Source organism: Lysinibacillus sp. FSL M8-0216 (assembly GCF_038595555.1).
GTDB lineage: Bacteria > Bacillota > Bacilli > Bacillales_A > Planococcaceae > Lysinibacillus > Lysinibacillus fusiformis.
On the sequence record NZ_CP152007.1, the window covers coordinates 3,630,846 to 3,861,531 of the forward strand.

Here is a 230,686-nt window from a genome sequence, read left to right on the forward strand (position 1 = left end):
TACCAGCTTTTCTTTCATCTTAGAAGCTTTCAATGTATCCATCGCCTCGTAAAGTGCCTCAACGGAGCCATGCTCTTTTAATAGTTTGACAGCCGTCTTTTCGCCAACACCTGGCACACCAGGAATATTATCTGAAGAATCCCCCATTAAGCCCTTCATATCAATAATTTGTAAGGGCGTTAAGCCGTATTTTTCTGCAATAAAGGCTGGCGTATTTCTCTCAATTTCCGTAATCCCTTTTTTCGTAATATAAACCGTAACTTGCTCTGTCGCAAGCTGTGTTAAATCGCGGTCTCCAGATACGATGATAACATCCATATCCTGTGATGAAGCCTCTTTTGCCAGCGTCCCAATAATATCATCCGCTTCATATAGGTCTTGTTCATATTGCTTAATTCCATAAGCATCAATTAGCTTGCGTATATAAGGGAATTGCTCCGATAATTCTGGTGGCGTCTTTTGTCGTCCACCTTTATATTCTGTAAAGGTTTCATGGCGGAAAGTTGTTTTTCCAGCATCAAAAGCCACTAAAATTTGCGTTGGTTGCTCTTCCTCTAATATTCTTTGTAGCATCGTTGTAAAGCCGTACACAGCATTAGTATGAATTCCACTATCATTCGTCAACAATGGCAACGCAAAAAACGCGCGATATGCTAAACTATTACCGTCCAATAATAGTAATTTTTCCTTTGTCATAATATTATCCTCCTGCGTTGTCTTCTACTTCCTTCTACTTTATCATAACAATACATTTCAAGTAAAAAAAGCAGACGGGTCCTCCCTAAGGTTATCCGCTACTTTTGACTCGCTATCCGTCACTCTCTCGGTTTTATCCGTCACTTTTGGCTCGCTATCCGTCACTTTCTTTGTTTTATCCGTCACTTATAACATGCTATCCATCACTCCTGCATTTCAACCTATAGCGAATGTGAGCCCTTTATTGTGAAAATCCATAGCAGCAGGTAATGAGGTTTCTCCTGTCACAGGATCAGTGTATATTATTGCTTCATTTAATGTAATAGCAACTTGTTCGCCTCAATAGTAAAGGATTCCTCGTATTCAACGCATAAAAACGTAAAAAAACTCCCATTCGCGGATAAAGTCCCAGTGAATGAAAGTTCTATTATAGATATTATTGATTGGCTGTTCGATGAAAAATTTCTTCATATATAATCGTTAAAATAAAGGCATTCATAAAGGCAAATACTAAAAATAATGGCATTCCACCCAGTTGTGGCTGTGTTAACTCTTTACTAAATACCATTACAGCACTAATTTGCGCTAAAAAGAAAATGAAGCCAATACCGACTTGCCAAATAGGACGCTTGACCTTACGTTTTTCATACCAAAACAACTTTTTAAACAGATTTCTTACATCATTTGCAATAATAATACTAACTAAAAAGATACTTACAAAAAATACAGGTATATGATAAACACTCTTTGTCATCCATGCAAAATCAGATAGGCGGAAGAACAGAGTCAATAACGATGCTATACTACAAGCAATTCCTACATTTTGGAGCCAAGTGCTAATTCGCAATTTCACAGCTATTACCCCCAACAGTTCTTTTTTAAACATTATCATTCTATCAAATTATAGGCTGTTGGGGAATAGAAATTTGTATGTTTCTATTATTTTCACAATATAACAAGTCAATTGTAGGGATATTTATAATTTTCATAGTAACCAAAAAGTCGCCTTCCTAATAGGAAAGACGACTTTGCTATCTATTATTTTAAATAACCAGATAAAATTTTTGCATAAGGTGATGATGCTGGCAAAATAATGACCGTATCCTCTCCAACCGTTTTCTTATAGGATTCTAACGTACGGTATAAAGAGTAAAATTCAGGATCTTGAGAGAATGATTTATTGTATATTTTCGCAGCTTCCGCTTCTCCCTCAGCTTGAATAATGGATGCCTCCTTATTCGCTGTAGCTAACATTTCCTGCACTTGTTGATCCGTTTGGGCTTCGATACGTCGTTTATCTGCATCCCCTTCAGAAAGATATAATTGAGCCGTTGATTCACGCTCTGAAATCATGCGGGTAAATACAGACTGTTCATTTTCTGCCGGTAAGTCTGTACGACGAATACGTACATCCACTACTTCTACACCATACTTGTCGTTTTGTAACAGTTCATTAACTCGCTCTGTTACACGATCATTGATGCTTCCTCGTGAAGATTTTTCATCATTAATAATTTCATCGTATCGCAGTTGGCCAAGCTCTGTTCTTATGACGGAGTAAATAAACTCCTCCATTCGAGTCTCTGCCTTGCTAAGTGTACCTGCATTCGATATTAAAGCTTTTGGATCTGTAATACGCCAAACAGCATAGTTATCGATGATAATTCTTTTTTTATCCTTTGTATTAATTTCTTCTTCTGAAATATTATAGGTCATCTGATTTTTTGGTAATCGTGTAACACTTTGAATAAAAGGTATTTTCATTTTTAAGCCTGGATCTCGTTCAAATTTCACTACTTCTCCAAACTGGCGAACCACGGCATATTCAGATTCCTTTACAATATAAACATTCGCAAAAATAATGATAGCTGTAGCAAAAACAACTGTTAATGTGATGACAATAGACAGATATTTTTTAGGGTTGAGCGGGCCTTTTTTCGCCATTTTCACGACATTGTCTCCCGAATCACTGTCTGTTGGAGCCGCTTTTTTGCTTTTTCCTGATAAAAAATTGAGGAATTTGTCAAGGTCCTTATTTTTTTGGTCCATTAATTACTGCTCCCTTCTTTTTTATCTGATTGTGCCTGCTGAGGCTGTAATGGCTGTAGTGGTAAGTACTTCATCGTACTGCCATCATCATTCATAATGTATATTTGCGCCTTCGGTAAGACGTTTTCAAGTGTTTCTAGAATTAATCGCTCTCGTGTAATTTGTTGATTTCCTTTATATTGCTCATACATCTTATTAAAGACAGCTACATCACCTTGAGCTTGCTCGATACGTGCTGTTTTTGCACCTTGTGCCTTGGAAATAATAGCATCTTTTTCACCTTCAGCTTCACTTTTACGCTGATTCATATACTTTTGTGCTTCATTCGTTTTTGTATTCTTTGTTTCACGTGCATCCGTTACTGCTGTGAAGGCAGCACGCACTTCCTTGTTTGGTAATTCAACGTCTTGTAATTTCACACCTAATACGCCAATACCAATATCATATTTTTCGATTAAGGACACTAGTAAATCACGTGTTTTTGCTTCAATTTCAGCCTTCCCATCTGTTAATGCTGCATCAATGGTAGAGCTACCAATAATTGAACGAATGGCGCTTGATGTGGCGCTATGTAAAATTTCTTCGGGGCTTTGTGCGTTAAATAAAAATTTACGAGGGTCGGTAATTTTCCATTGTACAACAAGATCAGTTAATACAATATATTCATCTCCTGTAATCATCTTTGTCTCAGCATCATAGGCTTCTAGCTCTCCTGCCTTATTTTGCTTATAGCCAAACTGTAAACTGAACGTTTCTTTCGATAAAATTTCAACTGATTGAACTGGCCAAGGTAATTTAAAATGAAGTCCTGGGTTTGTAACCATTTCATCGGCACGGCCAAATGTAATGACAACCGCTTGTTCTGATTCATCTACTGTGTACCAAGATGTAAATACGGTAATAAGTGCAATAACTCCAAAAATCCCAAGTCCAACCATCATTAGTGTCCTTTTCACACTCATGTCTGTTCCTCCCTTTTATTGATTACTATTGTTTACGGAAGAGTTTTATAAAAAGTTTCAAAATATAGTGAATTTAGCATAAAAAAATCCTGCTACCTTTTATGGTAACAGGATATTAATAACTAGATGTTCAAAGACTGGGAAAATGGTTGTGGTTAATACAATGCTAATTAAAGCAGCAACAATCATTGCTAAGCTGGCAAATGTACCCTCTAGTTCACCAAATTCAAATGCTCTAGATGTACCTGCCCCATGCGCGCCCATTCCTAACATTAATCCTCTAGACGATGGGTTGTGGAATCGACATATTTTAATAACAATAGGTGCTAATAGGCTTCCTAAAATGCCTGTCGTCATAACAAAGACAGCTGTTAAAGTAGGAGAGCCTCCAATCATATTTGAAATGTCCATTGCAATAGGTGTTGTCACTGAACGTGGCACTAAACTATGCACAAGCTCATTGTTTAACCCTACTACTAAGGCCATTATAAAAGATGAAATAATGGCGACTGTGGAGCCAACCGCAATACTTATAAAGATTTCGAAGGCATGTTTTTTTAATAAATTGACATTTTTATAGATAGGAACCGCAAAAGCAACCGTTGCTGGTCCTAGTAAATTCGTTAAAACACTAGCTCCTGCATTATAAGTTGTATACGGTATACCTGTTAGTAATAGTAAGATAATAATAACGATCGGCGTCACCAGCATAGGTGTCAGCCATTCCTTTTTATATTTCTTATAGATTATTTTACAAATATAAAAAATAATAATTGTTCCAAGTAAGCTACTACCAGCTATCCATAAACTCATACTGCATCACCCTTCTTTCGACGCCCTAGCCATTGTGCTGTGTAGCCCGTTACAAACATCACAATAATCGCACTTCCAACAATGACCAACACAACCTTCATGCCTTGCACACCGAATAATGCATCATAATCGATGACACCAATGGCAGATGGAATGAAGAAAAGTAAGAGTTCACTTAGTAATAATGCTGCCCCTAGCTCAATCCATTCAAGCTTAATAATATGAAACTGTAAAAGTAAAAATAATAGAACGAGTCCTATTATGCTCCCTGGAATCGGCAAGTGAAGTAGGCGTGCAATACTATTCCCAATCAATAATAGGAAATAAAGAAAGCCGATTTGCACGATACTTTTGACGATTTTCATGGTCATCCTTCTCTCATTTTTTTCTCTGCTTCAACAGTCAGAAAAACACGATTCAAATGAAAAGAAGTTATGATTTCACTGACTGTTCAAGCTTTAGTTTGACAAACTATCTACTACAGATTGATGTTAAACTTTTATGCTACTATACTTTACACCTATTTATCCTCTCTGTAAAACAGAAAAAGAATCTAGTGCCTAATAATTAGACAATAGATTCTTCTGTGGAGAAAATAAAACAGTTATTAAAAAATCTGTCATCACCAAATAAAATGATGAGCGCGATTTTTTAGTTTATAGTCTTAACAATCATATAAGGGGGTTTCTAGTTATAAGTATAGTTCCCAAATATGAATGTAACATTTTGTTCATGTAAAGGATTTGTTAATTTTTCGGAATCATCACAATCATTATTGTCCCTACGCCCACTTCACTTTCTACTTGAATACGTCCATGATGGGCCTCTACAAGATGCTTGACAATTGCTAAGCCTAAGCCTGTTCCACCTGAATTCCGGCTTCGTGCGCGATCAACACGATAAAAGCGCTCAAAGACTCGGGCTATTTCATGCTTTTCAATTCCAATTCCTTGATCTTCAATTTCAATAATACCATGTGTTTCATTTTCCTTTAAACGAATAGACACTGTTGTATTTTCTGGAGAATAGGTGATTGCATTGGTAATTAAATTCGTCACGATCTGAATAATACGATTGGCATCACCCATTACTTGTACGTCACGGTCAATATCCACTTGGAAGCTCATATTTTTTTCATCTAATCGTGGCGCTGTTAGCTCTGCTCCACGAATCAGCACATCCTGCAAGCCCATTGGCATAATGTTGACCGTGAAGCCATGTTGTTCAATTTTAGAAAGCTCTAACAAATCCTGAATGAGCATTTGAAGACGATTACTCTCTTTATAAATAATTTCTAAGAAAGATATTAACATTTTTTCGTCTTTATAGGCTCCATCCAATAAGGTTTCAGAAAAGCCTTTAATAGAGGTAATAGGTGTTCGCAATTCATGGGATACATTGGCAACAAAATCTTTGCGAATTTGCTCTAAACGGACAAGCTCCGTTATATCATGCATAACAATAACAACGCCTAGCCATCGTCCATGGTCCCCAATAACAGGTGCTCCATATACTTCTTTATTATAGAGCTCCTGCATTATCTCCATTTTAATTTGCTGTCGATAAGGCATCTCTGTAAGAAATACGTGATCGATAAACTGCTCTAATGATTTTGGTAAGCCAATTGTCCGGAATACCTTTCCCTGAACTTCATCAATCTGCATCCCAAAACGTTCTAAAAATACGCGATTCACAATAGAAATATTGCCTTCACGCCCAATCATCATGAGAGAGCTACCCATATTTTCGATTAACGTTTTCAGCCTCTCTTCCTCTACTTCACGAACAGTCGTAATATCCTGTAGATTACGAGCCAAAATATTAATGGAATGACTTAATGGAATCATGCGTTCATATTCATTTTCCTGGGCACGTGCACGATAGTTCCCCTTTGCAAGTTCAAGAGCCGTTTCCGTAACATTATCGATTGGTGCTGTAAAATTCCGTATCATATAGCGACTGACAATCCCGATTAAAATCAGGGTAATCGTGAAGAGGATGGCCAATATGATATAGAGTCTGGCACGTACAAAGGTCAAAGAATCTTCTAGATCTAAGCTCTGTGATGCAAATAATGCTTCTTGATCTTCCTCTGAAAGCTGGAGCTTGCGTTCATCTATTACTTGAGTCATTGATGCTTGTTTATGAGTATTTGCATCCTCATTGTATTGCTTAATATAAACAGGAAAAAGCTGACCTATAACAATCATTAGGACAGCTAATATCGTTCCAAGTAAAAGCATGAATGTCAAAAATAAGCGGTTGCTCATTGATTTCATGACGTTTTCGGCTCCTCAAATTTATAGCCAAGCCCCCTGATTGTTTTAATAAACATTGGCTTACGGCTATTTTCCTCAATTTTATCGCGAAGGTGGCTAATATGAACATCCACAATTCGAGTATCGCCAGCAAAATCATATTTCCATACAGCACTTAATAGCTGATCGCGTGTTAATACACGATTTTTATTTTCAAGTAAGTAAATGAGTAATTCAAATTCCTTTGGCGTAAACTCCAGTGCCTCATCTTGTAAAAAGACTTCAAAGCGTTCTGGAAATACACGCAATTGTCCAAACTCAAACATTTTCTCTTGCGGCTCATCTTTCTCATCTGATACAACATTTTGAGTAAAACGTCTTAAAACTGCCTTAACGCGTGCCAGTACTTCCCGTGGACTAAAGGGTTTAGTCATATAATCATCTGCGCCTAATTCTAGACCAAGTACTTTATCAAATTCGTCATCTTTTGCTGTTAACATTATTATAGGCGTATTCATACGCTGCTGACGTATTTGTTTGCATACTTCCATACCATCTAGTTTAGGTAGCATCAAATCTAACAGAATTAAATTAGGCTGTATCTCAATTGCTTTTTCCAGACCTTCTTGTCCATCTGCAGCTGTTTCCACTAAATAGCCAGCCTGTTCTAAATTATATTTCAATAATGTTGCGATTGAAAATTCATCTTCAATAACTAATATCGTTTTTGTCATAATATAATGCCTCCGTTAGTGATTTGAAACCCCCATTTCAAACCTCAAGACGTCTATAATGCAAGTGGTGGTGTCACCAACAACATACCTTCAATCACAAGCTGCTTTTGCTCATTATAAGAGTGTACAGACACCGTAATCGTATTTTCATATTTATTGACTGCTGTTACCTCTAAAAGCGTATCAAACAATTCATAATGATAGAGAGGCCCTAAATATTTTAAATGTTGCTCAATAATTCGTGCACCCGGTCCTGGAATATACTTTGACACAGCTGATGTAATAATACCATTTAACATGATGGTCGGGACAATCGGTTTTTCAAAAGGTGTCATCGCCGCATAATCATGTTGAATATAAAGTGGATTACTATCATTCGTGAGCCCTAAATACAGCAACAGATCTCTATCCTCAATCTTTTCAGTTATATGGATCTTTTCGCCAACTGTAATTTCATCGATTGTCAGACCAAGTTTACTATTTTTTTGAAGCAAAGATACGCCAACCCCTTTTCTATCATACTACATTCATAGTATCAATTTTATGCCAAAAGTACAACGAAAAGCCGAAGTACCTTAACCCTATCACACTTATGCACAAAAAAACGAGCAGGAGTTACCTACTCGTTTTCTTAATTCAGCAAATACTCATGTACTGATATTGAAACTTCAGATATAGAGACATTGCTTATATATTTTTTCGATAGCTGAAATAGAGAGAGATCGACATGCTGCCCTAAAGACTCTGGCGAAAAGCACCTTGAGTCGGACATCGTTAATCTACACTAAAATTTTCATTACGTTGCGTACTGCATCTGCCGATTGGTCTAAAGCTGCTTTTTCTTTGTCTGTTAACTCAAGCTCAAAGATTTTTTCAATACCATTTTCGCCAAGTAATGTAGGAACACCCAGATATAAATCGCTATAGCCATATTCACCTTCTAAATAAGCAATAGATGGTAGAATACGCTTTTGATCTTTAATAATAGCTTCAGCCATTTCAATCAATGCTGCAGCAGGTGCATAGTAGGCTGAACCGTTTCCAAGTAAGTTAACGATTTCAGCACCCCCATTACGAGTGCGATCAACGATAGCTTCTAGACGTTCAGCAGGGATTAATGTTTCTAATGGAATACCACCTGCAAATGAATAACGTGTTAAAGGCACCATCGTATCTCCATGACCACCTAATACAAAACCAGTAATATCTTTTACTGAGACATTCAACTCTTCTGCAACAAATGCACAGAAGCGCGCCGTATCAAGAACACCAGATTGACCGATAACACGATTTTTTGGGAAACCAGTTTCCTTATAAACTGTGTAGGTCATGGCATCAACTGGATTAGTAAGGACGATAATTGTGGCATTTGGTGAATGTGCGGCAATCTCTTTGGACACTGTTTTCATGACGCCCTGGTTGATTTGTACAAGATCATCACGACTCATACCTGGTTTACGGGCTACCCCAGCTGTAATAATGACTACGTCAGAATTAGCTGTATCTGCATAATTTGATGTACCTTTTACATAAGCATCAAAGCCTTGTATTGGCGCTGCCTCCCACATATCTAGAGCTTTTCCCTTTGTAGGATTTTCTGCTTGTGGGATATCTACTAATACAACGTCACCAAGTTCTTTCTGAGCTGCTAAAAAAGCTGCGGTAGCACCTGTAAATCCTCCACCGATTACTGATAATTTTTTTCGTTTCAGAGACATTTGAATACGCTCCTTTAAAATGGGGTTATATATTTTAAAAGAGGGAGGAGAAATACATCTCACTCCCTCGATTAAACAAGTTCATCGTAAATATTTTATTTAACGAAAATTCACTTTTACCCTAATTATATCAGCATATAAAAGTATACTTTCACGTGAAAATTTCTATATCAGAATAGAAAATTATAAGTTTTTGATTAACTCATTAGCGAATTCTGAACATTTCACTTCTGTAGCGCCGTCCATTAAACGAGCGAAGTCATAAGTTACAACTTTAGAAGAAATTGTATTCTCAACAGATTTAGTGATCATGTCAGCAGCTTCTTGCCATCCTAAGTGTTCAAGCATTAATACACCTGAAAGTAATACTGAAGATGGGTTTACTTTATCTAAACCAGCATATTTTGGAGCTGTACCATGAGTAGCTTCGAAGATCGCATGTCCAGTAACATAGTTAATGTTAGCTCCTGGAGCGATACCGATACCACCAACTTGTGCAGCAAGTGCATCAGAAATATAGTCACCATTTAAGTTCATTGTAGCTACTACATCGAACTCAGTTGGACGAGTTAAGATTTGTTGTAAGAAGATATCAGCGATAGAATCTTTTACTAAGATTTTACCAGCTGCTAAAGCATCAGATTGAGCTTTGTTTGCTGCTTCTTCACCTTGTTCAGCTTTGATTGCATCGTATTGGTTCCAAGTGAAAGTTTGATCAGCAAATTCTTTTTCTGCTAATTCATAACCCCATTTTTTGAATCCACCTTCAGTGAATTTCATGATGTTACCTTTATGAACTAAAGTAACAGATGGGCGTTTATGTTTAATTGCGTATTCGATAGCAGAACGTACTAAACGCTCAGTACCTTCTTTAGATACAGGTTTAACACCGATACCAGAAGTTTCTGGGAAACGGATTTGATTTACACCAAATTCAGATTGTAGGAAGTTGATGATTTTTTGAGCTTGTTCTGAACCAGATTCGAATTCAATACCAGCGTAGATGTCTTCTGTGTTCTCACGGAAGATAACCATATCAACGTCTTCTGGGCGTTTAACTGGAGAAGGCACTCCATCAAAGTGACGTACTGGGCGTAAGCATACATATAAGTCAAGTTGTTGACGTAATGCTACGTTAAGAGAGCGGATACCACCACCGATTGGTGTAGTAAGAGGACCTTTGATTGCAATTAAGTATTCATTAATTTTGTCTAAAGTTTCTTGTGGTAACCATTCACCAGTTTGGTTAAATGCTTTTTCACCAGCTAAAACTTCTAACCATTCAATTTTCTTTTCACCGTTATAAGCTTTTTCTACTGCTGCGTCGATTACGCGTGATGCTGCTGCCCAGATATCTGGACCAATTCCATCACCTTCGATGAAAGGAATTACTGGATTATTTGGTACATTAAGTACGCCATTTTCAACTACAATTTTGTTTGACATTCTGTTGCCTCCTAAATTCATAATCATAGGACTGTGTTAGTGATAACACAGTCCCAAACATTCTAGCATATTTTCCAAATTAGCGCTCGCTGATTGGAACATATTTTTGCATGCCTGGTCCAACATACTCAGCACGTGGACGGATTAGGCGGTTATTTGCATATTGCTCAAGGATATGTGCCACCCAACCTGAAGTACGTGATACTGCGAAAATTGGTGTGAACAGGTCATGATCAATACCTAAAGAATCATACACTGACGCAGAGAAGAAATCTACGTTAGCTGGTAATTTCTTTTGTTCAACGATCATGTCATGGATTTTAACTGACATTTCATAAAGCTCTGGTTTACCAGTTAGTTCAGTTAATTTTTTAGACATTACGCGTAAATGTGGTGCACGAGGGTCGCCTTTGCGATATACGCGGTGACCGAAGCCCATGATTTTTTCTTTGTTGTCTAATTTATTTTGAATGTAAGATTCAACATTTTCAAGTGAGCCAATTTCAGTTAACATCTTCATAACTTGCTCATTTGCTCCACCATGAAGTGGCCCTTTTAAAGCGCCGATTGCTGCAGTTACACCAGAATAAACGTCTGATAATGTAGCTACACATACACGTGCAGTGAATGTAGATGCATTTAACTCATGGTCAGCATGCAATACTAGTGCTTTGTCGAATGCTTCAATTTCAATATCTGCTGGCTCTTCGCCTTTAAGCATGTATAAGAAGTTTGCCGCATATCCTAGTTCAGGTTTTGGTGAAACTGGTTCTAAACCTTTACGAACACGTGCAAATGCAGTTACTACTGTAGCAATTTTAGCTTGAAGACGAATTGCTTTACGGTAGTTTGCTTCTGGGTCCATAACATCCGCTTCTTCATCGAATACACCAAGTAGAGATACTGCAGTACGTAGTGCAGCCATTGGATGTACAGTTGAAAGTGGGTATGTTTTGAATTGGTCGACAATCGCTTGCGGAATTGACATATTGTCTGCCAATTGTTGTTTTAACTCAGCTAGCTCGTCCGCTTTTGGTAAACGAGTATGCCATAACAAGTAAATTACCTCTTCAAATGACGCATTTTGTGCTAAATCATCAATGTTGTAACCAACATATGTAAGTGTGTCATCGATAATTGAACTGATTTTAGATTCCGCTGCTACGATACCTTCTAATCCTTTAGTTGCTGACATAAATTATCGCTCCCTCATATTTATATTTTGTTGTAAATGCGTTTTTTTCTTGCATTTACGGTTTTTGCTCATATGAACCATTAAGTAAATCGCTTACATTGCTATTATAATCATTTTTGACAGCTTTGTGAATGAAAATCCTCTAAATAAAGAAAAAGACGTCCGAACGACTATATATTTGTCCTAAAGAGATTTTATTGTATTTTTTGACATTATGATTTGAGGTGAATTTGTTAAAATGAGGAATTTAAAGTATTTTTCATACGAAAGAACCACAAGTATTTTACTTTTTATTTTTTACTTAGTCATACTTTGGTTTGTATTACCAGTATCACTTGCGATTTTTTTGTCATTTTCGACGTACCCTGTCATAAATTTCTTGCATAAATATTGCAGGATCGCCTATTGGATAGCAGCAATAATTGTGGAGGTATTGATTTTAACTTGTATTTTTTTGCTTGTCGTCATATCCATCAATAGTGTGATTGTCATCTTTCCGGAGATTCGTAATACATTACAAAACTTCCCACTTTTCAGTGAATATGAATCGATGTTTATACAAGTTTTAAAGGAGAAATCACTTTCTATTTTTGATTCGATCATCATATATACAGCTGATCTTTTCCAATTATTAATGAAACATGTCATTGAGGTATTCATTTTCTTGGTAGCTTATTATTTCGCTCTCCTAGAAACGCGTAAATCACGCTATTGGTTTTTTCAATATGTGCCAAAGAAATATCGTCAAGAATGGCAATCACATTTCGCGAAAATCATGCAACTTTTTCATTATTTTTTATATGTGGAATTTCAATTATTTACAATAACCTTACTTATTCTTTGTGGAGGCTTTATGATCCTTCAATTTGAACAAGCTATTATTAAAGCTTTTATTGTAGCTTTCGCAGATGTCCTGCCATTTTTCGGTATCGGTGTATTTCTTGTGCCGATGAGTATTTATTTTTATTTCAATGGAAATACATTTTTATGTGTAGCCATTTTACTGTTGTATTTATTTGTACAATTAACAAGGCAGCTAGCTGAATCAATGCTTTGGTCCAACACGCTTCAATTACGTACATTCCATACATTTTTCATCAGCGCCGCCTCTATTCTATTATTTGGCTTTTATGGAATATTACTTAGCCCGATCTTTTTATTTTTAGCGGTTAAGCTAAAAGAAAACTCTATCTTTGAACGATAATAAATTGACCTTTTTTCATTTTTTTACGCATCCAATAATAGACAACCGGTTGGAACATTTTTCGTGAAAAAGGCAAAAGCAGTAGTAAGCCAATAAGATCTGTCATAAAGCCTGGTAATGCTAAAAGCAGTCCACCACTAAAAGTTAATAATGTATCAACCAACGCAGATCCCGGAGCCTCTCCACGTGCTAATGTATTTTTTACATTTTGGACAGAATTCATACCTTTATTTTTCATTACATAAACCCCAAGTACACTAGTGGCAATAATGAGTAATAATGTACTTAAAACACCAATGTTTTGTCCAATAACTATTAATAACGCCAATTCGGCTAATGCGTAGACAATGAAACCAAGAAAAATTTTTCGCATATTTTTCTCCTTTCTACTTGAAAAGGTATACCTTTTATACGTTATTATAGCCCATTTAGTTTCATAAAAAAAATGAATGCCTCCCATCAAATAATACCAAATCACTTATCTTTTTTGATGGAGATATAAAAAGTAGCTTTCCATATAGCACGAAATATAGTTAATTTGTACAACCCTTATTAAAAGCTCTAGTACAACAAATCGCACTAGAGCTTTTTGTTTATAATTAAAGAACGCTAGCATGTCCTTTATAGATAACGCCTGTTTCAGCGTCCATCGTAATTTCTTGACCATGGCGTAATAATGTTGTTGCTTCTTTTACGCCAACAATTACTGGAATACCAAGACTTAGTCCAACTACTGCAGCATGACTAGTTAGTCCACCTTCTTCAGTAATTAGCCCAATGCAATTTTCTATTGCTGGCATCATTTCACGGTCTGAACCAACTGTTACAAGTATACTTCCTTCCGTATCATAAGCAAGTGCCTCAGCCGCATTTTTAGCAATAACTGTTTTACCTACAACCGATGCCTTGCCAATCCCTTGCCCACGAGCTAGTAAATCGCCAATAATGTGTACTTTCATTAGGTTTGTAGTACCCGCTTCACCAACTGGCACACCTGCTGTAATTACAACAGCATCACCATGTGTGACAAAACCGTGTTTCAAGCTTTCATCTACAGCTAATTCTAAAATCTCATCTGTAGTTGTCACACGTTGGCAAACAATTGGGTGTACACCCCACACTAATGTTAATGTTTGAGCCGTATTTGTTGAGCCTGTTACTGCAACAATAGGTACACCAGGTCGGTATTTGGCAATCATTCTAGCTGTATTTCCACTTTCTGTTGGGGCTAATACGGCTTTGACACCTAAATTAATGGATGTATAAGCGACTGCTTGTGAAATAGCTTCTGTCATATTGGCTTCTTTTTCACGACTACGTGTAGAAACAATCGATTTATAATCTAATGAATTTTCAGTACGTTGAGCAATTTTATTCATTGTTTGTACTGACTCCACTGGATATAGACCCGCAGCAGTTTCTCCTGATAACATGATTGCATCTGTACCATCAATGATGGCGTTCGCTACATCACTTGCTTCTGCACGTGTTGGACGTGGGTTACGTTGCATAGAATCCAACATTTGAGTAGCCGTAATAACTGGTTTTCCTACTTGATTACATTTTAGAATTAACTTCTTTTGTACAAGAGGTACTTCTTCTGCTGGAATTTCAACACCTAGATCTCCACGTGCTACCATCAATCCATCGGATACAAGGATAATCTCATCGATATTATCGACACCCTCTTGGTTTTCAATTTTCGGGATGATTTGGATATGCCCACCGCCATTTTGCTCAAGTAACTCACGAATTTCAAGCACATCTTTTGCACGACGAACGAATGAGGCAGCAATGAAATCTACACCTTGTTCAATACCAAATAAAATATCCTGAGCATCCTTTTCAGTAATACCTGGAAGTTGTACAGAAACACCTGGTACGTTGACACCTTTTTTATTTTTCAATACGCCCGCATTTTCTACAATCGTATGAATTAAACCTTTTTCAACATCTGTAGCTAGTACACGTAATTGGATCAGACCATCATCAAGTAAAATAATTGAGTTTTGCTCAACATCTTCTACTAGTTGCTCATAAGTAACAGAAAAGCTTGTCTCCGTACCTTCTACTTCAGTCATTGAAATATCAATCACTTGGCCAGCTGATAAATGAAGCTCACCATTTTTCATGTTATGCGTACGAATTTCAGGACCTTTTGTGTCTAATAAAATTCCTACTGGTTTATTTAACTTTTGTGCCACTTCACGAATTAAATGAATTCGTCCCGCATGCTCTTCATGAGAGCCATGTGAAAAATTCAAGCGGGCTACATTCATACCTGCTTCAATTAATTTTTCTAATGTTTCTGGTGACTCACTTGCAGGTCCAATTGTACATACGATTTTTGTTTTTCTCATTTTTGCCCACTCCGTTTATAACAAATTATATTGATAGTTCTTTCATAAGTGTGTATAGACTTACATCTGCCTCATGATTTTTTTCAAAAGCCTCCGGCATATCATAATCGATAACCTGATGATTGCGAATACCTACCGCTCGGCCATATTTGCCTTCCATTAGTAACTCCACTGCATGTGCGCCAAACTGACTTGCCAATACGCGATCACGTGCAGTTGGGGAACCACCACGCTGAATATGACCTAACACAGAAACACGTGTTTCTTTACCAGTCTTTTCTTTTATCAACTTAGCTAGTTCATTTCCAGACATAACGCCTTCTGCCACAATAATGATACTATGCTTCTTCCCACGTGCTGCACCACGATCTAAGCGTGCCACAATATCATCTAAGTCATAATCCTCTTCTGGAATTAAGACTGTTTCAGCACCGGCAGCAAGTCCTGCCCATAAAGCAATATCTCCTGCATCACGACCCATAACCTCAACTATGAAAGAATTTTCATGAGAAGTAGCTGTGTCACGAATTTTATCGATGGATTCTACTACTGTATTGAGTGCCGTATCAAAGCCTATCGTATATTCTGTTCCTGGAACATCATTATCGATAGTTCCTGGTACACCTACAGCAGGGAAGCCTTTTTTCACTAAATCCATAGCCCCTCTATAAGAACCATCGCCACCAATGACAACAAGTCCTTCAATTCCGGCAGCTCGTAAATTTTCAATGCCTTGTAGTTGCACGGCATCTTCTTTAAATTCTGGACATCTCGCAGAATTTAAATGGGTACCACCACGCTGAATAATACCACCAACCGAACCTAGATCAAGTTCTTCTAAATAACCTTTTACTAAGCCCTCATAACCATGTTTAATTCCGACAACATCAATTCCATGGAATGCTGCCTTACGAACAACCGCTCGAATAGCTGCGTTCATTCCAGGCGCATCTCCACCACTAGTTAATACAGCAATTTTTTTCATTGTCGAACCTCCTGCAGTTACTATTATTATTCACATTAACATGAAAAAACAAACTATGTAAGGGTTCTGAGGCTACAAAAACATAACTTTTACATAAAAAATGAAAAGAATGCGCTTTCACACACTCTTTCCATCCAAAAACATCCTAAATCTAACAAATTTCCAAGAAGTCTGACGTTCAGATTGCGTAACTAGCTTCTTTAATTTTTATAGCTTTTTAATATGTTAAGAAACAAATTTTGTCTCTTAACGAGCAAATTCATATCCCCATATTTTTGCTGCTATCAGAAGATAGCCTTCCAAAAATGTGTTTTATACTTCTGTATATTGTCCGATTTTTTTGAACTTCTCATAACGATCTTCAATTAATTGTTCTCCATTTAGAGAATTTAATGCATGAAGTGTAGTGCTGATGCATTCTTTAATATAAAGTGCCTGTTTTGCTACATTGCGATGGGCACCACCAATAATCTCAGGGACGATACCATCTATAACACCAAGCTCTTTTAAATCCGGTGCTGTTATACGCATTGCTTCAGCCGCTTGCTTAGCAAGGCTACCATCACGCCATAAAATCGACGCCGCTCCTTCTGGAGAAATAACGGAATAGGTTGAGTTTTCTAGCATAAAGACACGGTTTGCAACACCTAATGCTAGTGCACCACCACTTCCTCCTTCTCCAATCACAATACTGATGACTGGTACTGTTAAGCCTGCCATTTCAACAAGGTTTCTAGCGATTGCTTCACTTTGCCCACGTTCTTCAGCAGCTTTACCTGGATAAGCACCTTTTGTATCAATAAAACAAATTATTGGTCGATTAAATTTTTCTGCTTGCTTCATCAAACGTAGGGCTTTACGATAACCTTCTGGGTGAGGCATACCAAAATTACGTCGTATATTTTCTTTTGTTGATTTTCCACGTTGGTGTCCGATTATTGTTACAGGTTGCCCTTCAAAAATACCTATTCCACCAAGAATTGCAGCATCATCACCAAAAGTACGATCTCCATGCAATTCAATGAAATTCTCACATATCGCTTCAATATATTGTAAAGTAGTAGGTCTTTCTGGATGTCTTGCTACTTGCACACGATCCCACGGCTTCATATTCGCATAAATCGATTGCTCTAATTGGGATAGCCGTGTTTCTAGTTTCTCGATTTCACCCGTCATATCGACATCAGCTTCAGTGGCTATTGTTTTTAATTCATCAATTTTTTCTCGTAATTGGATAACTGGTTCTTCAAACGCTAAATTTTTAGACATGTTGCACGCCGCCTTTCGTATGCATTTTTACAAGTAAAGAAACTTGTTTACGTAAATCTTTGCGAGGGAAAATGGCATCAAGTTGGCCATGCTCTAATAAAAATTCTGCCGTTTGGAAATCATTTGGTAGTTTTTCTCTTACAGTTTCTTCAATAACACGACGGCCTGCAAAGCCAATTAATGCTTGTGGTTCTGCAATATTTATATCACCTACAGAGGCAAAGCTTGCTGAAACCCCACCAGTTGTAGGATGCGTTAAAATGGAAATAAATAATAAACCTTGATCGCTATGACGCTTTAAGGCAACACTTGTTTTTGCCATTTGCATTAAAGATAGTACACCTTCTTGCATACGCGCACCGCCACTAGCCGTAAAAATAATAAATGGCACACCTAATTCAGTTGCTTTCTCTACTGCGCGAGTAATTTTTTCGCCCACAACTGAACCCATGGACCCCATACGGAAGTGAGAATCCATAATGGCAACAACAATTTCTTCTCCATCTAATGTACCAACGCCTGTTAGTACAGCTTCATTCAAGCCTGTTTTGTCTTGGTCAGCTGAAATTTTCTCTACATATGCTGGGAAATTCAATGGATTGCTTGTTTGTAAATGATCGTCCATCGAAACGAATGAACCTTCATCCAAGAAATAGTCCACACGTTCTTGTGCAGTCATTTTGAAATGATGACTACATTTTGAACACACTTTATCATTCTTTTCTAGTTCTTTCGTTAATTGAATATGGCGGCATTCAGGACATTTTGTCATTAATCCTTCTGGAAATGCCTTTTCCTGTCCATCCTCTTTCTTTTTTCGATTACCACTAAATAAGCTACGTATTGCCATGTTTGACTCCCCCTTTGTTGTTGTCTAAGTGCTTTGTACAGTACTCATCCACTGCTCATAAGCTTTTAGTGCTTCTTTTTCGTACCCTAGCTGCATCGATTTCAACATAGTTTGAATGATTATTTTTTCATCTTCTGTTGAGTTTCGATTTAAACGGTCGCCATCATAAGCTGCCAATTGAAACCAGATTTTTAATGATAAACGATTACCTGTTGTGATTAAAAGTTCTCGCAATATATCACGACAATTAATCATACCTTCTAATTCTAGTTTCACAAAAAAACTATCCCACACAGGTAGTGTGCGAAGAATCTCTGTACAACTTATTACGCGAATAGCTTCCTTTTCATGAATTTGTCGCGTAAATTCGACATCTTTTTTTGATTTTACATCTTCTAATATAAACATCGACAGGATTTCTACAAGCTGATGCTTATGTGTGGAAGCAAGAAAAGTACCACCACCATGTCTCGTTTCTATAAGACCTAGCAATTCTAGACTTCGCAATGCCTCTCTGACAGAGGATCGCCCGACACCTAGACGCTCAGATAAGACTCGTTCGGAGGGAAGCTTTTCACCTGCTTGAATTTTTTCCAATTTAATGAGTTGACGTAGTTGTTGGACGATTTCTAAAAACACTTTTTTTTGTTCGGTTTTTTTATCCATACGACTAACTCCCCTTATCAAAAAAGTGGTCAGACCACTTTTTAACGTTGACTCTAGCTTACAAAATAACTGCCCAAAAGTAAAGAAAAAACTGCATAAAATTTAATGCAGTTTCTAAATTTTCGTTTCATTTTATATCTTTTTCGTCGCTTGCGCATGTTTTACTTTAATTTGTGGTTTTCCAAAACGTCTTTCTATAGTTCCTTCTATAAACAGAATTTCATCTTCTATTAACAAGTCTTGAACGAATTGGAAAACTTGTGGGAATAACGTAGCGGAAACAGCTCCATGCTCATCCTGTAACTGGACAAAGGCCATCTGTTCTCCTTTTTTGGTACGAATTTTTTTTACTTCTTCAATGACACCAATCATTTTCACATACGTCCCATCTCGCATCTGCTTTAACTCACGACAAGTACTATTCACATCAGCCCAATATAGTCTTTCTTGCGTAACGGGATGGGCAGAAATGTAAAAACCTAAACTTTCCTTTTCATGCATCAATTTTTCCTTTTGTGGCATATCATCCACCTGCATATATTTTGGCTTTCCAAAGCTAAATTCTGTAGCAGTTGATATATCAATATCCTCAGTTGGTCGTAGGAGTTCAGCGTGTTTTAATGCAGCGTCTATTGTCATGATCAGTACTGCACGGTCTTTCTCTAAATAATCTAGGGCTCCAGCATAAATTAATGCTTCTATTACTTTCGGTTTAAAATGCTGTGCACTTAATGCCACAGCTAAATCAAAAAGATTATGCAATACCAGAGGGTTTGATTGGCGCAAAGTATGGATATTCTCTATAAAAGTATGAGGGACGCCTTTAATTCCTGATAAGCTATAACGTATCCCTTCTTGCTCAACAGTAAAATATTTTGTACTGTCCTTTAATGAAGGTGGATAAAATGGGATACCTTTGTCCTTGGCCTCTTGCACTAGCTGTTGAATTTTATCTATATTTCCCGTCGCATTAGATAATAATGCGGCGTAAAAGCTTTGAGGGAAATGAGCCTTTAGATATGCCATTTGATAGGAAATAACACTATAGGCTACAGCATGACTTTTAGGGAATCCGTAATCGGCAAAACGGACAATTAATTCGTACACCTCTGTCGCTACCTGTTGATCATAGCCTTGTTTTAATGCCCCTTGCACAAAGGAAACCTGTTGCTCCTCTAGCACTTGGCGATTTTTCTTACTAACTGCACGGCGAAGTAAATCTGCTTGTCCCATTGAGAATCCTGCAAGCACAGAGGCAATTTTGATAATCTGCTCTTGATAGACAATAACACCAAAAGTCTCTTGTAAAATGGGCTCTAGCACAGGGTGAGGCATAACAACCATTTCTTTGCCGGCTTTTCGTTTAGCATAGACAGGTATAAATTCCATTGGACCTGGACGATAAAGTGCGTTTACAGCAGCAATATCTAAAAAGTGTGTGGGATGAATGTCTCGTAATGCTTGTTTCATTCCTTCTGATTCTAATTGGAAAATACCTGATGTATCACCCTTTTGCAATAATTGAAAAGTCTTTTCATCATGCATAGGAATTCGTTCAAAATCAATCCACGGTCCACCAGCTTTATAAATGGACCAACGCATTTGCTCCAAAATAGTAAGATTACGTAACCCTAAAAAATCCATTTTGACGAGACCACATGCCTCGATATCCCCCATCGGCCATTGTGTGCAATAGATGCCTTCATGTCCATCCTCTATAGGGACTGTATTTACTAAGGGGGATGGTGCAATAACAACGCCTGCCGCATGGGTAGAGGAATTTCTCGGTAGCCCCTCTAATTTTAGCGCTACGTCAAACCATCGCTGATGTTGCTCATCCTCAGAGAGCCAGCCCTGTAAATCATAGGATTCTTCTAAAGCCTTTTGTAATGTAATGCCTGGTTTATTAGGTATCATTTTCGAAATTTTTTCCAATGTCTCTGCGCCGAAACTAAATACTCTCGCGACATCTCGAGCAACTGCTTTTGCAGACAATGTACCGAATGTAATGATTTGCCCCACATTGGCTTTACCATACTTTTGTGCAACGTATTGGATTACTTGATGTCGTTTACTATCGACAAAATCAATATCTATATCAGGTAAAGATATCCGTTCAGGATTTAAAAATCGTTCAAATAATAAACCATAGGCAAGGGGGTCCACTTGCGTAATAGCTAAACTATAGGCAACCAGTGACCCAGCGGAAGAACCACGACCAGGTCCAGTCAAAATGCGATTGTCTTTCGCAAAGCGCATAAAATCAGCTACTACTAAAAAATAATCAGCGTAGCCCATTGAACATATTATTTCAAGCTCATATTGTAATCGTTCTCGGTAACCATTCGGAATATCCATTTGGTTGAACCGCCCCTCTAATCCGGCAAATGCTTCTTTAACAAGTAAGCTCTCAGCTGTTTCACCAACTGGCACAGGAAATTTAGGCATTTGTACAGACATTTCTGGGATGATAGCGTGACAGCTAGCAAGCATTTGTCCACAAGATTCAAGCCATTCTGGTCGATCAGCAAACCAACTTTGCCACTCCTGTGCTGTAGGTGCAAAATAACCTTGTAAATTAGCTGTTAGCATCGTATCACCAAGCTTGTCTCCTGTATCGATAGCTCTTGCTACCTCGTATGCAAAATGATCATCAGGACGTAAAAAATAACAGCTTTGAACGGCTACAAGTGGGATCGCCTGCCCTTCACACCACTCTATAAGTTCTTTCTCATTAGCTTGCGTTACCCCTCCAGGTCTGGTAATTCCCATATAAAAATGATGCTGAAAGAGATGGGCTAAGGCAGATACTAATGCCTGCCAATCTTCTACATCACCTATATCATCTGAAGAAAGTAATGCCAAGCAGCCTGCTGCATAGCCCTCTAGCCATTTCCAAGGCAGCACTTCATCTTCCCTAATTGAAACTGCACTACTTATCTTCAATAAATGCTGATAGCCCTCCTGAGATTGCGCATACAGCACAAGAGGAAACGTTTTATCATGCCATTGCACATTTATAGAAAGGCCAATGACAGCATGTATATTTGCTTGCTGCATGGCTTTACAAAAAGGCAAAAGCCCGTACAATTTCGTATTTACGATTGCACAGGCTTGTGTCTTTTGTTCTTGTAAAAAAGGAATCAATTGCTCAAGCCGAATTGTGCTTTTCAATAAATCCGCGCTCGTATGCATCTTTGTGTATACGTGTGTCAAATGAATCCCTTCCTTTTCTTTTTAATGATACGCTTTACAAATCTCTTGTAATCTTTCGATGACGTCATCTGCCTCTTTCCATGAATAAGCCGTAGCTCCAGAAGCGAGCGGATGTCCACCACCATTAAATTCTTTTGCTAATGTATTAATAATAGGACCCTTCGAACGTAAACGCACACGAATTTGATCCTCTTCTTCAATAAATACAACCCACGAACAGATCCCTTTAACACTTCCTAGGCATCCTACCAGTAACGATGCCTCTGATGGTACAATATCATGTTCTGCTAATAATTCTTTTGTTAGCTTTACATGGGCTGCTCCATACTCATCCATTGTAAAGTTTTGATAAATATAGCCCTGTAAATTCAGCAGTTTTTGCTCCATTTCATACATACCATCAAAAATTTGATTTCGATCAAAATCATATGTAATCAGGTCTGCGGCTACTTTAAATGTCTTAGCAGTAGTACTTGGGAATTGGAATCTACCTGTATCCCCTACAATTCCTGCAAATAATAATCGTGCAGCAGTATCTGACAGTTGCCAGTTCGCCACTTCCTTACCTTCCTCATACAGCTCGTAAATCATTTCACTGCAAGAACTTGCTGTCGTTTCCACCCATAAAAGATCACCATAGGCATCATCATTTGGATGATGATCAATTTTAATCATCATTTTTCCCTTTGTATAGCGTTGATCGTCAACACGTTCTGTATTAGCTGTGTCAGTCACAATGACTAAAGCATGCTCATAAACGTCATCCAATACTTGATCAGGCTGTGCCATAAATGTTAAAGAAGCATCATGGTCACCTACAGCAAAAACCTTTTTCTCCGGATAATTTGCTAAAATCAATTCTTTTAACCCAAGTTGTGAGCCATATGCATCTGGATCTGGTCGTACATGACGATGAATAATGATTGTTTCATAGGCAGCAATTGTGTCGATGATTTGTCTTTTCACAATAAATTCCTCCAAAATGATAGTAAGAACCGTTAGCATTTTTTCAAAATTATCGTTACAATAATGTCTAGTTATGCTAGGAGGTTTACTATGCTCAATTTAATATTTGTGTTTGCGATAATTATATCTTTTGTCTTTTATTTTTATTTTAAAACAAAACAGTTCCGTTCTTCATTACCAATCGCTAAAAATTGGTATAAAAGTAAGGCGAATATCGGCTTCGGTTCCTTCCTACTGTTTTTCGGATTCAATCAAGCCTACTTATTCCCTAGCTTATATACATTTATAATTGTAGCAATTCTTGTCGTGCTAGGCATCTTTGTCGTTGTAGAAAATACGAAAAAAGCGCGTCATTATGGTCAGTTTGTTGAGGAAGAATTCCGCATTAATCGATAATATGTAACAAAGGGATGACCAAGCAATTGCGCTAGGCCATCCCTTTCAATCCTTAACGTTCTAAAAGCTGGAACATCATCATTGCCTTACCAACAAGTATTTGTTGATTATACACTTCAAAATCCATTTTCACAAACTTACGACTCATGTCTAATATTCGTGGCTTGACTGTAAGTGTACTTTCCATTTGTACTGGTTTAATAAAGTAAATGGTCATATTCTCGGCTACTGCATCTCCACGTTTTCGACGCTTTAATGCAAATGAACCCACTTCAGCTAATAGAGTCGTGAAAGCACCGTAAGAAATCGCCCCGTATTGATTCGTCATTTGCGGTGTAACTTTAAACTCCACAACGAGCTCTTCATCACCAAGTACCTTCATCTCATTTTTCACTAAATCATCAATAGTTTCACCATGCTGTGGCTGTCTTTGAGCTAGCTGTAATGCTTTAAGTACGTCCTGACGACTAATGACTCCTTGTAAAATATTATCATCATTTACGATTGGTAACAGATCAATACCTTCCCAAATCATACGATGCCCGGCTGAAGCAACACTCATCTTCATGGAGCCAGCAATTGGATTCTTCGTCATAACCTTTTCAACTAGCTCATTTTCTTCTCGACCAATAACGTCTTTTACAGTAATCATTCCGACAAGTTTATTTTGATGAGTGACAACTGGAAAAGCCCCATGTGTTGTGCGTTCATTCAACTTCTGGAAATGTCGGATAGTTTCATCATTTTTTAACGCTGCTGTGTCAGTCATAGGAACATAAATATCTTCAATAAATAAAATATCCTTTTTGATGAGCTGATCATAGATCGCTCGGTTAATCATCGTTGCTACAGTAAACGTATCATAGCTAGTTGAAATTATTGGTAAATCCAATGAATCTGCAAGCTGTTTATTGGCATCCGTTGTATCAAAACCACCTGTAATTAAAACAGCAGCACCTGCACGAAGGGCATTTTCATGGGCTTTAATACGATTCCCTACAATCAATAAGCTACCCGCATCTGTATAGCGCATCATGTCTTCTAATTGCATGGCCCCTATGACAAATTTCGTTAACGTTTTATGTAGACCAGATTTTCCACCTAAAACTTGACCATCTACTATATTGACAATTTCTGCAAAAGTTAAGCGTTCAATATTTTCTTTCTTTTTCTTTTCAATACGAATTGTTCCAACACGTTCAATTGAACTTACTAAGCGACGGTTTTCTGCTTCTTTTATAGCACGATATGCAGTCCCTTCACTCACTTGCATTTCCTTCGCAATTTGACGTACTGAAATTTTATCGCCCACTGGTAGTGACTCGATGTATTGTAAAATTTTCTCATGTTTTGTAGACAAAATATCACCTATTTCCTAAGCTTCAATTCTGCTCTTAGTGTACCATATTTTTTATAAAAATATTTAATATAAAGTGATCAAATTGTTTAAAAACCCCCACCATTTCAACTACCAGCGTGGTGTCAATTCATATAGTACAGCGTTATCAACGATTAGAAACAGTTTACTTTCTCACCAGCTTTTAAAATTTGAACCTCTGAAATTTGTACTAAATCAGCAAAAACCTGTGGATCTTGCTTGATAGGTGGGAATGTATTGTAATGAATAGGTACGACAATCTTAGGCTTTAAGAATGAAACTGCACATGCAGCGTCTTCTGGACCCATTGTAAAATTATCACCGATTGGTAGGAATGCTATATCTATTGGATGTCGTTCACCAATTAATTTCATATCACCAAATAGAGCTGTATCGCCTGCATGATAAATCGTTAACCCTTCAACAAATAGTAATATCCCTGCTGGCATACCCATATAAATAATTTCATTTGTATCTGTTACATAAGAAGAGCCATGGAAAGCTTGCGTAAACTTCACCTTTCCAAAATCGAATTCCTTAGCCCCTCCAATATGCATTGGATGTGTTTTTACTCCCTGCCAGGAAATCCAATTGGCTAATTCATTTGGAGCAATAACTAGCGCATCCTTTTTCTTCGCTAGTTCTACGGTGTCTCCAACATGATCATTATGACCATGTGTTAATAAAATAATATCTGGTGCTTCCTCAGCAACCTTTAAATCTGTTTGTCCATTACCGTTAATAAAAGGATCAATTAAAATTGTTTTCCCATTTGTTTGTATTTTGACAATAGAATGTCCATGATAGCTTATTTCCATCTTCATGTCCTCCTTGATTTATAAATGAAAACCCCTCCATTTTAATTCGCTACCCATGCGCTTTTTCCCTTTTTTTGATATGCTTGTACAGAGAATAATCGTATCACTTCTAACAATTTTATACGTTGTTAGATCACAATTATTCAGTGATAAAAAGGAACAGCTATTTTCTTTAGAAAGTCGAAGGTTCCTCATTAAAATTTCCCATGTACTAAAAAGGAGGACATATTTATGTCAAAGGTTGAAGAAATCCAAAGTTATTTGCAGCAAAATCACATTGATGCGGCATTTATCACTACACCTGACAATGTTTTTTACGTTTCAGGCTTTAAAAGTAATCCTCATGAGAGATTACTAGGTGTCATAATTTTTAAAGATGCTGAACCTTTTCTAATTTGTCCGCAAATGGAAATTCCAGATGCAAAAGCGGCTGGCTGGTCTTATGAGGTTATTGGCCACCAAGACACTGACAATTCGATGGAGGTCCTTGCACAAGCCATTACATCACGTGACATTCAACCAACTACGTTTGCCATTGAAAAGGCACAGCTCATTGTGGAACGCTTAGAGGCCCTACAGCAATCCTTCCCACAAGCAAATTTTGTACGTCTAGACGAAAAAATTAATGCAATGCGCGTAATTAAGGATGAAAGTGAATTAGACAAATTACGCAAAGCTGCAGAGTTAGCTGATTATGCTATTGAAATCGGTTGCAGGGAAATTGCTGAAGGTAAAACAGAAATGGAAATTTTGACAGCCATTGAAAATGCTATTCAAGATAAAGGTTGTAAAATGTCCTTTGAAACAATGGTACTGAGTGGACCAAAAACAGCCTCTCCTCATGGTCATCCAGGTGCACGAAAAATAGAAAAAGGGGATATGGTACTATTTGACCTTGGTGTCATTTACGATGGCTATTGCTCTGATATTACACGTACAGTTGCCTTTGGAGAGCCAAGTGAAGCACAAAAAGAAATTTATCATGCTGTGTTAGCAGCTAACCAAAATGCCGTTTCAGCTGTGAAACCTGGTGTCCGTGCTATGGACTTAGATAAAATCGCACGCGATACGATTACCGAAGCAGGATTTGGAGAATATTTCACACATCGTCTTGGACATGGTCTTGGCATTTCTGTACATGAATTCCCATCTGTTACAGGAACAAATGACATGACAATGGAAGAGGGCATGGTCTTTACGATTGAGCCTGGAATTTATAAATCAGATGTAACAGGTGTACGTATTGAGGATGATGTTGTTGTAACAAAAGATGGTGTGGAAGTATTAACAAAATTCCCGAAAGATTTAATCATTCTATAAGATAAAAAGGAAGCGTCCAAATACCTTCCTTCAGACTGTAGACAAACTCAAAAACTTTGAGAGTTTGCCTATAGTCTTTTTATTCCATTGAACTATGATCTTTACTAGAGAAATGTTTGGAAGAAAAATCACAAAATCCTTCGAGAGTGATTTTCTCGAAGGATTTTTTATTTTTACATCTAATTATTGAATAAGCTCATCCACATTTACATATGGAAGTCCTTGTGAATCTGCAACAGCTTTATATACTAGTTGTCCATCTAAAGTATTAACACCTTTTTTCAGTGCAACATTGTCTAGGCAAGCTTGTTTATAGCCTTTATTCGCAATTTGAAGTGCGTAAGGAATTGTATTATTTGTTAAAGCAATTGTTGATGTACGTGGTACTGCTCCAGGCATATTCGCAACTGCATAATGTACAACGCCGTGTTTTACGTATGTTGGATCATCATGTGTTGTGACACGATCTGAAGAAGCAAAAATACCGCCTTGGTCAATAGCTATATCCACTACTACAGAGCCTGCTTGCATTGATTGAATCATTTCTTCTGATACAAGCTTTGGTGCTTTTGCGCCTGGAATTAATACGGCACCAATTACTAAATCTGAAGTTTTTACAGATTCTGCAATGTTATAAGGATTAGAAATCAATGTTTGAACATCACGACCAAACATATCTTCTAATTGGCGTAAACGCTCAGGGCTTAAATCGATAACTGTTACGTCTGCTCCCATACCAACAGCGATTTTCGCAGCGTTAGTTCCCGCGATACCACCACCGATAACTGTTACTTTACCGCGTTGTACACCTGATACACCGCCAAGTAAAATACCTTTACCAGCATGATTTCTCTCTAAGAACTGTGCTCCGATTTGTGTAGCCATTTTACCTGCTACTTCACTCATCGGTGTTAATAATGGTAGTGAACCATTTGCTAATTGAACTGTTTCGTAGGCAATCCCTACAACTTTTTTATTTAAAAGTGCCTGAGTCAATTCAACTTCTGGCGCTAAGTGTAAGTAAGTGAATAAGATTTGACCTTCATAGAAGTAATCATACTCAGAAGCTACAGGCTCTTTTACCTTCATAATCATCTCTTGTGACCAAGCTTCTTTAGCCGTTTGCACAATATGGGCACCAGCTGCAATATAATCAGCATCCGTAAAGCTTGATCCTAAGCCTGCTCCAGTTTCAATGTACACCTCATGGCCTGCATGTGTTAAAGTAACAACTCCTGCTGGTGTCATTGCTACACGATTTTCATTGTTTTTAATTTCCTTTGGAATACCAATTTTCATAGTTTCCTATCCCCTTCCATTACGTAAAAAATCAGCATCATTTATGTAATTAAAAATTGATGCACCCCTTGCAATTCCATATTACCAAACAAATAAAAAAAAAGCTTTAATTAAAATAAATACAAATAAAATTTCTAACATTTTCAAAATACAAAATATTTAAACGGTGATTTTACAATTTAAATTATTATATTTATAAAATAAAAAGGAAAATTATAGTGATATATACTCCTCCATTTCGAAAGCCAAAATTACGTTTACACGTTGCTAATAGTGGGAATTAAGTAATTATATTTTCTTCATGAAATGCCTTCACTTTTTCATAATTTTTCTTCCGGAAAGTATTTCCTTTAGGAAATCATTTGGTATAATCAACATATACAAATCAGGGAGGTTTTTTAAATGGCTAATCATTATAAAAGCATTGTGGTTGCAGTAGACGGTTCTAAGGAAGCTGAATACGCTTTTCGTAAATCAATTGACGTGGCGAAGCGTAATGAGGGTTCTGTATTAAATTTAGTGAATGTTATTGATACACGTTCATTCGCTGCAATTGAAGCATACGACCGTTCCATTGCAGAACGTGCTCAAGCATTCTCTGAAGAACTATTAAATGGTTACAAAAAGCAAGCTGAAGATGAAGGTATCGCAAATGTTAACCTAATCATCGAATATGGTTCTCCAAAAAATATTATTACTAAAGAGCTTTCTAAAATTGTAGACGCAGATCTAATCATTTGTGGTGCAACAGGTCTAAATGCAGTAGAACGTTTCCTAATTGGTTCAGTATCTGAAGCAATTGTACGTTCAGCTAATTGTGACGTTCTTGTCATCCGCACACCTGAAAACTAATCAGCAATACATAAAAAGGTATCCTACTGTAGGATACCTTTTTGAATTCTATGAGCAATTACTTGCCCTCTTTCCACATTTTCACTTTTTCAAAGAATAAAGCAAGTGCCTGCTTATTTTGCATATTTGGTACTTTTGCTAAAAGCACTTCTTTAGGTGATTTACATTCCTTCGATTGCTTTTGCAAGATGACAATGCTCTTTTCTAATGATTTATTGGCAAACATGGAATCAGGTAGTTGAATAATCGCTTGAATCCAAGCATGCTTTTGAATGTATTTATGAAGTTGCTTAGACTGCTCTGAATCAAAAAGATGTGATGGCGCAAGGAAAAATAAGTAGCCACCTTCCTTTGTATAATTCATAGACTGCTCAATAAATAAATGGTGGGCATAGCTCATTCCCTCAGGCGCGCACAATTCATACTCAAGGGCAATTTCTTCATTTGGATAATAACCAACAGGTAAATCACATACTACTGCATCAACAGGATTTGCCAATAAATCTTGTAAGGCATCCTGACGATATAAAGAAATCGGTTGCTCTGTTAAATCAGCTGTAGCTGCAGCCAAACGTATAAGTAGCTCATCTACCTCTACACCAGTAGCCTCCACTTTACCATCTAATAAATTCATAACTGTTAGTAATAAATTTCCTGTTCCTACTGCTGGATCCATAATCGAAATTTTGTCATGCTCAAGACGTTCAGCAAAGATTTGTTCAACAAAATAGCCCACTAATAACCCTAACGTATCAGGCGTCATTTGATGGTTTGGTTGTGAACTTTTACGCATTCCTTTTAGAATGGTAATTTGAATAGACTTGCGAATATCCTCTTTTGTTGCATCCTTTTGTGAGAAATCCACTTCTCCATCAAGCCATGCCTCTAGCCCATCTAGTAACCCCTCTAACAAAGTTGTATTGTGTTCTTTTTCGATTTTTTCAGCATGCTCATTTAGCATACCAAATAATTTCTCGATGTTTTCCATAGATAACTTCCTTTCAAGCAGAAAAGAGCCGTGACAAACACTCGTCACAGCCCCTTTGTCTAGTATTATCTTAGCCTAAAAGCAGGCCATTATGCTAGTGCTTTAACAGCTTCAATAGCCGCTTCATAGTTTGGATGGTCTGTTGCCTCAGGTACATACTCAACATATGTTACTTTATTGTTTGCATCCACAACAAATACTGCACGTGTCAGAAGACGTAATTCTTGAATGTACACGCCATAAGCCTCACCAAATGAAAGGTCGCGGTGATCAGAAACCGTTTGAACGGCATCAATACCTGCTGCCCCACACCAACGTTTTTGAGCGAATGGAAGATCTACAGATACTGTATAAATCACTACATTATCGCCTAAGTTAGCTGCTTCTTCATTGAAACGACGTGTTTGCGCATCACATACACCAGTATCTAATGATGGTACTACACTAAATAAACGAATTTTCCCCTCGGAATCTTTTAATGTTACAGGTGAAAGGTCATTCGCTAATACTGTAAAATCTGGTGCAGAATCGCCCACCTTTACTTCATTACCTACTAGTGTCACTGGACCATTTTTAAATGTTACTTGTGCCATATAAACGCCTCCTAATCTTCATATGTACATAATATTACTAAATGAAGGGAATTAATTGCAACTAAGATAGCTTACTTTATTCTAAGTGTTAGCTAGTAATAGAAAAGACTGTCTCTTCATTTGAGACAGTCTCTTGTTTATTGTTCATTTTTTTCTTCTAGTTTTTCTAGCTCAGGTTTTCCCTCTTGTTCAATAGACACTATAAGCTCTTCCTTTTTCTCTATAGCAAGTGGCGCCAAGTTCTTTTCAATATAGACTTTCTCATGCACCACTGTTGTATCGGCAAAATAGTCATGCAACCCTTGATTGTCTGGCAAAATAACTACCAAAATATAGAGAGGCATCACAATATTATTAATAATACGCCCAATCCATTCACGGAATAACACATCTGACCAAGTAAGGTTATCATGCTTTAATGAAATTACACGTAACCCAAATACCATCTTCCCTAGCGTTTGACCAAAGAATTTCGTCATAAGGACAAAATAACTGTAATAAAGAATCGCCGATATAATGGAGATTGGAGCATACCAAACTGATTCTGATAAGGACCAGTCCATTAAATAAAAGATAGGGTTAATGAGTATGCCAACTACAGCAGATACAATAAATCCATCCAATAAAAATGCCCACAATCTGATCCAAAAGCCTGCCGTTTTTAATGTGTAGTTTTTTTGACTTGTTGAATCTTCCGTGCCATTGTTAAAAAAGCCATTTTCCATTGAGGGTGAACCTTGCATAACAACTTCATTGTTTGTCATTGAACTCCCTCCTTAATATTCACCGTATAAATACATCATTTTCGGTGCATTGTAATCCGTCATAATTTTCATTAGCATTTTTTCCTCTGCAGAAGGACCGAACATAGAGCCAATTTTCATTCCAACATAAGATTGCCATCCGCCCATATCATAGGCATATTCAAATAATGCAGCATCTTCTAGTCCAAAATCTGCGCGTAAGGCTGCAATGGCAGCTTCTTCGTCGCCAATTTCATCAACTAAACCGGCTTCAAGTGCTTTTGTACCGCCAAGGATACGTCCATCCGCCACTTTCTTCACATCAGCTTCTGACATATTACGTCCTTGTTCAACGATATCTACAAATTCTTCGTATGTTTCATTAATCATATCCTGCATCATCGCTCGTTCCTCTGGTGTCACATCACGCATTGGACTTAGCATATCCTTATGCTCGCCAGATTTAAACGTTTCGAATTTGACACCTACTTTTTCAGCCAATGCTTGATAATTAATAGATTGCATGATTACACCAATCGAGCCTGTAATTGTATCCCGATGGGCAAATATTTTATCTGCTGGAGCTGAAATATAATAGCCACCAGATGCTGCCATCGAATCCATCGATACATAAATTGGAATTTGTCGTTCTTCTTTAATTTTTAATAGCTTTTTATAAATTTCAGCAGATTCTTTTACCCCTCCACCCGGAGAGTTAACACTTAAAACAATTCCTTGAATCGTATCATCGTACAAAATATTATCCAATTGATCTAAGAAAAATTGATGATCATATGCAACAGGTTGCCATAGTGAACTTGATCCAATATCTTGGATTGTTCCATCTACCTTTAAATAGGCAATCCTTTTATCATAATTATCTCCTTCAATTACATTTTCATATACATCTAGGTTATTTCCTGCCATTAAACTGTCAAAATTACCTAGGAAATCTGCTTTAAATAGTGCAAAAATGGTATTAATCCCTAATGAAAACAGTAAAAGAACACCAGCCACTATTAATGCAACCCACCTTTTAACATTCATGTCTTTCCGCCTCCTTAACTCGTAATACGTATGACTTGCTCATTTGTTTCATTTTTTTGCAATAATATGCAAAAAGTTTTATTCTATTTATTTCCTCATAATACCTTACCTAAAAATAAAAAAAAAATCAAAGTTCATTTCTTTGCATGAACTTTGATTTTCGACATTATTTCCTAGGAAATGATTATTGTACAAGATGTTTTAATTCTTGTTGTCTTAATTCAACACGTCTAATTTTACCAGATGCAGTTTTGGGTAACTCAGTAACAAATTCAATAGCACGTGGGTATTTATAAGGTGCCGTTAATGATTTGACATGATTTTGAAGGCATTGAATAAGCTCTTGATTACAATTAACACCATTATGAAGGATAATGAATGCTTTAACGATGTTCCCGCGAACTTTATCGGGACTTGCAATGACAGCAACCTCTTTCACAGTCGGATGCTTCATCAGCGCATCCTCTACTTCAAAAGGTCCAATTGTGTAACCTGAGGAAATAATAACATCATCTCCGCGGCCTTCAAACCAAAAATAGCCGTCCGCATCTTTATAAGCTCGATCCCCTGTTATATACCAATCACCACGGAATTGTAAATTAGTACGTTCAGGATCATTTAAATATTTTTTAAAAAGTGCAGGTGTTTCTCGATGAACAGCAATATCACCTACTTCTCCTATAGCAACTGGCTCGCCAAAATCGTCTATAATGTCAACCGTATTGCCTGGCGTAGGTTTACCCATCGAACCAACTCTTGCGTCCATACCAACCATAGTCCCTACAAGAAGTGTATTCTCAGTCTGACCATAACCATCTCGCACTTGTAGATGGAAAGTGTCTGAGAATTTTTTAATGACATCACTGTTCAATGGCTCACCTGCTGAAACAGCTTGTCGAATTGAACTGATGTCATACTCCTGTAAATTTTCAAGTGCTGCCATAAAACGATATTCTGTCGGTGTGCAACATAAGACATTCATCTTAAATTTTTCAAGCAATGCTAAATATGTTGCTGCATCAAACTTTCCTTTATAAACAAATGCAGTGGCACCGCTGCCTAAAATCGCGAGAAACGGACTCCAAATCCATTTTTGCCATCCTGGTGCTGAAGTTGCCCATACAATATCATTTTCTTGTACTCCTAGCCAGTGTGGGGCTGTTGTCCGTAAATGTGCATAGCCCCAGCTATGAGTATGCACAGCAGCTTTCGGGTTACCTGTTGTGCCACTTGTGTAAGCTAAAAAGGCATGGTCTGTACTTTTTGTTGGTGTAGAACTTATGTAAGTTGTTGGTTGCTTTCGCATTTTGTCTACTAACGGCTGCCATGGTTCATGTGCATTACCGATAACAAATTGCTGTATATTTTGTAAATTCCCTACTTGATCAAATTGCTCAATATAAGGCTCAAAGGCTACAACAGCTTTAGCATCAGCATGATGAATACGATACTCAATATCTTTTGTTCTTAGCATTTCAGAGCTTGGAATGATTATTAAACCCGCTTTTAATGCAGCAATATAGACAATGTATGCTTCTACTGAGCGTGGTACCATCACTAAAATGACATCACCTTTAGTTAATCCACTTTTTGTAAAGACATGTGCCGCCTGATTCGCTCTTTCAAGTAAATGTGCGTAGGTGATAAATTGTACATCAGAATGCTCATGATAAATAATCAATGCATTTTTAGTTGAATCCTTTGCATATTTTTCAAATTCATCTGTTATGTTATACCATTCTGGTGCTACTAATTCTTGTCTATTCATGGCAAATGCCCCCTTTTGTTAAGACACATTATACTCCTTTTCTAGTATTTTCAATGGTTTACACTTGATTTAAGTAAAGTCATGACAACTATCATGCTTAGCTATATGGCATCAGTCACGTTTTGTCGATAGGAAAACTTGCTATTGAATACATATGAAAAGTATGGTACATTTTGGTCAACTATAAGCAAGATTGCAGGGGGACTCATAAAGAGTTGAGAAGGTAAAACCTGACCCTTTGAACCTGTTAGTTAATACTGACGTAGGGAGCAATGAACATCGTTTTTTCAGATGAAAGGCTCTTTTTCGTGCATTTTTACGTAAAAAGGGCCTTTTTTGCATGCTTACGTCCACCAATAAAGGAGGACTAAAATGATTTTTCAAACAATTCGTCAACAACAACCGCTTATTCACTGTATAACTAATTATGTCGTGGCTAATTTCCAAGCCAATGGTCTATTGGCATTAGGTGCCTCTCCTGTCATGGCTGATGATAGCCATGAGGTGGAGGAAATGGTCGCCATTGCAGACGCTCTTTTAATCAATATTGGTACACTAAATGACCGAACAAAAGAATCAATGCTGTTAGCAGGAAAAAAAGCAAATACCCTTGCCATTCCTGTTATATTAGATCCGGTTGGCGCAGGTGCCACAGTTTATCGCAAGGAAACCGTACACCTATTACTTTCAGCTATACAATTTGCAGTCATACGCTGTAACAAGGGTGAGCTTGCGGCATTAGCCAATGTAGAATGGCAACAAAAAGGTGTTGATAGTGGTGAGGGATTTATTGCCATAGAGACTGAGGCTACACTATTGGCTCAACGCTACAACTGTATAGTCATTGTTACAGGCAAACATGATTTTATGACAGACGGTGTGCAGAGCCAATGGATTACAGGTGGAAATTCACAAATGACTGAAGTAACGGGTACAGGCTGTTTACTTAGCGCTATATGTGGAGCAGCCTTCTCTTCAGGAGATGATCCGTATAGCCAATTAGCGGAAACACTGACATACTATAAAAAAGCAGCTGAGTTAGCATCCGCATTTACAGAGGATATCGGGGATATTCAAATTGCTTTGCTTAATGCCTTACATCGTCTTTCAAAGGAGGGTGAGGCATCATGCATATTGTAACGACAATTGCAGGCTCGGATAGTGGCGGTGGCGCTGGCATTCAGGCTGATTTAAAAACATTTCAGGAATTAGGGGTTTTTGGCACCTCCGTTATTACAGCATTAACTGCTCAAAACACAATTGGTGTAACAGGGGTTTTCCCAATTGACGTTGACTTTGTTGAAAAACAATTTCATGCATTACTTGAAGATTTTTCGATTGCTGCGATTAAAACAGGGATGCTTTATTCCTCGGAAATTATTCAAGGTATTGCACACATTATTGACGATTTAAAAATCCCACTAATTGTTGATCCCGTTATGATTGCAAAAGGTGGAGAAAGCTTACTGCAGCAAGAGGCTATCGAGGCCATGCGCATGTCTTTACTTCCTCTTGCTACAATTGTGACACCAAATATACCAGAAGCAGAGGCACTTACGGGAAGAAAAATAAATCATTTCTCGGATATGGAGGAAATTGCTCAATGCTTTTTCCAACTAGGTGTTCAATGTGTCATCATTAAAGGTGGGCATCTACCCAATTCGTTATATGCAATTGATTATGTATTTATAAAAAATGACAAATCATTTTCCATGCAGTCTCCTCGTATTTCGACGGAAAACACACATGGTACAGGTTGTACATTTTCAGCAGCTATCACGGCTTTCCTTGGTCAAGGTTTGTCCATTGAAAAAGCTATTATCGAAGCTAAAAAATTTATACAATTAGCCATTATGCACGATTTAGACATTGGTAATGGTCATGGGCCCACAAATCATTTTGCTTATCAGTTGCATAAAGGTGCCTGCGAGGTGAAATTACTTGAAACGTGAAGATTTACAGCTTTATTTTATTATGGGTACAAGCAATGTTTCCCAACAGGAACCTTTAGCTGTACTCGAACAAGCGCTGCGGGCTGGCATTACTATGTTTCAATTACGTGAAAAGGGTCCTAATGCATTAACAGGATTAGCTTATGAGCAATTTGCCCGCCAATGCCAAAAACGATGTCAACATTACCGTGTGCCGTTTATCATTAACGATGATGTGGATCTAGCAGTTCGACTTGGTGCAGATGGTGTTCATATTGGCCAAGATGATGAACAGATTGCCATTGCACGTAAAAAAATGGCAAACCGGCTCCTTGGCGTTTCTGTACATTCACAGGAAGAGCTACAAACGGCTATTGACCATCATGCGGACTATGTAGGAATTGGACCTATTTTTGCCACAACATCTAAAAGTGATGCACAACCACCATGTGGCACAATTTTTTTACAGCAAGCTTCCAAATTGCAGCCTAACTTTCCCATTGTAGCCATAGGTGGAATAAATTGGACAAACGCTAATGTTGTTTTGCAAGCTGGTGCTGACGGAGTTGCTGTTATTTCTGCTATCTGTGACAGTAAGGATATTGAACAAACAGTATCCATGTTTAAGTCTTTATCTCGCATAAAAAAATGATTGATAAACAAACTAAAACCAGTGCCTTTTACGGTCACTGGTTTTGAGTTTATAAATGCTTAGTTAGCATTTATTAGTTGTTGTTGTTTGGCATACCTTTTAATTGAGATTCTGCCATTTGTACAAGACGTTTAGTGATTTCACCACCAACGGAACCGTTAGCACGAGCTGAAGCGTCAGCCCCTAATTGAACACCAAATTCTTGTGCAATTTCGTATTTCATTTGATCAAGTGCTTGTTGTACACCAGGTACTGCAAGCTGGTTTGAACTGCGGTTGTTGTTTGAAGCCATGTTTCTCACCTCCTTGTGAATATAGAATGTGCGTTATTAGATTTTTAATACAAAAAAAATAAAGGTAAAATGTACCTCTATTGGCATTCGGCGAACTATACAAAAAAGCCGTCTCAAATAAGCTATTTGAGACGGCTTTTGAAATTTTGATTTATAAAAGATCAGCAAACTTATCTTGCTTTTGCTCTTCTTCTTTCTTAGGGAAAATATAGACCTCACGATTTTTGACCGCGCGTGCTATCAGTTCATCAAAATCAGAAAAGCTTTCGTAATGCTCAACCTTTTCGAGCTTAGGCTTTGTTTTAGGACTAGCAGGCGTAAAGATTGTACAGCAGTCCTCAAAAGGCTGAATAGATGTTTCATATGTGCCGATTTGTTCAGCTAACTCAATGATTTCTAATTTATCTGATGAAATTAACGGTCGTAAAATAGGTGTATTCGTTACTGCATTTATTGCTGTTAAGCTTTCAAGTGTTTGACTTGCTACTTGTCCAAGACTTTCTCCTGTGACAATCGCAAGAGCACCGATTTCTTCTCGCACTTGATCTGCAACTTTTAACATCATACGCCGAGTTGTTGTCATTGATACATTAGAAGGTACTTTTTCTTTAATCAGAACTTGTATTTCAGTAAAAGGAATAACATGTAATCGTATATTAGCTCCAAATTTCGTTAACTCATTTGCAAGCACTTTTACTTTTTCCAATGAATTTTCGCTTGTATAGGGCGGACTAAAAAAGTGAATGGCTTCTAAACGGACTCCGCGTTTCATCATTAAATAACCTGCAACTGGACTATCAATACCACCTGAAAGCATTAACAATGACTTCCCGTTTGATCCTACAGGCATTCCGCCTGCACCTGGAATGACTTGTGCCATCATATAGGTTGCATCATGGCGGACTTCTACACGTAACTCAATATCAGGTCGCTTCACTTTAACAGATAAATTATTAAATTGAGGTAAAACATATCCACCAATCTCCCGTTGAATCGCGTGTGATTCTAATGGGAAGGTTTTATCGGTACGTTTCACTTCCACTTTAAATGTATATGGCTTTTCTTTAAATGTCTCCATTATCGTAATCGCCAGTTTTTTCATACTTTCCATATCTTTTTCACATGCTGCAACCGGACTAAATGATTGAATACCAAAAATTTTAGGCAAACCTGTTACTAGTGTTTGCATTTGTTCTTCATTCTCTATCGCAATAAACATTCGATCACGTTCTGTACGAATATGGAGATGTCCTAAATCAGCAAATGCATGACGGATATTTTCACGTAAACGGCGGATAAAATCCATCTTGTTGCGACCTTTTGTAGAAAGTTCGCCATATCTAATTAAAATTTCTTTCCAAATCATTACTTTATTTCTCCTTTAAGCTCTAGCATTACTTCTGCTAATACTTGTTTAAACTTTTCAATATCTTCGACCGTGTTATGTGCACCAAAACTAATACGGATAACACCTTTTTTATAATGCTCATCTAGATGCAATGCTTCAACAACATGACTTGTTTTAGTTTGCTTCGAAGAACAAGCACTGGATGTAGATACAATAACGCCTCGTTTTTGCATCGCATTAATGATGACTTCTCCTTTTAAATCGCGAACACTGAAAGATATAATATGTGACGCTCCCTGCGGAGTCGATAAAATATGAATAGCTTCTCCATATTCGTGTAACTGTGCAAGTATTTCATCATGCCATTGACGATAATTTTTTGCATGGTCATTCATGGTTTCAACCGCCATCCGAGCTGCCTTAGATAAAGCGACAGCTTGTGGAACAGCAACAGTCCCACTACGCAATCCAAATTCTTGGCCGCCACCAAGTGCATATGGCTGCCATCTTATCGCTTTACGGAATGCTAATACACCAGAGCCTTTAAAGCCATGAATTTTATGACCTGAGATTGAAATACAATCCGGTCCCTCTTCACCCTTAAAGGATACAGCCAATTTTCCAAAGCTTTGTACAGCATCCACATGTAAGGCTGCCCGACTCATTTCATGGATTAATTTAGCAGCTTCCTCTATCGGTTGAATCGCACCCATTTCATTGTTTACATGCATCATACTTACTAAAATTGTATCTTTTCGTATTTTTGCACGAAGTTCATCCAACGAAATAACACCACGCTGATCAACATTTAAATATTCCACTTCAAAGCCCTCTTTTGAGAGCTGTTTAACAGTCTCTAAAACTGAAGGATGTTCTATTTCAGTCGTTAAAATATGCTTTCCTATATGTGTATTGCTACGTGCTATTCCAAAAATCGCCGCATTATTCGATTCCGTACCACCTGAAGTAAATAGCACATTTTTTGCTTCTGTTTGCAAAATATCTGCTACTTGCTCACGTGCACGCATTAATAAATCATTTGCTTCAACACCCATCGCATGGATAGATGCAGGATTGGCATAATACTGCTCATTCACAACCATAAACGCCTGTAGAACTTCTTTTAATGGTTTTGTTGTGGCACTATTATCCAAATAAATTGTCTCGTTCATTATATTTTCACACACTTTCAAAACGTTGATGTAACGGTTTTTATCATAACGCAATCTGTGGAGATTGACCACTAACTTTAACGATAATTCATATTTTAATCATTAGAAAGGATCGCTCTTACAATTTTTTTAACATCGTAATAAATTCCGTTGGCGTACTAAATTCAAGCTCTTTCACAAATCCTAATTTTTCATAAAGGAATATCGCTCGCTTATTGAATTGGGCAACTGTTAAACGAAGTGGCGTAGCGTATTCTTGCTGGATATTCTTGATGATGAATGAAAAGAATTTTGTACCAAAACCTTTTCCTGTTAGCGTTGGCTTCATGCCAATACCAATATCTATATACTCTTCTGAATAAGCGTTAAAATCATGTCCTTTTGGCACTTGGGCAGCTGACCCCGTGCAATAAAAACCGATTAACTCCTCTTGTTCATTCATAATGGCGAAGTAAGGATTGTCAAGAAATTCCCGCAAGGATTCCTCGGATAATTCATTATTATAAAAATCATAGGGCTCTTCGTATTGCCAACATATAATTTCCTGAGCATACTTTTCGTTCATATTTCGAATTAATAGTTCCACTCGTATCACATCCTTTACAAAATTTAAAAAGAAAGCTGTCTAAAAAGTAATTGCTATACTTTTTAGACAGCACAAATGTAGTTTTAATTTTTTGCCATAGACTGTTCTGCAACCATTTCTTGGATGCGCTTTAATGCACCTGGCTCCATTTCTTCCACTGCTGTCCCTGCTTCCTCTAATGCTTTGGAATAACGGAATTGATGGAATGCTTCCTCAGCCTCTTTTAAACGTGCATTTAATGTCGGATTAGATGCACGATGACGATTGCCATACTGAATAATGCGTTCAATAAGCATTACATTCTCTATTAATTCATGAGCTTTTGCTTTAACATCCTCTACACAAAGTGTCGCAGCATTTAAATTATTATGAACCGTTCCCATATTAAGCGGAACTTCCTGCAGACTTTGCATAACTACATATATATGCTCTGCCGCTTCATCAAGTCGTGCGTCCATCTCCTCTGGGACTCCTGGAATATTCGCCTTATTTAGGAGACGATCTGTATCTTGTAATATTTTCTTTAAGTTTTCGACTTGAGCACGGGCCTTATTTTCATCAATACGAAGTTTCTTCATTGTATTAGACAGATGACCTTGCTCTTCATGGATTCGTTCAAGCTCTTCACTTATTTCTATTAATTCCTCTTGCAAGCTTGAATACGCAGACTTTTCTTCTTTGACACGCATGGATAATAAATCATAACGACGTTGCAGTGCTTCCAATTGCTTTAATGCAGCTTTTGGAATTTCAGCATCCTTTTCGTTTAAGTGATAGCTTTGTTGTACATAGGTTGCCTCATCACTCACTGATTTTGTAGACGTTATAACGTTTGTGATTGAGCTTAATAAACGATCACAATTTTGATCCACATAATTTTTGGCAATAACCTCTTTTTCCAGTAAATCATAAAAATGATCGATTTCTTCATTTATTTCTGTTACACGAGGTTTAACAACCATTAAATTTAGCTCTGCTAGGTCATTTTTTAACGAAGTAAATTCTTTTTCATATTTATTTAATGCTTCCGCTAATTCTAAATGCTGCAGATAGTAAGATTGGTCTTCCATTTCCCGTTGACCATTACGCAATTCCTGAACTGCTCCTGGGAGCTTAACTTGTAATTCCGTCAAAATCGTTGGGACATCATTTATATATTCGAATGTCTGCTGTGATTCCTGATTTAGGCTAATTACAATTTCCCTTGCTTGCAAGTAATTACCTTCATTCGTCAGAACATCAAATTTTTCAAACTTCTCAACAAATTCCTCTAGCTTTTTCTCCAGTGCAGGTAATGCTACACCGAAGGAATGCTGGTGTGCTAGCAATGTTTTTCTCGCAGAACGGTAATATTCCTTTAACTGTTCAATTTCAATTCTATTTTTTTCTTCGCTGCCAATTAATTCATTTAATTCTTCTAAAATTTTATCTTTATCTTGGTCACATTTTTCGATATAGTCTTCGATTTCACGTTCAATTAATGTCGCTTTTTTAAAACGAAGTCGATTAATTTGATCTTCTGCATCAAATAAAAGTGAATCGATTTTAGTCATATGTACATCGATGACTTCATCCCAAATATTGCGCCATCGTTCAAACATTTCTTCCGTTTCACCGTTCATGTTCAAAGATTTTACTTTTGAAATTTCTTCATTTATAGGTTTATGTTGTATTTGTAATTTTTCATTTTCAAGTTTTGCAATAATTGCAACATGTTTTCTTCGCATCATAAATCCTACTATGGCTAAAATTAATAGTAGGATTATCGGAATGATGATATACTCCATCGTAAGCCTCCTATTCTACAATAAACGAATTGGCTAGTTGTATTTATTATATACTATGTTTTCGCCTTTTGTACTAAAATTTAAGTGATTTTCAGAAAACTGTATTTTTGCTATTGTAAAATATTAAAATAGCGGTCTATAGATCTAAAGGAGTGGTACATTTTGAAACGTGATGGGCATATACATAGTCCTTATTGTCCACATGGCAGTTCGGACACGTTCATTCAATATATTGAAAAAGCAATTTCTCATAATTTCACAGATATAACGTTTACAGAACACGCCCCATTACCAGACGGTTTTATTGATCCTACACCACAGCAAGATAGTGGGATGAAAGCCGGGTATCTTATGCCATATATTGAAGAATTACAATGCCTGCAAAAACAATATGCGAAAGATATTCACATTCGTATTGGGTTAGAAGTAGATTATATCAAAGGATTTGAACAAGAAACTCGTCATTTTCTTGATACATATGGACATTTTTTAGATGATGCCATCTTGTCAGTTCATTTTTTACAGTGGCAGGACACCTTTGAATGTATCGACTACTCTCCCGAATGCTTTATTGATTTCTCTAAGAAAGTTGGCTCTGTTGAACAGGTATATCATTTATATTATGATACAGTCCTACAATCTATAAAGGCAGATCTTGGTCCCTATAAACCAAAACGGATTGGACACCCATCACTTATTCATAAATTTCAGCTAGCACATCATGAGAAAATAAATGACGACACTCGAATTCACCAGGTTTTAGACATTATGAAGCAAGATGGCTATGAATTAGATGTAAATAGTGCTGGTTTAAGTAAGCCATTTTGTCAGGAGCCCTATCCACCATTTGCCTTTATCAATTATTGTCATGCTATTGAATTACCTTATGTATTTGGTTCAGATGCCCATAGCGTGGCTGATTTACATCAACATTATAATGTTATATTACCGATCTAAATAACTTTTAAACGAGGTGCATATATGTTTACACAAATTAATTATGAAGGATCTATTGCTGACCAATATCTTACACTATCTAAGCAATTAGATGCACTACTAACTGGCGAAACAGATCAGATTGCAAATTTAAGCAATGCTTCTGCCATTCTTAATCAATTTTTAACAAATATTAACTGGGTTGGCTTCTATCTCTTACAAGATGATGAGCTTGTACTTGGACCATTCCAAGGTCTGCCTGCCTGTGTTAGAATTCCGGTTGGCCGTGGAGTTTGTGGAACTGCAGTGGCAACAAAAGAAACGATTGTTGTCAAAGATGTACACGATTTCCCAGGACATATCGCCTGCGATGCTGCCTCCCAATCTGAAATTGTCATACCCTTAATGAAGCAAGGTGAGATTATTGGTGTACTTGATATCGATAGTCCTACTGTAAATCGCTTCTCTCAGGATGATCAAGATGGCTTAGAGCAATTTGTTCAAACATTACTGCTTCACATATAAGGTGTTAAAAAATTGCCCTGAAATGCATTGTCATTTCAGGGCAATTTATTTTATAGTACCATTTACATTAACGCCATCCATCTTATTGGTTTGTTTGAAAAGAATCACCATGGATGCAAAAACGATTTTTACCACTATTTTTTGCTTCATATAGAGCAGTATCGGCATGTAAGAAAACAGATTGGAATGCCGGTCGGTCTTGATCATTCCATGTAATGAGACCTGCTGAAATCGTTACTTGAGGGTCCGTGGCACTTGGGATTACCTCAACGATGGCTGCTGCTAATTCTAAAGCTTCTTTTTCACTGATATTAGGTACATATACAGACATCTCTTCGCCGCCCCACCTTGCACAAATCCCTCGACTACCTATTGTTTCCCTCAACTGAACGGCAATCTGCATAAGAATTTTATCACCTACTTGGTGACCATACGTGTCATTAATACGTTTAAAATTATCAATATCAATAAGTAAAAACATCCCTGATTGATCATATTCAAGCGACTTTTCTACAAAATGATCTAGGTAACTACGTGCATATAGTTTTGTTAAATGATCCAAATCGACCATTTCCTGAAGCTGTGTTCGTAAAATAGAGTTTGCAATTGCTAAAGATGAGTGGTGGATTAAAGACTGCATTAATTTAAAGCTATCAAACGAAAAGAAATACGGCTCTTTATGTAAGACGATACTAAAGCCATTGATCTTTTCTTCCATTAGAATAGGGATAGCCATTATGGAACGATAATCAATTTGTTTAGAGGTTAATCGACTAAAATCAGCTATAAACAGCGGATCATTAGTTTGAGTAAAATGTTGTTCAACATGCTTAATATACGTTTGACCCTCTTCAGAACTAAATAACGAAGTACTTGCCCCCGTTACTTCAAAGGTGTCATCTTTTTTAAATGCGAAGCAAACTTCCATTGGTTGAAAAGATTTTAGTAACTGCTTTTGTAGGAAAAGTAACATTTCATGAATGTCAATCCTCATATTTAAACGATGTGATGTTTCATTGATAAGTTGTAAGTCACTGACGAGGCGATGCGACTGATGATATAACTTTGCATTTTCTAGTGCATTTCCTGACGCCTGTGCAAGCATCCGTACAAAATCTTTTTCAGTCGTTGAAAAAAGGTAAGTAGTTGGAGCACTTACTTGTAATATGCCATAAATTGCCTGCCTTCCTTTAATAGGTGCATTTAATAATCGGCAATTTAAATCACTCGCAAGTTCAGTTGTTAACTCTCCTGATACAAAAGCCTCAATAGTTGTAGGTCTTTCGGATAAATAATCAAAAAGCTTAATATCGATGGTCGTGTGTCGGTCTTGATCATTCGATAATATAAGCTCTACATTAAATTCAGGGAAGTTATCCCTTATATTTTTCAATACATTTTCTAAAATTAAATCGATATCCATTGTTGAATGAAATAAATCAGTCATGTTATATAGTTTTCTATATTGGTCTTCATTTATTTTTACATCTAAATTATCTCTCATCATTTGAAGAACCTGAGAAAGTATTTCTATACATTTTTCGCCGTAATCTGAGGTCATAAAGTCTGTCCAAGACTCTGTTGCCTCCACAAGTAATACACCAATGGGATTATTGCCCTCTGCTTGGAAAAGCACCATATCTGTCATCATTGAATAGGCCTGTCTTGCCTTTAATATATAAGGAATTTTCACTACTTTTTGTTGATAAAAACTAGCTTCGATCATCAGCCATGACACAGCATTTAGCTTTGTTTCAATTGTTAATGAAGCCATCTCCTCAATAGGTATTAAAGAATTACCTTCAAAACTAAGAAAAGCTGCATTATCAATTTCCAAGTGTTTCTTAAGACACTGTTTTAATGAATAAAAATACCCATTAAAACTAGCTTGTTCTTCATTAGAACTCACCCAAAAGCTCAAAACATCAGATTTTATATATTTTAGCGTTTGTAAATGGTCTGTCATGAAATCACCTTTTCTATATAACGTCCAAATCAATTACTATTAACTTATAATATATTATACATAATTTGTGTCATTTTGACTATGTAATTTCTCCCTTACTTTTACATTTTAGATTTCACAGCGTATCTTTAACTATTTCTGACACATTAGGAATGTACAGTGAGGAATTTTCTACTATACGCCTGTTACAAAATTTTAAATACTAATAATTGACGTACAAGTCCTAAGCAGTTACAATGAGGGTTGTGTAAAATAAACGCAGCAGTGGTATAAGCTTATATTGTATTTTATTCCTCTATTTTCTTCTGTACAACTACTTAGATAGTCAGCTATTAAAAATAGATGGTGTATTGTGTAACCTAACGGCTGCATAGGCGAAAATACATGAAAATAAAATGCGTGTAAGAATGGGTACTACTGGTTTTTGTTTTACAACAAAAAAACCAAATTTAAAGGAGGAGACAACAATATGTCTCGTTATACAGGTCCATCTTGGAAATTATCTCGTCGTCTTGGTATCTCACTAAGCGGTACAGGTAAAGAAATCGAAAAACGTCCTTACGCACCAGGACAACACGGTCCAAACCAACGTAAAAAATTATCAGAATACGGTTTACAACTTCAAGAGAAGCAAAAACTTCGTCACATGTACGGCATGAACGAACGTCAATTCCGTACACTGTTTAACCGCGCTGGTAAAATGAAAGGTGTACACGGTGAAAACTTCATGATCCTTCTTGAAACTCGCCTTGACAACTTAGTTTACCGTTTAGGTTTAGCTCGTACTCGTCGTGGAGCTCGTCAATTAGTTAACCACGGTCACATCTTAGTAGATGGCAAACGCGTTGATATTCCATCATTCAGCGTAAAACCAGGTCAAACGATTTCTCTTCGTGAAAAATCTCAAAACCTTGCTGTTGTAGGTGAAGCAATCGAAGTAAACAACTTCGTACCTGACTACTTAACATTTGACGCTGACAAAAAAGAAGGTACATTCACTCGCCTTCCAGAGCGTTCTGAGTTATCAGCAGAAATCAACGAATCATTCATCGTAGAGTACTACTCTCGTTAATTTTTTAACGATAGAAATCTTCGGATTCTTAAACCCCGTAACCTTGGTATACCAAGTGTTTACGGGGTTTTTGTTTTGTATTTCACTTTCGATATTTAGTATTTCTTACTGGGGGTTTAGGGGAGCGACTGGAGGAGCGTTTTTTGCTTACTTAGTTTTTAAAAAACAAACAACGGACAGGTGTACTTTATTTTTATTTTAAGCCCTAGGTATTTCGACTATTCAAAGTTAAGCCTAATCAGAACCACCAGTCTAACTGGTGGTTTGCTCTACGCGTGAAACGCTGGGGTACTGGCCCATGTCTAAAGACACACTGAAAGGTCCGCCAACCGCACTCCGTTTTCACGCTACCACTAAAGTGGTTTTATCATTTTCCTTTTTTTGCTTTTATTTCTTCTCCTGTAAATGGATCAATGAATTCTTTCATGGTCATTTGATCCTCAAGAATATCCTCTTGTAATTGATTTTTTATATATTCCTGAATGATTTTTCTGTTTCTTCCTACTGTATCTACATGATATCCGCGACACCAAAACTTCCTGTTTCCATATTTGTATTTTAGGTTCGCATGTCGATCGAATATCATTAAACTACTTTTCCCTTTCAAATAACCCACAAACGATGAAACACTTAATTTGGGTGGGATACTTACCAACATATGAATATGATCAGGACATGCTGTTGCTTCAATAATTTCTACTCCTTTTCTTTCACATAACTGGCGAAGAATTCTACCTACATCTACTTTAATTTGTCCATAAATAATCTGCCTTCTATATTTTGGCGCAAAGACGATGTGATACTTACAATTCCATGTTGTGTATGCTAAACTTTTATTATCCATTTGGATCCCCTTTCGTACGAAGTCGGTTGACCAGACCTGAATTCATTGTACGGCTGGGGTTTTTTTCTTGTCCATAGCTAGAAGCTCTTTAGAACCCCTCGCATAGCAAGGGGTTTTCAAAAGATACAATAATAGTCACTCATTTTTCAAATGAGCGACTTAAATAATAACTAATAATTACTTTAAGCTTTTTACACAATGTAAATATGGCTTATTTGTTCTGTATTTTAAATAAGAGAATCATTTAATCTTACAATGTTTATTAACATATACTCTTTTATTTATTTCTTTATCATTACTTCTCCCGATAAATGATCCTTCTGCCCACTCAGCACGAATATATTCATTCCATTCCTTATAACTAATTAGGGGCACAAAGACTTTTTTAATTTTAAGTTGTTCGACTTTCTGATAATCCATCTGTAGTGACTTTACTGCTAGTTCTATTAATAAGTATTTGTGTAAAAGCTGGCGTTGCTCTGGATTAATCATCAGCGTCTACCAATGACGCCTTTCGGATCATATCAAAGGTAATATGCTTAATTGATAAATCTGTTTCTAATAGTAATTGCTTTTTATAAACATCGGTGCCAGTTATTAACCCTACCTGGCCTAGAAGTTTATTCTGGTGCCATAGCATTAATTTAACTAATTTTTGCAATTTAAACGCTCGCTGTATGGTTTGTTCTATTTCCTCTAACTCCCACTGAGTTAGGTCACGTTTTTTATCATATTTGATTAACCATCATAGATACTGCATTCTGCATCGCACGCATCGGTTGACTTAAACGATCTTCAATCTGAATTGCTGTTTGGATGGTTGCCATGTCATCACATCCTTTTTTGGCATAATAAAAAGCCACTCAAAGGTGGCTTTATTAATTAATTTAATTTTATAATTCCTGTTTCTGTACCCCAAAAACCTGTTTGTACTTGTAAGTCTAGACCTGTTAATCCAGTTGGAACTTCGAATAGTACGTTACCTGTAAGTGCTAATCCAGGATTAATTCCTTCAAAAGTAAAATATTTATCATCCGCTACGATAATAGTTGATGGTGAATATGATGCTCCATTAGCAGCTTTTAATTTAAAGAAACTCGAATCTGTTTGAATCATTTCTGTTCCACTATTTTTTACAGTCACATTTACATTCAAAAATACTGCACCTTCTGCATCAGGTTTATATTTCATGTATCCATTAGCAGCACTAATCTCATTAACTTCGTTTATTGAATTAACTTTAAAAATAACTTTTCCAACTGATAATTCTTCACCTATACTAACCTTTTTGTCCTTCCCAGCATCTGGTTTATCATTTTTTGAATCAGTGTTAGTTGATGCCGTAACTGGTTCTTTCTCTTTATCTGTTGTTTCTTTATTATCATCGCCAACAAACATCCCGATAATTATTAACAAGATAAATAAAGCAATAAAACCACCACAACCTATTTTTAAAAATTTTTTCATTAAAATATCCCTCCTTATACACAAATATACATGGATAATCGAGGTAAATCTATTACTTTTTTCATATTTCTACATTTTTCATCACTCTTTTCATTGAAAAAACACCCTCAAATGAGAGTGCTTAATAGTTGTCTTTTTTCGATTTGCTTTATTAATAACTGGTTCATTCGCTTAAGATTTGGCTGATTGCTTTTAGAAAAGAAACCAAAATTTTTAAGATTCAATAACTGAGGTCGCTCATTTTTTCTACTGACTCCTGCCACCAATACCCTATGTTATTACACCCTTATTGAAGGATTACAAACCTTCAATATTTCGACTATTTCATCGTGTTTAAAGTTACAGTTAATGTGGCTGTTGATGCGGAATTAATCCCTCGTAATCGTTTTACTAAAGTAGTTATTAACGACGAAGAACGAGAAGAACCTAATGTACTGAATATCCAGCAGCTTAATCGATTACTTGAAATTGCAGAATTAGCTGAACCTTTAACCTCTTATGCCATTAGAGTGTGGAGTTCTGGAATTCTATTAGAAGATGGTGAACAACTTAAAGAAAGTGGTGATGTATTTATTTCTTCACATACTAAAGAGCCGTATGCAGATAACTGTCTATTTTATGCATTCAAACGTTTATCAGAAAAGATGGGTATTTAGTTTTTATTTTAGGGGATTTTTAAGGGGGCAGACAGGAGTATAATTATCTTCTTATTTATCCTCGCGTACTTCAGCCTTTCATATTATAACTACGCGTTCTTACTTCAACAAAATTATTTACTACTACAAGTATAAGTGAATAAAGAGTAAATCTGTTTGCAGTCCAGTCACTTATCGATAAAAGAAAAACCAGAATGGATTTCTCCATTCCGGTTAAAGTCATACTTTTTGGTTTCCCATAAAATAAATAGCTTGATTATAAACTTATCTTACCATTCGTTAATTATAATCGCTCTAAATCTTGGTACTCTTTCATATAAGGGCCATCCTCTGCAACAAATGAATGATACATGGCCTTTACTGCAAAATTTTTCTCTAATCCCATTTCAGATTTTAGCTTTTTTAATTCATCATGCAGTACTCGATGTTCATTGATAAGCTTTAGCATAACTGTTTTATTATATTTCATTACATCCGTCCTTTTGTTTAACTACAACTTTAAAAATTAAATTCTGTTCTGTGGTTCTGCATTTAATCGATTTTTTCCTTCTAAATACGCATTAATGCACCATTAGGTTTTGGTAATTCTTGAGCTGATATTTGATTCATTTTACAAAAATGTTGAAAAAATTGTTGTGCCTGCTCTCGTTCATTTGGGTCACTTTTCAATGACATAATATCAAGTAAAATTTGAGCCATCCATAAATTTTCAAAATATCGGTATTTACCTGTATTCCATGTCATTTTTTCAGGAGATTTTTCATTTAAATAATATTTCCAGAAAAGCAACTGATCCGACTCCTGTTCTGTAAGCTGCAATCTGTATATGGAATGAGCAGGAATATATCCATCTTCACAAATTTTGCCGACAAAATCTTCTTTCACCATATAGACGCCTAAGATACGTCTTTCTTTTTCTAGCTTGCTCGAATCTACTGCTGTTAATAACACAGCGCTATTTGGATGCAAGCGACTCGGCTTGTTTGGTTTTCCTTTGTTATTGCCACTTTTTAAGACTCCTGAAAAAACTTTCCACTCTGAAAAAGAAGTAGTCTGTTCTTCAGTGTCACACCAAAAAACCATTTGTGATGAGGGATGAAGTTTATGGTTTTTCATAAGCTTTTCATGCTCCAAGCGAAGCGCCAGCTTTTTTCGTTGTAAAACTTTTTCCTCTTCCTTCTTCAATTCCTCCTCTTTTCGTTCATTTTCCTTTTTTTGTATAATTTCTTCAAGTGACCTAGCATCACTTTTATCATGTAGCTTTAGATGTGTTCCAAATACATCAGGGAAAACAAACTTCTTATTTTCAGATGCGAAATGTATTTCAATACTAGAATCATTATGCTTAACGATACTACCTACGCCAAAACGCTTATGCGTAACTTTCTTATTGATTAGATTCATTATTCTAGTCCTCCTTAGGGAATAAAAAAATTCGGTTACTATTAGATAATAAATTAATAATTATTCAACTAACGTCCTTAAAAGCTCACATAAACTGTTTTGATTTTTTTCTTTAGCTTAAAAAAGATTTAAAAAAGTCCCAAATTCAATCTGTAAAAATAGACATCGGATTTCGAAATACGATTTCAAAAAAATGATTATAAGACTATTATAACATTTTTTTAAAATTTCACAAATTTATTATTGACAACATATTTTATCATAAGGTAAAATTATAATTTATTCTCTGAATTACTTTAAAATAAAGGCCTCCAACAAACTTCTGGCAAATGCCAGTATCTTGTGATCAGTACCCCTCTGTAAAAGAAAACGAATAGTCTAAGGGAATGATTCCACAATCATGCACCAAAAAAGACCCCAATTTTGCAAAAGGTTATTGCAAAAATTAGGGCCAGAATTTGTTTAAACCAAGCCTATCTCTCTAGATACCAGCTCAATTAATTATTGACGGTCTGTCTACGTTCCTGTGAATTTCTTTTTGTAAATATCCTCTCCTATTATGTACATCCATTTTTGAAACTTCCTCTGTTTGTAGGTTTTCCCATTTGTAAATGTAAAAAATTTAGTCTGTATTTGTCTATCAAGGTTCAGGGCTTTTTTCACCATTTAATCGTAATTTATGAACAATCAATTTGAACCTACGTTTTTTCCACTTTTAATCAATAGCGCAGAAACTAATCCAATACTAAGTGTTGTAGCAAGAAGAAGGAAGGCTACAGTAAAGCTACCAGTTTGAATTAAATAAACAGATATGAATGGTGCAATACTTGTTCCAGCAAATAAAATGACTGTATACATAGAGACCGCAATCCCTCCCATATTCCAGCCTAACTGACTAACAAGTGTTACTAATGAAGGAACCGCCAGTGCAATCCCACCGACAAATAAAATACTAATAATCGTTAAACCAGCTATAGTTGAAATAAGGCTCATCACGGTTAGTGAGATAATCGAAAGACATAAGGCCATTTTTAATACAAATAGTACATTAAAACGCTTCGCTAATTTACCTGCAAATGGTGACATCACCATTCCTACTATCCCAAAGGCACGAATGTAAATGAGGTTTTGACTATTCATACCGAAGGAATCACTCGTTAAATATGCACCTAAAATAATGTACATACTGACAAATGACATTAATAATACAAACGAAATGATATAACTAAATATCAAATTTCTATTGGTAAAAATAATACCGATTCTCTTCAGAGGAGCCCATATATTTTTAGATTCGTTCTGAAGTACTCCCTTCGGTAAGATCCACACGACTAACAAAGCAGTTATAAGATACACTGCAGCAAGCACATAAAAAATGACGTGCCAATGACTTTGTTCACTTACATATCCACTAAACACTTGCCCAACTATACCCGCAACAAGAAATCCCGTACTGATAAAACCAATTGCCCCAACCTTTCGATCATTGGGAAAAACCTCAAGAGTATAAGCAAGTGCTACTGGTGAAAATGTTGCTGCCGCAAGCCCTTGTATTCCTCTCAATAAAAGAATAATAGAAAAATCATTAACTAATCCTAGAAGTAACGTGATCATGCTTAGTGAAAAAAGCCCAAATACAATGACATTTTTTCGACCATATTTTTCTGATATCGCACCATAGAAAAAACAACCTAGTGCAAATCCAAGTGAAAAAACACTTGATGTAAAGCCTGCCTGAACCAATGAAATATTAAAATAATCACTGAATAAACTAATCAGAGGTATTGTTAAATAGAGACTAGACATCACTACCATACCTGTCCAGGATAAAATAGTTGTCATTAAAGCATAATTTTCTCGATTACCTGAAATTACAATATTCATTAAATAAATCACCCTTTTTAGTTTGATTAACTTATAGTTAGATAATCTAATTAAATGACTAAAAATTAAACTGTACCAACATAGCTACAGTTTAACGCTCCACATTTAGTTTTCTTTGTATTGATGTTAATAATTTACTCACTAGCTTCTCAAATACTTTTCGTTCATCAGGCTCCAAATCGATTAAATTAGAAGCACACGACGACCAATATGTCGGTAAAACTTCAGCTATAAAAGTACGACCTTCATCCGTTAAACTTACATATATCTTCCTCCGATCTTCCTTACTATGATTCCTTACAACAAGATTTCTTTTTTCTAACCAATCGAGCATTGACGTTGCAGATGCTCTCGTAATTCCCAGTCGTTTGGCTAAAGCAGACGGAGTCGCACGTCTTTCTCCATGTAATGTCAGTAATAGCAATAAGTCCAATTTACTTTCTGTAATACCAAATGGAGCTAACTCATTGTCTGTTACATCTAAAACATAATCGCTTAACCATAACAACATTAAACCCAATTTCGCATCTTCATGATTTGTTTCATTTGATGAAGACATCTGAATCAGTTCCACATACGGCTCTATCCCTAAGGCTGGTAAATCATCTTCATTCATGTACGTTTTCTTAAGTTTTGTCATTGAATCACCTTTTAATTAGATTATCTAACTATCAACTATTCTAACTATAAATTTAGTTGAAGGCAAGCACTTTTATTTCCACAAATTTCTTCAAAATAAAAGCTACTCCTTTTTTAGCGCAAACACAATGCCTCTCAACGATCATAAACCCTTCTCATTTTGTGACAATTTTATGTACTTTAAAATAGTAATTACATAGTTTCAAAATAATATATCCACTACCTTAATATTAAAAACAAAATATCAGTTATTTACTATTCCTAGACCACTTCAAATAGAACCTTTTCTCAAAAAATATATTTTATTTTTATAGTAAAACATTTTCTAAACATTATTATAATCAACATTCTTATACAATTCTTGTTTTCAAAGAATCATTTAATAAGCTAACTTTTTTGTAAAATAATAACAAGAATAAAATGAACAATTTTAATAAAAATACGAGTTGAACTTTAACAAAAAATAGAATACGATGAATTCCGAAAGGTGGTTCACCATCATTCAAGCAATAATAATTTTTAAAAAGGGGTTGGAAGTATGTCAGACGTTCTAAAGCAATTTGTTATGCCGAAAACAAACTTATTTGGACCTGGAGCAATTCAAGAAGTTGGTAAACACTTAAATGATTTAGAAGTGAAAAAGACATTAATCGTAACAGATGAGGGCTTACACAAATTAGGTCTCTCTGAACAAATTGCAAACATCATTACAGCTGCTGGAATTGATGTAGCAATTTTCCCTAAAGCAGAACCAAATCCAACAGATCAAAATATTGAAGATGGCATTGCAGCTTACCATGCTGAAGGCTGTGATTCAATCGTTTCTCTTGGAGGAGGGAGCGCTCATGATGCAGCAAAAGGTATCGGACTTATTGCTTCGAATGGTGGACGCATTCACGATTATGAAGGCGTTGATAAATCACAAAATCCACTTGTGCCATTAATTGCTATTAACACAACGGCTGGTACTGCTAGTGAAATGACTCGTTTCACCATTATTACAGATACAGCACGTAAAGTGAAGATGGCCATTGTTGACAAACATGTGACTCCGTTAGTTTCGATTAACGATCCAGAACTGATGATTGGATTACCTCCTGCTCTAACAGCAGCTACTGGTGTAGATGCATTGACACATGCTATTGAATCATTTGTTTCGACAAATGCTACACCAATTACGGATGCTTGTGCTGAGAAGGTACTTCAACTAGTTCCTGAATTCCTACCACGTGCCTATGCAAATGGAGCTGATTTAGAAGCACGTGAACAAATGGTATATGCACAATTTTTAGCAGGTATGGCCTTTAATAATGCTTCACTTGGCTATGTCCATGCAATTGCTCATCAGTTAGGTGGCTACTATAACCTACCTCATGGCGTATGTAATGCTATTTTATTGCCACATGTTTGCCGCTACAACGTAACAGCACGTACTGAGCGCTTTGCTCGCATTGCTGAATTATTAGGTGAAAATGTGGAAGGATTAAGTAAACGAGATGCTGCTGAAAAAGCTATTTCAGCGATTGAAAAGCTATCAAAAGATTTGAATATTCCTAGCGGCTTCCGCGAACTAGGTGCAAAAGACGAGGATATTGAAATTTTAGCAAAAAATGCGATGTTAGATGTATGTGCTGAGACAAATCCTCGTAAGGCAACACTAGAGGATATTAAACAAATTATTACAAATGCAATGGGCCCTATCGTGAAAAAAGAGGCATCGCTTGAAGCTGTTGCTCTTTCATAATTAATTTTAAAAACAAAAGGTGGAGATAAACAAAGCGTTTTCTCCACCTTTTTCCTATGCACTAAGATAAAAAAAACGTACACACATTGTTTAGAATGCAAACTCTCGCTATACTTTTCTTAAAAAAGAATAGGAGATAACAATATGCGTTTAATCTCGATATGCCCTAGCAATACGGAGCTTGTAGCCTATTTAGGACTGACAGACCAGCTTGTTGGAGTAGATGATTTCTCCGATTGGCCATCCAGCGTTAAAGATTTGCCACAGCTCGGCCCAGATTTATCTATTAATATGGACGATTTAGAGGATTTACAGCCCGATCTTGTTCTTGCTTCATTAAGTGTGCCTGGAATGGAGAAAAACATCGAGGAATTGCAAAGAAGAAATATCCCACATATTGTTTTTAATGCTAACTCGTTAGAGGAAATTGCTCAAGATCTCCTTTCACTCGGGAGAGCTTGTCATGTAGAAGAACGTGCTAAAATAATTGCGGAAGAATATTTGCAATCGATTGACAAAATGCGTACAGTTGCAAACTCCCTCATGAAGAAACCTACCCTTTATTGGGAATGGTGGCCGAACCCTATTTTTACACCAGGAAAAATAAATTGGCTAACAGAAATTAGTGCTATTGCAGGTGGAGTCAATTTATTTCAGGATGTCGAACTAGCCAGTGTTCAAACAGATTGGGCAGATGTTGTTAAACGAAAGCCTGACTACATCATGATGGCTTGGGTAGGCGTAGCTTTTGAGCGTATACAGCCATCCAACTTATTAAAGCGCCCTCATGCTAGTGAGCTACATGCCGTGAAAATGAAACAGCTCCATGTGATGGAGGAATGGCTTTATTGTCGCCCTTCTCTCCGCCTTATTGAAGGGGCTATAAAGCTAGCTAAAATATTGCACCCTCAACAATATGAACATATAAAATTGCCAAGTTTTTTATCATAAAAAAAAACATCCCCTTTTGGGTCGGGGGATGTTGTTTCAATCATTACACAAACTTCACCATATGATATTTTTTCTTACCGCGACGAACAATGCTAAATGCATCCTCTAGACGATCCTTTGCACCGAATACATATTCTAAATCCGTCACTTTTTCTCCATTGACACTAATTGCACCATTTGAAACGTCCTCACGCGCCTGACGTTTCGATGATGAGATGCCAGCTTCCACTAGAAGGTCTACAATATTTTTATCTTCCTTAGCCATTTCAATAGAAGGAACGTCTTTAAAGGCATCCTTCATTTCTTCAGCAGAAAGTGCTTTTAAATCGCCTGAAAATAATGCTGCTGTAATACGGATAGCTTGCTCTAATGCCTCTTGACCATGAATTAATCGTGTCATTTCCTCAGCAAGTGCTTTTTGAGCCTTACGTAAATGTGGCTCTTCCTCTACAGAAATAGCTAATGCTTCAATCTCTTCACGAGTAAGGAATGTGAATATTTTTAAGTATTTGATCACATCTGCATCCGCAGCATTGATCCAGAATTGGTAAAACTCATATGGAGATGTTTTCTTCCCATCTAACCAAACAGCACCACCAGCTGTTTTACCAAATTTCGTACCATCAGCTTTCGTCACTAATGGAATCGTAATCCCAAAGGCTTTAGTTTCTTCTTCATGAGTTTTACGAATAACCTCTAAACCTGTTGTAATATTACCCCATTGGTCAGAACCGCCTACTTGAATACGACAATTGTAGTGGTTGTATAGATGATTGTAATCAATCCCTTGAATTAATGTATAAGCAAACTCTGTGAAAGATATCCCCGTATCAAGTCGAGAAGCAATTGTATCTTTTGCCAACATGTAGTTAACATTAATTAATTTCCCATAATCACGTAAAAATTCAATCGTATTTATATTGCCGATCCAGTCACGATTGTTCACAAGCTGAGCGCCATTACCAGCTTCAGCAAAATCAAAAATACGTTCTAGTTGACCGCGGATACCTTGAACATTTTTATCGATTTGCTCCACAGTTTGTAATTGACGCTCTTCTGAACGACCTGAAGGATCTCCTATCATGCCTGTAGCCCCACCCACAAGTAAAATTGGACGGTGTCCCGCTTTTTGGAAGCGACGTAAAGTTAAAAGCGGAACAATATGTCCAATATGCATAGAATCTGCTGTTGGATCAACACCACAGTATAAAGAGACAGATTGTTCTTCTAATAATTTTGCCATACCATCAGCATCTGTTTGTTGATATAGCAGTCCACGCCATTCTAAATCTTGTAATAATTCGTTTGTCATGATGATTCCTCCTAATTGATTGAAATTCGCTACGTGCATGGACAAATTCATGAGATAAAAAAAATCCCTACACGCAAAATAATTGCATGCAGGGACGTTAAATTGTAAATTAACGCGGTACCACCCGGCTTGAAGATGTCATCCACCTTCCACTTCATTCAACCGCCTTTATCGCAGGCGCGCACGTCTAAGCTCCAAGCACGTAATTCATCTCTACATTATGACCAGTTTTCACCAACCACTGGCTCTCTAAACAGGGAATATAGAAACTACTCCAAACTCTTCATCACTAGAAAACTATAACCATTATTCTATACGAATCTATTTCAATGTCAATAACTATGTTCTAGCTAAAACAATATGTGCTATAATAAACAAGATTTTAGGAGGTCGATACATTGAAAGATTGGATTGAAAAAATCAATGCAAAGATCGATACATTAATTGAACAAAAATGGATGAAGAAATTACGTATTTCAGGTAGCGTTACCTGGAACTTATTTTTACTATTTTTAGTTTTTGCATTGGTTGGCACTGTATTTGTCGGTTCAGTAGGAGCTGGTTATTTCGCTTCTCTTGTAAAAGAAGAACCCTTACGCTCAAAGGAAGAATTGCGAGATCAAATTTTTAGCTATGAAGAAACAAGTGAGATTTATTTTGCCAACGATATTTATATCGGAAAATTACGGACAGATTTAGATCGCCGTGAAACTTCACTTAAAAATGTTGCACCAGATGTTCTTAATGCTGTACTAGCAACAGAAGATGAATATTTCCGTGAACATAACGGAATTGTACCAAAAGCGGTTATACGAGGCTTATTACAAGATGTTACGAATTCTGCTACACAGACAGGTGGCTCTACCCTTACGCAACAACTTATAAAAAACCAAGTATTAACCAATGAAGTTTCCTATGAACGTAAAGCAAAAGAAATTTTACTTGCTATGCGTTTAGAGCATTTTATGACAAAGGAAGAAATATTAGAGGCTTATTTAAATATTATTCCATACGGTCGTAACTCTTCAGGGCGCAATATTGCAGGTGTAGAAACAGCCGCGGAAGGGATCTTTGGTGTGAAAGCTAAAGATTTATCACTAGCGCAAGCAGCTTACATAGCTGGTATTCCTCAGGCGCCATTTGCTTACACACCGTTTACAAATACGGGTGAACTGAAAAGTGAGGAAGCTTTAAAACCAGGTATTGATCGTATGAAAACAGTTCTTTATCGTATGAAAGAAGCTGGTTATATTGACGATGCGCAATATAAAGAAACACTTAATTATGATATTGCTGCTGACTTCCGTGGTCCAGAAATGCGAGCGGAGGATCGTTATCCATGGCTTACATATGAGCTTGAGAGTCGTGCAAAAGATATTATTGCAGAAAAACTCGCAGAAGATGACGGTATTGACCCAGAGCGATTAAAAACAGAAAAGAAATTAAAAGATAAATATAAAATCTTAGCTGATCGTGATGTTCGCTCAAAAGGTTATCGTATTTATTCAACCATTAACAAAGATATGTATGATGCCATGCAAAAAGCTGCTAAGGACTTCCAATATTATGGCCATACGTATACTGGTAAAGGGAAAGACCCTGTAACTGGTGAGGAAATTGATATCGAAATGCCCGTACAAGTGGGTAGTATTTTAATGGAAAATACGACGGGTCGAATTTTAAGTTTTGTAGGTGGTCGAGACTTTAATACAACTCAAGTTAACCACGCAACACAAGCTTATCGTTCAAATGGTTCTACGATGAAACCATTACTTGTTTACGCTCCTGCTATTGAGTACGGCGTAATTGGCGCAGGTAGCCCACTCGTTGACGTAAAATTCTCAATCGGTTCATGGAGCCCAAGTAACTATATTACTAGTGATGAACGAGGACTTATTCCCGCACGTGAGGCTTTAGCAGATTCTCAAAACATATCAGCGTTACGTTTATACAATGATATTATTAACAAACGTCCTGCTGATCTATTAGTAAAAATGGGATTCACAAAATTACACCCCGATGATTTCACTAACCTAGCAACTGGTATCGGTGCTTTAAGTGAGGGGACTACTGTAGAAGAGAATACGAATGCCTTTGCTACTTTTGCAAATGGTGGTCAATTCGTTGATGCTTATATGATTGATCGAATTGAAGATCAAGAAGGAAATATTATTTACAAACACGAAGTAGAACCCGTCCAAGTATTCAGTCCAGAAACGTCCTATATTGTGACGGATATGCTACGTGACGTATTAACAAAAGGAACAGGAACTCTTGCACGTAATACATTAAAATTCTCTTCAGATTTTGCTGCAAAAACAGGGACTTCTCAAGAGTATAAAGATGTTTGGTTAGTTGGTTATAATCCAAATGTATCTCTAGGTGTTTGGATGGGTTACGACCAACCTCGTACATTGTACGCATTTAATAATACGTACCAACAGCCAAGCGTTCGTGTCAATAAACTATGGGGTACTTTAATGAATTCCGTTTACGATGTGGCTCCTGAGTTTATTGATCCACCAACAAGCTTTAAGGCACCTAAAAATGTGGTGACCGCTTCGTTCTGTGGTATTTCTGGGATGGCACCTTCTGCAGCCTGTGCAAACGCAGGTTTAGTCCGTTCAGACTTATTTAATGCGAAAGTATTTTTACCTACACAACCAGATGATAGTTTAGCTGCTTCAAGTGTTGTAACGATTAAAGGAAAAACTTATAACGCATTACCAAGTACACCAGCTGAATTTGTTAAATCAGGTGGCGCAGGTATTAATCAAGCGTTCATTAAACGCATGTTAGGCCGTCTTGGCGGTAATCCAGCAAGTTTACTACCAAAGAATTCAACTTTATCAAATTCATCTGTTTCAGCAGTTGATTTCCCTGCAGATGGAAGTGCACCTGCAGCGGTAACGGCATCCGTAAATGGCTCAACTTTATCTTGGACAGAGTCATCAAACGATGTAGTTGGTTATCGAATTTATAATGTTACAAATGGTGGCAACACATTAGTAACGTCCGTTCTTGAATCTACACAAAGCATTACGGTTGCTAGTGGACAAGCCTATGTTGTAGTGGCTGTAGATATTACAGGCTTAGCATCACCACATTCTAATGTAGCCTCTACTGGTGGTAATGATGATGAACCTGACCCAGAGGATAATGGTCAAGAGACAATTCCACCGACAACACCGCCTACAAATGGCAATGGGTCTGGTAATAATGGCAATGGTTCAGGAAACGGCAATGGATCTGGTGGCAATGGCAACGGCTCTAACAACGGCAATGGATCTGGTGGCAATGGCAACGGCTCTAACAACGGCAATGGTAACGGTGGTAACGGCAACGGCTCCAACAATGGCAACGGATCTGGTGGTAACGAATCAGGCCAACCGGAAGATGGCTCAAACGGCGGAGACAACAGCAATACAACTCCCCCAGAAACGTCAAGCCGATAATCAATTTCGTTTCAGTATCAAACAGACTTACTACATTTCACTTTTGATTTGTAGTAAGTCTGTTTTTTTGTCATTATTAAGAAGACTACTATTTTGAAGGAGAGGGAAAATATGAACATATTAGTTTTAGGTGGCACACGTTTTTTTGGAAAAAAATTAGTGGAACTTTGCATTGAGAATGGACATGATGTAACGATTTTAACACGCGGGCAAAGCGGCAATCCTTTTGGGACAGCTGTTAAACAATTAATAGTTGATCGGGATGACCATGACGCATTAGAAAATGCTCTCGCCCATACAACGTGGGATATTGTTTATGATAATATTTGCTACTCTCCTAACGAGGCACATACCATTTGTGAGCTTTTAAAAGGGAAAACGAAAAAACTTGTCTTTACGTCTACTCTTTCAACCTATGAGGTAGATGGAAAGATGAAAAAGGAAGAAGATTTCGATCCTTACCATTATCAAATTCTTATGGGGGATCGAGAAGAATTTTCCTATGGAGAAGGAAAACGACAGGCTGAGGCTGTGTTGTTTAAAGAAGCTTCATTCCCAGTTGTTGCCGTACGTTTCCCCATTGTTATGGGCGAACATGATTACACACGTCGCTTGCACTTTCATGTTGAACGTATTTTACACGATCAGCCAATCTCATTACCAAATATCGATGCACAGATGAGCTATATTACAGATGAGGAGGCTGCTGAATTTTTATATTTTGTAGGCGTTACTCCTATAGAAGGACCGTACAATGCTACTGCTTCTGGTGCCATTTCATTGAAAGAACTTCTTGCATTGATTGAAGAAGAGAGTGGAAAGCGCGCAAAAATTTCGCTTGTTGGTGGCGATGAAGAATCACAATCACCATATGGTGTACAAGCTGATTGGTATATGACGAATGCGAAAGCAGAGAAAGCAGGATTTACATTTAGTCAGCTTCGTGATTGGTTGCCAAATTTAGTTAAAACTTTAGTAAAACAACTTCAATAAAAAAAGAAAGACAAAGAGTCCGCTAAATACGCAGCAGATTCTTTGTCTTTATATTAATATAATATAGTCTTTAAAATAGCTACGGCTTCATCAATCTCTCCCTTCGTTACCGTTAATGGTGGCAATAAACGAATAACATTTGGACCTGCCCCCACTAACAAGAGACCCTTTTCCTCTGCCGCTGCGATATAAGCCGCTACTTCTGTTTCACCACAGCCAATTCCAAGCATTAAGCCTTGACCCTGAATGGTATAGTTAGAAGGTAAATGCGCTTTTAACTGTGCTACAATATACGCTGACTGATCTTGTACTTGCTGTAAAAATGCCGGCTCAAAAACATGGCTTAAGACAGCTTGAGCTACACTCATCGCAAGAGGGTTGCCACCAAATGTAGTGCCATGTGCACCTGGACTAAAGGTTGCATAAAGCTCGGCAGTTCCTAGCATTGCCCCTACTGGGAAGCCACCACCTAAGCCTTTCGCTAATGTCACAATATGGGGCTTTAACACAGTTTGCTCAAAGGCATAGCGTGTTCCTGTTCTTCCTATTCCTGTTTGTACTTCATCAATAATGAGTAATATCCCCTTGTCATCACATGCTTTCGCAATTGTGGTAGCGAATTCTAACGATACACAATTAACGCCACCTTCTCCTTGAATCATCTCCAGCATAATGGCTGCCACAGAGTCATCAATAGTAGCTTCTAGTGCGGCAGCATCATTGAATGGCAATATCGTAAATTTTTCAACGAGTGGTCCAAAGCCGTTATGTATTTTGCCTTGACCTGTTGCAGACATTGCTCCAAATGTGCGACCATGGAATGATTTTTCGAAAGTAATAATATGATTTTTCCCTGTATGTTTACGCGCTAACTTAATGGCTGCTTCATTTGCCTCCGCTCCACTATTACAGAAAAAAGCATGTGCAAGATGCGTATGAGCGATTAATTTTTGAGCCACCGTTTCCTGACCAGGGATATCAAAAAGATTCGATATATGCCACAGCTTTTCACTTTGCTCTTGCAGTGCCTGCACAATGGCAGGATGGGCATGCCCCAGACTTGCTACTGCAATGCCACTAGTAAAATCTAAATATTGTTTTCCTGTAGAATCCTCTACAACAGTGCCCTGCCCTTTGACAATTTGTGCACGACGTTTACCGTAGTTCCCGAATAAAGCACTCATATTATCATCTCCGCTATTATTTGAAATGGTCTTCTTTCAACATCTATACTTTTAATACGATCTTATTAGAACACTAGGTAGCATGAAGTTTGTCGGAAGTGACAATCGTAGTGCCAATCAATGTCTCTCCAACAATTTGCACAGAAGGTATACCTGCATATAAACAATCGATAGCTCCTTGTACTTTTGGAATCATCCCCCCATAAAGATGCCCTTGTTCTATCCATTGATGAATGAGAGAGGGCGTTGCCATTGTTTGATATTCATCGTAAACTCGAATACCACTTACATCTGTAACAAGTAATAAGCTATCTGCCCCTAAGGCTAATGCCATTTCACTTGCGACTGTATCACCATTAATGTTTAAAGCCAGACCTGCTTCACTTGCTCCAACACAAGCAATAACGGGTATAATTCCCACTGTCAATAAAGTTTCAAGTAAGGCTGTATTAATGGCTTTTACTGCTCCAACAAAACCATACACGTCTTTATCCAAATAATCCGCCACCATTAATTGACCATCAAAACCGTTTAGCCCAATGGCCTCAATGCCAGCACTTGTTAATTCATGAACTAAAGCAGGGTTAACCTGCCCGATCAAAGTTGATTGGACAACATTCATAGCTGCCTCATTTGTCACACGTATACCATTTAATGTATGCGATTCTATGCCTCGAGCAGCTAATTCACGATTAATAGCTGGGCCACCGCCATGAGTAATAATAAGCTCCACACCGCTATCTTGAAGCTTTTTAAAATTTATAAAAAAGTCTTTATTTAAGCCCTCTAGTGTACTACCTCCGAGCTTGATTACCATTCGTTTACGAGCGGTATGATGCGTTGATTTGGACGTAGTCATAGGTTAAGTCACATCCCCAAGCATGCCCCTTACCTTCACCCATACCAAGGGACACATATATTTTCACTTCATGCATTTTTAAAATTTGTATTAATTCATCCTCCGAGAAAGGGATTGGTTCGCCGTTTTCTACCATTGTAGCGCCACCAATTTGAATCGTAATTTTATCTGGATCTACAGCGGCACCACTATACCCTACCGCTGCAATAATTCGTCCCCAGTTCGCATCACAGCCAAAAACAGCAGTCTTTACAAGTGGTGAACCTACGACGGTCTTCGCAATCTTTCGTGCCTCTTCATCTGAAATTGCGCCAACAACTTCCACTTCAATAAGCTTGGTTGCCCCTTCCCCATCCTTAGCAATCATTTTTGCTAAATCTTCTGCTACTGTTTTCAATGTGTAATAGAAATTTAACCAATCTGGATGCTCAGGTGTTAACGTCTGATTTCCAGCGAAACCGTTCGCCAATACAACAACAGTGTCGTTTGTAGATGTATCCCCATCGACTGTAATGGCATTAAACGTGAGGTTGGTAATATCGGATAATGCACTTTGTAGTACATCAGATTCTATTTGGGCATCTGTCGTAATAAAGCCCAACATTGTTGCCATATTTGGTTCAATCATGCCTGAACCCTTCGCAACACCAGCGATAATGACTTCCTTGCCATCTACCGTTGTACTATAGCTTGTGTTTTTCATAACTGTATCTGTCGTTAAAATCGCCTGTGCAAAGTCAATGGCACTTTCTAAATTGTCCTTCGGTTCTAGCTGTTGAAGACCGTTTATTACTGGCTCCAACTTCATCATTTCGCCAATGACACCCGTTGAACAAACTCCCACTAATTCAGGAGCAATTCCTAGTTTTTCAGCCGCTTGCGCCTGCATGGTTTGGGCATCCTTCACGCCCTGCTTCCCTGTACAAGCATTCGCATTACCCGAATTCACGATTATCGCCTGCATTTTTTTTGTTGTGTAAACAACTTCCTTTGTTACTTTTAATGGGGCTGCCTGCACAGCATTTGTTGTAAAAACACCAGCAACACTAGCTGGTACCTCGCTTACTAAAATCGCTAAATCTTTCTTCTTATGTTTTAAACCACAATGTAACCCAGCTGCCTTAAACCCTTTTGGTGAAACGATATTTTTACTTGATAACTTTTTCATTACATTTATTGAAGTAGTAACTGTCATCCATAATTCCTCCTTATTTTTTCATCAAATTGGATGTGTTAAATAAAGAACGGTACGACATCCAGACCAGTCGTTTGGGGTAAGTCAAATTGTACATTCATATTTTGAATCGCTTGCCCTGCAGCCCCTTTGACTAGATTGTCAATCACACTAACTATCGTGGCACGGTTTGTACGAGCATCTACTTTCACCAAAATATCGCAATAATTGGATCCCTTAACACGATTAGTCCCTAAGCTAGTTGCACCTGTAACAATTCGAACAAAAGGATGCTTATCATAAGTCTCCTGCAGGCAAGCAACCAACTGAGCCTCTGTAACGCCTGCCGTTACAGGCGCATAGGATGTTGCTAAAATCCCTCGTGTCATAGGTACTAAGTGAGTATTGAAAGTAATACTTGTTTCTACATGAGCAAACATAGATAAGGCTTGTTCTATTTCTGGTATATGTTGATGTGTATTTACTTTATAGATAGAGAAGTTCTCATTCGTCTCGCTAAAATGAGTTGTTTGTGACGGCTTATTGCCAGCTCCTGAGATGCCACTTTTCGCATCAATCACTAAAAAGCTCGGATCAATTAAGCGTTCTTTCACTAGTGGTAGTAATGGTAACAACACCGCTGTTGGGTAACAACCAGGGTTAGCAATAAGAGTAGCTTGCCGTATATGCTCTGAATTCCATTCCGTTAAACCATAAACACTTTGCTGCACCGCATTAAATGGCGCTGCTTTTTTGCCATACCATGCTTCATAGCTTGCAAGGTTTTTCAACCGGAAATCACCAGATAAATCTATTAATTTCGGACCTGTGTTCACCAATGATGGTAATAACTTACTTGTTACGCCAGATGGTGTACTTGTAAAAACTACATCAAATTCCGCTAAAGTATCTTCCTCTATTTTTTGTAAAGGCCTATCAACAATCGTCATAAGATGACCAAATTTTGAAGAAAAAAGAACTCCCTCCTCGGAAGAAGTAAATAATGCTAGCTGCTCTACAGCCGGATGATTATGTAAAAACCGAATAAGCTCTAGCCCACCATAACCTGTTGCTCCAACAATTCCTACGTTCAATGCACTCACCTCTAAAATAAGTTAAAAATAGTATACGTCTGCATAAATATTAAGTCAACTGAATTTTTATTTATTTCTATATTTTTTTCGTACAACATGACGTCTCTTTAAAACACGTCTTCAGTATTGTAAATGCAGAAAAAAGAAGGCAAGAATCCTTTCAACGATTGAATGAACCCTTGCCTTCTTTTTATGCATATAATGTATAAATATCAATTGATGTCTTTTACTTTATCAATCTTCCATCGTCGATAAGTCACCCGTAGGTAAATTTAACTCCCACGCCTTCAGCACACGACGCATAATCTTACCACTGCGTGTTTTTGGTAGTTTTTCCTTAAATTCAATTTCACGTGGTGCAGCATGAGCCGATAAGCCTTTTTTAACAAAATCTTTTATATCCTCAATTAATTGATCTGAAGGTTCAACACCCTCTCGTATGGATACAAAGGCTTTTATGATTTCCCCTCGTACTGGATCTGGTTTTCCAATGACTCCTGCTTCAACAATATCTGGATGCTCCAATAGCTTGCTTTCCACTTCGAATGGTCCCACACGCTCTCCGGCCGTCATAATGACATCATCCACTCGACCTTGGAACCAGAAGTATCCGTCATCATCCATATAGGCAGAATCTCCAGATACATACCATTGCCCTTTTAAGAAATAAGATTCATAGCGCTCTGGATTGCCCCAAATTTGACGCATCATAGCTGGCCAACCCCGTTGAATAGCTAAATTCCCCATTGTAAACGGCGGTACTTCGTTACCAGCATCATCTACAATCGTCGCATGAATACCTGGAAGTGGTTTTCCCATTGATCCTGGCTTAATATCCATCGAAGGGTAATTACAAATCATATGTGCTCCTGTTTCTGTCATCCACCATGTATCATGGATTCGATGACCTAATTCTTCTACTCCCCAACGAATCACTTCCGGGTTCAATGGTTCACCGACAGATAGCACATGACGTAAAGATGATAGGTCATAGCTTTCAAGCAAGCCGCTCCCTGCCCCCATCAGCATCCTGAATGCAGTTGGTGCACTATACCATACCGTAACACCATAATCTTCAATGGCTTGATACCATGCTTGCGGTGAGAATCTTCCTCCAACAATCACCATTGTCACCCCATTTAGCCAAGGACCAAAAATACCATAGGCTGTTCCTGTCACCCATCCTGGATCAGCAGTACACCAATAAATATCATCCTCACGTAAATCAAGAACCCATTGCGTAGATTGGTATTGTTGAAGCATTGCATTATGAACATGTAGCACTCCTTTTGGAGCACCAGTTGATCCAGAGGTATAGTGAAGAATCATCCCATCTTCTCGATCTACCCATTCCATATCAAACTGAGCTGAAGCTTCTTTCAATCGTTGATTAAAGTCTAGAATTTGGGATGTTTCTTCAATATTTTCCCCTATTAAAAAGATATGCTCGAGATGCGGTAATTTAGCGATAGGTACACGTTCAAGTAATGCCGGTGTAGTAACTAATACTTTCGCCTCACTATCTGCTAACCGATCATACACAGCGGCTTCCATAAATGCTTCAAATAATGGTCCAACAATAACCCCCATTTTCAACGCACCTAATAATGAAAAATAAAGCTCAGGAGATCGTGGCATAAAAATAAATAAACGATCACCTTTTTGTAGACTAGTAGCTGTTTTAAGAACGTTGGCAGCCTTGTTCGTTAACCTTTTCATTTCATTAAATGAATACGCCTCTTTACGTTTTCCATCATTAAAATAAAGGGCAACTTTATTTTTACGATGTGTATCTGTATGGCGATCAATTGCCTCATACGCCATATTCACTAAACCTGTTTCGTACCAGCTAAATGCTTTTTCCGTATCAGCCCAATTATGAGACTTTGCCACTTCTTCATAATTCATTAAATGGTGCTGACCAGCAAAAGCCGTTAACTTCTCCTTCATTTTCATCCCCATGAAACTACCCCTTTCTTTGCTTTCACTTGAAACTGTTCATTTGCTATTTTCAACAATCCCCTCTGCTGAAATAATAAATTTACGTTCTAAGTAAAATATAGATGAGCTTTTGTTATATAACAGTTTATTACATTACAAATGATAGAATTCTTAATTACACTACTTTTATCTGTTAAATAACAGAAGCAATATATTATATTTTACACGAATTTAAAGAGATTGTCTTAATATTTTCACTTTTCCAAAAATACAGGTATATTTTGCAAAAATAAGCGTTTTTACGCATGAAATCAGCTATAATGGAATTATTAAACTCAGGTGGTGGCATTATGGAACATAAAAAAACTTTTTTTTCTGTCAAAAGGGAAACTAAGCATGGTACTGTGTATGTGGAAGGACCTGTTCCTCCAGAAAAATTAGCTACATATTCTTTCCATGAGGGCTTGGTTGCCTTTAGACCTCCAAAACAGCAACAACAAGCTATTATTGAAATTGCGGGGCTTCCTGAAGGGCGTATTGTTATTATTCGAAACGAAGATATCGTTGTAGGCTATGTGACCTATCTTTATCCTGATCCACTTGAACGGTGGGCAGAGGACCGAATTGATGACATGATTGAATTAGGTGCCATTGAAGTGATTCCCGACTATCGGGGAACCGGTTCAGGAAAGGCATTACTAGCCGTTTCATTTATGGGTGATGAAATGGAGGATTATCTGGTGATAACTACCGAATATTATTGGCATTGGGATTTAAAGGGGACTGGCTTAAATGTTTGGGACTATCGTAAAATGATGGAGAAGATGATGAGCTCTGTCGGATTCGAATATTTTGCTACGGATGATCCAGAAATTACATCACACCCAGCAAATTGTTTAATGGCGCGTGAAGGTAAACGCGTGCCTCCTGAAACAATTGAAAGATTCGATAGGCTTCGTTTTAGAAATCGTTTCATGTATTAAAACCAATACAAAGGGGATATGTATATGATCGTAGAAGAAATTATGAATGAGGAACCTTACACATTAGCTCCTACCAATACCGTGTTGGAAGCACTAAAGCTAATGCGTGACAAAAAAGTTCGCCATTTACCAGTTATAGATGAGGAACGTCACGTTCTAGGAGTGATAACAGAACGGGACATTAAAGAAGTTTTGCCATCATCTTTACAAGATGAACCCAATTCTCCTGTTTTTCAAGCAAAAGTAGAAGAAATAATGGTTAAGGATCCGCTTGTTGGTCATCCACTTGATTTTGTTGAAGAGGTCGCTCTTACCTTCTATGAATCTAAAGTAGGTTGTTTACCTATAGTCTCTGGAGAAAAATTAGTAGGAATAGTTACTACAACGGATTTACTCTATACATATATAGAGCTAACCGGTGCTACGGAACCTGGCTCAAAAATTGAAATTCGAGTAGCTGACACGCCAGGTGTTTTATTTGAAATAACAAAGATATTTCATCATCATCATGCCAATGTTCAAAGCGTCTTAGTGTATCCTGATTCTGAAAATACGCAAAATAAAATTTTAAGTGTCCGAGTAAAAACACTGAATCCTTTAGCTATGATTAAAGACCTTCGCAAAGAAGGCTTTGATGTACTATGGCCCAATTTACCAGGTGTTTCATTATAATGAAAAAGGCAGTATTCGTTTACTCGCCAGAACAACTCGGATATAAATTTTCAGATACACATCCATTTAATCATAAACGCTTGACGCTAACGATGGATTTACTAAAAAATATAGATGCTCTCAATGATGTAGATATTATTCCAGCACGTGTTGCAACAGAAGAGGAGCTACTGCTTGCCCATGACCCTAAGTATATTGATATCGTGAAGAGGGCAGGACATGGTGAATTATCGGTAGCCCAATGTGAAAGCTATGGTATCGGCACAGAAGACACACCGATTTTTGAAAATATGCATGAAGCAAGTGCCCAATTAGTCGGCGGAACATTAACGGCCGTTGATTATGTAATGGAAGGTAAGGCTGAGCATGCCCTCAATCTTGGAGGAGGGCTACACCACGGTTTTCGTGGTCGCGCATCAGGATTTTGTATTTACAATGATAGTACGGTTGCCATTCGGTACTTACAGGAAAAATATAACGCCCGTGTACTATATGTCGATACAGACGCACATCATGGAGACGGTGTACAATGGAGCTTTTATGAGGACCCGAATGTTTGTACATTGTCTATTCACGAAACAGGGCGCTACCTATTTCCTGGAACAGGCAATATTACTGAGCGAGGCAACGGACAAGGGTATGGTACCTCCTTTAATTTCCCTATGGATGCTTTTACAGAGGATGAAAGTTTCCTAGAAATCTATGAACGATCTATGAGAGAGGTTTTCGAATATTTCAAGCCAGATGTTGTGCTCACACAAAATGGAGCAGATGCCCATTATTTTGATCCTTTGACACATCTTCATGGCACTATGAATATATATCGGGAAATTCCAAAGCTCGCACACCAATTAGCCCATGAATATTGCGATGGTAAGTGGATTGCGGTGGGTGGAGGTGGCTATGATATATGGCGAGTTGTTCCACGTGCTTGGTCCATGCTCTGGTTAGAAATGACTGATCAAGCGTTACCAACGGGACCTCTTCCACAGGCATGGCTTGACCGCTGGCAACCTGAAGCTCCCGTTCCTTTTATTCCAACTTGGGAGGACCCAAATCCTTTATATGAACCCATTCCACGTAAGACAGAAATAGAAGAAAAAAATGCTCAAATGTTAGCAAAAGCACTACACCTTATTCGCAATGAAAAACGAGATTAACACCTTTCCTCACGATTTTTCGTGGGGTTTTTTTCATTGGTTTAAAGCCACATTCCCTGCACTCCATTTTAAATAAAAAACACGCAAATCCTCGATAAGATTTACGTGTTCCTGAATATTATTTACTTTTGACTGATTGTCGATGTTCAATACGATGGGGTAAAATTACCGCCTCATCCTCGACTGGCTCCTTACTCATCAATTTAGTAAGTAAGCGCATAGCAACAGCACCAATGTCGTACAGCGGTAATGCAACACTTGTTAGTTGCGGACGAACCATTCGTGCTAGCTTAGAGTTCTCAAAGCTAATCACTTCGATATCCTGTGGAACATTTTTACCGGCGTCTTGTGCACCATGAATTAAACCAATTGCCAATTCATCACTGCCCGCAAAATAGGCTGTAGGTGGCTGTTCAAGCGCTGATAAAATCTCCCAAGCTTCTAAGCCCATGTCATAGCTAGATTCCTCAGCAGCAATTAATGCTTCATCTATTGGCAAGCCAGCATCCTGTAATGCTTTCTTATAGGCTGCTAGCTTGAATTTTCCGTTAATTGTATACGAAAGTGGGCCCGTTACGAAACCAATGCGTGTATGTCCATTTTGAATCAGTAAAGATATCGCTTCATAAGCCGCTTGGAAATAGTCAATATTGACAGTAGCTATTGTTTGCGATTCATCTACAGAGCCTGCTAATACAATTGGGACCGGTGAATGATCCATTGTTTGTTGCATCTTTTCTGTTACTTCATCACTCATCATCACAATACCATCTACTTGTTTGCCAAGCATAGTATCAAGTAACTGTAACTCTTTATCTTCATGTTGATCTGAGTTGGCTAAAATAATATTATAACGGTACATTGTGGCTATATCCTCTACACCACGAGCCAGCTCTGCATAAACATTGTTTGCAATATCTGGGATAATCACGCCAACTGTTGTTGTTTTCTTACTTGCTAATCCACGCGCTACTGCGTTTGGACGGTATTCTAATCGTTCAATTACTTCTAGTACTTTTTTTCGTGTTGCTGGTTTTACGTTTTGATTACCATTGACTACACGAGAGACCGTTGCCATAGAAACATTTGCTTCTCTTGCAACATCATAAATTGTAACAGTCATCGTACGTGCCTCCCTTTTTTCCTATTATAGCCTTATCATACGATAATTTTCATATTATTTTCAAGAAGAACTACGTAAAAACCAAGTACTAATAGTCCTATTCTAGACATTATTTTGTCACGATATAACAAACACCGCCTGCCAAAGTAAGCAAGCGGTGTTAGCTGTTAACAATTAAGCATGGATTTCATGATTTTTCATGAATTTTTGTAGTGTTTCATAGAATGCGTCGAATGTTGGGATGTCCATTTGTTGTTGTGAATCAGAAAGTGCTACAGATGGATCTGGATGCACTTCTGCCATAACACCATCAGCACCGATTGCAATGGCTGCTTTGGCACATGGTAACAATAAGTCACGACGTCCTGTTGAGTGTGTAACATCTACAAATACTGGTAAATGCGTTTCTTGTTTTAACACTGGTACGGCAGAAATATCTAATGTATTACGAGTTGCTTTTTCATAAGTACGAATACCACGCTCACAAAGGATAATATTTTCATTTCCTTTAGACATAATGTATTCCGCTGCATGGATGAACTCATCAATCGTTGCAGCTAAGCCTCGTTTTAGTAGGACAGGTTTATTAGTTGCACCTGCTGCTTTTAATAATTCAAAGTTTTGCATATTTCGTGCACCGATTTGAATCACATCAATATAATCTAATGCTTCCTCTAAATGACCTGGCGTCACAATTTCAGTAATAACACCTAAACCATATTCCTCAGACACACGTTTTAAGATTTTTAAACCTTCTAATCCAAGACCTTGGAAGTCGTATGGAGAAGTACGTGGCTTATAAGCACCACCACGGATTAGCTTTTCACCTTTTGCCTTAATAGAAGCAGCTACTGCAGCTACTTGCTCATAAGATTCAACGGCACAAGGACCAAATACGAAAGATGGCTTCCCTTGTCCAATTAATTCACCATTAATATTAATGACTGTATCTTCGGATTTTTTCTTACGAGATACAAGTAATTCTTTCTTCTTATCAGCTTCAAGTTGTTTTAAAGCTGTTTTAAAGATTTGTTTAAATATATAATCTACCGTCATTTGGTTTAATGGACCTTGGTTGTTTTCTTTAATAAGATCAAGCATGTGTCTTTCACGCAGTGGGTCATAGCGATTTACACCTTGTTTTTCTTTAATTTTACCGATTTCATCAACTACAGCTGCACGTTCGTTAATAAGACGAAGAATTTCTAAGTTTAATCCGTCGATTTGACTACGTAAGCTTTCTAAATCTTTTTGGCTCATGCTTTCTTGCTCCTCTCCTCATGACAGACACTTTCAGAACTCTGAAATGTATGTTACATTTTTAGATAATAGCAATATTATAATCAATGTTGTTCAGAATGTCACGCATTTTTAATTTAGCGCTTCAACTCGCTAAATTGAAATTGAGATATAACGCGAAAGGAAGCGATTACATTGAGTTCTAAATTATTTGCACTTGATATTGGTACACGCTCAGTGGTCGGCATTATTCTTCAAGAAGAAAATGACCATTATCATGTAGAAGATATTGTAGTGAAAGAGCATAAAGAACGTGCCATGGTGGATGGTCAAATACATAATGTCATGTATGTGGCAGAATTAATTAATACAATAAAATATGAACTTGAAGAGAAACACGGTCCTCTGACGAAAGTAAGTGTTGCAGCAGCGGGCCGATCCTTGAAAACTGAACAAGCTAGCGTGACGATCAATATACGTAATCGTCCTATTTTTACAGAAGAAGATATAAGTCGCTTAGAGCTCCAAGCAGTTCAACAAGCCCAACAGCAACTTTTACAACATAAAGAAGATGCCAAAATAAGCCATTATTACTGCGTAGGCTACTCAGTCCTCTACTATCGCTTGGATGGTGAAGAAATTGGCAGCCTCTTGGATCAACAAGGAGACGAGGCACAAATCGAAGTCATTGCTACGTTCCTACCTCGTGTTGTAGTCGAATCACTAATTGCCGCTTTAAAACGAGCTGATTTAGAAATGGAAGCATTGACATTAGAACCTATTGCAGCTATTAATGTCCTTATCCCTTCAACGATGCGTCGTTTAAATGTGGCTCTTGTCGATATAGGCGCGGGTACTTCTGATATTGCCATAACCGATAAAAGTACTGTTGTAGCCTATGGTATGGTTCCAACAGCAGGCGATGAAATAACAGAGGCTTTAAGTGACCATTATTTACTAGACTTTCCTGTTGCCGAAATAGCAAAGCGTCAGCTTCAAACGGCAGAAGAAATATTAATTCAAGACATTCTTGGTTTTGATCAGTATTACCCAAAAGCTGAAGTTTTATTAGCAATTGAACCTGCTGTCAAGCAGCTTGCAAAGTCCATTGGAGAAGAAATTTTACGACTCAATAACCGTGTGGCTCCAAAGGCTGTTATGCTAGTTGGCGGAGGTAGCTTAACACCTAACTTAACAACAGAACTTGGACTAGTCCTTGATTTACCAGCAAACCGTATAGCTGTTCGAGGCATTGATGCTATTCAAAACCTTACTAAGGAAGAGCATATCAAAGCATCGCCAGAGTTAGTTACACCAATCGGTATTGCCATAGCAGCAAAAAAAATGCCTATCCAATATATGAGTTTAACGGTAAATAATCAGGTGGTTCGTCTTTTTGAGCTAAAAGAAATGACGGTTGCAGATGCTTTTTTAGCGGCTAATATCCGTGCTAAACAATTGTATGGAAAACCTGGCCACGGCTTATCTATTAGTGTTAACGGACAAGATATATTCATTCCAGGTGGTCATGGACAGCCAGCTGAAATAATAGTCAACGGACAACAAGCATCAACGAAAACACTAATTAAAACAGGCGATGAAATTCAGCTAGTGGAGGGACAAGATGGACAGCCAGCCACAGTAACGGTGAGAGATCTTATTGATGATGCTGCAATCAAAACCATTACTATCCAAAATACAAAATATGTCATTGAGCCGAAAATTTCAGTCAATCACTCCCCCGCATCGCTGGATACAGTTTTGAATGATCGGGATAGTGTCGTTTTTGAGATAGCTGAAACCATTGAGGAAATTTTTAAAGTCACAAACAACTGGCATTTATTGAAGCAATTTGAGTCTTATACAATACATGTCGATGGACAGCCATTATTTTTACCTGAGTTTTCTTCCCAATTAACGATTAATGGGAAAACTACTAAATTGAGCTATGCTGTGCAAGATGGTGACATGATTAACTTTCAGCAGCAATCATTGCCAACTGTTCAGCGCATTGCAGACCAAATGAATCTTTTGCTGGAAGATAAAATCATCATTCATTTCCAAAATGAAGTAGTGGAGCTTTCCAAAACAGTACATGAAGCACTGGTCAATCAAATGATTGTAGCTCCTCTTTCAACTGTGCCCAATGGAGCCACTGTATTATTTACAGAGAAGGATCGCAGTCGTTGGATTTATCAAGATGTATTTCGCTTTTCTAATTGGCAGCTCCCAAGCACATTCAAAGGAAATTTCACGATTTTAAGAAACGGCCAACCTGCAAGTTTTGATATGGAAATTTTCGGTGGCGATCGACTTGAAATATTATTAGCTGAAACCCCTATCGCATAAAAAAAGGGATACGTTACACGATGATCATGTAACGTATCCCTTTTCGTTATGCATTATGCACGTACTTCTTCATTGGAGCCTTTTGTTTCGTCTTTTTTCTCTTCTGCTTTTACTTCTTCGTTAGGAATAAAATCCTCAAGTGGTTCTTCACCCTCAAAGGAAACCGTCCCATCATCAAAAACTGTAGGAGCCTTTGCTGTTTTTAAAGTTTTTACTTTCTCCACTAATTGTGTAGATTGTTCTTGAATTTGTTTAGAAAGTTGAACCGTTTTATCTTTTGCAGTTGTCGAGAAGTCTGCACTCTTATCTTTTAAATGAACAGCTTGTACAGCCACATCACTACGTAAATCTTTTCCTGATTTTGGAGCCAACAGTAGACCTGCTGCAGCACCTACAATTCCACCTACTAATGCGCCAATCACAAAATCTTTCATGTTTACACGCTCCTCTTCATAAATCGAATCTTGCGAATGATAAAGCTGAGGCAATGAACTTTCAAGCTGTTTTTCCTTTACTTCATTAAAATTTGGCTTTTGAGTTGTCATGCAACAATTCCTCCCCATCATATTATCAAATTTGTCTAGACAGGTTGTCCATCTACTTTTTACAGATGCATGTTCAACTTATGTCCAAGACTTTATATTTATTCAGACCGTACCATGTACTTACTGAATAATTTTTACTATTTACGACCCCATTTTCTTTTCGGCTTTTCTACTTGAACTGTTTCAAAGCCATACACATCCTCAGATACAGTTTCTTGCTCTATGATTTTGCGCTTTTTCCATTTATCAGCAATGCCCATTGCAACATTGCTCCACTGTACTACTTGCGCAATTTTTTCCTCATTTTGTTCTACACTTTTAGAAACAGAAGAAGTAATTTGCTGTACAGAATTATTTAAACCATTGACAGAATCTCCAATACCTTTAACAGCTTGAACCACTGAATTTAACTGTTCAGATTTATGTTGAATATCCTCTGCTAAGCTATTTGTTTTGGATAATAAAGAAGTTGTTTCTCGTGTGACCCCTTCCATTTGTCCCTCAATACCTGATAAAGTGCCAGATAAACTGCTTAAGATGGACTTGAGCGAGAATAATGTCATTCCTACACTCACGCATAAAATTAAAAACCCGATTGCAGCGATAATGGCTGCAATATACAAAATCACTTCCATAAGTTGACCTCCTGCTAGTAAATTCTCTTTACTATTACTTTCCCTATCTTCGACAAAAAAAACGGAATTCCTGCTCAAATTTTAAAAAAACAGCTTAACCCCTACGGACTAAGCTGTTTCATCGTTTTTAAGCACGGCTTCAAAAGCATCTTGGAATTTAGGAACATCTCCAGCACCCATAAATAAGAATACTGCGCCTTGATGTTTTGTTAGTATATCAATTCCTTCAGTGGTAATCACTGCACTGCCCTCGATTAATGACGCCAAATCTTGAATAGAAAGTGCGCCTTGCGTTTCTCTTGCAGAGCCAAAAATATCACATAAATAGGCTGTATCTGCAAGGCTTAGACTATCTGCGAAATCTTGTAAAAAAGCTTGTGTACGTGTAAATGTATGTGGTTGGAATATAGCAACTAGCTCACGATCTGGGAACTTTTGGCGCGCTGATTGAATGGTAGCACGAATTTCCGTTGGATGGTGGGCATAGTCATCTATTAATACATTATCCCCTATATCTGTTTCAGTAAAACGTCTTTTTACACCTTTATACGTGTGCAAACGATCCTGAATAATATCAGGTGAAATTCCTTCATATTCGCATAGAGTAATGACCGCTAATGTATTCAAAATGGCATGATCCCCAAATAATGGAATGAAGAAAGTGCTATAAAATTCATTACGAACAAAAACATCGAATTTTGTACCTTCTGTCGTTTTTTCAACATTACGAGCTTCAAAATCATTCTCAGATCCAAATCCATAATAAACAACCGGAACCTTTGCTTGGATACGTTGAAGCTGTTCATCATCACCACATGCAATAATAGCTTTCTTTACTTGTAAAGCTAATGATTGAAAAGCAGAATAGACATCATCTATATTTGCAAAGTAGTCTGGGTGATCAAAATCAATATTTGTCATCACCGCATAGTCAGGATTATATGCTAAAAAGTGTCGGCGGTATTCACACGCTTCCATCACAAAGAAGTCAGCATTTGCATGACCAGCACCAGTACCATCACCAATTAAATAGGATGTTGGTTTATAACCACCTACCACATGTGCCATTAAACCTGTAGTTGAAGTTTTACCATGTGCACCTGTTATGGCAATGGATATATAGTTACCAATATATTCTCCTAAAAATTTATGGTAACGAATAATCTCTACGCCGATTTCTCGGGCACGAATTAATTCTGGATGATCATCAGGAAAAGCATTACCTGCAATTACAGTCATGCCTTCTTTAATATTATCTGCATTAAATGTAAAAATTGGAATATTACGTTCACGTAACGGCTGCTCCGTGAAGAAATATTTATCGACATCTGAGCCCTGTACTTGTTCACCAGCATCAAATAAGATTTGAGCAAGTGAACTCATGCCAGAACCTTTAATGCCTGTGAAATGAAAAACTGTCATTAATTAAACCCCCCGGGAATTTCAATATCCCATCTATCATCTATTAGGTGTAACGTATTATTTCACGATTGATTAGGTATTAATACCTTCACAAGTATTAAAAAATACGTACTATTCAACACATCTTGTCTATTATAGCACTTTTTATGCATAAGGATAGATGTGTAACTTTTCTAAAAAAACTAATTTCGACGTAAATTAGATAATGTAGACGAAAACAAGGCAATTCTTATTCAAACATAGTAATTAAATCTTCTTCCGTAATGAAACTTTCACGCGGCTTACTACCTCTTGCCTCTGAGATAAAGCCATGTGATTCCAACATATCAATTAAACGAGCAGCACGATTATAGCCAATATGATATTTTCGTTGAATCAAGGACGTAGAAGCTCCACCTTGTTCAAAAACAAAACGGCAAACATCTTCAAACAAATCATCCTGTTCTGCGGATACCTCTGTTTTCTTCAATAGCTCCTCTTGATCAAAAATATAATCAGGCTCTCCTTGTTCACGAACATGCTCGATGATCGCTTCAATTTCATCATCTGTAACAAATGTACCTTGGAGACGTACTGGCGCTGACATACCGTTACCTAAATATAGCATATCGCCTCTTCCAAGTAACCTTTCTGCTCCCTGCCCATCCAAAATTGTACGAGAATCAATTTGTGAAGATACTGCAAAGGCAATACGTGTAGGAATATTGGATTTAATTAATCCTGTTATAACGTCTACAGATGGTCTTTGTGTTGCAACAATTAAATGGATTCCACATGCACGTGCCTTTTGAGCAATACGGCAAATTGCCTCCTCTACATCTGCTGGAGACATCATCATTAAATCGGCTAACTCATCAATAACAATTAAAATATATGGCAATTTCAAACTATGTTCATTATTTTTATCTGCTATTGCATTATAGCGCGTAATATCCCTTGCCCCTGCATGCGCAAACAGTTGATATCGACGTTCCATTTCCTCCACTGCCCATTTAAGAGCTGCAGTTGCAGCCTTCACATCTGTGATCACAGGGCTAACTAAGTGTGGGATATGGTTAAATGGTGCCAGTTCCACCATTTTAGGGTCAATCAACATTAGTTTTAACTCATGTGGTGCAGCTTTATATAATAAACTAACCAAAATAGAATTGATACAAACGGATTTACCTGAACCTGTCGCACCAGCAATTAAACCATGAGGCATTTTTCGTAAATCCAGTGTCACAGGCTTACCTGTTAAATCAAGACCTAATGCTGCCTCTAATGGCGAATCTGATTCAAGGAATGATGCACTATTCGTCACTTCTGATAATCGTACAGCTCTTGATACGCGGTTTGGAATCTCAATACCAATCGAGCTTTTCCCAGGGATCGGTGCTTGAATACGAATATCCTTTGCTGCTAAAGCAAGCTTTAAATCATCTGCTAAATTTCTGATTTTGCTTACCTTCGTACCATGACTCACAGTAATTTCGAATTGAGTAACTGCAGGTCCCTGCATAATCGATTCGATTTGGGCAGAAACCTGGAAATAAGAAAGTGCTTCCACCAATGTATCCCCTTGTTGCTCCATCCAATCTGTATCCTGTGTTTTTTCCTCTGGTAGCTCTAAATATTCGTCAGTTGGCTTCTGATAAACGTGCACAGGTATTGCTTTTTCCTCAACTGCTAGCTCCTGTTCAGCTTCTAAAACCTGTTCTAGATTTTCCACAGGTTTTACTGGAGAATCCTCTACAATTTCAGGATAAACTTCAGTTACTGAAATGATCTCTGATTCTAGCTCTGTTGTTGCAGCAACTTCATCAGCACTAACTCTTGCAATCTCTGCTTCTTCATTCGAGGATACACGAGTCATAGTTGTAACAGGAGCCATTGTAATAACCTCTACTGGATTTTCTGATTGGGCTTCTGTAATGAGATCTTGTCTTTCATTTTCGTGCCGATTGTACTCAACATCTCCTTGAATTTGACTGAATAAAGCAGATTGTGAATCACTTTCTTCCTCTAGCTGTGGTTCAACTAGCTGTATAGCATCTGTATCTATGCTCACCGAAGGCAGGGATTGTTCCACTTCTTTAGCTTCCGTCACATCCATCAGCACATCTTCTACTGCTTCCGGATTACTTTCCACACGAATAGGCTGCGCCATTTTGATTTGTTGTTGAATCCGCCATTTTTCTTTATCCGTTTTTAACATGAGGACATTGAATGGAATACGACTTTTTTCTTCCTTTGGCATAGCATCAGATGATTGTTCATCCATACCCATCTGATAGTCCTCTTCATTACTCGAAGGCTGTACGACAGTTACCTCTCCAATATGAATGGTAGAATTTTCAATTTGAACTTGTTCCAAAATCAATTCTTTCACATGAATCTCAGACTGATCTGCAGAAAGCTGCTGTAAGGTTTGATCTTGCATAGCAGCTTCCTTCACTTGATCTTCAAATGCCCTGGCAAAAGGTGTGGTTGGTGGCACCACGATATCTGTTGGCGCACTGTCAGGTACACCCTTTTCTTCATCCAACACATCAGCATCAAATGTAATAGGTTTGACAGTAGGTTCATGGAATTCTTGTTCAATTTCAACATGATGACCTGTACTAGGCGGTTCTTTTTCTTCTAGTATATTTTCATTAGCCTCATTTGTTGTCGCTTCTTTTAATGGCTGATGAATTGTCCATACATCAGAGGTTGTCCTAGCCGTTTCTTGTAGCTCATGTTCTTCTTTTCTTTTATCCAATAATTCATTGATAGGACTTGGTTTTGCAAATCCATAAACGGGTGAAGGTACATCCGTTGGGATAAAGCGTTTCCGATTTTCAAGAAAATCGCTATCTACTTTTTGAGCTTTTTGTTCTTGCCACTGTGGTTTATCTTTTGGTGCAGATGTTGTCTTAGGTATAATTGACTCTTCACGATCTTGTGCATCTCGAAAAACTAAACTCGCTCTTGAACGGTGTTCCTGTTCGACCGGCTGACTTTTCACAGTTGTTTTTCTACCAGTGCGTTTTGAACGACTCGCTAATAAATCTCGAATCCCTGATACATCTACATCATAAACGCTTGAATCAACAATATGATGATTTAAATGCTTGGGTAAGGATAAATCCTCGATTTGCCCATAATAATCATCATTCTCTACCTGATTGAACATTTCTTTTGGGGGCGCTTGTGATACAACGCCTTCCTCATCATCGTCAATCAATGGGAAACGGAACGTTTTTTGCTTAGTCATTGGCGCATCTTGCTGAGTATGTAACTGTTCTGCTTGTTCCTCTCCGTAGTCCTCATAAAATTCTTCATACTCGTATTCATATTCATCTTTATTTAAAATTTTATTTATTTGTTTTTTAAACCAGTTCACTTCGTTTCACTCATTTCTCTTACACTTCATTTATAGCATTGTCTAGTATTGCTCAAATCAATAGCTCAATGTCTATATCAAAAGCATACCATAAAAACGCTCGCGAAACTTGCATTTAGAGGCTCATTCTACACAAAAAAATCGTTATGTTACTAGCATATTAGTAACATAACGATTTAGGGAATTTCACCTTGATACATTGGATAATATCATGATAAAATTTTTGAATTTTAATAATTTTATTATGAAAAAACGAGTTTATTATTTACTCGGTGATTCAAATGCACTACCTACGATAGCATCTTCAGGCAAAACTAAAATTCCTTTTTCAGATGGAGCATTAGGAACAGCTAGCTCACGTGCTGAACAAAGCATGCCAAATGAATCTACACCTCTTAAATTTCCTTCTTTTATAAGCATTCCTGAAGGCATAACCGCACCAATCTTTGCAACTACTACCTTTTGCCCTGCTTCTACATTAGGTGCGCCACAAACAATTTGTAAAGTCTCATCTCCAACGTTTACTGAACAGATACTTAATTTATCAGCATTTGGATGCTTTTCTTTCGTTGCTACAAAACCTACGACAAATTTCGGAGAGAAATCAACATCTAGACTAATGTTAGCACCGTTCTTTTCGATTGCTGCTGCTAATTGTTCAACTAACTCTGGAGTAACCTCAACTAATCCTCTTGCATCTGTTTGTACATATTGGCTCGCATTAAATAAATTAAATGCTTTAATTTCACCCGTTTGAGCTTCTTTTAATATAGCAATATCCCCAGCACGCTCTACTACTGTGTTAACGATAGACTCCGTTGCTAGTTGAACTAGTAATACATCTCCTACATGCTCTTTGTTGTAAAATACGTTCATTGTTTTTCTTGCTCCTTTTTCACTCTGTTTTTTGCTAAAATAAAGATCGGTTCTAATTCCCCGTCTTCATAGATAAAAGATAATGACGTGATCGGTACTGTACCGACTGCAAAGAAATGCATCGTCATCTGTGCTAATACATCATACCCTGTTTCATTCCGAATATCACCTATAATTAGCACATCTTGATGGGGCACAGATAATGTCATATCCCCCTCCACTTGCGTACGCATTTCTTTTAAAAAGCTCTCATTTAAAATTCGGCTTGCATCATAACCATCATTCATATTAACAAAATAAAAGAAGTTATTGGCGACCTCATCCTTTTTAAAAGAGGTTGGTAATTGTTTAACTGAAAAACGTGCCATTTCACGAATTTGCTCTACACTTAATTGTAAAGCTTCCAGCATAGATTCATCGATAAAACGATAGGTTTTGCCTAAATCAAGCGCATAAAAGATGCGTGTTTCCGCTGTATGGTCTGTTGTAATAAACGCATGTCCCTCTTTTGATGCTTGAGGATAGGATGTCGCACGAATAACAGGATAAATTTGTGTAGCCGTTTGGAAACCCTTTTCTTTTTCTTGTTCCATCGCATTAAAAGTTTGCGTAATCGTATACACAACCTCATCAATAGCTGCTTCTTGCTTATCATTGTATTTTGCTAAAATCCCAGGTAACGAAAGCTCCATACCTTTTTCAATCGTCTTATGATTCAATCTTAATTTATCGTGCTTTTTATCGAAATGAAAATCGTATTTCTCTTCGTTTAATCGTTTTCTTAATAGCTCTACAAGCTGCTCTGATTTCAATTGCTTCATATTTTCTCACATCCTATCTTCAAAATGAAACGGCTCACATGTTTGTGAACCGTCTTGTTCAATCTTGTTTATTTACTTCATCTTAACCGAATGAACGATTTTCGTCATCTCACGCAAATTATCTTCTATATGTTTGGCCGGAGAAATCGTGGTCATTTTCACACCACCACTACTCACAATGAGCTCCATTTCATTCTCATCATCTGTTTTTAGTACGGCTGTAAAGCCAAAGCGACCATCTTTATCATAAGTAGTCTCCTCAATGATTTTATCAGCTTCATTGTCTTTTAAAAGATGATAATAAAGTTTACTATCTTGTGCTTCTTTATCGTTAATGAAGAGGATATAGCTTTCTTTTCCTTTTGAAATAACAATATTGTAAGCATCTGAACTATCTTCAACTTTAAAATTTGAAGGTAAGTATAAATTAATATTCCCAATTTCCTCGGTATGTTCTTCAGGCTCTTCTGCAAAAACCGTTTCTGTGATTTGAAGTCCGTTGGCAATTTGCTCATCGATCGATTGATTGCAGCCAGAAAGCATCAGAAGTAACAGCGTCAGGCCAATAACTTGTAGCCATTTATATGACATGTCTCTCTTCCTTTCTCTTGCACTACTAACTAACTTTTTTTCTATTTTAAAAAAATTATTAGGAAGATGCAACCTCTCCGCATGCGCATCACTAATTCCATTTAACTATTTTTCGGAAAATGTGAACAAATATTGACCAACCAATAGTGATACAATATGCTCAAACATCATTTGTCTGCTTACTAAACCTTGTGTAAAAATCCCTACTGCTCCAGTGCCCTGACGAATATCCCTGCGCTGTGTATATTGCTCCATGAGTGGACCAAGCTCTCCGCCAGATCTGATTTCCTGGGCAATTTCTTTTGGTAAAATAATTTGTGCACCTGCCGCTGTAAATATTGTCCCATCGGATGCTGTTAATGCACCCCAATTACACACATACATTTCGCCTTCTATTTCAGTTACACCACCTTCTAAACCAAAGGATAGTGATGCATCGGTTTTTATCATGGCATTTTTCGCACGGTTCATCGCACCTAATCTCGTTTCTTCATTCGACATAGGCTGATCTGATACTTTTGAAGCAGCTTTCACATAGGTAAAGGTTGTATCCTCAAAATATTTTTGAGCTACAGCTTCAACTGCTTCAGTTTTCGCTTTATTAGTTGTTCCAATTGCTATTTTCATCAAACCCCTACTTTCTTTCCATAGAAAAAGATGCCTTTTTACAGGCATCTTTCCAACTTCTTATACATTAGCGCGAATAGACTCTAAAGTCGAACGATCTGCTTTTTTCACTAATTCAACAATTAATGCTTTAGCAGCAGCGTAATCATCAATGTGAATGATAGACGCAGATGTGTGAATATAACGTGAGCAAACACCAATTACTGCACTTGGTACACCGTCGTTAGCTGTATGTACTCGTCCAGCGTCAGTTCCACCCTGTGATACAAAGTATTGGTAAGGAATATGGTTGGATTCAGCTGTATCTAAAATGAATTCTCGCATACCACGATGTGTCACCATTGTACGGTCAAGAATACGAAGTAATGTTCCTTTACCAAGCTGTCCAAATTGATCTTTTTTACCTGATGTATCATTTGCTGGTGAAGCATCTAATGCAAAGAATAAATCCGGTTTAATCATGTTTGCTGACACTTGAGCACCACGTAAACCAACCTCTTCCATTACATTTGCCCCTGAATATAAATGAGAACCAAGCTTATCATTTTTGACTTCTTTCATTAATTCAATTGCTAAACCACAGCCATAGCGGTTATCCCAAGCCTTGGCCATAATTTTTTTCGGATTGGCCATTGGTGTAAATGGACAAACAGGAATGATGGATTGTCCTGGACGAACTCCCAATGCTACCGCATCCTCCTTGCTGTCAGCGCCAATATCGATTAACATATTTTTTATATCCATAGGCTTAGAGCGTTCTGCATCCGTTAATAAATGCGGTGGGATAGATGCGATAACACCAGGAATTGCCCCATTTTTCGTATAGACTTCTACACGTTGTGCAAGCATAACCTGGTTCCACCAGCCACCTAACGTCTGAAAACGGATCATGCCATTATCAGTAATAGAAGTAACCATAAATGCTACTTCATCCATATGACCTGCAACTAAAATTTTTGGTGCATCCGCAACATCACTATGCTTTACACCAAAAATCCCCCCCAAATTGTCTTGAACGATTTCATCTGAATACTTTTCCAACTCAGATCGCATGAACGCGCGAACAGCGTGCTCATTACCAGGAGCACCTGGTAACTCTGTTAATGTTTTAAATAATTGCAATGTTTCCTCATTCATGTTGACTCTCTCCCCACGAAGTAGAATATTCTTCCTCGCCTATTGTAACATATTTATTTCCGAATTCGAAATATTGATACATTTCCTAAAACTGTTATCATGTGAACGTGCATTCACTCTATAGGCTATGCTAAAATATAGGTACAGAAAAAGGAGGAAGATGTATGAAATTACGTGATTTTTTAATTGGTGTTGCAACTGGCTTAGCTGCCGCAGTCATTATTAAAGAAGCTAGTGAAAAAGTTTCTCCGTTCGTACCTGCAGGACAAGTACTTGAAAACATAAAAAAAGAATTTAAAAAGGATGCACCGATTGACGGTTCCTGGATTTTTATGAAAACAGAAGATTATACAAATGGTATCATTACTATTCCTGTCTATCGTGGAGGCATTTCACGCATGCATGAGGGTGACATGCAAACATTTGAATTTGCAGCTGATGCACGCTCGGGCGTTGTAGTGGAATTAACAGAGGTTTAGCCCTAAAAAAGAAGCAAAAGAAGCCCTCTCATTTTTTTAATTGAGATGGCTTCTCTTTATTATTCTGATAAACCTTTATTATTAAAGTATTTTTTATATTTGCGATAATAATTTAAGTTATTGAGTGTTAGCTTCACCCAACGCTTTGTATTCATATCTTCATTATAGTAAAGGGAGTTTGTGTATTTACCTTCACTAATTAATTTTTTCGCCTCTAATTTCAGCTTTTCGTTCGATGCATATTTGAATAATACACCTTTTGGAATAACCATCCACAGATGTTTATCCTCCACATAAGTAACTTCTTGCTCGATGTTTAACATATGATCATCAGCAACGTACTTCATTAAATTATGGCCACTTGCCGTAACATAATAGCTAGAACGTCCATTACGTAAATTAATTTCAAACAGCTTGTACTGTTTATCACGAATATCGTATTTCATATCGAAATTGGCAAAGCCTGTATAGCCGATGTCCTCTAAGAAGAAACGTACTTGATCCATTAATTCTTTATCATATGTTGTTACGATTGCTGCATAACTTCCGATTCCTTCAGGTGAATGCTCTTCTAGAATAGGATTCCCTAGACACATCAGCTTCACTTTCCCATCTTTGCCCACATAAGCGTTAAGCACACGCATATATGAATCATCACCAGGGATAAATTCTTGAATAATCATTGTATCTTGATAGCTTGAGCTATAAATCGCTTTTAAAATAGCTGTTTTTTCTGCCTCATCATGCGCAACAAAAACTTTTTTCTTCCCTGGGAATTTACATGCCCAGTATTCAACAGAATTTGACGCCTTTAAAATAATTGGATACTCAAATGGAGGTGTAAAATTGTCATAATTGTCTGCTGTTACAGTCGTTGTTCCTGGATATTTAAAATCGTATTTATCACACATTTTATAGAAATTTTCTTTGAGTAAAATTTCATCCATTAGAGACTCATCGATGTAAGGTACTGTGAAATGCTCCTGTAGCGCTGGCTTATTTTTAATAATAAGCTTGGCATAATCGTCACCACACGCTAAGAGCAATAGTTTTTTATCCGCATATTGTTTTGCAACTTGTGCAAGGGCAGGAGCAAATACATCCTGTTCATTTAAACGGTCGATTTCTTGAAATTGTAAGATATGGCTATCTTGTGTAGCTGTTAAATGAGAACGTCCTAAGACAAGTGGTTTTATTCCATATGCTTCGTAAAATGCACGGGCCATCCCATATGCATTCATATCTGATCCTAGTAAAACTGGTAAAAATGGTTGTTCAGTTGCCATGTTTATTTCAACTCTCTTTTATAATTTAGTTTCGTGTTTAGTGTAACATATTTTCCATCATCATCACGAACAAAAAAGCGAGGTATCGACATTTTACATGTCACTACCTCGTCATTGTTAGAATGTAATTACAGCTTGTCTACTACGCTCGAGCTTAGCCTTGATTTCTTTCCCCGTTTCATCCCATTTAATCATACGGTAATAGGCATCATGGTAGAAAATAAAGCCATAGTTATTGGCAAGAGCTTCTTTCATAAGACGCTCTTTGGCAAAAACACTTGTCATTGGATAGTCATCATAAGCTAAAACCCATAATGGATTTTGATGAGCATGAGTAGGCATAATGTCTGCCATATGCAAAAGCACTTCACCTTGTTGAGTAAGTTTAATGACAGCATGTCCTTCACTATGACCACCTGTATGAATCATCTCGATTCCTGGTGCTACTTCCAACATATCTTCATAGGTTTCAACTAAGTGCTGCACAGGCTCCCAATTTTCTTTCCAGTACGTATTTTTCGAGCGAATATTTGGGTTACGCATCTCATCCCATTCAATTTTTGTTACAAAAATTTTAGCATTCGGGAAAGTAGGTACAAGCACATCATCTTGCCACTGAGTTAAGCCACCAGCATGATCAAAATGTAAATGTGTCATTAGCACCGCATCAATATCTGCTGTCGTTAAGCCAAGCTCTTGTAAACTATCCGCTAACGAAGATTCCTCTGTTACCCCAAAGTTTCTTAGCTGTTTTTCATTTAATTTGTTAAAGCCAACACCCGTATCAATAAGATAGTTTTTTCCCTCATATTGAATAAGAATTGGTTCTGTTGGTAATTCAATTTGGTTTTTTTCATTGACTGGATATTTACGTGACCAAAGTGGTTTCGGTACAACTCCAAACATCGCACCACCATCTAGGCACGTAACACCCCCGTTAAGCCATGATAATGACATATTGTGAAACTGTAACTGATCCATCCATATTCCCCCTACAATTTAGTGATAAATTGCGACTCTAAGCGATAAATCGGCTGTCCTTTTGCAGAAAATTTCTGCTCATATTCAGTCATCACATTATCCTCAGGCATATTTGCATGTAAGTCGAGTGATACATACTTTAGTAACATACCATATTCAGATATACTGATTAACGAAAATTCAAACAAACCACGGTTATCCGTTTTAAAATGGATTTCCCCATTATCCACCAAAATCGACTCATATAATTTCAAAAACCCCCCATGCGTCAAACGTCTTTTGGCATGACGTGTTTTTGGCCAAGGATCTGAGAAATTCAAATATACACGTGCTACATCATTTTTGTTAAAGAATTTATTTAAATCCGCGCCATTTACTTTAAGCAAACGTAAATTGGCTGGAGATTTTTCTTCTAGAATTTTCTCTAATGCACAAACAATTACACTATCATAAAGCTCAATGCCAATATAATTAATATCTGGATTTTGTAAAGCCATTCCTGTAACAAATTGTCCCTTTCCAGTACCAACTTCTATATGAATTGGGTTGTCATTTCCGAAAACAGCCTGCCAATTTCCTTTAAAGTCTTCAGGATTCGGAACGATTACCTCTGGATGATTTGTAATCATTTCCTCTGCCCAAGGCTTATTTCTTAATCTCACTGTTGTTCCTCATTTCTTTCTTATAAAATTATTGATTTTTTATAGTATAACGTATTCCTCTTACATTCGCATAAAATTATTGCGCAATGATATTATTTAAGAACTCTTTGTCATAATGTTCCATGCATTCTGTTGCACTGTACAGTGAATGGTAGAACCCTGATGGACACTTCCACTATAATTACCATCCATATGACAATCAACCTGGTGATCATTCACGATAATATCAAAATGTTGTCCTTGTAAAAATGTGATTTCTTTAAATTTCGTATGCTTTTCAAAAAAAACAGTCGCAAAAATAAGTAATAATTTCAGACGGGAAATATCATGGACGATTGTAATATCGACTCGGCCATCATCTGCTTTTGCAGCTGGTGATATTTTCATCCCTCCGCCAAAATAAGGCTGATTGCACATGGCGACAAACCATGCTCGTTGGAATTGCCACTCTTGATGATCAGAACGTATCGTGACGTTAAAACATTCAAAGCTAAATAAGCCTCTAATGACAGCAAAAGCATACGACAGCTTACCCAATCCTATTTTATTGAGGTAAAATTTAAGGCGAGATGTATTAATCGATTTTGTGACATAAGCATCAAAGCCTATGCCAGCATTGTTGACAAAGAGTTCATCCCATCTATTGCTGAGCTGAATACTTCCCGCATCTATTTTTGTATAGGCCGTGGAAGCATTCAATACATAGTCCTCGATTTGCTGAGCATTGTAAAATGTGGGAAACGAACGCGCAAAATCATTACCAGAGCCTGCACGAACCACACCTAGCACTAAAAATTTATTATGTACAACACCACTAAACACCTCATGGATGGTTCCATCTCCACCAACAACTATTAGTAATTTTTGATCCTGCTGTTGTCGAGCCCATTGTTTGGCAAGTTCGCGTCCATGTCCTTCATATTTCGTAAAAGCCACTTCATAATCTATCGTTAGCTGCTTACGAAGTTGAGACCATACTTTCTTCCCTTTTCCATTTCCTGCAGCTTTATTGACAATAAATAGAATTTGCATACTCAATCCTCTGTTGTTTGTGAAGCTTGCTGCCAAATATCTCTATTAAACGAAGTAGTTTGTACAGTATTTAGAATCGCTTGAGACGCACGTATTTGCATATGCTTCATTGGAGAGGAGACCTTTCGCAAATGCTCCATCCATTCTCCGTAATTTCGTCGATCAACAAAACGAATCCCATACGGTGAACCCGGATAATCAAAATAACCATTTCGAGTTAATACCACTTTTCGAATAGGCATATCTATATTTTCTTCTTTAAACAATTGGAATAGTACCGACTCCATACGGGCTAAGTTTATCGTTGGATTCAGAACTTTAGAGTCCTTTGTCCCCACCTTTTTCATCCAAAAGCGATCACTTCCACCAACATATACAGCTTGATTATCTGCTTCCAAAACGGTAATACAAATACACTCGGTCGGAGACATTAACACAACATCAAGCTCAATCGGTGCTTTTCTTATTTGTAGAATAGGATAATAAAACAACAAGAAATTATCTGGTAATGTTTGTAATAAAGTACGTAGTAACGAGTCACGCATGAAGCGAGGATCTACATATGATTTTTCACGTAATGTTGAACTAGCCCATTTCATTTGGAAATGGAAGAATTGATCAATAAACATTCGCTTCAATTCATGGATGGATTGCGGAGCATACACAATCTTAGGTTCAAATGTTAGTGTTGTTTCTTCTTCTGGAATGGTATCCTCACTACTTATGAGTTCGTTTGATATTTCTATATCTTCAACGTCTTCTGCTGCTTCTTTTTGTCGTCCTGTAAATATTTTTTTAATAAAGGAAAATCGCTCTTTCTCCTCGAAAGTATCCGCTTCTGTCTCATTATCAATATGTTGCCACTCGCTTATATCTTCTCCCAATTCCCATTGACGCTTAATGCGATCCCATTGGCTTTTCTTCAAGCGTACAAATTGTGTAGGATATCTTGCTAAGTCAATTTGATAGCGAGAAATATAATCTTGTATTTTCACTAATTGTGCCATGTAAAGGTCACTCCATTCTTCCTTACCATCTCGTTAGTTCTCTCTTTTCTTGATTGCTTAAGATAAAAGAGTCTATGCATTCTTATGTATTCATTACATCGACATTTGTTCTACAAATTTCAATCTGTAAGATTATGCTACTATCCTTTTCATTTTACATGACAAGACCCAACATTACACCATAAATAAAGAGAACTATCCATACAGATAGTTCCCTACAAGGTTCTTTTATTTTGTATTGATTGAAAGTGGTAATTTCGCTTCAAATGTTTGCTGTAATTGACGAGTCCATTCACCTGGAACTCCAGCACCAATTTGGTTGCCGTCCACATCAATGACTGGCGTAACCTCTGAAGATACAGACGACACAATGATTTCATCCATTGTTAGTAAATCCGCTTTCGTCATTGGCTCTTCGATCACTGGCAAATTAATTTCTTCCGCACATTTTAAAATGACTTGACGTGTAATACCATTTAAGATGAAATTATTAGCTGGATGTGTATAAAGTTTACCATCTTTAATGCCATAAACATTTGCTGAAGAGCATTCTGTCACGATATCTCCGCGATGTAAAATCGCTTCATAGCAACCTTTTTCAGCAGCTTCTTGTTTTGCTAAAACTGCCCCAAGCAGGTTTAAAGATTTAATGTCACAACGTAACCAACGAATATCCTCAACAAAAGTGGCTTTAACACCTTTTTCAAAGTTTTCATATGCACGTTCACCCGCTTTTACATTACCAGTTAATACTGCTGGAATACTTGCATCCGGGAAAACGTGATTACGGGAATTAGCTCCACGAGTGATTTGAAAATAAATATGTCCTGTTTCCAAATTATTCTTTTCAATTAACTCATGTAGTAATTTGTGTAAAACGTCTTTTGTATAAGGAATAACAAGGCGAATTTTTTCGGCGCTCGCATAGAAACGATCAATGTGCTCTTGTGCTGTAAACATATTTCCGTTATATACTTTGATTACTTCATAAATACCGTCACCGAACTGATAACCTCTGTCTTCTGGTGAGATTGCAATAGATCCTTCTTCAACAATTTGATCATTCCATAATGAATATGCCATTTTCCGTTCATCCTTTTCGTCTTTATGTTATTTTTTTCCCGCAAGCTCAACAATTGCTTCCGCATAAATAGCCGCTGCTTTTACAAGATTTTCAACCACTACAAACTCATCCGCCCGATGCGCCACATCCTGCTCCCCAGGGAATAACATGCCAAATGCCACGCCCTTTTTCAGCACACGTGCATACGTCCCACCACCTGTAGATAATAGCGGTGTTTCTGTATCACCTGACTGACGTCTATAAATGGACGCTAATGTTTGGATAAATGGGTCATCTTCACTGACATAATGAGGCTTGGAGTCGTCTTGAATATCTAATGAAAATCCTCTTTTTACAACTAAACGTTGAGCCTCTGTAATTTTTTCATCGAATGGATAGGACACAGAATAGCGCATACTAATTACTAAACTGCCACCTTTACTAACATCATAGCTAACAATGCCTGGATTTAACGTTGTATGACCAGACATGGCATCTTCAAATTGTAATTCAAGCTGATGGCCATAATGATCCTGATAAAAAACATCTGCGATAAAGTCGACAAATTGTTTACTTGACTCAGTCGTCAACTCTTGTTGTAAAAACGCAGCAAGATAAACAGCTGCATTGACACCTTTTTCTGGTTCCATTGCATGGGCTGCTTTACCTTTGATAGTTATTATATAGCGAGAGTCCTCCATTAATAAAGAGCCATCTAGCTGATTTTTGCTTAAAAATGTTTGAAAATTCTGTTCGAATTGCGCTGATGCATGCTGAACTGTTGCTTTGGCCAAATCTGGTACCATATTTGGGCGCTTTCCTGCATTAAATAGTAGTAGCTGTTCTTTCGTTGCATCACCCACTTTATTTTGAGAGAACACAAGCTCTGCAATGCCTTTCTCAGCATTAATGAGCGGGAAATCTGCATCGGGTGCAAAACCGATTGATGGCATTTCCTCCTGTTTGAAATAGTGGTCGACACAGCGGAACCCTGTTTCTTCATCCGTACCAACGATCATTCGCACTCTTTTATCTAATTGAATACCTGCATCTTTGACAAGTTTCATGGCCATCCATGCAGCAACTGTAGGGCCTTTATCATCAATTGCACCACGTGCATACAGCTTACCATCAGCTACAGTGCCGCTAAATGGTGGGTATGTCCAATCAGCATCATCTCCAATTGGAACCACATCAACGTGACATAAAATACCTAATAATTCTTCACCTGCACCCATTTCGATATGTCCAGCATAGTTATCAACATTTTTCGTTAGTAGCCCTTCTTTTTGTCCCTTTGCTAGTAACCATTCAAGCGCTTGAAGTGGACCATTACCAAAAGGTATCTCAGTAGTTCTTGTATCCTCATCAAGAATACTATTAATTTGCACAAGCTCCTGTAACTCTTGTACTAATTCATCTTGCCTTTCTTTTGCAGCCTGTAACCAATTCATACCATGTACCTCCTTCAAGTATTAACATTATTCTACACCTTACAACATAAACGACAATCTTCTTTCTGACAACTATTTTCAGCAACTTCTACTGACACTACCACATATAGCATGTTTTTCAGGTATTCCCACAAAATACAGTGAAAATTTTATGTTTCTATTGTAAATTTCTATTGCATTCACTAGAAAATCATGTAGTTTTTCTATATAATGAAGTTATCAGAATAATTCTTCTGACTATAAAAATTAGAAAAGGGGATGTCTAAGGCAGCTACTTAATAGCCTAAGTGCACTCCGCACATATTGTCGTCCGCTAGTCTTTGCCAAGAGAATTAAGATGAAGGAGTGGTTCATTTAATGAAACCAACTACTGATCGAATGCTTAATCGTATTAAAGACGTGTACATGTTTATTTTAGACAAAGGAACCGTGTCTACACAGGATTTAGTCGAAGAGTTTAGTATCACTCCTCGCACCGTTCAAAGAGATTTGAACGTGTTAGCCTTTAACGATTTGGTGACGAGTCCAAGTCGAGGCAGATGGACAACGACGAAGAAAAAAGTAAAATTGACGTCTTAGTTTTACGTAGAATGCGTAAAGCATTGTGTATGGAAAAGAATGACCTTTCGTCGGGGTCATTCTTTTTTTGCTGTTAAAAGATTATTAGATATTGTTGATCTTCTTGGATCAATCGAAGACAATCATTATTTTGCTGTTTCATTGGCAGTAGGAATAAGAAAATAAATGAAAAACTCATCTTGCTCCTTTAAATAAAATGAAGCACGTTCAGTCATTTCTCGTTTAACTTTACTGAAGCGTATCTCTCGAGAGTATTTTGACTATTTACAGTTGCTTAACAATCCGTTAAACTCGAAACATTCTAAATTGTTGAGAGGAGGATTTTATATGAAACTGTCAAATTTGTTTCATCCATTAGTTTGGATTATTTTAGGTGGAACAGTTTTCACACGTATTGCAAGCTTTATGGCAATGCCTTTTTTAGCTATTTATTTACATAATGAAATTGAAGCCTCTCCTTTACAAATTGGATTGACTATTGGGATTGCACCCCTTATATCTACAGTTGGGGGGTTTTTTGGTGGATATTTAACGGATCGTTTCGGAAGGAAAAGTGTCATTTTATTAACGATCATTGTATGGAGCCTCGTATTCTTTGGCTTTGCCACTGTCCATACAGTTTGGTTATTTATTCTATTCAACGCCTTGAACGGTCTTTGTCGCTCATTTTTTGAACCTTCCACTCAGGCATTAATGATTGATTTTACACCTTCTGATAAACGGAAAAGACTTTTTTCACTACGGTACACTGCCATTAATATTGCCGCAGTCATTGGTCCAATAATAGGTGTCTATATCTCGCAGTTAGCAAGCCCAAGTATACCTTTTATGCTAACAGGTATTATGTATATTATTTACGCCATATTTTTATTTTTCGTGTTAAATCGTTATCAAATGCAACAACAAAAAGCTGTTATGCAAACAAAAATTTTGCACACCTTCACAATCCTTTTAACAAATCGTGTGTTGCTTAGCTTTATTTTTGGGGCCATCCTTATCAATATCGGGTACTCTCAATTTGATTCGACATTGCCACAATTCATTGAATTAACTGTTGAAAATGGAACAAAACTGTATTCCCTATTGATTTCACTTAATGCAGCGGTCGTCTTATTATTACAATTACCTATTAGTATTGTGTCTGAACGATTTTCCTCATCCGCCACTTTATTAATCGGTATTCTATTTTTTGCGATCGGCCTATTCATGTTCGGGCTCTCCGACAACTATACGCTCTATATCATCGCCATGATTATTTTTACGATTGGAGAAATCTTTGCCTTCCCTACAATGAATGTCATGATTGATGAAATTGCGCCTGACACTCAAAAAGCGACCTACCTTGGCGCTGCACAGTTTAAAAATTTAGGGGGCTTTATCGGACCCATTATAGGAGGTTGGCTATTAACGCACTATATGGATGCCATGTTTGCAATTATAGCTGTCCTAGTATTGTGTAGTTGTATCTTTTATCGATCTAAAACATCAACACATTAAAAAACGCTCCATATCTATCAAATAGCTTAATTTGCTATTTATAGTATGGGGCGTTTTTTAAAGTTTGGCATCTTCGACAGCAGCGGCTTCAGCATAGCTAGAGTATTGGTCTTTACCAGCATTTTTCGATTGATATAGTGCTTGGTCCGCTCGCTCAAATAAGCTCATTTCTGAATCTTCGGGATGATGATAAATAGCCCCTCCCATACTCACCGATAGTACCGACCATTTCTCTATGTCTTGACCTTCGAATTTGAGAGTTCTTATTTGCGCCAAGATGGCATCTGCTAGCTGTTGCATATGATGCTCTGTTGTATCATACAAAACAATGGCAAATTCATCTCCACCAAACCTTACGACAAAACCATTTTTTTTCACTACTTTTTTTAAGATTTTGGCCGTTCCAATTAAGATATGATCCCCTTCCGCATGGCCAAACTGATCATTTACTTGTTTAAAATTATCTAAATCGATTAACAATAATCCAGGCCTATTTATTTTTCGTTTCTTTAGTAAGCTATCCATTTTTCGAATATAGGTTGCACGATTATAGACACCTGTTAACGGATCAAAAGTGGCGAGATGGATTGTTTTAGAGAGTATTTTATTAATAACTAACAGCATGACAAAGGCGGTTACTAAAGCAATGACTAGTAAAACCCAAAACTGTTTTGTGTTTTTTTGAAGCGCTTCCATTTTTGTGAAATTAGTATATTTCACATAAACAATTCTTTTGGAAGACTCCCCTCTGACCGTCTCTGCTTCATAAGGTAAAAAAAGATGCGTTTCAATCTGCCCCTGATTAAATGCTTGTTGATACTCGACAGGCTGCATCTTCTTCCTTGCTAGCTCAAAATATTTCTGAAACTGTTCGGATTGTTCTTGTACGGTTATCCGCTTCGATCTTGAATCATTAAAGAAAACCCCACCAGCACTAATCGTTTGCACTTCTACTAAATCAACGTATTTTGCTACCAAATATTCTGAAGTTTTCTCAAAGTTAAAAGTTTGAAAGACTGGATTTTTCAATAAGTCTATACTTAGTTCAAGTAGATATTTCTTATCATGTGTAGCAAGGTAGGCAAATTTTCGGTATTCTCCTGTCGTTGTGGAAATGTCTATCCCGTCTGTGAAAAACTCTCCACTCGCACGTCGTTCATCCAATAATGCAGAAAAACGCTGACAGCACTTAGAAAAATTGAAACCAAGATCTTTATCAAATGTTGTGTATATTACTGTATTAGACTGATCTACTATGTATATATCCATATTATGTTTATTTTTCATTTGTTGTAAATCCCATGTAGCAACATTTGGATTCTCACGATAATAGTTTTTTAAAGCTCTCAGTCCCTGCTCCATTTCGTCTGACATGTTTTCATCAAAATATAAATGAGCATTATCTACTGTTCGCATATCTGTAAGAATATGATTTTCTATTAACACTCTATTCCTGGCAACTTGTTCTTCTATATCATCAACTAATATTTGCCTATTCACACTTGAAATTACAGCAACCAGGATAACTGCAAAAGCTATTAAAGATAGTAATAATTTAATTCGCAGGTTCTTCATTTATTGGCCCTCTACTTATTTTCACCATCATTTTTTGGAAATATTTTAGACAATAATACGCTTCCTCACTATATTAAGATAACTCATTACGTATTATACAGTTACTGTCATAAGGCTGTATATAATAAATCCCCGATGCTAAGTTAGCACCGAGGAACATGTTAAGGGTTATTTTGTAAGCAGTTTAATTCTTCTGCAGTTAGCTCACGATATTCTCCTAACGCCAGGTGATCGTCTAATTTTAGATTCCCCATAGATATACGCTTTAAATAGGTTACACGTTTACCTACAGACTCAAACATTCGCTTCACCTGATGAAATTTGCCCTCCTGAATGGTTAGCTCAATTTCAGATTGTGGCGCAGATTTTAGAATAACAAGCTTGCCAGGCTTTGTCATATACCCATCATCTAGCTCCACGCCTTCTGCAAATTTCTCTACGTCCTCTTCCGTTACAACACCTTCAATATGTGCGTAATAAACCTTTGGCACGTGTTTTTTAGGAGACAATAATTTATGAGCTAATATACCATCATTCGTTAATACCAGTAGGCCTTCTGTATCTTTATCGAGTCGGCCAACCGGAAAAGGTTGAAAATGCTGGTCTAATGGCTCCAATAGGTCAATAACTGTTTCATCTCTTAAATCTTCTGTTGCAGAAATAACACCTGGTGGTTTATTCATCATAAAATAGACAAATTCTGTATAAACGACACGCTCTCCATAGACGGACACATTTTGCTGTTCTGGGTCAACATGCATAGCAGCATCTTTGACAGAAGCACCATCTACTGTGACAGCTTTTTGCTTTAATAGCTGTTTAACTTCCTTGCGAGAGCCATATCCCATATTTGCAAGTAATTTATCTAACCGCATCTTACCACTCCTATTTCATTCCCAGCTTGCTCATAATACGAGTTAATCGTTCACCTAATAGCTTTTGTGCCAAACCTATACGGAGTGACAAGAAGCCATAGACAGCTACGCCAACAACTGCACAAATAACAGAGAACAGTAATGCTGAGAATTTACTATCAACTGGACCCATTAGTAATTCCAGTAGCTTATGGACAATCAACACACTGACCGCCATTGCCATAGTCAATAATGCAATTAACATGACACGTCGAACGACCATCTCTGATCGATAATTTAATGTTTTACGTAACACAAGAATATTAATAATAATGGATACACTATAACCGATTGCAGTTGCTACAATAGCGCCATCTGCCTCCAATAAACGAATTAATGGGATATTTAGCGCTAGTTTAACGAAAATTCCTGATAATAAGCTGAAGACAATCCATTTTTGAAAATCAATTCCTTGTAATAGGGCAGCTGTCACTTGGAATAACGCAAATAAAATGGCAACAGGTGCATAATGGGCTAAAATCATCGAACCCATTTCACTTTCAGAATACAGCATAAAGTAAATTTCATTTGCTAATAGAGAAATACCAACTACGGCTGGCAATGTAATGAAAATTAAAATTTGATAGGTTTTATCCATCGCATGACGTAGCGATAAATATTCCCCCTGTGTGTAATATTTTGTAATCGTCGGGACAAGCGCCATCGAAAAACCTGTTGCTAGCATGACAGGAATGATGACAACCTTATGTGTCATAAAGTTAATCATCGATAGATAGGTATCTGTCACCTCAGCTAAGCCAATGGATGTCATAGCCCCATTAAATGTAAGCATATCGACTAATTGGAATAGTGGATTGGCTACACCTACGAACACCATTGGTATGGAGTAGGTAATAACTTCTTTATAAATATTGGACATGGGCAGCTGTGTAGAGGTTACACTTTGACTGCGTAATAAGTTAAATTCAGGCTGATATTTTTTCCAATAATAATAAAGAACACCTAAGCCACCGATCGCTCCGATAAAGGCTGCAAATACTGCAAAGGAAATGGCAGTCTCTGGTTTACCTTTGAACACAACCACCACGATAAAGGAACCGCCTAGTAACACGACAATTCGCACAATTTGCTCGACTAATTGTGAAACAGCGGTAGGCTCCATTTTGTCATAGCCTTGGAAGAAACCTCGCCAAAGACTCATAAAAGGTACAACAATTAAGGCAAAGCTAACCCATCTTATGACCGAAGCAATCTGATCTACTGTAAAAACTTGTTCTTCACTTTTAATCACCAATCCTGCTATAGGTGTAGCAAGGAAAAAGAGGGCAATAAATGCTGCAAAACCAGTCATCATCATAATGAGTATGCCCGATTTCATCAGCTTTCGACCTGATTGATAATCCCCCATTGCATTGTATTTAGAAACAAATTTGGAGACAGCAATGGGCGCACCTGATATGGCGATTGCCAGCATAATAGAGTAAGGGATGTATGCATATTGATAGAGTGCGATATTTTTCTCTCCGACAATTGCATAAAACGGAAAAATATAAATTAATCCGAGCACCTTCGATAAAAACATCCCCAATGTTAATATCGCAGTACCTTTCATTAAATTGGACATCATACCCATCCATTCATTGTAAAATCAATATTATAGTTATACTTCCAAGCATACTTATAAAAATCTTTTCGTTTTTTTATAGTCACAACATGCAAGCGCTGTCACTCGAAAGTTTCATAAGTAAACCAACTGTAATCTTAACATATTTATAGGAAATGAGACGCATAAAATCATCAAAAAGTTCATTTAAAAGTATACTTGATGAAAAAAGACCTGAAAATAATCGGTGAGGATTACAAAAAACCCCACCGATTAAAGCCCATTTCTTTATTACATGTCCACAAAGAACTTTTTATACCACACTAGGAATACATAGGCTGTCCAAATATAACGACCTCGGTTTGCTTTTCCTTCATAGTGTTCATCTAAATAGCCAACTAATTGTTTTGTATCAAAAAATTCATTGGCAAAGTCAGTAGTAAACATTTCTTTTACCATGTTGTAATACTTTTCTTCACGTAACCAGTGACGAATTGGTACTGGGAAGCCTAACTTCGGACGTTTAGCCCATTCTTCTGGTAATTCTTGATGTGCAGCTTGGCGCAGAACATATTTTGTATCAATGTCGTTGACGCGATATTGAGAAGGAATATTTTTAGCTAATTCCATTACTTCTTTATCTAAGAATGGTACACGTAATTCAATCGAATGCGCCATACTCATCTTGTCAGCTTTTAATAAAATATCGCCTGGCATCCAAAGATTTAAATCTAAATACTGCATTTTCGTCACATCATCTTCGCCTGGTACTTCGTCATAAATACGTTTTGTAATAGATTTTACAGATGGTGCATTTTTATAGTCAGGTTTTAGAACATTAATTGCATCTACTTCATCCCAAACTACTGCTTCCCCTATAAAGCGTTCCTCTACCGTTTGACCACCTTTTATAAGGAAGTTCGTATATTGGCTTTTAGGTAGAGCTTCCGCGATTCCACGTAACGTTTTACGAACACCCAATGGAAGTTTTTCATATTTTTGCATTCTTCCTGAGTTTTGATACCAAGAGTAGCCACCGAAAATTTCATCCGCACCTTCACCTGATAGTACAACTGTTACATCTTTAGAGGCTAGCTCTGAAAGGAAGTACAGAGGTACAGAAGAAGGATTCGATTGTGGCTCATCCATATGCCATTGGATTTTTGGAAGAGCTTCAAAACACTCATCTGCCGTAATATATTTACGTTCATTTTGAATATTTAACGTATCAGATAAATCTTTAGCTAGGTTCGTTTCATTAAACATATCTTCATAATCAGCAAACCCAACTGAGAATGATTTATCTGGACGTAATAAGGACGTAATATAACTTGAGTCAATACCACCTGATAAGAATGAACCAACTTTTACATCACTGATTTTATGAGCTTCTACTGATTCTTTAACAGTTGAACGAATTTCTTCAATGTATTTTTCAATGGATGCTTCTTTAGCATGGAATTTTTTATCCCAATATTGCACAATTTGCTTTTTGCCATTTTGAATGAGCATATAGTGTGCTGGTGGTAATTTAAAGACCCCTTTAAAGAATGTCTCATCCATCGAAGAATATTGGAATGTTAAATAAGGACGTAATGCCTTTTTATTTAATTCTTTAATAAATGAAGGATGTGGTAAAAATGATTTAATTTCAGAGCCAAAAATAAACGTACCATCTGTTGTATGTTCAGAGTAATACAATGGTTTAATACCAAAACCATCACGAGCAATGAATTGTAAATCATTCTTTTTATCCCAAATACAGAAAGCAAACATACCACGTAGCTTTTTCACAAAGTCTACACCATACTCTACATAGCCATAAATAATAACTTCACTATCTGATTGCGTTTTAAAAGTATGTCCTTTTTCAATAAGATCTGCACGCAGCTCTTGGAAGTTAAAAATCTCTCCATTGAATACAAGCACAATATTGCCGTCTTCACTATATAATGGCTGATTCGCTACATCTGATAAATCAATAATACTTAATCGTCTAAATCCTAACGTTACTGTATCGTCACTGTGAATACCACCACTATCTGGCCCGCGGTGAATAATTGTATTCATCATATTTTCAATTGTTTGATGATGATCAATCACATTTGTTCCATTAATATAACCTATAAATCCGCACATTCTATTTTTCACCTCATAATTTAGTGCATAACCTTTACCATAATAGCATGAAAAGACATTCATTTCATGCTGACTATGCTAATAAAGGAAACTTTCATCGATATAATTGTATAACAAAATTTATTGTGTTTCATTCTACTATAAAATACCCTTCAATACGAAGGAAGGGATAAAGAATTATAAAACACTTTGCTATTATTTTCAATGTCAAAGAAGCCCCTACTCTATATAGACTTCATGTATAATAGGAAAGATTCCTAAATTGAAAAGAAAGTGAGTTTCTAACTATGTATGATGTAATCGTGATCGGTGGTGGCCCATCTGGTTTAATGGCGGCGATTGCTGCTGGAGAGCGGAAAAAGAAAGTTTTATTGTTAGAAAAAGGTGCAAAACTTGGAAAAAAATTAGCCATTTCTGGTGGCGGGCGCTGTAATGTGACCAATCGTTTGCCTGTTGAAGAAATCGTGAAGCATATACCTGGTAATGGTCGTTTTCTTTATAGTCCTTTTACCGTTTATAATAATGAAGATATTATCGCATTTTTTGAAGGGCTTGGTGTTGCTCTAAAAGAAGAGGATCATGGTAGAATGTTTCCTGTATCTAACCGTGCACAAGATGTTGTCGATGCGCTAATTCGTCAGCTTCAACGTTTACATGTTGAAGTTCGTTTACACACAGCCGTTAACAAGCTTGTCATGGATGAAGAAAAAATTCTCGGTGTCCGTCTTACAGATGGCTCCGAAATTCGTAGCCAAGCCGTCATTGTAGCCGTTGGTGGCAAGGCTGTCCCACAAACGGGATCGACAGGCGATGGCTATCCATGGGCAGAGCGAGCTGGCCATACAATTACAACTTTATTCCCAACAGAAGTCCCTGTTATCTCGAAAGAGGACTTCATTCAAGCACGTGAACTACAGGGTCTAGCCTTACGTGATGTTGCTGTCTCTGTGCTAAACAAAAAAGGTAAGGTACTCGTTACCCATCAAATGGACATGCTCTTTACACACTTTGGCTTAAGCGGTCCTGCCGTTTTACGCTGTAGCCAATTCGTTGTGAAAGAATTAATGAAAACAGGCTATGAGCCCGTAACAATGCGTATACAAACTTTAACTAATTATAATGAAGAAACATGTCTACAATATTTAAATAAGTTGATCAAAGAGGATCCGAAAAAAGCTGTGAAAAATATTTGGAAAGGCATCGCCCCAGAACGTTGGCTATTATTTTTATGTGAACAGGCAAATATCGATGTACAAGTAACGGGTGCCGAATTATCCCAAGATAAAATTCGTCAGCTAGCTCGTTTACTCGTTAACTTCACTTTGACAGTAAGTGGCACACAATCACTTGATAAAGCATTCGTTACAGGTGGTGGTGTCTCCGTAAAAGAAATTGAGCCAAAAACAATGGCTTCCAAGAGAAAAGAAGGCCTATTCTTCTGTGGTGAAATCCTAGATATTCACGGCTATACAGGAGGTTATAATATTACCTCTGCCCTTGTAACGGGACGTATTGCAGGAATGAATGCGGCATTATAATAATAGAAGAAAAAGCGTGTCCGGACAAAGCGGACACGCTTTTTTAGCTTTCACTAGACATATATACTTCTTCAAATGGCTGGATAATGACAAAGCCCTCACCAGAAAACGCCATCTGGATTGATTCGCCACTTCCACGACCAATAAATGTACGGAAGCTAATATCTGTTTTAAACTCAGGTGTTAAATTCCCTGACCACGCGACAGTGGCATGTGGGTCAGTATAAACCGTTTCACCTGGTTTTACTAATAATGTTAATGGTTCGAAGTGTGTTGTAATCGCTACTTTCCCTGTCCCTTGTAACGTTACATTAAATAAACCACCTGACATGATGCCAGCCATTTTTCGCATTAACCGTATATCCCAGTTGATGCTAGGCTCAAAAGCAAGTAGATCATTACCATTTACACAAAGACTGTCGTTTTTCAAATCAAAGACGGTTACTTTCTTACCTTGATCGGCTAAATAAAGTCTGCCCTTTCCACTTGCTTTCATCAATTGTGTACCTTCACCTGTTAAAGCCTTTTTAAACATCTTACCAAGTCCGTGCTCCAACACGCGCTCACGTTCAAATTTAATGTCTCCTGTATAGGAAATCATTGCGCCCATTTTGGACCATACTTCACCGTTTAAATTAACCTCTAATACACGCTCAGTTTCCAATTCAAAATAATCATTTTCTTGATCATCCTGCTGTGTTTTATGAACAAATTCATCTAAAGAAAATTTCCCCATAGTAGATCCCTCCCTAATTACTTTATATACGATTACTTTTGAGAAAAGATTCAAATTTTAGCGCTTTATCCCTTACCCCATCTTTCGTTACAAATTTTCTCTTTTAATAACGAAATTTTTTCATTTCCAGTAATGGTATTGACATCAGGTATGCACTGTTATACATTAAACGAGGAACCGATAATTGTTATATAACAATCAATGCAAAAAAATAACTATATAAGTGCCATGTGCGAAATGACACCTATACAGTTATCGCAAAAATAGATTATTGAGTAGCGGAAACGTCTCCAACATTTTGTGCCGCTTTTAAAGCAGTTTGTTTACGTACATCAGCACGTAATGTGATTGAAATGATTAATGAAGCAGCGATTAACCCTGCAAATACATAGAATACAGGAATATAGCTTCCATAAGCATTTTTGATAGTGCTTACTAACAACGGTCCGAAAATACCACCCAATGACCAAGTTGTTAATAAATAACCATGGATCACACCAAGTTGTTTCGTTCCAAATAAATCACTTGCAAAAGCAGGTAAATTTGAGAATCCTCCACCATAGCAACTAACGACTAAGAAAATAAGTGCTTGGAAAATAATCACGTTCGTTGTATGTGGTAAAACGATAAATGTAATTAGCTGTGCTGTAAAGAAAATAACAAATACATTTGAACGTCCAATATAATCAGATACAGCGGCCCAAATTAAACGACCACCACCATTAAATAACCCCATGATTCCTACCATCGCTGCAGCTCCTGCAACTGATAGCCCGACAATTTCCTGCGCCATAGGTGAGGCAACAGAAATCATCATAATTCCTGCAGTAACATTCACTAAATGCATAGACCATAGCATCCAGAAATGCTTTGTTTTGACAGCCTCACGTGCTGACATAACTGCTAAATCTTTCTTTACTACTTCTTTGCCGTTATCGGCTGCTGCCTTCATATTAGCTGGCATATAACCAGGCTTAGGCGGCGCTATATATGAAGCCCCTAAGATCATTAACGTGAAATAACTTGCCCCTAAAATAAAGTATGTTGTAGAGATGCCAACTGCCTCCATTAAGTTGGCTGCGACTGGCGCTGTAATTAGTGCACCAGATCCAAAACCAAGTACGGCCATCCCTGTTGCTAGACCTCGTCGATCTGGGAACCATTTTACAAGCGTTGATACTGGCGCAATATAACCAATCCCCATACCTAATCCACTAAGTACGCCATATGTTAACCAGTACAACACGACCGAATCCATTGAAATTGCAACTCCTGCACCAGCTTGTCCTGCTCCAAATAAGACCGCTGCTACCATCGCCGATTTACGTGGTCCCATCTTCTCTACTAAACTACCAAATAATGCAGCTGAAAACCCAGCAAGCCCCATCATAATGGTAAAGGCAACCGTTACCTTTGTTTCACTCCATCCCATTTCTGTGACAATCGGTATCTTGTATACACTGTATGCATAGGCTCCACCGATTGAAAGGTGAATAGCGATTGCAGATAATGCAATTAACCATCTATTTTTATTCATAAATTCTCATTTCTCCCCTCTTTTGCTACCTGTGAAAATTCTATGAACGTCCATGTTAAACAATTTACCACTTAGAATTATTCAAATGCAAGATGTTTTTCTAAAAAATATTATTTCTCCAAAAAGTATTTTGTTTTTCCATTAATATTTTTCATTAAATAAACCCTACATTTTCTAAGCAAAACAGCGTTTATACTACAAAAAGCATAACACCTTTTAGCTATTATTACTTTTCTACTCTATTTTACAAATAACCATTAATTATATCAAAATAATTATTTTTGTGCATAATTTCACATTCAACAGATACATACGTCTCTTTTTACCATTTTTAACAGGAGGCAACAACACTTGAAATACAGCAAATGCATTACACATAATATAGAAATTTTTAGAATAAGAGAGAATTTCACAATAGAAAAAGACAAATTTTTTATTTTTAAAAATATCCTTAAAAATGGTATAACACCTCTTTTTTTACTTTAAATTGTAAAATAATATTTTTATAACAATACAGTGAATGTATAATTTTTAAACCACTTTCAATTTTCCTTCATTTTTATTATTCAAATATATATTTTTTTCAACTAAAATTGAACGTTTAACACTCTGAGTCACAATGAATTGCTTCTATCAGGTTATAAATATGCTAGAACAAGTCCATTTTTCGTGAAATATTATTTTTGTAAAAAAACAAAACATATACAAAAAAAACAGCATGCTAGAAATATTTCCAACATACTGTACAAAATAATAGATTTTTTAAGTTGTTTTTCTTTTCATAAAAAGCAAAGTTCTTATTTCCTTATAGTAAATACATAGCAGAATTCCTAGTAAAATCAATAAGGAGCCATATACTTGGACACTTGTAGGAAATTGCTTTAAAAAAATCGCACTTAATAGCATAGCGATAGCTGGCTCAAAATTCAATAATAGCGAAGCATTCGTTGAGCCAATCTCCTTCATTTTTTGATTCCAAAGTAAATTACTAATCCCATGAATAATAACCGCTGATAAAATGAGCAGCATCCAATAAGAGTATGTTACTTGCCAATTTATTCGTGTCCACATCGTAAACGAAAATGGGACAAGCACCAGCAAACCGATTAGATTTGTATAAAAGGTGATGGACTGGGCTGATAATTTCAGACTGAGATGATTCACAATAATAAGAAATAAGGCAAAGCTTAGCATCGTAATTAAACTTAGCACCTCTCCCTTTCCAATAGAAATGGTGATGAGGGCTCCTTTAGTAATGATGAGGCCAACTCCTATAAATGAAATGATTGCCCCTAACCAAAATATACCGTTTCGTGATTCATGATAAATCATTTTATTTAGTAAAGATGTGACAATCGGTGCGCAGGCTAAAATTAATGCCGCGGTAATAGGAGAGGTATGCTGGAGACTTGCATAGAAGCTATAGTGATTGACGGAAACACCTAGTATTCCTGCAATGATCAGCAACAGTAGGTCATTGCGTGTAAACGTTGTACGAATAATTGCCTTCCAACTAATGCAGCCTAAAAATAGAACAATGACCATTAATCTAAAAATAGCAACCATGATAGGAGACCAATGTTCAATTAAAATAGAGCCAATAATAAAGTTACTGGCCCAAAAAAATACACAGCTAAATAAAATCATATAGATCGTTAGTTGCTTCATATTTATCGCACCTGTATATAAGAGACTTCTACATAGTTCATGATCAACTCTTTTAAAAATCTACTTCCCTTTCTTGTATTTCTTCCTATCTATTAAAACATAAGTATAGCAAACTAGAAAATTTCTAGTTTGCTATAGTATCTAAATAAGGGGGATTTAGATTGATACTTAATGGATAAACTTGCCTTTTGACATTACCACCCGTTTTGATGGCTTACGTGCAATGACTTCAGCGCTAGAAACGGCGTCAAAGAAAACAAAGCTTGCTTCATCTTGCACGCTTGGCCAAACCTTTTGACCATTGGCATCCAATGGTGTGACACCATTTGTAATGTATTTTAATGTTTGTCGAATAGAACGCTCATCTAGCTTACGGGTATTGTCCGCAAAAGTCGTTGCTTTTTCTAAAATATCTCCAGAGCCATATGGACTCCATGAATCATAAAAACCATCACAACCAAAGTGAACATCTACTCCATGCTCTGTTAGTAAATCAATGGGTGGGATTAATCGTCTTAAATCAAATGGCACCGTTGACATAATTTTTACTTGCTGCTGCGCTAGACGATCTGCAATTTTATGCTGTTCCAAAGCTGTTACATCCCCAAGAGAAAAGGCATGACTAATAGCCGTTCTCCCTTGATAGTTTGCATCCTCTACAATATCGATCCATTTATCGATTGTATAATAGCCAACATGACCACCATCATGTAGGTGAATATCAACATCTACGTTAAATTCTTGTGCGATATTCATGACTTCATAAAGAGAAGGCTCTATTGAATTATCAATACCAGCAGGATCTAGCCCACCAATCATCGTTGCCCCATTGCGCAAGGCTTCACGTAATAATTTAGGCACATCGTCTTTTAGTAAGCCATGCTGTGGAAAGGCAATGACTTCTGATGTCACAACATCTTTATAATCTTCCAATGCTTCTAGCACACCCTCTAAGTTTTTTAAGCCAATGTACGGATCGATATTGACATGTGTACGGATATGATTGGCACCATTATGGAGGATTTTCTCAATCATGGCTGCAGCTCGTTGTTTCCCAGTCGTTGCAAGGACCGATAATTCTTGTGCTTCACGACCCAAGCGTTCTTTCAAGTTTTTTACAGGCACACATGCTTTCCACGGTAAAGATAAGTATGTCTTATCTAAGTGATTATGCATTTCTTTAAAGGCTGGTAATAGCAGCTTCCCTTTCATATCTGTTACTTCATCTAGAGAGTCAATTGTTTGTGTTGCTGGTACAATTTGAGAAATAAAGCCATCCGTAATTTCAAGGTGAAAAAGCTCCACCTTTGTACCGATAGTATCATTTTCTTTTAGATATTCTCCTGTTTCAAGTAGAACATTTGTAAGCCAGTGCTTCATCTGTATTCTCCTTTCAACTCTCCAACTTCCTGTTGGTGAATAATATGTCCTTGTGAAATAACTGTAGAAATAGGGCATCTTCTTGCTACAACATGCGCAGTACTAATTCCATCTACTAAAAGCATATTGGCTTTATCACCAACCCGTGGCCAAACACGTTCTCCTGCATCATTCAATGGAGTAATGCCACCCGAAGCATATTTCCAAGCGCGACTTAATGAATATTCATCAATAAAACGGAATCTCTCCGCCATTACATTTAACTTCATAATGGTGTTTCCTGTACCATAAGGAGACCAATGATCTGTTAAACTATCATGTCCAACAGAAACTTTTACACCATTGTTATAAAGGTATGGAATAGGTATCGTCGAGCGATTAATATCCGTTGGTACCGTTGTTGTAACATCCATTTGAACAGCAGCCATCGCCTGAACTAAGTTTTCTAATCTTGATTGTTCTAAATCCGCAAGCGCCATTGCATGACTAATTGTAACTTGTCCTTCTTTTTTCGCCTGTTTGGTTAATTCGATTAGTTTATAAAATTCAAATTCACCTAAAGTATTAGCTGTATGAATATGAATATCAATCCCAGCCTGATAGTCTTGAGCAATAGCCATCGTTGTTTGCAATGACTTCTCAATATTTCTATCTACAATGGATGGGTCAACTCCTCCAACAAGCGTTGCCCCCATTGCCATCGCCTCACGGATCAGTCCTTCCACATTAGAGCGCAGTAAACCATGCTGTGGGAAAGCCACAATATCATAAGTAATTTGATCTTGATATGTTTCTAATACTTGCTTTGTAATTTCAATATGCTTGGTCCCAATTTGTGGGTCCACATTACAATGCGACCGTATATGTGTATGTCCTTGTGAAATTAACCACTTAACCATTTCCTCAGCCCGATAAGCCGCGGTCGGTAATTGTTTAGGAAGCAACGTTTGTTCTTCCTCGATGCGCGTTAATATCCCTTTTGTAATAGGTCTTGGCGCCTGCCACTCTCCACCAAAATAAGTTTTATCTATATGAATATGCATTTCTCGGAAAGATGGTACTAATAATTGCTTCTGAGCATCTACTATCTCTACATCGCCATCGACTACTATATTCTTATCTATTTGTTGAACATATCCATCTACAATTAGAACATCATAAATAGCAGTACGCGTTGCAACAATGCGTTCATTTTCATGCTCAAATGCCTCTTCTAATCTCACATTTTTCAGCAGTAATTTATTCATAGTTTCCTCCTCATTGGTATTTGTAGGTTTCACCAAGTTTGATTATTCTACAATTTCAACGCCACTGATCATCGTATAGTTAGATGCATCTAACCAGAACCCTTTAACAGCATTACTGTAAACAGCTAAATGCTCGTAGTTACGAACTGGAATATACACAGCATCATCTAACTCCATTTGCATTGCTTTTTTGTAGATTTCATTACGTGCCTCTTGATTTGATTCAGAACGTCCTTGCTCAATTAGCTTGTCTATTTCTGGATTTGAATAGTAGAAATGGTTTCCTGGAGGTCCCATAGAAGCCGTATGGAATAGATTAAATTGGTTATAATCAGCATCTCCAGTTGCATTACCCCAGCCACTAATAAATATTTGGTGTTGTTCTTTCGTAATTTCAGAAATAAATGCGCCGTATTCCATTACTTGAATATCAACGTCTAGACCAATGCCCTTCAATTGAGATTGAATAACCTCTGCCATATTAATACGCTCTTTACGGTCGCTCGTTAGTAATTTAACTTTTGTTCCTTCTTTAACACCCGCTTCTTTTAGTAGTTCTTTTGCTTTTACTACATCATAATCATATGGCTTTGTTTCACTAGAATAACCGATAATTTTTGGACTCATTGCGGAATTGGCAAGTGTGCCTACATTATCATAAATACCGCTAATAATTGCTTCACGGTCCACTGCATAACTAATTGCTTGACGCACTTTAACATCTGATAACAGTTCATCCTTCACATTGAAACCAATGAATTCTACTGCCAATCCTTCTGCACGGAATAGATTCATAGTTGACGAATTTTCAATACGATCAATTTCAGTTACTGGTACTTGCTCAGCGATATGCGCTTCTCCGCTTTCAATCATCGCTAAACGTGTAGAATCCTCGGGTACTACTTTAAATGTTACTTTATCTACTTTTGGTACCGTACCCCAATAGTCTTTGTTTGAATTTAATGTAATTTCTTGACCCGATTTCCAAGCATCAAATACAAATGGACCTGTCCCTACTGGATGTGTTGCTAATTCATCTGCCGCTTCTGCAATAGCTTTCGGGCTAATCATACTACCTTCCTGACTTGCTAAAATTGATAAAAGTGGTGCATATGGCTCCTTTAATTTCATCGTGACAACATACGTATCATCGACTACTACTTCACTAATCATTGATAATTTATCACGCTGTGGTGAACCAGTCTCTGGATCTAAAATGCGATCGAATGTAGCTTTTACAGCTTCCGCATTAAAATCAGCTCCATCATGGAATTTAATGCCTTCATTTAAATTAAACGTCCATGTGACATCATCTTTTTGTTCCCACTCTTTTGCAAGTAATGGAGCAATTTTACGATCTCTATCAAAAGCAACAAGTGTTTCATATACTTTGCCATGAATTATATTCGCTGAAGGGATATCAGTAATAAAGTGAGGATCCAGGCTTGTTGCATCTGATGCTCTTAAAACAACTAATTCCCCTCCTACACTTTTCGATCCCTCATTGGAACCTTCAGCACTCTTATTACTAGCAGTTGAGCATGCCTGCAAAACTAGAACAGTAATTAGTGTCATCAATAAAAAAACCTTCATTCTCTTCATAAACATTTCCTCCTTTTATGTTTTCGTCCTTACATTTCGAATTATAAAGAAATAAAATTCACTTGTTTTTTAAAATCTTTACTTGTTTTTTAAATTTTCTGACTAATACCTTCTAAAATATTTACATTCTTTACGCTTTTCACTAAATTGAAATCAAATCAAATAGAAAAGGAGTTTCATTATGGATAAAGTAACTACTACTATAGACCATGCTGTTTTAGTGAATGCACGTAAAGCTTCTAGAAAAAAGAATCTTGTCTCGTTCCTAAACAAAATCAAAAAAAATAAGGCCGCTGTCGCAGGGGGTATCATCATTCTTCTCTATATATTGATGTTTCTTATCGGGCCAATTATAGCTCCTTATGATCCATTCGATGTTCAGTTAGATCAAAAATTACAAGGACCCAGTTTAGATCATTTAATGGGGACAGATGACAAAGGACGAGATATTTTAAGTCGAATATTATATGGCTCCCGTTTATCTCTTGGTGTTGGTATTTCAGCCGTGTTATTTGGTGGAACAATTGGGACAATCCTCGGCCTTATCTCTGGCTACTATGGAAGATGGATTGATTCGATTATTAGTCGTATTTTAGATATCATGCTTGCCTTTCCAGGTATATTACTAGCTTTAGCGATTGTCAGCGCATTAGGACCAAGTCTTATTAATGTAACTATTGCTGTTGGATTCTTTTCCATCCCTATGTTTGCCCGTATTGTACGTGGATCGACAATGGAAGTAAAAAAATTAGAATATATCGATGCTGTTAAAACACTCGGTGCGAATGATATGACCATATTAATCAAGCATATCTTCCCGAATATTTTATCACCTATTATTGTCCAAGCATCTATGCGTTTAGCAACAGCCATTTTATCTGCTGCAGGTCTGTCATTCTTAGGATTAGGTGCACAACCGCCATCTCCTGAATGGGGTGCCATGCTATCCAATGGGAGGGATTTTCTTTTTACGGCCCCATATATGGCCCTTTTCCCAGGTATTATGATTTCCATCCTTGTTCTAGGATTTAACCTATTCGGAGATGGTTTACGAGATGCTTTAGATCCAAGAATGAAAAATTAAAGGAGAGAAGTTATATGACATTATTTATCCTAAAACGACTTGCTCAAATTATCCCCGTGACGCTCGGTGTAACGCTTGTTGTTTTTCTAATTATGCAAATGATTCCAGGCGATCCGGCCATCATTTTAGCTGGTGAAGGAGCTTCACAAGAAACCGTTAATGAATTGCGTGAAAATTTAGGACTGAATAAGCCTTTAGCTATTCAATATACAGATTACATTAAAAATCTTTTACAAGGTGACATGGGTCATTCTTTAAAAAATAATCAACCTGTATTTGAAGAAATTACGGCTCGTTTACCAATTACAATTGAGCTGGCCTTTTATAGTATTTTAATTACTATTGTTCTCGGGCTGATTGCCGGCATCATCTCAGCAATCCGCCCTTATTCCTTCATGGATGTTGGTTTAATGATTGTGGCATTATTAGGAATCTCGCTCCCTAGTTTCTGGTTAGGTATTTTATTAATGTACGTTTTCTCCGTTCAGTTACATTGGCTACCTGTTGCAGGCTGGGACAGTGCTAAACATATTATTCTACCTGCGGTTACACTCGGCGCAGGTGGTGCTGCCATCGTTGCACGTATGACACGTTCAAGTATGTTAGAAGTCGTCAATCAAGATTATATTCGAACGGCTAAAGCTAAAGGCTTAAAAGGTTATATTATCATTTTAAAGCATGCATTAAGGAATGCTTTAATTCCAGTTATTACAGTAGTAGGCTTACAGTTTGGTAGTTTACTTGGCGGCACAGTATTAGTAGAATCTGTTTTCGCCGTGAACGGATTAGGTCGAATGATTGTCGATGCAATTCGTACACGAGATATACCAATCGTTCAAGGAGGCGTGCTAGTCGCTTCATTAATATTCGTATTCATTAATCTTTTCGTCGATATTTTGTATCGAATCTTTAATAAACGGATGGATTTAAACTAGGGAGGGAAAAAACAGATGAAACAAGATACAGTGTTAGAAGTTAAGAATTTACAAACTTTTTTTTATTCGAGTGAGGGAGTCGCTAAAGCTGTGGACGGTGTTTCCTTTACACTTCAAAAAGGAGAAACACTGGGCATTGTCGGAGAATCTGGTTGTGGGAAATCCATGACTTCCCTATCACTACTTCGATTAGTCCCTTCACCCCCTGGCAAAATTGTTAATGGTGAAATTCTTTTAAACAATACAGACATCTTGAAATTATCAGATGAAGAATTACGTAAAATTCGAGGCAATAAAATATCAATGATTTTCCAAGAGCCTATGACAAGCTTAAATCCTGTGCTATCCGTTGGTGAACAAATCGCTGAATCCATTCGTTTACACCAAGGTTTATCACGTAAAGAAGCATGGCAAAAAGCGGTGGATATGATTCGCCTAGTTGGCATTCCAGCCCCTGAAAAAAGAGCGAAACAAGAGCCGTATCAGCTAAGTGGCGGGATGCGTCAACGTATTATGATAGCGATGGCACTTGCTTGTACGCCAGATGTTTTAATTGCTGACGAACCGACGACTGCCTTAGATGTAACCATTCAAGCTCAAATTATTGATATTATTCAAAATTTGCAAAAGCAGTTAGGAATGAGCATTATCTTCATTACCCATGATCTTGGTGTTGTAGCTGAGATTTGCGATAAAATCGCCGTTATGTATGCAGGGCAGGTTGTAGAGGAAGGCACAACTGATAGCCTTTTTGAAAAACCATTACATCCTTATACTAATGGTTTAATTCAATCCTTGCCAAAACTATATGAGGATCAAGAGGAATTATCTACTATTCATGGAACCGTTCCAAGTCCATATCATTATCCAATTGGCTGCCGCTATGCAGAACGCTGTCCATTTGCTACAGACTTATGCCTTGAAAAACAGCCTGAACTTCTTACGATTGAGCCAGGGAAAAAGGTAAGATGCTGGATGTACAGTAAGGAATGGCAGGGAGCAACACTTATGGAGGAGATGACCTTATGATAAAAGAGCAGCAAGCACAGCCACTATTACAAGTAAATAATTTAAAACAACATTTTTCCTTAAAAAAAGAAAAACTCTTCGGTCCACAGCAGGTGGTTAAAGCGGTGGACGGTGTTTCCTTTGAGATTATGCCTGGTGAAACACTTAGTATTGTTGGAGAATCTGGCTGCGGTAAATCAACGACAAGTCGCTCTATTTTAAGATTAGATGAGCCTACATCTGGAGAAGTGTTATTATTCGGCAAAAATTTAGTAACGATGAATAAAAAAGAGCTGCGAGTAGCGCGCAAGGACATTCAAATAATTTTCCAAGATCCTTATGCATCTCTGAACCCAAGACGCACCATTCGCAAAATGTTAACAGAGGCCATGTCTATTCAAAAAATAGTTCCTCCAGAGCAGCAAGAGGCACGCATGATTGAATTAATGTCACTTGTTGGACTGCGACCAGAATATTTAGAGCGTTATCCACATGAATTTTCTGGTGGGCAACGTCAACGTATTGGGATCGCAAGAGCACTTGCGGTCAATCCCAAAATTATTATTTGTGATGAATCAGTTTCTGCCCTGGACGTATCTATCCAAGCACAAATTTTAAATTTACTGAAACAGCTACAAAAAGATTTAGATTTAACCTTTTTATTTATCTCACATGATTTAAGTGTGGTGCGCCATATATCAGACCGGATAATGGTTATGTATCTTGGAAAAGTCGTAGAAATTGCTGATAAGCAATCCCTTTTCACCCAGCCGCATCACCCTTATACAAAAGCACTGTTTTCGTCGATTCCAGTCATTGATAAGGAGCATCGTAAGGAGCGTATTATTTTAAAGGGAGATCTACCATCACCGTTAAATCCCCCCACAGGCTGTAGCTTCCATACACGTTGTCCGTTCGCTACAGATAAATGTAAAGCAGAGGTGCCCGCTTTACGGGAAATTACGGCAACCCATAAGGTAGCTTGCCATTTTGCAGAAAATTTAGTTTAATGTAACTTACACTTATAAATTCAATGGAGAGGTCATTATGTTACAACTAGAAACCTTCAACATATATATTCTCCTATGTGTAATCGCTCCAATTATTGGAGCTTTTCTGCTTACTTTTATATTTATTTTCGAAAAACAAATTGATAGCCTAGAGGAAGAAAAAAGAAATTTAGAGCTAAAGCAAGATTTACAAAGAGCCAATATTCTTCAGCTAAATCAGCAAATACAGCCCCATTTCTTTTTTAACGCATTAAATTCATTACTGAGCCTAGCCCGTATCAATCGAAAGGAAGATTTGGTAGCGGGCATTGAGGCCTTAGCAACGTTTTTTAAATTTAAATATAATAATCATGAGGTGTTAATTGCTTTAAAAAACGAGGTGCTATTTGTCGATAGCTATTTAAATATTCAACAGCTACGCTTTGGACATCGTTTGACGGTCCATAAGTATGTTGATGATGCAGCATTATCTGTACAAATACCACCATTTATTCTCCAGACCATTATTGAAAATGCATATAAACATGGCTTTGAAAAGCATATAGGACCTGCTGAACTTTTCATTTATATAAAGAAAATGGACAAGTTTTTATTAATAGAAATAAAAAATACACAACCATCAGAAAAGATAGAATCGGCTATTGAGCAAGTAGAAGATGAATTGCAGCAAGGTTATGGTCTTGAAAATATTAAAAAACGTCTCGAGCTTATTTATGGACTCGAAAGTATTTTATTTTCAATTCAAAACGATCAACATTTTTACACTGTAACGATCCATGTTCCCGCTTAGGCTTTCTACTAATTTGAATATGAAAGGAGAACCTCAACATGAATATATTAATCGCAGATGATGAGCCTTTAGAGCTTGAGCAAATGATTTATTTATTAAAGCCACATTTCCCTAATTGGACATTCCATACTGCTCAGGACGCTTCACAAGCTCTGCAATTAGCTAAAAAGCACCGTATGACTATCGCCTTTTTGGATATTCAAATGCCTGGGAAAGATGGAATCACTTTAAGTAAAGAGTTAAAAGAACTTTATGATGTAGACATTATAATGGTAACAGCCTATCAAACCTTTGAATATGCGCAGCAAGCGTTACGTATTGGAGTAAAGGACTATCTAACAAAGCCTGTTATTGCTAGTGAATTAAATGCTATTGTGGAGAAATATAAAGTATGGAGCTCTAACCATGATGCGATCCAAAGCGCCCTTTCCTATATTCATGAAAACTATCATGAAAAACTGAGTTTAAATATTATTGCTGAAAAAATCCATTTAAACCCTAGTTATTTAAGTCGTAAGTTTTTGGAGGAGCAATCCATCGGCATTAATGAATATATTAATAATTATCGCCTAGAGATGGCCGTGAAGAAAATAAGTGAAAATCTAGATGCTAGTATGTCAGCAATTGCGGAGAGCTGTGGTTTTAATAGCCAACACTATTTTAGTGTAGCTTTTAAGAAAAAATATAATCAATCACCTCGTCAATATAAATCGTCTAAAACGAGTAAAGGTAATTGAAGATATGCTAAAGAAATTTTCATTGCTCGTACCATTTGCAAGTTTAAGCACAGCAGCAGGTGTCATCATACTTTTAGCGAGATGGATTAATGGTAATTTACTATTGTCCTCTCCTTCTGCCCTTATTTCGTATGGCTTTATGGCGGGCATTTGTTATACATTAGCGACAGCCATTTCATTTGTCATACTGGGCTCATTATTAAAAAAGAGTGATTACACACAAAACCAGCATACACAAAGCTTTTTACTCTTTACGATACAGAAAAAATTGAGTGGTATGAATTTAAAAGTCATACGATTTTTTTACCTTTTAACAGGCATTGAACTTTGGTTAATACAATTAATAAGCATTAGTGTGTTATCTGAAATTATGTTAACCATACCAGTCCCCGTCACAATTTTGTTATTTTTGGTGGGCATGCTCCTCCTGGATCGCATGATGTCTGTGAAAAGTATATTGTGGCTAGAAATATTATTTATCATCGCTTTATTTTCTTTACTTATTTTTATCCCTATTTATTATTTTGTACAAAATGGTGCTAGCACCGTTTATGAAGGTATTCGCTTGTATCACCCTTATTTATTTTATTTTAAAAATAGTGAAATCCTGCTGTTCTATGTCATTATTCAACTAGCCGTTTTAGGACAAGTTCTCTTTGATAAATCAACATGGTATTTAATCGCCTTTATTAAGCCAAAAAAAGTAGGTCGCAGCCTGTTTTCTTCAGGTGTGATTTTAGCTTTATTAACGCTATCCTTTACAGCTATTTTAATGATTGCTTTATATAGTGGCTCATTTGGTCAGTTTCAAATTCTAATTTTTACGTTTTTATATGAAGTACAGCCTGGGTTTCTGACATTTGCTTTCCTTGTCATTGTACTGTTGGCCATTATCACAACCTTACTTGTGGATTTGCGGGCAACCAAACGATTTTTTGTGAAGAAAAGGCCCTATTACTTTTATCTAATTGGTCTACTCATCCTTTTATTTACCTTTTTCTTATCTATCGATTTAACGATTTTAGGAGTTATTTATTCTTTCGCATTTCTTCACATTACCATGCTACCGTTTATGTTTATTCTTTTATTTACGAATCGTCATATTCATAAACATAACTGGCTTGTCATACTGTTTTCCATCATCATAGGGATCGGTGTTGGTTTAAGCTTCAATGCTCTTTACGGATTAGCAGCTAGCTTTATGATATCTAGTATTTATCAATTAATGCTACAGACTGAAACGGAAGATAAAAACGCCTGAATTCGCAAAATAGCGGGTTCAGGCGTTTGTCTTCTGTAAAAAACGTTTTTTAAAGAATATCTTTGTTCGAAGCGATCCGGTTGACGATAATAGGCAAAAAATACATCTTGAACAATTTCCTCAGCTATCGTCCAGTCCTTTACATATAAATACGCCACTCGCACTCGTAAACAATATTCTCCATGCTCCTCCATGACCGCCTCTAAATGCTCACTCACCGTAACACCTCCAATGTATATTCACTTTATAGTCGTAATGATGGGTCATTTGGTTTCCAAAAAAAGAAATAATCTTTTCAAAAACTATGTTTCATTTAAACGATGGACATAATATTTCAAAAACATCACACAATAAAATATGTTTCCACATTTGAAGGTGATGTTATTTTGAATGGATGTGAACAACTTTATGCAAGAAGTAGTTTTGAGTTCCCCCATTCAGGGAAATCATCCTGTAAGTATGTCATATAAAGAAATGATTTAGTTGTTTTGATACTGGATTCGTCCTTTTCGTATGCCAAGTCGCATACTTTTTTTCTTTTAACTCTTGAATAGCTAGTTAAAAAACTGTTATAGTGAGATTGTTTGTCTGACGTCTGACAAATTAAGTTCTTTGGTTGTTCTGCAAATTTTTAGATGGAACATTTTGAGCAAAAGAATATTTGTTGTCTTGGATTCAAACGCCCTAAATTATACTTATGGAGGAATTTATGAAATACTTAATATCCCTTTGTGGATTGCTACTTGTTTTTGGTTTAGCTCTGTTAATGAGTAAAAACAAAAAAGAAATAAAATATAAATATATATTGATTATGTTAATCATTCAATTTATATTAGCGGCTTTACTTCTAAATACAACGATTGGTTATGTTCTAATCAAAGGAATAACAAATGTATTTGATCATTTATTATCCTACGCAAATACAGGTATATCATTTGTTTTTGGTGGTATAGCGAATGAAGGAGAATCTCCATTCTTCTTAGGTGTCTTATTACCAATTGTCTTTATATCTGTGTTAATCGGGATTTTACAGCATTTCAAAATCCTTCCTTTCCTCATGAGATGGATCGGTTATTTTTTAAGTAAAGTAAGTGGCATGGGAAAATTGGAGTCCTATAATGCTGTTGCTTCAGCAATGGTAGGTCAATCTGAGGTATTCATTACAGTCAAAAAACAATTAGACAAGGTCACTCCTCAGCGTATGTATACATTATGTGCATCCGCGATGTCGACCGTCTCTATGTCAGTTGTTGGCGCGTACATGACGATGATTGAACCAAAATATGTCGTAACGGCGATTGTTTTAAACTTATTTGGTGGTTTTATAATTGTTTCCATCATTAATCCGTATACCGTAAAAGAAGAGGAAGATATCTTAACCATTGAAGATGAGCAGAAGCAAGCTTTCTTCCAAATGCTTGGTGAATATATTATGGATGGCTTTAAGGTAGCCATCATTGTTGGAGCCATGCTGATTGGCTTCGTAGCATTAATGGATTTAATCAATTCATTGTTTGATATGATTATCGGTGTTTCTTTCCAAGAAATATTAGGCTATATCTTTGCACCAATTGCTTTCCTAATGGGTATCCCATGGGCAGATGCTGTTTCAGCTGGAGGAATAATGGCCACTAAATTAGTAACGAATGAATTTGTTGCTATGATCAACCTTGGAGAAATTGAGAACACAATGAGCGAACGTACGCTAGGTATTATTTCTGTATTCCTAGTATCCTTTGCTAACTTTTCATCCATTGGTATTATTTCTGGGGCAGTCAAAGGGTTAAATGAAAGACAAGGAAATGTTGTTGCACGTTTCGGCTTAAAGTTGCTTTATGGAGCGACACTTGTAAGTATTTTAACGGCAATAATTGTTGGCTTGATTATTTAAATTGAATATGGGACTATTTTTTAAACTGCACTCGATGGTTGGGTGCAGTTTTTCTGTATTGTAACTTCCTATCATCTCACTTTGGCAAGACAAAATAGATATGTGGACACGAGTATGCATTTCATTGTAATTTTATGACAAAGGAAATTTACTTGTAGTATAAGTAAAGGTGTGGGCACACGTGAACTGGAATAGCATAAAAAAGAACACTCATTTGTTTTAACTCTTAAACAAATGAGTGTTCTTTCAGCTTTTCAACGTTCTGAATAATAGTTTAAAGAGGTTCTGCTCTTGAATGGGATCTATCCATTCCTTCACTTCAAATACTAATTTAAAAAGGACAAAACATATTAGTGATATAAAATATGTTTTGTCCTTTGATTTATTTATCTTTTTTTAATTTAGGTTTTGATAACTAAGTTTTAGTAATGCACATTTGAAATTATGTCTCTTTATTTAACGACAATATTTACAAGTTTGCCTGGAATAACGATAACTTTTACTAAGCTCTTTCCTGCCATATATTCTTGTACTTTTTCATCTGCAAGCGCTATTTTTTCAATGTCTTCTTTTGAAGCATCTTTAGCTACGACAATTTTGGCACGAACTTTACCAGCAACTTGCACCGCTACTTCCACTTCATCATCTACAAGTTTTAACTCATCGTATGTTGGCCATTGCTCATAAGAAAGTGTTCCTTCATGACCTAATAGCTTCCAAAGCTCTTCTGCGATATGAGGAGCCATTGGTGCCAACATTTTAACAAAGCCTTCCGCATAAGCTGTTGGGATTACTTCAGCTTTATAGCAATCGTTGATAAATACCATCATTTGTGAAATAGCAGTATTAAAGCGGATACCTTCATAATCCTCTGTCACTTTTTTCACTGTTTGGTGGTATGATTTTTCTAATGTTGCATCATTAGACACTTGAATTTTCGCTGAAATCGTTCCATCCTCTTCATTGACAAGTAGACGCCAAATACGATCTAAGAAGCGACGTGCCCCATCTAAACCATTTGTAGACCAAGCTACAGAAGCCTCAAGTGGCCCCATGAACATTTCATAAAGACGCAATGTATCTGCACCATGTGACTCAATGATTTCGTCTGGGTTCACAACATTCCCTTTAGATTTAGACATTTTTTCATTACCTTCACCAAGAATCATACCTTGGTTAAATAATTTCTGGAATGGCTCTTTCGTATGAACAACGCCTAAATCATATAACACTTTATGCCAGAAGCGTGCGTATAGTAAATGCAATACAGCATGCTCTGCTCCACCAATATAAATATCAACTGGTAACCAGCGTTTTAGTAATTCTGGGTCTGCAATTGCTTCTGTATTGGTAGGATCGATATAGCGTAAGAAGTACCAGCTAGATCCTGCCCATTGCGGCATTGTATTTGTTTCACGGCGTCCCTTTTTACCTGTCTCTGGATCTACAACATTGACCCATTCTGCAATGTTAGCTAATGGTGATTCACCAGTTCCTGAAGGACGGATATTATCTGTTTTCGGTAGCATTAACGGTAATTCCGATTCTGGAACTGCTGTTATCGTACCATCTTCCCAATGGATCATTGGAATAGGCTCTCCCCAGTAACGCTGACGAGAGAATAGCCAGTCGCGCAGACGATAAGATATCTTCTTCTCTCCAACGCCTTTTTGCTCTAACCATTCAATTGCTTTAGCAATACCCTCTACTTTATTTAAGCCATTTAGGAAATCAGAGTTAATATGTTGCCCATCACCTGTAAATGCTTCTTTACTAATGTCCCCACCTTCAAGAACAGGAACAATGTCTAAATTGAATGCTGATGCAAATTCATAGTCACGCTCATCATGTGCAGGAACCGCCATAATAGCACCTGTTCCATAAGACACTAATACATAGTCTGCAATCCAAATTGGCACTTTTTTACCGTTAATCGGATTTACTGCATAGGCACCTGTAAATACGCCAGTTTTTTCTTTTGCTAAATCTGTACGCTCTAAATCAGACTTCATTTTAACTTTTTCTAAATAAGTTTCAACCGCTTGACGTTGATCAGCTGTCGTTATTTGTTCCACTAATTTATGCTCAGGTGCAAGCACACAATATGTAGCGCCAAATAGTGTATCAGGGCGAGTTGTGAACACGGTAAAGTTCTCATCAGTCCCATCGATACCAAATGTTACCTCTGCTCCTTCTGAACGTCCAATCCAGTTACGCTGCATATCTTTAATAGACTCTGGCCAATCAACTTCCTCTAAGTCATCAATTAAACGATCTGCATAGGCAGTAATTTTAAGCATCCATTGCTTCATTGGTCGACGTTCTACTGGATGTCCACCACGCTCTGATTTGCCATCAATTACTTCTTCATTCGCCAATACCGTACCAAGTGCTGGACACCAGTTAACAGCTACTTCATCCACATAAGCTAAACCTTTGTTATAAAGCTGGATAAAAATCCATTGTGTCCATTTATAATACTCTGGATCAGTCGTGTTAATTTCACGATCCCAATCATAGCTGAAACCTAGCTCTTGAATTTGACGTTTGAATGTCGCAATATTTTTCGCTGTAAATTCTGCCGGATCATTCCCCGTATCAAGTGCATATTGCTCCGCTGGTAAACCAAACGCATCCCAGCCCATTGGATGTAATACATTATAGCCTTGCATACGTTTAAAGCGTGATAGAATATCTGTCGCCGTATATCCTTCTGGATGTCCTACGTGTAGTCCAGCGCCAGATGGATATGGGAACATATCTAATGCAAAGAATTTAGGCTTTTCTGTTTCATTTTCAGTTTTGAATGTTTTGTTATCAGCCCAATATTGCTGCCACTTTTTTTCAATTTGTTGATGATTAAAACTCATTTTTTTTCCTCCTTCAATGAATCTTGCTGCTCTTCATTAGAATTGACAAAATATTTAAAAAATAAAAAAACTCGCCCCTTCCTTATAGAAGGGACGAGAGAATTTGCACTCCCGCGGTACCACCCAAATTAGTGATTACACTCGGCTCAAGCTTCCTTAACGCGGAAGAAACGACACACGCTATTTCACGCGGGCAGACTCAGTAGGCGAGTTCGATTTGCTTTCCTACTAGCTTTCACCAGCCGCTAGCTCTCTAAAAAGAACCACAAATCTACTATTCCTCATCACAGTCTTTACATGATATTGCATTTATTCTAATGGAAAGTATTGAAAAGCACAAGCCTTTGTTTACAGCTTACCCATTACTGAACAATTAATTCCTTTTTTTCCTCAGATTTAGAGAATTCTTTGCATTCATGAAAAGCAAAATGCTGACATCCAATACATCGATTTCTGTCCAAATAGCTGAAGGCTCTTGTAATCGCTTCTCCTGTATGCTGATAAAAATGATGGGCTCCAATTTTATCGTAAAGTCCATTTTGCTGAAGGGCTATCTTTAAGTCATCCTGTACCCCTGTTACCAAAATGTTGCCACCCTGTGCTGTAAAATTGTCAATGATATTGCTAAAATATGCTTCACCCGTAGAGTCCATAAAGGGCACTTTCCCCATGCGTAATATCAAAACTCTAGATTGCTGTTGTAAAGTGCTTGCTATCGTTTGTTCAAATCTTTGTGCTGCACCAAAGAACAGTGGACCTTCGATGGTATACAAGCTTATTTGTGGACAATCATGCTGTTGGTGAACGACATGATGCTGCACCTTCTCGCTTTTATTCGAATGGTCTGGTAGTACCTTTGTCACAACAAGCTTTTCACTCATGCGTTTTGCAAACAATAGCACGGCTAACACAAGCCCTACTTCTACCGCTAATGTAAGGCTAGTAAATACGGTTAATAAAAAGGTAATTAATAAAACGAGCGAATCACCAGATTTCAATTTTATAATATGAGCAAAATGCTTACGTTCACTCATATTCCAAGCAACTACCATTAATACGGGTGCCATACTTGCTAAAGGTATATGGGAAGCATATGGTGCTAATAACAATAAGGTGATTAATACAAACACACCATGGATGATACCCGACATTGGGGATACTGCCCCTGTTTTAATGTTAGTTGCAGTACGAGCAATCGCTCCTGTCGCAGGTATTCCTCCAAACATCGGCGTTACGATATTGGCAATTCCTTGACCGATTAGCTCTCGATTACTATTATGCTTGCTATTCGTCATCCCGTCTGCCACGACTGCAGATAACAACGACTCGATACCTCCAAGCATCGCGATGACAAATGCAGGTCCAATAAGCTGCTGTAGGCGCTCGATTGTAATAGTAGGTATTGCGAAATAGGGTAATGTATTAGGTATTTGACCATAGGCTGTGGCAATCGTAGCCACTTGACCTGAAAAAAAGAAAGTCGCCACAAGAGTGGAGACTATAATACCCACTAATGCACCGGGAACCTTTGGAAAGAATTTAGGTGTCATCATTATTGTTATGAAACAAATGACTGCTGTTAAAATACTGAAAATATTAGTAGTTCCAATTTGCTTTCCTATCTCTTGAATATTCGCTATAAAATACTCATGTCTTGTCATATTGGTTAGTCCTAAAAAATTGGCAATTTGACCTGTAAAAATAATTACTGCTATACCTGCTGTAAAACCAATTGTTACAGGACGGGGAATAAATTTTATTAAGGTCCCTAGCTTAAAAATGCCCATTAAGCAAAGCAATACCCCCGCCATTAAACCTGCCAGTAATAAATCCTCATAGCCATACGTTAGGACAATTCCTAAAAGAATCGGCACAAAAGCCCCTGTAGGTCCTCCAATTTGATATTTTGATCCACCAAAAATGGAAATCAAAACACCTGCAATACAAGCCGTATAAATACCATATTCAGGCTTTACACCTGATGCAATAGCAAAGGACATTGCAAGTGGAATAGCAACGATTCCAACAATGATTCCGGACAATAAATCCTTTTTAGCATGATGGACTGAATACCCTTCAAAACGTCCTGTAAACAGTGACTTCATAGATAAATCTTCCCTTCCCAATAATAAGCAAAGCATAACTTTTCCACATTATGGAGGTTACTTATTTTCTTCGTCACTATCATTACTTGTCATTTCCTCTAATCTTGAAATGGTATGAACTAAATGGTTATTAAAAATATCCTTGGCCACACCAAGTAATTCACCAATCATCGGATCGCTTAAAGAATAGTAAACTTTCTTGCCTTCTTTCACTCCATAAACGATATTTTTAGCGCGTAATACACTTAGCTGCTGAGAAACGGCGGATCCCTCTTTCTCTAAGCAATCTTGAATCTCATTGACACTCTTCTGACCTTCTACAAGAAGTTCCAGTATTCTAATACGTAATGGATGTGCTAACGCTTTAAAAAAATCTGCCTTAAACTGCTGCAATCCTTCTTCCATAAAATAAACCCCCCCATACAACTACATATTCAAATATTTGAATATGTATGATTGTAAGCCTATATTGATAATTTTTCAATATCCACTATGAAAAAAAGAGCAAACCAAGTGTGTAACACTCGATTTGCTCTTTGCATTTATTCACTATGAATCTACTACTATGTTGTTCTTCTTGAGAGGATAATCATAAATAAGACATGGTATAATCGCGAACAGCACAATGACTACTAAAGTTAAAACGAGAGGAATCATGCCATATTGATCCACCATAATTCCACCAAACAAAGGACCGATCATACGTCCACCAGTCGCAGCACTGTTAATAATACCCTGATAGAAGCCTTGTCGACCTTTTGGGGCAAGTTGATTTGCAATAGTTGGTAATGCTGGTGTATAAAACATTTCTCCGAAAGTTAAGACAAGCATGGCTACACCAAACATTTTAAAATCACTCGCAAACGCGATAATACCAAAGGATATAGCGATTAAGATGACACCAAAAACCAATTGACGTTTTAACTGATGCTCCCAACGTTTGATAAGCGGTGCAATGAGCGGCTGCCCTATCACAATTAGCAGACCATTAATCGTCCATAGTAAACTATACTGCTTTAATCCTAAACCTAAATCTTGCGTATAGGATGAAATTGTTGCACTCCATTGCGAATAGGCTAGCCAACATAAAACGGAGGATGAACTAATGATTAATAAGGCATAGAATGGTGCCTTGTTAATGATTCGCTTACTTTCACCAACCACATTCTTTGGTGCAATACTCCCTACCTCTAAACGTTTAAATGTCAGCAAAGCAATAATAAAGAATAAAATATACATCCCTAAATTGACCTTAAACACATAGTCAAATTGATAATCGGCCACCACACCTGCAAGTGCAGGACCTACAGCTACACCCACATTTTGAGCCAAATAGATGGCATTAAAGGCCTTTCGCCCACCCTCTGGCCAGGCTGCTCCAGCCAATGCGAACATACTAGGAAAAACAATACCCCCACTAAAGCCTAATATCGTTAAAAACCATACATAATGCGGCCACCCGTGCCAAAGCGTTAAGCCTATTAATGAAGCAATTGTTAAAAGGATTCCAAGCATGATGGCTTTATAACCACCTATTCTATCAAATAGGTAACCACCTAATAGATTGCCTAAAACACCCGCAGCAGAATTTAGCATCAGGACAAAGCCAGCCATCGCCAGCGTTTTCCCTAAATAATCATGCATATATATGGCATTTAAAGGCCATAAAAATGAGTTGCCTGTTGTGTTCACAAGCATTCCGATAATTAAAAACCAAACACGTTTTGGCATTTGATGTCCTCCATTATTTCGCGTCTCTAAATAGCTAGTTTATGCTGAAATACTTAAAAGTACAAGGAAAATAATTTTACCTTTTTTACAATTTATTAAAGGCTATGAATAGCTATAATTCACTAGATCCAAGCGAAAATTGGAGCAACATCTTTCATGATATATCCTTACCCCATGACGGAACGAGATGCTCATGATAAAATAAGGCGTTAGAGGAGTGAAATAGATGACAGAAATTAATTTTCCTTTTCCTTCTGAAGGGAAAAGATACTATACATGGAATCGCTATTTACGCGATCAATTTGGTCACAAAGTATTTAAAGTAGCATTAGATGCTGGCTTTGATTGTCCAAACCGTGATGGTACGGTTGCCTTTGGCGGCTGTACATTTTGCAGCGCTGCAGGCTCAGGTGATTTTGCAGGCAACAAGGTTGATCCGATTGAAGTTCAATTCGCTGAAATTCGAGACAAAATGCACCAAAAATGGAAAGACGGCAAATATATGGCTTATTTTCAGGCCTATACGAATACACATGCCCCGCTCCCAGTGTTAAAGGAAAAATTCGAAGCTGCTTTGGCGCAGGAAGGTGTTATAGGTCTTTCTATTGCTACTCGACCTGATTGTTTACCAGATGATGTTGTAGAATATTTAGCAGAATTAAACAAGCGTACGTATTTATGGATTGAGCTTGGTCTTCAAACCGTTCATGAAAAAACTGCCAATCTTATTAATCGTGCACATGATTATGCAACCTATGTGGAGGGCGTTGAAAAACTTCGAAAGCATGGTATTCGTGTTTGCTCACATATTATAAATGGTCTACCGCTTGAAGATTATGACATGATGATGGAAACTGCACGAGCAGTGGCGAAGCTAGATGTCCAAGGTATTAAAATCCACTTACTTCATTTATTAAAAGGGACACCAATGGTGAAGCAATATGAAAAAGGGATGCTCGAGTTTTTAGATCAGGATGTTTATACAAAACTAGTCGCTGATCAGCTAGAAATTTTACCACCCGATATGGTCATTCATCGCATTACAGGTGATGGACCTATAGATTTAATGATTGGTCCAATGTGGAGCGTTAATAAATGGGAAGTATTGAATGGCATCGATGCCGAATTGGAGCGCCGTGGTAGTTGGCAGGGGAAATTTTATAAGACTGAGGTTGTTAAATGAAACTACAACGAGTTTTACAATATGCTCAACAGCTACTAAAAGATAGTGTGGAAGAAGGAGATACAGTTGTTGACGCCACTGCCGGAAATGGCCATGATACGCTGTTTTTAGCACAGCTAGTCGGGGATGAAGGACAAGTTTATGCTTTTGATGTCCAAAAAGAAGCAGTCGACGCAACACTACATCGTCTACTAGACCATGGTTTAGAACATCGCGCCCTTGTTTTAAATAAAGGGCATGAAGAAGTAGCCAATTTCGTACACAAGAAAGTAGCCGCAGCCATTTTTAATCTCGGCTATTTGCCGGGTGGCAATCATGATATTATTACCAAGCCTAGTACAACGATTCAGGCTATTGAAGACTTGCTTAAGCTTTTAAAGGTTGGCGGTTTAATCATCCTTGTTATTTATCATGGTCACCCTGGTGGCAAAGAAGAACGAGATACTGTAATAGACTTTGTCAGCCAACTTCCACAAAAATATGTCCATGTCTTAAAATACGAATTTCTCAATCAGCAAAATGACCCTCCATTCGTCATTGCGTTAGAAAAGATGAAGGATTATCCTAATTTATAGACAATTTAAAAGGCTAACTAATAGTATAGTGGGAACTATTAGTTAGCCTTTCTCTTTACCTATTTATTTTTACGTTTTTCATTATAGTCTACCCAGAAATCTGCGCCTTTAATGCCTAGTTTACGAGGATCAAAGACAGGGTCTTTTCCTTCTTTTTTCTGTTTCTCGTAATCTTTTAAAGCAACGATAGCCGGTTTCATAATAATTAAAATGGCTAAAACGTTAATCCATACCATCAGACCAAGACCTACATCCCCCATTGCCCAAGCGAGTCCAGACGTACGGATTGTGCCATAGAATGCTGCAATTAAAATCGCTATTTTCGCAATCCAGATGAAGACCTTTTCGGTACTACCTCTAAATAAATAAGCCACATTTGTTTCAGCGATATAGTAATACGCCATAATCGTTGTAAAGGCAAAGAAGAATAGTGCGATAGCTACAAATGGTGCACCAAGTCCAGGTAAGGATGATTCAACTGCATATTGCGTATACGCAGCACCTTCCTGAATACTCTTAGCAAATGTCATTTGCTCATCACCCGTTAAGCCGCCTTTATTGAATTCCCCAACATGGATAAATGGATCTGTTCCTTCGGCTGCCTTTTCATCTTGTACATTATACATACCCGTAAATAAAATCATAAAGGCTGTAGCTGAACAAATTAATAAGGTATCAATGTATACAGACGCTGCTTGGACAATCCCTTGTTTAGCAGGGTGGGATACTTCTGCTGCGGCAGCTGGGTGCGCCCCAGTCCCTTGACCAGCCTCATTTGAATAGATTCCTCGTTTCACACCCCAAGCAATTGCGGAGCCAATAATACCTCCAAATATTTCTTGTGCTCCAAATGCACTTGAGAAAATTAAAGCAAAGACGGATGGTACCTCTGAAATATTCATAGCGATTATAATAATTGCCATAATAATATAGGCTATTGCCATGAACGGTACAATTACCTGTGCAGCGTTGGCAATCGATTTAACGCCCCCAATAATGATAGCACCAAGTAAAACGACAATAATTAGTCCTGTAATCCAAGTTTCAATACCGAAAGCGTTTTCAACAGCTCCTGCAATGGCATTCGATTGCACACCTGGCATAAGTATTAACATAGCAATCAAAGCAGCTACAGCGAAAATCACTGCAAACCATTTTTGACCCATTCCTTTTTCTATGTAATAGGCCGGTCCACCACGATATTCAGTATCTTTCTCTTCTTTATAGATTTGCGCTAATGTTGATTCTACATATGCGGTTGCCGCACCAATAAAAGCAATTGCCCACATCCAAAAGACAGCACCAGGTCCACCCATCCCAATAGCTGTTGCAGTACCGGCAATATTCCCTGTACCTACACGACCCGATAGTGCGATAGACATTGCTTGGAAGGAGGAAATCCCCTTTTCTGATTTCTCCCCCTTAAACATTAACACAAACATATCTTTAATAAGTCTTACTTGCAGGAATCTTGTAATGACTGAGAAAAAAAGCCCAATCAACAAGATACCATAAATAAACCAAGGTCCCCATAATATGTCATTCAATTTGCCAACAACTACATCCATCTTACCCCTCCAATTTGAATTACCTTACTTTAAGTCACTATATTATTACACTTTTCAGAAAATTACAATATTATATTTAAGTAACAATATTTAAGTAAGGATCCTATTATTTGGAAGGTGTCGAAACTATTTTATTATATATCCAATCCGTCTAAGAGCATTATTGATAAAATCTCGAATATACATAAAAATCTCTTCACGCTCTACTTCATGAAATAAATTATGATAACAATTTGCCCATTCTTTAAATTGAAACTCGGTTAGCTCTTGCTGATGAAGCCAATTGCGCATTTGTCGAGTTTCCGTAATTTTATCTTTTTCAGCTGTCATAATTAACATAGGCATATTAGGAAATTCATGCTTAGGTAGCATAACTAAATTTTTCATCATCTGTTGAAGCTCACGATACCATTTCACTGAAACAACAGACATAAATGGAATATCATCCTTCATTTCCTCTCTACCCTCAACACTGCGCGTTAATGTTTCAAATGTCAGGTCATGCGTCAATTTAACATTTGCTGTTAATGCACTCAAACTCGTTAAAGCATTTGATAATTTACCTGGTAAAAGCTTCAAATGCAGCCAGGGTGATGTCAAAATAATACCTGCACACTCATACTTTTTCTTTTGCATGGTATGAAGAACTAAAGTAGCGCCTAATCCATGCCCTATTACAAAGGTTGGCAAATTATATGAAAAGGCATTCTCAATGAGATTTCTTGTATATTTATTGTACAATTTGAAGTCCTCATCATGGACACGCGCAAATCTTGCATTGATGCCATGATTCGGTAGATCCCCCATGACTATGTGGAAGCCTTCCATTCTTAATTTTTCTATAAGCCATGCATACCAACGGTGGTTTTCATAAGCACCATGAAGAATAGCAATCACAGCCTTTGCTTGTCCATCAGCTTCCCATTTCCACATTCACATAGTCCTCCTAAAAAATAATTACAATTTGATTATATCGAAATAACAGCACATTTTAATTTTATATTTCCTTAAAGTTGCGTATTTGATACGATAATACTATATCTACAGAAAGAAAAGAGGCGATTCTCATGATTTATCCATTTAAAGATAAAACACCAAAGATCGATCCATCTGTTTTTATTGCCGATTATGCAACTGTTACCGGAGACGTAACAATTGGAGCTGAAACAACTATTTGGTTTAATACCGTAATTCGTGGCGATGTTTCACCAACAATTATTGGTGAACGGGTAAGTATCCAAGATCTTTGCTGCTTACATCAAAGTCCTAGGTTTCCACTCATCATTGAAGATGAGGTCACAGTAGGACACCAAGTGACTTTACATAGCTGTACCATTCGAAAAAATGCCTTAATCGGTATGGGCTCCATTATTTTAGACGGAGCAGAGATTGGAGAGGGTGCATTTATTGGAGCCGGAAGTCTTGTGCCTCCTGGTAAAGTCATACCTCCAAATAGCTTAGCATTAGGTCGTCCAGCGAAAGTTGTCCGAGAATTAAACGCTGAGGATAAAGAGGATATGGAGCGTATCGTACGTGAATACGTAGAAAAAGGTCAGTATTATAAATCTCTACAAAAATAAAAGCTTATAAAGAATACATTCATTATAAAAAATCCCTCGCTTTCCATGACCATTGTTCAAGGAATAAAGGCGGGGCATTTTTGCAAAAAAACAAAAGGGGCAGAAAAGCCCCTTTTGTTCATCATACATTAGAATAATTTTCTAACGACTTCAGCACTTTAGCACAATAGTTTACAGACGTGCTTTTACACGTAATGCGTCAGCTTTATCAGTTTGTTCCCATGGTACATTTAAATCTGTACGACCGAAGTGACCATAGGCTGCAGTTTGTTTATAAATTGGACGACGAAGATCAAGCATTTTAATAATTCCTGCTGGGCGTAAATCAAATAGCTCACGAACCCATTCTACGATTTCGCTTTCCTTCACTTTTCCTGTACCAAATGTATCAACAGCAATGGAAACAGGCTGTGCCACGCCAATTGCATACGCCAACTGGACTTCAGCGCGTTCTGCTAAACCAGCTGCTACAATATTTTTAGCTACATAACGTGCCGCATAGGCAGCTGAACGGTCAACTTTTGTTGCATCCTTACCTGAGAATGCACCGCCACCGTGTCGTGCATAGCCACCGTATGTATCAACAATTATCTTACGGCCCGTTAAACCAGCATCTCCTTTTGGCCCACCAATGACGAAACGGCCAGTCGGATTGATAAAGTATTTTGTTTTTGTATCTAATAATTCGCTTGGCACAACAGGAGCAATCACAAGTTGTTTTAGATCAGCCTGAATTTGTTCAAGTGTTGCTTCTTCATCATGCTGTGTTGAAATAACAATTGTATCGACACGTACAGGTACGTTATTGTCATCGTATTCAATTGTTACTTGTGTTTTACCATCGGGGCGTAAATAAGCTAGCTCACCAGATTTACGAACTTCAGTTAAACGACGTGCTAACTTATGAGCTAAGCTAATTGGTAACGGCATTAGCTCAGGTGTTTCATTACATGCATAGCCAAACATTAAGCCTTGGTCCCCTGCACCAATTGCTTCAATATCTGCATCTGTCATAGAACCCTCACGAGCCTCTAAAGCTTGGTCAACACCTTGAGCAATATCTGGAGATTGCTCACCAATTGCTACAAGTACCGCTAAATTTTCAGCATCAAAGCCATATTTCCCACGTGTATATCCGATTTCTGCCACAGTATCACGTACAATACCTTTGATATCTACATAAGTAGAAGTAGTAATTTCTCCCGCTACTAATACTAATCCTGTTGTTACAGTTGTCTCACACGCTACACGTGCATTTGGATCTTCTGCTAAAATAGCATCTAATATGGCATCCGAAATCTGGTCACAAATTTTATCTGGATGCCCTTCTGTTACACTTTCTGATGTAAACAGTCGACGTTTTGTCATTTAGTTTTCCTCCTATTACTCTTACAAAAAGTATTTGAATACGGTACTCATTACCCATGTCAAGTCCGCTCCTAAGGATTGAACTCTCAAGCCGCTGTTGTTGTCATTTCACTTTACGTGAAAAAATAACTGCTACTTTTAACACGAGGATTTCGAAAGATCCGTCATTATAATAAGGAAAGAACTACATATACTTACCTTTACATTGATTTTTAACAATAAAAAAATCCTTTACTCACGTTACTATACATGAGGAAAGGAATAATGACTTCGTTACCTTTCACTCTTATCGTTCAAGGGATTTTCCCTTGCATCAGGTTGGCACCAACGCATGTCGTGAAATAATTCATGCAGGTTGCCGGGTTTCACAGGGCCTGACCCTCCACCAGCTCGGGATAAGAGTATCCGTTCAATTTTCATGTTACTGAAAAGGTAGAACGTTGTCAAATATTTTCTTATGTATTACTGTATAGTAAGGAAGGAACAAATAATCACCATAAAAATTTTCATTCTTGGGTGATGATGTAAACAGAAGAAAATTAATCCCTACAACATACCTAGCATCTTGTGGTAACATATGTGTGGCTCAAATTTTAGACAATTTACTGTAGCATTGAATGTTTTCTACTCGAAAAACATTATTTTTTGTCAGTTTATTGAAAAGTAATAAAAACTCTAAAATAATTTCTTAATTAGTATAGATTATTTAACCAATTGTGTTATACTATTTTTGAAATTAAGAAAAAATCCCTCTAAATCAAGGGAATACTATAAAAAAGGATGGTATTTAATCGATGAATTCAGTAGAAATTGCAAACGAACTGAAGGAATTATTAAGCGGCGGTAACATTAACGTTCAACTTTCAGTACCACAATTAGCAGAAAAAGCTACTTCTCGTGGTGAGGCAATGTTAACAGTAGATGGCGCAGTTCGTGCAGAAACTGGCAAATACACTGGTCGTTCACCTAAAGATAAATATACAGTAGAAGAAGAAAGCACAAAAGATCAAATTGACTGGGGTAAAGTCAATCAACCAATTTCCTCTGAAGTGTTCGATAACCTGTATGTAAAAGTAATAAAATATTTAAAAGAACAAGATGAATTATTTGTATTCAAAGGCTTTGCTGGTGCTGACAAAGATTCACAATTAAGCATCCAAGTTATTAATGAATACGCTTGGCACAACCTTTTCGCTCATCAATTATTTATCCGTCCAACTAAAGACGAATTAGCTTCGCATGTTGCAGACTTCACTGTCATCTCAGCTCCTAACTTTAAAGCAGATCCTGCGGTTGACGGTACTGCTTCTGAAACATTCATCATTGTATCACTTGAAAAGAAAATTATCTTAATTGGTGGTACTGAATATGCTGGTGAAATGAAAAAATCTATTTTCGGTATTATGAACTACTTATTACCACAACAAGGTATCCTTTCTATGCACTGTTCAGCAAACGTTGGTGAAGCTGGCGATGTAGCATTATTCTTCGGTCTATCTGGTACTGGTAAAACAACATTATCCGCTGATCCAGACCGTAAGCTTATCGGTGACGATGAACACGGCTGGTCTGATAATGGTGTATTCAATATTGAGGGTGGTTGCTATGCAAAAACGATCAACCTTTCTGCTGAGAAAGAACCAGAAATCTACAATGCAATCCGCTTCGGCTCTGTTTTAGAAAACGTAGCTGTTGATCCAGAAACTCGTATTTGTGATTATGATGATGGATCATTAACAGAAAATACACGTGTAGCTTATCCGATTCAATACATCGAAAACATTGTTGATCCTTCTGTAGCAGGTCATCCAAAAACAATCATCTTCCTAACAGCTGATGCGTTTGGCGTTTTACCTCCTATCAGTAAATTAACAAAAGAGCAAGCTATGTATCACTTCTTAAGTGGTTTCACTTCAAAACTTGCTGGAACTGAACGTGGTGTAACAGAGCCAGAACCAGTATTCTCTACTTGCTTCGGTTCTCCATTCCTTCCACTTCCTGCAACAGTTTATGCAGAAATGTTAGGTCAAAAAATTGACGAACATGGCGCACAGGTATTCCTAGTGAACACTGGTTGGACTGGTGGAGAATATGGTACTGGTAGCCGTATGAAGCTTTCTTATACACGTACAATGGTGCGCGCAGCTATCGATGGTAAATTAACAAATGTTGAAACGACACAAGATGCTGTATTTGGTTTACACATCCCAACAGCAGTTGAAGGTGTACCTTCACAAGTGTTAAATCCTCGTGAAGCATGGGCAGATAAAGCTGCATACGATGCAAAAGCTGCTGAACTTGCAGGTTTATTCAACGAAAACTTCCAGAAATTTGCAAACGTTTCTGAAGCCATCACTACACTTGGTGGCCCATTAAAATAACAACTAGAACAAGAAAAGGGAACGAGATAATTCGTTCTCTTTTTCTTTCCCATAAAACATAGATGAAGCTAATATAGGGAGATACATATGAAAAGAAAATACAAATTACTAGTAGCAATCATTACTATATTATTGGCATTATTTATTGGTGCTGGTTTTTTTGCAGGCAACTACTTTTATAATCTGGCATTAAATCCGGATACTGATAAAACAGCTGTTCTAGATGCCCCCCATAATTTAATTGATAGCAATTCAAATGAGGCTCAAGAGAAAGAGGACCGTGAGCAATGGTTTAACAAGCATTATGAGGAGAAGGCTATTCAATCCTATGATTCTCTTAATCTGCATGCTTACGCTATCCAAAACAGCCAGCCCACGGACAAATGGGCAATTATTTTCCATGGCTATTCAAGTGATGGTACACAAATGACTAAGTATGCTAAACAATTTTATGATATGGGCTATCATGTGCTAATTCCCGATGCAAGAGGACATGGTCAAAGTGAAGGTGATTATATCGGCATGGGGTGGCATGATCGTTTTGATGTTGTTTCATGGATTGACGACATTGTAAACGGGAATAAAGATGCTGAAATTGTGCTATTTGGAGTTTCAATGGGAGGCGCCACTGTGATGATGGCTTCAGGCGAGGATTTGCCGTCAAATGTAAAGGCAATCATTGAGGATTGCGGTTATTCTTCCGTATGGGATGAATTTTCCTATCAATTACAAGCAATCTTTCACTTGCCTTCATTCCCAATTATGCAATTCTCTTCAGTCGTAACTAAATTAAAAGCAGGCTATACTCTGGGAGAAGCTAGTGCTGTTGATCAAGTGGCAAAATCGAAAACCCCTATGCTGTTTATTCATGGAGACAACGATACTTTTGTCCCTTCGACCATGTTGAATGACGTATATGAGGCAGCAAATGTACCGAAGCAAAAATTACTTGTCGAAGGTGCTGGTCATGGCGAGGCGGAAAGCGTAGCTGGCGAGCTCTATTGGGAAACGATTCAGTATTTCTTAGAAACTTATATGAAATAATAAAGTGCCCCTTCTTTTAGAATACCTATTCATCTCCAGATGATAGCTATTTAAGAAGGGGCCTTAATAATTTCATTTTCTAGTGTTGCTTCATCCATTCACAAAGAGCACGTACGGTTTCACGATTTTTAGCTGGCGGGTATTGGTGTGCATAATGAAGGTCATACCATGTTTCGTATGTTTTATTAGCATCGTCTAAGAAAAATGCCAGTTGTCTAGCATGCTCTATATCCACATTCTCATCCTGATAGCCATGAATAATTAACACTGGAGCTGTTATATGCTCTACTTCAAACAAAGGTGTACGAGCATCATAGGCTTCCGGTACACGGTTTGGTGTTCCTCCGATAACGCGTTTCATCATCCGTCGCATATCTGTACGTTCCCAGTAAGTGGCCGTTGCATCAGAAACTCCAGCCCATGTCACAACGGAAGTAATATCCCTTCGTAAAATTGCTGTCCATAGAGCCATGATGCCTCCACGCGAAAAGCCAAAAACATGAATATTATCATTGCAAAATTGCTTCAGTACATCAACAGCAAAAACAGCATCATAACGATCCGCCCCTGCAAACTCATCTTTGCCCTCGCCACCTCTATTTCCACGATAATACGGTGCAAAGACGATAAAGCCTTGAGCGGCAAATTGGGCAATACGTGAGGGTCTTACCATACCTATGCTTTGCATACCCCCTCTTAAATATAAAAAGCCATCATATGTACCCTCAGTTTTCGGCTCTGCTAGAAGTCCTTTTATTCGCAAGCCCTGTGACATATAAGTAATTTCAGTTAAACGTATTGCTGGATTGGGTGAAGGATAGGCGCGCTTTTCAACGATATCACCATTTTTTGTCACGTCGTTTCAACTCCTCCAGCATTTTCTTCATTCCTTCATCCTTCATATGAAAGCTCAAGTTTGGATGATGGGTAAATTCCTCATCAGATAACCACAGCATACCGGATGTTTCTAAATCAAATTCAATGTCCTCCTGCCCAGCAAATTGTGCAGTAAAAACCGTTTTACAAAATAATATGTCATCATGAACCGCATATTCTGCAAACCATTGAAGATTTTTCACACGGACACCGGTTTCTTCAAATACTTCCCTTATAGCTGCATCCTCTAGCGTTTCGCCTTTCTCCAATTTGCCACCTGGCACCTCGACACCACGTCGTTTATGTATAGTACATAGCCACTTATTTTGATGCTTTAATAAAACAAGGACGTGTTTGGGTTCTACGGTAGACTCCCCTCTCGTAAAACTCAATTCTACGCGCAGGCCATGTAAATCTGTAAATGTTAACATATCTTCAACCTCACGTTCTTTCATGCTGAATAACAGAAGTCATTTTTCATTGCCTTCACTTACAGGCATCGTGAATTCCTAATTTCTGTTTTGTTGGGATTGCATTTCCACTAAGTGCAAATCATTTAAATCCCTCTAGTTTATCTAAGTTAACTATAGAGTAATCATACAGAAACAAGCAACTTTAAATATAGTGTAAGCAAGCAAAAAAGCGTGCTTCAAATGAAGACACGCTTTACATTAAATGACTCGTTCACCATCGAAATAAACAACCGGATTTTTCACTACACAATCAATATGGACATCCGCTGTATTTGCTCCACCGAATGGTACATTGCTACCGAATGCGATATGGATTGTCCCATAGACCTTCTCATCTTCTAATACATTACCACATAACATAGCACTTTTATTAGCTCCAATGCCGAACTCTGCGATGATCCGACCATTCTCTTCGCCAAGTAACTCTAGCAATCGAGGACCATCCGGACCAATTGCTTCTACTAATCGTCCATTAGAAATTTTTAATAATAATGGTTCCTTTAAGACTCCAATATTAGCAATAGAACCATCCACTAAAATTTCACCATTTGCAGATGTCTCTATTGGCGCAATATAGGATTCACCGGAGGGAATATTACCATGCTCTCCTGCTTGGCGAATAACGCCAGTCGAACGAATGCCTAAGCGGTTTTCTACACTAAATGTTAGCTCATGACCATCCTTAACAATTCGAATTCCTGCCGCCTTATCGAGAAGCTGGACATATTTTTCTACCATTTCCTCAATCTCTTGCGCATCTGCATGAAGCGCACCTTGTTCCAGCATCTCCCACGTAATACCTGGCATAGTCGCTACACGACCACCTTTTTCACAGGCATTTTTACGGGCTGCTGTATGTGTCAAGGAGTGAGTGGTCAAACAAAGTGAGACATCAGCATTTGCCAAAAGCGATGAAACTGCATGAATAGGCTCCTGTCCTGATTTCTCCAATAACGGCATAACCATAAGCATTGTATTAGCCGTTATTGTTAGCCCAGCCTCATAAAAGATTGTTGCTAAGTCTTGCTTTTGAACATCTGTCAAAATTAAAAGCGTTTCTGACGATTGAACATTTAAATGATCTTTTAATACCTTCAGTGCAATATCATGTAAATGCTGCATAGTAGCACTCCTTAATTAAAATTCAAATGATATCTACGAATGATTCCTTCTATTTCATTTCTAGCATCTGTTAAAGGACCCAAAAATTCAGGTACTCGTTGTTCCGTAAATCGGTAGATAGGGCCAGAAACAGTGATAGAGGCTACGACCTTTTCATCACTATTAAATATAGGCATAGCAAGTGCCAATACATCGACGGAATATTCACTGTTACTGAGTGCATAACCACAGCTACGTATTTTTTCAAGCTCTAACCGTATGTCATTTGCATTCGTCATCGTATTGGTCGTATAAGCGGTTAGCGGTTCATCAATAACCTTAGAAATTTGCTCATCACTTAGGAAAGCAAGCATAGAACGATAGGAAGCACCTACATAAAGCGGAGATCTACTTCCTCTTGAAACAGTAAACTTCACCTTATTCACAGGCTCCGCTTTTAATAAAGTTAACGCTTCCAATCCATTTAAAACTGTAAATATGGCGGTTTCACCAGTAACATCCTTTAAGTTATCAAGAACAGGCATACATAGCTGATCTATGTTTAATGAATCATACATATTCATACCAATTTCCCATAATGCAATACCCAAGGAGTACTTTTTGGTTACTGGATCCTTTGTAATAAACCCATTATTCTCAAATGTTTCGAGAATGCGATATAAATTTGTATGATTCATGTTCATCGCCATCGCTAACTCTCGACCACCCCATACAGGCTTTTCCTTTGTAAACATCTTTAAAACCGCAATTGATAAATTTAACGTCTTTAGCATATCTCTCATCCTTTTGATCTATTTATCTGTACAAACGGCTGCAAATCCCTCTCTTAAGGGGGATTAATTGAAAGATTTAACAGCCGTCAGCACCTGATATCACTTTATCAAAAGTAAGAGAGTAGCTAATCTCTTACTTTTGATAGAGGAAATCAATAGCAGCAGTAATATATACTTTTGCACAGCGTACGATATCCTCAACACGCACTTTTTCATTATACCCGTGAATGCTTGGTAAATAGGCCGGGCCGTATTGCAAAACCGGAATATCATACTGTCTGAAATGTCGAGCATCACTGCTTGCCCATTGCATAACACCATAAGCTTCTAATCCTGTTACAAATGAAATATTATCCACAATCGATTGGCAAACGGGATTTTCAGCTGGGGTATAATTGGCTACACTTTTGAAACCAAAACGTCTGATCGAATACTCAATGTCTAAGGCATCTAATTTATTCTTCAAGATTTCCGTTACTTCCTCCTGTGTAATACCGAATGGTAACCGACAATCGACCTGTACCTTACAATAATCTGGGATAACATTGGACTTCGTACCTCCCTCAATTGTACCAATATTTACAGTAATTTTCTCTAGTACTTCTTGATATTTCAGGCGGTCTTTCTCCACTTCACGCATATATTTTTTCGATACTTCTATTAGTGGCTGTACTTCTTCAGGAATGACAATATTCATGTCCCATAATGTGCGAATTTCTTGAATAGCTCGGATTGCATCATTAATTGCATTACGACCCGCTAAAGGTGATAAGCTACCATGTCCAGGTTCCCCATGCACTTCTAATTCAAACCAGTAGGAGCCTTTTTGCCCAATTGTCGGATTTAATGGAGATGAAGGCTCTGCAATTAAACATCCATCACCCTTAACTAAACCTCGCTCCAACAACCAAGGAACACCAAATTCCCCACCAGTTTCTTCGTCAGGTACAATGGCTAATGTTAATTTTCCTGGCAATTCAATATTCAATTTCTTGAGTAGTTTTGTAGCAAAAATAATACCTGCTAAACCTGCTTTCATATCGCTTGCACCACGCCCAAGCATCCAACCATCCTTCACTTCTCCAGAGAAAGGATCAAAATCCCATTTAGATAAGTCTCCAACAGGCACAACATCTGTATGCCCACAATAAACAAGTTCTTTGCCTTCACCATTTCCAATAGAAGCTACTAAATTAAACATTTTATCCGCAGCCTCATATTTTTGGTAAGCAATGCCTACATCATTTAGATAGTGCTCGATAAAGGCAGTTATTTCAGTCGTATCTCCTGGAGGATTCACACTTGGAATTTGAATGAGTTTCGAACAAAAATCAATTAACTCTTCTTGATGATTTTCCACTTCATCTACTAGTTGCAATTTTAGTGCTTGTAAGTCATTCATGTGCTTGTACCTCATTTCCTTTAGTTTGCAAATGCTTCATGCTACCGTATAAATTTTTCATATGTGTAAACTGCTTTTCATCAAAGAAAGAGCATTTATGTGCACCGTACGTTTTCGCCACTTCTAAGACAAATCGAACAACATTCTCTACATCTGTAACATGTGTTGCACCTGTTGCACAGCCTGCCACGATAGATTCGGTTGTAATTGCTACCCCTACAACAGGACTTGATGTCGCCACAGCGGGTTGTAAAATACTATTGATATGGAATAAACCATTCCCATATGGGGTAATGTCTTGCATTGTTAGCGGCAGTACAACTGGTGCAATACCTGCTGATTGCGTGTAAATTTGAAGCAAATCATCACTAATTTTTAATATGTAACCTTCTTTAACTGTTGGTGTAATGGCAAATCCTTTATGGTTACATACTTGGTTACCTTTTGTTGTATCAATTGAAAGAATAGCATCCATTGTTTCTTCCACTTCATTCTCGTTCATGACGCTAATATCGACTGGAGAATTCATAAATGGCACTGGCTCATGTGGTAAAGTGGGTGCAGTTGGACAAATATGAGTGGAGAAAATTACATCCCCCTCTAACTGGTCACCTTTTAAAGCCATATCAATCGCTTTTGCAGCGGAGGCCATACAGGCTAGTGCACCATCTCCATCCGATACAAAGCCCGTCATTTCAGGGCGTGCCCCAATACCGCCTAAGCGACCGATGATTCCTAATGTAGGCGCATAGCCACCTGAGGATTTACCATTCTTACCTTTCACTAGAACGCGGACAAAATCGGTTGAGCCATTTTCACCTTTAATTGTTTTAACTACTACATCTGCTGCTGGATTAATATTGTGTAAATACTCTTTCATAACTTCACCATTTACATACATACTATCCATTACCTCGTATAACTCCATAACATGCTTCAATGACATAATTAGTCCGCTCCTTTTTCTATCAAAAAATTTTATTCATTATGATTTATAAGCTTATATTGTAGATGCTTCTTGCTGAATAGCTTCCCATAAATGACATGATACTTGATGGGTTGCTGTCACCGTATCGAGTGTTGGTTGCTCTTCTGCACATTTGTCTGTGGCAAAACGACAACGTTTATGGAAGGCACAGCCACTCGGAGGATTCACGGGACTTGGAACATCCCCTGTTAAAATAATTCGTTCCTTTGTATCAAAAGGATTTTCCTTAGGGATAGCTGATAACAAAGCCTGTGTATAGGGGTGTTGAGGGTGATCATAAATTTCTTTATATGTGCCCATTTCAACAATTTTGCCTAAATACATCACTGCAATGCGATCACACATATAATTCACTACATTGAGATCATGTGAAATAAAAATATAGGTTAAACCAAAATCTTTCTGTAAATCTTTTAATAGATTGATTACTTGTGCCTGTACAGATACATCTAAGGCGGATACAGGTTCGTCACAAACAACTATATCTGGTTGAAGTGCAAGCGCCCGTGCAATATTAATGCGCTGCCTTTGTCCTCCTGAAAACTCATGGGGGTAGCGCTTTGCATGATAAGCACTCAACCCTACTGTTTCTAGTAGCTCCATGACACGCTTTTTACGTGATGATTCATCACCTATCCCATGTATCACTAATGGTTCAGCAATTAAATATTCAATCGTTTTACGAGGATCTAGGGATGCATAGGGATTTTGGAAAACCATTTGTATCGATTTTCGTGCAGAGCGAATATCCTTCGTATTTAAGCTTGCTAAATTGGTTCCCTTAAACTCAACGATACCCTCGGTTGGTGCTATTAACTGGTTGATTAAACGAGCAACCGTCGATTTCCCACAGCCCGATTCACCCACAATCCCAAGTGTTTCTCCTTTAAATAATTCAAAGCTTACTCCATCTACTGCTTTCACAAATTGTGTGGACTTTTTAAAAGGAATTGAGCTCTTAATAGGAAAATGCTTTTTTAAATTATTTACCTTTAAGATCAATTCATTGGGCTGTTGCATGAAAAACCCCCACCTTTCTAGCGACAATTTGATCTTTTGATTGCAAATGGCAGGCTACAAAATGATTGTCCTGGACTTCCACTAAATCGGGTATTGTACTACGGCATAGATCCGTTGCTAACGGGCAGCGAGCTGCAAAATGACAACCGCTTTGTGGCATGGTTAGATCGGGTGGACTTCCTGGGATGGCTGGCAACCTTTGCTGTCCTTGTGTCCCCATCGTAATCTGCGACTCTAATAATCCCCAAGTATAAGGGTGTAATGGTTTTTCATAGAGCTGCCTTGTTGTAGTCGACTCCACTGTACGGCCTGCATACATGACATTCACTTTGTCACAAAGCTCCCAAACTACACCTAAATCATGCGTAATCATAATAATGGCCGTATCATGTTCTTGCTGTAATTTTTTCATCAAATCAAGAATTTGAGCCTGTACAGTTACATCCAATGCTGTAGTGGGCTCATCAGCAATAAGTAGCTTTGGATTACAAGCAAGCGCAATAGCAATCATGACACGTTGACGCATTCCACCTGAAAATTCATGAGGATACATTTTCAAACGCTTTTCTGGCTCCGGAATCCCTACCATTTTCAGCATATCCACAGCTTTTATTGCTGCATCCTTCTTGGATATATGCTCATGAGCTTGGATCACTTCAAAAATTTGATTGCCCACTGTTAAAACGGGATTTAGACTCGTAATAGGGTCTTGAAAAATCATCGACATTTCATTACCTCTGACATTCCGCATTTCCTTTTCTGAAATCCCTATTAAATCACGCCCATTAAAACGAATTACTCCGTTCGTTATTTTTCCTGGCGGAGATGGAATTAAACGCATGAGAGCAGTGGCAGTAACACTTTTTCCCGATCCAGACTCACCAACAATTCCTAGTGTTTCCTTCTTATTTAATTGTAAATTAACTCCATTAACAGCTTTCATTGTAGAGCCACCACTCTTAAATTCTACTGTCAAGTTTTCTACATCTAGTAAACGTTCAGTCATGACGCCATCCCCTTTCATTAAACTTTCATTTTCGGATCTAATGCATCACGTAATCCATCTCCTAACAGGTTTATACCAAGGACTGTTAATAAAATACAGATACCTGAAAATGTCGCCATTTGAGGATTTAATACTAAAAAGTCTTTACCATCCTTTAAAATGCTACCCCATGAGGCTGTTGGAGGCTGTACCCCTAACCCTAAAAAGCTAAGTGCAGCCTCCGAAATAATAGCGCCTGCTGTACTCATCGTTCCATAGACAATCAATGGAGCTAAACAGTTGGGTAGTATATGACTAAAAATGATACGTGAATGTGTAGCCCCTAAAGAATGCGTCACCTCAATAAACTCTTCTTCTTTAACACTTAAAACCTGACCACGAACAAGCCTAGCAAACCCTGGTATATTGGCTATACCAATGGCGACTATAACGTTTACAAGCCCTTGTCCTAATACCGTCATTAACGTAATAGCTAATAAAATAAATGGAAAGGCGAAAAGGCCATCCATCGTGCGCATGATAATGGAATCACTACGGCCTCCAAAATATCCCGCAACAAGACCGAGTAATGTCCCAAACACAGCACCAAATAACACTGCTGCAATTCCAACAATCATAGATATTCGGGTTCCATAAACTAAACGACTAAACAAATCTCGACCATAGTTATCGGTTCCAAGCAAATGTCCATCGGTATTCATGGGTAAAAATGATTTACCAACAGTCATTTCATTTGGTGGGTGGGTTGCAATTAATGGAGCGAAGATAGCAACAATGGCCATCAAGGATACAATCACTAACCCAATTGTTGCTAATTTATTTTTAAGCAACTTTCGTAACAATGTATTTCTTTTTCTAGTTTCATTGACAACTGCTTGAGTCATTGTTATTTCTTCCCTCCATTCGATTCTAGATTGACCTTTGGATTCACAACCTTATACAACACATCAACGATTAAGTTAATAAGGACAAAGATAAAGGCAATGAAAATAACTGTACCTTGTACAACGACAAAGTCACGTTTATCTATCGCATCTACAATCAGTCGACCCATCCCAGGCCAGCTAAAAATCGTTTCTGTTAAAACGGCACCACCTAGTAAATTAGAAATTTGCATACCTAGTACCGTTAAGATTGGCGTTAAAGCATTTTTAAACGCATGCTTCCCAATAACCAAATATTCTTTTATGCCCTTAGAACGTGCTGTTTTAATATAATCTTGTGAAATGACCTCTAACATACTCGAACGTGTAATACGTGCGAATGTCGCCATTGGAATTGTTGCTAAAGCAAAGGCTGGCAAAATTAAATGCTTTAAATATGACCAAAAACCTTCACTCATATTCCCCATTCCAGTCGCAGGGAACCAGCCAAGATTGACACTAAAGAATAAGACAAGCATGATTCCCAACCAAAAAATTGGCATGGATACTCCTACTAGTGACACAAGCATGACCACATAATCAATGATCGTATTTTGTTTTCTAGCTGCCAATATACCTGCGGGGATTCCAATTACGACAGCTATTAATAAGGCTGCTAGTGCAAGTACAACTGTATTTGGGAATCTTTCGATAATAAGCCCCAACACAGACTCACTATAAGAATAGGAATAACCCAAATTTAACTGCGCTAAGTCACCTACATATGAAATAAATTGTGAAGGCATTGACTTATTTAATCCCAGCTCTTCTCTTAAATTCTCTACATCTTCCACACTAGCCTGGGGACCAAGCATGACAGAAGCCGGATCACCGGGAATCATTCGCGTGATAATAAATACGATGATACCAACTACTAACAGTGTTGGAATAAGGTTTACTAACCTTCTTAAAATAAATGAGCCCATCTTATTAAGACCTCCTTTTCATTATTAGAATCATTGGTTCATATTGTGAATAACTAAATACTACACCTAGCGATAATTATTTGTAAATATATTTTTTCTGAATTTTTTTAATTTTATATTTACTTCTTGTTTACAAATGTGCTACTTTTATTTCGAACCTACCATTTTTGAATCAACGGTTCATATTGTGAAACATAATAAAGGAGGCTAGCACGAATGAAGAAAATAAACGTAAAAAAATCTTTCCTACTTTTCTTTTTAACTTTAATGATTGCTGTTTTAGCTGCTTGTGGTGGGAATACAGAAAAAAATAACTCATCAGATGAACAAGATGGAGAAGTTACTTCTGGAGGATCATTAAATGTTGGTCTTTCAGCGAATGCCAAAACGTTTGACCCGATCAAATATACAGGGGTTTATGAATCACAGGTAATGCGTCAAATGGGTGATACTTTAGTTGTTTATAACAAAGATCTGTCGGATATCATTCCCTCATTAGCAACGGAATGGAAAGTATCAGATGATATGTTAGTTTATACGTTCCAATTACGTGAGGGTGTAAAATTCCAAAAGGGACAATACCAAGATGGTCGTGAGATGACAGCTGAAGATGTGAAATATTCATTAGAACGTTCTGCTAAAGAATCGGCTATGAATCGTCTTAGTGGCGTGACAGAGGTTAAGGTACTATCTGATTATGAAGTAGAGATTCACTTAGCTACTCCTAATGCTGCCCTACTTGCTATGCTAACTGATGCTGGGAATATCATTATTCCAAAAGAAGAGATTGAAGGATGGGGCGATAAATTTTCTGAGCATTTCATTGGCACCGGTCCATTCCAGTTAACAGAATGGAAAAAAGACCAAGAAGTAAAACTGGCACGCCATGAAAATTATTGGGGAGACAAGCCAAATCTCGACCATTTAGCAATGAAATTTATCTCCGACCAAAATATGATGACCAATGCATTACGTTCAGGTGATATTGATATCGCGATGGACGTAAAAGGCCAAAATCGAGAAATTATCAATCAAGATAGTAATCTTGAGCTGTTAACAAATCCGGGCTTATCCATTGTTTACCTGGATCTCAACAATAAAGTAGGCCCAACTGCTGATAAGCGTGTACGTGAAGCCATTTATATGGCAACAAATGTTGAGGAAATCATTTCTGGTGTTAATCAATGGGGTGGCGGTGATGTTTCCTATTTACCTTTACCTCCAGGTTCTTGGGGTTATGATAAATCCTTAGTCGATATGGTACCGAAATATAATCCTGAAGAAGCTAAAAAATTATTAGCGGATGCCGGCTATGCTGACGGCTTCAAAACAGAGATTTACGTATCAGAGGCACGTGTTCCTTACGCAACGATTTTCCAAAGTCAATTGAAGAAAAATTTAAATATAGATGTTGAAATTAAAGTCCTTGAATGGGGTACTTACAGTGATACAGTAGCAAAGGGCAATGCTCCAATGAATATTGGTGGTTGGACTTGGTATCCAGATCCATATTTCTTCCTCTATCAATTATTCCACACAAATCAAATCGGAGCGTTAGGTAATGGTAAAGGCTACAGCAATCCAGAAGTTGATAAATTATTGGAGCGTGCTGTATCCGAAACAGTCGTACAAGAAGAACGAGCAAAACTATACCAAGAGGCATTAAAACTTATACTAGCGGATGTTCCACGTATCGAATTAGAAGCAACGCAAACTGTTGCAGGCGTAAATAAACATGTACAGGGCTTTGAAGTTTCAGCTGATAACTCTGTTCAAATTGTTCATCCAAATGGTACGAACGTATCCCTATCAAAATAACTCAACTAGAAAAGTGGAGATTCTTGTCTCCGCTTTTCTCTTCATAAGGAGAGATCTGATCCGATGACTCGATATATAAATGGGCTTGTCTTTAACTCTGACACTCGTAGCTTTGATAAACAGTCATTCCAAGTGCAAGGAGAATATTTCGAACAAGCTACACTTACTGCCGAGAATGAAATAAATTTAGATGGCTATTATATTACTCCTGGCCTTATCGATAGTTGTTCACAAATTGGTTTAGCTGAAATTGGCATTCGTTGGGAAGGTGATGATAGCTATGAATTTGAATCGCACTTACAATATTCAGTTATTGATGGTATTTACCCCTTTGATGGTGCCTTTCAAAAGTCTGTCTCACATGGGGTTACAGCATCGCATATTGTTCCTTCTCCCAAAAGCTTAATTGGTGCCAAAACGGCTATCATTCATCATACACATACAACTGTAGATGAAATGATGATTGCAAAAGATGTTGCATATTCCTTTTCTATTGGACACCAGGCAAAAAGTACATTTTTTGCTGAAAAGAAAAAGCCATTGACTCGTATGGGCATCGCTAAAATCTTAAGGGACACACTCCAACAAATTCAACAACAGGAACCTTCCATTCATAAGATTGTTGTACGGGCCCATAAAGCTGTCGATATTGAATTAATTCATCGACTACAACAAGAATTTAATAATGCTTTTGACTTTCATATTATTCATGGCACGGAAATTCCTCTTGTTGAAGAAACAGCTTTCCATACGGTTATTGCTGGGCCGACATTCCGTTATATTGAGCATAATGAGATGATGGAGCTGTCACCAAAGCTGTATCATCAGCTATTCACTCAAACAATTCCATTTGTTTTTTGTACAGATCACCCTGTTAGTAGCACATCCCATCTGACATTAGAAGGTTGTTTAGCTGTTAGAGAAGGTATGTCACGCTCCGATGTTCTCTATACTTTGACAACAGGTGCTGCTAATTTCCTAGGCATTGCCCATAAAACAGGTGCTATTCGTGATGGCCTTTATGCTGATTTTGTGATTTGGGATAAGCACCCATTAAATTTAGATGCACAGGTTATCGCTACTTTTATTAAAGGGGAAAAAGTTTATGCAACGGAAGAAGGTATGTCAAAATGATAATTTATCATCATGCAACGTTTCTCACAGTCAATGAACAAAATGATTTTTTTGAACAGCTATGGGTTGAAGATGGACGCATTGTTTATGTAGGGCCAGCAAAAGAAATACCCCCTTATGCGCACTTAATCGATCTACAGGGAGCATATGTCACACCAGGATTAATTGATATCCATGCACATGTAGGAACATGGGCAGAAGTAACTGAAGATATTAATGATGCTAATGAATATAGCGAACCATTTACGCCGCTTATGCATGCTTTAGACAGTGTTGATATTCGCCATTTCTCCTTTCAGCATGCCCTCGAAGGTGGCGTGACAACTGTACAAACTGGTCCGGGTAGTGCCAATGTTATTGGTGGTATTTGGAGTATCCTGAAAACAGCAGGTCCCACTCTCGCTTCTCGCGTCCTAGTAGAACGAAGTGGATTAAAAGGAGCATTAGGGGAAAATCCAAAGAACGTCTTTGGTAATCAATATAAACGAAAGCCAATGACCCGTATGGCGATTGCTCAACTGCTACGGGATGGCTTCCAACGGGCTAGCCTGCTGAATGAACAGGAGCAAGCTGAAGAGGTATTCCGAAATTCGGAATTACGACCATTTATTGAGGTACTCCGTGGTGAAATGCCCCTTCGTCTTCATTGCCATAGAGCAGATGATATTATGACCGCTATACGAATTGCCAAAGAATTTAATGTGAAGCTCCATTTAGAGCATTGTACAGAAGGCTATCTCATTGTTGATGCAGTAAAAAATAGTGGATTCCATGCAACGCTTGGTCCCTATATGTTAACCCCATCTAAATATGAAACCCGGCATTCTACACCAGCTATTGCTGCGATATTTAAAGAGCATAGTATTCCTTTTGCTATCATGACGGATCATCCCTTTGTACCCATTCAGTACTTAAAGTATTGCGCCTCTGAAGCAATTCGTTATGGGTTAGATGAACAAACAGCCTTAAAAAGCATTACGATACATGCCGCTAAGCTTGTACAGCTTGATCATCGAATTGGTAGTCTTGAGGAAGGTAAAGATGCTGATTTTGTTGTGTGGTCTCACCCTATTTTTGAAACGGAAGCGAAAGTACTACAAACCTATGTAAACGGAGAAAAATATTTTGAAGCGGAGGAAGCACAATGGAACACTCAAAAATTGCCATTGTAACTATTGGTCAAGCTCCTCGTAAAGATATGGCGGAGGATATTCAGCATTTAAAACAAGATGGCCTCCATGTTCATGAATTTGGTGTCCTTGATTCCCTATCTCCATCTGAAATTTCAGCGCTATCTCCCTCACAGGAAGACACTGATGTTTTAGTGACTCTCCTGACAAATGGTCAGCAGGTAAGGTTAAGTAAAGCAAAGCTCATGCCTTATATTCAGCAATGCCTTCATGATCTCCATGGCTTTACTTGGATTTTACTAATGTGTACAGGCGATTTTGCCAATAAACTATCCATTAAAAATCTATTACTCCCGGATCGTATGATGACTAATTTAGTGAAAGGCCTTCATACGGAATTAGCCATAGGTTTAATAGGCCCTGAGCCTGATCAACAAATAACGGTTGCAGAAAAATGGCAAAAAGCTCATTTTGAAGTGAATTTCTCTGCAAGTTCACCTTATCACTTTAATGCACACGATTTATTAGCAAAGGCACAGCAATTAGAATACGATGGTGCTGATTTGCTCATTCTTGATTGTATGGGCTATTCCACACCGATGAAAAATATGATTAAACATCAACTGAATATACCTATCATCGTTCCACGTGAAGCTGTTTTTACTATATTAAAGGCAATATGTTAATATCCTCTACTGAGGTGATTGATTTTCACTGAGAGTGGCGACACTCAAAGTGAAAATCAAACCCCATTAGACTCGCTTATTAAAATAAGGTAGCTGCTCCACAAATGACTTCGTTTCCTCATCTCCATACTCATGAACTAATGCATAAATTTTCATCAATCTTAAATCAATTTCATCATTTTCTCTATCTAAGTGATATTGGATATACGGTAACTGTGCACGCCATGCATTGGAAATTTCTAACAACTGCATTTGCTGAAAAATTTTCTCAAAAACATCTAATGCTTGTCGATCCACATTCAGTTCAAAATTCCAAGGCCCTGCATATGGATTCGTATAATAGGTTCTATTGGCAAGTGAAAAATATACACGTTGACGATCCATCATTACGATTCACTCCTTTTCCCATAGTATGGAGAGAATGATGTTGTTTTATTCTTTGGAATGTCAAACTTCCTTCACAATTAAAATGTCCATATCACTTATAATAAGTATGATGAACAAAGAACGGAGTGAGTATGATGAGTTTAACTACGCTCTTAATCGTCGCAATCATCATCGTTATTATTATCACTATTGCGACAGTTATCAGTGTCAACCGTGCCTATGCTTTTAAACATACCGTTGATGAAAAACCTAAACAAAGCTATCATCAAGAGGAGAACTAGCAAGTCATTCATTACTTATAAATTTTATTAATTGAATTTGGAGTGAAAGCAATGGGTGTACCATTACCAATTATTATTATGATTGCTATGATGATGTTAATGTTCGGTCTTTCTGTCATTTTCATTATCAAGAAAAAAAATAATATCTTTACGCAAACAATTGACGCAAAGCCAGAACAATTTCCATCGCAACAAGAGGAAGAACAACGATGAAATATCCCTTTATTTGGCTCATTAAGTTTTATAGAAAATACATCTCGCCAATGACGCCACCTACTTGTCGTTTCCATCCCACATGTTCTTCTTATGGCCTCGAAGCTTTTCAAAAGCATGGGGCGCTAAAAGGTTTTATTCTAACTATTACACGTATATCCAAATGCCATCCTTTTCATCCTGGTGGCTTTGATCCAGTGCCAGAAAAATGGCCTTCGAAAAAGAATTAATTTTCGGAGGTCATTTTTTCTTGTACTTTTTGAAGTTGTGCGTTATTATAATAACTGTTCTAAAAAATAAATCGTAATGGTTACTATTTAAGAAAGGGATTATATTATATGAAAAAAGTTTATGTATTATTGCTAGTCACAGTTTTTGCCCTGTTTACCGCTGCTTGCGGAGATCAATCATCTACTTCCCCAAAATCTTCTAATGAGACGGATAAATTAACAATTTATACTACTGTTTATCCTTTAAGCTATTTTGCACAGCGTATTGGCGGTGATTTTGTTGATGTCTCTTCTATTTATCCGGCTGGTGCCAATGAACACACATTTGAACCAACTCAAAAAGATATGATGAAATTAGCAGATGCCGATATCTTTTTCTATATTGGCTTAGGACTAGAGGGCTTTGTTGAAAATGCTAAAAAAACATTAGCGAATGAAGATGTCACAATGGTGGCAACTGCCGATGAAGTTTCAGATGAAAAATTAGCTACAAGTACAGGTCATGTTCATCCAGAAGAAGATCACCATGATCACGCTACAACTGAGGAAGAACACGATCATGCGGAAGAAGAACATGGACACGATGATCATGAGCATGGCGATATAGACCCTCATGTTTGGCTGTCTCCAACAATTAGTCAGGATTTAGCACTTGCTATTAAAAACACGTTGGTGGAAAAAATGCCTGCTCAAGAATCTACTTTTAATCAAAATTACGAGGCATTGGTAAAAGAATTACAAGATTTAGATGGTGAATTTAAAGCAATGGCTGATCAAGCACAAAATAAAACATTTTTTGTATCTCATGCAGCATTCGGCTATATTGCAGGTCAATACGGTCTAACACAAGTACCTATTGCTGGCTTAAATTCTCAAAATGAACCATCACAAAAAGAACTAACATCGATTGTTGATAAAGCTAATGAATTGCATATTCACTATATTTTATTTGAACAAAATGTCTCTTCTAAATTAGCAGAGGTCATTCAAAAAGAAGTTGGTGCAGAATCACTTGTATTGCATAATTTAAGTGTATTAACGGCCGACGATGAAAAAAATAAGGAAACTTACTTCACATTGATGAAGAAAAACATTCAAACATTAGATAAAGCTTTAAGCAGTCAATAATTGATTGAAAGAAGGAGGTGCCCCGAAATTGGATGGGACACCTCCTTTATTATGACGTATTTTTCTTGCGGTATTCGTTTTTCTGTTCGCTCAATCGATAGGAACCGCTTCGTTGTTTGGGACACTTGAATATCTTTTGAATGAGGCACTAGGAAAGCCACCATACTTTCTACTAAAATCGTTGCCCATTCATTAACATCAAAAGAGTCTATAGTGTTTAAATCGTTCTGGTTTTGTGAAACAAGTTTTGTAGGCTTTTCTATGAATGGTTTGTTGGCTAGCCTATTTTCGTCCATTATAGATATACCCTTATTTGGATTAAAACCTTCATGCAAAGGCGTTGTTACACTTTGTCTTTTTGTTACTTCCTGCATTTCAGAATATTTCTCACTTGTTGCAGCCGGGAAGCTTGCATAATCCCATGTATGATCCTGTGATAATTGGCGATCCGACACTAGAAAGTATTGATAACGTACTTCCCCCTTCCGGTCAGGTAATGGATCATCCCACGTCACATCGATATGATACCAATTATGATCAAGTTTCACTAATACCCAGGCATGGAGCTGTTCGCCCACTTTTCCAGGTACATATTGCACCTCAAAGCCCAGCATTTCTAGCATTCGATAAAGCACTAATGCATATGCCTGACAGACTCCCTTATTTTCTGTCAGTAGCGTGTAAGGGGAATATTGACTTCCTTCTGTTTCTTTTGAATATTCCGCAGTTAGAACAATAAAATCATGTGCAGCCTGTAATTTTTGTATGTCGCTTAATCCTTGCATAGGTGCAATAATATCCGTCAATGATTGTTCGACAATTGCTTCCTCTGTTTGTGAATGATGATAGGTAAATGTAAAAGCAATAGCTATATTTTTGTTATAACCATCATACTTCCATTTAAAGCTAGAAATATTAGTATAAATATAAGAGTTTTGAATCGCACCTTTCGTAATGTCTGTTAGTTCATCTTTAATATCAGATATGTCACCAGTATAGTAAATAGAGAATTCCGTTGATAGCTGCGTAACTTCTTTATTAATGAGAGATTGTAGTGTTTTAATTGAATCAGCAGTTGCTACATCATCTTTTTCATAGTTTGCAAAAACTTGCACATGACTCATTTGTAGAACAAATAATATAATGACAGCATTATATATATATTTCCTCATATGAGTCATTCTCCTTTACTAAATAGTTTATGCCTCTCCTTTTTTATTATGTTAATGAATGACTAATTTCATGCTAAAAGTTCAAATATTTACAAAATAAAAAGAAGCCTAGTGTACAAAAGGCTTCTTTTTTACATGTATTTTATTGTAGTAATTTTCGTCTAAGCAGCTTATCTGCTCCGTTTCGTGGGAGACTGTTTGTTATAATAATTTCCTTTGGCAACTTATATTTAGCCAGCCTCTGTTGACAGAAAGCTTGTAATTGTTCGACTGATACTTGTTCATTCAACACAACAAAAGCAACCGGTACTTGTCCCCATTGCTTATCATCGGCACCACATACACCCGCTTCCTTAACAGCTGGATGCATGAGCAGCACATTCTCTATTTCTGCAGGATATATATTTTCTCCACCAGAAATTATCAAATCTGCTCTGCGATCTATGACAAATAAATAACCATCTTCATCTAGATAGCCAATATCTCCCGTATGCAACCAGCCATCTCGCGTGGCGCTTTTTTGTGCAAAACGGCCGATATAGCCAGGTGTAACATGGGGTCCTCTAATACAAATTTCTCCTTCGCCTTGCGCGTTGGGTTCTACAATTTTGATTTGATTAAAAAATAAAGGCTTTCCGGCAGAGCCAATTTTCCGAATCGCATCCTCACTTGCTAATGTAGCTGTTTGCGAGGAGGTTTCCGTCATACCATACGTTTGAGCTACAGCTAAGTTTAACGTATGTGCTCTCGATAAGTAATCAGCTGGCACTGGTCCTCCACCAGCAAGCATTAATTTAAAACGGGAGGAAGCTTTAGCTTTATGTTGCTCCAACGTATGTAAAATTCTTTCCAACGTCACAGCTACAACTGACATATGCGTTACTTCACCATTCATAATATGATGCGTAATAGCTTCTACATCAAAATGATCATATAAATAGACTTGATTGCCATATAACAGTGAACGCACTAATATTGAAAATCCACTAATATGGAATAATGGAACAGCACATAGCCAAACATCATCAGCCTGTAGGCCAATATTTAAAACCGAGGCCGTTGCACTAGCCTGATGGTTACCTACCGTTTGACGGACCCCCTTTGGAAAGCCTGTTGTCCCAGAGGTATACATAATCGTTGTTGTTTGATCCAAAGGCCATTCCTTTCCGATATCGAATGCACCTTCTTCTCCCTCTTCAATCGTTGAAAATAAATAATGAGCCGTATTTGCAGGCAACTTATTTACATCTTCATCCGCAATCAATACGGCAACTGCCTCAGAATCCGCCAACTGGTAACCAAGTTCATCCTGTGACAATCTACGATTTAGCATAACCATCTCACATTGTAGATGCAAGCAAGCATACATGGTGATTACAAGCTCTGGTTTACTTGGCCCCATGATGGCAATTCGATCACCCCGCTTTATACCCAGTCCCACTAATTGGCGAGCACGCTTACTAGATAAATCATTCAACTCTAAAAAAGTCCAACTTTGTTCTTTATAAGTTAATGCCTTACGTAACGGTGTTAAATAGGCACGCTGTATAATCCAATTCGGATACATATTTGTCACTCCAATCACCCTACATCTTAACGCTTTACCCTAGCGCTTGTCTATTCGTGATGCATTTGCTTTTAAAACGCTATAATTTTGTTTTATCCATCACTTTTGTGTTTTTATCCGTCACTTTGCTTCTACGCCACTCCCAATTTCCCAGGCATACAAAAAAGCTCGTATCTCTAATAGATACGAGCTTTACAAGCACCCTAGCTAATAAATCAAGGGAATCTTGGGAATTGGCCAAAGTCTGGTTGACGTTTTTCTTTGAAAGCGTCGCGACCTTCTTTTGCTTCATCTGTTGTGTAGTAAAGAAGTGTAGCGTCACCAGCCATTTGTTGAAGACCTGCTAAGCCGTCTGTATCTGCATTCATCGCTGCTTTTAAGAAGCGCAATGCAGTTGGTGACATTTGTAGCATTTCTTCACACCATTGAACAGTTTCATCTTCTAATTGGTCATAAGGAACCACTGTATTAACTAGGCCCATATCAAGCGCTTGTTGTGCATCGTATTGACGGCAAAGGTACCAAATTTCACGGGCCTTTTTATGTCCAATAATACGAGCAAGATAGCCTGAACCGTAACCAGCATCAAATGACCCTACTTTTGGACCTGTTTGTCCAAAGCGAGCGTTGTCCGCAGCAATTGTTAAATCACAAACAACATGTAATACGTGTCCTCCACCAATTGCATAGCCTGCAACCATTGCCACTACAGGTTTTGGAATTACACGGATTAAACGTTGTAAATCAAGAACGTTTAGACGTGGGATTTCATCGTCTCCTACGTAGCCACCATGACCACGAACTTTTTGATCTCCGCCTGAGCAGAAGGCATGTTCACCTTCACCTGTTAAAATAATTACACCGATATTTTTATCATCGCGTGCACGTGAAAATGCATCAATCATTTCCATAACCGTTTTTGGGCGGAATGCATTACGCACTTCTGGACGATTAATCGTAATTTTTGCGATTCCGTTATAGAACTCATACTTAATATCTTCATAAGTATGTAATGAAGTCCATTGACGTGTCATTGAATTGCCTCCTATATTCTAAATTCGTCTCGTTATTATCGAGGCGCTAACGTAACAAGTATAATATTACGTTATATACTCCTCTACTATTGTAGCAAATTCAGCGGGATTTTCCACATGAATTGCATGTCCAGCATCAATTACTGTCATATGCCTAACAGTTTTTAATAGCGCTTTCATTTCTAGTGCAATTTTACAAAATTTCTCATCTAATGAACCCGTAATCAGGAGTACAGATATTTCTAGTCGGTCCAAGAGGTGCCAATTCGAAGGCTGGGTTCCTGTTCCAACCCCTCTTAAGCTACCAGCCAATCCTTCTTCCCTCTGTGAAAGTCTTTCTGCACGAATAGCCTTTCGCACAGTGTCAGGAAGATGACGCTGTGATCCAAAAAGCGGTATATTCTCCCATGAATTCACAAAAGAGACTAACCCATTAGTGATGATTTTTTGTGCTAAAATGTCATCTCTCTCACTACGTTCACGTCGTTCTTCTACTGTTCGTAAACCGGGAGATGCACTTTCTAAAATAAGCTTTTGAATACGATCAGGAAACGCAATGGCATAAGATAATGCAATTCTGCCTCCCATTGAATAGCCCAACAATGTAAACTTCTCCATATGGAGCTGACAAAACAATTCCTCTAAGTCCTGTAATTGTTCCTCCATTGAAAAACGCTTAATTTGCTCTGGAGTAGCTGTTTGCCCATGCCCAATTAAATCAATCGCAATAACACGGACATCCGGCAAGGATTGCGCCAAATTGTACCAGGTAGCAGTGCTTCCCGTAAATCCATGTAAAGCAACTAATGTATAGCTACCGGTTTCATTCCATATGTCCACATGGGTTTTAAGTCCTCGGATTAATAAGCTCGTCATGCTTTAAACTCCGCATTAATACGATTCCATAACGCTCGATGAGCCTGAACGTTCTCTGCTCTATCTGTAAATATTTCAATTAAGCGTAAAGACCATTTTTTGTCTGATGAAAACTTCTCTGATAATTCAGAGATAGTATCTACTCGTATATAATCCATATTATACATATGGGCAATATCATGAAATTCAAGTGCCGTCGGTGTGCCAAAAAGATCCTCGTAATGGGCTTCTACTGTTGATTGAGGTAAATAAGAAAAAATACCTCCACCATCATTATTCATCACAATAATGGTTAAGTTACATTCTTGGTATCTAGAAGCAATCAGTCCATTCACATCATGTAGAAAGGCTAAATCACCAATTAATAAATAGGTTTCTCGGTCATTTCCTTCACTAAAGCCCAATGCTGTAGATACTACTCCATCAATCCCATTCGTCCCACGATTCGCAAAGAAACGTATATCCTTCGGTGTTGCTAATAAAAATGTATCAATATCACGCACTGGCATACTACTGCTAACGAATATATCGCTACCATCAGGAATCATTTTCAGTAAACGACTGACCATCGCACCTTCATCTTTTTCTATCTCTGAATACTGTTCAATATAAGTAGCAGCCAACTGATTGGCTTTTTGCCATTCGGCTAAGTATGCTTCCTCAAATGCAGTGTTAGTAATGGCTAATTGTGTTAACCATTGATCGATATTTGCATGAATAAAATGTGTAGATACGCCAGTAGCATCTCTAAACATAGGATCTTCATCAATAATGACATAAGCATTTGGCTCTGTTTTTGTAATAAATTGCATGATAAATTTTGAAACAGGCTGTGCCCCAATACGTAAAACTGTATCCGGCTGAACAAGTGCCTTAAAATCCTCACTCTTCATAATGGCATCGTAGGTTGTCACGAGATATGGTAAGCAATCCTCTGGTACAGCTGCACGCATATTTGACAAGCTTTCTACTAGGACTGGCCATTTCAACTGACGTACAAATTCCCAGACAAACGCTAGGTCCGTCCCAAGTGCTAATTCTCCAACAATAATAAAGCCTCTTTTAGTCGACTTTAAAATAGAGGAAAGTTCCTGCATAGCAGCGCTTGTTGGGATTAATTGTCCCATGCTGCTATGTTTAAATGTCATAGTTGGCAATTCATCCTGTAAATCAATTAATAAAGGCTCTCGGAAAGGAACATTCATATGCACTGGTCCAAAAGGCGCACTGGTAGCAATTGCTACTGCTCGTGCAATATGACGTTCGATAAAAGGCAATGTAGGAGCAGCACCATCTGCTAATGGAAAATCTACACTCCATTTCACATGTGAACCATATAAATGAGGCTGATTAATTGCCTGCGGTGCACCTACCTCTCGTAGTTCATGTGGTCGATCAGCTGTGATGACAATTAGCGGCACACGAGCATAGTTTGCCTCAACAATTGCAGGAAAGTAGTTTGCTGCTGCTGTACCGGATGTACATAAGAGAACAACAGGCTTAGCAGTAGCTTTCGCAAGCCCTAAAGCAAAGAAAGCAGCTGAGCGCTCATCTACTTGACGATACATTTTTATTTGTTTTGTAGAAGCGACCGCGTAGGCAAGAGGTGTTGAACGTGAGCCTGGACTAACGACAACAGTTTCTACCCCAACTTGTACTAACGACGCGACCATTTTATAAACATAATCTGTTAAAATTTTTCGTTCACTCATGTAATTGTCCTCCTAGCGCACGAAGCATTGGACGGAATTTTACTAATGTTTCATCATATTCAGATTGTGGTTCTGAATCTGCTACAATACCTCCACCGGCATATAAATAAGCCTTATCATGAAGCAATGCCGCTGACCGTATCGCGACTGCAAATTCTCCATTTCCCTCTGCATCTAACCAGCCAATTGGTGCAGCATACAAGCCTCTATTCATCGGTTCATACTTACGAATAGCTGCCAAAGCCTCCATACGTGGTACTCCTCCTAATGCTGGAGTAGGATGTAAAGTTTTTGTGAGCTGTAATATCGTAGCATCCTTATTGAGCTGACCTTCGACAGGTGTATATAAATGTTGAATATCTCTTATTTTTAATAGACGTGGACTTTCAGGAAGCGTGATATCCACACAATTTTTACGGAATGTGTCAGCAATCATATCGACAACATATTGGTGTTCCCCTCCGTTTTTTGGATCCTGTAACAAGCTTTGTCCATAAGCCTCGTCTTCTTCTGCTGTTTTTCCTCGCTTAATTGAACCAGCAACACATGAAGAAAATGCTCGACCATCCTCCACTTTTACAAGGCGCTCAGGTGATGCTCCGAAGAACAATAGATTTTCATGCTCTAAGCCGAATAAATAACTTTCTGGTTGTTCATGGATAATTTGCGACAGCACTTGTGGAGCAGTTACTTCCTCTTTAAATTGCAGTGCAAGTGATCGTGCAATAACAACCTTATCCGCTTTCTTTTGCTTAATTAAAGCTGTCACTTGGTCAATAGAAGCTAAATAAGGATCTTTATAAGGCTCAAAGTAGCTTGATATTTCAGGCTTTGAATACGTTTTCACTTCCTTAACCTGTGCGGCATGAACTAAATGATCTCGCTCTTTTCTCAATGCCTCAAACTGAGCCTCACCATGCCGATCCTGTGTCAGAAGATGAATGCTCACATATGCCTTATCATCTCGTATGACAAGCTGAAAAGTCGCTAATGCAAAATAAGCCTCTGGAAAACCCGTCCATTCCCCAGCAACATTATTTTGTGGATCAAATGTAAAGCCCCCAAACAAAATAGGTTGGAGCTCGCTTTGTCCTTTCAGACAGTTCTTTGTTAAACTCTTCCATTCAGCTTCTACAGCATCAAAACGATCATTTTTTTTATTATTTTGAATGGTATGGGCATGTCCTAGCCCAACTAATGTCATTGTTTTTTCTCTATTTTGCCAATAAAATCGTTCACCTTTATAGCACTCTTCACCTGCTGCATAAAATGCTAATGCAGATAGGTGACTCACTTCCATTGTTTCCATATAAAAATGAAGGCTTTGGCCCAAAGAGTCCACTTCTACTTCTGTGGCTTGGTACCACTTCTGTTGCATGAAAATTACCTCCGTTGTTGCAGTGTACATAATAAATGATGGCGAAAATACATCATTTTATGGGCTGGCAACCGTGTCATTCGTACTGTTGCTATCCACCCTATTTTTATTTTCAGTTCATAAATGCATGTTCTATTGTATCACTTTTTTTCATTTTACAGTATGTAATAAGCTGTGAACCTACCCATTTTCTCAATCTTCGTTTAAAATAAGAAGAGTCGACAACATTTGAAGGAGAGAAAGACCTTATGACCAAAGTCATTGAAGCTGATAGGGGTTTTAAAGTTTGGTGGCATTTAACACGTCCACATACTTTAACCGCTTCATTTGTTCCAGTATTCCTAGGAACAGCAATTGCACTAGCAATTGAAAAAGAAACAATTGATTTTGGACTATTTTTTGCTATGCTCATTGCAAGTATGCTTATTCAAGCAGCAACGAATATGTTCAATGAATATTATGATTACAAATTAGGATTAGATAACGAGGATTCTGTCGGAATTGGCGGAACGATTGTCCGTCATGGTGTACAACCAAAAACGATTATGATGATTGCGCTAAGCTTTTATGCTATTGCCATGCTACTTGGCATTTACATATGTGCCTCCACATCTTGGTGGTTAGCTGCTGTCGGACTAGTTTGTATGCTGATTGGTTTCTTATATACAGGTGGGCCATATCCAATCGCCTATTCACCTTTTGGAGAAATTGTTTCTGGGGCAGTAATGGGAATGGGAATCGTTTTGATTGCTTTCTATATTCAAACGCTTACAGTAACACTGGATGCCGTCTTACTTTCCGTTCCAAGTATGATTTTAGTTGGCGCTATTATGCTATCCAATAATATTCGTGATATTGTTGGCGATACAGAAGGTGGACGCAAAACATTGGCTATTTTGGTAGGACGTGATAATGCAATCTCCGTGCTATCAGGATTTTTTATCGTTTCATACTTATGGGTGATCGCCCTTGTTGCAATTGATGGCATTACTTTTTGGGCTTTGATTATTTTCTTAAGTATCCCTAAACCATTGCGTGCCATTCAAATATTCAGAGATAAAAAAGAAGCCAAAGAAGTGATGCCTGCGATGAAATATACAGCGCAAACGAATACATTCTTCGGCTTCCTATTAGGAATTGGTTTATTAATTGATTATTTCTTTTAAAAAGTGCGGCAGCCTTATCGGGTTGCTGCTTTTTTTACATACCGTATGAAATTTTGACTAGCGATGCCATGTACCTCTTCCTCTGAAAAGCGAGTTCGTAATGCCTCTAATAAATTTTGAGCCTCTCCCGCATGAGCTAATCCTTTTACGGTCACATCTATGCCATCAAAATCTGAGCCCAACCCTATATGCTCGACACCTACTAAATTGGCGAAATGCTCCACATGATTTACCAATTGTTCTAGCGTTGCATCTTGACCACCAATAAAGAGTGGATAATAAACAACATGGATATGCCCTCCATATTTTACAAGGGCCTTCGCTTGTGCATCTGTTAAATTACGGGGATGATCACATAATGCTCGTGCATTACTATGACTAGCAATAATATGCTTTGCTAACGGTAACACATCCCAAAAGCTTTGTTCGTTTAGATGGGAGACATCAATAATAATATCACGGTCATTTAATAGTTGAATGACTTCTTTACCAAATGGCTTCAATCCAAGACTTGCATCTTGTTCCGCTCCATGGGCAACAGCATTTTCCTCATTCCACGTTAAACCGACTAATTTGACACCTGCATCAAGTACAGCAATTAGCTTTGTTAAATCATCGCCAATTGCGCTGCAACCTTCTAAGCTTAAGATAGCTCCTATTTCATGGGGAGCCAATTGCTCTAACTGTGCCCAATCTGTAATATGCACCATGCCCTCTGTTTGTAAAACATGGGTATGAAATGCTTCCATTTGGCGAATGACTTCAAGAAATTGTTGGTTTTGAGGGATCGCTGGGTCAATAAAGATGGCGAATACTTGAGCTTTTATTTGCCCTAACTGCAGTCTTTTTTGATTGACGTGTATACGCACATCCTCTGCAAAACTAGCCGCTTCAAGCGTTGTTAATTTCAAAAGTGCATCACAATGTAAATCAATAATGTTCATCTTCTCACCTCTACAGCTATTATACTGCTTTAGTAAGGAAAATACTTACTGATTTTTATCCTGTGGTGTATCAGAAGAACCAAATTCTTCAAGCTCTATAAAATCATCCGATCTTGGTGTTGAAGAAAGCACCTCCTCCTCCACTGGTCGTAAATTATCCTCTTTCTTTTCCGCATGCTCGACACATGTCAGAGCTTGTGGCATAGCCTCTAAACGTCCAATTGGAATCTCTTTACCACAGACAGTACATTCGCCATATGTTCCGTCAGCCATTGCTTGAAGAGCTTCTTTTATTTCCTCTGCATTGTCGCCACGATGCTCATCAATAGCCATTTCTGTAAGCTGATCCGTTAAATCACTGGCATTATCAGCTGGATGATTATCATAATTAGATAGCTCTGTCGCTTGGGGACGCTCTGATTCATCTATTCGCTTTTCGATTTCTTGTAATTCTTGCTCCAATTGTCTTTTTAATTTTTGCATAACTTGTTGATCCAAAAAAATCTCCTCCTTATGCTTTCATTTTTTCCTAATTTATTGTTTCTAAAACATCAGCATAAGGAAGGTTTATTTATTTACTCGTATAAGCTACGATTGCATCGTGTAAAAACTGTGCAGCTCCCACTACACTACGCTCGTCGTAATAAGCGGTGAAACGTTCATCTGCTATATACATTTGAGCGAGTCCTACATGTGCCTCTTTAGAATATTCTTTCCATGAAAAGCTCAACCATCGTTTATGGAGCTCTGCGACTTCCATTGCAATATCACTTGTTGCGTCTCCCAACCCCATTGCCTCTGTTAAACGTTCAAACATTTGCTGCTCCAATTGCTGCATTGCCTGAAATTGTTCCTCTGTCATATTCATAAGCTTAGCATTGGAAGCATCTACCGTTTTATCTCCATATTTGGCACGAATTTCTTGACCATATTTATTTTCATTATCCTCGATTAGCTTTTCTTTAAATCCATTAAATTTTTCTTCATTTGACATAGGTCTTTCCCCCTCAATTGATAATATCGTTTTTTCTACCGTCTGTAAGATCGTCTCAAGCTGTTCTTTTCGTTTAAGCAGAGCAGCTTTATGTGACTTTAGCGCCTCGGAATGTTGAAAATGAGGAGCTTGAATAATATCCTGAATAGTTGCTAGCTTCATATCCAATGCTCGGTAAAATAAAATCTGCTGCAGCAAATCGACTTCCGATTGACCGTAAAATCGATAGCTCGCCTCATTGGTTCTAGCTGGTTTCAGTAGCCCAATTTCATCATAATAACGCAGAGTTCTCGTGCTTACACCAGACAATTGGGCAAGTTCTTGAATTGTATATTCCATGTTTTCACCTCCATTACTGCTACTGTAAACTTTGACGCAACGTTAAGGTCAATAGGAAAAATAAATTTTTCCTCTTCCTATAATCATCCTCTCCGTTCATATAATTCCATAACTACCTATAAAACTATATTTTCCAACCGATATAAATAGTAAATATTTCACAGGAGGGTAATAGGATGAAATGTCCAAATTGTCAGCATGAGAATCTAAATGACAGTAAATTTTGCTCGGGTTGTGGTACTAAATTGACAAATACACCCTCAAAACAGGGTATCCCAACATGGGCCATTATCGTATTGTCCGTCTGTTTCATTGCAATTGGTGGGCTGGGCTATGCCTATTGGGATTTCTTCTCCAATAAAAAAAGTAATTCAGCCACTTACTCGGAAATAAATGACAATCAGAATTTAGAGACAAAGCAAGTTTCCTCTGAGGAACTGACGAAAAAGCAAGAAGCTCATGCACAGCAGGTTGATCGTGTCACTCTTATAAAGGAGATTCAGCAAAAGGTATTCACCATTCTAACTAACAATGCGCAAGGTTCCGGCTTCCTCTATAAAAAAGGGGGTATGTTATTACTAATGCGCATGTTGTCCAAGGTGAAGTCGAAGTAATGGTTCGAAATTCTATGGGTCAAGAATCACCTGGTACAGTAGTCGGTATATCTGATCGTTATGATATAGCTTTAATACATGTTCCTAGCTATCAAGAGACAGCACCATTAGATATTGAAACATCAGAATCACCTATTGGCTTAGAAGTCATTGCCTTTGGAAGTCCACAAGGCTTTGAAAATTCAGCCTCCATTGGCTATATAACAGGCAATAAACGGGATATGAAGCTTGAAAATTTTATATACAAACAAATATATCAGGTCGATGCACAAATTGATAAAGGTAGTAGTGGCGGTCCTTTGGTGGATGTTAATACAGGAAATGTAATTGGGATTAACTCCCTACTTTACACAACCGAAACAAGCACACACTTCGCCTTCTCTATCCCTCTTTACAGTATGGTAGACCAATTTGATGGATGGATTGCTCAGCCTCTTTCTGCAAATGAGGTTCGTTCTGTTGCTAATCTATACGATAGCAGTCAACAACCTGCTAGTCATACAGAAACTACTACTGAAGCAGACAATTTGTTAGCAGGGCAATTCGTGCAGGCATTCCGCCTATACTATGAAATGGCCCTTAATGAGGGTGATTTTTATTGGATTGCCGATATGCTTGCACCTAGTAGTTCTGCTTATAAAGAACTAGAAAAATATATAAATGAAATTGCGTATCAGGGCAATTACTTCTATTTTACAAACAATGAAGTGCTTGATGTACAATATTCGAGTGGCCAATACTATGTTGATATGAATGAAACCTTTGATTTCTATGATGCCCAAGGTAATTATCAATTTTACGATCGGTATAAGACGTATATTGTAATCACAGATGAATATGGTGCTTATAAAATTGCCGCTATTAAAATTCACTAATAACGTCTGAAAGCCATCGAGAGTAACTTCTCGATGGCTTTCGTCTAAATTGCTATTGATATTTTCCATGCCACACTATTTGTCGATAATTTTCTTTATCCGTGTCACCCTCTGTATTAATTAATAATACTCTCGCATCTCTATTTAACTGTAACGTATCTTTTAATTGTCTGTAACGATCATTTGTTATGATTTCATAAAAACAACCAAATGGAGCTGCTCCCGATTCTCCTGCTACAATGCGTGTATCAGTGTTCAATGGATTACCAAGGATACGCATTCCTGTTGCTGCTACTTCTTCCCCACAGCTAATGCTTATTTTCGTATAGGCTTTTAACAGTTTCCACGCCTGAGGATTCGGTTCACCACACGCAAGCCCTGCCATTATCGTTTGCATGTCGCCGCCAACAGTTACAAATTCATTGGTACCCGCTTTAAAGCTTTTATAATAACAATTAGCTACATGTGGCTCCACTAAAACAATAGTCATTTCCTGCTCATAGTATTGTCTTAAAAAGGCAACTACTGCTGCTGCAAAAGACCCTACTCCAGCCTGTAAAAACACATGAGTCGGTGCTTGTTCTATCTCTTCAACAACCTCTTGTATTAGAGTTGTATAGCCCTGCATAATCCATAATGGGATTTTCTCATAGCCATCCCACATTGTATCCTGAATTAAAACCCAACCATGTTCTTCAGCTAGCTGAGAAGTATAACGAACAGTATCATCATAATTCATTGCGGTGATTTCAGCATAGGCTCCCTCATTGATAATGTTTTGTAATCGTTCCTTAGCGCTACCAGCAGGCATATAGATTCGTGCTTGAAAACCTAGCTCTCGAGCTGCCCAAGCTACCCCTCGACCATGGTTCCCATCAGTTGTTGAAATAAACGTTAACTCACCCAACTGATCTTTTAGTTCTGATGACTTTAATTGTTCATAGGAAAGATCTTCAATATCTTTATTGAGCATATTGGCAACATATTGTGCGATAGCATAAACGCCTCCTAGTACTTTAAAGGCATTCAAACCAAATCGAAACGATTCATCTTTTATCCAGATTTTTTCTACATCCATATAGGAAGCCAATGATGCTAAATGATGGAGTGGTGTCTTTTCAAACTTCTCATATGTACGTTGGAATTGACTAACTTTCTTTACTTGTTCTAGAGTAAAATTCGAAAGTAAGGCTGTTATTTGTTCGTCATTATCTTGCCCTACATAATGTTGATTAGGAACCCATTTTAATTTTTCACTCAAATCTATCCCCCCTCTCCCACATCTTAGTCTATCTCGCTAAAAAATACAAAATGCTCTTACGGAAATAAAAAAACTATACACTCATCTTATTTCGATGAATGTATAGCTTATCCATTAATTATTTCGTAAAGATTTCTTCTACTTGATCTAGCATAATATCAGCAGCTAGAATTCCTCCAGCTGTATTCCAAATTACATCATCTACTTTATGTGCATTGCCTTTTTGAACAGCAGAAAGGTTTTTCCAAAGAGGATCTTGTGTCCACTCTTGTTCAGTTGCTAATGCTGAATCATCACCAGTTGGCATGTATGTGAAGTAGAAAATAACATCCCCATCCATTTGAGGAATTACTTCTTTCCCTACCTCTACAGCTAAGTTTCCTAGCTTTGCATTATCTTTAAATAAATCTGCTTGCGCCGGAACACGTTTAAATCCTAACGCATCAAAAATAATACCTGAGAATGAATCTGTGTAATAGATACGAGATTTATCTGCCATAAAGCGGACAAATGAAACTTCTTGGTTTGTTTGATCACCAAGTTTTTCTTTTAACGCTTGTAGCTTATCATCGTAAGCTGTTAACACTTCTTTACCTTTTGTTTCTTGATTTACTGCTTTTGCGTATAACTGAAAGTTCTCTTTCCAATCACCACGTAATGTTTCAGAGAACACGGTTGGAGCAATTTTGCTAAGTTTCGCATAATCTTTTTCTTGTCGTAATTTATTACCAATGATTAAATCTGGTTTTAATGAAGCAATTTTTTCTAAATTAATTTCATGTTCAATGCCGACTACTTCGACACCTTCCATCTGATCCTTAATATGATCATACCACGGATCACCTGTCCATGATTGTACCGCACCAACTGGCTTAATGCCTAACGCTAAAAGTGCCTCTGTTCCTTCATTTGTTAAAACAACAATGCGTTTTGGTGTGTCTTTTACTTCAGTTGTTCCCATAGCATGTTCTACACTGTAAGCATTGCTTTCTTTTGAACTTTCTTCTTTCTTATCATCGTTAGAATTACCGCATGCTGCCAAAACAAAAATAGCAACAATAGCTAGCAAAACTAAGAGTTTTTGAAATCCTTTTTGCACCTTTTCTTCCCCCATTGTATATGATAAAATGTTTAAGCATAATTGACGAGAATGAAAATCAGTTTCATTTGTCTCTTAGAACGTTACTAATCTTATTGTATGAGCTTATCAGTGTCAATACATATTTTAATAATTATGAAAGAAAAGAGTATAGTTTAAACATGATTTTAAAAAATAATTATTCTAAAACGTTGACTTTAATCGTAGGGGTTTTGCTACTACTTCTTTGCATGGGCATTAGTATTGTCTATGGCTATGCAAATACTTCTATCCAAACTACCCTTGAATCTTTTTTTCATTTTAACCATTCAAATGAGCATATCATTATTCAAAATGTTCGTATTCCAAGAGCACTTATAGCCAGTTGTGTTGGAGCATCGTTAGCGATTACGGGTGTGCTTATGCAAACTTTAACGAAAAATCCTTTAGCTTCTCCTGGAATATTAGGGATAAATGCTGGAGCAGGATTTGCCGTTGTCTTTGCCATGATTTTTTTCCATATTTCAGGTTTACAATCATTTGCATGGATCGCCTTTCTAGGTGCTGCCATCGCGGCACTAGCTGTTTATGCAATCAGTTTCTCCGGAAGAGATGCCGTAACACCCGTAAAAATTACTTTAGCAGGCGCTGCCATTAGTGCACTTTTTGCATCATTTACACAAGGGTTACTCGCTACAAATGAAGCAGAACTTGAGCAAGTATTGTTTTGGCTAGCTGGCTCTGTCCAAGGGCGTAAACTCGAAATTCTGATCTCAGTTCTCCCATATTTAATCATCGGGTGGATAGCTGCTCTAATCATTTCCCCTAAAATGAATACTCTTGCGCTAGGAGATGATGTGGCAAGAGGACTAGGATTACGTATAGGGTTAATGAAAATAATTGTAGGTTTGATTGTTATTTTTTTAGCAGGGGGTGCTGTTGCTATCGCTGGCCCCATCGGTTTTATTGGCATTGTAGTTCCCCATTTTGCGCGTAAGTTTGTCGGCACAGATCATCGATGGCTTATTCCGATGGCTGCCTTACTTGGAGGCATTTTATTATTGTTAGCGGATGTCGCAGCCCGATATATCATCATGCCACAAGAAGTACCAGTCGGAGTCATGACCGCAATGATTGGCGCGCCATTCTTTATTTACCTTGCGCGAAAAGGTGGAAAAAAATAATGAAAAACATACGAACAGTCCGTTTATTTCAGAAAAAAATATCATTTTTATTAGATGTACAAGCTATGAAAAAATTACTGGTGATTAGCTTTCTAACACTAGCGGTTTTCTTTCTTAGCGCATCATTCGGTGATTCTTTTATTAGTCCTATTAAAGTTGTACAAACTCTCTTCGGCCAAGGCTCTGATTTTGATCAGTTGATCATTATTGATTTTCGAATGCCCCGAATTTTTATGGCTATGTTTACTGGTATGGCGCTAGCTGTAGCAGGTGCTGTTTTACAAGGAATCATTAAAAATCCACTGGCCTCTCCTGATATTATTGGAATATCTGCTGGGGGCGGTGCAGCTGTTGTTGGTTTCTTAGCCATTTTCAGTGATTCTAATCACTCTTTAACAGTCAGTATAGAATGGATGCCATTAGCAGGTTTTATTGGTGCTACTGTAGTTGGGTGTTTGGTTTACCTATTTGCATGGAAAGATGGTGTTACGCCAAATCGTCTTGTTTTAATCGGTATTAGTGTATCCGCATTGATGCAAGCCATTACGACCATGCTAATGATTATTGGTCCTATCTATCAAGCAAGTGAAGCAAATAAGTGGATTACTGGGAGCGTCAAAAGCGCAGACTGGGATCAAGTTCAAATCGTTGTGCCCTTAATACTAGTACTCCTACTTGTCACGTTCTTTACTACACGTCAGTTAAATGTACAAGAATTAGGTGATGATACAGCGGCAGGATTAGGACAATCCGTTCAAAAAACTCGTCTATATTTAATTCTGTTATGTTGCTGCTTAGTAGCAAGTGCCATTTCCTTTGCGGGGGCAATTGGATTTGTAGGGTTGATGGCCCCTCATATCGCACGTCGTATCGTTGGTTCATCATTCGGAGTACTTGTGCCAACATCCGCAGCCATTGGAGCATTGCTCGTAATGGTTGCGGATATTATCGGTCGTACTGCGTTTAGCCCTTTAGAAGTGCCAGCTGGTGTCTTTACTGCTGCCATCGGTGCTCCTTATTTTATCTATTTATTATTTAGAAATCCTAATAAATAAAGGAGTTCATACATCATGACTGAATCCTTATTAACTAAATCCCTAACATTAAGTTATGGTGATTCCAATATTATCGAAGATCTCAATTTATCTATCCCTTTGAATGAAATTACTGTCTTAATTGGAGCGAACGGCTGTGGCAAATCTACACTTTTACGCTCTATTGCTCGATTATTAAAGCCCAAAAAGGGATCTGTGTTATTAGATGGCGAAGATATTTTTAAACTATCTACAAAGCAAGTAGCTAAAAACCTTTCTATACTTCCTCAATCACCAGTAGCACCAGAAGGCTTAACGGTTCTACAGCTCGTTAAACAAGGACGATTTCCTTATCAAAGTTGGCGCCAGCAATGGACGGAGAAGGACGAGGAAATTGTGATGAATGCCTTAAAAGCAACAGGTACGGAGCAATTACGAGATAGACCAGTGGATGAGCTATCAGGTGGGCAACGTCAACGTGCATGGATTGCTATGACACTTGCTCAAGATACAGATATTATTCTTTTAGATGAGCCTACAACCTATTTAGATCTAACTCATCAAATAGAAGTGTTAGATTTATTATTTGAATTAAATCAACAGCAAAAGCGAACAATTATTATGGTCTTACATGATATAAACCTCGCTTGTCGTTATGCCGATCATATCATTACTGTACGTGATCGAGGAGTTTATCGCCAAGGTAAGCCTGAAGAGATCATGACGACAGAATTAGTTAGCCATGTATTTGATCTTGAATGTCAAATGACATCAGATCCAATCTTTGGAACACCTTTATGTATTCCTTATGGTAAAGGACGAAATATTACGTAAGTCTTCAAAAAACAACAAGCCTTCGCCGATTGATTATCTGGCGAAGGCTTTCTTGTTACCTGTTCTTTTCCGTTCATAAAAAAAGTGCAGTAGATGTAAATTCATCTACTGCACTTAGTATGACCCGTACGGGATTCGAACCCGTGTTACCGCCGTGAAAGGGCGGTGTCTTAACCACTTGACCAACGGGCCAATGGCGGAGAAGGAGGGATTTGAACCCTCGCGCCGGTTACCCGACCTACACCCTTAGCAGGGGCGCCTCTTCAGCCTCTTGAGTACTTCCCCACACAAAAAAATGGCTCCGAAGGCAGGACTCGAACCTGCGACAACCTGATTAACAGTCAGGTGCTACTACCAACTGAGCTACTTCGGAATAAATAATGGGCCTAAATGGACTCGAACCATCGACCTCACGCTTATCAGGCGTGCGCTCTAACCAGCTGAGCTATAGGCCCTTGGAGCGGGTGATGAGAATCGAACTCACGACATCAGCTTGGAAGGCTGAGGTTTTACCATTAAACTACACCCGCATAAATGGTGGGTCAGGACGGAATCGAACCGCCGACACTTAGAGCTTCAATCTAATGCTCTACCAACTGAGCTACTGACCCATTTCGTCCATGCTAAGCTTGCTCACTTTTTGCTTCTCATGTCTATAAAAAAATGGCGGTCCCGACCGGGATCGAACCGGCGATCTCCTGCGTGACAGGCAGGCATGTTAACCGCTACACCACGGGACCATTTGGTTGCGGGGGCCGGATTTGAACCAACGACCTTCGGGTTATGAGCCCGACGAGCTACCACTGCTCCACCCCGCGATAATCTTATTGTCTTTTCGAGTTTTTAAAGCACCATTTATGAATAAAACTGGAGGAGGTAGAGGGATTCGAACCCCCGCGCGGTGTTACCCGCCTGTCGGTTTTCAAGACCGATCCCTTCAGCCAGACTTGGGTATACCTCCGTAATAATATATAAATGATGGACCTTGCAGGACTCGAACCTGCGACCGGACGGTTATGAGCCGTCTGCTCTAACCAACTGAGCTAAAGGTCCTTAAGATGGCGGCAGAGGGGATCGAACCCCCGACCTTACGGGTATGAACCGTACGCTCTAGCCAGCTGAGCTACGCCGCCAGGATCTTTATACTGGTTAATTACTATGGTGGAGCCTAGCGGGATCGAACCGCTGACCTCCTGCGTGCAAGGCAGGCGCTCTCCCAGCTGAGCTAAGGCCCCATAATATTTTTTGGAAATGGTCGGGAAGACAGGATTCGAACCTGCGACCCCTTGGTCCCAAACCAAGTGCTCTACCAAGCTGAGCTACTTCCCGTTGTTCTTATGGCGCGCCCGACAGGAGTCGAACCCATAACCTTCTGATCCGTAGTCAGACGCTCTATCCAATTGAGCTACGGGCGCATATAAAATGGTGCCGAGGACCGGAATCGAACCGGTACGGTAGTCACCTACCGCAGGATTTTAAGTCCTGTGCGTCTGCCAGTTCCGCCACCCCGGCACATTTGGAGCGGAAGACGAGGTTCGAACTCGCGACCCCCACCTTGGCAAGGTGGTGTTCTACCACTGAACTACTTCCGCATGTGCATAAGTTTTTTTATCTGGCATATTGAAAAATGGTGCGGGTGAAGGGAGTCGAACCCCCACGCCTTGCGGCGCTAGATCCTAAGTCTAGTGCGTCTGCCAATTCCGCCACACCCGCTTAATATGGTTGGTACTTATAAATGGTGAGCCATGAAGGACTCGAACCTTCGACCCTCTGATTAAAAGTCAGATGCTCTACCAACTGAGCTAATGGCTCGTCTGAAATGGTGCCGGCTATAGGAATCGAACCCACGACCTACTGATTACAAGTCAGTTGCTCTACCTGCTGAGCTAAACCGGCAAATGATGGAGGATGACGGGCTCGAACCGCCGACCCTCTGCTTGTAAGGCAGATGCTCTCCCAGCTGAGCTAATCCTCCTGGGTATTATGCCTAGCGACGTCCTACTCTCACAGGGGGAAGCCCCCAACTACCATCGGCGCTAAAGAGCTTAACTTCCGTGTTCGGTATGGGAACGGGTGTGACCTCTTTGCCATCATCACTAGACTACTTTATTATGTATCTTGTTTTGAAGTTGTTTACCTGTCCTTCAAGACAAGAATTATTGTATAACGTTTTCTCATATTGTGCAATACTTTTTTATAAAAAAAAGAAATTATTACTTTTAAAAGATATTTTTGTTAAGAAAGAGAAAATATTGCCCTGCAAAATATTATATCAATAGTTGTTTCAAAAGAAAACAATTATTTTTCATCTATATATTTTCAGCTTATGATCTTGCTTAAAACTTGCTACTAAATAGTAGCAAGTTCCATAGTCAATCTATCAATTTCTTTAAATGTTGTTGAATCTCCGAAAGATATTCTAAAGAATTGCCGTGCCGTTTCCATTGAATAATTCATAGATAAAATGGCTTTTGTTCCAGATTCGCTATGAATATCACACGCACTTCCCGTTGATATACTGATCCCTGCCTCGTTTAATTTTAATAATACATATTGCCCCTCCACTTTACTCATCATGACACCACAAATATTTGGCAATTGCTGCTTACACTCTATTAGTCGAACTGTTTTTGGTAGACGACTTTTAAAATATCTTCTTAATTCCTCGTAATGCTGTCTTTCATAACTATTATTTTCAACCGCTGCCGCAAAGGAAACAATGGCAGGTGTATCTAAAGTTCCCCCTCTTAATCCTCTTTCATGAGTTACGCCTGGTGTCAGTGCTGGAACACGAATTGCAGGGTTTATATAAACAGCGCCGCAGCCCTTAGGTCCTCCTATTTTATGTGCTGAAATTGTCATAGCGTCTCCTCCTCTTGGTATAGTTAATTTCCCAAAGGATTGTACACAATCAATATGACAGTAAACAGCGGCTTCTTTTGCCGCTTCAATTATTTTTTCCACAGGTTGAATAGAACCAATTTCTGAATTTACATGTTGAATGGAAATTAATGCTGTATCTTTTCGAATAGCGAGTAGTAGTTGTTCTGAGTCAATACAACCATCCTTTTGCAACGGTAATTTTGTCACCTCAAAACCCATTTTCTCCAATGTATTCAAAGCTGCATGTACAGACGTATGTTCAGCTTGTGATGAAATAATATGTTTTCCTTTTTTAGAGGCAAATGCTAATGACAAAATGGCCATAATGTTTCCTTCCGTTCCGCTTCCAGTAAAGATAACGCCATCACTATTGACACCAAGTTCATTGGCTATAATTTCTCTTGATTGCTGGATAAAATAATACGCTTGTCCCCCTAAATCATGGAGACTTGAGCTATTTCCATAATAACGCTGTGCCACCTCTACATATGCTTCAAGCGCCTTCTTCGTCATTGGTGTTGTTGCTGCGTAATCCATGTAGATCATCGTATTCTTCCTCTCTCGTTCAACAGGTCTTGTTTTCTTTTTTATTTTATGTAAAGATAAGTGTCAAGACAACTGTAAAGAAGGTATAACTATGGATGTAAAGACAGACGTCCTTATAATTGGTAGTGGTATTGCAGCACTTCAGGCAGCTCTACTCCTCGAAGAACATTTTAAAATACAAATAGTTACAAAATCATCCGTCCATACGAGCAGTTCCTATCGTGCACAGGGTGGCATTGCCGTCGTGACAAGTGAGGAGGATCATATTGATTGCCATATTGCGGATACATTGAAGGCCGGAGAGTTTCATCATGAAGGTAGAAATGTCCAAACGCTCATAGAAGAAGGCACAAAAATAATGCGTAACTACCTTCAAGCTGAATTCCCCATTGATCGGAATAGCAATGGAGCTCCTGCTCTAGGTCTGGAGGGAGCACATAGCCATCATCGTATTCTCCATGCAGGTGGTGATCGTACTGGTCAAATTTTCATAGATTACTTGCTTCATAAACTTTCTCCTAATACAAAGGTAAATTGCTATGAAATGGCCTATGAACTTTTACTAAATACAAATGGTGACTGTGTAGGTGTACTTACAAAAGGAAGCGAAGGCACTAAACGCTACTTTGCCCATCATGTTATTTTAGCGACAGGTGGTGCAGGAGCACTTTATTCAAGTACATCTAATTACCCAACAAATACTGGTGATGGTATTGCTTTAGCCTTTCGAGCAGGAGCTGCCATCAGTGATATGGAATTTATGCAGTTTCATCCAAGTCTGCTTTGGTGTGAAAACGAGGCAAAAGGATTGATTTCTGAAGCGGTACGAGGAGCTGGTGGTATTTTTGTCGATGCCCAACGTCGTCCAATTATGAAGGGCATCCATGCACAACTTGATTTAGCGCCAAGACATATTACAGCACTCACATTATTTAAGAAACGGGCGGCTGGTGAGGAAACATTCCTTGATATATCCTCCATCCAAAATTTCGATGTAAAATTTCCATCAATCACACAGCTTTGCCGTAACAACCATATTGACTTACAAGATGGCCTGATTCCTGTTTCACCAGGTAGTCATTTTTTAATGGGCGGTATTATTGCTGATGATAAAGGCAGAACCACTATAGCCAACTTGTATGCTATCGGCGAAGTGGCCTGTACAGGTGTTCACGGAGCAAATCGTTTAGCTAGTAACTCCCTATTAGAAGGGATTACTTTTGGTCACAGAATGGCATATTTCATTATCCAACAAGGCTGTAGTCAAAAGGATTTCTTACTTGCTAGCGATAAAAATGTCGATTCAATGCCTTCATTATTTAGCAAACAACAATTACAGCAACATATGATGCAGTACTTAGGTATCGTTAGGAACGGTGACGATTTGCAATATTCCCTCCAGCAATTACCCTCTATACAAGCACTTCTCCATGCAAATTTAAAGGGTTTGCAACAGACTGAGCTGGAACTATATATGATGCATGTTGTCGCCACATTAATAACCCATGCGGCCATTACAAGAACTGAAACACGTGGAGCCCACATTCGTAGCGATAAACCCGCGATGGTAGCAAAGTGGGCAAACCGATGGATTATTTTTTCGCAAGGACAAATGAAAGTGAGGAATTCATTGTATGAATATCATCAAACTCGAGGAAATGCTCAAACAATTTTTTAATGAGGATATAGGTGATGGGGATTTATCGAGTGAATATATTTTTTCTCCTAAAGAGCAAGGAACTTTTTCATTTTATGCCAAAGAAAGTGGCATTTTTTGTGGCGCACCTATTATTGAGCATGGCTTTCACGTACTAGATCGGTCTATAAAAGTCAACCTTCCTAAAAAAGATGGGGAAGCCGTAGAGGCTGGCGACGTCATTGCTATTATAGATGGCCCCTTACAAAAATTATTAATGGGAGAACGCGTAATTTTAAATCTTATACAACGGATGTCTGCAATAGCTACGGCGGCTCACCTAGCAGTACAGGAAATTGCAGGAACGAACACAAAAATATGTGATACCCGTAAAACGATTCCTGGTTTGCGTATGCTTGATAAATATGCTGTTCGAATCGGTGGTGCTTTTAACCATCGCAATGGCCTATTTGATGCAATCATGCTAAAGGATAATCATATTGCTTTTGCTGGTAGCATGACAAACGCCATTCAGGCTGCTAGAGAAAAAGTTGGTCATACCGTTAAAATTGAAGTGGAAATAGAAACAAAAAAACAGCTAGATGAAGCCATTTTAGCTGGAGCAGATATTATAATGTTTGATAATCGAAGTCCTGAAGAAATACGTGCATGGCTGCCTGCTGTTCCTTCTTCTATCACGACTGAAGCGTCAGGTGGCATTACTCTTGAAAATATAAGAGCTTATGCTCAAACTGGTATACAGTGGATTTCACTTGGTTCTCTAACCCACTCTGTCAAAGCCTTTGACATTAGCGCCCTTGTACAAATGAAAGGAGGCTATTCCATTGTCCATCACTAGTTTATTACAGCAGACGACGTTACTTCCTGAGCATTATCGAGCATTATCCGTAACGGAAATGGAATCTCGTATTTTATCCATCAAAAAGAAATTAGGATCTAAGCTTTTTATTCCGGGTCATCACTATCAAAAAGATGAAGTTATCCAATTTGCTGATGCAACGGGAGATTCCTTACAGCTGGCTCAATTATCTGCAGCAAACAAAGAGGCGGAGCACATCGTATTTTGTGGGGTACATTTTATGGCTGAAACTGCTGATATGCTAACATCAAAACAGCAACATGTATATTTACCAGATATGCGTGCAGGTTGCTCGATGGCTGACATGGCTGATATTTATCAAACTGAACAAGCATGGCCCATTTTACAGCAGCTCTTTGGTGATACGATCATTCCACTTACCTATGTTAATTCAACAGCCGCTATTAAAGCCTTTACAGGAAGACATGGTGGTGCATGTGTAACATCCTCTAATGCGAAAGAGCTTGTTCAGTGGGCATTTACACAAAAACAGCGTATCTTCTTTTTACCCGACCAACATTTAGGCAGAAATACTGCTTATGACTTAGGTGTTCCACTCGAGAATATGGCCGTTTGGAATCCGCATAAAAATATACTTGAAACTAAACAGCCTCTTGAGAACATCCAAGTTATTCTGTGGAAGGGTCATTGCTCTGTACATGAAGGATTTACAGTTCAACATACAGAGACTGTTCGTAAGGAATATCCAGCCATGAAAATTATTGTTCACCCTGAATGTAGTCGTGAAGTTGTAGATGCGGCTGATGATGCTGGTTCAACTAAGTACATTATCGATACAATTAGTCAAGCACCTAGTGGATCTGCATGGGCAATAGGGACAGAAATGAATCTGGTCAATCGTATTATAAAGCAGCATCCAGATAAACAGATCATCTCTTTAAATGAAAACTTTTGTCCTTGCCTAACAATGAATCGCATTGATCTCCCCCATTTACTATGGTGCTTAGAAAGCATTGAACAAGGTCAACCACATAACCGTATTCAAGTTGATAGCCATACTAGCACTGAAGCTCTTAGTTCTCTGGAAAGAATGTTAGCAAGAAGATAAATTACGATTTTAAAGCAGAGATGTTGTAAAAAACAATATTTCTGCTTTTTATTTGCTCATAAAATTAAGTATCTGGTTACCTCCTGAAATTGACACTCATTTATTTTTTATGATAATGTCGATTTGGAGGTGATAAGAAATGTCTTTTCAATCGAAAAATATTTTCATTAATTTACCAGTAAAAAATGTAAACAAATCCACGTCATTTTTTAAGGAGTTAGGTTTTGAGTTCAATCAACAATTCAGTGATGAAACAACTTCCTCAATGATTATTAGCGAAAATATTTTTGCTTTACTAATGGTCGAAGATCGCTTCAAAGGATTTAGTAACAAGGAGATACCGGATACTACTGTTTCTGCCCAAGCAATTTTATGTCTATCTGCAGAAAATCGCGAGCAAGTAGATCAGCTAGTAAATAAGGCACTTGCCTCCGGGGGTAAACCTTATAGTGATCCACAGGATCATGGATTTATGTATGGCTGGGGTTTTCAAGATTTAGATGGGCATATTTGGGAAGTAGTTTATATGGATGAGCATGCAATGAATCAAGAGTAAATCGTTTATCTTATATTAGTTTTCTATAAAAAAACAGTAGACGCACATGCATCTACTGTTTTTTGTATGACCCGTACGGGATTCGAACCCGTGTTACCGCCGTGAAAGGGCGGTGTCTTAACCACTTGACCAACGGGCCAATGGCGGAGAAGGAGGGATTTGAACCCTCGCGCCGGTTACCCGACCTACACCCTTAGCAGGGGCGCCTCTTCAGCCTCTTGAGTACTTCCCCACACAAAAAAATGGCTCCGAAGGCAGGACTCGAACCTGCGACAACCTGATTAACAGTCAGGTGCTACTACCAACTGAGCTACTTCGGAATAAATAATGGGCCTAAATGGACTCGAACCATCGACCTCACGCTTATCAGGCGTGCGCTCTAACCAGCTGAGCTATAGGCCCTTGGAGCGGGTGATGAGAATCGAACTCACGACATCAGCTTGGAAGGCTGAGGTTTTACCATTAAACTACACCCGCATAAATGGTGGGTCAGGACGGAATCGAACCGCCGACACTTAGAGCTTCAATCTAATGCTCTACCAACTGAGCTACTGACCCATTTCGTCCATGCTAAGCTTGCTCACTTTTTGCTTCTCATGTCTATAAAAAAATGGCGGTCCCGACCGGGATCGAACCGGCGATCTCCTGCGTGACAGGCAGGCATGTTAACCGCTACACCACGGGACCATTTGGTTGCGGGGGCCGGATTTGAACCAACGACCTTCGGGTTATGAGCCCGACGAGCTACCACTGCTCCACCCCGCGATAATCTTATTGTCTTTTCGAGTTTTTAAAGCACCATTTATGAATAAAACTGGAGGAGGTAGAGGGATTCGAACCCCCGCGCGGTGTTACCCGCCTGTCGGTTTTCAAGACCGATCCCTTCAGCCAGACTTGGGTATACCTCCGTAATAATATATAAATGATGGACCTTGCAGGACTCGAACCTGCGACCGGACGGTTATGAGCCGTCTGCTCTAACCAACTGAGCTAAAGGTCCTTAAGATGGCGGCAGAGGGGATCGAACCCCCGACCTTACGGGTATGAACCGTACGCTCTAGCCAGCTGAGCTACGCCGCCAGGATCTTTATACTGGTTAATTACTATGGTGGAGCCTAGCGGGATCGAACCGCTGACCTCCTGCGTGCAAGGCAGGCGCTCTCCCAGCTGAGCTAAGGCCCCATAATATTTTTTGGAAATGGTCGGGAAGACAGGATTCGAACCTGCGACCCCTTGGTCCCAAACCAAGTGCTCTACCAAGCTGAGCTACTTCCCGTTGTTCTTATGGCGCGCCCGACAGGAGTCGAACCCATAACCTTCTGATCCGTAGTCAGACGCTCTATCCAATTGAGCTACGGGCGCATATAAAATGGTGCCGAGGACCGGAATCGAACCGGTACGGTAGTCACCTACCGCAGGATTTTAAGTCCTGTGCGTCTGCCAGTTCCGCCACCCCGGCACATTTGGAGCGGAAGACGAGGTTCGAACTCGCGACCCCCACCTTGGCAAGGTGGTGTTCTACCACTGAACTACTTCCGCATGTGCATAAGTTTTTTTATCTGGCATATTGAAAAATGGTGCGGGTGAAGGGAGTCGAACCCCCACGCCTTGCGGCGCTAGATCCTAAGTCTAGTGCGTCTGCCAATTCCGCCACACCCGCTTAATATGGTTGGTACTTATAAATGGTGAGCCATGAAGGACTCGAACCTTCGACCCTCTGATTAAAAGTCAGATGCTCTACCAACTGAGCTAATGGCTCGTCTGAAATGGTGCCGGCTATAGGAATCGAACCCACGACCTACTGATTACAAGTCAGTTGCTCTACCTGCTGAGCTAAACCGGCAAATGATGGAGGATGACGGGCTCGAACCGCCGACCCTCTGCTTGTAAGGCAGATGCTCTCCCAGCTGAGCTAATCCTCCTGGGTATTATGCCTAGCGACGTCCTACTCTCACAGGGGGAAGCCCCCAACTACCATCGGCGCTAAAGAGCTTAACTTCCGTGTTCGGTATGGGAACGGGTGTGACCTCTTTGCCATCATCACTAGACTATAGTCGGCTTTCAATATACATCGTATTTCTTCGTCAGCTTCTGTCGTTCAGTCAGTCACGTACTTGAGTACGCTCCTTCCTTCTCTCTATTGCTTCCTCGAACTACTCGTATCTTGAAACCCTTCATAAAAGAAATTATTCTTTCAAAACTGGATAAACGGTTCATTGAATGTTTCAAACATTTTGGTTAAGTCCTCGATCGATTAGTATTCGTCAGCTCCATGTGTCACCACACTTCCACCTCGAACCTATCTACCTCATCGTCTTTGAGGGATCTTACTTACTTGCGTAATGGGAAATCTCATCTTGAGGGGGGCTTCATGCTTAGATGCTTTCAGCACTTATCCCGTCCACACATAGCTACCCAGCGATGCCTTTGGCAAGACAACTGGTACACCAGCGGTGTGTCCATCCCGGTCCTCTCGTACTAAGGACAGCTCCTCTCAAATTTCCTACGCCCACGACGGATAGGGACCGAACTGTCTCACGACGTTCTGAACCCAGCTCGCGTACCGCTTTAATGGGCGAACAGCCCAACCCTTGGGACCGACTACAGCCCCAGGATGCGATGAGCCGACATCGAGGTGCCAAACCTCCCCGTCGATGTGGACTCTTGGGGGAGATAAGCCTGTTATCCCCGGGGTAGCTTTTATCCGTTGAGCGATGGCCCTTCCATGCGGAACCACCGGATCACTAAGCCCGTCTTTCGACCCTGCTCGACTTGTAGGTCTCGCAGTCAAGCTCCCTTGTGCCTTTACACTCTACGAATGATTTCCAACCATTCTGAGGGAACCTTTGGGCGCCTCCGTTACCTTTTAGGAGGCGACCGCCCCAGTCAAACTGTCCGCCTGACACTGTCTCCTGCCCCGCTAAGGGGCATGGGTTAGAATTTCAATACAACCAGGGTAGTATCCCACCGACGCCTCCTTCGAAGCTGGCGCTCCGAGATCTCTGGCTCCTACCTATCCTGTACAAGTTGTACCAAAATTCAATATCAGGCTACAGTAAAGCTCCACGGGGTCTTTCCGTCCTGTCGCGGGTAACCTGCATCTTCACAGGTACTATAATTTCACCGAGTCTCTCGTTGAGACAGTGCCCAGATCGTTACGCCTTTCGTGCGGGTCGGAACTTACCCGACAAGGAATTTCGCTACCTTAGGACCGTTATAGTTACGGCCGCCGTTTACTGGGGCTTCAATTCGCAGCTTCGCTTGCGCTAACCACTCCTCTTAACCTTCCAGCACCGGGCAGGCGTCAGCCCCTATACGTCACCTTACGGTTTTGCAGAGACCTGTGTTTTTGCTAAACAGTCGCCTGGGCCTATTCACTGCGGCTCTCATGCGCTTGCACGCTCAAGAGCACCCCTTCTCCCGAAGTTACGGGGTCATTTTGCCGAGTTCCTTAACGAGAGTTCTCTCGCACACCTTAGGATTCTCTCCTCGACTACCTGTGTCGGTTTGCGGTACGGGCACCTCTCACCTCGATAGAGGCTTTTCTTGGCAGTGTGAAATCAGGAACTTCGTCCATACGGACTCGCCATCACAGCTCAACGTTACAGTGTGCGGATTTGCCTACACACACGCCTTACTGCTTGGACGCGCATAACCAACAGCGCGCTTACCCTATCCTACTGCGTCCCCCCATTTCTCAAACGGTGAGGAGGTGGTACAGGAATATCAACCTGTTGTCCATCGCCTACGCCTATCGGCCTCGGCTTAGGTCCCGACTAACCCTGAGCGGACGAGCCTTCCTCAGGAAACCTTAGTCATACGGTGGACGGGATTCTCACCCGTCTTTCGCTACTCATACCGGCATTCTCACTTCTAAGCGCTCCACCAGTCCTTCCGGTCTGACTTCAACGCACTTAGAACGCTCTCCTACCACTGACATCGTAGATGTCAATCCACAGCTTCGGTGAATCGTTTAGCCCCGATACATTTTCGGCGCAGCGTCACTCGACCAGTGAGCTATTACGCACTCTTTAAATGATGGCTGCTTCTAAGCCAACATCCTGGTTGTCTGTGCAACGCCACATCCTTTTCCACTTAACGATTACTTTGGGACCTTAGCTGGTGGTCTGGGCTGTTTCCCTTTTGACTACGGATCTTATCACTCGCAGTCTGACTCCCGTGTATAAATATCTGGCATTCGGAGTTTGTCTGAATTCGGTAAACCGGGATGGCCCCCTAGTCCAAACAGTGCTCTACCTCCAGTATTCTCATCACGAGGCTAGCCCTAAAGCTATTTCGGAGAGAACCAGCTATCTCCAAGTTCGATTGGAATTTCTCCGCTACCCACACCTCATCCCCGCACTTTTCAACGTGCGTGGGTTCGGGCCTCCAGTAAGTGTTACCTTACCTTCACCCTGGACATGGGTAGATCACCTGGTTTCGGGTCTACGACCACGTACTATTTCGCCCTATTCAGACTCGCTTTCGCTGCGGCTCCGCCTTCTAAAGCTTAACCTCGCACGTAATCGTAACTCGCCGGTTCATTCTACAAAAGGCACGCTATCACCCATTAACGGGCTCTAACTACTTGTAGGCACACGGTTTCAGGATCTCTTTCACTCCCCTTCCGGGGTGCTTTTCACCTTTCCCTCACGGTACTGGTTCACTATCGGTCACTAGGTAGTATTTAGCCTTGGGAGATGGTCCTCCCGGATTCCGACGGAATTTCACGTGTTCCGCCGTACTCAGGATCCACTCAGGAGGGAACGAACTTTCGACTACAGGGCTTTTACCTGCTCTGGCGGACCTTTCCAAGTCGCTTCATCTAACTCGCTCTTTTGTAACTCCGTATTGAGTGTCCTACAACCCCAAGAGGCAAGCCTCTTGGTTTGGGCTCTTCCCGTTTCGCTCGCCGCTACTCAGGGAATCGATTTTTCTTTCTCTTCCTCCAGGTACTTAGATGTTTCAGTTCCCTGGGTCTGCCTTCAAGACGCTATGTATTCACGTCAAGATACTACGCGATTAAACGTAGTGGGTTCCCCCATTCGGAAATCTCCGGATCAAAGCTCACTTACAGCTCCCCGAAGCATATCGGTGTTAGTGCCGTCCTTCTTCGGCTCCTAGTGCCAAGGCATTCGCCGTGCGCCCTTAATAACTTAACCTATCAGCTTTCAATACACATCGCATTTAACTGCTCGTGTCTTGAAACCTTTTAATGTTATTAAGCCTATAAAAAACTTAAAAAATAAATGTGTTTGTTACTATTTCAATGTCGTTTTATCCAGTTTTCAAAGAACAAGTTTTGAAGTATTTCATTCAGAAGAATGAACCTTCAAAACTGAACGCAAAACGTAATCTTACAAACCCAAGGTTTGTATTCCGAAAATATCCTTAGAAAGGAGGTGATCCAGCCGCACCTTCCGATACGGCTACCTTGTTACGACTTCACCCCAATCATCTATCCCACCTTCGGCGGCTGGCTCCAAAAGGTTACCTCACCGACTTCGGGTGTTACAAACTCTCGTGGTGTGACGGGCGGTGTGTACAAGGCCCGGGAACGTATTCACCGCGGCATGCTGATCCGCGATTACTAGCGATTCCGGCTTCATGTAGGCGAGTTGCAGCCTACAATCCGAACTGAGAACGACTTTATCGGATTAGCTCCCTCTCGCGAGTTGGCAACCGTTTGTATCGTCCATTGTAGCACGTGTGTAGCCCAGGTCATAAGGGGCATGATGATTTGACGTCATCCCCACCTTCCTCCGGTTTGTCACCGGCAGTCACCTTAGAGTGCCCAACTAAATGATGGCAACTAAGATCAAGGGTTGCGCTCGTTGCGGGACTTAACCCAACATCTCACGACACGAGCTGACGACAACCATGCACCACCTGTCACCGTTGCCCCCGAAGGGGAAACTATATCTCTACAGTGGTCAACGGGATGTCAAGACCTGGTAAGGTTCTTCGCGTTGCTTCGAATTAAACCACATGCTCCACCGCTTGTGCGGGCCCCCGTCAATTCCTTTGAGTTTCAGTCTTGCGACCGTACTCCCCAGGCGGAGTGCTTAATGCGTTAGCTGCAGCACTAAGGGGCGGAAACCCCCTAACACTTAGCACTCATCGTTTACGGCGTGGACTACCAGGGTATCTAATCCTGTTTGCTCCCCACGCTTTCGCGCCTCAGTGTCAGTTACAGACCAGATAGTCGCCTTCGCCACTGGTGTTCCTCCAAATCTCTACGCATTTCACCGCTACACTTGGAATTCCACTATCCTCTTCTGCACTCAAGTCTCCCAGTTTCCAATGACCCTCCACGGTTGAGCCGTGGGCTTTCACATCAGACTTAAGAAACCACCTGCGCGCGCTTTACGCCCAATAATTCCGGACAACGCTTGCCACCTACGTATTACCGCGGCTGCTGGCACGTAGTTAGCCGTGGCTTTCTAATAAGGTACCGTCAAGGTACAGCCAGTTACTACTGTACTTGTTCTTCCCTTACAACAGAGTTTTACGAACCGAAATCCTTCTTCACTCACGCGGCGTTGCTCCATCAGGCTTTCGCCCATTGTGGAAGATTCCCTACTGCTGCCTCCCGTAGGAGTCTGGGCCGTGTCTCAGTCCCAGTGTGGCCGATCACCCTCTCAGGTCGGCTACGCATCGTCGCCTTGGTGAGCCGTTACCTCACCAACTAGCTAATGCGCCGCGGGCCCATCCTATAGCGACAGCCGAAACCGTCTTTCAGTGTTTCACCATGAGGTGAAACAGATTATTCGGTATTAGCCCCGGTTTCCCGGAGTTATCCCAAACTATAAGGTAGGTTGCCCACGTGTTACTCACCCGTCCGCCGCTAACGTCGAAGGAGCAAGCTCCTTCTCTGTTCGCTCGACTTGCATGTATTAGGCACGCCGCCAGCGTTCGTCCTGAGCCAGGATCAAACTCTCCATAAAAGAAATTTGATTAGCTCAAATTGTTTTGCTGGCATCAATTTTGATGTCCAAATTTTTGTTTCGTTCACTAGCTAGGCTAGTTACTTAAAACTTTATTGATTACGTTTTGCTTGTTCAGTTTTCAAAGTTCATTATTATCTCAGTCGTTTTCAGCGACTTCATTATGATAACTCGTTTATAACAAGAAGTCAACAACTTTTTTGTTTTTTTATTTTCAAAGTGTTTTGTCTTGTTAAGGACAAGTAATAATATATAATATAGCATTTTAAAAATCAAGCATTTTTTGAAAAAAAGTTAAAAATCTTTTTTTATATCAATAACAAACAATAGAGCGCTCCCTTCTAAAACAATAAATAGCAGTACTAACATGTTCAGCCATAGTCAAAAAAACAAGTAAACAAAGTATGGCCAAATAAATTAGATACTAACACTATTAAGAAAAACCAACCCCATCCCTTATAAGGTCCACTTGATCTTCTTTACATTACAGATCAAATAAATGATGGTACTATCAACATCATCAGCCATTCCAACGCTCATCGCATACGTATATTCCGTCCTATTATATAATAAGATGTAGCAAGTGAGTGCATCCCATTTTTCTCAACACTTATTCTGACGAAACTTCAAATGAACATGTTGATTGAACGAATCTTCTATCGTTATCTTCAATCTGGATTTTGGAATATCTATATATAGAAAGCATACGTCCAATGTAATCCTAAGTGCTTCTTGCATGCCTTGTATCCTATATAAATTTAGAGTTGTACTCTTTCCAATTAATTTGAGTAATTTAACAATGCATGTTATAATTTTTCATGAAGATGGATATAAAAAAAGGACCACTTGGTGTGTCACCACCAAATGGTCATGTAACAGACGAATCGCTTCAAAGGCGATTTGCATAATGAAGGAGTAAACCACTCACATGCTTGGAGGGCAGGGGCGGTTTACTTTTTTTTCTGAGAAAAAGTAAATGACAGAACAATTACCGAAACAATCAATCCACTAAAACTGATCATTAAGGACATTGCCTCGTAAGTTGTCATTAGCAACACCTCCTTCCCCTCCAGAAACCTGAAGAACGGGTGAAGAATGTATGCTTACCGCCCATGAAACCTCTATCTAGTTACCCCTTTATTATACCATTTTATGTGAATGAAATATAGTTTTTGGAAATTTAATTAGGATATAAATCTGATCATAACCTCTCGTCAATTCTTGTTACAAGCTCGCCGTTTGCTTCATCTCCCCTTTACATTTTTAGTATGATCTAGGCCTGGAGCCGCAATTAGGTTCCCGAATCCGATCAGCATTCTTTATTGAAAATGCGAATAAAAACTTTCCTTATCATTAATCTTTTATTTCCCCCTATCAGTAGTCTCATTCCCTACTATCAATAACGCTTTGTCCATTCCCCTAAGAACAGAGTCGCCATCATTAAATTAGAAAAGAGCATATGGGAAAATGCTATGATATTCGCTTACGTAGATGCTTGCTTTACATAAATAACCGACCTAGAACCAAAGTCATATCAATTACGAAATGGATGTATAAATGAATTTTTAGATCCCTATAAAATAAAACACATATATTTCCTTACTTCCATGTTGTACAATACAAAAAAGTAATACACATATAATAATGACTGGTTGCATATCTCTTAGCAATGCGAAACATCTATGGAGGGTCGTGTATGGGAACATTATTGGAAAATATGATTACATATGAAGTTGGCATAAAATTAGTTTTAGCAGCCACATTAAGTTTAGTCATCGGAATTGAAAGGGAATTAAAGAAGAAACCAGTTGGATTAAAGACAAGTTTAGTCATAGCAACATTCAGTTGTTTGCTAACCATTATTTCCATTGAAACAGCTTACTCCACCCCTTCTAGAGAAGATATAAATATTACAATGGATCCCCTTCGCTTAGCAGCCCAAATTGTCAGTGGGATTGGATTTCTAGGAGCAGGCGTAATTTTAAGACGTGGCAATGATAGCATCTCTGGTTTAACGACTGCGGCCATGATATGGGGAGCTGCCGGCATCGGAATCGCTGTAGGCGCTGGTTTTTATATGGATGCAACGTTAGCTGTCATTATCATCGTTTTCGGAATTGAAATTCTCTCTCCTTTCCTAATGAAAATTGGACCAAAACGTATTCGCATGAGAGAGATTTTACTAAAGGTTCAAATTGATGATGACAAACATACGGAATCCTTTCTATTATTCCTTAAGAACAACAATATCATCATCGAAAACATCCGTATTAAAGATGTACCTTTAAAAAATGATAATGTTTTACATGAGTTGGATTTACGTTTGTCCTTAATTGTTTCTGATAATTTACTGTCGTTTTACCGTTCATTAAGAACATTATCATATATTAAAAAAATCGAAATGGAAATTTTAAACTAGTTGGAGGATTTTTATGGCAGAATTATTTAAACTACTAAAGGATGGTAACAAACCTTCCCTGATGGCGGCTTGTGTCAATGCCTTTTTAGGTATTATTAAAGGCATTGCCTTTTTCTTAACAGGTAATGTGGCTATGTTCGCAGAAATGATGCATTCACTTGGAGATGCAGCTAACCAATTGTTCGTGTATATAGGCTCCGCTCTATCGAAAAAAGCACCTACAAAGAAATTCCCTAGCGGCTTCGGTCGTATTGTCAATTTAGTATGCTTATTTGCAGTTATTATCGTAGCAATTCTTTCTTATGAAACAATCAAAGAAGGATGGCATCATTTTATCCACCCTACTGGTGAATCAAGTGGGGTACTCATCGCACTTGGAGTTTTATTTATAGGTATTGTTTTAGAGGGTACAGTACTTGCTAAAGCAGCAGTAGAAGTATTACATGAAGCTGGGCAAGAAAAAGCAGGTATAACATCCATCCCAAAAGCTTTCAATTATTTAAACCGCGCCAAGCCTGCGACTAAATTAGTGTTTATGGAAGATTTAGTCGCTACAAGCGGAAATATTTTAGCCTTCATTGCTATTGTTATCGCTCATTTTACAGGGTGGACTAGAATAGAAGGTCTTGTTTCCATGATTATTGGGGCAATGATGTTTTATGTTGTTGGTAAAGTATTCTTAGACAATGCTCGGGGTGTAATCGGTGAGACAGATGAAGAAATGTTAAATCATATCGCCCATCTTGTGATGGATGATCCAAATATTAAAGATATTGTACGCCTTGAAGTCATTAAAGAAGGGGAGTTTTTACATGTTGAATTAGTGGCAGAAGCTGACCCTAAACTATCCTTAGCTTTTTTAGATGATGTTCGAGATCATTTGACAGAAGTTATTTTAAGTCAGAAAGGTGTATCGAAGGTCGCCATTTTATTTGATGAAGATGACGGAAAAGCTAGCTGGATACATCTTGGCGACAGACCTAATCATGAATTGTAGAAGCTAAAAAGCCAATTGCCCTGTTTTGATCTCACCCCAAAAAGTTAGACATCAATCTAACTTTTACAGGGCAGTTCATTTCAGGCAGTTGGCTTTTTGTTAAACTGATATTAATTGATCCCGATCAAAATTTGTTTCCCTTAGATTGTCAGGGATGGACTCGTAGCTTACAAAGACTTGATTGGTTATCATAAATGTTAGGAATTGATTACTAACAACGGTCTTCTTAGTACCATTTTGTTGAATGACTATTTCTGAAAACATTAAAGTAGCTTGTCGATTGGCTAAAGCATATTCTTGGGCATTTAGAATATCCCTACCGTCCACATGACAGCCTAAAACAAAATGACCAGCAAAAGAATCTTTTAATACGTTAGGATGCATGGATCGGTAATGCACTTCAGAAATTGAATCTTCACGTTTCATGAATTGATGGGCTACCAAATAATGCTTTAAAGCACCTTTTAAATCAATTGCGATAACTGTATCTGCTAATATTGTTCGAAAATAAACCGGAACAATTTCAGCATCTCCTAAATATGGTTTTACCTCTACCACAATTCCCCCAGAAGGACGGACAAATAAATGTCCACTTGCCTTATTTACACCATTCGAAAAAGTAATGTTCGTTTGCCCAAAATGTAAACTTTTAAAGAAAATACTTTGATCAGCCATGTAACCCGTAACAATGTTATCATTTTCAATTTGTATCGATTTTGTTTCAATCCCCAAAACTTCTACACAATTTTGCATTTTATAAACATGCCGCTGAAATGGTATCTCTTTACAACTTAATGTAACCACACGATCCTTAAGCAATTGCTTCAACATTCCATCCCTCTCCCCTTTGTTTAAGTCATTATTTTAATAAAGGTGGCTAAACAGTTTCTGAACAACCCTACATTAATGGAGCTATTGCGACAAATACCATCATTCTCTAGCAATCACAAAGTCTAATATGTATTAAAATATCCAATTTAAGTTAAATATTTTGATTAAAATCATGACTTTTTTCACTTCTCTTAATAAAATTAACTATTACACCCCTTTGAATATCTAACTATTTCATTATATTGTAGGTCTTAAGAAACTTCTACGACAAAATTCAACAAGATTCGTTAATTTTTCTTAACCTACAATAAAAAAGTGTGAGGCTAACTACATAGCCTCACACGCAATCATTATTTTAAAGGGAATTTTGTAAGATAGTACGTACATCTTTTTCTTGTAACTGATGGAAGTTTCCAAATGGACCATTTTGCATTGCATGCTCTACAATCTGCTGGAATTTCGAATCATCAATATTATAATCGGCTAAACGATTTGGTGCCCCTAATGATGACCAAAATGCTGATAAGCGATCGATCCCTTCATAAGCAACCTCTTCTACCGTTTTGTCTGTTGCATCCACCCCGAATACTCGTGTTGCTATACCCGCAAAGCGCTCAGGATTCACTGGTACACTTAAACGCATCCAATGAGGCTGAAGAATAGCTAAACCTCCTGCATGCGGAATATCATATACTGCCGATACAGCATGCTCAATATTATGAGATGCCCAATCCCCACGAGATCCGATTGATAAGAATCCATTTAATCCAATTGTTCCTGCTAATAGAATTGTTTCACGTAACTGTGTATTCTCTAGATCCTCTAATAATTGAGGTGCTGTCGTAATAACCGTACGTAATACACCTTCACACATTTCATCAGTGATTGGTGTATTCGTTGTATTATGGAAATACTGTTCGAATACATGTGACATCATATCAACGATTCCATAAACCGTATGATTTTTAGGTACAGACACCGTATACGCAGGATTTAAGATTGAGAATTTCGGGAATGCCGCAGGGCTACCCCAGCCTAATTTTTCTTCTGTAGCGGCATTAGTAATAACTGACCCAGAGTTCATTTCAGAGCCTGTAGCGGCCAAGGTTAAGACAGTTCCTAATGGTAAAGCTTGTTCTACAAATACCTTGCGTTTAACGATATCCCAAGCATCCCCATCATATTTTGCACCAGCAACAATTAGTTTGGAGCAATCAATAACAGAACCGCCACCAACTGCAAGAACTAAGTCAATTCCCTCTGTTTTACAAATTTCAATACCACGTCTAGCTGTTTCCACACGTGGATTAGGTTCTACACCACTTAATTCAAAAATTGTTTTATCTGCTTGCTGTAATTTGTCAATAACCGCGTCGTAGACACCATTCGTCTTGATGCTACCGCCACCATATACAACCAATACTTTTTTTCCATACTGCTCTAATTCCTTCGGTAACTTTTCCAGTGCATCTTCACCAAAATGAAGTTTCACTGGGTTAAAAAATGTAAATGAATCCATTTAATTCGCCCCTTTCTAGTTGGATTTTCTCATATTTCTGTTCAAGAAAGCAAAGATAAACGTTCGGCATACCTGTTTAATTAGATTCCGTTTGGACGATTTATTAAAGGGTTTTATAAGGGGAATGCATTCTAACATTTCTTCAAATTTGTAAAGAGACGCAAAAAAACGAGTCCTCCCATTAACTATAGGAGAAACTCGTTGTAAATTGAATATTCTTAAACCCATCCGCGGAAGCGTGAAGCTTCTGCAGTGCGGCGAACACCAACCATATAAGCTGCTAAGCGCATGTTAATGTTACGTGTTGTAGCTGTTGTATAAACATTATCAAATGCTTCAACCATTTTTTTGTATAAACGTTCTTCAACTTCTTCTTCTGTCCAATAATAACCTTGGTTATTTTGTACCCATTCAAAGTAAGAAACTGTAACTCCACCAGCAGATGCTAATACGTCTGGTACAAGTAAAATGCCACGTTCTGTCAAAATTTTAGTTGCTTCAGCAGTTGTTGGACCATTTGCTGCTTCTACTACGATATTAGCTTTAATATTGTGTGCATTGTCAGCAGTAATTTGATTCTCAATTGCAGCAGGTACTAAAATATCACAATCAAGTTCTAATAATTCTTTATTTGAAATCGTGTTTTCAAATAAAGTTGTTACAGTACCAAAGCTATCACGACGATCTAATAAATAGTCGATATCTAAACCTTCTGGATCATGAAGTGCACCATAAGCATCCGAAATACCGATTACCTTTGCACCTAAATCATGCATAAATTTCGCAAGGAAGCTACCTGCGTTACCAAATCCTTGAATAACAATGCGCGCACCTTTAATATCAATACCGCGTTTTTTCGCTGCTTCTTCGATTACAATTGTAACACCTTGTGCAGTCGCACGGTCGCGACCTTGTGAACCACCAAGAACTAGTGGCTTACCTGTGATAAAGCCTGGAGAGTTGAATTCATCCATACGGCTATATTCATCCATCATCCATGCCATAATTTGTGCATTTGTAAATACGTCTGGCGCAGGAATATCTTTTGTTGGCCCTACGATTTGACTTACAGCACGTACATAACCACGGCTTAAGCGCTCGATTTCGCCCATAGACATTTGACGAGGATCACAGATGACACCGCCTTTACCACCACCATATGGTAGATCGACAATACCACATTTCAATGTCATCCACATTGAAAGCGCTTTAACTTCCTCCTCAGACACTTGTGGGTGGAAACGAACCCCACCTTTAGTTGGTCCTACAGCATCGTTATGTTGTGCACGGTAACCAGTAAATACTTTTGTTGTACCATCATCCATTTTCACCGGGATACGTACTTGTAGCATGCGAAGCGGTTCCTTTAGTAATTCATACATTGCTTCATCATAGCCAAGTTTGTTTAGAGCATCTTGAATGACATCTTGTGTTGATGTGAAAAGATTTAAGTTTTCAGACATTATTAAATCGCCTCTTTGTTTTATTTAATGATAGTATATCGGCATCATTGTAACATACTTCCGAATTAAAATGTGAACATTTTGTTAAAGATTAAATACTTTTTCAATTTGTTCGATTGACCAATCTAAATCCTCTTGTGAAATAACAAGTGGTGGAGCAAAACGAATAACTGTATCATGTGTTTCTTTACATAATAAACCTAATTCTTTTAGTTTTTCACAGTATGGACGAGCTGCCTCTGTTAATTCCATACCAATAAATAAACCACGACCACGTACCTCTTTAATAACTGGGTTATTAATTTCTCTTAACTTACCTTTGAAGTATTCACCAAGTTCATGTGAACGTTCAGCTAATTTTTCATCTAATAATACTTTAATAGATGCAATTGAAACTGCACAAGCTAAAGGATTTCCACCGAAAGTTGATCCGTGTGAGCCTGGGTTGAATACACCTAGAATATTACGGTTCGCAGCTACACAAGAAATTGGGAATACACCGCCACCTAATGCTTTACCTAAGATGTACATATCTGGTTCTACTTCTTCCCAATCACAAGCAAACATTTTACCAGTACGTGCTAAACCTGCTTGGATTTCATCAGCAATGAATAATACGTTGTTTTCACGGCAAAGTTCGCGAGCTGCTTTTAGGAAGCCCTCTGTTGGGATAACAATACCAGCTTCACCTTGAATTGGTTCAATTAAGAATGCTGCTGTGTTTGGTGTAATAGCTGCTTTTAATGCTTCAAGATTACCGTAGTCTACTAATTTAACGTTTGGTAACATTGGACCGAAACCACGACGGTATTCCTCATCAGAAGAAAGAGATACAGCAAGCATTGTACGACCATGGAAGTTACCATTACATGCAATCACTTCTGCCTTGCCTTCTTCTACGCCTTTTACATCATATGCCCAACGACGAGCTGCTTTAAATGCAGTCTCTACTGCTTCAGCACCAGTATTCATTGGTAATACCATTTCTTTATTTGTTAACTTTCCTACTAGCTCATACCATTCACCAAGGTTTTCACTGTAAAATGCACGTGAAGTCAATGTTACTTTATCAGCTTGCTCTTTTAAAGCAGCGATAATTTTTGGGTGACGATGTCCTTGGTTTACAGCTGAGTAAGCTGATAACATATCTAAATATTTGTTACCTTCTGGATCTTTAACCCAAGCACCCTCAGCCTCTGAAATTACGATTGGCAGTGGATGATAGTTTGCTGCACCATAATTTTGTGTTTGTTCAATAACTTGTTGAGTTTTTGTCATATTCTATTCTCTCCTTACTAAATGATGATAAAAAATCTATGCAAGAAAGGACTATGTATTTCTGTAAGTAGAATAATTAAGAATTTAGCAACAATTCAAACGATCAATTTGCAAACTCTCCCCAAGTAACTACATAATTGGCTACGATATTAGCCAACGGTCGTATTACTTGGAGAAGTTCCACAAATTCTGTCACAATGCTTCATTTACTACTTAATTAAAATAGCCCTAACGTCAATGTAAAATTAAAGCATTTCTGAAGTTGTTTTTGCTTGCATGTGAAGTTGTAGGTAGTCTGGGCCACCAGCTTTTGAGTCTGTACCTGACATGTTGAAACCACCAAATGGTTGGTAGCCAACAATCGCACCTGTACAGCCACGGTTGAAGTAAAGGTTTCCAACATGGAATTCTTCACGTGCTTTTTCTAAGTTTACGCGGTTTGTCGTAATGACAGCACCTGTTAAACCGTATTCTGTATCGTTAGCAATTTCAATCGCTTGATCGAAATCTTTTGCTTTTGCGATCGCTACTACTGGTCCGAAGATCTCTTCTTTCATAATACGTGCAGAAGGCTCTACGTCAGCGAATACGGTTGGTTGTACGAAGTAACCTACTGAATCATCCGCTGTACCACCAGCTACTAGACGACCTTCGCCTTTACCGATTTCGATGTATTCCGTAATTTTATTGAATGCTGCTTGGTCAATAACCGTTGCCATGAAGTTGCTGAAATCTGTTGGATCTCCAACTGTTAAAGCGTTTGTTAACTCTTCTACACGGTTTACCACTTGGTCATACACATCTTCTACGATAACAGCACGAGAACATGCTGAACATTTTTGACCAGAGAAACCAAAGGCTGATTTCACGATTGATTGTGCAGCTAATTCAAGATCTGCTTCTTTATCAACAACGATTGTATCTTTACCGCCCATTTCAGCGATTACGCGTTTGATCCAAATTTGACCATCATTTAGGACAGATGCACGTTGGTTAATACGTAAGCCAACATCACGTGAACCTGTGAAGCTGATGAAACGAGTTTTTGGGTGATCAACTAAATAGTCACCCACTTCAGCACCAGAACCTGGTACAAAGTTAACAGCTCCTGCTGGAAGACCTGCTTCTTCTAATACTTCGATAAATTTATACGCCACTACTGGTGTTGTAGAAGCTGGTTTTAGTAATACTGTGTTACCTGTTACTAAAGCAGCTACTGTTGTACCAGCCATGATCGCAAATGGGAAGTTCCAAGGTGAGATGACGATACCAATTCCTAGTGGAATATAGTCATAACGGTTGTATTCACCTGGACGGCTTTCTACTGGCTGACCGTTTTTAATACGTAGCATTTGGCGACCATAGTATTCTAAGAAGTCGATTGCTTCTGCTGTATCTGCATCAGCCTCTGCCCATGGTTTCCCTGCTTCTTTTGTTAATAATGCTGAGAATTCGTGTTTACGACGACGAATAATAGCGGCTGCTTTGAAAAGAACATCAGCACGAATAGCTGGATCAACCTTTTTCCAAGTTTTGAATGTTTCATCTGCTGCTTGCATAGCTTTTTCAGCTAAATCTTTGCTCGCTTTTGACACACGGCCAATAACTTCTGTTTTCTTTGCAGGATTGTACGAAACGATTTTATCTTCAGTTGTAATACGCTCGCCACCGATAATAAGTGGGTAGTCTTGCCCTAAGTAACCTTCAACTTTATTTAAAGCCTCTACATAAGCATTGTAGTTTGCCTCTTGTGAAAAATCTGTGAATGGTTCGTGTTTGTATGGAATCATACTTAATCCTCCCTTGTGAGATATATTTGGGTATGCAAAAAACATTGACGCAAAATATTTTTGCGTATAAAATATTCTTACACTTATTATAATGCAAAATTTCGTTGCATATTTCAAGTAAAAAATTTTTGAGGTGCACATTTTTATGAAAAATTCTGAACCTTTACTACCTTTTTATGAGTTTATTGCAACAAATGTATCCGTTGGTATTCATGCAGTAGACCTATCCGGCAAGACGATTATTTATAATACAAAAATGAAAGAAATTGAAGGATTCCATTTTGATGAGCTAGCGGATCGTTCGATTATTGAAATGTTTTCCTTCCGTCAGCACGAAAGTACCTTAATGCGTGTATTACAAACTGGAAAGAAAGAAATTAATGTCAAACAATCCTATTGGAATAAAAATGGGCATGAAATTACAACCATTAATGATACTTTTCCACTTATTGTAGATGGAAAACTGATTGGGGCAATAGAATTTGCGCGTGATATTACATCATTAGAAAAGCTTGTTTATCAACCCCTTCGTCGATATGATGAGCCTTTGACGTTCGACATGATAAAAGCTGAATCTGAAGCAATGAAGCAGGTCATCGAAAATGCTAAAAAAGCAGCGGCTGTAAAATTACCAGTATTATTAATTGGGGAATCTGGCACAGGCAAGGATTTAGTGGCTGAAGGTATTCACCACGCTGCTTCACCAGATCCTGAAGCCTTTATGACTCTTGTTAGTCGTCGTTCCGCTCAATCAGTGCTTGATAAATTAAATCAGCTTTTAGAAGAAGATAAAGACTATACCTTTTTCTTTGAGCGCATTGATTTTTTAAGCTTAGATATTCAAGAGCAATTATTAGATATACTCCAGTCCCTACCGCAGTCCAAGTACATGTTAATTGGCAGTGTAGGTAGCGACCCGATTACATTAATTGCTGAAAAAAAGCTGTCCAAATCACTTTATTATTTCTTTGCAACGATGGCTATTACTATTCCCCATTTAACTGATCGAAAAGAAGATATTCTCCCATTTGTGGATGATTATTTTAGCCGACATCGAGAACGATTTGCTTCACAGGTTACAGAGCTAGCACCAGATGTACAGGAATTATTCTTACAATATGATTGGCCTGGCAATTTAAAGGAACTCGAGTTACTATTGGATGAAATTGTTTCATTTATGACAATAGAGTCTACGGTAACCTCCGATTTATTGCCGCTGCATTTCCGCTTCAAGGTACAGCAGCAAGATACCAACAATCGTGAACCTGAATTCTTTATGTTCCATCAAAATCATGATGTCATGCCATTAGATGCTTATTTGCGCGAAGCCGAATCATATTATGTGCAAAATGTCTTAAATTTATATGAGGGCAATATTACAAAAGCCGCGAATGCACTTGGGATGAGTAGACAAAACCTTCAATACCGAATCCGAAAAATAAAAAAGCAATAACATAAAAACGAGGATACCTTCACGTTGAAAGTATCCTCGTTTTTTATTGTCCAGATTGTTCAATCCAGTCCTGTAATTTATCTTTTAAGGAATTAAAACCATTCGCATCCGATTCATCTACACGGTCCTGCAATGATTTGCGTGGTGGTGCTTCTTTTTTTCTAACTGTTGCAGGGCGTTCCTGTAGCGCTCTCATCGATAAACTAATTTTTTCGGCCTCTTCATCGATTTCAAGTATCTTGACCTCTACTTCTTGCCCAACAGCTAAAAATTCACTAACATCCTTCACAAAGCCGTATGTTATTTCCGAAATATGCACAAGGCCTTGCGTATTGTCATCTAATGCAACAAATGCACCGTATGGTTGAATACCTGTAACTTTTCCGGTCAACACGTCTCCTAATTCATATTTTTTTACCATAACCTTTGCCCACTTTCTTTTGGTTTGCTACGTATATATCGGTTAAATTATAACATACGTGTAAAATCGGGGCAAAAAATCTCCTTACTCAGAAATGGCTGTAATGATGCAACGTTTTTCACCTTTTCCTATAGTCTCTGTACCTAATTGGAAGGTTAAGCGTTGGCCAATCAGTTGAACTGATTCTGGCTTAACACCAGCTTTAATGGTTGTTTGAGAATCATCTGTTGCATAAAGAATTGTAAAATGTTCCATACCCTCAAATTGAACCATTTTACTCAAATCTACTTCTTGAGACAATAACCGTTTAGCTGTTTCTTGATCACCTTTTCCGTGTGCATATAAGAATAGGCTCACAACATTCATTGGGTTTAATGAATCTAGGATGGTATCATCTTTACTTGACGTATATGCATTGTATAAACCTTCCGTTTGGATAATCCAGCGGGTATCAATTTGAAAACCTGTTGAACCATCATATATTTCTATATAAACTTCATTACTTAAATATGAAAGCTCTATCCCAATATCCTGTCTTGTTAGTTTGTCTATGGTTTTGGATGTTCCTTCTCTCTTAAATTCTTCGAGGATGAATTGTGCGGTCAAACGCATCGATTCCCCATACTTCCCATTTGCCGTATCATTTAATAGCTTTATATGCTCGGGTGAGTATATAATTTTATCATCAATACCTTTTAATAATACAAGCCATCCATTTTCAAACTCTTTCTTTAAATTGCGTAATTGAAGATCGAGGTATGAATTTGATAGATCATTGACTAATGTTCTTTCGTACAATTTTAAAATACGAGCAGATTCTTCTGCAGAAAAACGTAAATTCTCACCATTGAATAAAGAGCCCGTAGCCAAATATTTAAAATAGCCTAATACATCAGGATGAAGACGGTCAATAGATACTGGTGCATCTTTCATAAAAATTAGATTTGGTCTAAAACTATAGTCTTGCCCATCATAAGACAACTCAAAATATTGTTTTTTGGCCGTTGCAATTAATTGATTTAGTTCTTTAGGATAATCTTTCTTTTTTTGTGACAGTACCTTATTGTATTGGGAAAGTTCATTTGTATAATATTGCAAAACTTCTTTCATTGGGTGGTAATATATGCTAAAGAAATATCTAGACTGGCCAAATGACATCGGGTTTTCGTACGTTTCAATTCGCTCAATCAGTTCTCGAGGTGTATGCAAACTGTCTAGTATCTCTTGCTCTAACTGTGTTAAATATTTAGGATCATAAGCCAATTTATTTAGTACTATTTTTTTATTTTTAGCTTTATCATTGTATTTATATTCAGCAGATTCAACAAACGAGAGTTTTTTAAAGTATTCCTCAGGTATGTTTAGCTCAATACGTGTTTTTTCACGTTTCTCTTGATACTTTTTTTGTAAACTAGATAACCAATCTTCATAGGTACTTTCAATCTTTTCTTCATCTGATTGAACGAATGCTGAAGGAGGGAGCATGTAAGATGAAATTAATATACCTACCAAAAGCACACTGGCAATGCTAGTGATCCATAATGCCGATTTTTTCCATTTCGCAGAAGGATTTCGAACCATATTGATGCTTTCTAAAGATTCCCTTGTTTCATCTTCGACTTCAATTTGCTGAAGAACATGCTGTGGTTCTAACTTTGATTCCATTCGCTCATAGGATTTTTTCAGTAGTGCCATACGTTGATTAAATTGTTTATCATCCATTTTCAACACTCCCCTCTTGCATTAATGCTGCCTTCAACTTTTCTTTCGCACGTAATAACCGTACCTTAACCGTTGATAATGAAATATTTAAAACCTCTGCGATTTCTTCATATTTTAGCTCGTGGAAATAATACAGTACGATAGGGTACCGATATTTTTCATCTAAGGCTTGAATAGCATTGTGTAAGAGTTTATCTTCTTCAAATAATAGAACATCGTCTTCAGCAGAGAGGAAAATGGTTTGCCTTTGCGCATTAAGCTTGTCCTCTTTTGCCAGCTCTCTCTGTTCCTTACGATAATAATCACGTGTAGCATTCAATGTAATTTTATAAAGCCACGTCGTAAATCGATCCTGTTTAAATTGATGTAAAAAGCGATACAGTTTAACAAATACCTCCTGTGAAACATCTGCTAAATCATTGCTATGTACGCCACACTGAAAGGCAAACTTTTCAACTGTTTGTTGATGAATTCGAATAAGATCGATATAGGCTTCTTTGTCCCCTTGCTGTGCCCTAACTATTAATTCAGCCTCCTCCAAGGCAATCCCCTCCTTTTGTTTATGGAACGACAGAACCTCCCTAATTGTTACATATTAAGGATGTTATTTACTCTTAAAGGAGGAACCTTACTAAAACGCCATCACACGCTATATAAATTGGCTCTTAATGGAGAAATCGCCCCCATCAATATTCTGATATTTGCTTGTGTTATGAAAATATTGGGGTAAAATAAAACTTTAGTACAAGGAGGCTTTATTTTTGTGTCATCGAGAGATCAATTTACAACTAAAATTGGGTTTATTTTAGCTGCTGCCGGAAGTGCTATAGGGCTAGGAGCCATTTGGAAATTCCCTTATATGGCTGGTACTAATGGTGGTAGTGTCTTCATCTTATTATTCATTTTATGTACATTCTTTATCGGCTTACCAGTACTCATTGCAGAGTTTATGATTGGTCGTCGTGGACAAAAGGATGCTGTCACATCCTTTAAAGAACAAGCACCAGGAAAGCCTTGGTATTTAATTGGTTGGGGTGGTATGGTCATTGCAGGCCTTATCTTATCTTTCTATAGTGTTGTAGGTGGGTGGATTTTAAGCTATTTGGGCCGTGCCTTTACGTTTAAGCTAACGAATGCAGGTTCTAACATCAACTACGCAGATTTATTTGACCATATAATATCGAGTCCATTTGAAGCAGTGCTTGTGCAAGGGCTATTTATGTTATTGACAGTAGTCATTGTATCAGCCGGCATTAAAGGTGGCATTGAGAAAGCCAGCACATGGATGATGCCGCTCTTATTTATTTTCTTCATTATATTAGTCATACGCTCTTTAACATTGGATGGTGCAATGGAAGGCGTTAAATTTATGTTTGTGCCTGATTGGTCTTACTTGAATGCTGAAACATTTTTAATGGCATTAGGACAAGCATTTTTCTCATTAAGTGTTGGTATTGCTGTGATGATTACCTATGCTTCATATCTATCAAAAACCGAGAAAATTGGTAACTCAGCAATCAATGTAGCGTCCATGAACATAATCATCTCTTTACTTGCTGGTCTTGTTATTTTCCCAGCAGTATTCGCACTTGGCTATACACCTGATCAAGGACCCGGCCTCGTATTTATTATTTTGCCAGCTGTTTTCGAGCAACTGCCTCTCGGTGGTCTATTCTTAACCATCTTCTTTATATTATTACTATTTGCCACAGTTACATCTTCCATTTCCATGTTAGAAATTGTCGTGGCAATTGCAATTGGAGATAAACCAGAAAAAAGAAAAAAAATTGCCTGGATTGGTGGCATCATTATCTTTATTGTTGGTATTCCTAGTGCGCTGTCATTTGGTATACTATCAGATGTGAAGATGTTAGACCGTTCTATTTTTGATTTTGTTGATTTTATGACCAACAATATTGGAATGCCTATTGGCGCTCTGCTAATATCAATTTTTGCAGGTTATTATTATACAAAAGATATTTCTCGTAAAGAGCTAGCCGCATCTAATTGGATGTTTACAATTTGGTACATGTTAATTCGCTATGTGTCCCCAATTGCTATATTAATTATTTTCATTCAAGGTATTTTACCAATATTTAAATAAGGATATAGAGCCTCTATCATGTCAATGCAAAAAGAGGTTGTCGTAGGACAACCTCTTTTTTTATAGGAAATATGCAAAATATTTTAAATAATACATTTTGCTTCAAATTTAATAGCAATCAGTTTGTAAGAGATGGCTACACAATCCTCAAAAGGAATCCATTGCTCAAACGAATGCTCATATGTTTCTTGAATTACTTTTGCAAGCGTAGATGGATCATCGATTCCTTGCAATGCCGCTACAACATCTGCTGTTTCCGTATCATAATGGTCTGGACCTAAGTGGAATGGATCCCACTCCTCTAGCAGATGGACAGCTGCTTGATTCATTTTTACATTTTCCAAAATACTCACCTATTATCCTTTGATCATAATCGTATGATACCATAGTAAATAAAAAAGAAAAGAGTGATTTGCTTGTCTATTTTTGATCAAACTATCAAACGTCGTTGTACAAACTCCGTAAAATGGGACGCAATGAAAATGGTTTATGGACTAAACGATGCGTCCGATATCTTGCCAATGTGGGTAGCTGATATGGATTTTGCTGCTCCAACAGCCGTTTCAAAAGCATTGCAGAAACATGCTGAACGCACTATTTTTGGTTATAGCTTTATTAGTGAGGAAGCAATACAGTCAATCGTGGACTGGCAAAATACTCGTCATGATTGGCAAATTGACAAGGATTCCATCGTATTCTGTAATGGTGTTGTGGCTGCCTTAGCAAATAGCATTGTTGCCTTTACTAATCCGGGAGATAAAGTCCTTATTTCCACACCTGTTTATCCACCATTTTTTAACATACCAAAAAGCAATGGGCGCGAAGTGGTAAGCTGCCAACTAGTTGAAAAAAATGATGGTACATTTATCGTTGATTTTGAAGCTTTTGAACAGGCACTAGCTCAAAATGTCAAAGCCTACATATTATGCAATCCTCACAATCCTGGCGGTTATGTATGGGACGAAGCTACTTTAAAGGAAATTGTACGACTCTGTGCTCAATACGATGTCGTTATTATTTCAGATGAAATTCATGCTGATTTAATGATAAATGGTGAAAAACATATTCCTATTGCCAAAGTAGCAGGCGATGAAATCAATCGTATTGTAACGTGTATGGCTCCTACTAAAACATTTAATTTAGCAGGTATTCAGGTTTCCTATATGATTGTGCCAGATAAGAACAAACGTCTACAGCTTGAAGCCGTGAATATGGCAAGTGGACAAGGTTCATTAAATACTTTTGCCTCTGTAGCATTGCAGGCTGCGTATACGGAAGGTTCCCCTTGGCTAGATGAATTGCTGCCGTATGTTTCAGCAAATATGGATTATGTCAAAGAAGAGTTAGAGCAGATTCCAGGCATTCGCATCATTAAACCACAATCCACTTATTTAATATGGATTGATTATAGAGAGCTTAAGCTTGAAGAAAAAGATATTATGAACCGACTATTAGAAATTGGTAAACTGGCATTAGAGCCAGGGACAAAATACGGTGAAGAGGGTCAAGGCTTCTTACGTATGAATGTAGCTTGTTCATTTGAAACAGTACGAGACGGCGTAGAGCGCTTTAAAAAAGCGTTTGAACAATAAAAGCAAGAGAAGGAATCCCGATTATTTAGGATTCCTTCTTTTTAGATGTTTAAAATCCTTAATATGTGGAAAAGTTTCTTAACAATCGGATGGAAAAAGGGGTGTTTTCAATGGACTTAGTTCCTTTAATAATTCAGCGTGCCTATATGACATTCTTGTTTCCCTTCGCCTACCAAACAAAAGATCGGCAAAAGATTGGTAATATCCTTTTAGAAGAAGGGTTTTCTTTTTTTGAATTGAACAATATTACTCTTGAAAATACCTTTTATGGAGACATAACAATCATACATGAAGAGCTTGCCCAATTTTTTTATCCCTTTCTTGAAGACAAATTATTCCCAAACAAAATGGATAGCCCAGACTTTCTTCGTTTCTCAAAAGCATTTTATACACAAGGGGCCTTACACCATCAAGAAAATTGTATAAACTATGAGCTTATGAGCATCGATGTAACGCTATGCCCTTTCGGCAATGGCATCGTCACTGTACGAACAAGCATTGACACCCCTTATGACATTAGTGATATTTTAAATTTCATTCATTACTTTAGGGTGCTGGAGGCAAAATTGCGAGAGGAAAAGGGAGCAAGTCACCATTTCTCGTTCGGTCATTGTGATTCTACGAGTGAGCTATTATTTAACTATTTTATCCCCTTCTTAAAGCCTTTTTTACAGCACCACCAAGATCATAGGTATGAAGGATTGCCCTTTTTTGAAGATGAACGAATGTTTTCCTCAGCCTATTTAATGTGTGATGAACAAGCAGAACTTTTACCTGAGCATCTTTTTCGATTAGGGCAAGTAGATGGAAGAACACCTGATGGCAAACCCTTTATTTCAAGCACAAATTCTCAATATATTTCAAACTATGTACAGGAACACGCCCATACACGCTGGGCACCCAATAGTTATATTATCTCTTCAGCGCAGGCGCAAATGACACTTACAAATAAGCCATTTAAACATTGTTCACATAGCATTCAGGAGTTTATGGGTACTCACTATTATAATTTGTTCATTCATTATTTTTATAAAATGATGCTCTTAAAGCTATCCTACGAATACAGTGAAATAAAGTGGGGAAAAGATAAACAAATTGTCAATGAATTAATCGAACTAATCACAAAGTTTTCTGCACGTTATTATTTCGAAGAAGTCGTTGTTCGGACTGAAGGTCGGGAAATTTCTCAAATGCTACGAAAGCATTTCCGTATCAATGAACATTATGTAGAAACAAAAGCGACATTGAACAGCTTATATCGAACACAAGAAGATCAGTCGGATAATCGAAGTAATAATTTACTATTTATTTTAACTGTATTTACGGTTATATCCGGTATATACGGAATGAATTTAGTCATTGAAGAATGGAAGGACAGTAGTGATTTAGATAGTGTTTGGAGCTATACGCCGTTCGAATGGGTTGCCTTTATTACCGCCATGAGCGGGATTGGCCTATCCATTGTACTCGTTTGCTTCAATGCCTTCAAAACACTACAAAACATCGTTCGTCGTTCTAAAAGAAAAATTTAAATAAAAGAATCTGTCTCCATTGGAGGCAGATTCTTTTTAATTAGACATTTTGTTGGTTGTTTGTACTTTTCTTTTCTGCTAGTATACGTGCTTCAATTTCTTTTGATTTAATTTCCTGTTTCTTAGAAATTTTACGGAAAAGCGTAAACACGACTACACACAAAATAAGCATGATTAAAAATTCAAATGCTGCTGGAATATATCCTGATTTATCTTCAGGGAAATATAAAAATTGATACATTAAGTTTTCCATGCTCTACACGTCCTTATAATTATTATTCAAAGACTGTAATTGACTCAATTTTCACATCTTCTAATGGCTTATCACGGGGATCTTTTTCTACATCCGCAATTTTATCCACAATATCCATTCCTTCTACAACATGACCGAATACAGTATGTTTATGGTCTAACCAAGGTGTACCGCCATTTTGTGCATAAGCTTCGATAATTTCCTCTGGGAAGCCTGCTCCCTGTAATTGACGAAGCATATCGCTTGGAAGATGTTTCATTTGAACGATAAAGAATTGAGAACCATTTGTGTTTGGACCAGCATTAGCCATTGATAGCGCACCGCGTAGGTTAAACAATTTATCTGAGAATTCATCTTCAAAAGAATCTCCCCAAATTGATTCTCCGCCCATACCTGTTCCAGTTGGGTCCCCACCTTGAATCATAAAGTCTTGAATAACTCGGTGGAAAATGATGCCGTTATAATAACCTGATTTAGCATGACCCAAAAAGTTTTCAACAGTTTTTGGTGCAAACTCTGGGAACAATTTAATTTTAACTGCCCCTAATGTTGTGTTCATTTCTACAAGCACTTCGCCTGCTTGTACGTCTGTTGTTAATTGTGGAAACATGGAAGTCTCTCCTTTAATGATAATTTTCAGTTTCAATGAAAAAGATGACAATTCATCCTTCTTGACCTCATTTTAGTCTAACATACTTCCGATTGGTTTTCTTCATCAAAGTATTGACGATTTATGCACTTTTAACTTCCTCTCTCAAAACAAAGGAAATAGGTCTGACCGAGTATTTGGAATCAATCCAAAATATGTTATTCTGTTGAAGGATTCATAGAAAGAGTGGAGGCACACATGAAAAAGGCTTTTGGTTTTTTTATTATACTTCTTTCCTTACCTGTTCTATGGTGGATTAGCACAAACATACGAACAGAAATCAATACCGCACAAGCACATGAGGAACAAATTACACAGGCTATTCATTTACCTGAAGTACAACCTCAGCTTCCTGTAACACTTACGGACCAAAATGGGCAAACATTTAGTGAGGAATATGTCGAATGGCGGCAGCCACTAACATTACAAGAAATTCCACAAATTGCCCAGGAAATATTCATTGCAAGTGAGGATGCCGACTTCTACGAACACATCGGCTTTGATTTAAGTGCTATTATGCGTGCAGTAGTCGCCAATTCAAATACGAGTGCTAGCTCACAGGGTGGCAGTACGATTACACAGCAGCTTGTTCGAATGCGTTATTTATCTGATGAAAAAACATATGAACGAAAATTAACCGAACTTTTTTATGCTTATGAATTAGAAAAAGAGTTCGATAAAGAAGCAATTTTAACGATGTATCTTAACGAGTCCTATTTTAGCAATCAAGTTTACGGAATTGGTGGAGCAGCCACTTATTATTTTCAAAAGCCACTCCAGCAATTATCAATAGCTGAAATTGCTTTTATTGCAGCAATTCCTAACAACCCGTCACTTTATAACCCTTTAAAAAACTTTGATCAAACTAAAGCACGTCAAGAACGCTTATTAGATACACTTGCCGTGAAAGGTAGCATTACTAAGGAAGATGCGACGACTTATAAGGGAGAACCTATTACATTGCATATTAAGGATAAAATACAAAGCTATCCTATGTATGGCACTTACGTTCTTCAAGAATTAAAATGGTTAGTTGCAGAAAAAGAAGGCTATGCGGATCGACTTAACAATACAGACAATGAGGAAGAAAAGAAAAAAATTAAGACACAATTAGACAATCGACTTGATACATTATTTCAAAATGGACTCATAATTAACACTGCATTGGATCCACAAAAACAGCAGCATGATGAGCAACAAATGACCGCTACCTTAGGTGCCGGTTCATTGCAAGCAGCAGGTGCTGTTATTCACAACCAATCCAGAGAGATCGTTAGCTTATATGCAGGAAAAAACTATGAAAAGTTTGATTATCATCGCGCATTTCAAGGAACACGTCAGCCAGGTTCCGCCTTTAAGCCACTGGCCGTCTATGCTCCTTTCTTTGAAACAACCACACATACACCGGATTCAATTGTAAATGGTGGTAGTTATTGTGTCGGATCCTTCTGCCCTCAAAACTATGGGGGGTACAAGTATGGGGATGTGTCGCTACGCACTGCGTTTCGACATAGCTATAATACATCGGCACTGCGACTCTTCCAGACAGTTGGCGTTGATACAGCATTTCAATATTTAGATCGCTTCCATTTCCGCTCCATTGTAGAAAAGGACTATAATTATGCCGCTTCCTTGGGCGGGCTTACTTATGGTGTAACAGCATTAGAACTAGCAGATGCCTATACAAGCTTTATTGATGGATCTTATGTTCTAGCCCATAGCATTCGTAAAGTTACAGCTTTAGATGGAACAGAGCTCTATAGTTGGGATACACAGCGTGATCAAATTTGGTCTCCTAAAACAGTAAAATACATGCGTGAGTTACTTGCCGATGTTGTGATGAACGGTACGGGACAGGGAGTCTACAGTAATAGCAGCTATGTTGGTGCCAAAACAGGGACAACGAATGACTATCGAGACTATTGGCTTGCCGGACTTAATGATACCTATACAGCTGCCGTATGGATTGGATATGATAAGCCTCAATCCATGCAAAAATTAGAAGAATACAAAATTCATCATCAATTATTTAATGTTTTACTTGAGTAAGATAAGTGGTTTGGATGTAATGATCACAAAAGGGAGCAGAAAGAGATTTTCTGCTCCCTTCAGACTGTAGACAAACTCGAAAAATTGGAGTGTTTGCCTACAATCTTTTTTTCTTTTACATTCAAATAAAAGAAAGCCTTTGATTTCCACTACGGATGGGGTCGAGCTGCTTCCTACGCTTTCGCACAGAAAACATCTGCTCAGTCCAGAATCTCGACTTCCCCCATTCCCCGCAGAAGTCACAGCCCTTCATTCGAATCAACTTACCCATTAATGTAAAGCTTGGACGTGCCATGCAAAATAAGAAGTTGCCTATGCTCGAACAACATGTAGTCATTCACCAAATAGTCACTTGAACATAAGAAAAACCATCGAGATTGAGCCTCTCGATAGTTTTTGCCTACGGTATGCATTTATTGGGCAAATGGTAGACTTGCTAAAATACCATTATATAGTTTCAATACAACATACACGATGAATGTTAATAGAATTGTCCACATAAAAAGTTCAAAGATTAATAGACCGATTGTGCCGCCCATTGACATAAAATGACTCATTTTGTAAATAAGATAAATGAAATATGTAAAAACAGTGAGGACAAAAATTCCTATTAACACATAAATAAATTGGATTGCAAATGCTGAACACATAGCACCAATAAACAAAATGATATAGCCGCCTCGCGCTTGGCTAACAGTTGCACCATCGTTGTCTTTTGAAAAAAAGAGCATTCCTAACTCATGGATGGTTTCTCCTACTAGTTTGAGTGCTGAAAATAGCATAAAAAAAACAACAGCAAACACTATGAGTAAGAATACACGTAATTCAACATCAGATAAAAACTCTCTCATTCCTGAATATACACCGATCGCTCGAAAAATCTGTAAAGATTCTCCAACTGCATACATACCAAATGTCAAACTAAACAATAAAATTGTAATTAATGGTAAATAACCGTAGATATATGGATTCTTCATAAAAATTTTTTTCCTCTATTTTTCTTGATAACTTCCTATTTATAATATAACGAAAATTCTTCCACTACCGCAAGCTAAATCCCAATAGTACGTATGCATTCCCAATTAAAGTACGTTATAATTGATTTACTTACCTGCATAAAGGAGGGTTTTTTTGTTACAAGTACTTTATATTTTCATTCCAATGCTTGCTGCAATCTTCGTACCATTTTTATATAAAAGCATAAAAAATATTCATACTGGCTGGTTTGTTCTCGCTGTTCCAGCTACGCTCGTAGTTATTTATGCATCCTATATTGCACAAGTAGCTAAAGGTGGAGTTTTTACCGCTAAACTTCCTTGGATTCCATCGCTTGATATTTCCTTCGTCTCCTATTTGGATGGCCTTAGCTTATTATTCTCGCTATTAATTACTGGAATCGGATCTTTAGTTGTCCTCTACTCCATTTTTTATTTAGATAAACATAAAGAAAAATTACATAATTTTTATGTTTACTTACTGTTATTTATGTCTGCCATGCTTGGAGTAGTACAGTCAGATCATTTAATTACACTGTATTTCTTTTGGGAATTAACGTCCATTTCATCATTCCTGCTCATTGGTTATTGGTATAACCGTGATGCATCACGCCTTGGCGCACTAAAATCAATGATGATAACAGTCGGCGGCGGCTTAATGATGCTAGGTGGATTTGTGCTTCTCTACTTAATGGGTGGAACTTATTCCATTCGAGAGCTAATTATTATGGCACCGAATCTAGTTGATCAACCTTTATTTACATGGTCGCTTGTTTTATTACTTCTAGGAGCATTTACAAAATCTGCACAATTCCCATTCTATATTTGGCTACCAGATGCAATGGAAGCACCTACACCAGTCAGTGCATACCTACATTCTGCCACGATGGTCAAAGCAGGTATTTATTTAGTAGCACGCTTTACCCCAATATTTGCGGCCTCTGAGCTCTGGGTATGGCTTGTAACAGGTATAGGTATTTTAACTTTATTCTGGGGTTCCTTCTTTGCAGTCAAGCAAACGGACTTAAAAGGAATTCTAGCCTTCTCGACAGTTAGTCAACTTGGACTTATTATGTCACTACTTGGGGCAAGCGCAGTGGCGTTTCATGCGAATGAATCAGTAGATACCATTAAATTCGCGGCATTTGCTGCGATCTTCCATCTCATTAATCACGCAACATTTAAAGGTAGCCTATTCATGATTGCTGGGATTATCGATCATGAAACAGGAACGCGTGATATTCGAAAATTGGGTGGGTTAATGAGTATTATGCCTATCAGTTTTACAGTTGCGGCGATAGGAAGCTTATCGATGGCTGGTCTTCCACCATTTAATGGCTTCTTAAGTAAAGAAATGTTTTTAACAGCCATGCTCTCCCTTCAAAAGTTTGAGCTCTTTGGCTTTGATACATGGGGAGTGCTCTTCCCAATCATCGCTTGGATTGCTAGTATTTTCACATTTATTTATAGCTTTTATTTTGTTTTCCGGACATTTAATGGCAACTACAAACCAGAGCAATTACCTCATAAACCACATGAGGCACCTATTGGAATGCTAGTTTCTCCAATGCTTTTAGCGGGATTAGTTGTGTTCATATTCTTTATCCCGAATTTTATTGGTGATACATTTGTCAAACCGGCTGTTCTAGCGATTCAGCCATTTTTATACGAAACACCACAAGATATTGACATACATGTAGCAGCTTGGCATGGGGTCAACCCAGAACTTCTCATGACGATAGGAATTATCATTATTGGGGTACTGCTATTTGTTTCACTACCGAAATGGCAAGGAATGTATCAGCGATTCCCAAGGGCTTTCACTTTGAATAATGCTTATGACAAAATTATGCAGGGGTTAGATGTTGGCTTAAATCGCCTCTCTCGACTCTATATGACGGGCTCAATGCGTCATTATTTACTCTATATGTTTAGTGGTATTGCTGTTATCGTCATTGGTTCGCTTTTTGTGAAAAATGCCTTTAGTCTTTCATTCCAAGGGACCGCTCCGATAAGACCCTATGAAATTATTTTAGTCGTGGTTTTATTAATTGGAACAGCTATCACCATACTAGCTAAATCGCGGTTAACCGCCATTATAGGTCTTGGCTCTGTTGGATATACGGTAGCATTATTCTTTGTTATTTTTAATGCACCAGATTTAGCCTTAACACAGCTTGTTATTGAGACCATATCTGTTGCCCTCTTCTTATTGGCATTCTACCATTTGCCAAAGCTTGGTAAACGAGAAGAGCGTATGAGATTTCAATTAAATCGAGCTGTTATATCCATTGCAGTAGGTGTCATGGTAACACTTGTCGCACTATCTGCTCATTCGCAAAAACTCATTCCTACTATTTCTAAGTACTATGAGGAAACCGTTTACTCTTTAGCGGGCGGAGGAAATATTGTCAACGTAATTTTAGTAGACTATCGTGGCTTTGATACATTGTTTGAAATTACAGTACTCGCTATTGCTGGAATGGCTATCTTTGCAATGATTAAATTGCGTATGAATAGAAAGGAGAAAACACATGAAAACAAATGATGTGATAATACAATTTACGGCTAAAATTGTATTCTTCATTATTTTCTTCTTCTCCATTCATATTTTTTTAGCAGGTCATTACACGCCGGGTGGTGGCTTTGTTGGAGGGCTTTTAACCTCCAGTGCCATCGTGCTATTAGTGTTAGCGTTTGATATCCGTACTGTACGCCATATTTTACCTATTAATTACACGTATTTAACGGCTATTGGTTTATTATTAGCCCTTGCTACTGCAGCATTCCCTATGTTTGTGGGCGAACCTTTTTTTACTCATTTCTTTGATTATTTTGATTTACCGCTTCTAGGCAAACAGTCTTTACACACGGCTATGCTTTTTGATAGCGGTGTCTATCTGGTTGTTGTCGGTGTTACGATGACCATTATTCAAACGATTGGAGAGGATGAATAATGGAAATAATTATGGCCTTTGTCATTGGCTTCCTCTTTATGGCAGCTGTCTATTTAATTTTATCAAAAAGTTTATTACGAATTATTATTGGTACAGGACTTTTAAGTCATGGTGCTCATCTACTTATATTAACGATGGGTGGTCTTGGTGGTGAGGCTCCACCCGTGTTAAACGAAGGAGCCAAAACTTTTGCAGATCCATTACCTCAGGCACTGATCTTAACTGCTATTGTAATTAGCTTTGGCGTCACGGCGTTTTTCCTAGTGCTGGCATATCGTTCCTATCAGGAGCTGCAAACTGATGATATTAGCTTAATGAGAGGAAGTGATGAGGATGAATAACTTCCTACTGCTGCCTATCATCATTCCGTTTTTCTTCGGTATGATTTTAATGTTTGGGCAAAAAAATTTAATGTATCAACGAACATTTTCATTACTTGGAATCGGGATCTCCTTGATCACTGCCGTTTCACTTCTAATGAAAGTGAAACATGATGGTATCCAAAAGGTCACTTTCGGAGATTGGCCAGTTCCTTATGGCATTACAATGGTTTCTGATATGGTATCCGCATTGCTCGTGACAACGACATTGTTAATTGCCTTTTTTGTTGTTTGGTATGGCTTTGGTTCTATTACGAAGGAACGTGAACGATTCTTTTATTACCCTGGAATCATGTTTATTTTAACTGGGGTTAATGGGGCCTTTACTACAGGTGATATTTTTAACTTATTCGTTTTCTTCGAAGTATTATTAATGGCTTCTTATTTACTGATCGTCCTAGGTGGCGAGAAAGGGCAACTGAAAGGATCGATTAAATATATTTTAATTAATGTTATTTCGTCTGCCCTATTTGTCATTACTGTAGCCTTTTTATACTCGGTTGTAGGAACATTGAATATGGCTGATATTGCCGTTAAAATAGCTGAAATCAATCAACCAGGTATCATTACCGTTATAGCTGTACTCTTTTTAATGGTATTTGGATTAAAAGCAGCCATTTTCCCATTGTATTTTTGGCTTCCTACTTCGTATGCAGCGGCGCCTATACCTGTACTAACATTATTCGGTGCACTGCTCACAAAGGTAGGTGTCTATGCGATTACACGTACCTATACATTATTCTTTGTACACGATCTATCCTATACTCATGATCTATTGATGGTACTTGCCATTGCTACAATTGTGGCTGGAAGCATCGGGGCACTCGCTTACTTTGATGTCAAACTTATTATTATCTACAATATTGTCATCGCCGTAGGGGTTATTTTATTTGGTGTCTCACAAATGAATGAAGCTTCCTTAAAGGGAGCAATGTTTTATTTAGTACACGATATGCTCATAAAGGCAGCACTCTTTATGTTAATCGGTATAATCATCTACATTACAGGTACATCTGATTTGCGGAAGATGGGTGGTCTGATGAAAAAATACCCGGCACTTGGTTGGTGTTATTTAATTGCAGCATTTGGCTTAGCCGGAATTCCACCACTTAGCGGATTTGTTGGCAAACTATTGATTGTACAAGGTGGCTTTGAAGCGGGTAATATGTGGAGTAGTATTTTCATATTAGCGTCCTCGTTGCTCGTTCTACTATCCGTAATTCGTATCTTCATCTATGCCTTTTGGGGCGAGGAAAAAGAAACGAAGGGCATCGTTGACAAATCTATCTACAAAATGCTGTTTATGCCCTCAGCCCTTTTAGTACTTATTTCTGTCGCATATGGTGTTGGTTCCGAATGGATGACGCCATTTATGGACGATGCAGCAAAACTTTTAAATGATCCATCTATCTATATAGATGCTGTGATGAAGGGGGATTAACGCTGTGGCATTTCAAATGATTTTAAACTTTGTACTTGCCTTCGTATGGATGTTCCTATCCTCTAATTACACAGCAACCGGCTTTATTATTGGGTTCTTAATGGGCATCATTTTACTCATAATAATGCGAAGATTTTTTAGATCTCGTCTTTATGTCTACCGCCTATGGGCCCTTTTAAAATTAACTTTGCTGTTCTTTAAAGAATTAGTATTAGCGAATGTGCAAGTCCTGAAGGTAGTATTAAAGCCTAAATTGGACATGCAGCCTGCCTTTTTTGCTTATCCTACTGTATTAACAGAAGACTGGGAAATCACATTATTATCCAGTCTTATCACTTTAACGCCAGGAACTGTAGTCGTACATGTATCGGATGATGCTAAAACACTATATGTACATGCTATTGATATTAATGATGTGGATGAGGCTGTTGCTTCCATTCGAGATTCATTTGAGAAAGCGATTTTGGAGGTGAGTAAATCATGACAACATTTATTATAACGGTCATTGTAGTGATTTGCTTATCGATGATTGCGGTCATTTATCGGATGATCAAAGGACCTTCTGCATCTGACCGTGTAGTCGCTTTAGATTCACTTGGTGTCTCTCTTATTTCCTTGATTGGATTATTTTCGATTTTAGTGGAAACAAGCTTCTTCCTTGAGATTATTTTATTGCTAGCGATTTTATCATTTATCGGTACAGTTGCTTTCTCTAAATTCATAGAGAAAGGAGATATCATTAAACGTGACAATTCTCGCTAATAGTTTAGTTATCTTTTTCATTTCTATTGGAGTACTTTTTATTGTCGTCACAGCTATTGGGCTTATCCGCCTACCTGATTTATATACACGAGCACATGCTGCCTCAAAAAGTGCTACACTTGGTGTCATGTGTGTACTAATTGGTGTATTCTTTCACTTTTGGCTAATCGAAGATCATTTTAATCCACGTATATTACTAGGAATACTATTCCTCTTCATCACTGGCCCTGTTGGAGGACATATTATGACTCGCTCCTCTTATATTGCTGGTGTCAAGCCTTGGAAAGGGACAGTACGTGATGAATTAGGCCCTGAAATTGACAGAATGAAAAAAGAACAGGACACACAATAAGACATATAAAAAATCTGCTCAATCGTTCTGAACGAGCAGATTTTTTTATTTGTTTATTATATATACCCTTTGGAAGTTAAAATACTAGTCAACTGTTGCACACATTCTTCTATCGTATGATGTTCAGTATCTAAAATAATTTCAGGGTTTTCTGGTTCCTCATAAGGGGCGCTAACACCAGTGAAATTAGCAATTTCTGCTTTTCTCGCTTTTTTATATAGGCCTTTGGGATCCCGTTTTTCACATGTTTTTACTGAACACTTTACAAAGACCTCGATAAATTCACCATCTTCAACAAGTGCACGGACCACCTGACGATCTTCTCGATAAGGAGAAATAAATGCCGTTAATACAATTTGACCACTTTCTATAAAAAGCTTCGAAACTTCCCCTATACGACGAATATTTTCTTTTCGTCCTGCCTCCTCAAAACCTAAATCCTTGTTTAGGCCATGACGGACATTATCGCCATCCAATACAAAGGCTTGGTTGCCCCTTTCATATAATTGGCGGGCAAACGCATTGGCTATAGATGATTTTCCTGAAGCAGACAAGCCCGTAAACCATAAAATAAAGCTTTGATGTTTATTTTGGGATTGACGCTCCTCTTTTGTAACGGAGGCTTCATGCCAAACAATATTCGAACTCATTTGACTACCTCCTTTTGCATGCCTTTTATTAATACATCTACTACCTCTTTACGGCTAAATGTACTTGGTGGTACTTCCCCATTACGTAGCATCTCTCGTACTTTTGTTCCTGATAAAATAATATGGGCAGAGCTATCGTGTGGACAAGTTTTTGTTGTAGCCATTCCTTCACATTGCTGACAATAAAAACTATGCTCGAACTTTAATGGAACAATCCCTAATTCATCTTCCGTAAACTGTTCAAAGATTTTTTGTGCATCGTACGTGCCATAGTAATCCCCTACACCGGCATGATCTCGACCGACGATAAAATGTGTACAGCCATAATTTTTTCTTACAAGTGCATGGAAAATGGCCTCTCTTGGTCCTGCGTAACGCATAGCAGCCGGAAACACTCCTAATTGCACACGATTTTCAGGATAGTAATTTTTTAATAGAATCTTATAGCTCTCCATGCGGATAGCCGCAGACACATCATCCGACTTTGTTTCACCAACAAGAGGGTTTAAAAATAAACCATCAATCGTTTCAAGTGCTGCCTTTTGGATATATTCATGCGCTCGATGCACCGGGTTACGCGTTTGAAAGCCAACAATGGTTTGCCAACCCTTTGAAGCAAATAGTTGACGGGTTTCCACCGGATCAAATGAATAGGTAGGAAACTTTTGTGCCAGACGTTTGATTAGAGTAATTTTCCCTCCGACATATATGGCAGGACGTTCATGTAGCTTGTGAACGCCAGGATGTGCGAGATCCTCAGTACCATATACAAGTAATGCCTCTGTTCGCTTATTCGGCTCAAAAATATCAGCTACCTGAATAACGCCATAAGTTTCACCTTGGTAGACTAATTTTACCTCTTCGCCAGGTTGTAATGCTGCTGCCTTCTCTTTCGTCACAGGGAGGGTAATTGGAATACTCCATACTATACCTGATGCTAATCGACTTTTTTCCACTACAGATTCATAATCTGCTTGTGTTAAAAAGCCTTCGATAGGGCTGTAGCCACCTATGGCAATTAACTCTAAATCACTCAAAGAAATGGCATCCAGCTCAATCTCCTTATGAATAGATGTCATCTCCTTTTCGGGATGGAAAGCTTGCACAAGAAACCCTCCATGTGGTTGTAAACTCATATAATCTCCTCCTAATTCTAGTTAAATACTAAGTTTAATAGTTGAAATGTATGAAAGATCAATGATGTTGTAACACTAGTGTAATTAAATACCCTCTCCTGCATCATATATGGATTGCTCTTCCTCTCGCATTGTACGCATTAAACTAATAACTCCAAGCGTTCCAACGATAATGCTGCCATTCAAAATAATCGCATAAAGATCTTTTTCTAAAAATAACTGCACTAAAAAATAAGAAATGGCTAATGAAAAAATTGGGGATACAACCCATATACGAATAATCTTTTTCACAATATGCTTATGGAAAATTTGTTTTCCGTTCTTCGCCATACCCATTCCGATAATAGAGGAAGATGTTACTTGCGTTAGTGGCACTGGAAGTCCAAAAATGGAGCTTATACCAACAAGGAGCGCACCCGTACTTGAAATTAAAATACCCTCTGCCTTTTGAAACCGCATAATTTTTTTTCCGTTTGTTTCAAGAACTCGTTTTCCAAGTAGGATGGCTCCTATAGCGACAAAGGCACCCCCAAGCATAATGCCGATAGTAACATCCATCATGCCAGCACCTACTAGCGGTCCAACTGCATTCGCAACATTATTCATACCTGCCGAAAAGGCTTCAAAAAATCCTGCTAATACGAGTAGAACCGTTAAAATTGGATGATCTTTTAGTAGCCCCCTATGCTGTAATTTATATAACAACTTTCCACATATAAGGGCTATAACAAAAGCTATAAGTGGGACGATAACCCAAAAGGACATGATGACAAGTAAAGATTGAACGAATAGCACTTTATAAGCCATTCCCACACCAACGACTGCACCAACGGTCACCTCACTCGTAGATAAGGGGATGCCTAGAAGGTTGGAAAAAAATAAACTGCTCGTTGCAGAAATTAAAATAATGATGACAATTTTCACCGTAATATATTCCTGAGGCATAATGCCTGAGCTAATCGTTTTGACTACTTCTCCTCCGCCTAAAACCGCTCCACTATAAACGCCTATGGCGCATAACAATAATGCTTGCCAAGCCTTTTTAATAGCTCCGGCCCCATAAGCAACTCCCATTGAAGCCGCTGCTCCACTTGCACCTATATTCATTGCAAAAAATAAACTAATAGCTATGGCGAAATATTCTAGCATGGCATTACTCCTTTATTCATGTAACCCACATTCCGTCTTGCCTGAGCCTTGCCATCTACCTGAACGTAAATCATCCATCGTAAACGCCGGCTTCGTACAATGCTCACAGCCGATACTTGGATAGCCTTGATCGTGCAAAGGATTGTATGGCAAATTATGTTTTGAGACATATCGCCAAACATCCTTCCATGTCCAATGGATAAGTGGGCAAACTTTAATCGACTTAAATTTATCATCACGATTAAGAAAATTTGTCTGTTGACGTGATGGCGATTGTTCACGACGTAAACCAGATATCCAAGCCTTTGTACCTGAAAGGGCTTCATGTAAAGGCTTTATCTTGCGTATAGCACAGCATTGATTTGGATCTGACTTCCATAGTTCATCACCATATTGGGCCGCTTGTTGTTCAAGTGTAAGTGAAGGCTTTTTCATCACAATGTTTAATGGTGGATATTTTTCCTTTACTCGCTGGATCGTTTCATAGGTCTCTTTAAAATGGACATCTGTATCTAAAAAGACAATGGTTGCATCTGGTCTTACCTTTGAAATGAGATCAATTAAAACTATGCCCTCTATCCCAAAGCTACAGGCATAGACAATTTCATTCCCATACTCTTGATAGCTCCACTGTAAAACCTCTAATGCTCCCTTATACGTTTCATCAACCTGAAAATTAATGTTTGGTTCTTGCCAATTTGCATGTGTTAACATTGAATCCCCCTCATAGCGAAAAAAGGCGTTCTAACAAAAGACACCCAAAAACATGTCTTTGTTAAAACGCCTCTAGTTTGACTAGCCAGCTCATTATTCAACGATTTTTCACTAGTAATTGCTACCTCGTTCTATAATCGTTTTTTCTTATTACCAAATATATACTAAAGTACACCAAGCAGTCAACTAGGTTTTTGAAATATCTTATGCAATAAACCCATTTTTGACACTCTTAGTTGCATAAGATAAATGATAGCTAGGTAAATCACCCTTATTTTCAACATTCCACAATTCCTTGTTGACTAATAGGAAATATATGTTTAATGTATTATCTACAAATACCAAAATGCTGATCAGAGGATCTGAAGGCCATCTACCAATGACGAATTATCGTTATAGGGGATGGCTTTTTGCATTCTTTAGCCAGAAAGGGAGCGAAATGGAATGAAGAAAAGGAACAATGTCTTTCAATCTTTGGCACTGCTTGCTGTATTAACTTTATCTGTAACAGGATGTAGTAGTGCTAACTCAAATGAAGATACAGGTGGCCAAGAATCAGTAGAGCTATTAAATGTATCCTATGACCCAACACGCGAGCTTTACGATGAGTTCAATCAAGATTTTATAAAAAAATGGAAGGATGAAACAGGGCAGGATGTCACGATTAAACAATCTCATGGAGGCTCAGGAAAACAAGGTAGAGCAGTGATTGATGGCCTCGAAGCAGACGTTGTCACGCTTGCTCTCGCCTATGATATTGATGAAATTGCCCAAACTCGTGAACTGCTAAATAAAGATTGGCAAACAGAATTTGACCATAACTCTACTCCCTATACATCCACTATTGTCTTTTTAGTACGCAAGGGCAACCCGAAAAATATACAAGATTGGGATGATCTCATCAAAAAAGACGTATCCGTCATTACCCCTAACCCTAAAACATCTGGTGGTGCACGGTGGAACTACCTAGCTGCTTGGGGATATGCGGGAAAGTTATATAACAACGATGAAACAAAAATAAAAGAATTTATGAAATCACTATACAGCAATGTTGAAGTACTAGATTCCGGTGCCCGAGGTGCTACCACAACTTTTGTGGAACGAAAAATTGGGGATGTCTTAATTGCATGGGAAAATGAAGCTTACTTATCACTTCATGAATTAGGGAAGGATGAATTCGAGATTATTACCCCATCATTAAGTATTTTAGCGGAGCCACCAGTGGCGGTTGTTGACAAAATCGTTGATAAAAAAGGAACACGCGAAGTGGCAGAGGCATATTTACAGCATTTATATAGCGATACAGGTCAAGAAATTGCTGCCAAAAACTATTACCGACCTCGCAATGAAGCTGTTCTATCTAAATATAAAGACCAATTCCCTCAGCTTGAACTTGTTTCTATCGATGATTTTGGTGGCTGGACAAAAGCACAAGCAACTCACTTTAAAGACGGTGGTACCTTTGATGAAATCTACTTGCCACAATAAGGAGTGTTTTGATGAGTAGTTTAACCCTGACGAAAAAATCACGTCGTATTATTCCAGGCTTTTACCTATCTCTTGGATATACGATGTTATATGTTAGTTTACTAGTGTTATTACCACTTTCTATGATATTTTTCCATACGATGTCCTTAAGCTGGGCTGCGTTTTTCGATATTATCACTGATCCTCGTGCTGTTGCTTCCTATAAAGTGAGCTTCAGCACAGCCCTCATTGCAGGTCTATTAAATGTACTCTTCGGTACAATTATCGCTTGGGTTCTGGTTCGCTACCAGTTTCCTTTTAAAAGAATGATTGATGGATTAGTAGATTTACCCTTTGCTTTACCTACTGCTGTAGCAGGGATTGCTTTAACATCGCTCTATGCCCCCAATGGTTGGATTGGCCAATTTTTTGATTTTAAAATTGCCTTTACGCCCCTTGGTATTATAATTGCCTTAACTTTTATTGGTCTCCCTTTCGTTGTACGGACAGTACAGCCAGTATTGCAAAATATTAGTGCTGAAGTCGAGGAGGCTTCAGCTAGCCTTGGAGCCAATCGTTTACAAACCTTTCGTAAGGTGATTTTACCAGAGTTGCTACCAGGCATATTAACGGGCTTTTCATTAGCCTTTGCCCGTGCTCTAGGAGAGTATGGCTCGGTTGTTTTCATCGCTGGAAATATGCCGATGAAAACCGAAATTACCCCTTTAGTTATTATGACTAAACTTGAGCAATACGATTATGCTGGTGCCACTGCAATTGCAGTAGTAATGCTTGTTACTTCATTTATTTTATTATTAACCATTAACGTCATACAATGGCTAGCCAATCGTCGGTTTGTACATTAGGAGGAGCTATATGGAACAATCAACATTTATTCAACAGGCTAGTACTGAAAAAAATAAGGTGTCTAAGTCTGCCGCCTTACAGGAGCCTCGTGTTATTCGCTATGCGCTTACATTTATTGCATTAGCCTTTTTAGCTTTTTTTATCGTCCTGCCATTAGCTTCAATTTTTATTACAGCCTTTCAAAAAGGTGTTGATGTTTACTTGGCAGCTATCACACATCCAGATGCATTAGCTGCTATTAAACTCACTTTAACAGTTGTAGCGATTGCCGTACCTCTAAATGTAATCTTTGGCGTAATGGCTGCATGGACCCTTACAAAATTTAATTTTAAGGGGAAAAATCTTTTACTAACCATTATTGATTTACCTTTTGCGGTCTCCCCTGTTATCGCAGGTTTGGTATTTATTTTACTATTTGGATCGCAGGGATTATTTGGTGATTGGTTATTCACCAATGATATTAAAATTGTTTTTGCCCTACCTGGAATTGTGCTTGCGACTATATTTGTCACACTGCCCTTTGTTGCTCGTGAGCTAATACCTCTAATGCAAGCACAGGGTACGTCTGAGGAGGAGGCGTCGATTTCACTTGGTGCAAGTGGCTTTAAGACATTTTGGTATGTCACCTTACCCAATATTAAATGGGGTTTATTCTATGGTCTAATCTTGTGTAACGCACGAGCAATAGGAGAATTTGGTGCAGTTTCAGTTGTATCTGGCCATATACGAGGCATGACGAATACAATGCCCCTTCATATTGAAATTCTTTATAATGAATATCAATTTTCAGCCGCCTTTGCTGTTGCATCCTTAATGAGTGTTATAGCTATCTTTACATTAATTTTAAAAGACATCATTGCATGGAAGTCCAACTCTAGTTAATAGGAGATGATCAGCATGAGTATTCAAATTCAAAATGTCTCGAAAATATACGGATCTTTTCAAGCACTAGAGGATATTTCTATTCATATTCAGTCAGGGGAGCTTGTTGCATTGCTTGGCCCCTCTGGATCAGGAAAAACCTCTCTATTACGTGTCATTGCAGGGCTGGAAACCGCCGATACGGGTGATATTTTTTTTGATGGACATTCCATGACGGATCGGCATCCAAAGGAACGTAATGTAGGCTTTGTGTTTCAGCATTATGCCCTATTTCGTCATATGACAGTCTTTGAAAATGTCGCCTATGGCCTAAAGGTTCGCCCTCGGAAAACTAGACCTACTAAGCAAGAGATACGAGACAAAGTGATGGAATTGCTACAATTAGTTAAACTCGAAAATTTCTCTGACCGCTATCCTACACAGCTTTCAGGTGGTCAAAGACAGCGTGTGGCACTTGCAAGAGCACTTGCAGTAGAGCCGAAAGTTCTTCTGCTAGATGAGCCATTTGGGGCACTTGATGCAAAAGTTCGCAAGGAGTTGCGTCGCTGGCTACGAAAGTTACATGATGAATTTCATATTACAAGTATATTTGTTACGCATGATCAAGAGGAGGCACTGGATGTGGCAGATCGTATTGTTGTCATGAACAATGGCAAAATCGAGCAAATTGGGAGTCCAGATGAAGTGTATACACATCCCAAAAGTCCATTTGTCTATGATTTTTTAGGGAACGTTAATCTTTTTAAAGGACGCTTACATAACGGTAAGCTGATGCATGGAGAAGTTGCACTGGATGTACCTGATGTACAATCACATACAAAAGATAATGTGATTGGTTATGTACGCCCCCATGATATACAAATAGAAAAGGTAAGTATTCCAGGAACGGTTCCCGTCAAAATCAATCATATCCATCTGTTGGGGCCTATTGTTCAAATTGAGCTACGCCGTGAAGATTTAGATGAATTTTTAGAGGCAGAATTATCAAAAGAACAGTTCCTTCACCTTCAGCTTGAAGTGGGCGATCATGTATTTGTTAGGCCGAAGCAATTAAAGGTCTTTATCCCCGAAGATTACTCCATTTAAAAAACCATGTAGCAAAGAAATGAACTGAACCCCGAATAGTGGACACTTTAAAAAGTGACCCTATTCGGGGTTTTTTGTTCATTTCACAAAAAAATCTCGTTATACTAAATATACGAAATTAAGAACGGGAGAAATTAGCATGAGTAAAATCATTTTTAACGAACATCAGATACGACAAATAGAAGCGAATCGATTTGTAGCATCTGTGGTCAAAGAAAATCTAGCTGGTAAGGGACCTGTACAAATCTTTAAAGAAAACGGGTTTGATTTAGAAGTGATTGGTGTGGAAAAAGCAAGGTCATCGATTAAACGCTGGAGAGCATCTTTTAAAACTCATGGAGAACAAGCATTTTCAGAGGAAAGACGCGGAAAAGGAGGTACTGGTCGACCAAAAAAAGAACACATGTCAGCTGAAAAGAAATTAGAAAAAGCAGAGGCACGTATTCGTTTACTTGAAGCTGAATTAACACTGTTAAAAAAGCTAGACGAGATGGAAAGGCAGGCAAAGAAACGGCTATTTTAATACCAAGGGAAAAGTATCAAGCAATTAATGATACCGTTCGGCTGTATCAGTTGAAAAATATGACACGTTATTTATGTGACTTGGCAAATGTAAGCCCCAGTGGTTATTATAAATGGCTCCAAAATAGTGAGAAACAAGCGATGCGAGAAGAAGCAGATTTTCAGGACTACGTCCTACTAAAAACGATTTATGATGCGTCAAAAGGAAAAGTTGGTTATCGGGGTCTTTACATGGCACTAGAAGAACTACTTGAAATCCCGATGAATCATAAAAAAATTCTACGATTAATGCGTAAATTCAATCTATATTCGAAAGTAAGACGTGCAAACCCTTATCGAAATCTTGCCAAAGCTACAGAAATCCATCGTCAAGTACCTAATCATCTAAATCGTAACTTTCATCAAACAGAGCCAGGCAAAGTGTTTTTAACAGATATTACGTATTTACAATATCGTGGCGGACAAACAGCGTATCTATCGTGTATAAAGGATGTTGCAACACGAGAAATCGTTGCATATGAGGTATCGACAAATTTACGCATGGAGTTTGTTTATCGTACGCTAAAAAAATTAGAAGAGCATATCAATGACAATTTACATCCTGAAGCGATGATTCATTCAGATCAAGGTTTCCATTATACACACCCAGCATTTCAAAAATGCGTCAAAGAAATGGGATTACTTCAGTCAATGTCTCGCCGAGGAAACTGCCTAGATAATTCGCCAATGGAGTCATTCTTTGGGCATTTTAAAGATGAAATAGAATATAAAGAAGCTGGAAGCTTATCAGAATTAAAATATATGATAGATGATTATATGGAGCACTACAACAATACAAGAAAGCAATGGACGTTAAAAAAAATGACTCCGGCAGCATACCGAAGTCATTTAATCGCTGTTTAATGTAGCAAATGGTCTTTTATTAAACTGTCTACTTTATAGGGTTCAGTTCAAAATTTGCTACATGGTTTTTATATTTATTATATGTGAAATTCTTTACCATCGTATACAGCCGTCACATATCCAGCACGAATGACAAAATCACCAAAATGCTCACCGTCTAAACGTTCCTTCGCATAATGTACAAGAATTGGTCGTAGCTCCGCTAGTATCTCTTCCTCACCTATATTTTCACGATAGATTTTATTCAATCGATTACCAGTAAAACTTGCTCCAAGATATAAATTGTATTTCCCAGGACCTTTACCGATAAAGCCTATTTCAGCCATCGCTGCACGGGAGCAACCATTTGGACAGCCTGACATCCGAATAACAATTTCTGTATCATTTAACCCTGTTTCATCAATGATTGTTTCCATTTTTGTAATAAGAGATGGCAAATAACGTTCCGCCTCCGCCATGGCTAAACCACAGGTTGGTAAGGAGACACAGGCAATGGAATTACGACGCAATGCAGAATAATGCGCACCATCCGTCAGCTTATATTGCTCTATAATAGCATCAATCTTTTTCTTTTTCTGTGGTGTTACATTACTAATCATTAAATTCTGGTTAGGAGTTAAACGGAAATCACCTGTATGCACCTTAGCTATTTCACGTAACCCTGTTAACAGCTCATAATCTTGAAAATCTTTAATGCGACCGTTTTGAATAAATAGCGTATAATGCCACTTACCCTCTGCCCCTTTAATCCAACCGAACTCATCTCCTGTACGTTCAAATGTATAAGGGCGCGCTTCTTGAATACTCCAACCCAAACGTCGCGTTAATTCTTCGTTAAACCATTCTAGTCCTCTTGCATCAATCGTATATTTGAAACGTGCATTTTTACGAACTGAGCGATTCCCATAATCCCGCTGAATTGTTATAATTTTTTCTGCTGTTTCCAGTAGTTTATCCGGTGTAATAAAGCCAATTTCACGCGCAAGCTGTGGATAGGTAGCATGATCGCCATGCGTCATCCCCATTCCTCCACCAACAGCTACATTAAAGCCAATAAGCTTTTGATCTTTTACGATCGCGATTAGTCCGATATCTTGTGAAAACACATCGACATCATTACTTGGCGGAATCGCAATGCCAATTTTAAATTTACGCGGCAAATATTGTTCTCCATAAATCGGTTCAATTTCTTCATCCTGACTGTCTATTACCTTTTCTCCATCTAACCATAATTCATGGTATGCACGTGTACGAGGTAGTAAATGCTCACTTAGTTTAGCAGACCAGTTATAAACTTCTTCATGTAATGCTGATTGATTTGGGTTTACATTACACATAACATTACGGTTTACATCCCCACAAGCAGCAAGAGAGTCCAATAACACGTCATTAATTTCTTGCATATATTTTTTGACATTCCATTTTAAAATACCGTGCACCTGAAACGCTTGACGTGTAGTTAGTTTTAAGGAGCCATTGCCATACTTTCTAGCCATTTCATCCATTACAAGCCATTGCTCTGGGGTAGCCGCTCCTCCAGGTGTTCGTACGCGTACCATGAATTGATAGGCAGGCTCTAGTTTTTGTCGTTGTCTTTCAGTGCGAAGGTCTCGGTCATCCTGTAGGTAACTACCATGGAATTTCATTAAACGATTGTCATCCTCAGGAATACCAGAACTTAATGGATCATTCATAGTCCGTTCGAGTGTCCCACGAAGATAATTACTTTCCGTCTTAATACGCTCTACATCACTTGGTTTCCCTGACTGTGGAGGCAAAACAATTTTCTCTGTCATTCTTTATCGCTCCTTTAATCCATTACACCTCTCCAGAGGCTTTGCTTGCTAGCAAATAGTCATCTTCCTACGAGGAAGAGTTTTTTCTTAATAAACATCCCGTTGGTATCGTTTTTGTTGCTTTAGTTCTTGCACAAGGGCTTTTGCTTGCTCAGACGTTTTCTGCCCCTGCTGCTCTATAATACGGTGAATGGTTGCATCCACATCAGCTGCCATTGATTTCTCATCACCACATACATAAATGACAGCACCTTGCTCAAGCCATTCATAAAAATTAGCTGCATTCTCTTCCAATTTGTGTTGAACATAGATTTTTTTATCGGTATCACGTGAAAAGGCTATGTGCATTTGGCTTAATGTGCCAGAAGCTAGCCAGCGTTGCCAATCTGTTTGATAGAGGAAGTCTGTGACAAAATGCTGATCACCAAAAATGAGCCAAGCTTTCCCCTCTACCCCTAACTCTTCTCTTTCCTCTAGGAAAGCTCGATACGGTGCTATACCTGTGCCCGCGCCAATCATAATTATGGGCGTTTCCTTCTGCTCAGGTAATCTGAAATTTGGATTTTTATGAACATAGATTGGTAATGTAGCGCCAATTTGAAGTTCTGCCACACTACCTGAACATACTCCCAGACGTTGTCGACCATTCGTGTCATAGCTTACCTTGCTAATCGTTAAATGCACCTCATCATGATTCGCCAATTGGCTACTTGCAATGGAATACAGTCTTGATGGAATTTTTCGCAGAATATCCACGAATTGTTGCGCACTCCATGTGAAAGGAGCAAAATCCTCTACTACATCAAGTAAATCCCTTCCCTTGGCATAATCCTTCCATGCATTAGGTTCTTCTAATAACGATGAAAACTCATTATGTTCTGTGTAAGCTTTAATTTTTTCAAGAACTGGCTTAGATAACACTGTAATTTCCAATTTTTTTTGTAAGGCATTCTTTAAGGACACTGTTTCATCTAACACAGTCACTTCAGTAGCTGGATCAAATTGTAGTACTCCCAGTAATGCATCGACTAATGGTTCACTATTTTCCGGTTGAATCCCAATACTGTCTCCTGGCTCAAATTGAAAATTAGCACCTTCAATGGATAACTCTAGATGACGTGTCTCTTTGTTGGAGCCGCGACCATTTAGATTAATATTTTCTAACACTTCAGCGTAAAATGGATTTTTTCTTGAATATGTAGTAGCTCCTTGTATTTCATCGCTCTGTGTTGAAGTAACCGATATTGTAGTAGCCTGTTTGAGAAATTCTTGTTGAACAGCTGAGAACCATTGTGCAGCAGCGTCATCATAATCCACATCACAATCAGTACGAGGAACAATTCTTGTTGCACCTAGTTTGGCAAATTGCTCATCAAAGTCTTTACCTGTTTTACAGAAAAATTCATAGGAGCTATCCCCTAATGCAAGTACCGCATATTGAAGATGCTCTAGTTTTGGTGCTCGTTTACTATGCAAAAATTCATAGAACTGGATCGCCTGATCAGGTGGATCACCCTCACCATGTGTACTCACAATAAGTAATAGATTGGTGATTTTCTTTAAGTTACTTGCTTTAAATTTCCCTAATGATGAGACAGTAACGTCTACGTTTTGAGCCTTTAATAGAGAGGCATATTTTTCAGCTAGCCCTTGACTATTACCTGTTTGGGAACCATATAAAATCGTCATGGTTTTCGTAATAGGGGCTGCTGCAGGGATCGTCTCAACTACGGCCTCCTGAGTAGCTTGTGGTGCACTTAAATAACCGTTTAACCAAATTTTTTGCTCCAGTGTTAATTGAGGTAAAAGTTCGTTTAATAATTTTACCTGCTCTTCATTAAATGGACTGTTTATAACTTGCAGTTTCAATCTTTGCCACCTCGCGAATCGTTATCATTTCATCCTCTAAAAAGAATTATCGGAGTCTTATTTTTTCTTTCTTTTCGATTTGAACCACATAAGAGTTTTGAACAATCAATGTAATCGAACCATGGTTCACAGTATTTAGCATTTGGCGGACATTATCTAATGCTAGATTTACATTTTCAAGCCTTTTATCTGCCATTATGAAACACCTTCCTCTTTGAAATGTAGTAATTCATCAATACGTTCCACTAACACTTTTTTTACATTGACGTCATAACCTAAGCTTTCACATAACATCATGTTGTTGTTAGATAGTCCTTGTAATCGCTTTGTTATGCTTTGCCGTAAGATACCTGTAAATAAGAGATACGGCACAATAAAAACTTGATGCTGCCTCTCTTTTTCATGCTGGAGCCAGTCATCAAAACTCGGACCCATCCCATATAAGAAGCAAGTATCTACTGTTTGATAGTTGTATTTCATTCGCAATCTTGTTGCAATTTCAGCTAAATCTCTCTTTACGGTCGGATCACTACTGCCACGTCCTATTAGTAAAACACTTGCTTCGCAGTTAGGCTGCTGCTTTTCTAAAATCCTAGCCTGCAACGTGTCAATGATTCGTTCATGAATGCCTAATGGTTCACCGTAGGAAAATTGGATATGCGGATAGAGCTTTTGAGCTTCGGCAATTTCTCTTGGAATATCTTGCTTCGCATGCTGTGCAGCTAGCAATAGAATAGGCATAACAGCAATCATAGTTGCCCCTTGTCTAACACAGTTGGCAATCCCCTCTGCAATGGTAGGTGTTGCAAGCTCCAAAAAGCATATTTCCTGAATAGATACATGAACCTCTTGTTGAACGCCTTGTAGAAAAGCTACAGCTTGATCTGTACCTGCCTTAACACGACTACCATGAGCAATATATAAAATAGCCTGCATAAAGTCACATCCTTACCCCGTAACTTGGATTGGTTGTGGACTGTTATGCTCGAACCAATGTATCGTTTCTCTTAATGCCACAACCTCTCCAACTAAAATGATACTCGGATTCTGAATATTTTCTGTTTGAACGATTTCTTCAATTGTTGCTAAAGTACCCGTAACCGTTTTTTGCTTATCAGCAAAAGTTCCCCAATGAATAACGGCTACAGGTGTTCCTTCCTCACGTCCATATTTGAGAAGTTGCTGTCGGATGTACGGCAGATTACCTACTCCCATATAAATAGCAATCGTATCGATTCCTTTTGCAAGACTTTCCCAACGTATTGCATCATCTTTTCCTTCCTGCATATGTCCCGTAACCATGGCAAAACTTGAGCTTAGATCCCGATGTGTCACAGGAATTCCTGCATAAGCCGGGGCTGCTATACCTGAAGTAATCCCTGGTACAATTTCAAATGGAATATGATGTTTGGCTAGCACTTCAGCCTCCTCTGCCCCTCTTCCGAAGACAAATGGGTCACCTCCCTTTAATCTTGTAACGATTAACCCTTGCTGTGCATAACTGACAAGCGTTTGGTTAATATGCTCCTGAATCATGGCATGTTGTTGTGGCAGTTTTCCGCAAAATATTAATTGAGCGTCTTGTCGAGCATAGTTTAATAGCTCTTTATTTATGAGTCTGTCATATAAAATGACATCTGCACATTCAATACAACGTAAACCCTTGACCGTAATAAGATCCACATCCCCAGGACCAGCACCAACGATATATACTTTCCCCATTCCATTTCACTCCTTCTATCCGTTGCGCCTTCGCGTCATGGTGTCCTGTTTTTAGTTGACGGAGTAGCAACCGTCACGCCCTTTGACATCCACAAGCGGTTGTGTCTCCAAATGGTGGCGTTTGAACAAATTTTTGATTCTCCCTATAGAGGAAAAAGATTGATGTCATCAAGGTAAAGAAAAAAGGCTAATATTATCCCTAGGCACAAAAATGCCTATGAACAATAAAAGCCTCTAGTTTGCTAGTCAGCTACTTTTTAATTCTTAGTAATGTAATAAGAATAATAAATAATTTAGTATATTCTGTCAACCCAAAATTTGATACTTCCTCAACACAACAAAAAAACCAGTTGCCGTTTTTGACTAGGCAACTGGATTATTTATTTTATGTTCTTACCAGCGTCTACGATACCGTGGTTCTGGTCGGAAAAATGGACCAGGCGGATATGGCCGATAGTTTGGATAATATGGATTGTAAGGATATTGATTAAATTGAGAACCTAGGAAACTTCCTAAAAAGCCACCGAAAAACGGTGCACCGAATGGCCAAATACCTCCTCCAAATCCTCCTCCTGGGTAACCTCCGAAATTACGCATATGCTACCTCCCTTTTTATTCTATCGTATGAAGGAAGTTGCATCTATCATATGTACATTGCCTAATCTATCGGGATAAGTGCTGCAAATACAAAAAATCAGCGGAAAGACAATCCCGCTGATCAAAATATTCTATTATTTTTCTTCACCTAAACGTTGGACAAAATTAGCAAGTGTACGTACCATCACACCTGTACCACCTTTAGGA

General features: G+C 38.2%; 204 protein-coding genes, 40 tRNA genes, 4 rRNA genes, 2 riboswitches and 2 other annotated features (2 of these 252 only partly in view). Of the genes, 73 read left to right on the plus strand and 175 right to left on the minus strand.

Translation table 11 applies throughout. The annotated features are described in order from the left end of the window. The 12 genes from polA to citZ form a co-directional block, all read right to left on the minus strand. Window positions 1-696: the start of a DNA polymerase I gene (gene polA, locus MKX57_RS17965; RefSeq protein ID WP_090002322.1), read on the minus strand. The gene continues 1,932 nt to the left of window position 1, outside the view; 696 of the gene's 2,628 nt are visible here — the first part of the coding sequence; the start codon lies at window positions 694-696; its stop codon lies off the left edge, out of view. Between the two features lie 436 nt (window positions 697-1,132). Then, a complete protein-coding gene (locus MKX57_RS17970) occupies window positions 1,133-1,549 on the minus strand; it encodes a DNA polymerase I (protein WP_239354819.1) in 417 nt (138 codons plus the stop codon). A 185-nt stretch (window positions 1,550-1,734) separates the two neighbouring features. Beyond that, complete coding sequence (locus MKX57_RS17975; protein WP_008176863.1) at window positions 1,735-2,745, minus strand: protease modulator HflC; 1,011 nt, start codon at window positions 2,743-2,745, stop codon at window positions 1,735-1,737. Next, window positions 2,745-3,707 (minus strand): FtsH protease activity modulator HflK, encoded by a 963-nt coding sequence (gene hflK / locus MKX57_RS17980; protein ID WP_036119524.1) that lies wholly within the window; start codon window positions 3,705-3,707, stop codon window positions 2,745-2,747. Before hflK ends, MKX57_RS17975 begins: the two co-directional genes overlap by 1 nt. 99 nt (window positions 3,708-3,806) lie before the next feature. Continuing rightward, window positions 3,807-4,520, minus strand: a complete 714-nt coding sequence (locus tag MKX57_RS17985; protein WP_008176859.1) for an LrgB family protein — start codon at window positions 4,518-4,520, stop codon at window positions 3,807-3,809. Then, window positions 4,517-4,885 carry a CidA/LrgA family holin-like protein gene (locus MKX57_RS17990; protein WP_036119530.1) on the minus strand — a complete coding sequence of 123 codons (369 nt, stop codon included), beginning with the start codon at window positions 4,883-4,885 and terminating at the stop codon, window positions 4,517-4,519. Before MKX57_RS17990 ends, MKX57_RS17985 begins: the two co-directional genes overlap by 4 nt. 381 nt (window positions 4,886-5,266) lie before the next feature. Then, entirely contained in the window at window positions 5,267-6,799 is a 1,533-nt protein-coding gene (locus MKX57_RS17995; RefSeq protein ID WP_342550510.1) for an ATP-binding protein, read from the minus strand. Beyond that, window positions 6,796-7,512 carry a response regulator transcription factor gene (locus MKX57_RS18000; RefSeq protein WP_008176854.1) on the minus strand — a complete coding sequence of 239 codons (717 nt, stop codon included), beginning with the start codon at window positions 7,510-7,512 and terminating at the stop codon, window positions 6,796-6,798. The genes MKX57_RS17995 and MKX57_RS18000 overlap by 4 nt, the downstream gene beginning before the upstream one ends. Before the next feature lie 53 nt (window positions 7,513-7,565). Beyond that, the gene (locus tag MKX57_RS18005) at window positions 7,566-8,006 is read right to left on the minus strand and encodes a MaoC/PaaZ C-terminal domain-containing protein (protein ID WP_008176852.1); all 441 of its coding nucleotides are present in this window, start codon (window positions 8,004-8,006) and stop codon (window positions 7,566-7,568) included. Window positions 8,007-8,291: 285 nt separating this feature from the next. Then, complete coding sequence (mdh, locus tag MKX57_RS18010) at window positions 8,292-9,230, minus strand: malate dehydrogenase (protein ID WP_008176851.1); 939 nt, start codon at window positions 9,228-9,230, stop codon at window positions 8,292-8,294. 183 nt (window positions 9,231-9,413) lie between these two features. Next, window positions 9,414-10,676, minus strand: coding sequence for an NADP-dependent isocitrate dehydrogenase (gene icd, locus MKX57_RS18015; RefSeq protein ID WP_025114483.1), 1,263 nt, complete (start codon window positions 10,674-10,676; stop codon window positions 9,414-9,416). A 79-nt stretch (window positions 10,677-10,755) separates the two neighbouring features. After that, window positions 10,756-11,871 (minus strand): citrate synthase, encoded by a 1,116-nt coding sequence (gene citZ, locus MKX57_RS18020; protein WP_025114482.1) that lies wholly within the window; start codon window positions 11,869-11,871, stop codon window positions 10,756-10,758. A gap of 238 nt (window positions 11,872-12,109) precedes the next feature. Here citZ and MKX57_RS18025 point away from each other — a divergent pair, with 238 nt between their 5' ends. Beyond that, window positions 12,110-13,075 carry an AI-2E family transporter gene (locus tag MKX57_RS18025; RefSeq protein WP_089985702.1) on the plus strand — a complete coding sequence of 322 codons (966 nt, stop codon included), beginning with the start codon at window positions 12,110-12,112 and terminating at the stop codon, window positions 13,073-13,075. Here the strand turns inward: MKX57_RS18025 and MKX57_RS18030 are convergent. From MKX57_RS18030 to MKX57_RS18065, 8 genes are all read right to left on the minus strand, one after another. Next, window positions 13,059-13,448, minus strand: coding sequence for an FxsA family protein (locus tag MKX57_RS18030; protein WP_008176844.1), 390 nt, complete (start codon window positions 13,446-13,448; stop codon window positions 13,059-13,061). The genes MKX57_RS18025 and MKX57_RS18030 overlap by 17 nt on opposite strands. Window positions 13,449-13,674: 226 nt before the next feature. Next, entirely contained in the window at window positions 13,675-15,435 is a 1,761-nt protein-coding gene (pyk, locus tag MKX57_RS18035) for a pyruvate kinase (protein ID WP_008176842.1), read from the minus strand. A 25-nt stretch (window positions 15,436-15,460) separates the two neighbouring features. Next, window positions 15,461-16,420, minus strand: a complete 960-nt coding sequence (gene pfkA, locus MKX57_RS18040) for a 6-phosphofructokinase (RefSeq protein ID WP_008176840.1) — start codon at window positions 16,418-16,420, stop codon at window positions 15,461-15,463. A 312-nt stretch (window positions 16,421-16,732) separates the two neighbouring features. Beyond that, window positions 16,733-17,689 carry an acetyl-CoA carboxylase carboxyltransferase subunit alpha gene (locus MKX57_RS18045; protein WP_008176839.1) on the minus strand — a complete coding sequence of 319 codons (957 nt, stop codon included), beginning with the start codon at window positions 17,687-17,689 and terminating at the stop codon, window positions 16,733-16,735. After that, on the minus strand, window positions 17,682-18,539 hold the full coding sequence (gene accD, locus MKX57_RS18050) for an acetyl-CoA carboxylase, carboxyltransferase subunit beta (RefSeq protein WP_312145880.1): 858 nt from the start codon (window positions 18,537-18,539) through the stop codon (window positions 17,682-17,684). The genes MKX57_RS18045 and accD overlap by 8 nt, the downstream gene beginning before the upstream one ends. A gap of 24 nt (window positions 18,540-18,563) precedes the next feature. Continuing rightward, window positions 18,564-19,205 carry a GntR family transcriptional regulator gene (locus tag MKX57_RS18055; protein WP_008176833.1) on the minus strand — a complete coding sequence of 214 codons (642 nt, stop codon included), beginning with the start codon at window positions 19,203-19,205 and terminating at the stop codon, window positions 18,564-18,566. A 132-nt stretch (window positions 19,206-19,337) separates the two neighbouring features. Continuing rightward, entirely contained in the window at window positions 19,338-22,421 is a 3,084-nt protein-coding gene (gene dnaE, locus MKX57_RS18060) for a DNA polymerase III subunit alpha (RefSeq protein WP_089985698.1), read from the minus strand. A 21-nt stretch (window positions 22,422-22,442) separates the two neighbouring features. Continuing rightward, on the minus strand, window positions 22,443-23,387 hold the full coding sequence (locus MKX57_RS18065) for a bifunctional oligoribonuclease/PAP phosphatase NrnA (protein ID WP_083796489.1): 945 nt from the start codon (window positions 23,385-23,387) through the stop codon (window positions 22,443-22,445). Between the two features lie 90 nt (window positions 23,388-23,477). Between MKX57_RS18065 and MKX57_RS18070 the strand changes: the two genes are divergently transcribed. Beyond that, window positions 23,478-23,783, plus strand: coding sequence for a YtpI family protein (locus MKX57_RS18070; RefSeq protein WP_008176828.1), 306 nt, complete (start codon window positions 23,478-23,480; stop codon window positions 23,781-23,783). A 52-nt stretch (window positions 23,784-23,835) separates the two neighbouring features. Here the strand turns inward: MKX57_RS18070 and MKX57_RS18075 are convergent, their stop codons facing one another. Together MKX57_RS18075 and MKX57_RS18080 are read right to left on the minus strand one after the other, a co-directional pair. Beyond that, the gene (locus tag MKX57_RS18075; protein ID WP_008176826.1) at window positions 23,836-25,143 is read right to left on the minus strand and encodes a DRTGG domain-containing protein; all 1,308 of its coding nucleotides are present in this window, start codon (window positions 25,141-25,143) and stop codon (window positions 23,836-23,838) included. A gap of 152 nt (window positions 25,144-25,295) precedes the next feature. Continuing rightward, window positions 25,296-25,979, minus strand: coding sequence for a metal-dependent hydrolase (locus MKX57_RS18080; RefSeq protein WP_089985696.1), 684 nt, complete (start codon window positions 25,977-25,979; stop codon window positions 25,296-25,298). Between the two features lie 231 nt (window positions 25,980-26,210). Here MKX57_RS18080 and MKX57_RS18085 point away from each other — a divergent pair, with 231 nt between their 5' ends. Further along, window positions 26,211-27,299: a Xaa-Pro peptidase family protein gene (locus MKX57_RS18085; protein WP_089985694.1), complete on the plus strand. Its 1,089-nt coding sequence runs from the start codon at window positions 26,211-26,213 to the stop codon at window positions 27,297-27,299. A 183-nt stretch (window positions 27,300-27,482) separates the two neighbouring features. Here the strand turns inward: MKX57_RS18085 and ald are convergent, their stop codons facing one another. Beyond that, window positions 27,483-28,598: an alanine dehydrogenase gene (ald, locus tag MKX57_RS18090; RefSeq protein ID WP_008176820.1), complete on the minus strand. Its 1,116-nt coding sequence runs from the start codon at window positions 28,596-28,598 to the stop codon at window positions 27,483-27,485. Window positions 28,599-29,000: 402 nt separating this feature from the next. On the opposite strand from ald, the gene MKX57_RS18095 reads away from it, so the two are divergent. Then, window positions 29,001-29,450, plus strand: a complete 450-nt coding sequence (locus MKX57_RS18095) for a universal stress protein (RefSeq protein WP_008176818.1) — start codon at window positions 29,001-29,003, stop codon at window positions 29,448-29,450. A 58-nt stretch (window positions 29,451-29,508) separates the two neighbouring features. On the opposite strand, the gene MKX57_RS18100 is transcribed toward MKX57_RS18095, so the two are convergent. From MKX57_RS18100 to MKX57_RS18120, 5 genes are all read right to left on the minus strand, one after another. Beyond that, window positions 29,509-30,438, minus strand: coding sequence for a class I SAM-dependent methyltransferase (locus MKX57_RS18100; protein ID WP_342530408.1), 930 nt, complete (start codon window positions 30,436-30,438; stop codon window positions 29,509-29,511). A gap of 89 nt (window positions 30,439-30,527) precedes the next feature. Next, window positions 30,528-31,031, minus strand: a complete 504-nt coding sequence (gene tpx / locus MKX57_RS18105) for a thiol peroxidase (RefSeq protein WP_036119564.1) — start codon at window positions 31,029-31,031, stop codon at window positions 30,528-30,530. Between the two features lie 137 nt (window positions 31,032-31,168). Then, window positions 31,169-31,795, minus strand: a complete 627-nt coding sequence (locus tag MKX57_RS18110) for an RDD family protein (RefSeq protein ID WP_008176812.1) — start codon at window positions 31,793-31,795, stop codon at window positions 31,169-31,171. Between the two features lie 12 nt (window positions 31,796-31,807). Next, entirely contained in the window at window positions 31,808-32,821 is a 1,014-nt protein-coding gene (gene sppA, locus MKX57_RS18115) for a signal peptide peptidase SppA (protein ID WP_008176810.1), read from the minus strand. A gap of 184 nt (window positions 32,822-33,005) precedes the next feature. Beyond that, window positions 33,006-34,589: an acyl--CoA ligase gene (locus MKX57_RS18120; RefSeq protein ID WP_342550511.1), complete on the minus strand. Its 1,584-nt coding sequence runs from the start codon at window positions 34,587-34,589 to the stop codon at window positions 33,006-33,008. 187 nt (window positions 34,590-34,776) lie between these two features. Further along, window positions 34,777-34,875, plus strand: a riboswitch (TPP riboswitch). A gap of 86 nt (window positions 34,876-34,961) precedes the next feature. Between MKX57_RS18120 and thiM the strand changes: the two genes are divergently transcribed. Genes thiM through thiE form a run of 3 tightly spaced genes read left to right on the plus strand, consistent with a single transcriptional unit; the run spans window position 34,962 to window position 37,172 of the window. Then, the gene (thiM, locus tag MKX57_RS18125) at window positions 34,962-35,729 is read left to right on the plus strand and encodes a hydroxyethylthiazole kinase (RefSeq protein ID WP_008176807.1); all 768 of its coding nucleotides are present in this window, start codon (window positions 34,962-34,964) and stop codon (window positions 35,727-35,729) included. After that, window positions 35,717-36,541, plus strand: a complete 825-nt coding sequence (thiD, locus tag MKX57_RS18130; RefSeq protein ID WP_107922394.1) for a bifunctional hydroxymethylpyrimidine kinase/phosphomethylpyrimidine kinase — start codon at window positions 35,717-35,719, stop codon at window positions 36,539-36,541. The genes thiM and thiD overlap by 13 nt, the downstream gene beginning before the upstream one ends. Next, on the plus strand, window positions 36,531-37,172 hold the full coding sequence (gene thiE, locus MKX57_RS18135) for a thiamine phosphate synthase (RefSeq protein ID WP_342550512.1): 642 nt from the start codon (window positions 36,531-36,533) through the stop codon (window positions 37,170-37,172). Before thiD ends, thiE begins: the two co-directional genes overlap by 11 nt. A gap of 73 nt (window positions 37,173-37,245) precedes the next feature. On the opposite strand, the gene MKX57_RS18140 is transcribed toward thiE, so the two are convergent. The 5 genes from MKX57_RS18140 to ezrA all read right to left on the minus strand — a co-directional run bounded on the left by MKX57_RS18140 (window position 37,246) and on the right by ezrA (window position 42,357). Beyond that, entirely contained in the window at window positions 37,246-37,464 is a 219-nt protein-coding gene (locus tag MKX57_RS18140) for an alpha/beta-type small acid-soluble spore protein (RefSeq protein WP_008176803.1), read from the minus strand. Window positions 37,465-37,615: 151 nt separating this feature from the next. Beyond that, window positions 37,616-38,830, minus strand: coding sequence for a tRNA uracil 4-sulfurtransferase ThiI (gene thiI / locus MKX57_RS18145; protein ID WP_008176801.1), 1,215 nt, complete (start codon window positions 38,828-38,830; stop codon window positions 37,616-37,618). After that, on the minus strand, window positions 38,830-39,984 hold the full coding sequence (locus tag MKX57_RS18150; protein WP_008176799.1) for a cysteine desulfurase family protein: 1,155 nt from the start codon (window positions 39,982-39,984) through the stop codon (window positions 38,830-38,832). Before MKX57_RS18150 ends, thiI begins: the two co-directional genes overlap by 1 nt. A 118-nt stretch (window positions 39,985-40,102) precedes the next feature. Then, the gene (locus MKX57_RS18155) at window positions 40,103-40,570 is read right to left on the minus strand and encodes a GNAT family N-acetyltransferase (protein ID WP_043990211.1); all 468 of its coding nucleotides are present in this window, start codon (window positions 40,568-40,570) and stop codon (window positions 40,103-40,105) included. 83 nt (window positions 40,571-40,653) lie between these two features. Beyond that, window positions 40,654-42,357: a septation ring formation regulator EzrA gene (gene ezrA, locus MKX57_RS18160; protein ID WP_008176795.1), complete on the minus strand. Its 1,704-nt coding sequence runs from the start codon at window positions 42,355-42,357 to the stop codon at window positions 40,654-40,656. 162 nt (window positions 42,358-42,519) lie between these two features. Here ezrA and hisJ point away from each other — a divergent pair, with 162 nt between their 5' ends. Both hisJ and MKX57_RS18170 read left to right on the plus strand, forming a co-directional pair. Beyond that, on the plus strand, window positions 42,520-43,314 hold the full coding sequence (gene hisJ, locus MKX57_RS18165; protein WP_089985679.1) for a histidinol-phosphatase HisJ: 795 nt from the start codon (window positions 42,520-42,522) through the stop codon (window positions 43,312-43,314). Window positions 43,315-43,338: 24 nt separating this feature from the next. Beyond that, window positions 43,339-43,818 (plus strand): GAF domain-containing protein, encoded by a 480-nt coding sequence (locus MKX57_RS18170; protein WP_008176791.1) that lies wholly within the window; start codon window positions 43,339-43,341, stop codon window positions 43,816-43,818. An 82-nt stretch (window positions 43,819-43,900) separates the two neighbouring features. Here MKX57_RS18170 and MKX57_RS18175 read toward each other — a convergent pair whose 3' ends face one another. Beyond that, window positions 43,901-45,784 carry a sensor domain-containing diguanylate cyclase gene (locus tag MKX57_RS18175; RefSeq protein ID WP_043990210.1) on the minus strand — a complete coding sequence of 628 codons (1,884 nt, stop codon included), beginning with the start codon at window positions 45,782-45,784 and terminating at the stop codon, window positions 43,901-43,903. A gap of 469 nt (window positions 45,785-46,253) precedes the next feature. Here MKX57_RS18175 and rpsD point away from each other — a divergent pair, with 469 nt between their 5' ends. Next, window positions 46,254-46,856: a 30S ribosomal protein S4 gene (gene rpsD, locus MKX57_RS18180; protein WP_008176787.1), complete on the plus strand. Its 603-nt coding sequence runs from the start codon at window positions 46,254-46,256 to the stop codon at window positions 46,854-46,856. A 367-nt stretch (window positions 46,857-47,223) separates the two neighbouring features. Here rpsD and tnpA read toward each other — a convergent pair whose 3' ends face one another. From tnpA to MKX57_RS18200, 4 genes are all read right to left on the minus strand, one after another. Beyond that, window positions 47,224-47,700 carry an IS200/IS605 family transposase gene (tnpA, locus tag MKX57_RS18185; RefSeq protein ID WP_342550513.1) on the minus strand — a complete coding sequence of 159 codons (477 nt, stop codon included), beginning with the start codon at window positions 47,698-47,700 and terminating at the stop codon, window positions 47,224-47,226. A 240-nt stretch (window positions 47,701-47,940) separates the two neighbouring features. Further along, window positions 47,941-48,192, minus strand: a complete 252-nt coding sequence (locus MKX57_RS18190; protein ID WP_089985677.1) for a hypothetical protein — start codon at window positions 48,190-48,192, stop codon at window positions 47,941-47,943. Further along, window positions 48,185-48,439: a YolD-like family protein gene (locus tag MKX57_RS18195; RefSeq protein WP_089985675.1), complete on the minus strand. Its 255-nt coding sequence runs from the start codon at window positions 48,437-48,439 to the stop codon at window positions 48,185-48,187. Before MKX57_RS18195 ends, MKX57_RS18190 begins: the two co-directional genes overlap by 8 nt. A 143-nt stretch (window positions 48,440-48,582) precedes the next feature. Next, on the minus strand, window positions 48,583-49,167 hold the full coding sequence (locus tag MKX57_RS18200) for a DUF4352 domain-containing protein (protein ID WP_089985673.1): 585 nt from the start codon (window positions 49,165-49,167) through the stop codon (window positions 48,583-48,585). Between the two features lie 329 nt (window positions 49,168-49,496). Here MKX57_RS18200 and MKX57_RS18205 point away from each other — a divergent pair, with 329 nt between their 5' ends. Further along, complete coding sequence (locus MKX57_RS18205) at window positions 49,497-49,823, plus strand: hypothetical protein (protein ID WP_342550514.1); 327 nt, start codon at window positions 49,497-49,499, stop codon at window positions 49,821-49,823. A 283-nt stretch (window positions 49,824-50,106) separates the two neighbouring features. Here the strand turns inward: MKX57_RS18205 and MKX57_RS18210 are convergent, their stop codons facing one another. The 4 genes from MKX57_RS18210 to MKX57_RS18225 form a co-directional block, all read right to left on the minus strand. Then, entirely contained in the window at window positions 50,107-50,292 is a 186-nt protein-coding gene (locus MKX57_RS18210) for a hypothetical protein (protein WP_008176785.1), read from the minus strand. 80 nt (window positions 50,293-50,372) lie between these two features. Next, complete coding sequence (locus tag MKX57_RS18215) at window positions 50,373-51,227, minus strand: hypothetical protein (protein WP_008176782.1); 855 nt, start codon at window positions 51,225-51,227, stop codon at window positions 50,373-50,375. Between the two features lie 687 nt (window positions 51,228-51,914). Continuing rightward, a complete protein-coding gene (locus MKX57_RS18220; protein ID WP_342530433.1) occupies window positions 51,915-53,111 on the minus strand; it encodes an MFS transporter in 1,197 nt (398 codons plus the stop codon). A gap of 91 nt (window positions 53,112-53,202) precedes the next feature. Next, window positions 53,203-53,751: a MarR family transcriptional regulator gene (locus MKX57_RS18225; RefSeq protein WP_008176776.1), complete on the minus strand. Its 549-nt coding sequence runs from the start codon at window positions 53,749-53,751 to the stop codon at window positions 53,203-53,205. 537 nt (window positions 53,752-54,288) lie between these two features. Between MKX57_RS18225 and MKX57_RS18230 the strand changes: the two genes are divergently transcribed. Both MKX57_RS18230 and MKX57_RS18235 read left to right on the plus strand, forming a co-directional pair. Further along, entirely contained in the window at window positions 54,289-55,494 is a 1,206-nt protein-coding gene (locus tag MKX57_RS18230; RefSeq protein WP_008176772.1) for an iron-containing alcohol dehydrogenase, read from the plus strand. Between the two features lie 144 nt (window positions 55,495-55,638). Beyond that, window positions 55,639-56,445, plus strand: coding sequence for a cobalamin-binding protein (locus MKX57_RS18235; RefSeq protein ID WP_342530437.1), 807 nt, complete (start codon window positions 55,639-55,641; stop codon window positions 56,443-56,445). Window positions 56,446-56,488: 43 nt separating this feature from the next. Here the strand turns inward: MKX57_RS18235 and tyrS are convergent, their stop codons facing one another. Continuing rightward, window positions 56,489-57,757, minus strand: coding sequence for a tyrosine--tRNA ligase (gene tyrS, locus MKX57_RS18240; RefSeq protein WP_089985665.1), 1,269 nt, complete (start codon window positions 57,755-57,757; stop codon window positions 56,489-56,491). An 87-nt stretch (window positions 57,758-57,844) separates the two neighbouring features. Further along, window positions 57,845-58,053 (minus strand) — a binding site (T-box leader). Window positions 58,054-58,155: 102 nt separating this feature from the next. On the opposite strand from tyrS, the gene MKX57_RS18245 reads away from it, so the two are divergent. Together MKX57_RS18245 and MKX57_RS18250 are read left to right on the plus strand one after the other, a co-directional pair. Continuing rightward, window positions 58,156-61,212: a transglycosylase domain-containing protein gene (locus MKX57_RS18245; protein ID WP_008176767.1), complete on the plus strand. Its 3,057-nt coding sequence runs from the start codon at window positions 58,156-58,158 to the stop codon at window positions 61,210-61,212. A 111-nt stretch (window positions 61,213-61,323) separates the two neighbouring features. Then, window positions 61,324-62,205 (plus strand): NAD-dependent epimerase/dehydratase family protein, encoded by an 882-nt coding sequence (locus tag MKX57_RS18250; protein WP_089985663.1) that lies wholly within the window; start codon window positions 61,324-61,326, stop codon window positions 62,203-62,205. A 53-nt stretch (window positions 62,206-62,258) separates the two neighbouring features. On the opposite strand, the gene MKX57_RS18255 is transcribed toward MKX57_RS18250, so the two are convergent. From MKX57_RS18255 to acsA, 5 genes are all read right to left on the minus strand, one after another. Further along, window positions 62,259-63,389, minus strand: a complete 1,131-nt coding sequence (locus tag MKX57_RS18255) for an acetylornithine transaminase (protein ID WP_089985661.1) — start codon at window positions 63,387-63,389, stop codon at window positions 62,259-62,261. Window positions 63,390-63,462: 73 nt separating this feature from the next. After that, window positions 63,463-64,248 (minus strand): acetylglutamate kinase, encoded by a 786-nt coding sequence (gene argB, locus MKX57_RS18260; protein WP_089985659.1) that lies wholly within the window; start codon window positions 64,246-64,248, stop codon window positions 63,463-63,465. Next, window positions 64,211-65,443 (minus strand): bifunctional glutamate N-acetyltransferase/amino-acid acetyltransferase ArgJ, encoded by a 1,233-nt coding sequence (gene argJ / locus MKX57_RS18265; RefSeq protein ID WP_089985656.1) that lies wholly within the window; start codon window positions 65,441-65,443, stop codon window positions 64,211-64,213. The genes argB and argJ overlap by 38 nt, the downstream gene beginning before the upstream one ends. Before the next feature lie 38 nt (window positions 65,444-65,481). Next, window positions 65,482-66,516 carry an N-acetyl-gamma-glutamyl-phosphate reductase gene (gene argC / locus MKX57_RS18270; RefSeq protein ID WP_043990207.1) on the minus strand — a complete coding sequence of 345 codons (1,035 nt, stop codon included), beginning with the start codon at window positions 66,514-66,516 and terminating at the stop codon, window positions 65,482-65,484. A gap of 234 nt (window positions 66,517-66,750) precedes the next feature. Further along, the gene (acsA, locus tag MKX57_RS18275; protein WP_089985765.1) at window positions 66,751-68,472 is read right to left on the minus strand and encodes an acetate--CoA ligase; all 1,722 of its coding nucleotides are present in this window, start codon (window positions 68,470-68,472) and stop codon (window positions 66,751-66,753) included. 335 nt (window positions 68,473-68,807) lie between these two features. Between acsA and MKX57_RS18280 the strand changes: the two genes are divergently transcribed. Genes MKX57_RS18280 through MKX57_RS18290 form a run of 3 tightly spaced genes read left to right on the plus strand, consistent with a single transcriptional unit; the run spans window position 68,808 to window position 71,272 of the window. Next, on the plus strand, window positions 68,808-69,440 hold the full coding sequence (locus MKX57_RS18280; protein ID WP_008176754.1) for a GNAT family N-acetyltransferase: 633 nt from the start codon (window positions 68,808-68,810) through the stop codon (window positions 69,438-69,440). 24 nt (window positions 69,441-69,464) lie between these two features. Then, window positions 69,465-70,112, plus strand: coding sequence for an acetoin utilization AcuB family protein (locus MKX57_RS18285; RefSeq protein ID WP_043990206.1), 648 nt, complete (start codon window positions 69,465-69,467; stop codon window positions 70,110-70,112). After that, window positions 70,112-71,272, plus strand: a complete 1,161-nt coding sequence (locus MKX57_RS18290; RefSeq protein ID WP_008176750.1) for an acetoin utilization protein AcuC — start codon at window positions 70,112-70,114, stop codon at window positions 71,270-71,272. Before MKX57_RS18285 ends, MKX57_RS18290 begins: the two co-directional genes overlap by 1 nt. A 118-nt stretch (window positions 71,273-71,390) precedes the next feature. Here the strand turns inward: MKX57_RS18290 and ccpA are convergent, their stop codons facing one another. Both ccpA and MKX57_RS18300 read right to left on the minus strand, forming a co-directional pair. Further along, window positions 71,391-72,395 (minus strand): catabolite control protein A, encoded by a 1,005-nt coding sequence (gene ccpA, locus MKX57_RS18295; protein ID WP_342550515.1) that lies wholly within the window; start codon window positions 72,393-72,395, stop codon window positions 71,391-71,393. A gap of 174 nt (window positions 72,396-72,569) precedes the next feature. After that, window positions 72,570-73,655, minus strand: a complete 1,086-nt coding sequence (locus MKX57_RS18300) for a bifunctional 3-deoxy-7-phosphoheptulonate synthase/chorismate mutase (protein ID WP_025116991.1) — start codon at window positions 73,653-73,655, stop codon at window positions 72,570-72,572. A 174-nt stretch (window positions 73,656-73,829) separates the two neighbouring features. Between MKX57_RS18300 and MKX57_RS18305 the strand changes: the two genes are divergently transcribed. After that, window positions 73,830-75,983 (plus strand): cell division FtsA domain-containing protein, encoded by a 2,154-nt coding sequence (locus MKX57_RS18305; protein WP_008176744.1) that lies wholly within the window; start codon window positions 73,830-73,832, stop codon window positions 75,981-75,983. 53 nt (window positions 75,984-76,036) lie between these two features. Here the strand turns inward: MKX57_RS18305 and MKX57_RS18310 are convergent, their stop codons facing one another. The 9 genes from MKX57_RS18310 to MKX57_RS18350 form a co-directional block, all read right to left on the minus strand. Next, entirely contained in the window at window positions 76,037-76,528 is a 492-nt protein-coding gene (locus MKX57_RS18310; protein ID WP_089985654.1) for a YtxH domain-containing protein, read from the minus strand. A gap of 137 nt (window positions 76,529-76,665) precedes the next feature. Further along, window positions 76,666-77,163, minus strand: coding sequence for a DUF948 domain-containing protein (locus tag MKX57_RS18315; protein WP_043990204.1), 498 nt, complete (start codon window positions 77,161-77,163; stop codon window positions 76,666-76,668). A 108-nt stretch (window positions 77,164-77,271) separates the two neighbouring features. Beyond that, window positions 77,272-78,585, minus strand: a complete 1,314-nt coding sequence (gene murC / locus MKX57_RS18320; protein ID WP_008176739.1) for a UDP-N-acetylmuramate--L-alanine ligase — start codon at window positions 78,583-78,585, stop codon at window positions 77,272-77,274. A gap of 229 nt (window positions 78,586-78,814) precedes the next feature. Then, on the minus strand, window positions 78,815-81,952 hold the full coding sequence (locus MKX57_RS18325; RefSeq protein ID WP_342550516.1) for a DNA translocase FtsK: 3,138 nt from the start codon (window positions 81,950-81,952) through the stop codon (window positions 78,815-78,817). A gap of 261 nt (window positions 81,953-82,213) precedes the next feature. After that, window positions 82,214-82,828, minus strand: a complete 615-nt coding sequence (ytpR, locus tag MKX57_RS18330; RefSeq protein ID WP_008176735.1) for a YtpR family tRNA-binding protein — start codon at window positions 82,826-82,828, stop codon at window positions 82,214-82,216. After that, window positions 82,825-83,649: a DUF1444 domain-containing protein gene (locus MKX57_RS18335; RefSeq protein WP_239354792.1), complete on the minus strand. Its 825-nt coding sequence runs from the start codon at window positions 83,647-83,649 to the stop codon at window positions 82,825-82,827. The genes ytpR and MKX57_RS18335 overlap by 4 nt, the downstream gene beginning before the upstream one ends. Before the next feature lie 72 nt (window positions 83,650-83,721). Continuing rightward, window positions 83,722-84,240 (minus strand): hypothetical protein, encoded by a 519-nt coding sequence (locus MKX57_RS18340; RefSeq protein ID WP_008176731.1) that lies wholly within the window; start codon window positions 84,238-84,240, stop codon window positions 83,722-83,724. Window positions 84,241-84,345: 105 nt separating this feature from the next. After that, window positions 84,346-84,867: a DUF84 family protein gene (locus MKX57_RS18345; protein ID WP_089985645.1), complete on the minus strand. Its 522-nt coding sequence runs from the start codon at window positions 84,865-84,867 to the stop codon at window positions 84,346-84,348. 60 nt (window positions 84,868-84,927) lie between these two features. Further along, the gene (locus MKX57_RS18350; RefSeq protein WP_025116982.1) at window positions 84,928-86,004 is read right to left on the minus strand and encodes a M42 family metallopeptidase; all 1,077 of its coding nucleotides are present in this window, start codon (window positions 86,002-86,004) and stop codon (window positions 84,928-84,930) included. A gap of 164 nt (window positions 86,005-86,168) precedes the next feature. Between MKX57_RS18350 and MKX57_RS18355 the strand changes: the two genes are divergently transcribed. Further along, window positions 86,169-86,483: a hypothetical protein gene (locus MKX57_RS18355; protein WP_008176726.1), complete on the plus strand. Its 315-nt coding sequence runs from the start codon at window positions 86,169-86,171 to the stop codon at window positions 86,481-86,483. Window positions 86,484-86,542: 59 nt separating this feature from the next. Here the strand turns inward: MKX57_RS18355 and MKX57_RS18360 are convergent, their stop codons facing one another. The 7 genes from MKX57_RS18360 to pepV form a co-directional block, all read right to left on the minus strand. Then, window positions 86,543-87,769: a hypothetical protein gene (locus tag MKX57_RS18360; protein WP_008176723.1), complete on the minus strand. Its 1,227-nt coding sequence runs from the start codon at window positions 87,767-87,769 to the stop codon at window positions 86,543-86,545. A 117-nt stretch (window positions 87,770-87,886) separates the two neighbouring features. Further along, the gene (locus tag MKX57_RS18365; protein WP_043990201.1) at window positions 87,887-88,750 is read right to left on the minus strand and encodes an MBL fold metallo-hydrolase; all 864 of its coding nucleotides are present in this window, start codon (window positions 88,748-88,750) and stop codon (window positions 87,887-87,889) included. Between the two features lie 11 nt (window positions 88,751-88,761). Then, complete coding sequence (gene trmB / locus MKX57_RS18370) at window positions 88,762-89,412, minus strand: tRNA (guanosine(46)-N7)-methyltransferase TrmB (RefSeq protein WP_342550517.1); 651 nt, start codon at window positions 89,410-89,412, stop codon at window positions 88,762-88,764. Between the two features lie 96 nt (window positions 89,413-89,508). After that, complete coding sequence (locus MKX57_RS18375; RefSeq protein ID WP_090002355.1) at window positions 89,509-90,444, minus strand: diacylglycerol kinase family protein; 936 nt, start codon at window positions 90,442-90,444, stop codon at window positions 89,509-89,511. 2 nt (window positions 90,445-90,446) lie between these two features. Beyond that, a complete protein-coding gene (locus tag MKX57_RS18380) occupies window positions 90,447-91,451 on the minus strand; it encodes an NERD domain-containing protein (RefSeq protein ID WP_008176716.1) in 1,005 nt (334 codons plus the stop codon). A 228-nt stretch (window positions 91,452-91,679) separates the two neighbouring features. Continuing rightward, a complete protein-coding gene (gene dat / locus MKX57_RS18385; protein ID WP_008176707.1) occupies window positions 91,680-92,534 on the minus strand; it encodes a D-amino-acid transaminase in 855 nt (284 codons plus the stop codon). 27 nt (window positions 92,535-92,561) lie between these two features. After that, a complete protein-coding gene (gene pepV, locus MKX57_RS18390) occupies window positions 92,562-93,968 on the minus strand; it encodes a dipeptidase PepV (protein WP_089985635.1) in 1,407 nt (468 codons plus the stop codon). Window positions 93,969-94,325: 357 nt separating this feature from the next. Between pepV and MKX57_RS18395 the strand changes: the two genes are divergently transcribed. Further along, window positions 94,326-94,547 carry a DeoR family transcriptional regulator gene (locus MKX57_RS18395; protein WP_004226074.1) on the plus strand — a complete coding sequence of 74 codons (222 nt, stop codon included), beginning with the start codon at window positions 94,326-94,328 and terminating at the stop codon, window positions 94,545-94,547. A gap of 327 nt (window positions 94,548-94,874) precedes the next feature. After that, window positions 94,875-96,044, plus strand: coding sequence for an MFS transporter (locus MKX57_RS18400; protein ID WP_008176697.1), 1,170 nt, complete (start codon window positions 94,875-94,877; stop codon window positions 96,042-96,044). A 57-nt stretch (window positions 96,045-96,101) separates the two neighbouring features. Here MKX57_RS18400 and MKX57_RS18405 read toward each other — a convergent pair whose 3' ends face one another. The 4 genes from MKX57_RS18405 to asnB all read right to left on the minus strand — a co-directional run bounded on the left by MKX57_RS18405 (window position 96,102) and on the right by asnB (window position 102,236). Next, window positions 96,102-97,619 carry a diguanylate cyclase gene (locus tag MKX57_RS18405; protein ID WP_342550518.1) on the minus strand — a complete coding sequence of 506 codons (1,518 nt, stop codon included), beginning with the start codon at window positions 97,617-97,619 and terminating at the stop codon, window positions 96,102-96,104. Between the two features lie 161 nt (window positions 97,620-97,780). Further along, window positions 97,781-98,494: a pseudouridine synthase gene (locus tag MKX57_RS18410; RefSeq protein ID WP_008176694.1), complete on the minus strand. Its 714-nt coding sequence runs from the start codon at window positions 98,492-98,494 to the stop codon at window positions 97,781-97,783. A gap of 10 nt (window positions 98,495-98,504) precedes the next feature. Further along, the gene (locus MKX57_RS18415; RefSeq protein WP_025117504.1) at window positions 98,505-100,118 is read right to left on the minus strand and encodes a polysaccharide biosynthesis protein; all 1,614 of its coding nucleotides are present in this window, start codon (window positions 100,116-100,118) and stop codon (window positions 98,505-98,507) included. 270 nt (window positions 100,119-100,388) lie between these two features. After that, window positions 100,389-102,236 carry an asparagine synthase (glutamine-hydrolyzing) gene (gene asnB / locus MKX57_RS18420; RefSeq protein WP_089985632.1) on the minus strand — a complete coding sequence of 616 codons (1,848 nt, stop codon included), beginning with the start codon at window positions 102,234-102,236 and terminating at the stop codon, window positions 100,389-100,391. 287 nt (window positions 102,237-102,523) lie between these two features. Here asnB and MKX57_RS18425 point away from each other — a divergent pair, with 287 nt between their 5' ends. Further along, a complete protein-coding gene (locus MKX57_RS18425; RefSeq protein ID WP_008176688.1) occupies window positions 102,524-103,774 on the plus strand; it encodes an NAD(P)/FAD-dependent oxidoreductase in 1,251 nt (416 codons plus the stop codon). A gap of 43 nt (window positions 103,775-103,817) precedes the next feature. Here MKX57_RS18425 and MKX57_RS18430 read toward each other — a convergent pair whose 3' ends face one another. The 6 genes from MKX57_RS18430 to MKX57_RS18455 form a co-directional block, all read right to left on the minus strand. Further along, entirely contained in the window at window positions 103,818-104,510 is a 693-nt protein-coding gene (locus tag MKX57_RS18430) for an AIM24 family protein (protein WP_008176687.1), read from the minus strand. Window positions 104,511-104,778: 268 nt separating this feature from the next. Next, the gene (locus tag MKX57_RS18435; RefSeq protein WP_008176685.1) at window positions 104,779-106,047 is read right to left on the minus strand and encodes an OFA family MFS transporter; all 1,269 of its coding nucleotides are present in this window, start codon (window positions 106,045-106,047) and stop codon (window positions 104,779-104,781) included. A 762-nt stretch (window positions 106,048-106,809) separates the two neighbouring features. Further along, on the minus strand, window positions 106,810-107,715 hold the full coding sequence (locus MKX57_RS18440; protein WP_008176683.1) for a DMT family transporter: 906 nt from the start codon (window positions 107,713-107,715) through the stop codon (window positions 106,810-106,812). A 168-nt stretch (window positions 107,716-107,883) separates the two neighbouring features. Continuing rightward, entirely contained in the window at window positions 107,884-109,095 is a 1,212-nt protein-coding gene (locus tag MKX57_RS18445; RefSeq protein WP_089985627.1) for an amidohydrolase, read from the minus strand. Continuing rightward, window positions 109,092-110,342 carry an amidohydrolase family protein gene (locus MKX57_RS18450; RefSeq protein WP_043990197.1) on the minus strand — a complete coding sequence of 417 codons (1,251 nt, stop codon included), beginning with the start codon at window positions 110,340-110,342 and terminating at the stop codon, window positions 109,092-109,094. Before MKX57_RS18450 ends, MKX57_RS18445 begins: the two co-directional genes overlap by 4 nt. Before the next feature lie 42 nt (window positions 110,343-110,384). Beyond that, window positions 110,385-111,944: a glutathione ABC transporter substrate-binding protein gene (locus MKX57_RS18455; RefSeq protein WP_107922379.1), complete on the minus strand. Its 1,560-nt coding sequence runs from the start codon at window positions 111,942-111,944 to the stop codon at window positions 110,385-110,387. Between the two features lie 181 nt (window positions 111,945-112,125). On the opposite strand from MKX57_RS18455, the gene MKX57_RS18460 reads away from it, so the two are divergent. From MKX57_RS18460 to MKX57_RS18490, 7 genes are read left to right on the plus strand one after another with little or no spacing between them, the layout of a single operon-like run. Further along, window positions 112,126-113,028, plus strand: coding sequence for an ABC transporter permease (locus MKX57_RS18460; protein ID WP_008176675.1), 903 nt, complete (start codon window positions 112,126-112,128; stop codon window positions 113,026-113,028). 14 nt (window positions 113,029-113,042) lie between these two features. Further along, window positions 113,043-113,963, plus strand: coding sequence for a nickel ABC transporter permease (gene nikB, locus MKX57_RS18465; RefSeq protein ID WP_008176673.1), 921 nt, complete (start codon window positions 113,043-113,045; stop codon window positions 113,961-113,963). 15 nt (window positions 113,964-113,978) lie between these two features. Then, window positions 113,979-114,992 carry an ABC transporter ATP-binding protein gene (locus tag MKX57_RS18470; protein WP_107922377.1) on the plus strand — a complete coding sequence of 338 codons (1,014 nt, stop codon included), beginning with the start codon at window positions 113,979-113,981 and terminating at the stop codon, window positions 114,990-114,992. Continuing rightward, window positions 114,989-115,981 carry a dipeptide ABC transporter ATP-binding protein gene (locus MKX57_RS18475; RefSeq protein WP_342550519.1) on the plus strand — a complete coding sequence of 331 codons (993 nt, stop codon included), beginning with the start codon at window positions 114,989-114,991 and terminating at the stop codon, window positions 115,979-115,981. Before MKX57_RS18470 ends, MKX57_RS18475 begins: the two co-directional genes overlap by 4 nt. A gap of 37 nt (window positions 115,982-116,018) precedes the next feature. Continuing rightward, entirely contained in the window at window positions 116,019-116,771 is a 753-nt protein-coding gene (locus MKX57_RS18480) for a histidine kinase (protein WP_008176667.1), read from the plus strand. A 38-nt stretch (window positions 116,772-116,809) separates the two neighbouring features. Then, window positions 116,810-117,508 carry a response regulator gene (locus MKX57_RS18485; protein ID WP_008176665.1) on the plus strand — a complete coding sequence of 233 codons (699 nt, stop codon included), beginning with the start codon at window positions 116,810-116,812 and terminating at the stop codon, window positions 117,506-117,508. A 4-nt stretch (window positions 117,509-117,512) separates the two neighbouring features. Beyond that, window positions 117,513-118,769, plus strand: coding sequence for a permease (locus MKX57_RS18490; protein ID WP_107922375.1), 1,257 nt, complete (start codon window positions 117,513-117,515; stop codon window positions 118,767-118,769). On the opposite strand, the gene MKX57_RS18495 is transcribed toward MKX57_RS18490, so the two are convergent. Next, a complete protein-coding gene (locus MKX57_RS18495; RefSeq protein WP_237068849.1) occupies window positions 118,727-118,987 on the minus strand; it encodes a sigma factor in 261 nt (86 codons plus the stop codon). The two genes, MKX57_RS18490 and MKX57_RS18495, sit on opposite strands and share 43 nt — an antisense overlap. Window positions 118,988-119,478: 491 nt before the next feature. On the opposite strand from MKX57_RS18495, the gene MKX57_RS18500 reads away from it, so the two are divergent. Next, a complete protein-coding gene (locus MKX57_RS18500; RefSeq protein ID WP_043990191.1) occupies window positions 119,479-120,660 on the plus strand; it encodes a nucleoside transporter C-terminal domain-containing protein in 1,182 nt (393 codons plus the stop codon). A 452-nt stretch (window positions 120,661-121,112) separates the two neighbouring features. Here the strand turns inward: MKX57_RS18500 and leuS are convergent, their stop codons facing one another. The 4 genes from leuS to MKX57_RS18520 form a co-directional block, all read right to left on the minus strand. Continuing rightward, on the minus strand, window positions 121,113-123,530 hold the full coding sequence (gene leuS / locus MKX57_RS18505; RefSeq protein WP_107922374.1) for a leucine--tRNA ligase: 2,418 nt from the start codon (window positions 123,528-123,530) through the stop codon (window positions 121,113-121,115). A gap of 86 nt (window positions 123,531-123,616) precedes the next feature. After that, window positions 123,617-123,827: a binding site (T-box leader), on the minus strand. A 65-nt stretch (window positions 123,828-123,892) separates the two neighbouring features. Beyond that, window positions 123,893-125,635 carry a SulP family inorganic anion transporter gene (locus MKX57_RS18510; RefSeq protein WP_107922373.1) on the minus strand — a complete coding sequence of 581 codons (1,743 nt, stop codon included), beginning with the start codon at window positions 125,633-125,635 and terminating at the stop codon, window positions 123,893-123,895. Between the two features lie 57 nt (window positions 125,636-125,692). Beyond that, a complete protein-coding gene (locus MKX57_RS18515) occupies window positions 125,693-126,040 on the minus strand; it encodes a metalloregulator ArsR/SmtB family transcription factor (RefSeq protein ID WP_008176651.1) in 348 nt (115 codons plus the stop codon). A 144-nt stretch (window positions 126,041-126,184) separates the two neighbouring features. After that, the gene (locus MKX57_RS18520; RefSeq protein WP_008176650.1) at window positions 126,185-127,366 is read right to left on the minus strand and encodes an MFS transporter; all 1,182 of its coding nucleotides are present in this window, start codon (window positions 127,364-127,366) and stop codon (window positions 126,185-126,187) included. Between the two features lie 226 nt (window positions 127,367-127,592). Between MKX57_RS18520 and MKX57_RS18525 the strand changes: the two genes are divergently transcribed. Next, entirely contained in the window at window positions 127,593-128,549 is a 957-nt protein-coding gene (locus tag MKX57_RS18525; protein WP_089985609.1) for a TIGR01212 family radical SAM protein, read from the plus strand. Then, the gene (locus MKX57_RS18530) at window positions 128,546-129,124 is read left to right on the plus strand and encodes a class I SAM-dependent methyltransferase (protein WP_089985606.1); all 579 of its coding nucleotides are present in this window, start codon (window positions 128,546-128,548) and stop codon (window positions 129,122-129,124) included. The genes MKX57_RS18525 and MKX57_RS18530 overlap by 4 nt, the downstream gene beginning before the upstream one ends. A gap of 59 nt (window positions 129,125-129,183) precedes the next feature. On the opposite strand, the gene MKX57_RS18535 is transcribed toward MKX57_RS18530, so the two are convergent. Together MKX57_RS18535 and MKX57_RS18540 are read right to left on the minus strand one after the other, a co-directional pair. After that, the gene (locus tag MKX57_RS18535; protein WP_008176644.1) at window positions 129,184-130,692 is read right to left on the minus strand and encodes an alanine/glycine:cation symporter family protein; all 1,509 of its coding nucleotides are present in this window, start codon (window positions 130,690-130,692) and stop codon (window positions 129,184-129,186) included. A gap of 126 nt (window positions 130,693-130,818) precedes the next feature. Further along, the gene (locus MKX57_RS18540) at window positions 130,819-131,625 is read right to left on the minus strand and encodes an alpha/beta hydrolase (protein WP_008176643.1); all 807 of its coding nucleotides are present in this window, start codon (window positions 131,623-131,625) and stop codon (window positions 130,819-130,821) included. 134 nt (window positions 131,626-131,759) lie between these two features. Here MKX57_RS18540 and MKX57_RS18545 point away from each other — a divergent pair, with 134 nt between their 5' ends. Beyond that, the gene (locus MKX57_RS18545) at window positions 131,760-132,272 is read left to right on the plus strand and encodes a gamma carbonic anhydrase family protein (RefSeq protein ID WP_036220965.1); all 513 of its coding nucleotides are present in this window, start codon (window positions 131,760-131,762) and stop codon (window positions 132,270-132,272) included. 171 nt (window positions 132,273-132,443) lie between these two features. Here MKX57_RS18545 and metK read toward each other — a convergent pair whose 3' ends face one another. Continuing rightward, window positions 132,444-133,640 (minus strand): methionine adenosyltransferase, encoded by a 1,197-nt coding sequence (gene metK, locus MKX57_RS18550; RefSeq protein ID WP_008176639.1) that lies wholly within the window; start codon window positions 133,638-133,640, stop codon window positions 132,444-132,446. Between the two features lie 283 nt (window positions 133,641-133,923). Continuing rightward, window positions 133,924-134,042, minus strand: a riboswitch (SAM riboswitch). Between the two features lie 392 nt (window positions 134,043-134,434). Here metK and pckA point away from each other — a divergent pair. Both pckA and MKX57_RS18560 read left to right on the plus strand, forming a co-directional pair. Further along, window positions 134,435-136,021, plus strand: a complete 1,587-nt coding sequence (gene pckA, locus MKX57_RS18555; RefSeq protein WP_089985604.1) for a phosphoenolpyruvate carboxykinase (ATP) — start codon at window positions 134,435-134,437, stop codon at window positions 136,019-136,021. An 87-nt stretch (window positions 136,022-136,108) separates the two neighbouring features. Continuing rightward, a complete protein-coding gene (locus tag MKX57_RS18560) occupies window positions 136,109-137,065 on the plus strand; it encodes an alpha/beta hydrolase (protein ID WP_089985603.1) in 957 nt (318 codons plus the stop codon). A 79-nt stretch (window positions 137,066-137,144) separates the two neighbouring features. On the opposite strand, the gene MKX57_RS18565 is transcribed toward MKX57_RS18560, so the two are convergent. The 10 genes from MKX57_RS18565 to MKX57_RS18610 form a co-directional block, all read right to left on the minus strand. Continuing rightward, complete coding sequence (locus MKX57_RS18565) at window positions 137,145-137,921, minus strand: prolyl oligopeptidase family serine peptidase (RefSeq protein WP_239354785.1); 777 nt, start codon at window positions 137,919-137,921, stop codon at window positions 137,145-137,147. After that, complete coding sequence (locus MKX57_RS18570) at window positions 137,905-138,372, minus strand: NUDIX domain-containing protein (protein ID WP_107922407.1); 468 nt, start codon at window positions 138,370-138,372, stop codon at window positions 137,905-137,907. Before MKX57_RS18570 ends, MKX57_RS18565 begins: the two co-directional genes overlap by 17 nt. Before the next feature lie 240 nt (window positions 138,373-138,612). Further along, the gene (locus MKX57_RS18575) at window positions 138,613-139,536 is read right to left on the minus strand and encodes an aminopeptidase (protein WP_090003229.1); all 924 of its coding nucleotides are present in this window, start codon (window positions 139,534-139,536) and stop codon (window positions 138,613-138,615) included. 11 nt (window positions 139,537-139,547) lie between these two features. Further along, the gene (locus tag MKX57_RS18580) at window positions 139,548-140,309 is read right to left on the minus strand and encodes an IclR family transcriptional regulator (RefSeq protein WP_043990725.1); all 762 of its coding nucleotides are present in this window, start codon (window positions 140,307-140,309) and stop codon (window positions 139,548-139,550) included. A gap of 133 nt (window positions 140,310-140,442) precedes the next feature. After that, complete coding sequence (locus MKX57_RS18585; protein WP_090003230.1) at window positions 140,443-141,711, minus strand: ArgE/DapE family deacylase; 1,269 nt, start codon at window positions 141,709-141,711, stop codon at window positions 140,443-140,445. Continuing rightward, window positions 141,704-142,657, minus strand: coding sequence for a DUF1177 domain-containing protein (locus tag MKX57_RS18590; RefSeq protein ID WP_008180369.1), 954 nt, complete (start codon window positions 142,655-142,657; stop codon window positions 141,704-141,706). The genes MKX57_RS18585 and MKX57_RS18590 overlap by 8 nt, the downstream gene beginning before the upstream one ends. 54 nt (window positions 142,658-142,711) lie before the next feature. Further along, window positions 142,712-143,719, minus strand: a complete 1,008-nt coding sequence (locus MKX57_RS18595; protein WP_008180368.1) for a dipeptide ABC transporter ATP-binding protein — start codon at window positions 143,717-143,719, stop codon at window positions 142,712-142,714. Then, window positions 143,703-144,725 (minus strand): ABC transporter ATP-binding protein, encoded by a 1,023-nt coding sequence (locus MKX57_RS18600; protein WP_043990724.1) that lies wholly within the window; start codon window positions 144,723-144,725, stop codon window positions 143,703-143,705. The genes MKX57_RS18595 and MKX57_RS18600 overlap by 17 nt, the downstream gene beginning before the upstream one ends. A gap of 17 nt (window positions 144,726-144,742) precedes the next feature. Next, complete coding sequence (locus tag MKX57_RS18605; RefSeq protein WP_008180364.1) at window positions 144,743-145,609, minus strand: ABC transporter permease; 867 nt, start codon at window positions 145,607-145,609, stop codon at window positions 144,743-144,745. A 2-nt stretch (window positions 145,610-145,611) separates the two neighbouring features. Beyond that, complete coding sequence (locus MKX57_RS18610; RefSeq protein ID WP_008180362.1) at window positions 145,612-146,574, minus strand: ABC transporter permease; 963 nt, start codon at window positions 146,572-146,574, stop codon at window positions 145,612-145,614. A gap of 216 nt (window positions 146,575-146,790) precedes the next feature. On the opposite strand from MKX57_RS18610, the gene MKX57_RS18615 reads away from it, so the two are divergent. The 4 genes from MKX57_RS18615 to MKX57_RS18630 all read left to right on the plus strand — a co-directional run bounded on the left by MKX57_RS18615 (window position 146,791) and on the right by MKX57_RS18630 (window position 151,342). Beyond that, the gene (locus MKX57_RS18615) at window positions 146,791-148,392 is read left to right on the plus strand and encodes an ABC transporter substrate-binding protein (protein WP_089985597.1); all 1,602 of its coding nucleotides are present in this window, start codon (window positions 146,791-146,793) and stop codon (window positions 148,390-148,392) included. Between the two features lie 63 nt (window positions 148,393-148,455). Further along, window positions 148,456-149,526: an amidohydrolase family protein gene (locus MKX57_RS18620; protein ID WP_342550520.1), complete on the plus strand. Its 1,071-nt coding sequence runs from the start codon at window positions 148,456-148,458 to the stop codon at window positions 149,524-149,526. Next, window positions 149,523-150,698, plus strand: a complete 1,176-nt coding sequence (locus MKX57_RS18625) for an amidohydrolase (protein ID WP_089985595.1) — start codon at window positions 149,523-149,525, stop codon at window positions 150,696-150,698. Before MKX57_RS18620 ends, MKX57_RS18625 begins: the two co-directional genes overlap by 4 nt. Further along, entirely contained in the window at window positions 150,671-151,342 is a 672-nt protein-coding gene (locus tag MKX57_RS18630; protein WP_089985593.1) for an AroM family protein, read from the plus strand. The genes MKX57_RS18625 and MKX57_RS18630 overlap by 28 nt, the downstream gene beginning before the upstream one ends. Window positions 151,343-151,408: 66 nt before the next feature. On the opposite strand, the gene MKX57_RS18635 is transcribed toward MKX57_RS18630, so the two are convergent. After that, the gene (locus tag MKX57_RS18635) at window positions 151,409-151,726 is read right to left on the minus strand and encodes a hypothetical protein (RefSeq protein WP_008180353.1); all 318 of its coding nucleotides are present in this window, start codon (window positions 151,724-151,726) and stop codon (window positions 151,409-151,411) included. Between the two features lie 134 nt (window positions 151,727-151,860). Between MKX57_RS18635 and ytzI the strand changes: the two genes are divergently transcribed. The 4 genes from ytzI to MKX57_RS18655 all read left to right on the plus strand — a co-directional run bounded on the left by ytzI (window position 151,861) and on the right by MKX57_RS18655 (window position 153,581). Then, window positions 151,861-152,010 carry a YtzI protein gene (gene ytzI / locus MKX57_RS18640; protein ID WP_225316113.1) on the plus strand — a complete coding sequence of 50 codons (150 nt, stop codon included), beginning with the start codon at window positions 151,861-151,863 and terminating at the stop codon, window positions 152,008-152,010. A gap of 51 nt (window positions 152,011-152,061) precedes the next feature. Then, the gene (locus MKX57_RS18645) at window positions 152,062-152,223 is read left to right on the plus strand and encodes a hypothetical protein (RefSeq protein ID WP_008180350.1); all 162 of its coding nucleotides are present in this window, start codon (window positions 152,062-152,064) and stop codon (window positions 152,221-152,223) included. Then, window positions 152,220-152,453 carry a membrane protein insertion efficiency factor YidD gene (yidD, locus tag MKX57_RS18650; protein ID WP_008180348.1) on the plus strand — a complete coding sequence of 78 codons (234 nt, stop codon included), beginning with the start codon at window positions 152,220-152,222 and terminating at the stop codon, window positions 152,451-152,453. The genes MKX57_RS18645 and yidD overlap by 4 nt, the downstream gene beginning before the upstream one ends. A 108-nt stretch (window positions 152,454-152,561) precedes the next feature. Beyond that, the gene (locus tag MKX57_RS18655) at window positions 152,562-153,581 is read left to right on the plus strand and encodes a zinc ABC transporter substrate-binding protein (RefSeq protein WP_107922370.1); all 1,020 of its coding nucleotides are present in this window, start codon (window positions 152,562-152,564) and stop codon (window positions 153,579-153,581) included. Here MKX57_RS18655 and MKX57_RS18660 read toward each other — a convergent pair. The 6 genes from MKX57_RS18660 to MKX57_RS18685 form a co-directional block, all read right to left on the minus strand. After that, on the minus strand, window positions 153,575-154,753 hold the full coding sequence (locus MKX57_RS18660) for a transglutaminase domain-containing protein (RefSeq protein ID WP_043990723.1): 1,179 nt from the start codon (window positions 154,751-154,753) through the stop codon (window positions 153,575-153,577). The genes MKX57_RS18655 and MKX57_RS18660 overlap by 7 nt on opposite strands. 142 nt (window positions 154,754-154,895) lie before the next feature. Then, window positions 154,896-156,320, minus strand: coding sequence for an o-succinylbenzoate--CoA ligase (locus MKX57_RS18665; protein WP_090003233.1), 1,425 nt, complete (start codon window positions 156,318-156,320; stop codon window positions 154,896-154,898). A 215-nt stretch (window positions 156,321-156,535) separates the two neighbouring features. Continuing rightward, window positions 156,536-157,354: a 1,4-dihydroxy-2-naphthoyl-CoA synthase gene (menB, locus tag MKX57_RS18670; RefSeq protein WP_008180343.1), complete on the minus strand. Its 819-nt coding sequence runs from the start codon at window positions 157,352-157,354 to the stop codon at window positions 156,536-156,538. Window positions 157,355-157,420: 66 nt separating this feature from the next. After that, window positions 157,421-158,230 (minus strand): 2-succinyl-6-hydroxy-2,4-cyclohexadiene-1-carboxylate synthase, encoded by an 810-nt coding sequence (gene menH / locus MKX57_RS18675; RefSeq protein ID WP_089985584.1) that lies wholly within the window; start codon window positions 158,228-158,230, stop codon window positions 157,421-157,423. Next, window positions 158,227-159,942, minus strand: a complete 1,716-nt coding sequence (menD, locus tag MKX57_RS18680) for a 2-succinyl-5-enolpyruvyl-6-hydroxy-3-cyclohexene-1-carboxylic-acid synthase (protein ID WP_089985582.1) — start codon at window positions 159,940-159,942, stop codon at window positions 158,227-158,229. The genes menH and menD overlap by 4 nt, the downstream gene beginning before the upstream one ends. After that, window positions 159,935-161,320, minus strand: coding sequence for an isochorismate synthase (locus MKX57_RS18685; protein ID WP_089985579.1), 1,386 nt, complete (start codon window positions 161,318-161,320; stop codon window positions 159,935-159,937). Before MKX57_RS18685 ends, menD begins: the two co-directional genes overlap by 8 nt. Before the next feature lie 248 nt (window positions 161,321-161,568). Here MKX57_RS18685 and MKX57_RS18690 point away from each other — a divergent pair, with 248 nt between their 5' ends. After that, window positions 161,569-162,486 (plus strand): 1,4-dihydroxy-2-naphthoate polyprenyltransferase, encoded by a 918-nt coding sequence (locus MKX57_RS18690; protein WP_008180339.1) that lies wholly within the window; start codon window positions 161,569-161,571, stop codon window positions 162,484-162,486. 14 nt (window positions 162,487-162,500) lie between these two features. On the opposite strand, the gene MKX57_RS18695 is transcribed toward MKX57_RS18690, so the two are convergent. The 3 genes from MKX57_RS18695 to MKX57_RS18705 all read right to left on the minus strand — a co-directional run bounded on the left by MKX57_RS18695 (window position 162,501) and on the right by MKX57_RS18705 (window position 164,763). Further along, entirely contained in the window at window positions 162,501-163,430 is a 930-nt protein-coding gene (locus MKX57_RS18695) for a dipeptidase (RefSeq protein WP_008180338.1), read from the minus strand. A 45-nt stretch (window positions 163,431-163,475) separates the two neighbouring features. Beyond that, window positions 163,476-163,928: a TraR/DksA C4-type zinc finger protein gene (locus tag MKX57_RS18700; protein WP_089985576.1), complete on the minus strand. Its 453-nt coding sequence runs from the start codon at window positions 163,926-163,928 to the stop codon at window positions 163,476-163,478. Between the two features lie 73 nt (window positions 163,929-164,001). After that, entirely contained in the window at window positions 164,002-164,763 is a 762-nt protein-coding gene (locus MKX57_RS18705; RefSeq protein ID WP_089985573.1) for a MerR family transcriptional regulator, read from the minus strand. A gap of 176 nt (window positions 164,764-164,939) precedes the next feature. Here MKX57_RS18705 and MKX57_RS18710 point away from each other — a divergent pair, with 176 nt between their 5' ends. Further along, the gene (locus MKX57_RS18710; protein ID WP_239354776.1) at window positions 164,940-165,377 is read left to right on the plus strand and encodes a zinc-ribbon domain-containing protein; all 438 of its coding nucleotides are present in this window, start codon (window positions 164,940-164,942) and stop codon (window positions 165,375-165,377) included. Next, complete coding sequence (locus MKX57_RS18715; RefSeq protein ID WP_239354774.1) at window positions 165,377-166,252, plus strand: trypsin-like peptidase domain-containing protein; 876 nt, start codon at window positions 165,377-165,379, stop codon at window positions 166,250-166,252. The genes MKX57_RS18710 and MKX57_RS18715 overlap by 1 nt, the downstream gene beginning before the upstream one ends. Window positions 166,253-166,304: 52 nt before the next feature. On the opposite strand, the gene MKX57_RS18720 is transcribed toward MKX57_RS18715, so the two are convergent. Continuing rightward, the gene (locus tag MKX57_RS18720) at window positions 166,305-167,513 is read right to left on the minus strand and encodes a diaminopropionate ammonia-lyase (protein WP_008180332.1); all 1,209 of its coding nucleotides are present in this window, start codon (window positions 167,511-167,513) and stop codon (window positions 166,305-166,307) included. Window positions 167,514-167,631: 118 nt separating this feature from the next. Further along, window positions 167,632-168,612 carry an iron-siderophore ABC transporter substrate-binding protein gene (locus MKX57_RS18725; RefSeq protein ID WP_258955058.1) on the minus strand — a complete coding sequence of 327 codons (981 nt, stop codon included), beginning with the start codon at window positions 168,610-168,612 and terminating at the stop codon, window positions 167,632-167,634. A 161-nt stretch (window positions 168,613-168,773) separates the two neighbouring features. Between MKX57_RS18725 and MKX57_RS18730 the strand changes: the two genes are divergently transcribed. The 3 genes from MKX57_RS18730 to MKX57_RS18740 are packed head-to-tail and all read left to right on the plus strand — an operon-like array spanning window position 168,774 to window position 171,643. Next, window positions 168,774-169,775 (plus strand): iron ABC transporter permease, encoded by a 1,002-nt coding sequence (locus tag MKX57_RS18730; RefSeq protein WP_089985571.1) that lies wholly within the window; start codon window positions 168,774-168,776, stop codon window positions 169,773-169,775. Next, complete coding sequence (locus MKX57_RS18735) at window positions 169,775-170,830, plus strand: iron ABC transporter permease (RefSeq protein WP_008180327.1); 1,056 nt, start codon at window positions 169,775-169,777, stop codon at window positions 170,828-170,830. Before MKX57_RS18730 ends, MKX57_RS18735 begins: the two co-directional genes overlap by 1 nt. Before the next feature lie 15 nt (window positions 170,831-170,845). Beyond that, on the plus strand, window positions 170,846-171,643 hold the full coding sequence (locus tag MKX57_RS18740) for an ABC transporter ATP-binding protein (protein WP_008180325.1): 798 nt from the start codon (window positions 170,846-170,848) through the stop codon (window positions 171,641-171,643). A 120-nt stretch (window positions 171,644-171,763) separates the two neighbouring features. Here MKX57_RS18740 and MKX57_RS18745 read toward each other — a convergent pair. The 22 genes from MKX57_RS18745 to MKX57_RS18850 all read right to left on the minus strand — a co-directional run bounded on the left by MKX57_RS18745 (window position 171,764) and on the right by MKX57_RS18850 (window position 175,063). Then, window positions 171,764-171,835: transfer RNA gene (locus MKX57_RS18745), tRNA-Glu, on the minus strand. A gap of 2 nt (window positions 171,836-171,837) precedes the next feature. Next, a tRNA-Ser gene (locus tag MKX57_RS18750) sits at window positions 171,838-171,928 on the minus strand. A gap of 11 nt (window positions 171,929-171,939) precedes the next feature. Beyond that, window positions 171,940-172,016 (minus strand) — tRNA-Asn (locus tag MKX57_RS18755). Window positions 172,017-172,024: 8 nt separating this feature from the next. Then, window positions 172,025-172,098 (minus strand) — tRNA-Ile (locus MKX57_RS18760). Between the two features lies 1 nt (window position 172,099). Beyond that, window positions 172,100-172,173 (minus strand) — tRNA-Gly (locus MKX57_RS18765). 5 nt (window positions 172,174-172,178) lie between these two features. After that, window positions 172,179-172,254, minus strand: a tRNA-Phe gene (locus MKX57_RS18770). A gap of 53 nt (window positions 172,255-172,307) precedes the next feature. After that, window positions 172,308-172,383 (minus strand) — tRNA-Asp (locus MKX57_RS18775). Between the two features lie 3 nt (window positions 172,384-172,386). Further along, a tRNA-Met gene (locus MKX57_RS18780) sits at window positions 172,387-172,461 on the minus strand. Between the two features lie 50 nt (window positions 172,462-172,511). Next, window positions 172,512-172,604 (minus strand) — tRNA-Ser (locus MKX57_RS18785). 18 nt (window positions 172,605-172,622) lie between these two features. Then, window positions 172,623-172,696, minus strand: a tRNA-Ile gene (locus tag MKX57_RS18790). Window positions 172,697-172,702: 6 nt separating this feature from the next. After that, a tRNA-Met gene (locus tag MKX57_RS18795) sits at window positions 172,703-172,776 on the minus strand. A gap of 26 nt (window positions 172,777-172,802) precedes the next feature. Beyond that, a tRNA-Ala gene (locus tag MKX57_RS18800) sits at window positions 172,803-172,878 on the minus strand. 17 nt (window positions 172,879-172,895) lie between these two features. Further along, a tRNA-Pro gene (locus MKX57_RS18805) sits at window positions 172,896-172,972 on the minus strand. Between the two features lie 9 nt (window positions 172,973-172,981). Further along, a tRNA-Arg gene (locus tag MKX57_RS18810) sits at window positions 172,982-173,058 on the minus strand. A gap of 8 nt (window positions 173,059-173,066) precedes the next feature. Further along, a tRNA-Leu gene (locus MKX57_RS18815) sits at window positions 173,067-173,155 on the minus strand. A 5-nt stretch (window positions 173,156-173,160) separates the two neighbouring features. Further along, window positions 173,161-173,235: transfer RNA gene (locus MKX57_RS18820), tRNA-Gly, on the minus strand. Window positions 173,236-173,271: 36 nt separating this feature from the next. Beyond that, window positions 173,272-173,356 (minus strand) — tRNA-Leu (locus tag MKX57_RS18825). Between the two features lie 23 nt (window positions 173,357-173,379). Further along, window positions 173,380-173,455: transfer RNA gene (locus MKX57_RS18830), tRNA-Lys, on the minus strand. Between the two features lie 8 nt (window positions 173,456-173,463). Further along, window positions 173,464-173,539 (minus strand) — tRNA-Thr (locus MKX57_RS18835). A 6-nt stretch (window positions 173,540-173,545) separates the two neighbouring features. Then, a tRNA-Val gene (locus MKX57_RS18840) sits at window positions 173,546-173,618 on the minus strand. Between the two features lie 10 nt (window positions 173,619-173,628). Beyond that, window positions 173,629-173,744, minus strand: a 5S ribosomal RNA gene (rrf, locus tag MKX57_RS18845). Window positions 173,745-173,992: 248 nt separating this feature from the next. After that, window positions 173,993-175,063 carry an IscS subfamily cysteine desulfurase gene (locus tag MKX57_RS18850; RefSeq protein ID WP_239355512.1) on the minus strand — a complete coding sequence of 357 codons (1,071 nt, stop codon included), beginning with the start codon at window positions 175,061-175,063 and terminating at the stop codon, window positions 173,993-173,995. Between the two features lie 100 nt (window positions 175,064-175,163). Here MKX57_RS18850 and nadB point away from each other — a divergent pair, with 100 nt between their 5' ends. The 4 genes from nadB (at window position 175,164) to MKX57_RS18870 (ending at window position 179,213) form a co-directional block, all read left to right on the plus strand. Continuing rightward, window positions 175,164-176,750, plus strand: a complete 1,587-nt coding sequence (gene nadB, locus MKX57_RS18855) for an L-aspartate oxidase (protein WP_107922366.1) — start codon at window positions 175,164-175,166, stop codon at window positions 176,748-176,750. Beyond that, complete coding sequence (gene nadC / locus MKX57_RS18860; protein ID WP_008181743.1) at window positions 176,707-177,567, plus strand: carboxylating nicotinate-nucleotide diphosphorylase; 861 nt, start codon at window positions 176,707-176,709, stop codon at window positions 177,565-177,567. The genes nadB and nadC overlap by 44 nt, the downstream gene beginning before the upstream one ends. Then, window positions 177,554-178,657, plus strand: coding sequence for a quinolinate synthase NadA (gene nadA / locus MKX57_RS18865; protein ID WP_008181741.1), 1,104 nt, complete (start codon window positions 177,554-177,556; stop codon window positions 178,655-178,657). Before nadC ends, nadA begins: the two co-directional genes overlap by 14 nt. A gap of 139 nt (window positions 178,658-178,796) precedes the next feature. Further along, window positions 178,797-179,213 carry a VOC family protein gene (locus MKX57_RS18870; protein ID WP_008181739.1) on the plus strand — a complete coding sequence of 139 codons (417 nt, stop codon included), beginning with the start codon at window positions 178,797-178,799 and terminating at the stop codon, window positions 179,211-179,213. A gap of 67 nt (window positions 179,214-179,280) precedes the next feature. On the opposite strand, the gene MKX57_RS18875 is transcribed toward MKX57_RS18870, so the two are convergent. From MKX57_RS18875 to MKX57_RS18990, 24 genes are all read right to left on the minus strand, one after another. Further along, window positions 179,281-179,352: transfer RNA gene (locus MKX57_RS18875), tRNA-Glu, on the minus strand. 2 nt (window positions 179,353-179,354) lie between these two features. Next, window positions 179,355-179,445 (minus strand) — tRNA-Ser (locus MKX57_RS18880). A gap of 11 nt (window positions 179,446-179,456) precedes the next feature. Further along, window positions 179,457-179,533: transfer RNA gene (locus MKX57_RS18885), tRNA-Asn, on the minus strand. Between the two features lie 8 nt (window positions 179,534-179,541). Then, window positions 179,542-179,615, minus strand: a tRNA-Ile gene (locus MKX57_RS18890). A 1-nt stretch (window position 179,616) separates the two neighbouring features. Then, window positions 179,617-179,690: transfer RNA gene (locus tag MKX57_RS18895), tRNA-Gly, on the minus strand. 5 nt (window positions 179,691-179,695) lie between these two features. Next, window positions 179,696-179,771, minus strand: a tRNA-Phe gene (locus MKX57_RS18900). A gap of 53 nt (window positions 179,772-179,824) precedes the next feature. Then, window positions 179,825-179,900, minus strand: a tRNA-Asp gene (locus MKX57_RS18905). A 3-nt stretch (window positions 179,901-179,903) separates the two neighbouring features. Continuing rightward, window positions 179,904-179,978 (minus strand) — tRNA-Met (locus tag MKX57_RS18910). A gap of 50 nt (window positions 179,979-180,028) precedes the next feature. Beyond that, window positions 180,029-180,121, minus strand: a tRNA-Ser gene (locus tag MKX57_RS18915). Window positions 180,122-180,139: 18 nt separating this feature from the next. Beyond that, window positions 180,140-180,213: transfer RNA gene (locus MKX57_RS18920), tRNA-Ile, on the minus strand. Between the two features lie 6 nt (window positions 180,214-180,219). Beyond that, a tRNA-Met gene (locus MKX57_RS18925) sits at window positions 180,220-180,293 on the minus strand. Window positions 180,294-180,319: 26 nt separating this feature from the next. Continuing rightward, window positions 180,320-180,395, minus strand: a tRNA-Ala gene (locus MKX57_RS18930). A 17-nt stretch (window positions 180,396-180,412) separates the two neighbouring features. After that, window positions 180,413-180,489: transfer RNA gene (locus MKX57_RS18935), tRNA-Pro, on the minus strand. 9 nt (window positions 180,490-180,498) lie between these two features. Further along, window positions 180,499-180,575 (minus strand) — tRNA-Arg (locus tag MKX57_RS18940). Window positions 180,576-180,583: 8 nt separating this feature from the next. Further along, a tRNA-Leu gene (locus tag MKX57_RS18945) sits at window positions 180,584-180,672 on the minus strand. 5 nt (window positions 180,673-180,677) lie between these two features. Continuing rightward, window positions 180,678-180,752: transfer RNA gene (locus MKX57_RS18950), tRNA-Gly, on the minus strand. 36 nt (window positions 180,753-180,788) lie between these two features. After that, a tRNA-Leu gene (locus tag MKX57_RS18955) sits at window positions 180,789-180,873 on the minus strand. A 23-nt stretch (window positions 180,874-180,896) separates the two neighbouring features. Continuing rightward, window positions 180,897-180,972: transfer RNA gene (locus MKX57_RS18960), tRNA-Lys, on the minus strand. An 8-nt stretch (window positions 180,973-180,980) separates the two neighbouring features. Next, window positions 180,981-181,056, minus strand: a tRNA-Thr gene (locus tag MKX57_RS18965). Window positions 181,057-181,062: 6 nt separating this feature from the next. After that, window positions 181,063-181,135, minus strand: a tRNA-Val gene (locus MKX57_RS18970). A 10-nt stretch (window positions 181,136-181,145) separates the two neighbouring features. Continuing rightward, window positions 181,146-181,261: ribosomal RNA gene (gene rrf / locus MKX57_RS18975) — 5S ribosomal RNA — on the minus strand. Between the two features lie 186 nt (window positions 181,262-181,447). Further along, window positions 181,448-184,375, minus strand: a 23S ribosomal RNA gene (locus MKX57_RS18980). A 233-nt stretch (window positions 184,376-184,608) separates the two neighbouring features. Next, window positions 184,609-186,160, minus strand: a 16S ribosomal RNA gene (locus MKX57_RS18985). Together the 16S, 23S and 5S rRNA genes with 20 tRNA genes alongside form the textbook arrangement of a ribosomal RNA operon. A gap of 950 nt (window positions 186,161-187,110) precedes the next feature. Then, complete coding sequence (locus tag MKX57_RS18990) at window positions 187,111-187,209, minus strand: putative holin-like toxin (protein ID WP_220273102.1); 99 nt, start codon at window positions 187,207-187,209, stop codon at window positions 187,111-187,113. 647 nt (window positions 187,210-187,856) lie between these two features. Between MKX57_RS18990 and MKX57_RS18995 the strand changes: the two genes are divergently transcribed. Together MKX57_RS18995 and MKX57_RS19000 are read left to right on the plus strand one after the other, a co-directional pair. Beyond that, window positions 187,857-188,579, plus strand: coding sequence for an MgtC/SapB family protein (locus MKX57_RS18995; protein WP_342530522.1), 723 nt, complete (start codon window positions 187,857-187,859; stop codon window positions 188,577-188,579). A 13-nt stretch (window positions 188,580-188,592) separates the two neighbouring features. Continuing rightward, window positions 188,593-189,576, plus strand: a complete 984-nt coding sequence (locus MKX57_RS19000) for a cation diffusion facilitator family transporter (RefSeq protein WP_008178167.1) — start codon at window positions 188,593-188,595, stop codon at window positions 189,574-189,576. Window positions 189,577-189,675: 99 nt separating this feature from the next. Here the strand turns inward: MKX57_RS19000 and MKX57_RS19005 are convergent, their stop codons facing one another. The 5 genes from MKX57_RS19005 to pruA all read right to left on the minus strand — a co-directional run bounded on the left by MKX57_RS19005 (window position 189,676) and on the right by pruA (window position 196,457). After that, window positions 189,676-190,407: a hypothetical protein gene (locus MKX57_RS19005; RefSeq protein ID WP_342530525.1), complete on the minus strand. Its 732-nt coding sequence runs from the start codon at window positions 190,405-190,407 to the stop codon at window positions 189,676-189,678. Window positions 190,408-190,762: 355 nt separating this feature from the next. Next, window positions 190,763-191,926 carry an iron-containing alcohol dehydrogenase gene (locus tag MKX57_RS19010; RefSeq protein ID WP_089986785.1) on the minus strand — a complete coding sequence of 388 codons (1,164 nt, stop codon included), beginning with the start codon at window positions 191,924-191,926 and terminating at the stop codon, window positions 190,763-190,765. 218 nt (window positions 191,927-192,144) lie between these two features. Further along, a complete protein-coding gene (locus MKX57_RS19015) occupies window positions 192,145-193,389 on the minus strand; it encodes a Glu/Leu/Phe/Val dehydrogenase (RefSeq protein WP_008178162.1) in 1,245 nt (414 codons plus the stop codon). Window positions 193,390-193,473: 84 nt separating this feature from the next. After that, window positions 193,474-194,667, minus strand: coding sequence for an ornithine--oxo-acid transaminase (locus MKX57_RS19020; protein ID WP_008178160.1), 1,194 nt, complete (start codon window positions 194,665-194,667; stop codon window positions 193,474-193,476). A gap of 245 nt (window positions 194,668-194,912) precedes the next feature. After that, on the minus strand, window positions 194,913-196,457 hold the full coding sequence (pruA, locus tag MKX57_RS19025) for an L-glutamate gamma-semialdehyde dehydrogenase (RefSeq protein ID WP_036119850.1): 1,545 nt from the start codon (window positions 196,455-196,457) through the stop codon (window positions 194,913-194,915). A 145-nt stretch (window positions 196,458-196,602) separates the two neighbouring features. Here pruA and MKX57_RS19030 point away from each other — a divergent pair, with 145 nt between their 5' ends. Next, window positions 196,603-197,910 (plus strand): sigma-54-dependent Fis family transcriptional regulator, encoded by a 1,308-nt coding sequence (locus tag MKX57_RS19030; RefSeq protein WP_008178156.1) that lies wholly within the window; start codon window positions 196,603-196,605, stop codon window positions 197,908-197,910. 43 nt (window positions 197,911-197,953) lie between these two features. Here the strand turns inward: MKX57_RS19030 and yugI are convergent, their stop codons facing one another. From yugI to MKX57_RS19045, 3 genes are all read right to left on the minus strand, one after another. Then, window positions 197,954-198,331: a S1 domain-containing post-transcriptional regulator GSP13 gene (gene yugI, locus MKX57_RS19035; protein WP_008178152.1), complete on the minus strand. Its 378-nt coding sequence runs from the start codon at window positions 198,329-198,331 to the stop codon at window positions 197,954-197,956. Between the two features lie 84 nt (window positions 198,332-198,415). Continuing rightward, window positions 198,416-200,053: a hypothetical protein gene (locus MKX57_RS19040; RefSeq protein WP_342550521.1), complete on the minus strand. Its 1,638-nt coding sequence runs from the start codon at window positions 200,051-200,053 to the stop codon at window positions 198,416-198,418. Continuing rightward, window positions 200,046-200,594, minus strand: coding sequence for a sigma-70 family RNA polymerase sigma factor (locus tag MKX57_RS19045; protein WP_008178147.1), 549 nt, complete (start codon window positions 200,592-200,594; stop codon window positions 200,046-200,048). The genes MKX57_RS19040 and MKX57_RS19045 overlap by 8 nt, the downstream gene beginning before the upstream one ends. Before the next feature lie 222 nt (window positions 200,595-200,816). On the opposite strand from MKX57_RS19045, the gene MKX57_RS19050 reads away from it, so the two are divergent. Then, entirely contained in the window at window positions 200,817-202,157 is a 1,341-nt protein-coding gene (locus MKX57_RS19050) for a sodium-dependent transporter (RefSeq protein ID WP_008178145.1), read from the plus strand. A gap of 83 nt (window positions 202,158-202,240) precedes the next feature. On the opposite strand, the gene MKX57_RS19055 is transcribed toward MKX57_RS19050, so the two are convergent. Beyond that, window positions 202,241-202,501: a DUF1871 family protein gene (locus tag MKX57_RS19055; RefSeq protein ID WP_008178143.1), complete on the minus strand. Its 261-nt coding sequence runs from the start codon at window positions 202,499-202,501 to the stop codon at window positions 202,241-202,243. 72 nt (window positions 202,502-202,573) lie between these two features. Here MKX57_RS19055 and MKX57_RS19060 point away from each other — a divergent pair, with 72 nt between their 5' ends. Further along, on the plus strand, window positions 202,574-203,749 hold the full coding sequence (locus tag MKX57_RS19060) for a MalY/PatB family protein (RefSeq protein WP_096364939.1): 1,176 nt from the start codon (window positions 202,574-202,576) through the stop codon (window positions 203,747-203,749). A 110-nt stretch (window positions 203,750-203,859) separates the two neighbouring features. Next, window positions 203,860-205,281: a hypothetical protein gene (locus MKX57_RS19065; protein ID WP_089986173.1), complete on the plus strand. Its 1,422-nt coding sequence runs from the start codon at window positions 203,860-203,862 to the stop codon at window positions 205,279-205,281. Between the two features lie 40 nt (window positions 205,282-205,321). Here MKX57_RS19065 and MKX57_RS19070 read toward each other — a convergent pair whose 3' ends face one another. After that, on the minus strand, window positions 205,322-205,534 hold the full coding sequence (locus MKX57_RS19070; protein WP_008178137.1) for a hypothetical protein: 213 nt from the start codon (window positions 205,532-205,534) through the stop codon (window positions 205,322-205,324). Window positions 205,535-205,556: 22 nt separating this feature from the next. Further along, entirely contained in the window at window positions 205,557-206,144 is a 588-nt protein-coding gene (locus MKX57_RS19075; RefSeq protein ID WP_012292385.1) for a peptidylprolyl isomerase, read from the minus strand. Between the two features lie 237 nt (window positions 206,145-206,381). Here MKX57_RS19075 and MKX57_RS19080 point away from each other — a divergent pair, with 237 nt between their 5' ends. Beyond that, a complete protein-coding gene (locus tag MKX57_RS19080; RefSeq protein ID WP_107922473.1) occupies window positions 206,382-208,232 on the plus strand; it encodes a transglycosylase domain-containing protein in 1,851 nt (616 codons plus the stop codon). A gap of 413 nt (window positions 208,233-208,645) precedes the next feature. Here the strand turns inward: MKX57_RS19080 and MKX57_RS19085 are convergent, their stop codons facing one another. Beyond that, window positions 208,646-209,209, minus strand: a complete 564-nt coding sequence (locus MKX57_RS19085) for a DUF5366 family protein (RefSeq protein ID WP_008178131.1) — start codon at window positions 209,207-209,209, stop codon at window positions 208,646-208,648. A 154-nt stretch (window positions 209,210-209,363) separates the two neighbouring features. Here MKX57_RS19085 and MKX57_RS19090 point away from each other — a divergent pair, with 154 nt between their 5' ends. The 7 genes from MKX57_RS19090 to mnhG are packed head-to-tail and all read left to right on the plus strand — an operon-like array spanning window position 209,364 to window position 215,119. Continuing rightward, on the plus strand, window positions 209,364-211,775 hold the full coding sequence (locus MKX57_RS19090) for a Na+/H+ antiporter subunit A (RefSeq protein ID WP_107922472.1): 2,412 nt from the start codon (window positions 209,364-209,366) through the stop codon (window positions 211,773-211,775). Continuing rightward, window positions 211,762-212,184 (plus strand): Na(+)/H(+) antiporter subunit B, encoded by a 423-nt coding sequence (locus tag MKX57_RS19095; RefSeq protein WP_008178127.1) that lies wholly within the window; start codon window positions 211,762-211,764, stop codon window positions 212,182-212,184. The genes MKX57_RS19090 and MKX57_RS19095 overlap by 14 nt, the downstream gene beginning before the upstream one ends. Beyond that, entirely contained in the window at window positions 212,184-212,525 is a 342-nt protein-coding gene (locus MKX57_RS19100; RefSeq protein ID WP_008178124.1) for a Na(+)/H(+) antiporter subunit C, read from the plus strand. The genes MKX57_RS19095 and MKX57_RS19100 overlap by 1 nt, the downstream gene beginning before the upstream one ends. Then, the gene (locus tag MKX57_RS19105) at window positions 212,518-214,005 is read left to right on the plus strand and encodes a Na+/H+ antiporter subunit D (protein WP_342550522.1); all 1,488 of its coding nucleotides are present in this window, start codon (window positions 212,518-212,520) and stop codon (window positions 214,003-214,005) included. Before MKX57_RS19100 ends, MKX57_RS19105 begins: the two co-directional genes overlap by 8 nt. Window positions 214,006-214,009: 4 nt before the next feature. Beyond that, window positions 214,010-214,489: a Na+/H+ antiporter subunit E gene (locus MKX57_RS19110; protein WP_008178121.1), complete on the plus strand. Its 480-nt coding sequence runs from the start codon at window positions 214,010-214,012 to the stop codon at window positions 214,487-214,489. Further along, window positions 214,486-214,767: a Na(+)/H(+) antiporter subunit F1 gene (locus tag MKX57_RS19115; protein WP_008178119.1), complete on the plus strand. Its 282-nt coding sequence runs from the start codon at window positions 214,486-214,488 to the stop codon at window positions 214,765-214,767. The genes MKX57_RS19110 and MKX57_RS19115 overlap by 4 nt, the downstream gene beginning before the upstream one ends. After that, complete coding sequence (gene mnhG, locus MKX57_RS19120; protein ID WP_008178118.1) at window positions 214,751-215,119, plus strand: monovalent cation/H(+) antiporter subunit G; 369 nt, start codon at window positions 214,751-214,753, stop codon at window positions 215,117-215,119. Before MKX57_RS19115 ends, mnhG begins: the two co-directional genes overlap by 17 nt. Before the next feature lie 56 nt (window positions 215,120-215,175). On the opposite strand, the gene cysC is transcribed toward mnhG, so the two are convergent. From cysC to MKX57_RS19140, 4 genes are all read right to left on the minus strand, one after another. Continuing rightward, window positions 215,176-215,769, minus strand: coding sequence for an adenylyl-sulfate kinase (gene cysC, locus MKX57_RS19125; protein ID WP_342530546.1), 594 nt, complete (start codon window positions 215,767-215,769; stop codon window positions 215,176-215,178). After that, the gene (sat, locus tag MKX57_RS19130) at window positions 215,766-216,905 is read right to left on the minus strand and encodes a sulfate adenylyltransferase (RefSeq protein ID WP_342530547.1); all 1,140 of its coding nucleotides are present in this window, start codon (window positions 216,903-216,905) and stop codon (window positions 215,766-215,768) included. Before sat ends, cysC begins: the two co-directional genes overlap by 4 nt. A gap of 84 nt (window positions 216,906-216,989) precedes the next feature. Beyond that, on the minus strand, window positions 216,990-218,054 hold the full coding sequence (locus MKX57_RS19135; protein WP_089986177.1) for an inorganic phosphate transporter: 1,065 nt from the start codon (window positions 218,052-218,054) through the stop codon (window positions 216,990-216,992). Between the two features lie 12 nt (window positions 218,055-218,066). Continuing rightward, entirely contained in the window at window positions 218,067-218,768 is a 702-nt protein-coding gene (locus MKX57_RS19140; protein ID WP_008178112.1) for a phosphoadenylyl-sulfate reductase, read from the minus strand. Between the two features lie 444 nt (window positions 218,769-219,212). Between MKX57_RS19140 and MKX57_RS19145 the strand changes: the two genes are divergently transcribed. From MKX57_RS19145 to MKX57_RS19165, 5 genes are all read left to right on the plus strand, one after another. After that, window positions 219,213-220,256, plus strand: a complete 1,044-nt coding sequence (locus MKX57_RS19145; protein WP_239355471.1) for a sulfate ABC transporter substrate-binding protein — start codon at window positions 219,213-219,215, stop codon at window positions 220,254-220,256. Between the two features lie 11 nt (window positions 220,257-220,267). Further along, window positions 220,268-221,101 carry a sulfate ABC transporter permease subunit CysT gene (cysT, locus tag MKX57_RS19150; protein ID WP_342530553.1) on the plus strand — a complete coding sequence of 278 codons (834 nt, stop codon included), beginning with the start codon at window positions 220,268-220,270 and terminating at the stop codon, window positions 221,099-221,101. 10 nt (window positions 221,102-221,111) lie between these two features. Next, window positions 221,112-221,984 carry a sulfate ABC transporter permease subunit CysW gene (gene cysW, locus MKX57_RS19155; RefSeq protein ID WP_008178106.1) on the plus strand — a complete coding sequence of 291 codons (873 nt, stop codon included), beginning with the start codon at window positions 221,112-221,114 and terminating at the stop codon, window positions 221,982-221,984. Window positions 221,985-221,999: 15 nt separating this feature from the next. Continuing rightward, window positions 222,000-223,070 (plus strand): sulfate ABC transporter ATP-binding protein, encoded by a 1,071-nt coding sequence (locus MKX57_RS19160; RefSeq protein WP_008178104.1) that lies wholly within the window; start codon window positions 222,000-222,002, stop codon window positions 223,068-223,070. Window positions 223,071-223,209: 139 nt separating this feature from the next. Then, window positions 223,210-224,495 (plus strand): IS3 family transposase gene (locus MKX57_RS19165; protein ID WP_342550523.1). Its coding sequence is split into 2 segments (ribosomal slippage): window positions 223,210-223,543 and window positions 223,543-224,495, totalling 1,287 coding nucleotides; the frame shifts between segments, so codons are not numbered across the junction. 77 nt (window positions 224,496-224,572) lie between these two features. Here the strand turns inward: MKX57_RS19165 and cysI are convergent. The 7 genes from cysI to MKX57_RS19200 all read right to left on the minus strand — a co-directional run. Continuing rightward, window positions 224,573-226,291 carry an assimilatory sulfite reductase (NADPH) hemoprotein subunit gene (gene cysI, locus MKX57_RS19170; RefSeq protein ID WP_008178099.1) on the minus strand — a complete coding sequence of 573 codons (1,719 nt, stop codon included), beginning with the start codon at window positions 226,289-226,291 and terminating at the stop codon, window positions 224,573-224,575. An 87-nt stretch (window positions 226,292-226,378) separates the two neighbouring features. Further along, window positions 226,379-228,160 carry an assimilatory sulfite reductase (NADPH) flavoprotein subunit gene (locus MKX57_RS19175; protein WP_089986180.1) on the minus strand — a complete coding sequence of 594 codons (1,782 nt, stop codon included), beginning with the start codon at window positions 228,158-228,160 and terminating at the stop codon, window positions 226,379-226,381. A 46-nt stretch (window positions 228,161-228,206) separates the two neighbouring features. Further along, window positions 228,207-228,356 carry a YezD family protein gene (locus MKX57_RS19180; RefSeq protein ID WP_008178096.1) on the minus strand — a complete coding sequence of 50 codons (150 nt, stop codon included), beginning with the start codon at window positions 228,354-228,356 and terminating at the stop codon, window positions 228,207-228,209. Beyond that, window positions 228,356-229,096, minus strand: a complete 741-nt coding sequence (locus tag MKX57_RS19185) for a sirohydrochlorin chelatase (RefSeq protein WP_008178094.1) — start codon at window positions 229,094-229,096, stop codon at window positions 228,356-228,358. The genes MKX57_RS19180 and MKX57_RS19185 overlap by 1 nt, the downstream gene beginning before the upstream one ends. Before the next feature lie 12 nt (window positions 229,097-229,108). Next, window positions 229,109-229,882 (minus strand): uroporphyrinogen-III C-methyltransferase, encoded by a 774-nt coding sequence (gene cobA, locus MKX57_RS19190; protein WP_089986181.1) that lies wholly within the window; start codon window positions 229,880-229,882, stop codon window positions 229,109-229,111. 393 nt (window positions 229,883-230,275) lie between these two features. After that, a complete protein-coding gene (locus tag MKX57_RS19195) occupies window positions 230,276-230,479 on the minus strand; it encodes a hypothetical protein (protein ID WP_008178090.1) in 204 nt (67 codons plus the stop codon). Window positions 230,480-230,613: 134 nt separating this feature from the next. Next, on the minus strand, window positions 230,614-230,686 hold the 3' portion of the coding sequence (locus MKX57_RS19200; RefSeq protein ID WP_008178088.1) for a leucyl aminopeptidase. It continues 1,436 nt past the right edge of the window; only the last 73 of its 1,509 coding nucleotides appear in the window; its start codon lies off the right edge, out of view; the stop codon is at window positions 230,614-230,616.

Coding starts and splice junctions, on each gene's coding strand:
- MKX57_RS17975 (WP_008176863.1), bottom strand. CDS start 2,745: ATGGACCAAAAAAATAAGGACCTTGACAAATTCCTCAATTTTTTATCA.
- hflK (WP_036119524.1), bottom strand. CDS start 3,707: ATGAGTGTGAAAAGGACACTAATGATGGTTGGACTTGGGATTTTTGGA.
- MKX57_RS17985 (WP_008176859.1), bottom strand. CDS start 4,520: ATGAGTTTATGGATAGCTGGTAGTAGCTTACTTGGAACAATTATTATT.
- MKX57_RS17990 (WP_036119530.1), bottom strand. CDS start 4,885: ATGAAAATCGTCAAAAGTATCGTGCAAATCGGCTTTCTTTATTTCCTA.
- MKX57_RS17995 (WP_342550510.1), bottom strand. CDS start 6,799: ATGAAATCAATGAGCAACCGCTTATTTTTGACATTCATGCTTTTACTT.
- MKX57_RS18000 (WP_008176854.1), bottom strand. CDS start 7,512: ATGACAAAAACGATATTAGTTATTGAAGATGAATTTTCAATCGCAACA.
- mdh (WP_008176851.1), bottom strand. CDS start 9,230: ATGTCTCTGAAACGAAAAAAATTATCAGTAATCGGTGGAGGATTTACA.
- icd (WP_025114483.1), bottom strand. CDS start 10,676: ATGTCAAACAAAATTGTAGTTGAAAATGGCGTACTTAATGTACCAAAT.
- citZ (WP_025114482.1), bottom strand. CDS start 11,871: ATGTCAGCAACTAAAGGATTAGAAGGTATCGTAGCAGCGGAATCTAAA.
- MKX57_RS18025 (WP_089985702.1), top strand. CDS start 12,110: ATGAGGAATTTAAAGTATTTTTCATACGAAAGAACCACAAGTATTTTA.
- MKX57_RS18030 (WP_008176844.1), bottom strand. CDS start 13,448: ATGCGAAAAATTTTTCTTGGTTTCATTGTCTACGCATTAGCCGAATTG.
- pyk (WP_008176842.1), bottom strand. CDS start 15,435: ATGAGAAAAACAAAAATCGTATGTACAATTGGACCTGCAAGTGAGTCA.
- pfkA (WP_008176840.1), bottom strand. CDS start 16,420: ATGAAAAAAATTGCTGTATTAACTAGTGGTGGAGATGCGCCTGGAATG.
- MKX57_RS18045 (WP_008176839.1), bottom strand. CDS start 17,689: ATGTCTAAAAATTTAGCGTTTGAAGAACCAGTTATCCAATTACGAGAA.
- accD (WP_312145880.1), bottom strand. CDS start 18,539: ATGGCAATACGTAGCTTATTTAGTGGTAATCGAAAAAAGAAAGAGGAT.
- MKX57_RS18055 (WP_008176833.1), bottom strand. CDS start 19,205: ATGGATAAAAAAACCGAACAAAAAAAAGTGTTTTTAGAAATCGTCCAA.
- MKX57_RS18070 (WP_008176828.1), top strand. CDS start 23,478: ATGCTCAATTTAATATTTGTGTTTGCGATAATTATATCTTTTGTCTTT.
- MKX57_RS18080 (WP_089985696.1), bottom strand. CDS start 25,979: ATGGAAATAAGCTATCATGGACATTCTATTGTCAAAATACAAACAAAT.
- MKX57_RS18085 (WP_089985694.1), top strand. CDS start 26,211: ATGTCAAAGGTTGAAGAAATCCAAAGTTATTTGCAGCAAAATCACATT.
- ald (WP_008176820.1), bottom strand. CDS start 28,598: ATGAAAATTGGTATTCCAAAGGAAATTAAAAACAATGAAAATCGTGTA.
- MKX57_RS18095 (WP_008176818.1), top strand. CDS start 29,001: ATGGCTAATCATTATAAAAGCATTGTGGTTGCAGTAGACGGTTCTAAG.
- MKX57_RS18100 (WP_342530408.1), bottom strand. CDS start 30,438: ATGGAAAACATCGAGAAATTATTTGGTATGCTAAATGAGCATGCTGAA.
- tpx (WP_036119564.1), bottom strand. CDS start 31,031: ATGGCACAAGTAACATTTAAAAATGGTCCAGTGACACTAGTAGGTAAT.
- MKX57_RS18110 (WP_008176812.1), bottom strand. CDS start 31,795: ATGACAAACAATGAAGTTGTTATGCAAGGTTCACCCTCAATGGAAAAT.
- sppA (WP_008176810.1), bottom strand. CDS start 32,821: ATGAATGTTAAAAGGTGGGTTGCATTAATAGTGGCTGGTGTTCTTTTA.
- MKX57_RS18120 (WP_342550511.1), bottom strand. CDS start 34,589: ATGAATAGACAAGAATTAGTAGCACCAGAATGGTATAACATAACAGAT.
- thiM (WP_008176807.1), top strand. CDS start 34,962: ATGATTTTTCAAACAATTCGTCAACAACAACCGCTTATTCACTGTATA.
- thiD (WP_107922394.1), top strand. CDS start 35,717: ATGCATATTGTAACGACAATTGCAGGCTCGGATAGTGGCGGTGGCGCT.
- MKX57_RS18140 (WP_008176803.1), bottom strand. CDS start 37,464: ATGGCTTCAAACAACAACCGCAGTTCAAACCAGCTTGCAGTACCTGGT.
- thiI (WP_008176801.1), bottom strand. CDS start 38,830: ATGATTTGGAAAGAAATTTTAATTAGATATGGCGAACTTTCTACAAAA.
- MKX57_RS18150 (WP_008176799.1), bottom strand. CDS start 39,984: ATGAACGAGACAATTTATTTGGATAATAGTGCCACAACAAAACCATTA.
- ezrA (WP_008176795.1), bottom strand. CDS start 42,357: ATGGAGTATATCATCATTCCGATAATCCTACTATTAATTTTAGCCATA.
- MKX57_RS18170 (WP_008176791.1), top strand. CDS start 43,339: ATGTTTACACAAATTAATTATGAAGGATCTATTGCTGACCAATATCTT.
- MKX57_RS18175 (WP_043990210.1), bottom strand. CDS start 45,784: ATGACAGACCATTTACAAACGCTAAAATATATAAAATCTGATGTTTTG.
- rpsD (WP_008176787.1), top strand. CDS start 46,254: ATGTCTCGTTATACAGGTCCATCTTGGAAATTATCTCGTCGTCTTGGT.
- tnpA (WP_342550513.1), bottom strand. CDS start 47,700: ATGGATAATAAAAGTTTAGCATACACAACATGGAATTGTAAGTATCAC.
- MKX57_RS18190 (WP_089985677.1), bottom strand. CDS start 48,192: ATGATTAATCCAGAGCAACGCCAGCTTTTACACAAATACTTATTAATA.
- MKX57_RS18200 (WP_089985673.1), bottom strand. CDS start 49,167: ATGAAAAAATTTTTAAAAATAGGTTGTGGTGGTTTTATTGCTTTATTT.
- MKX57_RS18210 (WP_008176785.1), bottom strand. CDS start 50,292: ATGAAATATAATAAAACAGTTATGCTAAAGCTTATCAATGAACATCGA.
- MKX57_RS18215 (WP_008176782.1), bottom strand. CDS start 51,227: ATGAATCTAATCAATAAGAAAGTTACGCATAAGCGTTTTGGCGTAGGT.
- MKX57_RS18220 (WP_342530433.1), bottom strand. CDS start 53,111: ATGAATATTGTAATTTCAGGTAATCGAGAAAATTATGCTTTAATGACA.
- MKX57_RS18225 (WP_008176776.1), bottom strand. CDS start 53,751: ATGACAAAACTTAAGAAAACGTACATGAATGAAGATGATTTACCAGCC.
- MKX57_RS18230 (WP_008176772.1), top strand. CDS start 54,289: ATGTCAGACGTTCTAAAGCAATTTGTTATGCCGAAAACAAACTTATTT.
- MKX57_RS18235 (WP_342530437.1), top strand. CDS start 55,639: ATGCGTTTAATCTCGATATGCCCTAGCAATACGGAGCTTGTAGCCTAT.
- tyrS (WP_089985665.1), bottom strand. CDS start 57,757: ATGACAAACGAATTATTACAAGATTTAGAATGGCGTGGACTGCTATAT.
- MKX57_RS18250 (WP_089985663.1), top strand. CDS start 61,324: ATGAACATATTAGTTTTAGGTGGCACACGTTTTTTTGGAAAAAAATTA.
- MKX57_RS18255 (WP_089985661.1), bottom strand. CDS start 63,389: ATGAGTGCTTTATTCGGGAACTACGGTAAACGTCGTGCACAAATTGTC.
- argB (WP_089985659.1), bottom strand. CDS start 64,248: ATGACTACGTCCAAATCAACGCATCATACCGCTCGTAAACGAATGGTA.
- argJ (WP_089985656.1), bottom strand. CDS start 65,443: ATGACAGTTACTACTTCAATAAATGTAATGAAAAAGTTATCAAGTAAA.
- acsA (WP_089985765.1), bottom strand. CDS start 68,472: ATGAAAATGAAGGAGAAGTTAACGGCTTTTGCTGGTCAGCACCATTTA.
- MKX57_RS18280 (WP_008176754.1), top strand. CDS start 68,808: ATGGAACATAAAAAAACTTTTTTTTCTGTCAAAAGGGAAACTAAGCAT.
- MKX57_RS18285 (WP_043990206.1), top strand. CDS start 69,465: ATGATCGTAGAAGAAATTATGAATGAGGAACCTTACACATTAGCTCCT.
- MKX57_RS18290 (WP_008176750.1), top strand. CDS start 70,112: ATGAAAAAGGCAGTATTCGTTTACTCGCCAGAACAACTCGGATATAAA.
- ccpA (WP_342550515.1), bottom strand. CDS start 72,395: ATGACTGTTACAATTTATGATGTTGCAAGAGAAGCAAATGTTTCTATG.
- MKX57_RS18300 (WP_025116991.1), bottom strand. CDS start 73,655: ATGAGCCAAAAAGATTTAGAAAGCTTACGTAGTCAAATCGACGGATTA.
- MKX57_RS18310 (WP_089985654.1), bottom strand. CDS start 76,528: ATGACAACTCAAAAGCCAAATTTTAATGAAGTAAAGGAAAAACAGCTT.
- MKX57_RS18315 (WP_043990204.1), bottom strand. CDS start 77,163: ATGGAAGTGATTTTGTATATTGCAGCCATTATCGCTGCAATCGGGTTT.
- murC (WP_008176739.1), bottom strand. CDS start 78,585: ATGACAGTTTTTCATTTCACAGGCATTAAAGGTTCTGGCATGAGTTCA.
- ytpR (WP_008176735.1), bottom strand. CDS start 82,828: ATGAACGTATTTTACAACAAAGAGCATGTAGGAGATGTATTACTAGTT.
- MKX57_RS18335 (WP_239354792.1), bottom strand. CDS start 83,649: ATGAAGCAATTGAAATCAGAGCAGCTTGTAGAGCTATTAAGAAAACGA.
- MKX57_RS18340 (WP_008176731.1), bottom strand. CDS start 84,240: ATGTCATATAAATGGCTACAAGTTATTGGCCTGACGCTGTTACTTCTG.
- MKX57_RS18345 (WP_089985645.1), bottom strand. CDS start 84,867: ATGAAAATAGCAATTGGAACAACTAATAAAGCGAAAACTGAAGCAGTT.
- MKX57_RS18350 (WP_025116982.1), bottom strand. CDS start 86,004: ATGAATGAGGAAACATTGCAATTATTTAAAACATTAACAGAGTTACCA.
- MKX57_RS18355 (WP_008176726.1), top strand. CDS start 86,169: ATGAAATTACGTGATTTTTTAATTGGTGTTGCAACTGGCTTAGCTGCC.
- MKX57_RS18360 (WP_008176723.1), bottom strand. CDS start 87,769: ATGGCAACTGAACAACCATTTTTACCAGTTTTACTAGGATCAGATATG.
- MKX57_RS18365 (WP_043990201.1), bottom strand. CDS start 88,750: ATGGATCAGTTACAGTTTCACAATATGTCATTATCATGGCTTAACGGG.
- MKX57_RS18375 (WP_090002355.1), bottom strand. CDS start 90,444: ATGCAAATTCTATTTATTGTCAATAAAGCTGCAGGAAATGGAAAAGGG.
- MKX57_RS18380 (WP_008176716.1), bottom strand. CDS start 91,451: ATGGCACAATTAGTGAAAATACAAGATTATATTTCTCGCTATCAAATT.
- dat (WP_008176707.1), bottom strand. CDS start 92,534: ATGGCATATTCATTATGGAATGATCAAATTGTTGAAGAAGGATCTATT.
- pepV (WP_089985635.1), bottom strand. CDS start 93,968: ATGAATTGGTTACAGGCTGCAAAAGAAAGGCAAGATGAATTAGTACAA.
- MKX57_RS18395 (WP_004226074.1), top strand. CDS start 94,326: ATGAAACCAACTACTGATCGAATGCTTAATCGTATTAAAGACGTGTAC.
- MKX57_RS18400 (WP_008176697.1), top strand. CDS start 94,875: ATGAAACTGTCAAATTTGTTTCATCCATTAGTTTGGATTATTTTAGGT.
- MKX57_RS18405 (WP_342550518.1), bottom strand. CDS start 97,619: ATGAAGAACCTGCGAATTAAATTATTACTATCTTTAATAGCTTTTGCA.
- MKX57_RS18410 (WP_008176694.1), bottom strand. CDS start 98,494: ATGCGGTTAGATAAATTACTTGCAAATATGGGATATGGCTCTCGCAAG.
- MKX57_RS18415 (WP_025117504.1), bottom strand. CDS start 100,118: ATGTCCAATTTAATGAAAGGTACTGCGATATTAACATTGGGGATGTTT.
- asnB (WP_089985632.1), bottom strand. CDS start 102,236: ATGTGCGGATTTATAGGTTATATTAATGGAACAAATGTGATTGATCAT.
- MKX57_RS18425 (WP_008176688.1), top strand. CDS start 102,524: ATGTATGATGTAATCGTGATCGGTGGTGGCCCATCTGGTTTAATGGCG.
- MKX57_RS18430 (WP_008176687.1), bottom strand. CDS start 104,510: ATGGGGAAATTTTCTTTAGATGAATTTGTTCATAAAACACAGCAGGAT.
- MKX57_RS18435 (WP_008176685.1), bottom strand. CDS start 106,047: ATGAATAAAAATAGATGGTTAATTGCATTATCTGCAATCGCTATTCAC.
- MKX57_RS18440 (WP_008176683.1), bottom strand. CDS start 107,715: ATGAAGCAACTAACGATCTATATGATTTTATTTAGCTGTGTATTTTTT.
- MKX57_RS18445 (WP_089985627.1), bottom strand. CDS start 109,095: ATGAAGCACTGGCTTACAAATGTTCTACTTGAAACAGGAGAATATCTA.
- MKX57_RS18450 (WP_043990197.1), bottom strand. CDS start 110,342: ATGAATAAATTACTGCTGAAAAATGTGAGATTAGAAGAGGCATTTGAG.
- MKX57_RS18455 (WP_107922379.1), bottom strand. CDS start 111,944: ATGAAGAGAATGAAGGTTTTTTTATTGATGACACTAATTACTGTTCTA.
- MKX57_RS18460 (WP_008176675.1), top strand. CDS start 112,126: ATGGATAAAGTAACTACTACTATAGACCATGCTGTTTTAGTGAATGCA.
- nikB (WP_008176673.1), top strand. CDS start 113,043: ATGACATTATTTATCCTAAAACGACTTGCTCAAATTATCCCCGTGACG.
- MKX57_RS18470 (WP_107922377.1), top strand. CDS start 113,979: ATGAAACAAGATACAGTGTTAGAAGTTAAGAATTTACAAACTTTTTTT.
- MKX57_RS18475 (WP_342550519.1), top strand. CDS start 114,989: ATGATAAAAGAGCAGCAAGCACAGCCACTATTACAAGTAAATAATTTA.
- MKX57_RS18480 (WP_008176667.1), top strand. CDS start 116,019: ATGTTACAACTAGAAACCTTCAACATATATATTCTCCTATGTGTAATC.
- MKX57_RS18485 (WP_008176665.1), top strand. CDS start 116,810: ATGAATATATTAATCGCAGATGATGAGCCTTTAGAGCTTGAGCAAATG.
- MKX57_RS18490 (WP_107922375.1), top strand. CDS start 117,513: ATGCTAAAGAAATTTTCATTGCTCGTACCATTTGCAAGTTTAAGCACA.
- MKX57_RS18500 (WP_043990191.1), top strand. CDS start 119,479: ATGAAATACTTAATATCCCTTTGTGGATTGCTACTTGTTTTTGGTTTA.
- leuS (WP_107922374.1), bottom strand. CDS start 123,530: ATGAGTTTTAATCATCAACAAATTGAAAAAAAGTGGCAGCAATATTGG.
- MKX57_RS18510 (WP_107922373.1), bottom strand. CDS start 125,635: ATGAAGTCACTGTTTACAGGACGTTTTGAAGGGTATTCAGTCCATCAT.
- MKX57_RS18515 (WP_008176651.1), bottom strand. CDS start 126,040: ATGGAAGAAGGATTGCAGCAGTTTAAGGCAGATTTTTTTAAAGCGTTA.
- MKX57_RS18520 (WP_008176650.1), bottom strand. CDS start 127,366: ATGCCAAAACGTGTTTGGTTTTTAATTATCGGAATGCTTGTGAACACA.
- MKX57_RS18525 (WP_089985609.1), top strand. CDS start 127,593: ATGACAGAAATTAATTTTCCTTTTCCTTCTGAAGGGAAAAGATACTAT.
- MKX57_RS18530 (WP_089985606.1), top strand. CDS start 128,546: ATGAAACTACAACGAGTTTTACAATATGCTCAACAGCTACTAAAAGAT.
- MKX57_RS18535 (WP_008176644.1), bottom strand. CDS start 130,692: ATGGATGTAGTTGTTGGCAAATTGAATGACATATTATGGGGACCTTGG.
- MKX57_RS18540 (WP_008176643.1), bottom strand. CDS start 131,625: ATGTGGAAATGGGAAGCTGATGGACAAGCAAAGGCTGTGATTGCTATT.
- MKX57_RS18545 (WP_036220965.1), top strand. CDS start 131,760: ATGATTTATCCATTTAAAGATAAAACACCAAAGATCGATCCATCTGTT.
- metK (WP_008176639.1), bottom strand. CDS start 133,640: ATGACAAAACGTCGACTGTTTACATCAGAAAGTGTAACAGAAGGGCAT.
- pckA (WP_089985604.1), top strand. CDS start 134,435: ATGAATTCAGTAGAAATTGCAAACGAACTGAAGGAATTATTAAGCGGC.
- MKX57_RS18560 (WP_089985603.1), top strand. CDS start 136,109: ATGAAAAGAAAATACAAATTACTAGTAGCAATCATTACTATATTATTG.
- MKX57_RS18570 (WP_107922407.1), bottom strand. CDS start 138,372: ATGTTAACATTTACAGATTTACATGGCCTGCGCGTAGAATTGAGTTTT.
- MKX57_RS18575 (WP_090003229.1), bottom strand. CDS start 139,536: ATGCAGCATTTACATGATATTGCACTGAAGGTATTAAAAGATCATTTA.
- MKX57_RS18580 (WP_043990725.1), bottom strand. CDS start 140,309: ATGCTAAAGACGTTAAATTTATCAATTGCGGTTTTAAAGATGTTTACA.
- MKX57_RS18585 (WP_090003230.1), bottom strand. CDS start 141,711: ATGAATGACTTACAAGCACTAAAATTGCAACTAGTAGATGAAGTGGAA.
- MKX57_RS18590 (WP_008180369.1), bottom strand. CDS start 142,657: ATGTCATTGAAGCATGTTATGGAGTTATACGAGGTAATGGATAGTATG.
- MKX57_RS18595 (WP_008180368.1), bottom strand. CDS start 143,719: ATGCAACAGCCCAATGAATTGATCTTAAAGGTAAATAATTTAAAAAAG.
- MKX57_RS18600 (WP_043990724.1), bottom strand. CDS start 144,725: ATGACTGAACGTTTACTAGATGTAGAAAACTTGACAGTAGAATTTAAG.
- MKX57_RS18605 (WP_008180364.1), bottom strand. CDS start 145,609: ATGACTCAAGCAGTTGTCAATGAAACTAGAAAAAGAAATACATTGTTA.
- MKX57_RS18610 (WP_008180362.1), bottom strand. CDS start 146,574: ATGGGCTCATTTATTTTAAGAAGGTTAGTAAACCTTATTCCAACACTG.
- MKX57_RS18615 (WP_089985597.1), top strand. CDS start 146,791: ATGAAGAAAATAAACGTAAAAAAATCTTTCCTACTTTTCTTTTTAACT.
- MKX57_RS18620 (WP_342550520.1), top strand. CDS start 148,456: ATGACTCGATATATAAATGGGCTTGTCTTTAACTCTGACACTCGTAGC.
- MKX57_RS18625 (WP_089985595.1), top strand. CDS start 149,523: ATGATAATTTATCATCATGCAACGTTTCTCACAGTCAATGAACAAAAT.
- MKX57_RS18630 (WP_089985593.1), top strand. CDS start 150,671: ATGGAACACTCAAAAATTGCCATTGTAACTATTGGTCAAGCTCCTCGT.
- MKX57_RS18635 (WP_008180353.1), bottom strand. CDS start 151,726: ATGGATCGTCAACGTGTATATTTTTCACTTGCCAATAGAACCTATTAT.
- ytzI (WP_225316113.1), top strand. CDS start 151,861: ATGATGAGTTTAACTACGCTCTTAATCGTCGCAATCATCATCGTTATT.
- MKX57_RS18645 (WP_008180350.1), top strand. CDS start 152,062: ATGGGTGTACCATTACCAATTATTATTATGATTGCTATGATGATGTTA.
- yidD (WP_008180348.1), top strand. CDS start 152,220: ATGAAATATCCCTTTATTTGGCTCATTAAGTTTTATAGAAAATACATC.
- MKX57_RS18655 (WP_107922370.1), top strand. CDS start 152,562: ATGAAAAAAGTTTATGTATTATTGCTAGTCACAGTTTTTGCCCTGTTT.
- MKX57_RS18660 (WP_043990723.1), bottom strand. CDS start 154,753: ATGAGGAAATATATATATAATGCTGTCATTATATTATTTGTTCTACAA.
- MKX57_RS18665 (WP_090003233.1), bottom strand. CDS start 156,320: ATGTATCCGAATTGGATTATACAGCGTGCCTATTTAACACCGTTACGT.
- menB (WP_008180343.1), bottom strand. CDS start 157,354: ATGACACGTCAATGGACTTCATTACATACTTATGAAGATATTAAGTAT.
- menH (WP_089985584.1), bottom strand. CDS start 158,230: ATGACGAGCTTATTAATCCGAGGACTTAAAACCCATGTGGACATATGG.
- menD (WP_089985582.1), bottom strand. CDS start 159,942: ATGAGTGAACGAAAAATTTTAACAGATTATGTTTATAAAATGGTCGCG.
- MKX57_RS18685 (WP_089985579.1), bottom strand. CDS start 161,320: ATGCAACAGAAGTGGTACCAAGCCACAGAAGTAGAAGTGGACTCTTTG.
- MKX57_RS18690 (WP_008180339.1), top strand. CDS start 161,569: ATGACCAAAGTCATTGAAGCTGATAGGGGTTTTAAAGTTTGGTGGCAT.
- MKX57_RS18695 (WP_008180338.1), bottom strand. CDS start 163,430: ATGAACATTATTGATTTACATTGTGATGCACTTTTGAAATTAACAACG.
- MKX57_RS18705 (WP_089985573.1), bottom strand. CDS start 164,763: ATGGAATATACAATTCAAGAACTTGCCCAATTGTCTGGTGTAAGCACG.
- MKX57_RS18710 (WP_239354776.1), top strand. CDS start 164,940: ATGAAATGTCCAAATTGTCAGCATGAGAATCTAAATGACAGTAAATTT.
- MKX57_RS18715 (WP_239354774.1), top strand. CDS start 165,377: ATGGTTCGAAATTCTATGGGTCAAGAATCACCTGGTACAGTAGTCGGT.
- MKX57_RS18730 (WP_089985571.1), top strand. CDS start 168,774: ATGATTTTAAAAAATAATTATTCTAAAACGTTGACTTTAATCGTAGGG.
- MKX57_RS18735 (WP_008180327.1), top strand. CDS start 169,775: ATGAAAAACATACGAACAGTCCGTTTATTTCAGAAAAAAATATCATTT.
- MKX57_RS18740 (WP_008180325.1), top strand. CDS start 170,846: ATGACTGAATCCTTATTAACTAAATCCCTAACATTAAGTTATGGTGAT.
- MKX57_RS18850 (WP_239355512.1), bottom strand. CDS start 175,063: ATGGATTACGCAGCAACAACACCAATGACGAAGAAGGCGCTTGAAGCA.
- nadB (WP_107922366.1), top strand. CDS start 175,164: ATGGATGTAAAGACAGACGTCCTTATAATTGGTAGTGGTATTGCAGCA.
- nadC (WP_008181743.1), top strand. CDS start 176,707: ATGAATATCATCAAACTCGAGGAAATGCTCAAACAATTTTTTAATGAG.
- MKX57_RS18870 (WP_008181739.1), top strand. CDS start 178,797: ATGTCTTTTCAATCGAAAAATATTTTCATTAATTTACCAGTAAAAAAT.
- MKX57_RS18990 (WP_220273102.1), bottom strand. CDS start 187,209: ATGACAACTTACGAGGCAATGTCCTTAATGATCAGTTTTAGTGGATTG.
- MKX57_RS18995 (WP_342530522.1), top strand. CDS start 187,857: ATGGGAACATTATTGGAAAATATGATTACATATGAAGTTGGCATAAAA.
- MKX57_RS19000 (WP_008178167.1), top strand. CDS start 188,593: ATGGCAGAATTATTTAAACTACTAAAGGATGGTAACAAACCTTCCCTG.
- MKX57_RS19005 (WP_342530525.1), bottom strand. CDS start 190,407: ATGTTGAAGCAATTGCTTAAGGATCGTGTGGTTACATTAAGTTGTAAA.
- MKX57_RS19010 (WP_089986785.1), bottom strand. CDS start 191,926: ATGGATTCATTTACATTTTTTAACCCAGTGAAACTTCATTTTGGTGAA.
- MKX57_RS19015 (WP_008178162.1), bottom strand. CDS start 193,389: ATGTCTGAAAACTTAAATCTTTTCACATCAACACAAGATGTCATTCAA.
- MKX57_RS19020 (WP_008178160.1), bottom strand. CDS start 194,667: ATGACAAAAACTCAACAAGTTATTGAACAAACACAAAATTATGGTGCA.
- pruA (WP_036119850.1), bottom strand. CDS start 196,457: ATGATTCCATACAAACACGAACCATTCACAGATTTTTCACAAGAGGCA.
- MKX57_RS19030 (WP_008178156.1), top strand. CDS start 196,603: ATGAAAAATTCTGAACCTTTACTACCTTTTTATGAGTTTATTGCAACA.
- yugI (WP_008178152.1), bottom strand. CDS start 198,331: ATGGTAAAAAAATATGAATTAGGAGACGTGTTGACCGGAAAAGTTACA.
- MKX57_RS19040 (WP_342550521.1), bottom strand. CDS start 200,053: ATGGATGATAAACAATTTAATCAACGTATGGCACTACTGAAAAAATCC.
- MKX57_RS19065 (WP_089986173.1), top strand. CDS start 203,860: ATGGACTTAGTTCCTTTAATAATTCAGCGTGCCTATATGACATTCTTG.
- MKX57_RS19070 (WP_008178137.1), bottom strand. CDS start 205,534: ATGGAAAACTTAATGTATCAATTTTTATATTTCCCTGAAGATAAATCA.
- MKX57_RS19075 (WP_012292385.1), bottom strand. CDS start 206,144: ATGTTTCCACAATTAACAACAGACGTACAAGCAGGCGAAGTGCTTGTA.
- MKX57_RS19080 (WP_107922473.1), top strand. CDS start 206,382: ATGAAAAAGGCTTTTGGTTTTTTTATTATACTTCTTTCCTTACCTGTT.
- MKX57_RS19085 (WP_008178131.1), bottom strand. CDS start 209,209: ATGAAGAATCCATATATCTACGGTTATTTACCATTAATTACAATTTTA.
- MKX57_RS19095 (WP_008178127.1), top strand. CDS start 211,762: ATGAAAACAAATGATGTGATAATACAATTTACGGCTAAAATTGTATTC.
- MKX57_RS19100 (WP_008178124.1), top strand. CDS start 212,184: ATGGAAATAATTATGGCCTTTGTCATTGGCTTCCTCTTTATGGCAGCT.
- MKX57_RS19105 (WP_342550522.1), top strand. CDS start 212,518: ATGAATAACTTCCTACTGCTGCCTATCATCATTCCGTTTTTCTTCGGT.
- MKX57_RS19115 (WP_008178119.1), top strand. CDS start 214,486: ATGACAACATTTATTATAACGGTCATTGTAGTGATTTGCTTATCGATG.
- cysC (WP_342530546.1), bottom strand. CDS start 215,769: ATGAGTTCGAATATTGTTTGGCATGAAGCCTCCGTTACAAAAGAGGAG.
- sat (WP_342530547.1), bottom strand. CDS start 216,905: ATGAGTTTACAACCACATGGAGGGTTTCTTGTGCAAGCTTTCCATCCC.
- MKX57_RS19135 (WP_089986177.1), bottom strand. CDS start 218,054: ATGCTAGAATATTTCGCCATAGCTATTAGTTTATTTTTTGCAATGAAT.
- MKX57_RS19140 (WP_008178112.1), bottom strand. CDS start 218,768: ATGTTAACACATGCAAATTGGCAAGAACCAAACATTAATTTTCAGGTT.
- MKX57_RS19145 (WP_239355471.1), top strand. CDS start 219,213: ATGAAGAAAAGGAACAATGTCTTTCAATCTTTGGCACTGCTTGCTGTA.
- cysT (WP_342530553.1), top strand. CDS start 220,268: ATGAGTAGTTTAACCCTGACGAAAAAATCACGTCGTATTATTCCAGGC.
- cysW (WP_008178106.1), top strand. CDS start 221,112: ATGGAACAATCAACATTTATTCAACAGGCTAGTACTGAAAAAAATAAG.
- MKX57_RS19160 (WP_008178104.1), top strand. CDS start 222,000: ATGAGTATTCAAATTCAAAATGTCTCGAAAATATACGGATCTTTTCAA.
- cysI (WP_008178099.1), bottom strand. CDS start 226,291: ATGACAGAGAAAATTGTTTTGCCTCCACAGTCAGGGAAACCAAGTGAT.
- MKX57_RS19180 (WP_008178096.1), bottom strand. CDS start 228,356: ATGGCAGATAAAAGGCTTGAAAATGTAAATCTAGCATTAGATAATGTC.
- MKX57_RS19185 (WP_008178094.1), bottom strand. CDS start 229,096: ATGCAGGCTATTTTATATATTGCTCATGGTAGTCGTGTTAAGGCAGGT.
- cobA (WP_089986181.1), bottom strand. CDS start 229,882: ATGGGGAAAGTATATATCGTTGGTGCTGGTCCTGGGGATGTGGATCTT.
- MKX57_RS19195 (WP_008178090.1), bottom strand. CDS start 230,479: ATGCGTAATTTCGGAGGTTACCCAGGAGGAGGATTTGGAGGAGGTATT.